General features: G+C 41.0%; 248 protein-coding genes, 1 tRNA gene, 2 pseudogenes, 10 riboswitches and 2 other annotated features (1 of these 263 only partly in view). Of the genes and pseudogenes, 67 read left to right on the top strand and 184 right to left on the bottom strand.

Annotated elements, in window-relative coordinates:
• Both MHB83_RS11625 and MHB83_RS11620 read right to left on the bottom strand, forming a co-directional pair.
• Positions 1-170, bottom strand: partial view of a PAS domain-containing sensor histidine kinase gene (locus MHB83_RS11625; protein WP_050945151.1) — the 5' end (the start) only. The gene continues 1,660 nt to the left of window position 1, outside the view; 170 of the gene's 1,830 nt are visible here — the first part of the coding sequence; the start codon lies at positions 168-170; its stop codon lies beyond the left edge, outside the window.
• Positions 171-325: 155 nt separating this feature from the next.
• The gene (locus MHB83_RS11620; protein WP_050945152.1) at positions 326-2,452 is read right to left on the bottom strand and encodes a penicillin-binding protein 2; all 2,127 of its coding nucleotides are present in this window, start codon (positions 2,450-2,452) and stop codon (positions 326-328) included.
• Between the two features lie 336 nt (positions 2,453-2,788).
• On the opposite strand from MHB83_RS11620, the gene MHB83_RS11615 reads away from it, so the two are divergent.
• Positions 2,789-3,583: a CAP domain-containing protein gene (locus MHB83_RS11615; RefSeq protein ID WP_003212087.1), complete on the top strand. Its 795-nt coding sequence runs from the start codon at positions 2,789-2,791 to the stop codon at positions 3,581-3,583.
• A 39-nt stretch (positions 3,584-3,622) separates the two neighbouring features.
• Here MHB83_RS11615 and MHB83_RS11610 read toward each other — a convergent pair whose 3' ends face one another.
• From MHB83_RS11610 to MHB83_RS11535, 16 genes are all read right to left on the bottom strand, one after another.
• Positions 3,623-4,495 (bottom strand): NAD(P)-dependent oxidoreductase, encoded by an 873-nt coding sequence (locus MHB83_RS11610; protein ID WP_342496337.1) that lies wholly within the window; start codon positions 4,493-4,495, stop codon positions 3,623-3,625.
• 13 nt (positions 4,496-4,508) lie between these two features.
• Positions 4,509-5,294: an SDR family oxidoreductase gene (locus MHB83_RS11605; protein ID WP_310023537.1), complete on the bottom strand. Its 786-nt coding sequence runs from the start codon at positions 5,292-5,294 to the stop codon at positions 4,509-4,511.
• Between the two features lie 74 nt (positions 5,295-5,368).
• Complete coding sequence (locus MHB83_RS11600) at positions 5,369-7,330, bottom strand: methyl-accepting chemotaxis protein (protein ID WP_050945156.1); 1,962 nt, start codon at positions 7,328-7,330, stop codon at positions 5,369-5,371.
• 118 nt (positions 7,331-7,448) lie between these two features.
• Complete coding sequence (gene splB / locus MHB83_RS11595; RefSeq protein WP_050945157.1) at positions 7,449-8,477, bottom strand: spore photoproduct lyase; 1,029 nt, start codon at positions 8,475-8,477, stop codon at positions 7,449-7,451.
• A gap of 82 nt (positions 8,478-8,559) precedes the next feature.
• Positions 8,560-8,802, bottom strand: coding sequence for a transcriptional regulator SplA domain-containing protein (locus MHB83_RS11590; RefSeq protein ID WP_044331928.1), 243 nt, complete (start codon positions 8,800-8,802; stop codon positions 8,560-8,562).
• Between the two features lie 97 nt (positions 8,803-8,899).
• Complete coding sequence (gene ptsP, locus MHB83_RS11585) at positions 8,900-10,618, bottom strand: phosphoenolpyruvate--protein phosphotransferase (protein ID WP_106029802.1); 1,719 nt, start codon at positions 10,616-10,618, stop codon at positions 8,900-8,902.
• Complete coding sequence (locus MHB83_RS11580) at positions 10,618-10,884, bottom strand: phosphocarrier protein HPr (RefSeq protein ID WP_003211078.1); 267 nt, start codon at positions 10,882-10,884, stop codon at positions 10,618-10,620. The genes ptsP and MHB83_RS11580 overlap by 1 nt, the downstream gene beginning before the upstream one ends.
• 93 nt (positions 10,885-10,977) lie before the next feature.
• Positions 10,978-13,077: a glucose-specific PTS transporter subunit IIBC gene (gene ptsG / locus MHB83_RS11575; RefSeq protein WP_342496336.1), complete on the bottom strand. Its 2,100-nt coding sequence runs from the start codon at positions 13,075-13,077 to the stop codon at positions 10,978-10,980.
• A gap of 202 nt (positions 13,078-13,279) precedes the next feature.
• On the bottom strand, positions 13,280-14,134 hold the full coding sequence (locus MHB83_RS11570) for a transcription antiterminator (protein WP_003212366.1): 855 nt from the start codon (positions 14,132-14,134) through the stop codon (positions 13,280-13,282).
• Between the two features lie 55 nt (positions 14,135-14,189).
• On the bottom strand, positions 14,190-15,179 hold the full coding sequence (locus MHB83_RS11565) for a LacI family DNA-binding transcriptional regulator (RefSeq protein WP_212045807.1): 990 nt from the start codon (positions 15,177-15,179) through the stop codon (positions 14,190-14,192).
• Positions 15,180-15,469: 290 nt separating this feature from the next.
• Positions 15,470-16,564: a Xaa-Pro peptidase family protein gene (locus MHB83_RS11560; protein ID WP_342496335.1), complete on the bottom strand. Its 1,095-nt coding sequence runs from the start codon at positions 16,562-16,564 to the stop codon at positions 15,470-15,472.
• Between the two features lie 104 nt (positions 16,565-16,668).
• Complete coding sequence (locus MHB83_RS11555; protein WP_342496334.1) at positions 16,669-18,588, bottom strand: heavy metal translocating P-type ATPase; 1,920 nt, start codon at positions 18,586-18,588, stop codon at positions 16,669-16,671.
• Between the two features lie 293 nt (positions 18,589-18,881).
• Positions 18,882-19,370: an endospore biogenesis thiol-disulfide oxidoreductase StoA gene (gene stoA, locus MHB83_RS11550; RefSeq protein ID WP_335365025.1), complete on the bottom strand. Its 489-nt coding sequence runs from the start codon at positions 19,368-19,370 to the stop codon at positions 18,882-18,884.
• A gap of 54 nt (positions 19,371-19,424) precedes the next feature.
• Complete coding sequence (locus MHB83_RS11545; RefSeq protein WP_342496333.1) at positions 19,425-20,741, bottom strand: polysaccharide biosynthesis protein; 1,317 nt, start codon at positions 20,739-20,741, stop codon at positions 19,425-19,427.
• 115 nt (positions 20,742-20,856) lie between these two features.
• Positions 20,857-21,510 carry a cell wall hydrolase gene (locus tag MHB83_RS11540; protein ID WP_003211234.1) on the bottom strand — a complete coding sequence of 218 codons (654 nt, stop codon included), beginning with the start codon at positions 21,508-21,510 and terminating at the stop codon, positions 20,857-20,859.
• 307 nt (positions 21,511-21,817) lie between these two features.
• Entirely contained in the window at positions 21,818-22,012 is a 195-nt protein-coding gene (locus MHB83_RS11535; RefSeq protein ID WP_044139794.1) for a hypothetical protein, read from the bottom strand.
• Between the two features lie 167 nt (positions 22,013-22,179).
• Here MHB83_RS11535 and MHB83_RS11530 point away from each other — a divergent pair, with 167 nt between their 5' ends.
• A complete protein-coding gene (locus MHB83_RS11530) occupies positions 22,180-22,368 on the top strand; it encodes a DUF2187 family protein (protein ID WP_003211747.1) in 189 nt (62 codons plus the stop codon).
• 152 nt (positions 22,369-22,520) lie between these two features.
• A complete protein-coding gene (locus tag MHB83_RS11525; protein ID WP_003211151.1) occupies positions 22,521-23,045 on the top strand; it encodes a GNAT family N-acetyltransferase in 525 nt (174 codons plus the stop codon).
• Between the two features lie 92 nt (positions 23,046-23,137).
• Here the strand turns inward: MHB83_RS11525 and MHB83_RS11520 are convergent, their stop codons facing one another.
• From MHB83_RS11520 to MHB83_RS11495, 6 genes are all read right to left on the bottom strand, one after another.
• Positions 23,138-23,356: a hypothetical protein gene (locus MHB83_RS11520; protein WP_044139792.1), complete on the bottom strand. Its 219-nt coding sequence runs from the start codon at positions 23,354-23,356 to the stop codon at positions 23,138-23,140.
• A 267-nt stretch (positions 23,357-23,623) separates the two neighbouring features.
• A complete protein-coding gene (gene queF / locus MHB83_RS11515; protein ID WP_003211403.1) occupies positions 23,624-24,121 on the bottom strand; it encodes a preQ(1) synthase in 498 nt (165 codons plus the stop codon).
• Between the two features lie 15 nt (positions 24,122-24,136).
• Positions 24,137-24,868 (bottom strand): 7-carboxy-7-deazaguanine synthase QueE, encoded by a 732-nt coding sequence (queE, locus tag MHB83_RS11510; RefSeq protein WP_050945163.1) that lies wholly within the window; start codon positions 24,866-24,868, stop codon positions 24,137-24,139.
• Positions 24,861-25,301 (bottom strand): 6-carboxytetrahydropterin synthase QueD, encoded by a 441-nt coding sequence (gene queD, locus MHB83_RS11505; RefSeq protein ID WP_251190926.1) that lies wholly within the window; start codon positions 25,299-25,301, stop codon positions 24,861-24,863. The genes queE and queD overlap by 8 nt, the downstream gene beginning before the upstream one ends.
• The gene (gene queC, locus MHB83_RS11500; RefSeq protein ID WP_003211973.1) at positions 25,302-25,958 is read right to left on the bottom strand and encodes a 7-cyano-7-deazaguanine synthase QueC; all 657 of its coding nucleotides are present in this window, start codon (positions 25,956-25,958) and stop codon (positions 25,302-25,304) included.
• A gap of 159 nt (positions 25,959-26,117) precedes the next feature.
• Positions 26,118-26,162: riboswitch (PreQ1 riboswitch) on the bottom strand.
• A 67-nt stretch (positions 26,163-26,229) separates the two neighbouring features.
• Positions 26,230-27,273, bottom strand: coding sequence for a hypothetical protein (locus tag MHB83_RS11495; RefSeq protein WP_335355804.1), 1,044 nt, complete (start codon positions 27,271-27,273; stop codon positions 26,230-26,232).
• A 244-nt stretch (positions 27,274-27,517) separates the two neighbouring features.
• On the opposite strand from MHB83_RS11495, the gene MHB83_RS11490 reads away from it, so the two are divergent.
• From MHB83_RS11490 to motB, 3 genes are all read left to right on the top strand, one after another.
• The gene (locus MHB83_RS11490; protein WP_342496332.1) at positions 27,518-29,626 is read left to right on the top strand and encodes an ATP-dependent Clp protease ATP-binding subunit; all 2,109 of its coding nucleotides are present in this window, start codon (positions 27,518-27,520) and stop codon (positions 29,624-29,626) included.
• Between the two features lie 374 nt (positions 29,627-30,000).
• Positions 30,001-30,795: a flagellar motor stator protein MotA gene (motA, locus tag MHB83_RS11485; protein ID WP_003212085.1), complete on the top strand. Its 795-nt coding sequence runs from the start codon at positions 30,001-30,003 to the stop codon at positions 30,793-30,795.
• Entirely contained in the window at positions 30,788-31,552 is a 765-nt protein-coding gene (gene motB / locus MHB83_RS11480) for a flagellar motor protein MotB (RefSeq protein ID WP_003211671.1), read from the top strand. Before motA ends, motB begins: the two co-directional genes overlap by 8 nt.
• A gap of 29 nt (positions 31,553-31,581) precedes the next feature.
• Here the strand turns inward: motB and MHB83_RS11475 are convergent, their stop codons facing one another.
• Positions 31,582-32,037 carry a MarR family transcriptional regulator gene (locus MHB83_RS11475; RefSeq protein ID WP_003211701.1) on the bottom strand — a complete coding sequence of 152 codons (456 nt, stop codon included), beginning with the start codon at positions 32,035-32,037 and terminating at the stop codon, positions 31,582-31,584.
• 204 nt (positions 32,038-32,241) lie between these two features.
• Here MHB83_RS11475 and MHB83_RS11470 point away from each other — a divergent pair, with 204 nt between their 5' ends.
• The gene (locus MHB83_RS11470) at positions 32,242-33,747 is read left to right on the top strand and encodes an ATP-binding protein (RefSeq protein ID WP_034619953.1); all 1,506 of its coding nucleotides are present in this window, start codon (positions 32,242-32,244) and stop codon (positions 33,745-33,747) included.
• 47 nt (positions 33,748-33,794) lie between these two features.
• Here MHB83_RS11470 and MHB83_RS11465 read toward each other — a convergent pair whose 3' ends face one another.
• From MHB83_RS11465 to MHB83_RS11440, 6 genes are all read right to left on the bottom strand, one after another.
• The gene (locus MHB83_RS11465; protein WP_050945168.1) at positions 33,795-34,037 is read right to left on the bottom strand and encodes an aspartyl-phosphate phosphatase Spo0E family protein; all 243 of its coding nucleotides are present in this window, start codon (positions 34,035-34,037) and stop codon (positions 33,795-33,797) included.
• A 301-nt stretch (positions 34,038-34,338) separates the two neighbouring features.
• Positions 34,339-34,869 (bottom strand): cupin domain-containing protein, encoded by a 531-nt coding sequence (locus MHB83_RS11460; RefSeq protein ID WP_003210925.1) that lies wholly within the window; start codon positions 34,867-34,869, stop codon positions 34,339-34,341.
• A 16-nt stretch (positions 34,870-34,885) separates the two neighbouring features.
• A complete protein-coding gene (locus tag MHB83_RS11455; RefSeq protein WP_106032400.1) occupies positions 34,886-35,524 on the bottom strand; it encodes a methylthioribulose 1-phosphate dehydratase in 639 nt (212 codons plus the stop codon).
• A complete protein-coding gene (locus MHB83_RS11450) occupies positions 35,488-36,183 on the bottom strand; it encodes a 2-hydroxy-3-keto-5-methylthiopentenyl-1-phosphate phosphatase (RefSeq protein WP_335365032.1) in 696 nt (231 codons plus the stop codon). Before MHB83_RS11450 ends, MHB83_RS11455 begins: the two co-directional genes overlap by 37 nt.
• Positions 36,184-37,404, bottom strand: a complete 1,221-nt coding sequence (mtnW, locus tag MHB83_RS11445; RefSeq protein WP_284906287.1) for a 2,3-diketo-5-methylthiopentyl-1-phosphate enolase — start codon at positions 37,402-37,404, stop codon at positions 36,184-36,186.
• Between the two features lie 102 nt (positions 37,405-37,506).
• A riboswitch (SAM riboswitch) is annotated at positions 37,507-37,608 on the bottom strand.
• A 44-nt stretch (positions 37,609-37,652) separates the two neighbouring features.
• Positions 37,653-38,843, bottom strand: a complete 1,191-nt coding sequence (locus tag MHB83_RS11440) for a pyridoxal phosphate-dependent aminotransferase (RefSeq protein WP_050945172.1) — start codon at positions 38,841-38,843, stop codon at positions 37,653-37,655.
• A 165-nt stretch (positions 38,844-39,008) separates the two neighbouring features.
• Positions 39,009-39,167: riboswitch (SAM riboswitch) on the top strand.
• A gap of 79 nt (positions 39,168-39,246) precedes the next feature.
• On the opposite strand from MHB83_RS11440, the gene mtnK reads away from it, so the two are divergent.
• Positions 39,247-40,440: an S-methyl-5-thioribose kinase gene (mtnK, locus tag MHB83_RS11435; RefSeq protein ID WP_342496331.1), complete on the top strand. Its 1,194-nt coding sequence runs from the start codon at positions 39,247-39,249 to the stop codon at positions 40,438-40,440.
• 6 nt (positions 40,441-40,446) lie between these two features.
• A complete protein-coding gene (mtnA, locus tag MHB83_RS11430) occupies positions 40,447-41,508 on the top strand; it encodes an S-methyl-5-thioribose-1-phosphate isomerase (protein WP_050945174.1) in 1,062 nt (353 codons plus the stop codon).
• A 25-nt stretch (positions 41,509-41,533) separates the two neighbouring features.
• Here mtnA and MHB83_RS11425 read toward each other — a convergent pair whose 3' ends face one another.
• The 3 genes from MHB83_RS11425 to MHB83_RS11415 all read right to left on the bottom strand — a co-directional run bounded on the left by MHB83_RS11425 (position 41,534) and on the right by MHB83_RS11415 (position 44,448).
• Positions 41,534-41,668: a hypothetical protein gene (locus MHB83_RS11425; RefSeq protein WP_003211599.1), complete on the bottom strand. Its 135-nt coding sequence runs from the start codon at positions 41,666-41,668 to the stop codon at positions 41,534-41,536.
• Between the two features lie 91 nt (positions 41,669-41,759).
• A complete protein-coding gene (locus MHB83_RS11420) occupies positions 41,760-42,251 on the bottom strand; it encodes a methylated-DNA--[protein]-cysteine S-methyltransferase (protein ID WP_106918386.1) in 492 nt (163 codons plus the stop codon).
• Between the two features lies 1 nt (position 42,252).
• Positions 42,253-44,448: a PAS domain-containing sensor histidine kinase gene (locus MHB83_RS11415; RefSeq protein ID WP_050945176.1), complete on the bottom strand. Its 2,196-nt coding sequence runs from the start codon at positions 44,446-44,448 to the stop codon at positions 42,253-42,255.
• A 293-nt stretch (positions 44,449-44,741) separates the two neighbouring features.
• On the opposite strand from MHB83_RS11415, the gene MHB83_RS11410 reads away from it, so the two are divergent.
• Entirely contained in the window at positions 44,742-45,761 is a 1,020-nt protein-coding gene (locus tag MHB83_RS11410) for an acyltransferase family protein (protein ID WP_003212122.1), read from the top strand.
• A 27-nt stretch (positions 45,762-45,788) separates the two neighbouring features.
• Here MHB83_RS11410 and MHB83_RS11405 read toward each other — a convergent pair whose 3' ends face one another.
• The 5 genes from MHB83_RS11405 to htpX all read right to left on the bottom strand — a co-directional run bounded on the left by MHB83_RS11405 (position 45,789) and on the right by htpX (position 49,140).
• Positions 45,789-45,971 carry a hypothetical protein gene (locus MHB83_RS11405; RefSeq protein ID WP_003211111.1) on the bottom strand — a complete coding sequence of 61 codons (183 nt, stop codon included), beginning with the start codon at positions 45,969-45,971 and terminating at the stop codon, positions 45,789-45,791.
• Positions 45,964-46,128: a hypothetical protein gene (locus MHB83_RS11400; RefSeq protein ID WP_199852772.1), complete on the bottom strand. Its 165-nt coding sequence runs from the start codon at positions 46,126-46,128 to the stop codon at positions 45,964-45,966. Before MHB83_RS11400 ends, MHB83_RS11405 begins: the two co-directional genes overlap by 8 nt.
• A gap of 6 nt (positions 46,129-46,134) precedes the next feature.
• Positions 46,135-46,653 (bottom strand): YetF domain-containing protein, encoded by a 519-nt coding sequence (locus tag MHB83_RS11395; protein WP_003211987.1) that lies wholly within the window; start codon positions 46,651-46,653, stop codon positions 46,135-46,137.
• 97 nt (positions 46,654-46,750) lie between these two features.
• Positions 46,751-48,097, bottom strand: coding sequence for a TrkH family potassium uptake protein (locus MHB83_RS11390; protein ID WP_003211513.1), 1,347 nt, complete (start codon positions 48,095-48,097; stop codon positions 46,751-46,753).
• 143 nt (positions 48,098-48,240) lie between these two features.
• Entirely contained in the window at positions 48,241-49,140 is a 900-nt protein-coding gene (htpX, locus tag MHB83_RS11385; protein ID WP_003212518.1) for a protease HtpX, read from the bottom strand.
• A gap of 278 nt (positions 49,141-49,418) precedes the next feature.
• Between htpX and MHB83_RS11380 the strand changes: the two genes are divergently transcribed.
• Both MHB83_RS11380 and MHB83_RS11375 read left to right on the top strand, forming a co-directional pair.
• Positions 49,419-50,132 (top strand): DUF1836 domain-containing protein, encoded by a 714-nt coding sequence (locus tag MHB83_RS11380; RefSeq protein ID WP_253622679.1) that lies wholly within the window; start codon positions 49,419-49,421, stop codon positions 50,130-50,132.
• A 129-nt stretch (positions 50,133-50,261) separates the two neighbouring features.
• Positions 50,262-50,456: an alpha/beta-type small acid-soluble spore protein gene (locus tag MHB83_RS11375; RefSeq protein WP_003211343.1), complete on the top strand. Its 195-nt coding sequence runs from the start codon at positions 50,262-50,264 to the stop codon at positions 50,454-50,456.
• 39 nt (positions 50,457-50,495) lie between these two features.
• Here MHB83_RS11375 and MHB83_RS11370 read toward each other — a convergent pair whose 3' ends face one another.
• The 4 genes from MHB83_RS11370 to MHB83_RS11355 form a co-directional block, all read right to left on the bottom strand.
• The gene (locus tag MHB83_RS11370) at positions 50,496-51,680 is read right to left on the bottom strand and encodes an anti-sigma factor domain-containing protein (protein WP_253622680.1); all 1,185 of its coding nucleotides are present in this window, start codon (positions 51,678-51,680) and stop codon (positions 50,496-50,498) included.
• Positions 51,677-52,432, bottom strand: a complete 756-nt coding sequence (sigI, locus tag MHB83_RS11365; RefSeq protein ID WP_034662939.1) for an RNA polymerase sigma factor SigI — start codon at positions 52,430-52,432, stop codon at positions 51,677-51,679. The genes MHB83_RS11370 and sigI overlap by 4 nt, the downstream gene beginning before the upstream one ends.
• Positions 52,433-52,647: 215 nt before the next feature.
• A complete protein-coding gene (locus MHB83_RS11360; RefSeq protein ID WP_050945179.1) occupies positions 52,648-53,439 on the bottom strand; it encodes a TerC family protein in 792 nt (263 codons plus the stop codon).
• Positions 53,440-53,533: 94 nt separating this feature from the next.
• Positions 53,534-53,641: riboswitch (yybP-ykoY riboswitch) on the bottom strand.
• Positions 53,642-53,720: 79 nt separating this feature from the next.
• Positions 53,721-54,335 (bottom strand): DedA family protein, encoded by a 615-nt coding sequence (locus MHB83_RS11355; RefSeq protein WP_342496330.1) that lies wholly within the window; start codon positions 54,333-54,335, stop codon positions 53,721-53,723.
• A 245-nt stretch (positions 54,336-54,580) separates the two neighbouring features.
• Between MHB83_RS11355 and MHB83_RS11350 the strand changes: the two genes are divergently transcribed.
• Positions 54,581-57,004, top strand: coding sequence for an EAL domain-containing protein (locus MHB83_RS11350; RefSeq protein ID WP_251190932.1), 2,424 nt, complete (start codon positions 54,581-54,583; stop codon positions 57,002-57,004).
• A 30-nt stretch (positions 57,005-57,034) separates the two neighbouring features.
• Here MHB83_RS11350 and MHB83_RS11345 read toward each other — a convergent pair whose 3' ends face one another.
• The 3 genes from MHB83_RS11345 to MHB83_RS11335 all read right to left on the bottom strand — a co-directional run bounded on the left by MHB83_RS11345 (position 57,035) and on the right by MHB83_RS11335 (position 58,213).
• The gene (locus MHB83_RS11345) at positions 57,035-57,499 is read right to left on the bottom strand and encodes a MarR family transcriptional regulator (protein ID WP_088004396.1); all 465 of its coding nucleotides are present in this window, start codon (positions 57,497-57,499) and stop codon (positions 57,035-57,037) included.
• A 355-nt stretch (positions 57,500-57,854) separates the two neighbouring features.
• On the bottom strand, positions 57,855-58,019 hold the full coding sequence (locus MHB83_RS11340; protein ID WP_050945182.1) for a hypothetical protein: 165 nt from the start codon (positions 58,017-58,019) through the stop codon (positions 57,855-57,857).
• A gap of 38 nt (positions 58,020-58,057) precedes the next feature.
• Positions 58,058-58,213 (bottom strand): hypothetical protein, encoded by a 156-nt coding sequence (locus MHB83_RS11335; protein ID WP_095117785.1) that lies wholly within the window; start codon positions 58,211-58,213, stop codon positions 58,058-58,060.
• 192 nt (positions 58,214-58,405) lie between these two features.
• On the opposite strand from MHB83_RS11335, the gene MHB83_RS11330 reads away from it, so the two are divergent.
• Positions 58,406-58,735: a MerR family transcriptional regulator gene (locus tag MHB83_RS11330; RefSeq protein WP_012009715.1), complete on the top strand. Its 330-nt coding sequence runs from the start codon at positions 58,406-58,408 to the stop codon at positions 58,733-58,735.
• A 260-nt stretch (positions 58,736-58,995) separates the two neighbouring features.
• On the opposite strand, the gene MHB83_RS11325 is transcribed toward MHB83_RS11330, so the two are convergent.
• A complete protein-coding gene (locus tag MHB83_RS11325; RefSeq protein WP_003211130.1) occupies positions 58,996-59,367 on the bottom strand; it encodes a cupin domain-containing protein in 372 nt (123 codons plus the stop codon).
• Positions 59,368-59,580: 213 nt separating this feature from the next.
• Here MHB83_RS11325 and MHB83_RS11320 point away from each other — a divergent pair, with 213 nt between their 5' ends.
• Positions 59,581-60,444: a LysR family transcriptional regulator gene (locus MHB83_RS11320; RefSeq protein WP_251190933.1), complete on the top strand. Its 864-nt coding sequence runs from the start codon at positions 59,581-59,583 to the stop codon at positions 60,442-60,444.
• 86 nt (positions 60,445-60,530) lie between these two features.
• On the opposite strand, the gene MHB83_RS11315 is transcribed toward MHB83_RS11320, so the two are convergent.
• The 3 genes from MHB83_RS11315 to MHB83_RS11305 form a co-directional block, all read right to left on the bottom strand.
• On the bottom strand, positions 60,531-60,929 hold the full coding sequence (locus tag MHB83_RS11315) for a hypothetical protein (RefSeq protein WP_003211828.1): 399 nt from the start codon (positions 60,927-60,929) through the stop codon (positions 60,531-60,533).
• A 101-nt stretch (positions 60,930-61,030) separates the two neighbouring features.
• A complete protein-coding gene (mgtE, locus tag MHB83_RS11310) occupies positions 61,031-62,389 on the bottom strand; it encodes a magnesium transporter (protein WP_003212108.1) in 1,359 nt (452 codons plus the stop codon).
• A gap of 207 nt (positions 62,390-62,596) precedes the next feature.
• Positions 62,597-62,760: riboswitch (M-box (ykoK) riboswitch) on the bottom strand.
• Between the two features lie 132 nt (positions 62,761-62,892).
• Positions 62,893-63,033, bottom strand: a complete 141-nt coding sequence (locus MHB83_RS11305; protein ID WP_003212346.1) for a hypothetical protein — start codon at positions 63,031-63,033, stop codon at positions 62,893-62,895.
• Between the two features lie 260 nt (positions 63,034-63,293).
• Between MHB83_RS11305 and MHB83_RS11300 the strand changes: the two genes are divergently transcribed.
• Positions 63,294-64,586 carry an aminotransferase class V-fold PLP-dependent enzyme gene (locus tag MHB83_RS11300; RefSeq protein ID WP_339207048.1) on the top strand — a complete coding sequence of 431 codons (1,293 nt, stop codon included), beginning with the start codon at positions 63,294-63,296 and terminating at the stop codon, positions 64,584-64,586.
• A 148-nt stretch (positions 64,587-64,734) separates the two neighbouring features.
• Here the strand turns inward: MHB83_RS11300 and MHB83_RS11295 are convergent, their stop codons facing one another.
• The 4 genes from MHB83_RS11295 to MHB83_RS11280 form a co-directional block, all read right to left on the bottom strand.
• Positions 64,735-65,253, bottom strand: a complete 519-nt coding sequence (locus MHB83_RS11295; protein WP_050945185.1) for a PepSY domain-containing protein — start codon at positions 65,251-65,253, stop codon at positions 64,735-64,737.
• A 93-nt stretch (positions 65,254-65,346) separates the two neighbouring features.
• Positions 65,347-66,036: a PepSY domain-containing protein gene (locus MHB83_RS11290; RefSeq protein WP_003211196.1), complete on the bottom strand. Its 690-nt coding sequence runs from the start codon at positions 66,034-66,036 to the stop codon at positions 65,347-65,349.
• A gap of 67 nt (positions 66,037-66,103) precedes the next feature.
• Positions 66,104-67,453: an ATP-binding protein gene (locus MHB83_RS11285; RefSeq protein WP_342496329.1), complete on the bottom strand. Its 1,350-nt coding sequence runs from the start codon at positions 67,451-67,453 to the stop codon at positions 66,104-66,106.
• A gap of 3 nt (positions 67,454-67,456) precedes the next feature.
• Positions 67,457-68,143 (bottom strand): response regulator transcription factor, encoded by a 687-nt coding sequence (locus tag MHB83_RS11280; RefSeq protein WP_309216565.1) that lies wholly within the window; start codon positions 68,141-68,143, stop codon positions 67,457-67,459.
• 268 nt (positions 68,144-68,411) lie between these two features.
• Here MHB83_RS11280 and MHB83_RS11275 point away from each other — a divergent pair, with 268 nt between their 5' ends.
• The 4 genes from MHB83_RS11275 (at position 68,412) to MHB83_RS11260 (ending at position 73,585) form a co-directional block, all read left to right on the top strand.
• The gene (locus MHB83_RS11275; RefSeq protein ID WP_106029826.1) at positions 68,412-68,891 is read left to right on the top strand and encodes a GNAT family N-acetyltransferase; all 480 of its coding nucleotides are present in this window, start codon (positions 68,412-68,414) and stop codon (positions 68,889-68,891) included.
• Between the two features lie 378 nt (positions 68,892-69,269).
• Entirely contained in the window at positions 69,270-70,229 is a 960-nt protein-coding gene (locus tag MHB83_RS11270; RefSeq protein WP_278178773.1) for a S8 family peptidase, read from the top strand.
• 113 nt (positions 70,230-70,342) lie between these two features.
• Positions 70,343-70,534: riboswitch (cobalamin riboswitch) on the top strand.
• A 153-nt stretch (positions 70,535-70,687) separates the two neighbouring features.
• On the top strand, positions 70,688-72,976 hold the full coding sequence (gene metE, locus MHB83_RS11265) for a 5-methyltetrahydropteroyltriglutamate--homocysteine S-methyltransferase (protein WP_342496328.1): 2,289 nt from the start codon (positions 70,688-70,690) through the stop codon (positions 72,974-72,976).
• Between the two features lie 138 nt (positions 72,977-73,114).
• Positions 73,115-73,585 carry a nucleoside deaminase gene (locus MHB83_RS11260; RefSeq protein ID WP_003212370.1) on the top strand — a complete coding sequence of 157 codons (471 nt, stop codon included), beginning with the start codon at positions 73,115-73,117 and terminating at the stop codon, positions 73,583-73,585.
• A gap of 61 nt (positions 73,586-73,646) precedes the next feature.
• Here MHB83_RS11260 and MHB83_RS11255 read toward each other — a convergent pair whose 3' ends face one another.
• Entirely contained in the window at positions 73,647-74,063 is a 417-nt protein-coding gene (locus tag MHB83_RS11255) for an organic hydroperoxide resistance protein (protein ID WP_003212261.1), read from the bottom strand.
• A 162-nt stretch (positions 74,064-74,225) separates the two neighbouring features.
• Between MHB83_RS11255 and MHB83_RS11250 the strand changes: the two genes are divergently transcribed.
• Positions 74,226-74,672: a MarR family transcriptional regulator gene (locus tag MHB83_RS11250; RefSeq protein WP_003212097.1), complete on the top strand. Its 447-nt coding sequence runs from the start codon at positions 74,226-74,228 to the stop codon at positions 74,670-74,672.
• A 32-nt stretch (positions 74,673-74,704) separates the two neighbouring features.
• Here the strand turns inward: MHB83_RS11250 and MHB83_RS11245 are convergent, their stop codons facing one another.
• The 6 genes from MHB83_RS11245 to purU all read right to left on the bottom strand — a co-directional run bounded on the left by MHB83_RS11245 (position 74,705) and on the right by purU (position 80,248).
• Positions 74,705-75,133: an organic hydroperoxide resistance protein gene (locus MHB83_RS11245; protein ID WP_044138892.1), complete on the bottom strand. Its 429-nt coding sequence runs from the start codon at positions 75,131-75,133 to the stop codon at positions 74,705-74,707.
• Between the two features lie 151 nt (positions 75,134-75,284).
• On the bottom strand, positions 75,285-75,419 hold the full coding sequence (locus MHB83_RS11240; RefSeq protein WP_003211284.1) for a hypothetical protein: 135 nt from the start codon (positions 75,417-75,419) through the stop codon (positions 75,285-75,287).
• Positions 75,409-76,545, bottom strand: a complete 1,137-nt coding sequence (locus tag MHB83_RS11235; protein WP_340900656.1) for a Rap family tetratricopeptide repeat protein — start codon at positions 76,543-76,545, stop codon at positions 75,409-75,411. Before MHB83_RS11235 ends, MHB83_RS11240 begins: the two co-directional genes overlap by 11 nt.
• 125 nt (positions 76,546-76,670) lie before the next feature.
• Entirely contained in the window at positions 76,671-77,918 is a 1,248-nt protein-coding gene (locus MHB83_RS11230; protein WP_310427003.1) for a glutamate-5-semialdehyde dehydrogenase, read from the bottom strand.
• A 12-nt stretch (positions 77,919-77,930) separates the two neighbouring features.
• The gene (gene proB, locus MHB83_RS11225) at positions 77,931-79,028 is read right to left on the bottom strand and encodes a glutamate 5-kinase (RefSeq protein ID WP_106029829.1); all 1,098 of its coding nucleotides are present in this window, start codon (positions 79,026-79,028) and stop codon (positions 77,931-77,933) included.
• A gap of 55 nt (positions 79,029-79,083) precedes the next feature.
• Positions 79,084-79,302 (bottom strand) — a binding site (T-box leader).
• 43 nt (positions 79,303-79,345) lie between these two features.
• The gene (gene purU, locus MHB83_RS11220) at positions 79,346-80,248 is read right to left on the bottom strand and encodes a formyltetrahydrofolate deformylase (protein ID WP_003212058.1); all 903 of its coding nucleotides are present in this window, start codon (positions 80,246-80,248) and stop codon (positions 79,346-79,348) included.
• Between the two features lie 162 nt (positions 80,249-80,410).
• Here purU and MHB83_RS11215 point away from each other — a divergent pair, with 162 nt between their 5' ends.
• Positions 80,411-80,596: a hypothetical protein gene (locus MHB83_RS11215; RefSeq protein ID WP_003211372.1), complete on the top strand. Its 186-nt coding sequence runs from the start codon at positions 80,411-80,413 to the stop codon at positions 80,594-80,596.
• 32 nt (positions 80,597-80,628) lie between these two features.
• Here the strand turns inward: MHB83_RS11215 and MHB83_RS11210 are convergent, their stop codons facing one another.
• On the bottom strand, positions 80,629-80,943 hold the full coding sequence (locus tag MHB83_RS11210; protein ID WP_003212530.1) for a multidrug efflux SMR transporter: 315 nt from the start codon (positions 80,941-80,943) through the stop codon (positions 80,629-80,631).
• Positions 80,940-81,269 carry a multidrug efflux SMR transporter gene (locus tag MHB83_RS11205; RefSeq protein WP_003211810.1) on the bottom strand — a complete coding sequence of 110 codons (330 nt, stop codon included), beginning with the start codon at positions 81,267-81,269 and terminating at the stop codon, positions 80,940-80,942. The genes MHB83_RS11210 and MHB83_RS11205 overlap by 4 nt, the downstream gene beginning before the upstream one ends.
• Positions 81,270-81,335: 66 nt before the next feature.
• A riboswitch (guanidine-I (ykkC/yxkD leader) is annotated at positions 81,336-81,443 on the bottom strand.
• A gap of 220 nt (positions 81,444-81,663) precedes the next feature.
• Between MHB83_RS11205 and MHB83_RS11200 the strand changes: the two genes are divergently transcribed.
• Positions 81,664-81,798: a YrzI family small protein gene (locus MHB83_RS11200; protein ID WP_003212325.1), complete on the top strand. Its 135-nt coding sequence runs from the start codon at positions 81,664-81,666 to the stop codon at positions 81,796-81,798.
• Between the two features lie 174 nt (positions 81,799-81,972).
• Positions 81,973-83,016, top strand: coding sequence for a trifunctional transcriptional activator/DNA repair protein Ada/methylated-DNA--[protein]-cysteine S-methyltransferase (locus tag MHB83_RS11195; RefSeq protein ID WP_137054730.1), 1,044 nt, complete (start codon positions 81,973-81,975; stop codon positions 83,014-83,016).
• An 18-nt stretch (positions 83,017-83,034) separates the two neighbouring features.
• Here MHB83_RS11195 and MHB83_RS11190 read toward each other — a convergent pair whose 3' ends face one another.
• The 5 genes from MHB83_RS11190 to MHB83_RS11170 all read right to left on the bottom strand — a co-directional run bounded on the left by MHB83_RS11190 (position 83,035) and on the right by MHB83_RS11170 (position 85,918).
• A complete protein-coding gene (locus MHB83_RS11190) occupies positions 83,035-83,580 on the bottom strand; it encodes a GNAT family N-acetyltransferase (protein ID WP_137054731.1) in 546 nt (181 codons plus the stop codon).
• Positions 83,581-83,597: 17 nt separating this feature from the next.
• Positions 83,598-84,086 carry a small multi-drug export protein gene (locus tag MHB83_RS11185; protein ID WP_003211008.1) on the bottom strand — a complete coding sequence of 163 codons (489 nt, stop codon included), beginning with the start codon at positions 84,084-84,086 and terminating at the stop codon, positions 83,598-83,600.
• Between the two features lie 112 nt (positions 84,087-84,198).
• Positions 84,199-84,951 carry a hypothetical protein gene (locus MHB83_RS11180; protein WP_309216547.1) on the bottom strand — a complete coding sequence of 251 codons (753 nt, stop codon included), beginning with the start codon at positions 84,949-84,951 and terminating at the stop codon, positions 84,199-84,201.
• Positions 84,952-84,955: 4 nt separating this feature from the next.
• Entirely contained in the window at positions 84,956-85,282 is a 327-nt protein-coding gene (locus tag MHB83_RS11175) for a PadR family transcriptional regulator (protein WP_012009682.1), read from the bottom strand.
• 114 nt (positions 85,283-85,396) lie between these two features.
• A complete protein-coding gene (locus MHB83_RS11170) occupies positions 85,397-85,918 on the bottom strand; it encodes an acyl-CoA thioesterase (protein ID WP_034619972.1) in 522 nt (173 codons plus the stop codon).
• 179 nt (positions 85,919-86,097) lie between these two features.
• Between MHB83_RS11170 and MHB83_RS11165 the strand changes: the two genes are divergently transcribed.
• The gene (locus MHB83_RS11165; protein WP_050945198.1) at positions 86,098-86,979 is read left to right on the top strand and encodes a dimethylarginine dimethylaminohydrolase family protein; all 882 of its coding nucleotides are present in this window, start codon (positions 86,098-86,100) and stop codon (positions 86,977-86,979) included.
• A gap of 39 nt (positions 86,980-87,018) precedes the next feature.
• Here MHB83_RS11165 and MHB83_RS11160 read toward each other — a convergent pair whose 3' ends face one another.
• From MHB83_RS11160 to proG, 10 genes are all read right to left on the bottom strand, one after another.
• Entirely contained in the window at positions 87,019-87,987 is a 969-nt protein-coding gene (locus tag MHB83_RS11160) for an oligopeptide/dipeptide ABC transporter ATP-binding protein (protein ID WP_003211497.1), read from the bottom strand.
• Complete coding sequence (locus tag MHB83_RS11155) at positions 87,977-88,894, bottom strand: NlpC/P60 family protein (protein WP_335343234.1); 918 nt, start codon at positions 88,892-88,894, stop codon at positions 87,977-87,979. Before MHB83_RS11155 ends, MHB83_RS11160 begins: the two co-directional genes overlap by 11 nt.
• Entirely contained in the window at positions 88,894-89,973 is a 1,080-nt protein-coding gene (locus MHB83_RS11150) for a dipeptide epimerase (RefSeq protein ID WP_050945200.1), read from the bottom strand. Before MHB83_RS11150 ends, MHB83_RS11155 begins: the two co-directional genes overlap by 1 nt.
• Positions 89,970-90,911, bottom strand: a complete 942-nt coding sequence (locus MHB83_RS11145; protein ID WP_339207035.1) for an LD-carboxypeptidase — start codon at positions 90,909-90,911, stop codon at positions 89,970-89,972. The genes MHB83_RS11150 and MHB83_RS11145 overlap by 4 nt, the downstream gene beginning before the upstream one ends.
• 312 nt (positions 90,912-91,223) lie before the next feature.
• Positions 91,224-92,846 (bottom strand): peptide ABC transporter substrate-binding protein, encoded by a 1,623-nt coding sequence (locus tag MHB83_RS11140; RefSeq protein ID WP_137054735.1) that lies wholly within the window; start codon positions 92,844-92,846, stop codon positions 91,224-91,226.
• A complete protein-coding gene (locus MHB83_RS11135) occupies positions 92,846-93,856 on the bottom strand; it encodes an ABC transporter ATP-binding protein (RefSeq protein WP_106029837.1) in 1,011 nt (336 codons plus the stop codon). Before MHB83_RS11135 ends, MHB83_RS11140 begins: the two co-directional genes overlap by 1 nt.
• 7 nt (positions 93,857-93,863) lie before the next feature.
• A complete protein-coding gene (locus tag MHB83_RS11130) occupies positions 93,864-94,826 on the bottom strand; it encodes an ABC transporter permease (RefSeq protein ID WP_044138912.1) in 963 nt (320 codons plus the stop codon).
• Positions 94,823-95,758 carry an ABC transporter permease gene (locus MHB83_RS11125; RefSeq protein WP_003211100.1) on the bottom strand — a complete coding sequence of 312 codons (936 nt, stop codon included), beginning with the start codon at positions 95,756-95,758 and terminating at the stop codon, positions 94,823-94,825. The genes MHB83_RS11130 and MHB83_RS11125 overlap by 4 nt, the downstream gene beginning before the upstream one ends.
• Before the next feature lie 18 nt (positions 95,759-95,776).
• Positions 95,777-96,601, bottom strand: a complete 825-nt coding sequence (locus MHB83_RS11120) for a M55 family metallopeptidase (RefSeq protein ID WP_342496327.1) — start codon at positions 96,599-96,601, stop codon at positions 95,777-95,779.
• A 189-nt stretch (positions 96,602-96,790) separates the two neighbouring features.
• Complete coding sequence (proG, locus tag MHB83_RS11115) at positions 96,791-97,615, bottom strand: pyrroline-5-carboxylate reductase ProG (RefSeq protein ID WP_106032382.1); 825 nt, start codon at positions 97,613-97,615, stop codon at positions 96,791-96,793.
• A 168-nt stretch (positions 97,616-97,783) separates the two neighbouring features.
• Between proG and MHB83_RS11110 the strand changes: the two genes are divergently transcribed.
• Positions 97,784-99,088, top strand: coding sequence for a trypsin-like peptidase domain-containing protein (locus tag MHB83_RS11110; RefSeq protein WP_137054739.1), 1,305 nt, complete (start codon positions 97,784-97,786; stop codon positions 99,086-99,088).
• Positions 99,089-99,224: 136 nt separating this feature from the next.
• Here the strand turns inward: MHB83_RS11110 and MHB83_RS11105 are convergent, their stop codons facing one another.
• A complete protein-coding gene (locus MHB83_RS11105; protein WP_003212217.1) occupies positions 99,225-100,181 on the bottom strand; it encodes a ring-cleaving dioxygenase in 957 nt (318 codons plus the stop codon).
• Positions 100,182-100,499: 318 nt separating this feature from the next.
• Between MHB83_RS11105 and MHB83_RS11100 the strand changes: the two genes are divergently transcribed.
• Positions 100,500-101,825 carry an amino acid permease gene (locus MHB83_RS11100; RefSeq protein WP_226805075.1) on the top strand — a complete coding sequence of 442 codons (1,326 nt, stop codon included), beginning with the start codon at positions 100,500-100,502 and terminating at the stop codon, positions 101,823-101,825.
• On the opposite strand, the gene MHB83_RS11095 is transcribed toward MHB83_RS11100, so the two are convergent.
• The 14 genes from MHB83_RS11095 to ggt all read right to left on the bottom strand — a co-directional run bounded on the left by MHB83_RS11095 (position 101,826) and on the right by ggt (position 115,625).
• Positions 101,826-102,164: a bh protein gene (locus MHB83_RS11095; RefSeq protein ID WP_034619978.1), complete on the bottom strand. Its 339-nt coding sequence runs from the start codon at positions 102,162-102,164 to the stop codon at positions 101,826-101,828.
• Positions 102,165-102,227: 63 nt separating this feature from the next.
• A complete protein-coding gene (locus MHB83_RS11090; RefSeq protein ID WP_137054742.1) occupies positions 102,228-103,184 on the bottom strand; it encodes a sugar-binding transcriptional regulator in 957 nt (318 codons plus the stop codon).
• Between the two features lie 93 nt (positions 103,185-103,277).
• Positions 103,278-104,063 (bottom strand): SDR family oxidoreductase, encoded by a 786-nt coding sequence (locus tag MHB83_RS11085; RefSeq protein WP_050945211.1) that lies wholly within the window; start codon positions 104,061-104,063, stop codon positions 103,278-103,280.
• Positions 104,041-104,742 (bottom strand): SDR family NAD(P)-dependent oxidoreductase, encoded by a 702-nt coding sequence (locus MHB83_RS11080; protein WP_233421732.1) that lies wholly within the window; start codon positions 104,740-104,742, stop codon positions 104,041-104,043. Before MHB83_RS11080 ends, MHB83_RS11085 begins: the two co-directional genes overlap by 23 nt.
• A 25-nt stretch (positions 104,743-104,767) precedes the next feature.
• Complete coding sequence (lpdA, locus tag MHB83_RS11075; RefSeq protein ID WP_284906264.1) at positions 104,768-106,150, bottom strand: dihydrolipoyl dehydrogenase; 1,383 nt, start codon at positions 106,148-106,150, stop codon at positions 104,768-104,770.
• A gap of 12 nt (positions 106,151-106,162) precedes the next feature.
• The gene (locus MHB83_RS11070; protein WP_137054743.1) at positions 106,163-107,485 is read right to left on the bottom strand and encodes a dihydrolipoamide acetyltransferase family protein; all 1,323 of its coding nucleotides are present in this window, start codon (positions 107,483-107,485) and stop codon (positions 106,163-106,165) included.
• Between the two features lie 17 nt (positions 107,486-107,502).
• The gene (locus tag MHB83_RS11065) at positions 107,503-108,483 is read right to left on the bottom strand and encodes an alpha-ketoacid dehydrogenase subunit beta (protein WP_034620051.1); all 981 of its coding nucleotides are present in this window, start codon (positions 108,481-108,483) and stop codon (positions 107,503-107,505) included.
• Between the two features lie 31 nt (positions 108,484-108,514).
• On the bottom strand, positions 108,515-109,498 hold the full coding sequence (pdhA, locus tag MHB83_RS11060; RefSeq protein WP_003211858.1) for a pyruvate dehydrogenase (acetyl-transferring) E1 component subunit alpha: 984 nt from the start codon (positions 109,496-109,498) through the stop codon (positions 108,515-108,517).
• A 182-nt stretch (positions 109,499-109,680) separates the two neighbouring features.
• Positions 109,681-110,712, bottom strand: a complete 1,032-nt coding sequence (locus MHB83_RS11055; protein ID WP_310023441.1) for an alcohol dehydrogenase catalytic domain-containing protein — start codon at positions 110,710-110,712, stop codon at positions 109,681-109,683.
• Positions 110,709-111,155, bottom strand: coding sequence for a hypothetical protein (locus MHB83_RS11050; RefSeq protein ID WP_003211419.1), 447 nt, complete (start codon positions 111,153-111,155; stop codon positions 110,709-110,711). Before MHB83_RS11050 ends, MHB83_RS11055 begins: the two co-directional genes overlap by 4 nt.
• A gap of 66 nt (positions 111,156-111,221) precedes the next feature.
• The gene (locus tag MHB83_RS11045) at positions 111,222-111,500 is read right to left on the bottom strand and encodes a PTS sugar transporter subunit IIB (protein ID WP_003212259.1); all 279 of its coding nucleotides are present in this window, start codon (positions 111,498-111,500) and stop codon (positions 111,222-111,224) included.
• Positions 111,501-111,519: 19 nt separating this feature from the next.
• Positions 111,520-112,893: a PTS transporter subunit IIC gene (locus MHB83_RS11040; RefSeq protein ID WP_003210771.1), complete on the bottom strand. Its 1,374-nt coding sequence runs from the start codon at positions 112,891-112,893 to the stop codon at positions 111,520-111,522.
• Between the two features lie 53 nt (positions 112,894-112,946).
• Positions 112,947-113,414, bottom strand: coding sequence for a PTS sugar transporter subunit IIA (locus MHB83_RS11035; protein WP_106029849.1), 468 nt, complete (start codon positions 113,412-113,414; stop codon positions 112,947-112,949).
• A 459-nt stretch (positions 113,415-113,873) separates the two neighbouring features.
• Positions 113,874-115,625, bottom strand: coding sequence for a gamma-glutamyltransferase (gene ggt, locus MHB83_RS11030; RefSeq protein WP_137054745.1), 1,752 nt, complete (start codon positions 115,623-115,625; stop codon positions 113,874-113,876).
• 227 nt (positions 115,626-115,852) lie between these two features.
• Here ggt and MHB83_RS11025 point away from each other — a divergent pair, with 227 nt between their 5' ends.
• The 5 genes from MHB83_RS11025 (at position 115,853) to MHB83_RS11005 (ending at position 119,201) form a co-directional block, all read left to right on the top strand.
• The gene (locus MHB83_RS11025) at positions 115,853-116,311 is read left to right on the top strand and encodes an ASCH domain-containing protein (protein ID WP_050945220.1); all 459 of its coding nucleotides are present in this window, start codon (positions 115,853-115,855) and stop codon (positions 116,309-116,311) included.
• A 206-nt stretch (positions 116,312-116,517) separates the two neighbouring features.
• Positions 116,518-117,135, top strand: a complete 618-nt coding sequence (locus MHB83_RS11020; protein WP_003212390.1) for a DUF47 domain-containing protein — start codon at positions 116,518-116,520, stop codon at positions 117,133-117,135.
• Positions 117,136-117,150: 15 nt separating this feature from the next.
• Entirely contained in the window at positions 117,151-118,149 is a 999-nt protein-coding gene (locus tag MHB83_RS11015) for an inorganic phosphate transporter (RefSeq protein ID WP_003210927.1), read from the top strand.
• A gap of 136 nt (positions 118,150-118,285) precedes the next feature.
• The gene (locus MHB83_RS11010; RefSeq protein ID WP_050945221.1) at positions 118,286-119,056 is read left to right on the top strand and encodes a type II toxin-antitoxin system SpoIISA family toxin; all 771 of its coding nucleotides are present in this window, start codon (positions 118,286-118,288) and stop codon (positions 119,054-119,056) included.
• A complete protein-coding gene (locus MHB83_RS11005) occupies positions 119,025-119,201 on the top strand; it encodes a type II toxin-antitoxin system SpoIISB family antitoxin (RefSeq protein WP_080984789.1) in 177 nt (58 codons plus the stop codon). The genes MHB83_RS11010 and MHB83_RS11005 overlap by 32 nt, the downstream gene beginning before the upstream one ends.
• Positions 119,202-119,421: 220 nt before the next feature.
• Here MHB83_RS11005 and MHB83_RS11000 read toward each other — a convergent pair whose 3' ends face one another.
• Positions 119,422-120,321 carry an N-acetylmuramoyl-L-alanine amidase gene (locus MHB83_RS11000; RefSeq protein ID WP_050945222.1) on the bottom strand — a complete coding sequence of 300 codons (900 nt, stop codon included), beginning with the start codon at positions 120,319-120,321 and terminating at the stop codon, positions 119,422-119,424.
• A 310-nt stretch (positions 120,322-120,631) separates the two neighbouring features.
• On the opposite strand from MHB83_RS11000, the gene MHB83_RS10995 reads away from it, so the two are divergent.
• Positions 120,632-121,180: an ImmA/IrrE family metallo-endopeptidase gene (locus tag MHB83_RS10995; protein ID WP_050945223.1), complete on the top strand. Its 549-nt coding sequence runs from the start codon at positions 120,632-120,634 to the stop codon at positions 121,178-121,180.
• Positions 121,181-121,196: 16 nt separating this feature from the next.
• Here the strand turns inward: MHB83_RS10995 and MHB83_RS10990 are convergent, their stop codons facing one another.
• The gene (locus MHB83_RS10990; protein WP_050945224.1) at positions 121,197-121,820 is read right to left on the bottom strand and encodes a poly-gamma-glutamate hydrolase family protein; all 624 of its coding nucleotides are present in this window, start codon (positions 121,818-121,820) and stop codon (positions 121,197-121,199) included.
• Between the two features lie 244 nt (positions 121,821-122,064).
• Here MHB83_RS10990 and MHB83_RS10985 point away from each other — a divergent pair, with 244 nt between their 5' ends.
• Positions 122,065-122,436, top strand: coding sequence for a DUF5412 domain-containing protein (locus tag MHB83_RS10985; RefSeq protein ID WP_058014230.1), 372 nt, complete (start codon positions 122,065-122,067; stop codon positions 122,434-122,436).
• Positions 122,437-122,472: 36 nt separating this feature from the next.
• Here the strand turns inward: MHB83_RS10985 and MHB83_RS10980 are convergent, their stop codons facing one another.
• Positions 122,473-123,297 (bottom strand): methyl-accepting chemotaxis protein, encoded by an 825-nt coding sequence (locus MHB83_RS10980; protein ID WP_050945225.1) that lies wholly within the window; start codon positions 123,295-123,297, stop codon positions 122,473-122,475.
• Positions 123,298-123,518: 221 nt separating this feature from the next.
• On the opposite strand from MHB83_RS10980, the gene MHB83_RS10975 reads away from it, so the two are divergent.
• Positions 123,519-124,991, top strand: coding sequence for an FAD-dependent monooxygenase (locus MHB83_RS10975; protein ID WP_342496326.1), 1,473 nt, complete (start codon positions 123,519-123,521; stop codon positions 124,989-124,991).
• A 32-nt stretch (positions 124,992-125,023) separates the two neighbouring features.
• Here the strand turns inward: MHB83_RS10975 and hag (MHB83_RS10970) are convergent, their stop codons facing one another.
• The 12 genes from hag (MHB83_RS10970) to MHB83_RS10915 all read right to left on the bottom strand — a co-directional run bounded on the left by hag (MHB83_RS10970) (position 125,024) and on the right by MHB83_RS10915 (position 135,226).
• Positions 125,024-125,845 (bottom strand): flagellin Hag, encoded by an 822-nt coding sequence (gene hag / locus MHB83_RS10970; protein ID WP_044141245.1) that lies wholly within the window; start codon positions 125,843-125,845, stop codon positions 125,024-125,026.
• A gap of 289 nt (positions 125,846-126,134) precedes the next feature.
• Positions 126,135-126,974 (bottom strand): flagellin Hag, encoded by an 840-nt coding sequence (hag, locus tag MHB83_RS10965; protein WP_106029857.1) that lies wholly within the window; start codon positions 126,972-126,974, stop codon positions 126,135-126,137.
• Between the two features lie 230 nt (positions 126,975-127,204).
• A complete protein-coding gene (locus MHB83_RS10960) occupies positions 127,205-128,704 on the bottom strand; it encodes a kelch repeat-containing protein (protein ID WP_342496325.1) in 1,500 nt (499 codons plus the stop codon).
• A 118-nt stretch (positions 128,705-128,822) separates the two neighbouring features.
• A complete protein-coding gene (alr, locus tag MHB83_RS10955) occupies positions 128,823-130,007 on the bottom strand; it encodes an alanine racemase (protein WP_137054752.1) in 1,185 nt (394 codons plus the stop codon).
• A gap of 164 nt (positions 130,008-130,171) precedes the next feature.
• Complete coding sequence (locus MHB83_RS10950; RefSeq protein WP_342496324.1) at positions 130,172-130,801, bottom strand: hypothetical protein; 630 nt, start codon at positions 130,799-130,801, stop codon at positions 130,172-130,174.
• A 137-nt stretch (positions 130,802-130,938) separates the two neighbouring features.
• A complete protein-coding gene (locus MHB83_RS10945; protein ID WP_137054754.1) occupies positions 130,939-131,388 on the bottom strand; it encodes a GyrI-like domain-containing protein in 450 nt (149 codons plus the stop codon).
• Positions 131,389-131,615: 227 nt separating this feature from the next.
• A complete protein-coding gene (locus MHB83_RS10940) occupies positions 131,616-131,849 on the bottom strand; it encodes a hypothetical protein (RefSeq protein ID WP_226805060.1) in 234 nt (77 codons plus the stop codon).
• A gap of 97 nt (positions 131,850-131,946) precedes the next feature.
• Positions 131,947-132,084 (bottom strand): hypothetical protein, encoded by a 138-nt coding sequence (locus tag MHB83_RS10935; protein ID WP_012009633.1) that lies wholly within the window; start codon positions 132,082-132,084, stop codon positions 131,947-131,949.
• A complete protein-coding gene (locus MHB83_RS10930) occupies positions 132,074-133,207 on the bottom strand; it encodes a Rap family tetratricopeptide repeat protein (protein WP_050945233.1) in 1,134 nt (377 codons plus the stop codon). The genes MHB83_RS10935 and MHB83_RS10930 overlap by 11 nt, the downstream gene beginning before the upstream one ends.
• Before the next feature lie 232 nt (positions 133,208-133,439).
• The gene (locus MHB83_RS10925) at positions 133,440-133,961 is read right to left on the bottom strand and encodes a ClbS/DfsB family four-helix bundle protein (protein ID WP_106029862.1); all 522 of its coding nucleotides are present in this window, start codon (positions 133,959-133,961) and stop codon (positions 133,440-133,442) included.
• 239 nt (positions 133,962-134,200) lie between these two features.
• Positions 134,201-134,626, bottom strand: coding sequence for a GNAT family N-acetyltransferase (locus tag MHB83_RS10920; RefSeq protein ID WP_212046032.1), 426 nt, complete (start codon positions 134,624-134,626; stop codon positions 134,201-134,203).
• Positions 134,627-134,656: 30 nt separating this feature from the next.
• Positions 134,657-135,226: a TetR/AcrR family transcriptional regulator gene (locus MHB83_RS10915; RefSeq protein WP_251190962.1), complete on the bottom strand. Its 570-nt coding sequence runs from the start codon at positions 135,224-135,226 to the stop codon at positions 134,657-134,659.
• 184 nt (positions 135,227-135,410) lie between these two features.
• Here MHB83_RS10915 and lpdA (MHB83_RS10910) point away from each other — a divergent pair, with 184 nt between their 5' ends.
• Positions 135,411-136,805 (top strand): dihydrolipoyl dehydrogenase, encoded by a 1,395-nt coding sequence (gene lpdA / locus MHB83_RS10910; RefSeq protein ID WP_342496323.1) that lies wholly within the window; start codon positions 135,411-135,413, stop codon positions 136,803-136,805.
• A gap of 120 nt (positions 136,806-136,925) precedes the next feature.
• Here lpdA (MHB83_RS10910) and MHB83_RS10905 read toward each other — a convergent pair whose 3' ends face one another.
• Positions 136,926-138,080, bottom strand: a complete 1,155-nt coding sequence (locus MHB83_RS10905; RefSeq protein WP_212046034.1) for an MFS transporter — start codon at positions 138,078-138,080, stop codon at positions 136,926-136,928.
• A gap of 127 nt (positions 138,081-138,207) precedes the next feature.
• Between MHB83_RS10905 and MHB83_RS10900 the strand changes: the two genes are divergently transcribed.
• The 6 genes from MHB83_RS10900 (at position 138,208) to MHB83_RS10875 (ending at position 142,806) form a co-directional block, all read left to right on the top strand.
• Positions 138,208-139,098 (top strand): LysR family transcriptional regulator, encoded by an 891-nt coding sequence (locus tag MHB83_RS10900; RefSeq protein ID WP_212046035.1) that lies wholly within the window; start codon positions 138,208-138,210, stop codon positions 139,096-139,098.
• Between the two features lie 170 nt (positions 139,099-139,268).
• Positions 139,269-139,475: a GNAT family protein gene (locus MHB83_RS10895; RefSeq protein WP_253622712.1), complete on the top strand. Its 207-nt coding sequence runs from the start codon at positions 139,269-139,271 to the stop codon at positions 139,473-139,475.
• Between the two features lie 103 nt (positions 139,476-139,578).
• On the top strand, positions 139,579-140,277 hold the full coding sequence (locus tag MHB83_RS10890; protein ID WP_342496322.1) for an amino acid racemase: 699 nt from the start codon (positions 139,579-139,581) through the stop codon (positions 140,275-140,277).
• 23 nt (positions 140,278-140,300) lie between these two features.
• Positions 140,301-141,176, top strand: a complete 876-nt coding sequence (locus MHB83_RS10885) for a LysR family transcriptional regulator (protein WP_342496321.1) — start codon at positions 140,301-140,303, stop codon at positions 141,174-141,176.
• Positions 141,177-141,347: 171 nt separating this feature from the next.
• Positions 141,348-142,538 carry a hypothetical protein gene (locus MHB83_RS10880; protein WP_342496320.1) on the top strand — a complete coding sequence of 397 codons (1,191 nt, stop codon included), beginning with the start codon at positions 141,348-141,350 and terminating at the stop codon, positions 142,536-142,538.
• A gap of 19 nt (positions 142,539-142,557) precedes the next feature.
• Positions 142,558-142,806: a DUF2651 family protein gene (locus MHB83_RS10875; RefSeq protein WP_342496319.1), complete on the top strand. Its 249-nt coding sequence runs from the start codon at positions 142,558-142,560 to the stop codon at positions 142,804-142,806.
• 41 nt (positions 142,807-142,847) lie between these two features.
• Here MHB83_RS10875 and MHB83_RS10870 read toward each other — a convergent pair whose 3' ends face one another.
• The 7 genes and pseudogenes from MHB83_RS10870 to MHB83_RS10840 all read right to left on the bottom strand — a co-directional run bounded on the left by MHB83_RS10870 (position 142,848) and on the right by MHB83_RS10840 (position 147,898).
• A complete protein-coding gene (locus MHB83_RS10870) occupies positions 142,848-143,678 on the bottom strand; it encodes an SMI1/KNR4 family protein (protein ID WP_342496318.1) in 831 nt (276 codons plus the stop codon).
• A 183-nt stretch (positions 143,679-143,861) separates the two neighbouring features.
• On the bottom strand, positions 143,862-143,987 hold the full coding sequence (locus MHB83_RS10865) for a hypothetical protein (protein ID WP_262982764.1): 126 nt from the start codon (positions 143,985-143,987) through the stop codon (positions 143,862-143,864).
• Positions 143,977-145,104 (bottom strand): tetratricopeptide repeat protein, encoded by a 1,128-nt coding sequence (locus MHB83_RS10860; protein WP_284906246.1) that lies wholly within the window; start codon positions 145,102-145,104, stop codon positions 143,977-143,979. The genes MHB83_RS10865 and MHB83_RS10860 overlap by 11 nt, the downstream gene beginning before the upstream one ends.
• 200 nt (positions 145,105-145,304) lie before the next feature.
• Positions 145,305-145,967, bottom strand: coding sequence for a type A chloramphenicol O-acetyltransferase (catA, locus tag MHB83_RS10855; RefSeq protein WP_137054763.1), 663 nt, complete (start codon positions 145,965-145,967; stop codon positions 145,305-145,307).
• A gap of 187 nt (positions 145,968-146,154) precedes the next feature.
• Entirely contained in the window at positions 146,155-146,478 is a 324-nt protein-coding gene (locus tag MHB83_RS10850) for a PH domain-containing protein (RefSeq protein ID WP_342496842.1), read from the bottom strand.
• 356 nt (positions 146,479-146,834) lie between these two features.
• Positions 146,835-146,912: pseudogene (locus MHB83_RS10845) on the bottom strand (type A chloramphenicol O-acetyltransferase); the annotation flags it as partial.
• Between the two features lie 155 nt (positions 146,913-147,067).
• Complete coding sequence (locus MHB83_RS10840; RefSeq protein WP_342496317.1) at positions 147,068-147,898, bottom strand: sialate O-acetylesterase; 831 nt, start codon at positions 147,896-147,898, stop codon at positions 147,068-147,070.
• Between the two features lie 250 nt (positions 147,899-148,148).
• Here MHB83_RS10840 and MHB83_RS10835 point away from each other — a divergent pair, with 250 nt between their 5' ends.
• The gene (locus MHB83_RS10835; RefSeq protein WP_342496316.1) at positions 148,149-148,883 is read left to right on the top strand and encodes a hypothetical protein; all 735 of its coding nucleotides are present in this window, start codon (positions 148,149-148,151) and stop codon (positions 148,881-148,883) included.
• A 39-nt stretch (positions 148,884-148,922) separates the two neighbouring features.
• Here the strand turns inward: MHB83_RS10835 and MHB83_RS10830 are convergent, their stop codons facing one another.
• The 5 genes and pseudogenes from MHB83_RS10830 to MHB83_RS10810 form a co-directional block, all read right to left on the bottom strand.
• Positions 148,923-149,099, bottom strand: coding sequence for a hypothetical protein (locus MHB83_RS10830; protein ID WP_199852773.1), 177 nt, complete (start codon positions 149,097-149,099; stop codon positions 148,923-148,925).
• Between the two features lie 103 nt (positions 149,100-149,202).
• Positions 149,203-149,336: pseudogene (locus tag MHB83_RS10825) on the bottom strand (peptidoglycan-binding domain-containing protein); the annotation flags it as partial.
• A gap of 183 nt (positions 149,337-149,519) precedes the next feature.
• Positions 149,520-149,592, bottom strand: a tRNA-Val gene (locus MHB83_RS10820).
• Between the two features lie 128 nt (positions 149,593-149,720).
• Positions 149,721-150,899, bottom strand: a complete 1,179-nt coding sequence (gene metC / locus MHB83_RS10815) for a cystathionine beta-lyase (RefSeq protein ID WP_050945248.1) — start codon at positions 150,897-150,899, stop codon at positions 149,721-149,723.
• Positions 150,896-152,014, bottom strand: a complete 1,119-nt coding sequence (locus tag MHB83_RS10810) for a methionine biosynthesis PLP-dependent protein (RefSeq protein ID WP_050945249.1) — start codon at positions 152,012-152,014, stop codon at positions 150,896-150,898. The genes metC and MHB83_RS10810 overlap by 4 nt, the downstream gene beginning before the upstream one ends.
• Positions 152,015-152,093: 79 nt before the next feature.
• Positions 152,094-152,215: riboswitch (SAM riboswitch) on the bottom strand.
• Between the two features lie 221 nt (positions 152,216-152,436).
• On the opposite strand from MHB83_RS10810, the gene MHB83_RS10805 reads away from it, so the two are divergent.
• The 3 genes from MHB83_RS10805 to MHB83_RS10795 are packed head-to-tail and all read left to right on the top strand — an operon-like array spanning position 152,437 to position 154,186.
• Entirely contained in the window at positions 152,437-153,177 is a 741-nt protein-coding gene (locus MHB83_RS10805; protein WP_012009609.1) for an esterase family protein, read from the top strand.
• A 52-nt stretch (positions 153,178-153,229) separates the two neighbouring features.
• Positions 153,230-153,745 carry a YjcG family protein gene (locus tag MHB83_RS10800; RefSeq protein WP_003210845.1) on the top strand — a complete coding sequence of 172 codons (516 nt, stop codon included), beginning with the start codon at positions 153,230-153,232 and terminating at the stop codon, positions 153,743-153,745.
• Positions 153,746-153,751: 6 nt separating this feature from the next.
• Positions 153,752-154,186: a GNAT family N-acetyltransferase gene (locus tag MHB83_RS10795; RefSeq protein WP_050945250.1), complete on the top strand. Its 435-nt coding sequence runs from the start codon at positions 153,752-153,754 to the stop codon at positions 154,184-154,186.
• Positions 154,187-154,268: 82 nt separating this feature from the next.
• On the opposite strand, the gene MHB83_RS10790 is transcribed toward MHB83_RS10795, so the two are convergent.
• Complete coding sequence (locus MHB83_RS10790; protein ID WP_003210759.1) at positions 154,269-154,526, bottom strand: hypothetical protein; 258 nt, start codon at positions 154,524-154,526, stop codon at positions 154,269-154,271.
• A gap of 126 nt (positions 154,527-154,652) precedes the next feature.
• On the opposite strand from MHB83_RS10790, the gene MHB83_RS10785 reads away from it, so the two are divergent.
• Entirely contained in the window at positions 154,653-156,965 is a 2,313-nt protein-coding gene (locus tag MHB83_RS10785) for an ATP-dependent helicase (RefSeq protein WP_342496315.1), read from the top strand.
• A 16-nt stretch (positions 156,966-156,981) separates the two neighbouring features.
• Here the strand turns inward: MHB83_RS10785 and MHB83_RS10780 are convergent, their stop codons facing one another.
• The 5 genes from MHB83_RS10780 to MHB83_RS10760 all read right to left on the bottom strand — a co-directional run bounded on the left by MHB83_RS10780 (position 156,982) and on the right by MHB83_RS10760 (position 158,458).
• Positions 156,982-157,239, bottom strand: coding sequence for a stage VI sporulation protein F (locus tag MHB83_RS10780; RefSeq protein WP_003212292.1), 258 nt, complete (start codon positions 157,237-157,239; stop codon positions 156,982-156,984).
• Positions 157,240-157,377: 138 nt separating this feature from the next.
• On the bottom strand, positions 157,378-157,515 hold the full coding sequence (locus MHB83_RS10775; protein WP_003212017.1) for a YjcZ family sporulation protein: 138 nt from the start codon (positions 157,513-157,515) through the stop codon (positions 157,378-157,380).
• 84 nt (positions 157,516-157,599) lie between these two features.
• Positions 157,600-157,821, bottom strand: a complete 222-nt coding sequence (locus MHB83_RS10770; protein ID WP_050945252.1) for a hypothetical protein — start codon at positions 157,819-157,821, stop codon at positions 157,600-157,602.
• An 86-nt stretch (positions 157,822-157,907) separates the two neighbouring features.
• On the bottom strand, positions 157,908-158,036 hold the full coding sequence (locus tag MHB83_RS10765) for a hypothetical protein (protein ID WP_258395192.1): 129 nt from the start codon (positions 158,034-158,036) through the stop codon (positions 157,908-157,910).
• A gap of 71 nt (positions 158,037-158,107) precedes the next feature.
• Positions 158,108-158,458, bottom strand: coding sequence for a DUF1360 domain-containing protein (locus tag MHB83_RS10760; protein WP_034620057.1), 351 nt, complete (start codon positions 158,456-158,458; stop codon positions 158,108-158,110).
• A gap of 177 nt (positions 158,459-158,635) precedes the next feature.
• Between MHB83_RS10760 and MHB83_RS10755 the strand changes: the two genes are divergently transcribed.
• The 5 genes from MHB83_RS10755 to MHB83_RS10735 all read left to right on the top strand — a co-directional run bounded on the left by MHB83_RS10755 (position 158,636) and on the right by MHB83_RS10735 (position 161,260).
• The gene (locus MHB83_RS10755; RefSeq protein WP_044140425.1) at positions 158,636-159,022 is read left to right on the top strand and encodes a spore coat protein; all 387 of its coding nucleotides are present in this window, start codon (positions 158,636-158,638) and stop codon (positions 159,020-159,022) included.
• Positions 159,023-159,066: 44 nt separating this feature from the next.
• On the top strand, positions 159,067-159,402 hold the full coding sequence (locus MHB83_RS10750) for a hypothetical protein (protein ID WP_050945253.1): 336 nt from the start codon (positions 159,067-159,069) through the stop codon (positions 159,400-159,402).
• Positions 159,403-159,490: 88 nt separating this feature from the next.
• Complete coding sequence (locus tag MHB83_RS10745) at positions 159,491-159,973, top strand: spore coat protein (protein WP_044140423.1); 483 nt, start codon at positions 159,491-159,493, stop codon at positions 159,971-159,973.
• Between the two features lie 146 nt (positions 159,974-160,119).
• The gene (locus tag MHB83_RS10740) at positions 160,120-160,611 is read left to right on the top strand and encodes a CotY/CotZ family spore coat protein (protein WP_003211658.1); all 492 of its coding nucleotides are present in this window, start codon (positions 160,120-160,122) and stop codon (positions 160,609-160,611) included.
• A 205-nt stretch (positions 160,612-160,816) separates the two neighbouring features.
• Positions 160,817-161,260: a CotY/CotZ family spore coat protein gene (locus MHB83_RS10735; RefSeq protein WP_044140422.1), complete on the top strand. Its 444-nt coding sequence runs from the start codon at positions 160,817-160,819 to the stop codon at positions 161,258-161,260.
• Positions 161,261-161,295: 35 nt separating this feature from the next.
• Here MHB83_RS10735 and MHB83_RS10730 read toward each other — a convergent pair whose 3' ends face one another.
• From MHB83_RS10730 to MHB83_RS10685, 10 genes are all read right to left on the bottom strand, one after another.
• A complete protein-coding gene (locus MHB83_RS10730) occupies positions 161,296-161,910 on the bottom strand; it encodes a spore coat CotO family protein (protein WP_050945254.1) in 615 nt (204 codons plus the stop codon).
• A gap of 114 nt (positions 161,911-162,024) precedes the next feature.
• On the bottom strand, positions 162,025-162,801 hold the full coding sequence (fabI, locus tag MHB83_RS10725) for an enoyl-ACP reductase FabI (RefSeq protein ID WP_003211867.1): 777 nt from the start codon (positions 162,799-162,801) through the stop codon (positions 162,025-162,027).
• Positions 162,802-162,951: 150 nt separating this feature from the next.
• Positions 162,952-163,758: a bifunctional hydroxymethylpyrimidine kinase/phosphomethylpyrimidine kinase gene (thiD, locus tag MHB83_RS10720; RefSeq protein WP_050945255.1), complete on the bottom strand. Its 807-nt coding sequence runs from the start codon at positions 163,756-163,758 to the stop codon at positions 162,952-162,954.
• A 16-nt stretch (positions 163,759-163,774) separates the two neighbouring features.
• A complete protein-coding gene (locus MHB83_RS10715) occupies positions 163,775-164,788 on the bottom strand; it encodes a thiazole biosynthesis adenylyltransferase ThiF (RefSeq protein ID WP_342496314.1) in 1,014 nt (337 codons plus the stop codon).
• Positions 164,785-165,552 (bottom strand): thiazole synthase, encoded by a 768-nt coding sequence (locus tag MHB83_RS10710; protein WP_034322849.1) that lies wholly within the window; start codon positions 165,550-165,552, stop codon positions 164,785-164,787. Before MHB83_RS10710 ends, MHB83_RS10715 begins: the two co-directional genes overlap by 4 nt.
• A gap of 4 nt (positions 165,553-165,556) precedes the next feature.
• Positions 165,557-165,760, bottom strand: coding sequence for a sulfur carrier protein ThiS (gene thiS, locus MHB83_RS10705; protein ID WP_044139614.1), 204 nt, complete (start codon positions 165,758-165,760; stop codon positions 165,557-165,559).
• Positions 165,757-166,869: a glycine oxidase ThiO gene (thiO, locus tag MHB83_RS10700; RefSeq protein WP_226805029.1), complete on the bottom strand. Its 1,113-nt coding sequence runs from the start codon at positions 166,867-166,869 to the stop codon at positions 165,757-165,759. The genes thiS and thiO overlap by 4 nt, the downstream gene beginning before the upstream one ends.
• Positions 166,853-167,470 carry a thiazole tautomerase TenI gene (tenI, locus tag MHB83_RS10695; RefSeq protein ID WP_003211366.1) on the bottom strand — a complete coding sequence of 206 codons (618 nt, stop codon included), beginning with the start codon at positions 167,468-167,470 and terminating at the stop codon, positions 166,853-166,855. Before tenI ends, thiO begins: the two co-directional genes overlap by 17 nt.
• Positions 167,445-168,155, bottom strand: a complete 711-nt coding sequence (tenA, locus tag MHB83_RS10690) for a thiaminase II (protein ID WP_003211004.1) — start codon at positions 168,153-168,155, stop codon at positions 167,445-167,447. The genes tenI and tenA overlap by 26 nt, the downstream gene beginning before the upstream one ends.
• A 78-nt stretch (positions 168,156-168,233) precedes the next feature.
• Positions 168,234-168,343, bottom strand: a riboswitch (TPP riboswitch).
• Positions 168,344-168,402: 59 nt separating this feature from the next.
• Positions 168,403-170,244 (bottom strand): monovalent cation:proton antiporter family protein, encoded by a 1,842-nt coding sequence (locus tag MHB83_RS10685; RefSeq protein ID WP_050945261.1) that lies wholly within the window; start codon positions 170,242-170,244, stop codon positions 168,403-168,405.
• 162 nt (positions 170,245-170,406) lie between these two features.
• Here MHB83_RS10685 and prpE point away from each other — a divergent pair, with 162 nt between their 5' ends.
• Positions 170,407-171,150 (top strand): bis(5'-nucleosyl)-tetraphosphatase PrpE, encoded by a 744-nt coding sequence (gene prpE, locus MHB83_RS10680; RefSeq protein ID WP_342496313.1) that lies wholly within the window; start codon positions 170,407-170,409, stop codon positions 171,148-171,150.
• Positions 171,151-171,192: 42 nt separating this feature from the next.
• Here prpE and MHB83_RS10675 read toward each other — a convergent pair whose 3' ends face one another.
• From MHB83_RS10675 to MHB83_RS10660, 4 genes are all read right to left on the bottom strand, one after another.
• Positions 171,193-172,059 carry an RluA family pseudouridine synthase gene (locus tag MHB83_RS10675; RefSeq protein WP_342496312.1) on the bottom strand — a complete coding sequence of 289 codons (867 nt, stop codon included), beginning with the start codon at positions 172,057-172,059 and terminating at the stop codon, positions 171,193-171,195.
• Between the two features lie 44 nt (positions 172,060-172,103).
• Positions 172,104-172,904, bottom strand: coding sequence for an NAD kinase (locus MHB83_RS10670; RefSeq protein ID WP_003211364.1), 801 nt, complete (start codon positions 172,902-172,904; stop codon positions 172,104-172,106).
• 65 nt (positions 172,905-172,969) lie between these two features.
• Entirely contained in the window at positions 172,970-173,599 is a 630-nt protein-coding gene (locus MHB83_RS10665) for a GTP pyrophosphokinase family protein (protein WP_003211990.1), read from the bottom strand.
• 33 nt (positions 173,600-173,632) lie between these two features.
• Positions 173,633-173,998, bottom strand: coding sequence for a hypothetical protein (locus MHB83_RS10660; RefSeq protein ID WP_212046067.1), 366 nt, complete (start codon positions 173,996-173,998; stop codon positions 173,633-173,635).
• Between the two features lie 236 nt (positions 173,999-174,234).
• On the opposite strand from MHB83_RS10660, the gene MHB83_RS10655 reads away from it, so the two are divergent.
• The 5 genes from MHB83_RS10655 (at position 174,235) to MHB83_RS10635 (ending at position 177,650) form a co-directional block, all read left to right on the top strand.
• Complete coding sequence (locus MHB83_RS10655; RefSeq protein WP_050945267.1) at positions 174,235-174,813, top strand: CYTH domain-containing protein; 579 nt, start codon at positions 174,235-174,237, stop codon at positions 174,811-174,813.
• A gap of 21 nt (positions 174,814-174,834) precedes the next feature.
• Positions 174,835-175,602, top strand: coding sequence for a lytic transglycosylase domain-containing protein (locus tag MHB83_RS10650; RefSeq protein WP_050945269.1), 768 nt, complete (start codon positions 174,835-174,837; stop codon positions 175,600-175,602).
• Between the two features lie 271 nt (positions 175,603-175,873).
• A complete protein-coding gene (locus tag MHB83_RS10645; RefSeq protein ID WP_008355333.1) occupies positions 175,874-176,272 on the top strand; it encodes a thiol management oxidoreductase in 399 nt (132 codons plus the stop codon).
• Positions 176,269-177,180: a ClpXP adapter SpxH family protein gene (locus MHB83_RS10640; protein WP_212046070.1), complete on the top strand. Its 912-nt coding sequence runs from the start codon at positions 176,269-176,271 to the stop codon at positions 177,178-177,180. The genes MHB83_RS10645 and MHB83_RS10640 overlap by 4 nt, the downstream gene beginning before the upstream one ends.
• 296 nt (positions 177,181-177,476) lie before the next feature.
• Positions 177,477-177,650 carry a hypothetical protein gene (locus MHB83_RS10635; protein ID WP_226805021.1) on the top strand — a complete coding sequence of 58 codons (174 nt, stop codon included), beginning with the start codon at positions 177,477-177,479 and terminating at the stop codon, positions 177,648-177,650.
• 100 nt (positions 177,651-177,750) lie between these two features.
• On the opposite strand, the gene pepF is transcribed toward MHB83_RS10635, so the two are convergent.
• The 4 genes from pepF to mecA form a co-directional block, all read right to left on the bottom strand.
• A complete protein-coding gene (pepF, locus tag MHB83_RS10630; protein ID WP_284906233.1) occupies positions 177,751-179,577 on the bottom strand; it encodes an oligoendopeptidase F in 1,827 nt (608 codons plus the stop codon).
• Between the two features lie 214 nt (positions 179,578-179,791).
• On the bottom strand, positions 179,792-180,952 hold the full coding sequence (locus MHB83_RS10625) for a competence protein CoiA family protein (RefSeq protein WP_050945274.1): 1,161 nt from the start codon (positions 180,950-180,952) through the stop codon (positions 179,792-179,794).
• 161 nt (positions 180,953-181,113) lie between these two features.
• Positions 181,114-182,634 (bottom strand): cardiolipin synthase, encoded by a 1,521-nt coding sequence (gene cls, locus MHB83_RS10620; protein WP_342496311.1) that lies wholly within the window; start codon positions 182,632-182,634, stop codon positions 181,114-181,116.
• A gap of 85 nt (positions 182,635-182,719) precedes the next feature.
• Complete coding sequence (mecA, locus tag MHB83_RS10615) at positions 182,720-183,385, bottom strand: adaptor protein MecA (protein WP_050945278.1); 666 nt, start codon at positions 183,383-183,385, stop codon at positions 182,720-182,722.
• A 262-nt stretch (positions 183,386-183,647) separates the two neighbouring features.
• Between mecA and MHB83_RS10610 the strand changes: the two genes are divergently transcribed.
• Positions 183,648-184,313: a TerC family protein gene (locus tag MHB83_RS10610; protein WP_050945279.1), complete on the top strand. Its 666-nt coding sequence runs from the start codon at positions 183,648-183,650 to the stop codon at positions 184,311-184,313.
• A gap of 39 nt (positions 184,314-184,352) precedes the next feature.
• On the opposite strand, the gene spxA is transcribed toward MHB83_RS10610, so the two are convergent.
• The 8 genes from spxA to MHB83_RS10570 form a co-directional block, all read right to left on the bottom strand.
• A complete protein-coding gene (spxA, locus tag MHB83_RS10605; RefSeq protein ID WP_003211421.1) occupies positions 184,353-184,748 on the bottom strand; it encodes a transcriptional regulator SpxA in 396 nt (131 codons plus the stop codon).
• 193 nt (positions 184,749-184,941) lie between these two features.
• A complete protein-coding gene (locus MHB83_RS10600) occupies positions 184,942-185,520 on the bottom strand; it encodes a GNAT family N-acetyltransferase (protein ID WP_058014295.1) in 579 nt (192 codons plus the stop codon).
• A 75-nt stretch (positions 185,521-185,595) separates the two neighbouring features.
• Positions 185,596-185,937 (bottom strand): hypothetical protein, encoded by a 342-nt coding sequence (locus MHB83_RS10595; protein ID WP_253622728.1) that lies wholly within the window; start codon positions 185,935-185,937, stop codon positions 185,596-185,598.
• A gap of 113 nt (positions 185,938-186,050) precedes the next feature.
• On the bottom strand, positions 186,051-186,971 hold the full coding sequence (locus tag MHB83_RS10590) for an ATP-binding cassette domain-containing protein (RefSeq protein ID WP_050945282.1): 921 nt from the start codon (positions 186,969-186,971) through the stop codon (positions 186,051-186,053).
• Position 186,972: 1 nt separating this feature from the next.
• Positions 186,973-188,061, bottom strand: a complete 1,089-nt coding sequence (locus MHB83_RS10585) for an ABC transporter ATP-binding protein (protein ID WP_095117782.1) — start codon at positions 188,059-188,061, stop codon at positions 186,973-186,975.
• Between the two features lie 3 nt (positions 188,062-188,064).
• Positions 188,065-188,982, bottom strand: a complete 918-nt coding sequence (locus tag MHB83_RS10580) for an ABC transporter permease (RefSeq protein ID WP_050945283.1) — start codon at positions 188,980-188,982, stop codon at positions 188,065-188,067.
• A 3-nt stretch (positions 188,983-188,985) separates the two neighbouring features.
• Complete coding sequence (locus MHB83_RS10575; RefSeq protein ID WP_050945284.1) at positions 188,986-189,930, bottom strand: ABC transporter permease; 945 nt, start codon at positions 189,928-189,930, stop codon at positions 188,986-188,988.
• A gap of 115 nt (positions 189,931-190,045) precedes the next feature.
• On the bottom strand, positions 190,046-191,683 hold the full coding sequence (locus MHB83_RS10570) for a peptide ABC transporter substrate-binding protein (protein WP_050945285.1): 1,638 nt from the start codon (positions 191,681-191,683) through the stop codon (positions 190,046-190,048).
• Between the two features lie 481 nt (positions 191,684-192,164).
• Positions 192,165-192,383: a binding site (T-box leader), on the top strand.
• A gap of 53 nt (positions 192,384-192,436) precedes the next feature.
• Here MHB83_RS10570 and trpS point away from each other — a divergent pair.
• Positions 192,437-193,432, top strand: coding sequence for a tryptophan--tRNA ligase (trpS, locus tag MHB83_RS10565; RefSeq protein ID WP_003212181.1), 996 nt, complete (start codon positions 192,437-192,439; stop codon positions 193,430-193,432).
• Between the two features lie 35 nt (positions 193,433-193,467).
• Here the strand turns inward: trpS and MHB83_RS10560 are convergent, their stop codons facing one another.
• The 9 genes from MHB83_RS10560 to MHB83_RS10520 form a co-directional block, all read right to left on the bottom strand.
• Positions 193,468-194,220, bottom strand: a complete 753-nt coding sequence (locus tag MHB83_RS10560) for a YjbA family protein (protein ID WP_003212191.1) — start codon at positions 194,218-194,220, stop codon at positions 193,468-193,470.
• Between the two features lie 152 nt (positions 194,221-194,372).
• Positions 194,373-195,272, bottom strand: coding sequence for an oligopeptide ABC transporter permease (opp4C, locus tag MHB83_RS10555; protein ID WP_003212337.1), 900 nt, complete (start codon positions 195,270-195,272; stop codon positions 194,373-194,375).
• A gap of 33 nt (positions 195,273-195,305) precedes the next feature.
• A complete protein-coding gene (locus MHB83_RS10550; RefSeq protein ID WP_050945293.1) occupies positions 195,306-196,256 on the bottom strand; it encodes an ABC transporter permease in 951 nt (316 codons plus the stop codon).
• Positions 196,257-196,434: 178 nt separating this feature from the next.
• Entirely contained in the window at positions 196,435-198,069 is a 1,635-nt protein-coding gene (locus MHB83_RS10545) for a peptide-binding protein (RefSeq protein ID WP_342496310.1), read from the bottom strand.
• 83 nt (positions 198,070-198,152) lie between these two features.
• The gene (locus MHB83_RS10540; RefSeq protein WP_342496309.1) at positions 198,153-199,175 is read right to left on the bottom strand and encodes a dipeptide ABC transporter ATP-binding protein; all 1,023 of its coding nucleotides are present in this window, start codon (positions 199,173-199,175) and stop codon (positions 198,153-198,155) included.
• Positions 199,172-200,152 (bottom strand): ABC transporter ATP-binding protein, encoded by a 981-nt coding sequence (locus MHB83_RS10535; protein ID WP_212046073.1) that lies wholly within the window; start codon positions 200,150-200,152, stop codon positions 199,172-199,174. Before MHB83_RS10535 ends, MHB83_RS10540 begins: the two co-directional genes overlap by 4 nt.
• Before the next feature lie 170 nt (positions 200,153-200,322).
• Complete coding sequence (locus MHB83_RS10530; protein ID WP_050945299.1) at positions 200,323-201,117, bottom strand: DUF2268 domain-containing protein; 795 nt, start codon at positions 201,115-201,117, stop codon at positions 200,323-200,325.
• Between the two features lie 77 nt (positions 201,118-201,194).
• Entirely contained in the window at positions 201,195-202,436 is a 1,242-nt protein-coding gene (gene fabF / locus MHB83_RS10525) for a beta-ketoacyl-ACP synthase II (RefSeq protein WP_003211631.1), read from the bottom strand.
• Positions 202,437-202,457: 21 nt separating this feature from the next.
• A complete protein-coding gene (locus MHB83_RS10520; RefSeq protein ID WP_003212296.1) occupies positions 202,458-203,396 on the bottom strand; it encodes a beta-ketoacyl-ACP synthase III in 939 nt (312 codons plus the stop codon).
• Between the two features lie 169 nt (positions 203,397-203,565).
• Between MHB83_RS10520 and MHB83_RS10515 the strand changes: the two genes are divergently transcribed.
• Positions 203,566-203,799 carry a hypothetical protein gene (locus tag MHB83_RS10515; protein ID WP_212046074.1) on the top strand — a complete coding sequence of 78 codons (234 nt, stop codon included), beginning with the start codon at positions 203,566-203,568 and terminating at the stop codon, positions 203,797-203,799.
• 10 nt (positions 203,800-203,809) lie between these two features.
• Here the strand turns inward: MHB83_RS10515 and MHB83_RS10510 are convergent, their stop codons facing one another.
• The 4 genes from MHB83_RS10510 to MHB83_RS10495 form a co-directional block, all read right to left on the bottom strand.
• Entirely contained in the window at positions 203,810-204,007 is a 198-nt protein-coding gene (locus MHB83_RS10510) for a ComZ family protein (protein ID WP_003211983.1), read from the bottom strand.
• A 10-nt stretch (positions 204,008-204,017) separates the two neighbouring features.
• Positions 204,018-204,980 (bottom strand): BMP family ABC transporter substrate-binding protein, encoded by a 963-nt coding sequence (locus MHB83_RS10505; protein ID WP_050945301.1) that lies wholly within the window; start codon positions 204,978-204,980, stop codon positions 204,018-204,020.
• A 90-nt stretch (positions 204,981-205,070) separates the two neighbouring features.
• The gene (locus tag MHB83_RS10500; protein ID WP_342496308.1) at positions 205,071-205,643 is read right to left on the bottom strand and encodes a nad binding enzyme; all 573 of its coding nucleotides are present in this window, start codon (positions 205,641-205,643) and stop codon (positions 205,071-205,073) included.
• Positions 205,644-205,718: 75 nt separating this feature from the next.
• On the bottom strand, positions 205,719-206,459 hold the full coding sequence (locus tag MHB83_RS10495; RefSeq protein ID WP_050945303.1) for a hypothetical protein: 741 nt from the start codon (positions 206,457-206,459) through the stop codon (positions 205,719-205,721).
• Between the two features lie 211 nt (positions 206,460-206,670).
• Here MHB83_RS10495 and MHB83_RS10490 point away from each other — a divergent pair, with 211 nt between their 5' ends.
• Positions 206,671-206,865: a YjzD family protein gene (locus tag MHB83_RS10490; protein ID WP_003211779.1), complete on the top strand. Its 195-nt coding sequence runs from the start codon at positions 206,671-206,673 to the stop codon at positions 206,863-206,865.
• A 116-nt stretch (positions 206,866-206,981) separates the two neighbouring features.
• Here the strand turns inward: MHB83_RS10490 and MHB83_RS10485 are convergent, their stop codons facing one another.
• The 13 genes from MHB83_RS10485 to MHB83_RS10425 all read right to left on the bottom strand — a co-directional run bounded on the left by MHB83_RS10485 (position 206,982) and on the right by MHB83_RS10425 (position 221,458).
• Complete coding sequence (locus tag MHB83_RS10485; RefSeq protein ID WP_050945305.1) at positions 206,982-208,247, bottom strand: MFS transporter; 1,266 nt, start codon at positions 208,245-208,247, stop codon at positions 206,982-206,984.
• 170 nt (positions 208,248-208,417) lie between these two features.
• Positions 208,418-208,597 carry a YjzC family protein gene (locus tag MHB83_RS10480; protein WP_003211282.1) on the bottom strand — a complete coding sequence of 60 codons (180 nt, stop codon included), beginning with the start codon at positions 208,595-208,597 and terminating at the stop codon, positions 208,418-208,420.
• 102 nt (positions 208,598-208,699) lie between these two features.
• Complete coding sequence (argF, locus tag MHB83_RS10475; protein ID WP_050945307.1) at positions 208,700-209,650, bottom strand: ornithine carbamoyltransferase; 951 nt, start codon at positions 209,648-209,650, stop codon at positions 208,700-208,702.
• The gene (locus MHB83_RS10470) at positions 209,647-212,727 is read right to left on the bottom strand and encodes a carbamoyl phosphate synthase large subunit (protein ID WP_327840127.1); all 3,081 of its coding nucleotides are present in this window, start codon (positions 212,725-212,727) and stop codon (positions 209,647-209,649) included. The genes argF and MHB83_RS10470 overlap by 4 nt, the downstream gene beginning before the upstream one ends.
• Positions 212,720-213,781, bottom strand: a complete 1,062-nt coding sequence (locus MHB83_RS10465; protein WP_050945311.1) for a carbamoyl phosphate synthase small subunit — start codon at positions 213,779-213,781, stop codon at positions 212,720-212,722. The genes MHB83_RS10470 and MHB83_RS10465 overlap by 8 nt, the downstream gene beginning before the upstream one ends.
• A gap of 69 nt (positions 213,782-213,850) precedes the next feature.
• Positions 213,851-215,002 carry an acetylornithine transaminase gene (locus tag MHB83_RS10460; RefSeq protein ID WP_342496307.1) on the bottom strand — a complete coding sequence of 384 codons (1,152 nt, stop codon included), beginning with the start codon at positions 215,000-215,002 and terminating at the stop codon, positions 213,851-213,853.
• On the bottom strand, positions 214,999-215,775 hold the full coding sequence (gene argB, locus MHB83_RS10455; protein WP_342496306.1) for an acetylglutamate kinase: 777 nt from the start codon (positions 215,773-215,775) through the stop codon (positions 214,999-215,001). The genes MHB83_RS10460 and argB overlap by 4 nt, the downstream gene beginning before the upstream one ends.
• Before the next feature lie 14 nt (positions 215,776-215,789).
• Positions 215,790-217,010: a bifunctional ornithine acetyltransferase/N-acetylglutamate synthase gene (argJ, locus tag MHB83_RS10450; RefSeq protein WP_113386935.1), complete on the bottom strand. Its 1,221-nt coding sequence runs from the start codon at positions 217,008-217,010 to the stop codon at positions 215,790-215,792.
• Between the two features lie 20 nt (positions 217,011-217,030).
• Positions 217,031-218,068, bottom strand: coding sequence for an N-acetyl-gamma-glutamyl-phosphate reductase (gene argC / locus MHB83_RS10445; protein WP_034620058.1), 1,038 nt, complete (start codon positions 218,066-218,068; stop codon positions 217,031-217,033).
• A gap of 137 nt (positions 218,069-218,205) precedes the next feature.
• On the bottom strand, positions 218,206-218,754 hold the full coding sequence (locus tag MHB83_RS10440) for an MFS transporter (protein ID WP_212046083.1): 549 nt from the start codon (positions 218,752-218,754) through the stop codon (positions 218,206-218,208).
• On the bottom strand, positions 218,751-220,196 hold the full coding sequence (locus MHB83_RS10435; protein WP_342496305.1) for an FAD-binding oxidoreductase: 1,446 nt from the start codon (positions 220,194-220,196) through the stop codon (positions 218,751-218,753). Before MHB83_RS10435 ends, MHB83_RS10440 begins: the two co-directional genes overlap by 4 nt.
• A gap of 122 nt (positions 220,197-220,318) precedes the next feature.
• A complete protein-coding gene (locus MHB83_RS10430) occupies positions 220,319-220,627 on the bottom strand; it encodes a metal-sulfur cluster assembly factor (protein ID WP_003211530.1) in 309 nt (102 codons plus the stop codon).
• A gap of 45 nt (positions 220,628-220,672) precedes the next feature.
• Positions 220,673-221,458, bottom strand: coding sequence for a prolyl oligopeptidase family serine peptidase (locus MHB83_RS10425; protein WP_137054797.1), 786 nt, complete (start codon positions 221,456-221,458; stop codon positions 220,673-220,675).
• A 136-nt stretch (positions 221,459-221,594) separates the two neighbouring features.
• Between MHB83_RS10425 and MHB83_RS10420 the strand changes: the two genes are divergently transcribed.
• From MHB83_RS10420 to MHB83_RS10410, 3 genes are all read left to right on the top strand, one after another.
• On the top strand, positions 221,595-222,407 hold the full coding sequence (locus MHB83_RS10420) for a Cof-type HAD-IIB family hydrolase (protein WP_050945320.1): 813 nt from the start codon (positions 221,595-221,597) through the stop codon (positions 222,405-222,407).
• Between the two features lie 88 nt (positions 222,408-222,495).
• Positions 222,496-222,648, top strand: coding sequence for a hypothetical protein (locus tag MHB83_RS10415; protein ID WP_008348539.1), 153 nt, complete (start codon positions 222,496-222,498; stop codon positions 222,646-222,648).
• The gene (locus tag MHB83_RS10410; RefSeq protein ID WP_003211719.1) at positions 222,645-222,836 is read left to right on the top strand and encodes a DUF3813 domain-containing protein; all 192 of its coding nucleotides are present in this window, start codon (positions 222,645-222,647) and stop codon (positions 222,834-222,836) included. Before MHB83_RS10415 ends, MHB83_RS10410 begins: the two co-directional genes overlap by 4 nt.
• A gap of 61 nt (positions 222,837-222,897) precedes the next feature.
• Here MHB83_RS10410 and MHB83_RS10405 read toward each other — a convergent pair whose 3' ends face one another.
• Both MHB83_RS10405 and MHB83_RS10400 read right to left on the bottom strand, forming a co-directional pair.
• Positions 222,898-223,353: a BsuPI-related putative proteinase inhibitor gene (locus tag MHB83_RS10405; protein WP_044139906.1), complete on the bottom strand. Its 456-nt coding sequence runs from the start codon at positions 223,351-223,353 to the stop codon at positions 222,898-222,900.
• Positions 223,354-223,367: 14 nt separating this feature from the next.
• A complete protein-coding gene (locus MHB83_RS10400; protein ID WP_003211320.1) occupies positions 223,368-224,210 on the bottom strand; it encodes a YitT family protein in 843 nt (280 codons plus the stop codon).
• 140 nt (positions 224,211-224,350) lie between these two features.
• Here MHB83_RS10400 and MHB83_RS10395 point away from each other — a divergent pair, with 140 nt between their 5' ends.
• Complete coding sequence (locus tag MHB83_RS10395; RefSeq protein ID WP_342496304.1) at positions 224,351-225,208, top strand: DegV family protein; 858 nt, start codon at positions 224,351-224,353, stop codon at positions 225,206-225,208.
• A gap of 48 nt (positions 225,209-225,256) precedes the next feature.
• Here MHB83_RS10395 and MHB83_RS10390 read toward each other — a convergent pair whose 3' ends face one another.
• From MHB83_RS10390 to MHB83_RS10380, 3 genes are all read right to left on the bottom strand, one after another.
• Entirely contained in the window at positions 225,257-226,906 is a 1,650-nt protein-coding gene (locus MHB83_RS10390; RefSeq protein WP_050945323.1) for a methyl-accepting chemotaxis protein, read from the bottom strand.
• Entirely contained in the window at positions 226,903-227,880 is a 978-nt protein-coding gene (locus MHB83_RS10385; protein WP_268458893.1) for a BMP family ABC transporter substrate-binding protein, read from the bottom strand. The genes MHB83_RS10390 and MHB83_RS10385 overlap by 4 nt, the downstream gene beginning before the upstream one ends.
• Before the next feature lie 232 nt (positions 227,881-228,112).
• Entirely contained in the window at positions 228,113-228,961 is an 849-nt protein-coding gene (locus MHB83_RS10380) for a S1 RNA-binding domain-containing protein (protein WP_003212403.1), read from the bottom strand.
• Positions 228,962-229,198: 237 nt separating this feature from the next.
• On the opposite strand from MHB83_RS10380, the gene MHB83_RS10375 reads away from it, so the two are divergent.
• Positions 229,199-229,690, top strand: coding sequence for a YajQ family cyclic di-GMP-binding protein (locus tag MHB83_RS10375; RefSeq protein WP_003211707.1), 492 nt, complete (start codon positions 229,199-229,201; stop codon positions 229,688-229,690).
• An 81-nt stretch (positions 229,691-229,771) separates the two neighbouring features.
• A riboswitch (SAM riboswitch) is annotated at positions 229,772-229,890 on the top strand.
• The last annotated feature ends 38 nt before the right edge of the window (positions 229,891-229,928 follow it).

The following is a 229,928-nucleotide window of genomic DNA, read 5'->3' as shown; positions in this document are numbered from 1 at the left end:
TCGGTATGAACAAAGTCTTTCAAAAAACACCCTAGTAAATCCTTTTGTTCATAGAGCAAAAGCTGCTTACAGTTAGAAGAAATGTAGAGAAAGCGGCCATTAGAAGAAAGAACGGCATGTAAATCGATATTCGAATAAAGCTGATTCGAATCTTTCATTTTTTGTTCCATCGTCGTCCGACCCTCCTTTTCATTTTTTAGGGTTGTCCTTAGATTGATGTATAAAAAAGATTCGCTAGAAAACCCGTATTTTCCTTCCGTCATCGAGGGAAACGTCCATATTTTCAGCAAAAAAGAGCACATTCTCTTGATGTGCTCTCTGCTGTTTACTGCTTTTCGTATTTCTTTTGTAATTCAACGTACTTATCAATAATTTTACTTGGGATGGTTTTAATGACGGAATCTTTGTCTGAGACATAAGGTGTCACGACACTAAAAGCTACTTTTGGATTGGACGATGGATAATATCCTCCAAAGGTTAAATTGTAAGTGGGGTTTCCCCACCAGCTGCGGTTAGCACCATAGTAAAAGGTTTGGGCCGTCCCTGTTTTTCCTGAGACATCATGCTGACCAAAGCGGCCAGCGGCAGTACCGCCGGTCGATGTGACCATTTTCAGTCCCATTTTGACGCGGTCAATATCTGCTTTCGAATTGTTAATCGTGTTCAATACCTTCGGCTCATATTTTTTCACGACTGGGCCTACTTCATCCTTCTTCGTTGGAAGGTGAACGCTTTTCACCACTCTTGGTTGAACGCGATTTCCTCCATTGGCGATCGTTGACATGTACTGGGCAACTTGAAGCGGTGTATACGTGTCATACTGCCCAATTGCTTCATCGAGCAAAAGTCCGCCGACCGTCTTCGGATGTGTCTGCATCCCGCTTGATTCCTGCGGCAAATCGATCCCTGTTTTCACGCCGAGGCCGAATTGCGCATAGTAGTTTCTCATTTTTTGCAGGTGCTCAGGTCTTGCCGGTAACGGACCATCCTTTTGATAAATGATGCCCGCCATTCTCATCGCTACTTGGAACATGTAGACGTTGGAACTTTTTTGGAGAGCCTGTAGATCATTGACCCATCCAAGAACTTTGTATGACCGTTTCGGCTTTCCACCACTCCCTGCAAAGTAGAGCGGTGTATCCATATAGGATTGGTTGTGCGACATTCCGTCCTGATAACCGCCAAGTACTGTGGCTCCTTTGATTACAGAGCCCATTTCGTACTGGGTCGTAAATGTTCCGATGGCATAATCAGTGACGTCTCTGCCGTCCATTTTCTTGCCAGACATCGCGAGAACATCCCCGGTGTTAGGGTCCATCATCACGACAAATGCACGGTCCATCATATAGTTTCTCGCACTAGCGGATCTAAGCTCTGATTCGACGATCTTGTCGACTTCCTTTTGCAGCTCCATATCAAATGTCAGTGCAAGATCAAGTCCTCTTCGTCCCTCTGTCCGCTTGATTTCATCGAGCAGCTTCCCGCCAACCTGAGTATATTGAACGGTCGCTTTCTCCGGGTTCAGAAAATCCTCGTATTGATACTCTAAATAGCTCTTCCCTACTCGGTCATTACGTGAGTAGCCTCTTGCCATATAGTAATCTTCACGCTCTTTTATAATCCCTTGCTCTGGTGTGGTCACACCGCCAAGTACATTATAAAGGGTCTTCTCATACGGATATTTTCTTGTCCAATCATTGATGACATTCACACCAGGCAGTTCATCAAGATGCTCTGATACAAGTGAAATCTCTTCATAGGTCAAACTCACAGATGATGCCTGCTTTGACTCTTTTGTTTCATCGAGTAAAGCAACTTTTTCGTCCCCTTTTTTCTCTTCATTTGGGTCCATTGCTTTCACGATTTGAGGCTCAAAGGCATATCCGCCTGTAAATCGACGATAGATCGCTGCAACTGCTTTTTCCTCTGCATTTTTTTCGATCGCCTTGACCTCTTCCTTAGGCACGCGCTCTACTTGAAGCGGATAGACATCTTTTGCTTTAAGATTCTTTTGCTCTGCTTTTGAAATGAGCTTATCCGCTTCTTTCGGATGGCTTGCCAGCCAAAAATCTCGAATGTCACGCTCTCTCAAAAAATCAGTATCCATTTTTATATAAGTCGCAAGTTTTCTTGCTACCTTAATCTTATCCTTCGCTTTTACACCGCTTTCTGATGTATAAACGATGGCAGGTACACTTTCATTATCAACGACGATTCTTCCTCTCGCGTCATACATTTTTCCTCTTGGTGACGGGTATGATGCTGTTTTGACCTCTGTTCGGTTAGCCTGCTTTTTATAATCCTCACCATTGACGATTTGCAGTACACCAAGCTTGATCACAAGCACAGCAAACAAACTAAAGACAGCGAAGAAAAAGAGATTAATCCTCCAGGCGTTCCGGCGCTTGAATTTTTTCTGCTCGGCACCACCTTGATGCTGTTTCTCTCCCACTTATGTAGCTCCTCTCATCCTTTCAATCTTTTACAATTACCACTCATTATTGTAACACTTTTGTAATAGTTGTTACAGCGAAACAAGCGAAAAAAAGCTGTCAATCCCTATTATGCAAAAAAATATACTAACACTTTAAAATATTGGTATGTTTATGTCGTTTTCATTAAATGGCAGAATTCCCTATCCTTTGATATGAGGCGGTTTTTTTTGTGACTTTAACAAAAATGACAAACAGGCATTGTCAATGGAGGATGCTGGTACGTTTATAACAAAAAGTCCATGTTATGATTTTCTGTGAGAAAACAAAACAAAGATTTTAGGAGGAGTTACAATATGAAGAAGAAATCATTCTTTTTTTCAGCGCTAACGGCTGCTGCACTCATCACGTTCACTGGGGGACATTCAGCTGATGCGAAGGAGCTTAACCTGAAACAAGTAATACATGTACAGCATCAAACCATTGATCTTCATACATTAGCTACAAAATTACATATCTCTTCAGATGTAAACAAGCTAAGCAAGTCGAATCAAAAAGAGATCGAAGCTCTTTTAAACAAGCTGATCAAAAGCGGGCAACCTGTTACTGGCACAAAAGTGGTAAAAGAAGTAAACAAAGCAAAAAATGAACAAAAACAAGAATCAGTGAAAAAACCTACTGCTTCTAAACCAAGTGCGCCAGCAAAACAAAATACAAACAACAATACAAAAGCTGATCAAAAAGACACAACGACAGCAAAAGCAGACAGCAGCTTGAATGCATTTGAAAAAGAAGTCGTTGAGCTTACAAACAAAGAGCGTGCAAAGCAAGGATTAAAAGCACTTTCTGTTGATTCAAAGCTAAGCAAATCTGCTCGTGCAAAATCTCAAGATATGAAAGATAAAAACTATTTCTCTCATACAAGCCCAACTTACGGATCCCCATTTGATCAAATGAAGAAATTCGGGATCACTTACAAAACAGCAGGTGAAAACATTGCCCAAGGTCAAAGATCTCCACAAGAAGTGGTGACTGCTTGGATGAACAGTGAAGGTCATAGAGCCAATATCTTAAACAAAAACTATACACATATCGGTGTTGGTTATGTGAAATCTGGAAACTACTGGACGCAGCAATTCATCGGAAAATAAGTTATCTAAAAAGCCTGTCCCAAAGTAGGACAGGCTTTTTTATTTCACCCATAATTTATATATACTTTGTGTGCCGCTATTTTCTTCGCCCTGTTCGCGCAGCTTCTCATAAAGTGACTTCGCAAGTGAGAGCCCAGGCATCTCTTCTCCCATCAGCTCTGCTTCTTCAAGTGCAATGCCCATATCTTTAATAAAATGCTTCACGTAGAACCCTGGCTCGAAATCACCTTTCAGCATTCTTGGTGCAAGGTTTGACAAGGACCAGCTTCCTGCCGCACCCGTTGTGATGCTTTTGAGCACGTGCTCTGGATCAAGTCCTGATTTTTCGGCATAGGCCATAGCCTCTGCGACACCTACCATGCCTGCTGCAATCGCAATTTGGTTACACATTTTGGTATGCTGGCCGCTTCCTGCAGGTCCTTGATATTGAATGTTTTCGCCCATTTTCTCAAATAAGGGCAAACACGCTTCATAGGCTGATTTTTCTCCGCCAATCATGATCGCAAGCGTTGCATTTTTTGCGCCTACGTCTCCGCCAGAAACTGGTGCATCTAATGCAAACAGCCCTTTTTCTTTCGCTTTCACTTCAATTTCTTTTGCCAGCTGAGGCTTCGATGTCGTCATATCTATCAGATAAGTACCAGGCGTAGCATGTGCCACAAGCCCCTCTTCACCTAAATAGATTTCTTCTACATCTGATGGATATCCTACCATTGTGATGACAGCATCTGCATGCTGTGCAATTTCCTTCACTTCCGGCTTCCATGATGCGCCTTTTTGAATGAGTGCATTTGCTTTCGCTTTTGTTCTTGTATAAACGAGAACTTCATATCCAGCATCCATTAAATGTTCTGCCATACTGCGTCCCATTACACCAATTCCAATAAAACCAACTGTTTTGATTTGTGTCATCACTTGTTCCTCCTTAAAGAGACTTTGTCAATCCACCATCAATGATAAGTGTTTGACCTGTCATGTATGTATTGGCTTCAGATAAAAGAAAGGCTGCATATGCTGCAAATTCCTCTGGCTGCCCATAACGGCCAAGCGGAATCGTACGTTCAGCCTGTGCTTTGATTTCTTCAACCGTTTGGTGCTCCGCCTGCGCGCGGTACTTGTCGAGCTGTTTGACACGGTCTGTTTCAATTTTCCCTGGGGCTAACGTATTAATCAAAATCCCATCCTTAGCAAGCTCCTGAGCGGCTGTTTTTGTCCAGCCGGCAATAGCCGGTCTAAAAGTATTTGACAGCATCAAGCCTGGGATCGGTTCTTTTACTGACATAGACGCAATGTTTAACACGCGTGCACCGCGTTTTTTCAAATAAGGCAAGGCCTCTTTTAATAATCGAATATAGCTGAGTAAATGAAGCTGAAATGATTCCATCCAGTCTTCATCTGTTAAGGTTTCAAGCGTCCCTGTTTTAGGCCCGCCTGTATTGTTCACAAGAATGTCTACACACTTCTCATCACCAGCTGCCGCTTGAACTAGCGCCTTGATTTGCTGCGCGTCAGACACATCACATACTTGATAAGTCAGCTTTCCTTTTACAAGCGGAGATAATTCTTTCACCGTTTCTGTCAGCGTGTGCTCATGTCTTCCTGAAAGCATCACATCTGCTCCCTCTTTTGCTAGAGCAAAGGCAATCGCTTTTCCGATACCTTGACTACTTGCAGCGACCAATGCTTTTTTTCCAGATAAATTGACATTCATGTCAACACCTCCTTTGCTTTATTTTATCATACAAAAAGAACCTTGCTCACGTCGCAAGGTTCCTTTCCGCTTCTTTACAGCTTAAACCGATCTACTGCTTGACGTAATGCATTGCTGGATTCGTTCAGCATTTCAGTCGAGGTTTTCGTTCTTTCTAAAACTTGGACTTGTTCATCTGTAGACGCATGCACTTCCTCAGCCGAAGCCGCCGATTCTTCTGAAATTGCAGCAATGCTTTGAATGGAGTCACTCATCTTCTGCTGTTCTTCTGTCATTTCATTGATCTGTGTATGAATGCTGTCGATTGTACCGACAAGTGCCTGCATTTCCATTGTGATGCTGCTCAGTGCCTCACCTGTTGCATTAATGGCGTCACCTTGTTCCTCATTCATCTTACTTGCTGCTGTCATCGCTTCAGCCGCCTTCTTCGATTCATTTTGAATGAGTTTGACGGTTTCACTAATGTGTTTTGTTGATTGCGCAGATTGTTCAGCAAGCTTTCTGACTTCTTCTGCAACAACAGCAAATCCTCGTCCGCTTTCTCCAGCTCTCGCTGCTTCAATGCTTGCATTCAGTGCAAGTAAATTCGTTTGATCCGAGATTTGAGAAATGGCTGTCACCACGTTTTCGATATTTTTCGTTTTATGCTCAAGGTCTAGCAGCATTTGCTCTACCTTTTTCGATTCTTCGTTCGCTTGTGTTGATTTTTGAACGAGCACACCAAGTGCATCAAGCCCTTTATAGCTTGCATCCTCAGATGATTTTGAGTTGGTTTGCATTTGTGAGGCAAGCTCACCCATATGGCGCACTTTCTCATACAATTGCTCTGATTTCTCATTAATTGTTTCTGCATCTGATGCCTGCTTAGATGCCCCTGTAGCCACCTCTTGAATGGCGGTTGCAATCTGTTCGCTCGACAGCAAGGTTTCATTTGAAATTTGTGTGACTTCATCCGTTGATGTCACTACTTGGTCTGAAGCCCCTTTCACTTTTTCAATTAACTCTCTAATGTCCTCTATCATTTGATTAAAGCTTTTCGTGAGGAGACCAATTTCATCTTTGGACTTCACTTCAAGCGTACTTGTTAAATCGCCTTCTGACACTTTACGCACATGCCCTGTTAGACGCTTGATTGGCGTTGTAATGCTTCTTGCCAATAAGAAGCTGAGGATCATCGCAAGAATAATGGCAATGACGGATATAATGATACTTGTCTGATTCATTTGTTCTGTAATCCAAAGCAGTTTCTTTTTCTCAAAGCTAACACCAACCGTCCAATCGGCTTCTTTGATTTTAGATATGACCGTCAGTTCTTTGCTGTCATCAATACCTGAATTGTCGATTGCTTTTTTCACAGAAGCAACTTTTGATATGTTTTTTCCTTGCTCTTTTGGATGCGCCAAAATGGTGCCTGTGTTATCAACTAAGAAAGCGGTCCCTTTATAAGGAATCTCTTGTTCATTTATATAAGATTGAATGGAGGAGAGCTTCAAATCAAGTCCAGCGACTCCAATGACCTTTCCATTTTTGACAATCGCCTTCGTGGCTGAGACAATCACTTTTTTCGTTGCTTCATCAATATATGGATCTGTCCAAACAACCTGATCAGGCTTTTCGACTGCTTGTTTAAACCAGCCTTGTTTAGATGGATCATACCCTTGGCCAAGATCGAACTCCGGGAAGCCGAGCATTTTGCCATCAGTTGTTCCAATATAAGCAAACGAAATGAGTTTATCCTGTTCCTGCAGGTTTTTTATTGCACTTTTTTCAAAATCCAGTGTTTGCTTTGTTTGTTTTTGCGCAAATTCTTCAGTTATTTTACCTGTTGCCAATTTGTTAATTGTATTGCCGTAATTATCAAGCTTTTCTGTAATAATGTCTTTCAGGCTTTCTGCCGTTGCTGTGGCGGTCGTTTTTGCATCTCGTTCAATCAGTGGTGTTAATACCATGTTGGAACCCACTTGAACTGCCACAACGGTTAAAATTAAAATAACTGAGATGAAAACAGCTATTCTCACTTGAAGTTTCTTAAACATCTCCTCACACCCCTATATCCTACTTTCATACCTCGTTGTATATATCGGCATAATTGATACCGCATTCAATAGTTGTGAGAAAATTTAAATAGAAAAAACAAGCCCAAAAAGGCTTGCTTCAAGTAAAATATTCAATTTTTGCAGACGGAAAGTACTGATCAATATATGATTCTAACGTCTGTCTTAGTTCTTGTTCCTCATCTTTTTGGTAGATATATTTCCCGATTCCATATCTACCCCACTTGTATCTTCTTTTTTCTTCATCTAATTCTAATTTTGATTTCGGATAGTTTTTTTGGATGACACGCTTCGCTGGTTTTGTAAAACGATGCTGGATCATTTCAAAGGTGATATCGTGCCTCACATCTTCAGGAAGGGCTGCATCTAGCTTTTCAAAAAGAACTTTATACCCTTCCTGCCAGCCTTCATGAATGTAAATTGGGGCAATAATAAAGCCAAGAGGATAGCCTGCCTTTGCGACCTTGACAGCCGCTTCAATCCGCTGATCAAGCGGTGATGTTCCAGGTTCGAAATATTTAATGACATAATCCGCATTGATGCTAAAGCGGAATCTTGTCCGGCCATTATGCTTTGCATCAAGTAAATGATCGACATGATGAAATTTGGTCACAAAGCGAAGCTTACCAAGATCAGTTTGGCCGAAGTATTCAATCGCTTTCTTTAGTGTATGTGTCAAATGGTCAATTCCTACAATATCTGACGTACAAGAAGCTTCGAATCTCGTGATATCCGGCGCACGCTCATTCATGTACTGCTCCGCCTGATCTAATATTTCTTCAACATTCACATATGTTCGAATGTATGGCTTACTTCCCATCGTCGTTTGCAGGTAGCAATAATGGCAATGCCCCATACAGCCTGTTGCAAATGGGATCGCATACTCCGCAGATGGTTTAGACGTATCAAACTTCAACGTTTTCCTCACACCAATGACAAGCGTTGATTTCGCATTACGATACTTTTGTAAGTCATTTTTACCCGGAATATTTCTTACTTGGTTATGTGAAGTCGTTTCTCTTATTTCAATACCCATCCCCTCGAACTTTTCCTTCAGCTCTCGTCCTAACGGGTACTCTAACGCCCGTGGTTCAATGTACACAAGCTGGGGCACAAAAGGTTTGATCATATTTAGCACATCCTTACCTTATAGGTTTTCATACCGTTACTTTAACCGTGCAGGATGGCTTTTATCCTTTCTAAAATCTCCCTTATTCAAATAAATCTTGATAAAGAGCTTCTGCTTCTTCATATGTTGGAAAGACCGCATCATCTGGAGCCAAGGGATGGTACGTTTCAAGTAAAAATAGGGCAAGCTCCTCTTCGTTGTATGGATGTGAAACAATTTCTGCTTCTTTGATTTGTGCTACGTTTGCTGCATGTGGATTTCGATAAATCACATATACTTGATCACCCGGTTTATAGTCTGAGAAAGGCAATCTGGTCACCTCCATTTTTCTTATAGAATGCCCTTCTCTCTGACGGATATGACCCAATATGATAAAATTCGACAAAAAAACCAGACAGGGTTACTGTCTGGTTTGAATTCACTTAGTTATGTTGAAACGTTTTCTTCACGAAATCAACCACTTCTTCTGTCGTGCTAAGTGATAAAATATGCTCTTTAAATGATGCAGCTTCTTCCTTAGAAAGCTTGCTTAGCTGAGTTCTTGCTGGAAGAATAGATGTTGCACTCATTGAGAATTCATCTAATCCTAATCCAAGAAGAAGAGGAATTGCGATTTCATCTCCTGCCATCTCTCCGCACATGCCAACCCATTTACCTTCTTTATGCGCTGCTTCAATAACAAGCGTAATCAGACGTAAAATCGCTGGATTGTAAGGCTGGTAAAGATAAGACACTCGTTCGTTCATTCGATCAGCAGCCATTGTGTATTGAATCAAGTCATTCGTTCCAATACTGAAGAAATCCACTTCTTTTGCAAATTGGTCTGCAATGACAGCTGTTGATGGAATTTCTACCATTATACCGATTTCAATGGAATCGGATACGTCTGTACCAGCGGCAACCAATGCTTCTTTTTCTTCAAGTAAAATGGCTTTTGCTTCTCTAAATTCTGATAACGTCGCGATCATAGGGAACATGATTTTCAAGTTTCCATATGTACTTGCACGAAGTAAGGCGCGTAGCTGTGTTCTGAAAATCTCCTGTTCTTCGAGGCAAAGGCGGATCGCTCTAAAGCCAAGAAACGGGTTCATTTCTTTTGGAAGCTGCAAGTAAGGGAGTTCTTTATCGCCACCAATATCTAGTGTGCGGACAACCACTGCTTTGCCTTCCATTTTCTCTAAAACAGTTTTATACGCATCGAACTGCTCTTCTTCTGTAGGAAGCTGATCTCTGCCCATGTATAAAAATTCTGTACGGTACAATCCGACTGCTTCGCCGCCATTTTCAAGCACACCTTTTACATCTTCAGGTGTTCCGATATTTGCAGCTAGCTCTACGTGAACGCCGTCTTTTGTGACCGTTGGCTGGTCAACCAGTTTCGCCCATTCCGCTTTTTTAGCTAAATAGTCTTCATGCTTTTTTTGATACGCTTTCACTTCATCTTCAGAAGGCTGAATGATGACGTCTCCGCTAATACCATCAACAATGATCAGATCACCATTTTTCACCGTTTTTGTTGCTTCTTTTGTTCCAACAACAGCTGGAATCTCCATTGATCTTGCCATAATCGCTGAGTGAGAAGTACGACCGCCGATATCTGTCGCAAACCCTTTGACGAATTGTCTGTTTAGCTGAGCAGTATCAGAAGGAGTTAAATCTTCAGCAATGATGACCACTTCTTCAGAAATCATGCTTGGATTCGGAATGTCAACGCCTAGCAAATGTCCAATTACACGCTTTGTTACGTCGCGAATATCCGCTGCACGTTCCTTCATGTATTCATTGTCCATTGCTTCGAACATCGTAACAAACATTGTCGCTGTTTCTTTTAAAGCAAATTCAGCATTTACTTTATCAGAGTTGATTTTATCCTTTACTGGGTTTAGCAGCTCTGGATCACTTAACACAAGAAGGTGTGCAGAAAAGATATCTGCTTTGTCTTGGCCAAGCTCTTTTAGCGCATGTTCTTTAATTGCTTCAAGTTCTTGTTTAGAAACATGAATTGCTTCTTCAAAACGCTTCACTTCTGTCTCTGGATCGTTGATGTCTTTTTGGTGAACTGTTAAATCTGGTTCTTCCAGACGATATGCTTTTGCAATCGCAACGCCTGCTGAAGCACCGATTCCTTTCAGTTGTTGCATTACTCGCCTAGGCCTTCACTTTTCATTGTGTCTTTAAGCGCAGCAAGTGCATCATTTTCATCAGAACCAGAAGCAGAGATTGTGATTGTAGCACCTTTCGCAATTCCTAGAGACATTACACCCATAATAGATTTCAGGTTCACTGTTTTACCATTATATTCTAAGTTGATATCAGCATCATATTTACTAGCAGTTTGTACAAGTACTGTTGCAGGACGTGCGTGAATTCCAGAATCTGCAGTTACTTTGAATGTTTGTTGAGCCATTTTTATCAATCTCCTTTTTATACAATTAATACATCCACAATATTATATCATACTGCCGGGCTTGTCATCTAACAAGAACGGCAGTTATGAAAATTATTTTGAAATTTTCATGATGTTTTCTTGACCAGCTTTGATTTCACCGGCTTCTTGAAGGTCAATAAATTGTCCTTCACTTAAGTTGGTAAATACAATTGGTGTCATTAAAGATGGTACTTCAGACTTAATTTTATCAATATCAACCTCTAAGAGTTTTTGACCGATTTCTACTTGATCTCCCTCTTGTACAAATGCTTCAAATCCTTCTCCTTTGAGGCTGACCGTATCAATACCGAAGTGGATCAAAATTTCAAGTCCACCGTCAGATTGTAGGCCAATTGCGTGTTTCGTTGGGAATACATTTAAGATCTTCCCTTTCACCGGTGAAACCACCGTTCCATCTGTTGGCAAGATGGCGAAACCGTCACCCATCATTTTCCCTGAGAATACTTGATCTGGTACATCTGTAATCGGATGAAGCTCCCCTGTAATTGGTGATGCAAAGATTTCTTCACCTAGTTCGTTTTGAAGCGGTTTTGCAATGACCTCTTCGACCTGCTGGCTGACTTCTTCTTTTGCAGAAGGATCTTTCGCTGGACGAGGCGTGCGGCCTGCAATGATGTCCTGCATTTGTGTTTTTAAATTATCAGAGCGAGGACCGAAGATGGCTTGGATGTTGTTCCCAACTTCGAGAACTCCTGAAGCACCAAGCTTTTTCAAGCGGTCCTTGTCCACTTTCTTCTGATCATTAACAGTGACACGTAAACGCGTAATACAAGCATCAAGGTGTTTAATGTTTTCTTGGTCACCCATTGCTTCAAGAATTTCATAAGGTAAGTCATTACCCTTTTCAGACTTAGGACTATCTGCACCGTCAGCTGCTTCATCCTCGCGGCCTGGCGTTTTCAGATTAAATTTGCGAATGGCGAATCTAAATCCGAAGTAATAAATAGCAGCAAGTGCGAGACCAACTGGAATCACAAGCCACCAAGCGGTTCTGTTTGGCAAGATACCGAATAAGAAGAAATCGATTAATCCTCCTGAGAAGGTCATACCGATTTTCACGTTTAGAATATCCATTATCATAAAGGATAATCCAGCAAATACACAGTGGATTGCAAATAACACTGGTGCAACAAACAAGAATGAGAATTCAAGTGGTTCAGTAATCCCTGTTAGGAAAGAAGTCAGGGCTGCTGATCCCATAATTCCTGCGACAAGCTTTTTATTCTTTGGTTTTGCTTCATGGTAAATCGCAAGTGCTGCTGCTGGGAGACCAAACATCATGAACGGATATTTCCCTGTCATGAATGTACCAGCTGTCAGCTGAACACCATCTTTGATTTGAGCCATGAAGATACGCTGATCACCACGGATAATATCTCCTGATAAGCTCTTATAGCTAAAGAACTCATACCAGAATGGCGCGTAGAATATGTGGTGCAGACCAAACGGAATTAATGAGCGTTCAATGACACCGAATACAAAGGCAGCAAGCGGCTCATTCGCTGCAAGCAGTCCTGTTGAAAATGAGTTCAGTGCACCTTGGATTGGCGGCCAAATGACTAGCATCAAAAGCCCTAAAATAAGTGCTGAAATAGATGTAACAATTGGAACAAAACGCTTACCGGCAAAGAAGCCAAGATATTGCGGAAGCTCAATTTTGTAAAATTTATTAAACATATAAGCTGCTAATACCCCGACAATAATCCCGCCAAAAACTCCGGTAGATAAGGTAGGTATGCCGAGCATATTAACATATGCTGGGTGGCTTTCCTTAAAGAACTTAGCCAATTTGATTGAATCGGATGGAATGGATCCGTTGGCCATTAATACGGCACTCATCGTTACGTTCATGACAAGATAACCGATAATTGCGGCAATCCCTGCCACACCGTCTCCATTAGCAAGACCGATGGCAACCCCTACAGCAAATAAGAGCGGAAGATTCGAGAAGACAATGTTCCCCGCATTTTCCATGACGCTTGCAACAAGCTGAATTGTATCATTGCTTAAAAATTGAGCCACATCGATCAGCTGCGGATTTTGCATCGCATTCCCAAGTGCTAGTAAAATACCAGCAGCAGGAAGGATCGCAACTGGAAGCATAAGTGCTCGTCCAATTTTTTGCAACACACCAAAAAGTGATTTAAACACTAGTTGAACCTCCTTTTATTTTCGCTTACAACATACAAGCGGGACGCTCCCTGACATACATTTCATAGTTAACCGTTTACATTTCACTTTCAAACACAAAAAAAGGCATGGTGATATAAGGTTGCGCAAATAACAGGATCTTATCCTGTATTTACCTTAAGTCACTCATGCCTGATCGAATCAGTTACACGTTTCAAGGAAACTATGAAATTTTATTTGTCAATCTGTACAGATGAAGGGTTAGGTAGACAGCCTCTGCATCTTGTACAGGCTTTTTCAATGCATGTTGTAATATTTTGATCATTTTCCAAGCAGTATTGTAGCATAAAGGATATTCATTTTTCAATAGATGAAGCAATTTTTCTGGCTCCTCTAAAGATTCTTCCCGTTTAATACGCTCAATCGAAAACGTAATATGGCGCAATAAGCGTAAATAATGAATACTTTCTCTGTCTACTTTCATATGAAATGAATCTTCTATGACTTGGACCATTTGCGTGATGAGCTGCGAATGACGGTTCACCTCAGATAATGGCCGATTCGTTAAAGCTGAGTGAATATGGAGCGCAATAAAGCCAATCTCTCCTTCTGGCAGCTTTGTTTCGACATCAGGACGCTCGTTAATGAGCTCAACGACTTCCTTTGCGACCTCGTATTCTTTCGGATACAACGACTTCGTCTCAAGCATAAAGGGATTGGTGATATCATATCCTTGCTGCACCCGCTTAAAACTAAAGGCAATATGGTCAGTCAGGGCAATATGAATATGCTCATTCAAACGGTGTCCCATTTTTTCTCGTATATGATAAATGACGTCATTGGCAAGCTCGATCATGTTCTCATCAATGTGGTGAAGCAGTTGTTTATATTCTGTTTGTTCCTTTGTATTTTTAAGGACAAACATTTTTTCAAATGTATCTTGATCGAGAACATCACCCGATTTTTTCCCGAAGCCGATTCCTTTCCCAATCAGAACTACTTCGCCCAAAGAAGGGTGTCTTGCAATGATGACATTATTATTTAACGCTTTATCAACGGTGAAGGATTCCATGAACATCCCCACCTCCTTCTTATTCAATCCCTCTTATCGTACAAAACAGATGAAACGTGCGTCAACGATTGTTTTTGAAAACGGTGGTTGATCGCTCGTTCAGGTGAAATGGCAGCATTCTTTTCTCTGGCACCTCTCCCTTTATGGCTCGATCGAACAAGTCAAACGCTTCCTGACCCATTCGTTTCAGCGGAATATCAATGCTGGAAATCCCCAAAGCCTCACTTAATTGGTTAAATTGAAAGCTCAGTATGGCTGGAGTTTCTTCTGCTTTTATATGATGACGCTGCGCCTCTAATAAAAAGCCTGCTGATACGTCATCATTTGTGATGAATAATGCTGTGGGGCGATTCTTCATCTCCTGCCACTCTGTAAATAATTGTTTTCCATCAAAAAGTGTTAGTTTCCCTTCGATGATCCATTCTTCATCAATCTCCTGCCCGAGCGATTTCATCATTTCTTGATAAGCCTGAAGGCGCGACTCGCTATTCGCTCCTTCTGTTCTGGCGAGAACAATCGCAATTCGTTGATGGCCGCATGCTGCCAAATGATGCAGGCCTTCCTTAAATGCTTGATCATGTGCAATTGACACTGTTGAGCATGTATCATGCGGCGTGGGATGACAAAATATAATCGGCCCAGATTCCTGCCACTTTAAAATATGCCCATCACTTAACGCATTTGAACAAAATATTAAACCATCCACACGGCGTTCTTTTAAACTCATTAACGCTTCTTTTTCTTTTAATGGATCATACCCCGTTTGAAATAAAGCAAAATGCATACCGTGCGCCTGTGCTTTTTCTGCAATACCTGTGACAAGGCCGCTGAAATAAGAGTGTTCAATCGTCGGAAGAACGATGCCAAGCATATTTGAATAGCCCTTTGCTAAATGGACAGCTTGAATGTTTCTCGTATATTTGAGCTCTTTCATCGCATGTAGAACACGTTCTCGTTTTTCCTCTTTGACATAAGGATGATCATTCAACACACGTGATACAGTTGTCACAGATACGCCCGCTCTTTTCGCAATCTCCCTTATGTTTGCCATTTTTTCTCCTACTTTCTCTTGCTATGGTAAGCGTTTCATACTTTAAGATGTATGTGAGCTGAACAAATCACTGGATGGAAAGGGGAATTCAAGATGGGTTTCATCATATGGATTATATTATGTATGACTGTTTTGTTTTCTGCTCGTTTTGCACTACATCCTTTAGGAAAAGAACATAAAATCAGACCGTTTGAATCAATTGATGATTTTTTTGTTGATAAGGATCGAAAAGAGTGACAAAAAATCACGATGACACTTCCAAGACATGGACGTTCATCGTGATTTTTTTATTACTTGATGATCGTCAGCTCTTTCGGATAATTGGTTAAAGTGACTGGACCGTCTGCTGTGATCAATACATCATCTTCAATTCTGACGCCGCCGACTCCTGGGACGTAGACCCCAGGTTCGATCGTATACACCATGCCTTCTTGGAGAAGATCATCATTTGCCTGGCTCATCGAAGGAAACTCATGAACAGACACCCCTAGACCATGCCCAAGGCGGTGAGGGAAATAGTCCCCATATCCAGCTTCTGTGATCAGCCCGCGTGCTTTTAAGTCCAGGTCCCCAATTCTCACACCCGGCTTACTCATTTCTAGTGCTGCCATTTCTGCGTTCAGGACGGTTTGATAGATGTCCTTTTGCTGATCAGAAGCTTCCTGATAGATGAATGTTCTTGTAATGTCTGAGCAGTACCCATCAACAATGACTCCAAGGTCAAATAACACAAAGTCGCCTTTTTTTAAGGCTGCCTGTCCTGGATTTCCGTGAGGCTCTCCTGATTTTTCGCCAAAGAGAACCATCGTCGAAAAGGACATGCCTTGAATGCCTTTTTTCTTTAGCTCATATTCAATGACAGCGAGCACTTCTGTTTCGGTGACTCCTTCTTTTAAGGCGTTCACCCCAATTTTTACCCCTTCATCTGCCAATTGAGCTGCTTTTTTCAATGTAGCAATTTCAGATTCATCTTTAATCAGCCTTAGCTGATTGAGCTCTTCTTCTACCCGGACAAAAGTTTCTGCCCCAGTGGCAGCTTGAAGCTGTTCTGCTCTTTGAAGCGGAATCGACTCTTTTTCAATTGCAAGTCGAGTTGCTCTTACACCGCGTTTTTCTACTGCTGACTGAATGAAATCAAATGGATTCTCATGGTCTTCATAACCAATGATATCGCCTGACCACCCAGCATTTTTCGCCTGCTCGACTTCCATTTTAGGCAAAATAAAAAATGGATCTGCCTCTTGAAACACAAACAGCCCCATTACTCTTTCATGCGGCTCTGTGAAGTATCCAGATAGATAAAACACATTTTCCTTTGTATGTATAAATGCACCTTGAATGTCTTTTTCCTTTAGCCAAGAAGACAAGCTCTTCATTCGGTTCATCGTGATCCTCCTCACACGTTTTACTACTGATCTATTGTATCAGTTTTTGCTTTATTTCGCACAAAAGCGCACTGGCAGAAGCCAAGTGCGCTATGATGATTTGCTTAAGATGCACGAAGCAGACGCAGTCCATTTAAAATGACCAAAATCGTACTTCCTTCATGCCCGATGACGCCAAAAGGCAAATCAAGCACTTGTAAGAAATTCGCACAAATTAACAAACAAATCACCGTTAATGAGAAAATAATATTTTGCTTAATAATTCGGTTCATCTTTCTTGAAAGACGGATCATCTTCGTTAAGTTATTTAAATTATTCTTCATTAAGATCAGATCTGCTGTTTCTAAAGCCACGTCTGTGCCTCCGCCCATCGCAACCCCCACATCTGCTGTGGCGAGTGCCGGTGCATCATTGATTCCGTCTCCTACCATGATGATGGAATTACCGTGTTTTTTAAGTTGATTGACCTCATGTACCTTTTCATCTGGAAGGCACCCAGCAACAACCTTTTGAATGCCGGCTTCCTGCGCAATGGCTTCAGCCGTTTTTTGCTGATCTCCTGTCAGCATGACGGTTTGGATGCCTAAATCATTCAGCTCTTGAATCATTTTCTTCGCTTCAGGTCTCATTTGATCTTTAAGGCCAAGGCACCCAACGACTTCTTGATCCTTTTGAACATACACCACTGTGTATCCTTTTTCAGAAAGATGCTCTCCTGTTTCTTCAATCTCGCGGTCCATTGAAGCCTTGCCAGCAAAGTCTTTCTTCCCAATCCACCACGTTTCTCCATTCAATTGTGCCTTTACACCAAAACCAGAGGTTTCTTCAATGGTGACATGAGCTGATCTTTCTATTTGTTGCTCTTGTGCCATATCAGAGATCGCTTTCGCTAATGGATGGTTTGATTGACTTTCAATTTGATAAAGCGCCTGATAAAAGGCCGCTTCCTCTTGTCCTTTAGCGATCACCACCTGCTCCACAGCTGGCTTTCCGCTTGTAATCGTCCCCGTTTTGTCAAAAGCAATCATGCTGCTAGTGCCTAGCTTTTCTAAAAAGACGCTCCCTTTAACAAGCATTCCGTTTCTTGCGCCGTTTGAGATCAGTGACAAAGCAGCTGGCATAATGGATGCAACAAGCGCACAAGGTGATGCTACGACCATAAACACCATGGCCCGGTAGAAGGTTTCACTCATACTCCAGCCTAGTACAAAATGAGGCAGAACCATTAAAATCGCGACGGTGATCAGTACACCTTTTACATACGCACCTTCGAATTTTTCAATAAATGCCTGGCTTGGTGACACACTTTCTTGAGCCGATTCGACAAGTTTAATAATTTTATGGAAAAGCGTTTCTTCATTATGTTTGGTCACTTCTACTGTTAAGGAACCATTTAAGTTCACTGTTCCCGCAAACACATCTTCGCCTTGCCCTTTTTCCTGGGGCACAGACTCGCCCGTAAGCGCTGATTCATCCACACTTGTTCTTCCGCTTAAAATCACACCATCTGCTGCAATACGTTCCCCAGCTTTGATCATGATACGGTCACCTGGTGTTAATGATGAAGCAGAGACTTGAATGGTCGTACCATTTTCTTCAATGAAAGTCGCTTCATCTGGTGCGATGCTCATTAAAGCTGTTAAATCCTTCTTGCTTTTATTTGATGTATACGTTTCAAGCGCACCACTAAGTGAGAAAATAAAAATTAAGATCGCGCCCTCTGCCCAATATCCAATGATTGCTGAGCCTATAGCTGCAAAAATCATTAAAAGTTCAACATTCAAGCTTTTAGACGAAATGGTTTCTTCAATTCCTTCCTTCGCTTTTGCAAAACCTCCAATTATAAACGCAAGGATAAATAAAGGAATACTCCACATGCTCTCATCCTTTAACATCCATCCAACCAAAATGAGAATCCCCGAGATACCCGCTGCTATTAATTCTCCGTGCTGTGTCCATTGATGAAGGGACCATTTCGATTCCTTTTGATTTGTTGTTTGATAAAGTGCTGCATTCTCATTCATGATTGTTTTCTCCTCTCTAATTGATAATGGTTTTCACATCATCAATTGTTGCCCGTTTCCTTTTTTCATCTATATTTTCTGCTATTTCAAGCTTTTTATAGGTCTGTTATTCATTATAACAGGTTCTGAGCGATTTTCAATTAATAATTATTATAATTTCTTTTTGATAATAATTATCATTATTGATGTAGATCCTTTCATCTCTTCTGAGCACAGTTTATTCAGATGAAAAGCAATTGAACACAAAAAAGAACCAAAGGAATGATCCTTGGTTCTTGAAATCATGTTTCGTTCTAAAAATCCGTCCACTCCTTGATTTGTTTTTTCGTCAGTGGACCTACATGATTTTTCACAATTTCCCCTTTTTCATTTATCAAAAAGCTGGTTGGAATGGTGATGATTTGGTATTTCTTCATCATTTCCCCTCGCTCATCTAGTATGACCGGGAATGTAAACTTTCTGTCTTTCACAAATTGGGCAACCGCATGTTTACTTTGTTCAGCCCCTAGTAAATTCACCGTTAAGATATCAACATCACTCTGATTTTCTTTCACGATCTGGTTAAATACGGGCAGCTCCATTTTGCAGGACGGGCACCATGTTGTCCAAAAATGCAAAATGGTCTTTTTTCCTTTCGCCGGAATCATCTGCGTTTCACCAGTTAATGTAGGAGCCTCTATCCTTGGCGCCATAACGGGCTCTTTCGCTTCAGCCTCGCTGCCTATGAGTAATAGAAGCAGGGTCATTATAAGAAGACTGGCGGGTAGATATTTACGATTCATCAGGATCTTCCTTCCCAGTTTTCTTATAGCTTGCCCGCTCGACGAAGAGGACATTCAAGCTTTTTTCATTCTAAGAAACATGGAAACGCCGAGCTCCTTACAAATCGTCGCATAATGCAGTGCAGTCAAGAGGAGCATGCCCGTATTCATCCCTAATATAACCCCCATCATATTCAAGCTTTCAATTGACCCGAGAAAATACACCATTGAAAACGAGACGACATGCACCCATATATTATGTAGGAACACATCTTTAATGAGCCCCATACCGATTAAGCACGCTTGAAATGGCATCACAAACAGGTGGCATAAAAAGTACGGCCAAAGCAGCTGTAAGTAGATAGCTGCTTGCGGTGAATCAAAAAAGAGCTGTGTGAGCGGATAAGCAAAATAATACATCACCATCACTGCCGGTACCCCGTACCCAAACGTAATGATTATTGCCTGCCTGACACGTTTTTTCACAAGGGCATACTGACCTAAAGCATAGGCTTCAGATACACTCGGAATCATCACAATCATGATGGAATGAGCGATAAATGCAGGGAAAAAACCGATCGACATCGCGACACCAGCCAGCATGCCGTAATGATCAACAGCAAGTGATCCAGAGATGCCTGCAGCAATAAGGGCACCTTTGATTAAAAACGGTTCTATCGCATTTGCGATCGCATGAAAAATCCGCATGCCCGTTGTTGGAATGGAGACAGCTAATAGGCGCTTTCTCACGTCAATTCCTCTTAATTCAACAGACCTGACATTGACAGCATTTTTCGCCATGACGTATTGGGAGTATAAATAAATAAAGACGACAAGATCACTCGCGACAATGACACCGATGGCAATGAGTACCGCTGTTTCAATATCAAACGAATACCAATGGAAGAACAAAAACAGGCAGATAAGCTGGATCGTTTTCTTCAGCATATTGGCAAGAGCGATCCTGCCCATTTGCTGCTTTCCCATAAAATAGCCGCGTGCAATCGAGGTAAACGCAATAATTGGAATAAGAGACAGCACAAGCCCTTTCATGAGCGGATGATACGACTGAAACACTGGAATGAACGGCAGGACAATCGCAGCGATCCCCGTTGTTGTACATGTCACCACAAGCGTCATTTTAAACGCATGGCGGAGCATACTTTTATGGAGCCGCTCATGCGATTCTGCAATGAATTTAGAAATGGAGACTGGCAGCTCTAAGCTGGCAATCACGAGGACCAGCATGATGATTGGAAGGATACTCATATATAGACCCATTCCATGTTCTCCAAGCTCTCTCGCTAAAATCATATTGACTAAAAACTCTATACACTCCGCAATGAAAGCTGCGACAGATAGCAGAATGACCCCTTTTACAAATCGATTCATGTAGCCTCCCCTTTATCTAAAGCAAATTCTTTTCACATTCTATGAGACAAGTCCTGAAAATATTTTGATAAATGAAGACAAAAAAAAGAGCGATCTGATTGATCGCTTCATTTCTTTATACAGCAAATACATGACGACCGATACGTTCTACAATTTTGCGAGAACGAATCCAGTTATCTGTTGCCGTTTTGGGATTATAAAAATAAATGGCCTTTGTTGTTCTGTCATGTTCTTTCACTACTTGCTTCACAGCTTTAACAGAATCTTGATCTGCTTTATCATGAATACTTCCATTCGATACTGGCTGGAAAGCATTTCGCTGATAAATAACACCTTTAACACTGTCAGGAAAAGAGCGATGCTCCACCCTGTTTAAGACGACGCTTGCCACAGCTTTTTTACCTGCGTAAGATTCACCTTTCGCTTCAGCATGTACCAATCGTGAGAGCAGTTCCATTTCCTCATTAGAATAGCGTTTGGCGCTTTCCTCGTTCGTCGTTTCTGATTTTACTCTTTTCTTTTGCTTCGGTTTTGAAGACATTTTTTCTGAAGACGTACTTAGCATTTTGACTTTCGGCTGACGCTTCTCCTCTGAAAATGCTGGGATGACTTGATCGTGTTCATCTTGATCTATATATGAAAGCTCATGCTTAACAGGTGCTTGTGAAAGTTCGTGACTTAATGTGCCTTGCTGCTCTTGTATGTTGTCCATCTTCATGGCTGCGATTAGCATAAGGATGACAAAAAGAGCGGTATGAATTTTCATCATTCGCCTCATTCCTCCTTTAATTAAAGTAGGCGGTAAGATACTTGTCCACTCTAACAAGAGCTCCTTCTATTTTCACGCACAAAGATTTGCATGCCTAACCAAATTCCGTCATTAAATGGCATGTCCTAGTTGAATTGAGTATCAACTGGAATTGTTAGCGCTTAAAAAGACCCCTTTTCCGCCTATAATCATCCTTATGCTCCTGATTATGGGTTATTACATTTTCTTTTCAGATGTATCAAGCTCGTTTGAAGTGTGACAAAAGAACTAAAATAAAAAAGCTTTCTCTCATTCATGAGAAAAAGCTTTAGCTTCTTGCTTCTGTAAGATATTCAAAAATAACATCTCCACCATGTTTCGCAATCCCGCGAAAATACTTAAAATCATCTTGATTCACCAAGATCGAACGAAACGTTAAAAAATCATCTTTCTGAATGGTCACTTGCTTTTCTGTCCCATTTCGTAACGATTCAAGTATTGTGAGGATTTGTTCTTCCGTCAAATAAACCGCTCCTTTACAGCCATCATCAAATATTAAATATATCATCCGTTAGGAAAGCATACAACGAAAACGAAACAAAAACGTCTTTATCCTTTACATTGGTATGAAAATATTGCAAAATACTTTTTAATAGGGAATGAAATCTGTTTTTAAAGGAGAGGGATCGGTTGAAGATTGCAAAAATTGGAAATGTGATCGAATTTAGAAATGGTTTAACAGGTGTAGTTGAAAAAGTGAATGAAAACTCTGTCATTGTCGATGTCACCATTATGGACAACTATAGAGATTTAGAACTGGATTCACTAACAGTCGTTAATCATAAAAACTATAAAATCATCAAAGACTCCGTACATTAATTTGCAATCCTCAATTCAGACTATCGATACATACGTAAATACGAAGCAAAGCTGTTCATTTATTTGTTGAAAAGGTGAATAGTATTTCAGACAACTTTCTATTTTTATAAAGTGATGAGATGCAGTATTAGCTCTAGACAGGAGAAACTAAAATGCAAAATTCAAATGATATCATTGTGCGTTTTGGGAATATGGAAGACGCTGAAACTACTTTAGACATACAGTCATCAGTGATTGCTGAATCAGATTATTTACTTACAACGCCTGAAGAAAACAAAAAAACCCTTTTAGAACACAAGGCTTGGATACAAAAAAGAATAGAGAACGAAAACGAAACGTACATAGTTGCTCAAAAAGACGGAAAAGTCATTGGGTTTATAGCATTTGAAAATGGATCAAATAGAAAAAGAACTGCCCACGCAGGTTCATTTGGTTTGATGGTTCATAAGAGCTTTAGAGGTTTAGGCGTAGGGGAAATGTTGCTAACAGCGTTATTAAATTGGGCAGAAATGAATCCTTCGATCGAAAAGGTTAGTTTAGCCGTATTCTCTACAAATCAAAAGGCCATTTCTTTGTACAAAAAGATGGGATTCAGAGAAGAAGGTCGTAAAATAAAAGAATTTAAAATAAGTGAACATGAATACTGGGACGATGTTTTAATGTATAAACTTGTTTAATACCATAAAAATAGATGCAGAAATAAGGACATAACATAAATTGATTCATCAATTTGTTATGTCCTTTTCTTATTATTTCACCTGTACTAGTGTCAGTCTTTTTGCGTATGAAAGGTTTGCATTTCCGCTTTCGTTTTGTACATGTCAACTTCCTCTGGGGTGATAACGCCTTTATCGATTAAAAGTGCAATCACTCCAAGCAATGTGGAGGCACTCCATTTATATCGTTCTTTGTTTTGATGTTCGAGCATTTGAAGCTCTTCTTTTAGTTCCATCAGCAGCTTCTCTGTCTTTTCTTCTTTGTTTGCCAACTCAAACGCCTCCGTTATTCGTTCATTGCCTCTATTTTATCTCAAAGCAAATAAGATAAGCAAAAAACACAAATTACCTTTACAAACATACGTTCTGTCATGTATAATAAATTTACGAGCTGGTAGCCCCCAGCCGTCCTAGCAAGTTCTATTCCCATTTTTATGAGGAGAGCGACATGACTCTTCTCTTTTTTTATCACTTCAATCTAATTCATCCCATTCAAACCCATAAAAAAAGACATGTCATTAGGCATGTCTTTTCCTTTATTAGCGATTATCAATCGTTTCAGGATACATATCATGATTCATCATGCGATATGAAGCCATTTCTTCATATTTGGTACCAGGTTTTCCGTAGTTCGTGTACGGGTCAATTGAAATACCGCCTCTTGGTGTAAATTTGCCCCATACTTCAATGTATCTCGGGTCCATCAATTCAATGAGATCATTCATAATAATATTCATACAATCCTCATGAAAATCACCATGGTTACGGAAGCTGAACAAATACAATTTTAATGATTTACTTTCAACCATGATTTCATTTGGGATATAGCTGATATAAACTGTCGCAAAATCCGGCTGACCTGTTTGCGGACAAAGTGATGTAAATTCTGGGCAGTTGAATTTCACAAAATAATCTCTATTTGTATGTTTATTCGGAAATGTTTCAAGCACTTGTGGTGCATAATCAAACAAATAATTGGTTCCTTGATTTCCTAGTAAAGTGACACCTTCTAATTCTTCTGGTTTTCTTGTCGTCATGTCGTCTCTTCCTTTCTATACGCCTCGTTTATTGCCCCATAATAATGTGTGCAGCTGCGGCAGCACTCTTACGCGATTTAAGTCTGGGTCTTGCGCTACTTGATCGACAAGCGCTTCATACTTCTTTAATAAGTGCGTCAATAAGTACGCATCATCACCTGTTGTCGTGTCATCATTTCCTACCTGCAAATAAAAAGGAAGCTCTGGATATTTCGCATGAACATCCTTTGCATAGGCTAGATCATGATCGTCAAAAATCACGACCTTTAGGCTTGCATGTTGCAATCTATTTCCGTTTTTCAGCTCATCTATGATACGTGTGAGTTTCGCGAAATCTGTTTTCATATTTGAGCTTGGTGGCTTCGGAGAAATGGTTAAATCATCAATTTTCAAAAACCAGTCCTGATACATTGTCCCTTGTGTTTCAAGCGCTGTATCAATTCCTTCTTCGTGTAGCAAATCAATAAGTGATTCCATTTGTTTTAAAAGCGCAGGGTTTCCCCCTGAAATGGTGACATGAGAAAAAGCCTGTCCGCCTATTCTTTTTAATTCCTTGACAATGTCCTCTGCGTGAAGCCACTGAATGTCATGCTTTGCTGATCCATCCCAAGTAAAGGCGGAATCACACCAGCTGCAAGAGTAGTCACAGCCAGCCGTTCTGACAAACATGGTTTTTTGTCCAATGACCATCCCTTCTCCTTGAATGGTCGGACCAAAGATTTCTAATACAGGAATTGCTTTAGCCATTGTGTTCAACTCGTTTCGGCCGGTAAGTGCAGTAGCTTGTTGGTGTCTCCCTAACAAAGACCTGAACACATACTGGTTTATTTGCTAAAGTCGATAAATATGCTGCGACTTTGTCATGGACTGTCTTTGCCACAACCTCTGTAGTAGGCATCGCGTATGGATCGGTTGATGAGAATTCCTCATGATCATTGAGCAGCGTGTGATCATACTGTCCATGAATAAGTTTTTTCAGTGTACTAAAATTGACAAGGAAACCTGATTCATCTAGGTCATCTCCAGCAATGGTTATATTGATGGTGTACGTGTGACCATGTACACGGCTGCAAGCACCTGCATCCTCTCTTGGGATGAAATGGGCAGCTGATATATGCATATCCTTGTTCAATTCAAATGAGTATGGATGATTCGTTTGTGGATAGATTTGAGAAAGCATTTATTTTGCCTCCTTCATTTCCATATAAGTGTCATAGCCCTTTTTCCGAAGCTTACACGCAGGACATTCCCCGCAGCCATCAGACATGATGCCATTATAGCAAGTGAGCGTTTCATTTTTCACAAAATCTAATGCATTCAGCTCGTCTGCTAGCTTCCATGTTTCTGCTTTATTGAGCCACATGAGCGGTGTATGGATGACAAATGGTTTTTCCATCGCCAAATTCACTGTGACATTACAAGATTTTACAAACTCGTCACGGCAATCTGGATAGCCGCTAAAGTCTGTTTCACATACACCTGTGATAATATGTCTTGCACCGATCTGATACGCAAGAATAGAAGCGAAGGATAAGAACACTAAGTTTCTTCCTGGTACAAATGTGGAAGGCAGCTCTCCTTCTTTTTCCTCAATGTCAATGTCATCTCTTGTTAAAGCATTTGGTGCCAGCTGATTCAAAAGAGACATATCTAATAGATGGTTCTTCACACCTAACTTGTCAGCAATTCTTTTGGCGACATCAATTTCTTCTTGATGACGCTGATTATAATGAAAGGTCACGGTTTCTACCTCTTCGAATTGTTGAAGTGCCCATAATAAACATGTCGTACTGTCTTGTCCCCCGCTAAAGACAACGACTGCTTTTTCATTTTTCATCTTCTGTTCTCCTCCTCTTGCAGATCTATACACTCGTACAAAGCTGCATCTGAAAGGCTCATGAAAACCCCTATTTTTCTCAAAAGAAAAGACACCTTTACATGTGTATGAGGTGTCCCAGCCATAAAAAATAAAAAATGCCACATCCAAGGATACGGCAAGTCCTTAGTTTTTTATAGAGGGTTTTGCTAGAACCTCTCCCGTTTACACGGATTTTTGTTCAATTTTCACAGAGGATAGTGTACCACATATTTTCCATGCAGGCTATCCTTTAATTATCATGTGATGCAGGCACTTTTTTTAGAAAAAGAAAGAGGATAAAAAAGATGCTCACATAGCCAAAAATAGGATAAACTGTTGATATCAATGTACCGTAACCAATTTTACTAATCACATAGCAGCATAAGAGAATAAGGGATATTGTCAAGACACTGTTCATTCGTATATACGCCCTCACTTGTCTCTCAAGTCCATATAAATTGCCTATGACGGATGTAAAGACTTCGCCGAAGATCACAAATAAATAAATGAGGTGAATGGAATTTGCTACTTGATACACGACCTGAGCCATTGGAATATCAAACGCCTCCAGCATATCTAATGAAGAAAGAGATAAAAAGCATACAAATAAAATAATTGTCAGCATGACGCCCCCAAGCACAGCTCCCTTTTTAATCACCGCTTCAGAGGTCATTTCATTTGCGACGGGCACTAACACTGCTTGAGAAAGTGCCAAATTAAAAGCACCATATGAGATAGCTGATAAAATCCACTCTCCCTCACCCATTTGCAGCGCAAGAACATAACTTTCACTACTGCTAAAAACGAATGAATCAAGAAACACAATCATTGAAAAGAAAATAAGCATTGGGACGACGAGAACATTGACACCAAATAATCCTTTTGATCCTTTCAAAAGCACAATTACGCTCAGAATGATCGTCAAAAAGATCCCATATTCCTTCGATATGCCTAGCTGCTCTTCAAATATAGCACCTGCGCCAGAAATCATCACTGAAGTGACGCCTAATAAAATAAAAAACATGACGACATTAATATACCTGCTTGCAGCTGCGCCAAATAGAAACCGGTTCATATCTTGATAAGACTCTGCTTCAATTCGTTTAGAAATGAGCATCATTTTTGCCCCAAGTCCAGTAAAAATAGCGCCGCTAATCAAGATTCCGAATAATCCAATCCAGCCAAAACGAACAAAAAATTCTACGATTTCTTTTCCGGTCGCAAACCCAGCTCCAACCACTGTTCCTACATATACAAAGGCAAGCTGAAAAGCGGATTCATTTGAACGTTTCATGTGACCCCTCCGCACCCATCACTTTCGATTGTCTTTTTTTATCCTATGAGACAAGTTCCTTGAAAAGAAGGACAAACCATGATTAAATGCAAAAAAGGATTTTCACCCGCCTTTGAGCAAAACAGTTGAAAGTCAAAATAGGTCAGAGTATACTATAGTCAAAGATGGTCAAACAACAGACCATTTTCTTTAACATTCATTGGTCAAATAAAGTCAAACTTTTATCATAAGGAGGTCATGGCAAATGCGTTGTCAACATTGTCAAGTAAATGAAGCAACAATTCGCCTGAATATGCAAGTGAATTCATCCCGGAGCCAAATGGTTTTATGTGAAGATTGCTACACCTCTTTGATGGAGCAATCAAAAATGAAAATGGGACCTCAATTGTTCGGAGGAAGCTCATTCTTCTCTGGGCAAGAGCAAGCAGGACATACGCAAAACGTAGAGCAGCCAAAGCAAAAAGGCTTACTTGATGAACTTGGCCGCAATTTAACAGATGGCGCAAATGCTGGTTTAATTGATCCAGTTATCGGCCGTGATGAAGAAGTCGCAAGAGTCATTGAGATTTTAAATAGAAGAAATAAAAACAATCCTGTCCTCATTGGTGAACCAGGTGTTGGGAAAACAGCGATTGCTGAAGGACTTGCATTGAAAATTGCAAGTGGCGATGTACCAAATAAATTAAAGAACAAACAAATCTATTTATTAGATGTCTCCTCCCTTGTAGCGAATACAGGGATACGTGGTCAATTTGAGGAAAGAATGAAGCAGTTAATCAAAGAACTGCAAAGCCGTAAAAATATTATCTTATTTGTAGATGAAATCCATCTTCTTGTAGGCGCTGGATCTGCCGAAGGGTCAATGGATGCTGGAAACATCTTAAAACCAGCCCTTGCACGAGGCGAACTCCAGCTAGTAGGTGCGACGACATTAAAAGAATATCGTCAAATTGAAAAAGATGCCGCACTTGAACGACGCTTCCAGCCCGTCATTGTAGATGAGCCAACAAAAGCTGAAGCGATCGAAATTTTAAAAGGCATTCAAGATAAGTACGAAAGCTACCATGGCGTCACCTATTCAGACGAAGCCATTCAAGCGTGTGTTCAATTATCTTCCCGGTATATTCAAGACCGTCATCTACCGGATAAAGCCATTGATTTAATGGATGAAGCAGGTTCAAAAGCGAACCTCTCCATTGATGCAGCAAGTGAAGATGAACTAACAAATCGTCTGAGAGAAATTGCTGATGAAAAACAAGTCGCTTTAAAAGAAGAACAATACGAAAAAGCAGCGAAGCTTCGAGATGAAGAAGAGGCCATTGAAGCTAGACTTCAAAACAAAACAAATGACAAAGAACATGTCGTCACAGCAGAAGACATTCAAGCCATTGTGGAACAAAAAACAGGCATCCCTGTCGGCAAACTGCAAGCAGACGAACAAACCAAAATGAAAGAAATTGACGTCCGCTTAAAAGCACGAGTGATCGGTCAGGAACATGCGGTTGAAAAGGTAGCGAAAGCTGTGAAGAGAAGCAGAGCCGGCTTAAAATCGAAACATAGACCAACTGGCTCCTTCCTATTCGTTGGACCAACAGGTGTCGGGAAAACCGAATTGTCAAAAACACTAGCTGAAGAATTATTTGGTTCAAGAGATGCGATCATCCGTTTAGATATGAGTGAGTACATGGAGAAACACTCAGTATCTAAGCTCATCGGTTCTCCTCCTGGTTATGTTGGACATGATGAAGCGGGTCAACTGACGGAAAAAGTACGCAGAAAACCATACAGCATCATTTTGCTGGATGAAATCGAAAAAGCACACCCTGATGTGCAGCACATGTTCCTTCAAATCATGGAAGATGGCCGGTTAACAGATAGCCAAGGTAGAACCGTCAGCTTTAAAGATACGGTCATTATTATGACAAGTAACGCAGGCAGCACAGATAAAACGGTCAAAGTCGGCTTCCAGTCTGATCAGGAAGAAGCAATTGAGGAGCAATCACTCATTGATTCACTCAGCGCCTATTTCAAGCCAGAATTCTTGAACCGTTTTGACAGCATCATTCAGTTTGATTCATTAGATCGAGATGATTTGGTGAAGATTGTGGATCTTTTGCTCAATGAGCTATCAGAACAATTAAAAGAGCAAAATTTAACAGTCCATGTGACAAATGAAGCGAAAGAAAAAATTGCAGAACTTGGATACCATCCTGCATTTGGTGCTCGTCCACTGCGAAGAACCATTCAAGAGCATGTTGAAGATCAAATGACAGAAATATTGCTTGAAGAAGAACAGCTTTCAGGATTTACTGTAGAAGTTGAAGATAACGAAATTGTCGTAAAAAAAGGATAAGTACATCTTAAGAAGGATCTATAGCTCCATCATGTTGCGGTGTCTAAGTTCCATCCGCACGCCGACGCTCCCCCGCCTCTATTCCTTTAAGATAAAAGAAAAAGAGGTGGATCACATGATGAATTGGAGCTATGATCTTGTCAAAATCATGTATGAGGAAAAATTAAAAGAGCTGCTTTTAATTGAAACCGCTCAAAGAAATTAAAAAGAAACTCCCTTTATATCAGAGGGAGTTTCTTTTTTAAGGTAATAGAAAGCGCTTTCGTCAAAAATTCTTCACAGAAACTGCCTTAATTTGATATTCAGACTAAAACCCTTCTAGAAGACACCGATATTAACTATAGAAAAAGATAGTTAAAGGATTTGGTGAGATAATGGACAAAACATCGTTAATAGGTATTATTTTAGCATTTATTGCACTGAGTGTCGGTATGGTTCTGAAAGGTGTAAGTCTAACCGCTCTTATCAACCCAGCGGCTATATTGATCATTGTGGTTGGGACGATTGCAGCTGTTGTCATCGCATTCCCATCTAGTGAAATTAAGAAAACACCAAAATTGTTCGGCAAAATTTTCAAAGACAACAAGCTTCCAACGATTCAAGAAATGATCCCTCTTTTTTCAAACTGGGCACAAATTGCGCGTCGTGAAGGTCTTTTAGCATTAGAAGCTAGCATTGAGGAAGTAGATGACGATTTCCTTAAGAACGGCTTAAGCATGGCGGTTGACGGTCAAAGTGCAGAATTTATTCGCGACGTCTTAACAGAGGAAGTTGACGCCATGTCTGAAAGACATCAGTCAGGCGCATTAATCTTTACACAAGCCGGTACATACGCTCCGACGCTTGGTGTACTTGGCGCCGTTGTCGGACTTATTGCTGCACTTGCTAACATGGGAGATATTGAAGCACTTGGACATGCAATCAGCGCAGCCTTCGTTGCCACACTGCTTGGGATTTTTACTGGGTATGTGTTATGGCATCCATTTGCCAACAAGCTAAAGCGTAAATCAAAGGAAGAAGTAAAACTTCGTCTAATTATGATCGAAGGGATCCTTTCTGTTCTTGAAGGTCAATCTCCAAAAGTGATTGAACAAAAACTTCTCATGTACTTACCAGCGAAAGAACGTGCAAATCTTGTCATTGAAGAAGGAGAAAAACAAAATGGCTAGGAAACGTAAAAAACATGATCACGATGACCATGTAGATGAATCTTGGCTGATCCCTTATGCCGATCTTCTGACGCTTCTACTCGCTCTCTTCATTGTGCTTTTTGCATCAAGTTCGATTGATGCGGCAAAGTATGAACAGATGGCCAAGTCTTTTAATGTCGTCTTTACGGGCGGTACAGGTGTCATGGATCAAACCAGCATGCAAAGCACTGAAGAAACTGAAAATAGCAACCAGACCAAAAAAGCAGCTGAAGAGGATGAAGAAGCTCAAGCGAAAGCTCGAGATCATGCCGTTCTCACAAAGGTCAAAAAGCAAGTGGATTCCTTCATTGCCAATAAGAAACTTGGAGCTAAGCTCGAAACAAAGCTCACGGACGAAGGTTTGCTCATTACGATAGAAGACAGTATCTTCTTTGATTCTGGCCGGGCGATTATTCGCCCTCAAGATGTCCCGTTAGCAAAGGAAATCTCAAAACTACTCGTCATTAACCCCGCTCGTGACATCGTCATTAGCGGACATACTGATAATGTTCCGATCAGAAATTCAGAATTTGAATCCAACTGGTATTTAAGTGCCATACGTGCTGTAAACTTTTTGAGTATTCTTCTTGAGAACAGCAATTTAAACCAAGAAAACTTTAGTACAAAAGGTTTCGGTGAATTCAAGCCAATCGCTTCAAATGACACAGCAGAAGGCAGAAGTAAAAACCGACGCGTAGAAGTACTTATTTTACCGATTGAGAAAAAAGCAAAATAAAAAAGGGAGCCCTCGGCTTCCTTTTTTATTTATTCTTTATGATCATATAAATGTTTTGCACGCAGTCCCACATGTTTAAGCATGTCAATGCAGGCATCCTTCTCTTCTTCGCTCAGGACACTGATCATCTCATGAATTTCTTTCGCATGATCTGGGAAGATATCATCAAGCAAAGCTCGTCCCTGCTCGGTAATATGCGCAAATGTGACCCTGCGGTCTTCTGCACAAGCCTTACGACTAAGGAGTTCTTTCTTCTCCAATTTATCGACCACATACGTGATGCTGCCGCTTGCAAGTAAAATTTTATCACCGATTTGCTGAAGCGGCTGATCCCCTTTATGATACAGCAATTCTAATACTGCAAATTCAGTCGGATTCAGCCCGTGCTTCACAATATGTTTGTTCATGTGATGATTAATTGAGCGATAGGCACGTGATAATACAATAAATAATTTCAAAGATTTTTCAACATTATGATTTTCCATTTTTTATCATCCTTTATGAAATACACCCCACTAATGTGACATTAATAAACAATAAGTAAAATGTCAACATTTTGATCTATCTTTAGCATGAAAATGAGACCAGAACGAATCACCTAATTTTTTAAAAATCACACAAGTCATCGTAATAAACATAGGTTCAATGCTATAATAAGTCTATTAGGTAATACGTTGGAGCGATGAATGATGAGTATACTGAAAGGGTTTTGGAAGAAGATCAGGCTGTACCTTATTTTGGTCATGATTCCAACCCTAATCATTAGTTATTTTATCTATGAAAAAGAAACGGAAAAAATCGACTTAAAAAACAAACAAACTGCTACACTTATGTTAAATATTCACAAAAACCAAATGAATTATTTAATTAGTGAAACAGAAGCGAGATTAACATCACTTGCCATGGGATTTGACCAGCCTCTTGAGACGAAAAAAGTAAAAAACATCCTAGAGAAAATCTATAAACAAGAACCTCGTTTTTCAGGCCTGTATCTCCTAGACAAAAAAGGAAATGTAACAGTAAGCACCACACCATTAAAGGAAAAAATCAACCTATCATTCAGAGATTACTTTAAGCGCATTCAAGTGACCAAGCAGACGGTGATCACAGATAACTATGTGAGCCGAATTACAAAACAGCGGATTCTTTCCATTTGCGTGCCTGTGCTGGATGAAAACGAAGAAGTCACCAATGTGCTAGTCGCCGCCATTCAAATTGATTATTTAAGAAATATTATGAATGTATTGAACCCTGATCTTCATTTTAAGATGCTGAATCAAAATGGACATGTCGTGTTTACAAGTGGTCCACAGCCAGCATCAGAAAATGGCAGCACCGTGTCTACATATTTAGATGAAAACAGCTGGAAGCTAGAGGTCTATCCGCAACGCGCTTCTACAGGTGAAGTGCTGTCTGTTATGCTGATCCCTTTATCCAGTGCTTTTATTTTATTAAATATTTTATTCACACTTGTTCAATATGTTATTTTAAGGCGTCAAACCCAGCAGGAGCGTCACCAAAATGAAGCGCAAAAGCTTGAATTAATCGGAACCCTCGCAGCAAGTACGGCACACGAAATTCGCAACCCATTAACAGGGATTAGTGGATTTATACAGCTTTTGCAAAAGAAGTATCACTCTGAAGAAGATCAGCTCTATTTTTCTGTCATTGAAGAAGAAATTAAACGAATCAATCAAATCGTCAGTGAGTTTCTTGTATTAGGGAAACCAACGGCAGAAAAATGGCAGAATAACTCTGTCAAAGAAATTGTCAGTGAGATCATGCCGATCGTTTTCTCTGAGGCGAACCTTTATAATGTTGAGGTTGATTTGCAAATTAATACGATTCAAGATGTTGGGGTATATTGCACAAAGGATCACATTAAACAAGTCGTATTAAATGTAGCGAAGAACTCGTTAGAAGCGATGCCAAATGGCGGTCATTTGAAGATTTTGATTGAGGCTGAAAAAGAACATGTCATTATTAAAGTGAAGGATACAGGCGAGGGCATACAAGAAGAAATGTTAAAACATATCTTCCTCCCTTTTATTACGTCGAAGGAAAAAGGGACAGGTCTTGGGCTTGTTGTGTGTAAACGAATCATTTCGATGTATGGCGGAACAATTGATATCGAGAGCGAAGTGAATAAAGGAACAACCGTCATGATCATGCTTCCTTCTGCTCACTCAGCATAGCTGAAACATTCAGCCGGTTTTGCTTAGGCAAGACCGGTTTTTTCATTTCAATAAGAGGGACGGTTCACAGATAGAAGACTCATTTGAGTTACAAGATCATGAAAGGAGGGGGCAGATTGTTTCTCATGAAAAAGGAGATGCTGATACTCATTCATCAGGTTGTCCAGTTCTTGACTATATTTAATTGTCGTCTCACCAGTGTAGCCTTCTGCTTGAGCAGCTTCTACCATCTGTTTTCTCTTCTCATCAATGGACATTAGCAATTGTTCTTTTCTTACATAAATATTCATGATCTCAGCTCCCGCAATGAATTCGACTGTCTATGCTCAAAATGATCCGACACCAAAATTATACTTTATTTGTAAATTAAATTAAATATGCTAATTTTATTTAATTTTTTACAGCCTAAAGACCTCTTACCCAATCATATTTGGGGGTAAACTTCAAATTTGGACAGGACTGACACATGGATTAAACAGAATTTTATCCTATGTAGAAGATCAAAATCAACTATTTTCTTTCTCATTTTATGTCTATTTCCCTAAAAAAAAGCTGATCTTCCGCCTCATGCGGAATGATCAGCTTTTGTCATTAAACCTTTTCTTCCTCGTAAATTGGCACCCAGCCCTCAGTTGTGACAAATATGCGAACGGCAACCACTTTTCGATCCTCTTGAAGTGTAAAATAGTGACGAATATGTGGCGGAACAGAAATTAAATCGCCTGGATTCAGTCTCACGTCAAAAAAGACGCCATCCTTACCTTGAATGGCAAAGATTCCATGTCCGCTTACAATAAAGCGTACTTCGTCATCTGTATGGTGATGCTCACGCTGAAAATTTTGGAGCAGGTCATCTAGGTTTGGTGTGGCGTCAGATAATGAAATCACATCCTGCGCTTTGTATCCTCGTTTTTCAGATATACTCTCGATTTCCTTTTGGAAAACAGTCAAAATCTCTTCCTTTTCCTCATCTGTTAAATCATACTTTTCTGATAATCGGTTTGGCAGCTTTGCAATATCCCAATGCTCATAAATGACCCCTTGGTTTTCTAAATAGGCTGCCACCTCTTGCTCGCTTTCAAGTAATGTGTTCTCTTCGTTATGAATCAAAATCGTCGCCATGTGCTTTTCCTCCTTTTTATGTGACAAGCTGCTTTTGATAAAGCGTTAATTTCAAGTGGTAGCTAAACAAAAATTCATACGCCTCTAATACTCGTTTTGCTTCTGAGGCTGTTTTTCCCCAGACTGTGATGCCGTGATTTCGAATGAGCACAGCACCTGATTCCGACTCTTCAGTGAGATGCTTTGCAAATTGTGCTGCAAGATGCGGGATATGGGCTGGATTTTCAATAATCGGTAACGACACTTCTGCTTCCTCTTCCCAGTAACCAAGCGCTTTGATGATTTCGTTTCCTTTGAAACGAACCTCGCCCTTATCCCCATACAGCTCAGACATCACATTATTATCGATTGTATGAACATGGAGACAGCAGCCTGCATTCGTCTGCTCATACACGTAGTTGTGAAGCAAAGTTTCAGCTGATGGTCTTAGCGGTTCGTTCGGATCAACAGGCTTACCTGCTGCATTTACTAAAACAAAGTCTTCATCTGTTTCTTTTCGTTTATCTTTACCGCTTGCCGTCACCAAAAACGTGATTGGATCATCCGACACCTTGATCGATAAATTGCCGCTTGTTCCGTAAAACCAGTCTCTTTGTGCCAGTTCACGTTTGACGTCTGCTAGCTCCTGCCAGCGCTTGCTCTTTGCGTCTGCCATTCCTTCACTTCCTTTATTTGATCAAATTGTGCTTTAAGATCAAGAAATGTTTCATACTCTAGATGGACAAGCCCGAGCTCTTTACATTCGTTTAGCAAGTAGTCACGCGCAAATGTGAGATCCGCATGCTTTGCCGCCTCCACATCGGTGACTGAATCTCCAATCATGATAATGAAGTCATTCTCACAGGTCAGCTCTCGAATGATTGACGGCTTGCAGCATCCGCAGCCATTTTGACATTGCGAATCGCAGGCATGCGGCCATTCAATCTGAATATGCTCTTCCCCAAATGACGCATGATTGCAATAAATATCGTCTCGATCCACAATGCCCTCGAGTATGGGATAAACAAAGAAGTCCATCCCGCCGCTTAGCACATAGAAGGGAATATCAGCCTTTTTCACATGATCAACAAATTGCTTGAATCCTTCTCGAATCTCTGTATCTTCTAAAATAAACGATTGAATGGCTTCTTTTTGATCACTCGTCAGTAATTGAAACATCTGCCCGACGCCTTCTTGAATGGTGATCTCCTTTGTGAGAACATCGTCCTTCAGCTTCGTCCATTCGCTTGGTGCAAAGTGTTTCATGATGCGAATGATATTATCATTTTTCGTAATGGTTCCATCAAAATCACAACATACAATTGGTTTTTTCATTTATTCTGCTACCCTTCCCCATAGTTCAAGTGCTGCATTTAAATCTTGACAAGAAGCTGCCTTCTCTTGGATCGACTCTCCATGTATCACCGCATCAATGATCGATCGAAATGCTTTCCCTCCGCCGATGGCTCCACGCGGATGTCCGTGAATTCCTCCACCAGCATTTATCACATGATCGAGTCCAAAATCTTTCATCAAAACTGGAACCATTCCAGGATGAATGCCTGCTGACGGAACAGGGAACGTTTTTTGAACCGAATCCTCTTTTACACAAGCTTCATAGATTCCAAAGGCATCTTTTTTCGGAAGTGCGACCGACCCATACGGTGAGGGAAAAAGACTCAAATCAGCGCCAGCATATCGATTTAATTTACCTAAAAGAAGAGAATGGGAGAATCCATATTCGTGCGATGATGTCAAAGCGCCGCTTACTGCGGGATGGGCCATAATAGGCAATCGAATATCTGGATCCTCAGCTAAGCTTTGCATGACATCTAACCCGTAGGCAAAAACATTGAATAAGAGTGCATCTGCTCCAAGCTCAGCTGCCTTTCTTGCTCGATCCTTTAGTTCAAAGGTTCTGCCTGTTAAATTAACGGCATATAGCGTTCGGTGCCCTGTCTCTTCATATGTTTCTTTTAATATCTTTTTTCCTTCTTTGATTCGTTCTTCAAAAGGGGCTAGTGGGCTCTCAAATAAAATTTCATCGTCTTTGATAAAGTCAACGCCGCCTAATGCTTGTAAACGGAGCTGTTCTTTTAAATCTGCCATATCACGGCCAATGACACCTTTAAAAATACTCATCAACAAAGGTCGATCAAACACGCCTACTTTTTTTCGTATGCCATCAATTCCAAATACCGGTCCTGGCAGACTTCTTTTCAATCGATCCGAGAATTGAATGTCGATTAGCTTCACTTTTCCATCTAGTGAAAGCTTTCCAAAGATCGTCGTCAAAACGGCCGGAATATCCGCTGAAAAGTTAGCCTCAGGATAAGCAATGGTCACCTCAGATTGATATAGGCCATTTTCGGCTGGAGCAAACTTTTCTGATACCTTTTCCACCCGGCCTTTATGCTTTTGAAGCTGCTCTTTTTTGAGCTGCGGCAAATCCGTCCATGATCCAACTGTTAAACCAAGCGCGATCTGCTCCGCTTTTCGGTTTACTTGTTCATCCTCTCGATGTGTTAATACGTATGTTGCCAGTAATTCACTCACTAGGAATCCCCTTTCGATTGCGTCATGCATATGGTCAATAAAAAAACCTCTCCAAGTGCTTTATCAGCGCCTTAAAGAGGTTGTTTCGTGTCATTCATCCGAATCTTATCTCTCAGCGCTTGCTGCAAGAATTAGCACCGTGCTTCATGGAAGTCGGTTGCCGGGCTTCATTGGGCTAGTCCCTCTGCCTACTCTTGATAAGAATATTCAATTTTCTTAAATATTGTCTGAATTATCGCACCGTTTATTCATGTTGTCAATGGCTTATTTTCAAACAGATTCAAGGAATCGATTCGCCGAGCGGCTTCTTTTAACCGCTCCTCATTTGTTAAAAGTCCTACTCTCACGTATCCTTCACCGTGAGTACCAAACCCATTCCCCGGCGCCACAACCACATGTGCTTTCTCTAATAATACGCCAGCAAAAGATTCAGATGTATATCCTTCTGGCACCTTTAGCCAAGCAAAAAACGACCCCTTTGGTGCAGTGACCTCCCAGCCAATCTCCTTGCAGGCAGCAATCCACACATTTCGCCGATTCTCATATCGATCATTTTGCACCTGTACGCACGTTTGGTCGCTTAACAAAGCTTCCGCTGCCGCATCTTGAGTGGCTTTGAACAGTGAAACAAACAGGTGATCCTGATAAAGCTCAATCGCTTCAATAACAGACGGATTTCCTGCTGCAAAACCTACTCTCCAGCCGGCCATATTATACGTTTTAGACAATGTGTATATTTCAATTCCTGTCTCTTTCGCTCCATCTGTTTGCAAAAAGCTGATTGGCTTTTCCCCATCAAACCCAATGCCGCCATAGGCAAAATCATGGACAACACAGAGCTTGTGATCTTTTGCGAATGTAACGGTTTCTTCAAAAAATGAACGGCTTGCCGTGGCACCTGTCGGATTGTTGGGATAATTTAAATACATCAACTTTGCTTTTTCCTTAACATCCTCAGGCAACCTGTCATAGTCAGGTAAAAAATCATTTTGTTCAAGAAGCGGCAGCGTCACCATCTGAGCTCCAGCAAGTACGGCACCTGACCAATAATCAGGATAACCTGGGTCTGGAACAAGGAGCGTATCACCGGGATTCAGCAGGCATTGCGGCAGCTCAACAAGCCCCGCTTTCCCGCCAAATAAAATCGCAATTTCCTTCATCGGATCAAGCGTGACACCATATTCTCTTTCATAAAAGGCAGCGGCAGCCTTTTTTAATTTCGCTGTTCCGCGGAATGACGAGTATTGATGATTTTCAGGTTTTAATACCGCTTCCTGCATGGCTTTTACAATGTGCGCGGGAGTTGGCTGGTCAGGATTTCCCTGCCCTAAATTAATAATATCTGCGCCTTCCTGCACCTTTTTCTGGACCTTTTGGACAAGGGATGCAAAAAATTGTGTCGGTAATTGTTTCAATACATCTGATTGCTGGAATTCCATTTTTCTTCACCTTCTATTCAAGTTACGTAGCAATACAAATACTGTAATGGATTGTTTTACGAATTGTAAAGCAATTTTGAAAAAGGATTGACATGTGAAGCGCAGCTCTGATAATATCTTGAATTAAGAAATGCAAACAGACACGAGACAATGACATATTGATTTCTCTTATCGAGAGTTGGGCGAGGGATTTGGCCTTTTGACCCCAACAGCAACCGACCGTTAATACCACTGTGAAGTGGGGCGCAGCAAGTAAGCGCCAAGACAATTGTCTTATAGGGCACGGTGCTAATTCCATCAGACGTATGTGCTGAGAGATAAGAGAGGCTTTGAGCATACACACCATCAAGCCTCTTTCTCTCAGGAGAAAGAGGCTTTTTTATATGATTTGGAGGGGAAGCAATTGGTTACACTTACGGCATCATATGAAGAATTAACAGAAAGCTCGGCAGTTGCACTCGCAATTAGACTTGGCTTGATCCAAGAAAGCAGTCATTTGACATGTACGGAAATCGGGGACGGGAATTTAAATTACGTCTTTCATATTTTTGATCATAAACAAGAAAAAGGTTTGATCATCAAGCAGGCACTGCCCTACGCCAAGGTGGTCGGAGAGAGCTGGCCGCTTACATTAGACCGTGCGAGAATCGAAAGTACTGCCCTGATCAAGCAGTCAGAGTATACACCGCACCTCGTACCAGCAGTCTATTATTCAGATACAGCTCTTGCTGTGACGGCAATGGAGGATCTATCACACCTCGAAATCGTCAGAAAAGGGCTAATTGCCGGAAAACAATATCCGCATTTATCCGATCATGTCGGAGAATTTTTAGGAAAAACACTTTTTTACACTTCTGACTTTGCCACAAATCCTAAAATTAAAAAACAATTTGTGAAGCAATTTACGAATCCGGACCTTTGTGACATTACCGAAAAGCTCGTCTTCACAGATCCTTTCTTTGATAGCGGCACAAATGATTTCGAAGAAGAATTAAGAGAAGCTGCCGAAGCACTTTGGGCAGATCTTGAAGTGCAGGCAAAAGCAGCTGAATTGAAGCGTATTTTCCTGACATCTGCCGAAACACTTGTTCATGGAGATCTTCATACAGGCAGTATTTTTGCAAGTGAGACGGAAACAAAAATCATTGATCCAGAATTCGCTTTTTATGGTCCCTTCGGATTCGATATTGGTCATTTTATCGCTAACCTGTTCTTGAATGCTTTGTCCCGTGAGAATGAACACGATCAGCAGCACCTTTTTGACCATGTCGTCAATGTATGGGCAACCTTCAAAGAAGTGTTCGCAAAAGCTTGGAAAGAAGACAGCATTGAAGCGTTTAGTGTATCAGACAGTTTTTTAGAAACAACCTTTGACCGTATTTTAAAAGAAGCGACAGGCTTTGCGGGCTGTGAACTTATCCGCCGAACGATTGGCCTTGCTCATGCCGCTGATCTCGATGCGATTCCATCACCATCTAGACGGATTCAGCAGAAAAAAGCAGCACTTAAGCTCGGAAAAGCATTCATCAAACAATATCATGCAGTGGAAACAGCGTCTGACCTCGTCGCATTATTCCAGCAATCTGTAAAGGAGTGACGGGTTTTGTCTAAAGAATTTGAAGTCCCCCGTTCTGTCGAATGGGAAGAAAACCATATTAACATTTTGAATCAGCAAAAATTACCGGCTGAAACTGAGTTTGAGCATCTATATACAAAAGAAGACGTGTATGATGCCATTGTCACGTTAAAAGTGCGGGGAGCACCTGCCATTGGCATTACAGCAGCTTTTGGACTGGCGCTCAGTGCCCAAGACATTGAGACAGAAGAAATTGATGTGTTTAGACAAGAAGTCATTCAGATAAAAGAATATTTAAACAGTGCTCGTCCAACCGCTGTGAATCTAGCTTGGGCATTAGAGCGATTGTTGCAGCGCATTGATCGTGCAGCTTCGGTCAATGCAGCCAAAACAGACCTTGTCCATGAGGCCATTCAAATTCAAATTGAAGATGAAGAAACATGCAGACAAATCGGTCAAAATGCACTCCAGCTCTTTAAATCGGGTGATCGGATTATGACCATTTGCAATGCAGGCTCCATCGCCACGAGCCGGTACGGAACAGCCCTTGCTCCATTTTATTTAGCCAAAAAGAAAAATCTCGACCTTCACATTTATGCCTGTGAAACACGCCCTGTTCTCCAAGGGGCTAGGCTGACAACATGGGAACTCATGCAAGGCGGCGTAGATGTGACGCTCATTACAGATAACATGGCAGCCCATACGATGAAAGAAAAACAAATTTCTGCAGTCATTGTTGGAGCTGATCGCATTGCCCGTAATGGAGATGCGGCGAACAAGATTGGCACGTTAAGTCTCGCCATTTTAGCCAAGCATTTTCAAATTCCGTTTTTTATAGCTGCACCGCTTTCTACCTTTGATATCTCAACCAAAAACGGGGCAGATATTCCAATAGAAGAGCGTGACCCGCTGGAAGTAAAGGAATTAAACGGCGTCCAAATTGCACCACCTGATGTTCAGGTATTCAATCCCGCCTTTGATGTCACTCCTCACCATCTCATTTCAGGGATCATTACAGAGAAAGGGATTATCACGTCGAACTATACAGAAGAGATTGATGCTCTGTTCACTGAAGGCATCTCACTCTGATCATAAAAAAAGCGCCGTGTACTTCTTATTTAAGAGCACCGCGCTTTTTTATTTCATTCGTTTTTGCTAAAATTTCTTTTTTCTGTTCTTCTGTCAAAACCTTCATTTTGACACATAGTGATGTGACGGCATACATTTTATTCTTTTTGTCCCAAAACATTCCCTAGCGCCCTCCTTTTTCCCTCAACCAACTTTTTTAGCTTAATAAAAGGATATGTCGCTTGGAAAACATTTGGAACAGGTCAATCGATTTATTTTTGAACAAATGGGATACCTTCTAATTCAAGCAGAACCGCTTTCATATCTGTCTTCGTTCCTGCATAGCCCGTCAGAGAACGGTCTTTTCCAATCACTCTGTGACAAGGGATAAAAATAGGTAATGCATTGCGTCTATTGGCTTGTCCAATCGCTCTCACAGCCTTTGGGTTACCAATTGCTTCTGCAATGTCTGCATAACTTTTTGATTCACCATACGGAATAGTCGAAAGTGCTGCCCACACTTGCTCTTGAAACGAAGTTCCCTTTTGCTTGAGCGGGAGATCGAATTCTTGGCGCTCACCCTTGAAATATTCATCTAGCTGCTTTTTTGCTTCTTGTAATACAGACGTTTCTTCTTCTTTTAGATTGGCTTCCTGTTTTTTTGCTAAAAACGGCTCATCATCAAACATCACTTCGATGATGGCGTCGTCTTTTTCTAGTATGTATAGTGCCCCAATTGGTGCGTGATAGACGGTATAATACACGTTAATGCTCTCCTTCTTGTTTCTTCTGCCTCAGTGGCAGCGTGAGATGAAAGACGGTTCCTACCCCTTCCTCACTTTCTACCTCAATCGTTCCTTGATGCTCTTCAATAATTTTATAACTAACCATTAAGCCAAGTCCAGTTCCTCTTTCTTTTGTCGTATAAAATGGTTCCCCTAGACGCCTCAGCTTGTCCTCTGCCATTCCGCACCCTTCATCCCGCAGTGAAATGACAATATGCTCTTCGCCCTTCCGCTGAATGCTCACATAGACATTTCCTTTTCTCGGCATGACTTCAATTGCATTTTTTAAAATGTTAATAAAGACTTGTTTTAATTGGTTTTGTTCACAATAAATGAGCGGAATCTCATCAATCACATTGAGATGCATTTGAACGTTGCCAAGATTCGCCTGTGCGTGCAACAGATCCATCGTGTCTTTCACAATTTGCACCACATTTTTTTCTTCAAATACGATGGCTTGCGGCTTTGCTAAAATCAAAAATTCGGTGATGATCGATTCAATTCTTTTCAGCTCTGAAGTGATGACATTGAAATAGAGCGAATACTCCCCTTCTATATTTCCTTTTAGCAGCTGAATGAAGCCTTTTAATGCTGTCATCGGGTTTCTAATTTCATGCGCAATTCCAGCGGCAAGCTCTCCGACCACATGAAGGGTATCTGATTTTCTCACCCGTTCTTCTAATTCCTTCCGCTCTGTCACATCTCTAAAGATCGCCAAATTCATATTATGAATGATGTTGCGTTTAAAAGAGAATTCCAATATCCGCTGATCTGGGTGGTTCAGCACAAATGGCACTTCATTGTCCATTTCATCTAATGACATCGCCTGGGCAGGCTGTGCCAAATGTTCAATTTGATAAGGCGCAAGGATGTGGAAAAGGTTCATTTCCGTTAAATGATCACTTTTCAATCCTAGTAGCTCGCTTGCGGATGGATTGACTTCGATAATGCGGTATTGGTTATCAAACAGAACAATACCGTCCATTGATCCATTAAATACTTTACGAAATTTGAGCTCACTTTCGCGCAGCTCCTCCTCCATCCTTTTTCGATCACTCACATTACGTAAAATGGTTAAGTGCTGTCCTTCTAATACCGCATGCTTTGATGTAAACTCGAGCTCTTTAAACTGACCATTTGCCATTCTGAACAAAAGCTCTTCCCTTATTTCGTGATTCCGAATATATCGTCTTCTAGTCGGTCTATATCTCTGATCAGATTTCACGAGAAAGTCTGTGAGTTTTTTGCCAATCAGTGAATGCATAGGCAATTCAAAAATGCGGCAGGCTGATTCATTGGCTCTCACAATCTCTCCATCATCCGCCCATATGATGATCGCATCCATTGCATTTTCAAAAATTTCTCTAAAGCGTTCCTCACTTTTTAACAGCTTTTCTTCCATTAACCTTTTTTCTGTAATATCCCGCATGATCGACATATAAAAACCACTCATCACATTTGATGTAATGGTGAGCTCGAATAATTTGTACTGGCCAGATTGAAGGGTAACGGGAAGTTCTCCCTTGGCTTTCCCTGTTTCTTTAAGTGACGTTAAAAGGTGCTGTAAGGATGGAAGATTTTCTTCGTCGACAAATTCATGTAAATAGCGATCGGTTAAATCAGTCTTTTGCAGCTCAAAGCTCTGACAAAAAGAATGATTCGCATCAATCATGCAGCCATCCTGATCAAAAATGACCATCCCGTCAATGGCTCGGTCAAACAAATCTTTGAACAGCTGCTCATTCATGGAGCGTTCTCGTTCTAATATTTTCTTTGAGGAAATATCTCGCATGACGACAATATATTGCTGATTCATGGTGTCGTGCTCTGCGACAAATTCAATGTATTTTGTTTCACCATTTTCCAGCTGAATGGAGATTTCTCTTTTTAACGTACCTTTTCGAAAAAATAGATCGAGTGAGCATTCAATTTTATCTTTCGGGATGCCGTAAAGGAAATCTAGAACGGATTTATTGAGGAGGTCTTCTTTCGGTGTCTGTACAAGCCTGCATGTTGCTTCATTGGCTTGGATGATGTTGAGGTGCTGATCAAATATAAAAATGGCATCTAACGTCTTATTTAACAGCATTTTTTGCTGCATCAACTCTGTTCGCAAATATTCGTTCTCTTTTTCTAATTTTCTGATATCTTCTGCGCCATCGAGCGTTTCAGTCATTCTCTTACACTCCTTTTCCAGCCTCATTCCTCTACAATATTTCTACAATATTTTCATTGTTCCTTCATTCGACTCATAAAAAAAGATAACTTTTTACACGAAGACTGTCTCATTTATTTCATTTGGATGACAGGATCGAACCTCGATTCTCTTTTCTTACGCTTCTTTTACAGCCGTTCTACAATTTCACATCAAATAGCGAAATGAGCCAAAATGTATTTTAAAATGGGGCAAATACGGGAACAGTGCACTTAGAACATTTATGTTTAAAATCGAGCAGGAAAGGTGATGTTATGGCATCTTCACGAGATAGTTATTTTGATAATGCGAAATTTCTTCTGATTTTTCTAGTTGTTTTTGGTCATTTGTTACGATCATTCATTCATGATAATGATTGGATGCTTTATTTATACAAGTTTATTTATACTTTTCATATGCCTGCCTTTATTTTGGTTTCCGGCTTCTTTGCAAAAGGGTTTAGAAAGCCAGGTTTTATGAAAAAAGTTGCTATTAAGCTGATCATCCCATATTTCATTTTTCAGGTGATCTATTCCGTTTACTATTATCTCTTGCAGGATCAAAGCATGGCCAATTTAAATCCAATTGATCCGCAATGGTCTTTATGGTTTTTAATTAGTTTATTCTTTTGGAATTTGCTGCTCATTCCTTTTTCTAAACTGCCATTTCACTGGGCGATGATCGTCAGTTTGTCGATTGCGTTACTTGTCGGTTACGTGGACAGTATTAGCAATACACTGAGCTTATCGCGTACGTTTGTCTTTTTGCCAATGTTTTTAGCAGGCTTCTATTTAAAAAAGCAGCATTTTGAATTCATCCGTACAAGTAAAGGAAAGCTGTCAGCACTTCTTGTATTAATGGCTGTATTCTTGTTTTGCTATTTCTATGAATTTGATTATTCCTTCTTATTTGGATCACAGTCATATGCTTCTCTAGGTGATGAGGGAGTGATTGCGGCAATGAAACGAATGGCATGGTATCTGCTTGCATTCGGCGCTACATTCAGCTTCTTTGCTTTAGTGCCAACACGCCGTTTCTTCTTTACAAAATGGGGCACAAGAACGTTATATGTGTATTTATTACATGGCTTTGTCATTAAGCTACTTAGAACGACTTGGTTTGATGACTGGGCCTTGAATGCAGCAAGTGTGGTCATGTTATTGCTGCTGACCATTCTGTTAACCTTTACCCTGTCTAGCACCTTTGTTAAAACCGTTGCACAGCCAGTGATTGAGCTCAAAATGACCAATCTCATGCGTACAATCACCGGCAGGCAGGGCAGTTATAGCAAATAAAAAACGATCCCGCGCGGATCGTTTTTTCTATTTTTCATTCATGTGTCCATTGTGACATTCAGCATCTTTCTTAGGCTTTACAAGCGTATCAATCCATTTGCTGCTGTTGATATCTCCAAGCTCACTACCAAATTCCTCTTCTAAGATATCTGGGTCCATTGGCTTTTTATGGTCTTTCATGTCCTTGCTTTTTACATGCTTCTTAGTCACGAGATCCTCCCCCTTGTTTCCCTTTATGAGAATTTCGGTTTGCTTGACGATCTCTTGAATGTTCATCAAATTGGGTTTGTCCTTGATCATGTGCCATGCTTTCTGTCGGTGTCATATTATTTGTCAGTGCTTCATTTTTCGCTGCTTTTCTTTTCATCTGAAATCAGTCCTTTTTTGACATATTTAGTTCTTCTCTTAATTGGTCTAGAAGTTCCTTCATTTGTTTGACCGTCACCGGCTTTTCCTCTGGCTTTAACTCATAGCCGATTTGTCCATTGGCTTCTAGGGTGGCTTTTTTGAGACTGCTGATGTCTGTAATGCCTTGCTGCTTTAAGCGCATTTTGAATTCATCCCTTGTGAGCCGCGTTTTCTTAAGTTTGTGATCAAGCATTTCTCCATCCTGCAAAATGACCACAGATTTCCCTGAAACCAATTTTTCAAAGAAATCAGATTGGATAGACAATTTTTCCATGATGACGAGTGCAATGATAAATGTAGCGGCGGCATAAATCGTTTCAAGTAAATTGTGCTCAATAAAGGGTTGGATAATAATCGATCCGATTGAAATCATGATCACTGTTTGTTGAACAGTTAATTGACTAATGGATTTAGGCCCTGCTATTCTCAGCAGCAAGGTACCAACTAGCAGCATGACAATTGCTTTCCATATTACATCCAGCACGTCTCGTTCACCTCTTACCTATAGATTGCGAACATCCCATGTGATTTAGCCAGTTAGATAATGGAAATAAAAAAACAGCATTCGCTCGGAATGCTGTTTAGCCGATGATGACGCGCTCTTTCGGATAATGATAATTCGCTTCGCTTTCTCTTCGGCCAATTAAATATAAGAAGCTTGGAATGCCGATCCGTCCAATAAACATGACGACCATAATGATACATTTACCGAACACCGTAAGGTCCGAGGTGATTCCTAGCGATAGCCCTGTTGTTCCGAATGCAGAGCAAACTTCAAATAAATTTTCTAGAAGTGTATTATGCTCGGATAATGATAACAGGAACGTAGCGCCAAACACCAAAATAAAGGCCATCATCGTCACCATCAAGGATTTGTTAATATCCGCTTGATGAAGCTCTCTTTTGAAAATTTTAATGGACTTATTTCCCCTAGCAAAATGAAACAGTGCGAGTAAATTAAGGGCAAACGTAGTTGTTCGAATTCCGCCTCCCACAGAGCTTGGGGAAGCCCCGATAAACATAAGCATACATAGAAATAAAAGGGTCGGTTCTGTCAGCTGGGTAATATCTAATGTTGTCAAACCCCCACTTCTTGTTGCGGTCGATTGGAAAAAAGAATAAAACAAGATTTCGTGCCAGCTTTTCCCTAGGAAGCTGAACCCGGCTTCAAGTGCATATATGCCAATCGCTCCAACAACGACAAGACCGCCAAACGTAATCGTTGTGATTTTTGTAAACAATGAAAACGATGCGTGCTTTCGGTCCTGATTAAATAAATAATCCTTTACTTCGACGAGCACAGGAAAGCCAATCGCTCCAAAGATGATCAGCAGCATCGTAATAAATTGGACAAAATAATCATCCTTGTAAGGGATGAGCGAGTTCCCTGTAATATCGAAGCCCCCATTGGTGGTCGCACTAATACTTGAGAAGAAGCCATGCAAGAATGCTCCTTGCACATCGTAATATTTGAGAAAATACATACTTAAAATCAGACCGCCTAAAAACTCAATGAGCAAAATTAAATATAAGACCTGCTTCATTAATTTCACAATACCTGATAAATTGCTCTGGTTTTGATCTGCCATGATGAGCTTTCTTTCTTTAATCCCAATCCTTTTTCGCATGACAATCCACACAAAGGTACCGAGCGTCATAATGCCGATACCTCCGATTTGCAGGACAAACGCAAGGATCCACATACCTGCCACACTAAATGTTTGCGAGGTATCAACGACAGTGAGTCCTGTGACACTTACCGCACTCACCGCCGTAAATAGAGCATCAATAAATGTCCATTTCACTCCCTCTTGATGAGCCACTGGGAGGCTGAGAAGAATAAGTGATACGGTTACAGCAAGAAAATAATAGAGGGCAATCAGCTGAAATGCTGACAGCCGGTCAATTAGCTTTTTGATAGGATTCATTGTCATTCCTTCTTTTATCTATCTTTTCGAATACTTTATCATTTTAATGAAAAGAGACATGATTTTAAAGATATTTTATGCTTTATTTTCTTTTTCATCAAAAAGAAAAAGACATCCTGTTGCAGAATGTCTTTTCGTCTTTCTTATTTTGCTTCTAGTCTTCTGATTCTTTCGTTTAAATCAGGGTGTGTTGAGAAAAGAGAAGCTTTTCGTTTACCACTGATTTTAAGCGTAGCAACTGCTGTTTGATCATCATCTTTGATTCTTGACGTATACGCCTCAAGTGAGCGAAGCGCATGAACCATTTTATCTTTACCGGCAAGATCAGCTCCGCCGCGGTCTGCATGGAATTCACGGTGTCTAGAATATGCAAACACGACAAGGCTTCCTAGGACAGAGAAAATGATTTGGAAAACAATCACTGCAATAAAATGAACAATCGGAACAAGCTCTTCACGCGAAACAAAGCGGCTTGCGATCCATGCCGCAATTCTTGAAAGGAAGACAACGAACGTGTTGACGATCCCTTGAAGCAGCGTCATTGTCACCATATCACCGTTCGCAACGTGAGCAACTTCATGAGCGATTACACCTTCAACTGCTGCATCATCCATTTCATGAAGCAATCCAGTTGAAACGGCAACAAGTGATCTTCTCTTAGAAGGACCTGTCGCAAAAGCATTTACTTCAGATGATTGATAAATACCAACCTCAGGCATTTTAGAAAGGCCTGCTGCTCTTGATAATCTGTGCACGCGGTCAACAAGCTGCTGCTCATCATATGTTAATGAATCCTTTTCAGGGTTTAACACACGCACACCCATCATCATTTTTGCCATCCAGCGAGACATCGCAAGTGACATGAACGAGCCAACAAAACCAACAACTGCACTGAATACTAGCAGTGCCACCAAATTAATTCCACCGTCTGCTCCTATATAAGAACCAACACCAGTTGCTGCACTAATAACCGACAGTACAATACCAATCGTAGTGATAACAAGAATGTTCGTTAATATAAACAGAAATATTCTTTTACCCATACATAACCTCCGCTGTCATATTAAGTTCATTTGAACTTATTAATAAAATTATAAAAATAAACGTCTCAAATTGCAAGGAAAAAGGAATCATTCCTTCTGTTTATCATAACGGCTTAAGCCCCGTCACTTCAATATTTACGACTTTGCCACAGCTGAAAAGTGAACAAATTGTGACGCCGCGTTCTGTATTTTAGTTTATTTTGCATTTTCATCAAAAAGAGATTATGATGTTGAATTAGATCAATAATCACGTTTTTGACGTACAAATGAGGTGGAACATGGTGACTTTTAAATTAACGAGAATTGACATGACGAGACTTCTATATTCTCTAAAAGGAGAGGGAGATCTGACTCCGCTTCAGCTTTTGAATCTATCTGTAAAGGGCGATAAGGATCATGAATATGATGAGTTAAAGATCCCTTCGTTTTTTGAGAAGCTCGAACGGCGGAAGCAAAAATCAGAGCACGGTCTTTCTACAAATGAAATTGTTGAGCTTGGCAACTTGTGTGAGCTAACGTCTCTTAAATCGACGGCGATTCAAAATTGGATCAAGCGTGATATTAAAGATATGATTGGTCATCCAGAGCTTGGCAAGAAGTACTCCATTGATCAGGTCGTTATTTTATTAATTGTCAGGGATTTAAAATCAGTTTTTGACTTTGATGCCATTCGCTTGATCTTATCTGCCTTATTTAACACGATCACAGATCGAACAGATGATATTATTAGTCCAATCCGTTTTTATGAAGCATATGCGCACGTCCTAGATTTTATTTATCACCATACACATTTTCCGTTAAAGGAAACAAATTTACGAGAAATGACTGAGGAGCAGACCGACATGCTCCATGAAGAGTTTACAGAATTAACGAAGAATCAATGGAATTTGATTAAAGGCATTATCAGTTCTACCGTCTTCTCTGTGTTCACTTCCCACTTGCAAAGTACAGCGCAAGAAATGATGTTTAATACGCTACAGGCAGCTAAATAAGGATAAAAGAAAACCGAGGTGATGAGGTCACCTCGGTTTTTTTGTGCAGCAATTGCCAGCATAATTGTACGCCGTTTTCTTCAAAATAAGAAGGCGCAACAAACATGAGGTGAAAGGAGGAATATGGACATGGCAAATCGAAATCAGCTTCTTGTTCCTGGAGTAGAACAAGCATTAGATCAATTTAAATACGAGATCGCTCAAGAATTTGGCGTGACTCTCGGTTCAGATACAGTCGCACGTGCAAATGGTTCTGTTGGCGGTGAAATTACAAAACGACTCGTTCAACAGGCTCAATCACAAATGGGCAATCAATCTAAATAAAAACATGGTGAAATACGCCGGAGCTATTCTGGCGTTTTTTTATTGTTCATATGTGTGCTCAAACCGGTTTTCACGATACGGGGACGGTGCACCTTTTCCCTGCTTCTTCATATGGTCTTTTTTTCGTTCAGCGGACGGCTGTTTCTGATCCCTGTCGTTTTTTTTTGCGTGCTTTTCAGCACCACCACGTGATGTGCCGTTTGGATTCCTTTTATCATCAGGTTCCGTTGAGTGATTTTTTTTTTGTTCTTTATCGATAGAACGTTCCTTTTCTTCCTTTATTTGATTGTCTTTGCTTTTATCATCAGGTTTTGTTTGGTGTGGCTTTTGAATAGATCCTTGCTCTTCCCTCTCTTGATCCTTCTGCTCTTTGTCTTCAGCTTCAGGAGCCTCTTGATCTGGCTTCATCTCTTCGCTATCGTCTGTCTTGACGTCTTCTTGTTTGTCTTTGTCTGCTTGATCTTCATCATCTTTTTTAGGCTCTTCTTCTTTGACAGCATCACTCTCTGCTGCGTCTTCATCCTTTTGAATGCCTTCTTGTTCTTTGTCTTGGATTTCTTGATTTCTGATATATGTGCCTGTTGAAATGCCCGCCTTTTGAGCTTTTTCTCTTGTTTCCAGGTCACTTTCTACAGTTTCTAGCTTGTAATCGCGCTTTTGATATTCACCAGAGATGGTGTTAATTTTACTTTTGACGTTGGTTTTATATGTATGGTCCTGCTTGTTTTCATAAACCGTTGAAATATAAATACTCTTAGAGTGGTTCACATAACCTTTTTTGTCACAGTCATCTATGATTTCCTGCACAACTTTGGTCATGTCGTTTTTTTCTAAATCCTTCATACTGGCCAGTACTTGTTTCGCATCTTTATTCAGTGGTGTGACACCGATCACTTCATAATTGTGATCAAGCTTCAGTTCAAAGCTTGGATTAATGTCAATCGTCATATATGCATATGCTTTTTGACTTGAGAAAGATGGCATCATAGTAAAAATCACGACAATAATCGCAGCGATTGATAGGATTCCTGCATTTAATGGACGTAAACGAAGCAAGTCAAAAAAACCGGCTTTTTTTCTTTCGAGACGTGATTCATTCGGAAATGTCACTTCTTGACCGATTTCATAATCTTGCTGTTCATATTTTGTCCGCAGAAATTGTCCATCAGGGGTCAGCAGCGTGACATATTTTTTGTTTTTCTCTACTATAATGCCTCTTCTCATGAATTAAGCACCCCTTTAAGGTAATCTTTCAAATACACATAATCACCCGTCATAATGATCGCCATCGCAATGATATATTTTCTATTTCTCTCAATCGTTTTGCGGCTGACTTCCACTAGCTTTTCAAGCTGTTTGACTGGCAATTGTTTTTTCTGAAATAAAATGGTTCTGAGCTCATCGTGTTCAACGAGTGTGTGAGCTACTTTAATGGCATTTTGCCTTGCATCTGCATGCTTTGGTGAATGTTCAAGCAGCTCTTGAAACGTGAGACCGTATACTTTCAATCGTTCTTTAAAATGTTCAATTTCTTCTCTTCTGTGTTCTTGTTCAATTAAACGTCTATATTCGTTTGTAGACAGCTCTGCTTCAATCATGCTTTGAGAGTACTCGCCATTTTCACTTTCTTGCAGGTCCATTTGAACCGTTGGCGCATTTCTCGCTTCTTTTCGAATATAGTCGATCACTTTTCTTTTAATAATTAATTCTGCGAAAGCAAGGAGTGAGTTTCCTTTTTCAGCAGAGTATTTTTCTATCGCTTCATTAAAGGCAATTAAGCCTATGCTGAATTCATCATCTTTTTCATCTATATATCGTTTACAAACGGATGAAACCGTCTTAGCGACAAATGGTTTGTATTGCTCTATTAATGCATTTTGCAGCTCGATATCACCTTGTTGAATACTGATAGCCGACTGCTCTAATGTTTGCTTTTTCTTTCCTTTTTTAAACAAAAGGCTAAGCAATGGTTTCACCTCAGTTCTCCCTATATTACTCATTTATGATAGCTAATTTATGAGGGAAGCGCAAAGGAAGAAATGAGGAATTCATTTCCTGTTACCCAATTATGACATGTATATCATCATCTACTTTACAATGTTTCGTCTAAAAGCAAAGAAATAAGGGGGTATCTCCCCCTTATTTGTAATATACGTGTTATGAAAATGAAATGATATTTCTTTCAAAAAACCTACTCTTCTAGGCGTACCTCTTGTTTTTCCTTGTTTTGTTGCCCGCCTTTTCTTGATGGACTTGATAAAAACCAGCCAAATGCTGCAATTGCGAGAAGCACTGTCCAGAAAATCACTTTCCATAATGTTGAATGAATAAAATGAGAGGACACGATACCAATGGCTGGATGTGACAGTGTGTAAAGCGTGAGCTTCACACCAACCCACCCGACAATGACAAAGGCTGCTGTTTCTAGGCTCGGTCTTGTTTTGAGCAGTTTCACAAAGACAGTCGCTGCAAATCTCATGATGATCAGACCGATGATACCACCTAAAAGAATGACAATAAATTGACCGCCATCAAGTCCACCGATTTGCGGAAGACTTGTTTTCGGCAAAGTTACGGCTAATGCGACCGCCGCTAAGATGGAATCGACAGCAAAAGCGATATCAGCAAGCTCGACTTTTACGACTGTTGCCCAGAAGCCGCTTTGCTTCATGTTTGTGTCTGATTCCTTTTTCTTAAATACGTGCGATTTTAAAATATGGTGAATGGAAATATAAAGAAGATAAATTGCACCAATGGCTTGAACTTGCCACACATCCACTAAAAACGAAATAAGAAACAGGGAACCAAATCGCATGACAAACGCACCCGCAAGTCCGTAAAACAATGCCTTTTTCCTTTGCTTTTCTGGAAGGTGTTTCACCATCACAGCCATGACCAGCGCATTATCAGCGGCTAAAATTCCTTCTAATCCAATCAGTACGAGAAGAACCCACCCGTACTCTAAAATAATTGCTGCATCCATCATCATTCCTCCTTGTTTTATCTATTGTCCCACAACAGACAAAGGCTTATGAATGCAAAAAAGACCTTTGCCTGTAATGGCAAAGGTCTTGCTAGACATGTGATATGTAGAATCATGCCAACAAAGCCGATGGAACTTAAGTCCATGTAATGACGACTTTGTTTCCGGTAAAAACCGGACGCTACTCCCCTTTGGTGGGATTTAAGAATATTTAGATTACTTATAGTTTAATCAATAGACACTGTATTGTCAACAGGGGACTTTCACCTAGGGTCCAGTGATTAGGCAGTTGGTGTTTCTGCTTTTCTTTTTCTACGTTTCAGCCATATATACAACGCGAAAAGCAACACAATCCCGATCCCAATCGGCAGAAGATATGGATCTAACATTGCGCCAACCTCTTTCCAGTTCTCCCCGAGCACAAATCCAAGATACACATATACAAATGTAATAGGCGTAATCGCTAAAAACGTGTACAGGCAAAAGACCCACACATTCATCTTGGCAATACCGCACGGGATGGAAACAAGCGTTCTGACTCCTGGAATAAACCGGCCGCTAAATGCGACGAATCCACCATGCTTTTCAAAGAAGGCATCCGATTTATCAAGCGACTCCGGTTTAACAAAAAAGTACTTCCCATATTTATTTAAAAAAGGTCTACCGCCATAACGTCCTAACCAGTACAAGGTCAAAGGGCCAGCCACGCCGCCAATAGAGCCGGCTGCCACAACACCAATGAAGGCCATGTCCCCTTCTGAGACCCAGTAACCCGCAAGAGGCAGAACCACTTCAGCAGGAACAAATTCAATACATAATGCAAGGAAGATGCCAAAGTACGACAAGTTCTTAAAGGCATCAGCTAAAGAAATAATAAAATCTTCGATGTTTATCAATCCCTTTCACACATAATCGTTTAACTGATTCTATCTCTTTTAGAATCGCACATATATTAAACGAAAAAAACCGAAGAAACGATTCACTTTTCGTCGTTTTTTTACATTAAATTTGATTTTACTATAAAAGACAGGTGAAAAAAAAGTTGATTGTGGTATTTAAGTGAAGGAAAAGTGAACACAGAAGCCATTCGATCCGATATATTAGGTATACGTCTGTTTTAAGATACTGGAGGTTTTCTTACATGACCCATTTAACAGGAAGTTACAATGGATGGCTTGTCTTTCTGTCAATCGCAGTCGCCACTGTCGCCTCCTACTCAGCTCTTCATTTAGCCAGCCGAGTGGCACAGTCAAGCGGTGCAAAGAAAAAGGTATGGCTGATCGTTGGTGCCTTGATCATGGGAATGGGGATATGGTCGATGCATTTTATCAGCATGATGGCATTTCACGTGCGTGCTGGCATCACCTATGAAACACCCTTGCTCATTTTATCGATTTTGGCATCTTTTGTCGGGTCCTTGATCGCATTCACAATATGCATTCAAGAGCAACTCTCCACAAGGCGGCTGCTCATTAGTTCAATCACCATGGGCTCAGCTATTTGCAGCATGCATTATCTTGGAATGGAATCAATGGCCAATGTCTCAATCAGCTATGATCCAGTCCTCTTTTTTCTTTCGTTTTTCATTGCTGTGATAGCGTCTTTCTTTTCGCTTCATCTCTTTTTTCGGCTCCATCGATCCGGGAAAAAGCAGGAGGATCATCTGTTAAAAATAGCTGGTGCACTCGTGATGGGCGGGGCTGTTTCTGGGATGCATTATACCGGTATGGCTGCTTCTACTATGTTTTTTCATTCAGACGGACAGCCCTATAGGGGTGGTTCTCTTGAACTATCACCATTCAGTCTGTCGATTTTCATCGGCTTAATGACACTGATTGTCCAAACACTGATGATTTTTGGTGCCTATATAGATCACCGAATCATGAAGCAGGCAGATAAGCTAAAGGAAAATGAACAGCGGTTCCAATCGCTCATCAAACATAATATCGATGGCATTATCGTGTTATCTGTCAATCGAAAGGTGCTTTCTGCGAACGACTCAGGTAAACAAATTCTAAAAATGTGCAATTCTTGGATTGGTGATGATGTCAGCCAATACGTCATGCCGACTGACATGTGGGAAGAATTTATTTACGAGTCAAAAAAAGCCATCACACGTGAAGCAGAACTAAAAGCAGCAGATCGCTTTTATTATTATCATGTCACTTACATACCTGTTCATGTCAACAATACGCTTGACAGTATTTATCTTGTCTTAAAAGATTTAACGCAGCAGCGGATTGCAGAAAAAGAAATTCATGTCATGGCACATTATGATGCGTTAACCGAGCTTCCTAATCGGCGCCACGCCATCAACCATCTAAGTGATGTTCTCTCCGCTCAAAAAGAGACAGGAACATCGACGGCTGTTCTGTTTCTTGATTTGAATCGTTTTAAAATTATCAATGATGCACTTGGTCATAACATAGGGGACTTACTTCTTAAAGCAGCTGCAAACAGACTGACGCAATGTTTACCAGACAACGGCTTTATAGCCAGACTAGGCGGGGATGAATTTTTAATGATCTTCCCTGACATGGGGCATGACACACAGAAAATTGAACAGCTTTCTCAAAATATCATTCGGCAATTTGAGCGTCCTTTTTTCATCCAGAATCATCAGCTCATTACTTCTATCAGCATTGGAATCGCTATCTCACCTCAAAATGGCAAAGATGGGATGGAGTTAATGAGGAAAGCCGATATGGCGATGTATTTATCCAAAAAACATAAGCAAAGCCGTTATGAGTTTTTCACCGAATCAATGGAAAGATCAAGTGAAGATAGGTTGAACCGAGAGCTTGAGTTACGGGATGCCATTCAAAGAGAACAGTTTGTGCTTCATTACCAGCCGCAAGTGAGTGCGAAAACAAGACAGATGACTGGCGTAGAAGCTCTTCTAAGAATGAAAGCACCAGATGGTTCGTTAAAATCACCCGAGGCTTTTATTGAGCTGGCAGAGGAATCAGGACTGATCATTGATATTGGCAGATGGGTGATTGATACGGCATGCAGGCAGGCTAAAACGTGGTATGACAACGGGCTGAAAATTCCCGTGGCTGTCAATTTATCTGCAAAACAATTCAATTCTGAAGACTTAATTGATTTGATTAAGCTGACACTGAAAAAATACGATATGACACCGTCACTGCTCGAGCTTGAAGTCACAGAAAGTATGACAATGGACAATATCAAGCAATCAAAGCAGGTACTGACCTCACTGAAACATCTGGGCGTTCGCATTAGTATTGATGACTTTGGTACAGGGCATAGCTCCTTAAGCTATTTAAAGGATTTGCCCATTCATCGCCTAAAAATCGACAAATCCTTCATCGAAGATATTTTAAATGATTCAAAATCTGAACAGATTACAGGTGCCATTATCGCGATGGGACATCAACTATCTCTCGAGGTCATAGCAGAAGGTGTTGAAACCTTTGCGCAGGCGCAGCTTTTATCTGCGCAAGGATGTGACGACTTGCAAGGCTTTTATTATGCAAAGCCCCTTCCAGCAAACGATATCGAAAAATTCATTGCCTATCCAGCGCATCAGTTGGACACATAAAAAAGGTGCCAATCATGGCACCTTTTCGTTCTATCTAAATAATAAATGTTGACTGTGAATACCTGCTTTTTTCAATAGACTAATCAATTGTTCTTGTTCTTCTCGCGAGAGGCCTGAGAAGGCACGCGCAATCCGGAGAGAATGAATCGGGTAAATTTTATCAAGATAACTGCGCCCTTTATCTGTTAAATGGGCATAAACCGACCGTTTATCCTTTGGGTCCTGCTCTCTTTCAATGAAACCATTTCGTTCTAATTTGTCAATTACGTACGTCACATTCCCGCTGACAAGCAGGAGTCTTGAGCCAATTTGCTGAAGTTTTTGAGCACCTCTTGTATACAGCAATTCAAGAACCGCAAATTCAGTTGGATTAAATCCATGCTCTTTGCTGTCTCTAATGCTGTGTTCTGAAACGCTTTTAAATGCTCTTGCAAATACCTTGTAAAGTGTCATTGAACGTTCTACTTCTTCTTCATTAAACGATAGTCTCATCACATATCTACCTCTTATAATATTTTTTTAACTTCAAGGCTTTCTTGCGGTGCAGTTGGAGCCTTTCGTAAAAAATAGAAGTACGTTTTTGAAAACCCTTTCAACCACATAAGTGACTCCATTCGTGTTATGTATAAGATTTCGATATAAACTTTTAAAATCCTTCTTATTTTTCACAACCATCTCGAAAAAAAGGTTTTTTAGCAAACCATCAAGATCCGACACAGTTTAACATAATCTGTAAAGACTCTATGTTTCTTTACACTGTATTCGTCAAATTTCTACAAAATTCAATATTGCTATAACATTAAACAAAAAAAGAACCCTTTATGTGACATGCGCACATTTCAAGGGATTTTCACAAATCACGCTTTGTTTTGTTGAAAAAGAAGTGATACTCTTTTTTTAAGTCACTAATTGTCATTTTCTTGGCCGCACTAGGACTGTACACTCCTAATGAACAGAGCTGCTTCGTATAATAATGTCTTTCCTTCGCTAAAGCTTCTGTTAGGATACGCCGCACCGATTATCCCCTCCTATCAATTGATCTGGAGCAGGTGCTTATGAAGACCTTTTATACAAATCATTTTGTACAGCTCTTAGAAGAGCATGCGCATTCTGACCTGCAGCCTGCATGAATCGCTCCAGTAATTCATCCCTCTTCATATCTAATGCGATGATTTCTTTTGCCATACAGATGATCCGTGTTTGCTCCATCATATGCTCCCTCCTCCTATTTCAACTCATCATCATTATATGCAAGCGTAGCAATCACTTCACATATGTTGTCAACTTTCCTTCCATCGTTTTTTCATTTTTATGTTTTTATGTTATATTTTCTAACAAACGATAGGTTTTTTTCGTTGTCATTCTGTATAATATGAAGAAAAGACTTGCAGGGGTGAGTATATGACGCAGGAAGATGTATCTTATAAAGATAAAAAAGTCATTTCAATCGGGATTGTCAGTGAATTAACAGGGCTATCCGTCAGGCAAATCCGATATTATGAGGAACGCAGACTCATCTACCCCCAGCGCTCAACAAGAGGCACGCGTAAATATTCTTTTTCTGATGTAGAACGATTAATGGACATCGCCAACAAACGAGAAGACGGTGTGCAAACAGCGGAGATTTTGAAAGACATGAAGAAAAAGGAACAGGCATTAAAAAGCGGACAATATAAGAAAAAAATGCTGGAAGGTCAAATTAACGCACACTTCCGGTACAAAAATCGATAAACAAATAAAGTTTAGCTGACTCTTTTAGGCTTTGTTCGCACTTGATTTTTGGTCATGGCTTAATGAAAAAGAGACAGCTTTTTTTGCTGTCTCCGTTATCAAACCAAAGCCCTTGGCAATGCCAAATCATACTCAGTGAAATAAGCTATATAAGCAAGGACATCCGTTTACTTTTTTTAGGCGGCGTTCCACAACATTTCATTCTAAGAAACAACATTATATCAAATAGCGTTTTAGGTATATTGTTAAGTGCAGGCGATCTAGCGTTTATCCATTCGTTCAGGAATCGAAACAGTTCGTTCATTGATCACATTCCCCGTGTTCAGCGTCGTTTTTGGTTCAATTAAGAGCAAATGAACTTCTTCTTCAGCAATTGGCTGATGTTCAATTCCTTTTGGAATCACAAGAAACTCCCCTTCATTAAGCGCTATTTCTCTATCCCTAAAACGGATGACTAGATTTCCTTTCCATACAAAGAACATTTCATCCTCGTCATCATGGTGATGCCAAATGAATTCACCCTTAATTTTTACCATTTTCATGTATGAGTCGTTCAACTCTCCACTTATTCTAGGATTCCAATAATCATTTATTTGCGAAAATTTCTCTTGGATATTAACCTTTGAAATCAATAGATTCCTTCCTCATTTACTTGGAAACGTCTTTTTTATCTTTCTTAAGCTAGAACTCCCTACCTTGCAAATTCTCCTCCTCATGATAAACATCAAGGGACACAATGAGCATCAACTCTTATATTATTAAGTTTACTTATTCTGTTGGATCACGTAAAATCAAAAAATAATGTATAGTTCATCACAATTTGTGATACAAAAAGGAGCATTGTTTTGGATATTAAATCTTTGGAGATATTTAAAGCAGTAGCTATTGAACAAAGCGTTACAAAAGCTGCTGAGAAATTAAATTATGTGCAGTCCAATGTCACTGCACGAATCCAGCGTCTTGAACAAGAATTAGGTGTTCCTCTTTTCTATCGATATCACAAAAAGATATCCTTAACGCCTGCAGGGCGAGAACTGTTGCCATATGCAAACAAATTACTCTACGATTTTGAAGAAGCGATAGAGGCCGTAAAGCTTTCCTCTACTCCGCGAGGTACTTTGCACATTGGATCTATAGAGTCTACCGCTTCGACAAGATTGCCCAGCATTTTCGCAGCATATCACAAGACATTTTCACAAGTAGAATTAAGCATGTATATGGCACCTACTGTAGATCAGGTTCATGCTATTCTCAACTACAAGGTAGACGGTGCATTGGTTGATGGGCCCATTCTTCATCCCGACATTATTGAATATCCGGTATTGGAAGAATCACTTGTTCTCATTACAAGCTACTCCCAGGAGGAATTCCAGGTAGAATCAATTTTACATGAACCATTGCTTTCGTCATTTGCGCATTGCATCTATTTGGGGCGTTGGCAACGATGGTTAGAGAGCAATGGCTTTGCTCCGATGAAGGTAATGGAATATGGCACTTTAGAGGGCGTGCTTAAATGCGTTGAAAACGGGCTAGGGGTTACCGTATTACCAAAATCTATGGTTGAATCTCGGGTGCAAGGCAGATTTACCTGTCATCCTTTACCGGAACCACACAGAATCGTGCCAACTGTGTTTATAAGGCGCCGCGATTCGTACATGACCAGTGCCCTCTCACGGTTTATGGAATTATTGGGCATAACTCATATGTGATCGGGTCATTTGTGGTAAAAAAGAGGATAGATAGAGCGACATTCTTTCAGCTCTTCTATCCTTTTTACATAAAATTATTTTAGCTTTCATTGAGAGGAAGTGTCAGTTCCTTCAACGAGTCCTACAAAGTCAATCCGTACACCACCTTTTTCAGGATCTTCTATGACCCGCATGGCCAGTGCCTTTTTCTCCCCTGTTTTTTCATCTTCGTAATTCGCATGAAAGACGTGAATGCTGGCTTCTTCCAATTGAAAATCATCATAAGAAAGCGTCTCTATGCCCCATTCTTTTTTCAGTTTTAGAATGTCATTTGGGCTTGGGACAGCACCTTCAACATAGATGTTTTCTATTTTTTGTTTATTTCCTTCGGTAATCGCTTCAATCATATGCTCTGCAGCCACTAGTCTTCTGTCTTTCCCCTCGTCTTCCCTTGAACATGCACCTAGCAATACAATGCACATTAAAATGAATAAAAACTTCTTCATTTTTCTCTCCCACCTTCTCCTTAAAATGTAAAGGATGGAAGCGCTATATGCAATCTTTATTCAAAAAAGACTGTAAAACGTCACGTTTTACAGTCTTCATGCTACATCAGTGTATGAAGGAATGCTGTTGCAATTCCAAAATAGATCAATAAGGATAAAATATCATTCAATGTTGTGATCAGCGGCCCAGATGCAATGGCTGGGTCCACGTTTAATCTGTGTAAAATAATCGGTACGACCGTACCTGCCATTGTCCCAATAATCAGTGTTGCAAGCAGTGAGGAACCGACAACAAAACCTAAAATCATATTGCCCTGCCACACCATTGCGACGACTGTAATAATAATAGAGCAGACAATCCCAATGTAAATACTCGTTCTCAGCTCTCTAAAAATAAGGCGCATGATGGTTTTTTTCGTTAATTCTTCTTTTGAAAGCCCTCTAATGACGACGGCAAGAGACTGTGTCCCTGTATTCCCTGTCATCCCGGCAATCATCGGCATGAAGAACGCTAAAGCAACGACTTGCTGAAGGGTACCTTCAAAATAATTTAAAATACTGCCTGAAATCAGCCCAATGAACAAAAGCAAAATGAGCCACGGAAGACGGCGGTATGCCGCCACAAATGCCGGCGTGTCGAACGTGATATCTTTACCAGAGGCAGCAAACTTTTCATAGTCTTCGCCCGCCTCTTGAATCACAACATCAATGATATCATCGACTGTAACAATTCCGACTAGAACATTGTTCTCTTCCACAACAGGAATCGCAAGGAAATCATATCGTTCAATCAGCTTTGCGATTTCCTCCTGATCTTGAAAGGCTCCAACGGCAATGACTCTTGTAAACATGAGATCCTGTACCTTTTCATCCGGTTCACCTAAAATGAGATCCCGGTATGAGAGAACGCCTACAAGCTGTTTTTGATCATTAATCACATATAAATAGTTGATTGATTCCGCAATTTCAGCAAAGCTTTTCAGCTTCACAACGGCATCCTGCACTGTAAAATGCTGAGGAATCCAAACATAACGGTTCGTCATGATCCGTCCCGCTGTCTCAGCAGGATAATTCATAAGAAGCTGGACGGCTTTTGATTCCTCTGCTTCCATGTTAGATAAAAGCTGATCCTTTAGCTCATCCTCCATCTCATCAAACAAGTTGGCTAGATCATCGTTATCCATTTTGTTTGTGACGAAGGTCGCTTTGTCTTTACCTACTTTTTCAAGAACAATTTCTTGATATTCCCGCTCCAGCTCACCCATCATTTCTGTCACGTCATCGACTGGTAAAAAGCTGAGGAAGCGGCCGCGGTGTTTCTCTGGAAGCTCTTTAAATAAATAGGCCATATCATATGGCTGAAGTTCTTCCATGATGTTTTTAAATTCTTTTCGTTTTCCATCTCTCAGTAAAATAATGATGCGTAAAATGAGTTCATCATACGTAATATTTTGTATCATCGCTGTTACCTCCCCAAAGTCAGGAGATACCCGAATCCCTTAGAATGTGCGGGGGTCAGGATCTCCTCTATCTGATGTCTCAATCTGATCTTTTGACATATCCTCTATGTGTCTCGAATCGGGATGATCCATCCCCACACCTCCTTTTCTCATAAAAAAGCACCTTCAACCGAATGAAGGCGCTTTGTAAGCATGACAAATAAACACTTGCTCCTTCAATCGTAGAGCTTTAGCACTGTATGGCATAGGAAAAATCCAGCTGCATTAAAAATCACCTTATGTCGATGATTTCTGTTGACCCATTGGCGTCTTTGGACATTTTTGGGCAGCAGCGTATCTCCATACAGGAGCCTCACCTAACGAAGTCTCATATTGTTGACACACTGAGATTACAGAAAAAGCGCAGTGATGTCAATAAGCAAGATGCCAATTCCCCTTATGTATTCGCTTACTTTTGAAAAAAAGAGCGATAGACAAAGTAGACTATCGCCCTTTCATGTCTTTTATTCCTCTTCTGGCTGATTCATATCCTCTTGGGAGAGGAGATGAAAGGAATCATGCAAAAACAAAGCATATCCTTCTCCATCAGGATGCGGAACATATTCCGCATGGTCCATTGTCTGCTCTTCTTCTTTTTTCTTCATATTCTCTCGCCTCCTTTCCCGTAGTTTGTCCCAATGAAAAAACCTTACACATGAAAGTGTAAGGAGTGATTAGTACAAAACAGCTGAACTCATAAAGGTGCGGCGAATGTCACCATTGGCAATGCGCTGATAACCGTCGCTTTAGCTAAAAATGAATGATTGTTTACAGAAAAAAGCTCTCTCTGATTAGGGTACAGCCATTGATTGATAACACAATGTATAATACTAAGTATAAAAATTGAATATTGGGGGATATGATGATGAGCGAATCTACACTGAACATGCACTTTTCAAATGATTTATTAAAAAAAGTAAGAGAACAATTTTTATATATTGATGAGGATCCTATCCTAAAAAAGGAACGACTCTTTTTTGACAATGCAGGTGGCTCTCTTCGTTTAAAACAGGCAAATCATATATTTTCAATCATTGATGGCATCCCAGATTGTTCTGAAAGAAATCATAAAGCTGCAAAACACTTGATTGATATCCAAAAAAAGGGGATTGTTGATCTTCAAACCATTTTTAACGTGAAACAAGGAAGCTTCGCCACATATCTGACAGCATCACAGGCTATCTTTCAAACTACGGGTATCATTGCAGAACATATTCAAGGAACAAATATTGTCACAACATCCTTAGAACATCCAGCAGCCTACGACGCAGCTAGTTTTTATGCAAATAAATTAAACAAAGAGCTGAGAGTGGCCAAGTCTAATCCTTTAACAGGTGGAGTGAACGTAGAAGACATCTTGGCATTAATCGATCAAGATACTGTTCTTCTAAGCGTCATCTATGCTTCGAATATCTCTGGTGCTATTTTAGACATTGAACAAATTGTACAAGAGGCAAGAAAAAAGAAACCAAACTTATTTATCATGGTTGATGCCGTTCAACATGCACCTCATGGTTTAATTGATATTGAAAAAACACCTGTGGATGTGATAAATTTTGCTCCATATAAATTTTTTGGTGTTAGAGGCTGCGGGATTGCTTATTTATCGGAAAGAGCTGCTCTTCTCCCTCATCATAAGTTAAAAGGAAAGAAAGAAACTGAATGGGGTCTAGGAACTCCAGCACCTGCTCATTATGCGGCTATTAGCGCAATTGTTGATTATGTGTGCTGGCTTGGAGGTCATTTTACAACAGTGAATGCCAGACGACAGTTATTCGCAGCAGGTATGGAAGCTATCGGAAAACAAGAAAGGTCTTTATTAAAAATAATGCTAGACGGGACACCCAACGTAAAAGGGCTAAGAGAAATCAAAGGAGTTACCGTTCATCTTGATGACCATGATTTATCAAAAAGAGATTTCATCGTAGCCATATCGATAGAAGGAACAAACCATGAGGATGCAGTAAGACAATATGAACAGCACGGTGTGATCGTATATGAAAGGTTGAATACAAGCATTTATTCTAAAAGGATGCTGGATTCCTTTGGAATGAAAGGGGCTATTAGAATATCACCTCTCCATTGTCATACTATTCAAGAGATTGAGACGTTTTTAAGAACAACTGAAATGATAAGCAATCAACATAAAAAGCATTAACACGCTTGGTGGACAGATACATGGAAGTACGCTATTTAGTTTAAAAGATGATATTCATTTGTACTTTAATATAATCATTTAAGCAAAAATAACGGTCTGAACCATCGGTTCAGACCGCATACAAATTTATCTTAGGATTGCTGCCGTATTAATCATCCCATTCTTGCTTCAGGATTTTGCCTGTTTTAGCGGAAATCTCAAAATCAACTTCCTCGCCGTTTGGTGTGGTGATTTCGACTTCATACAAGTACACACCATTTTCTTTATCTAAATCAGAATCTGTGACTGTTCCTTTTACTTTTGCAAGGGCAATTTGTTCAGCCTGCTTTTTAGTGATTTTCACATTCTTTTTCTTTTCTTTGACTGGATCATTCAGCGCTTTCCCTGTTTTGGCATCGACATATACTTTATATTCAAAGCCGCCTTTTTTAATCTCGACCTCATACACCCATTTTCCTTTTTTACGCTCAAGATCCACATCGTCCACATAGCCTTTCACAACTTTTAATGCTGCTTTTTCAGCTTGTTTCTTTGAGACAAACGATGATTTCTTTTGCACCACCTGCTCGGCGTTTGCTGTTTGATTTGTATTTTGCGCTTGAAGTGTGAAACCACCTGCGACAAGAGTTCCTGTTAATGCTGTAGCTACTAGTACTTTTTTCATCATGTTCATGTCCTCCTCTATTTGATTTCTCCTTTATCTTAAAGAAACAAGATGATAAAGGAAGGAAAGAAACATGAGAAAATCATGAGAAAAGGATTAGTTTTCGTACGTAATACCTTCAATGTCTCCTGTATATGCGTTCACAAGCACCTCTGCCTCTCGCCCATCAGGCAAATCCAGCTCCACCTCAAAGACGAGCATACCGCTAAATGTTTCAAGATCAGCATCATCCACTGTCCCTCCGACTTCTTTAACTGCAATTCGGATGGCTTCTTCGACCGTGATTTTTGTCATTTTCTTTTCTTTAGAGGTTGGGTTTTTCTTTTCTGCTTCAAGCACCTTAAACGTTTGCTTGTCGACATCGACTTGATATAATTCTTTTTTTGATTGGATCGTAAAAATAAAACGATCGGACTTTTCTTTCTTTTGAATGACCGTACCGCTTACTTTTTTAACAGCCGCTTCTTCTGCCAGAAGCTCAGCATTTTTTTCATTTGGTTTTTGATAGCTTTTTAACTGCTTGATTTCTTTCATTTGACCGCTTGCGGAAGATGCAATGATTTGATAGATCCCATTTGAATTTTCCAGGGTCAAGGTATAGTCCTGTTTATGATTGATTAAATCAATATTTGTAATGTTTCCATTGTAGTCTTTTGCGATGATTTTTTTGATTTCTGCTTCACTTAATATTTTTTGATCAATGGTTTGAATCATGAGCATTGCAAAGGCTGCAAGAACGACGAGACATCCTGCGAGCGCAAGCACCATTTTCGTTTTTCTAGACATGCAGCGCCTCCTTCCTATTTCCTATTTTATAAGGAGGAAATGAGAAATTGATGAGAAAAGACCTATTTTATTTCTGAAAAAGAATGGTCATGGTTGTCCCTTCGCCGATACGACTGTCCACCTTCAGTTCGGCCCCGTGCTCTTCCGCAATTTGCTTCGCAATTGAAAGACCAAGTCCGGTTCCGCCCGTCTCACTGTTTCTCGCTTCATCCACACGGAAAAAGCGGTCAAAGATTTTCGGCAGATCCTCTTCTTTTATGCCAATCCCATGGTCAACGACTGAAATAAACGGCTTCTCTCCCGCCCATCCGCAAGTCACATCAACGGCCTCTGTACTATATTTAACTGCATTATCAATCAAGATGGTCAAAAGCTGTTTGATTTTCTCTTCATCCCCCTCAGCGACGAGCGGCTGATCTGTTTGCACATCAGGATTAATGGTTCGATTCGTTGCGACTTCAAGTGTATGACATACCTGCTTGGATAAATGACCAAGATCAACTGGCTTCATGTCCAAGTAAAGCGGCTGACCATTTTTCGCAAGTGTTAATAATTGATCTGTCAGCCTTTTCATTTTTTTCGCTTCATCATGAATCGCTTGAGAGGATTCTTCTATAACCTCTGGACGTGTCTGTCCCCAGCGCTTTAGTAAATTGCTGTAGCTCATAATGACGGTAATCGGTGTCTTCAATTCATGAGAGGCATCATGCAAGAATTGCTGCTCTTTCTCATAATGCTTCTCGAGGATTTCTGACATTTCATTAAAGGTTTGTCCCATTTGATACAATTCATCCTTTGAATCGCCTGCTAGTTTGATTCGCTTAAACGCCTTCTCCTTCATACTTGCCTTCATGGTGCTCGTCATTCTACTAATAGGGCGTACGATTTGTTTTGTTAAAATGTGGCCAGCAAAATAGGAAAGCACTATAATTAAAACGCCAGCAGCGATTAAAATCATTCTTAATAACGCCAAATTCTCTTCCGTATTTTCGATTTCTTCATATACTTGAAGCGACACGATCTCGCCATTTGTCCAAATAACCGGAATCGCAGCGAACGCAACCATATGCTTGTTGTATTCTTTGATTTCTGCTGTCTGACCAGTTTCATATGTAAAAGGCAGTGAGCTAAACGTTGATTCCTTTGTGACAGTCAGCTTTGACTCACCCTTTTCTGTCACGACACGGATCATGCCATTTTGAGGTAGGTACGCCTTCAGCAGCTCCGAGGATGGAAGACCCTCTTCTTCTGATTTTTTTAAAGCAATGGCAATATTTTCAGCAACCTCAGACAGCCGGGACATATCTTTTTGCGTCAAGGTCATCGAAAAAATAAAATAAATGGCTGTATGAAACAGCAGCACCATTAAAAACAAGGACAACGATGTATAAAGCTGAATTTTATTTTTTAATCTCATTCTTTATCCTTTCATCACATAACCCACACCTCTCACTGTGTGAATCAGCTGTTTTTCGAATGGGTAATCGACTTTTTTCCTTAAATAACGAATATAGACATCCACTACGTTTGTGTCACCGAAGTAATCAAAGCCCCAAACGGCTGTTAAAAGCTGATCTCTTGTAAGCACTTGCTGCTGATGCTTCAGCAAGTGGACAAGCAGGTCATATTCTCTCGGTGTGAGCTCAAGCATTTGCCCGGCCCTTTGTATGTCTCTTGTTTTCTCGTTGACGGTCAAATCTGCTATGCTAAGCTCCGTTTCCTTCTCTTCTTGCGCATGAATATTCAACCTTAGCTGCGCACGAATTCGCGCTAGTAATTCTTCTATGTCAAAAGGCTTTGTAATATAATCATTCGCCCCAAGATCGAGGCCGCTTACTTTATCAGGCACACTCCCTCTTGCTGTTATCAAAATAATAGGTGTCGCTGTATTTGTCTTTCGAACCCTTCTCAGCACTTCAAGACCACTTAATTCTGGAAGCATGACGTCAAGCAGCACCAAATCGAAGCTTTCCTCTTCAAGAGCCTGGAGTCCATCCATTCCTGTCTCTTTGACTGTCACCTCATATCCTTCATACTCAAGCTCTAGTGACAGCACCCTTGCAATTTTCTTTTCATCTTCGACTACGAGTATCTTCCCTTTGTTCATCTCTATCTCTCCTATCTAAAAGGCAAGCTTGTCTTTCCATTATTATATGTTGCCTTTCCCATTTGGAACAGTCACAAACTTCACATGTTATTTTTCATATGAACATTGATAAAAAAGAACATTTGTTCTATAATGAGGTTATCATCATAACAGTTATTGATATTGTAAGCACCTGAACGTAATCCTATTTCATTCGTTTTTATAAACATACCTATAGAATATGCAAATCGCACTCATTTATAAAAGATACAAGGAGGAACACCATTCTATGAAAAGCAAAAACAATGTGAAATTAACGCACTTTTCAGATGTATATATAGAAGGCTTATCGTCTTTTGTTCTAGAGGAAGAACAAGCAAAATTTACTGCTTTACCAAGCGCATATTTTGAGTTTACCGAAGGGCAATACAGAATTGTCATACTCAATGAAGATGAACCGGTTGGATTCTTTGTATTACATGCAACAGATCGTGTTAAGGATTATTCAGATAACCCAAACGCTATGTTGTTAACTTCATTATCTATTCATCAGACGCAGCAAGGAAAAGGATTTGCTAAACAAGCAATGTTCTTATTAAATCAATTTGTCACCTCAGAATTCCCTAACTGTAACGAGATCGTACTGGCTGTAAATCATCAAAATATTCCTGCTCAGACTCTGTACTCACAAGTAGGCTATAAGGATACAGGTAAAAGAAAAATTGGTCCAATTGGTGAACAGTTGATTATGAGCTTATGGTTATCCTAACTGTTCACCAAACGGGTACTACAGTGAAAAATATTTTAGAACAAAAATATCTCCGCTCAATCTTCCTTCTTCTCACTTCTCAACCATCACTTATTTTCGTTGTTTAATCAGAAAGCCTTTTTTAGTTCTTTTCACCCATTTTCATCTATACAGGTGCAAGCTCACTATGCAGCATTTCCTTCTTTTTCATATGATATCAAGAGTTTTCCTCAAAAGCTGAGTTCTTTCGTCAAGATGTGAGGAGAACTGCACTTTTGATAATAGATTGATTATTTGAAAAATTATTACAATTGACCCTTTCCGATCAAAAGTTTCTTTTATACAATAACATTACGCAGCCTGAATCTACTTTGAAAACAAAATAAGGAGGGCTTTCTTATGAAAGGTGAAATTCGCTTAATTCCGTATGAAGTAAAAGCCAATGTGATGGAAGCGAAAGAGACGCCGAAAAGTATTCAAGAGATTAAAGCACCCGAACTTTGGTCAAGTGGCTTCAAAGGAAAAGGCATAACCATTGCTGTCCTTGATACAGGCTGTGACACAGAGCATCCCGACTTAAAAGATCAGATTATCGGAGGCAAGAACTTTACCGATGATGACAATGGAGATGCTGAAAATGTAAAAGACTACAACGGGCATGGTACCCATGTAGCAGGAACGATTGCAGCAACAGATCAAAATGGCGGAATTCTAGGGGTTGCCCCTGAAGCCAAGCTGCTGATCGTGAAAGTTCTTGGCGGTGAAAATGGCAGCGGGAAATACGAATGGATCATTAATGGCATCAACTATGCCGCTGAGCAGAAGGTGGATATTATCTCTATGTCTCTCGGTGGTCCAAGCAATGAGCCCGCCTTGCAGGAAGCCATTCAAAATGCGGTGAAAAGCGGTGTACTTGTTGTGTGCGCAGCAGGAAATGAAGGGGACGGGGACGAGCGAACGGAAGAATTCTCCTACCCAGCAGCATACAATGAAGTCATTGCCGTCGGCTCTGTCTCCCTTGCAAGAGAATCCTCTGAATTCTCCAACGCCAATAAAGAAATCGACCTCGTCGCTCCAGGAGAAGACATTTTATCCACTCTTCCTAACCATAAATATGGCAGACTTACAGGCACCTCAATGGCTGCCCCTCACGTGAGTGGTGCACTAGCCATTATTAAAAATGCCGAAGAAGAAGCGTTCCAGCGTAAGCTGACAGAGCCTGAGGTCTATGCTCAGCTTGTCAGAAGAACCCTTCCACTGAAGCAATCTAAAGCCCTCGTCGGAAATGGATTTTTATATTTAACTGCGCCTGATGTCCTTTTAGAAAAAACATTGGAAGCAGATCTTTTATCTCTATAGCTTGAATAGAGGTCCTGAGAATAGATAGAATTTTCTCAGGATTTTTTTAATTAAAATTATTCAAAATTTACTTTGACGAAATGAAATGGACGTTATATAATCGAACACAATAAATTCATAGTTTGAGAGTCGGTAATTCGATCATACGTCGAATTTTAATTGGGAAGACCGGTGAAAATCCGGCGCGGTCCCGCCACTGTGAGTGAGGAGAGCTTTTCTTATGAATCCACTGTCATAAGGACGGGAAGGATGAAAAGCTTGCAGATTCATCAGCCAGGATACCAGCCGCTCTATCACATCAAACCACCTACGGTTGATAGGAGATGTCGGAAAAAAGCGTCAGTTCTGCTCACGCCTTATTTCGCACACACATTTTGTCTTTTTAAACCAGACATTTGCCCTCATCAATCTTCACCATGAGTGTAAATGTCTTTTTATATTTAGAGGAGGAATTGGAATTGACAATTGTTAAAACAAGTAATCTAGGTTTTCCGAGAATTGGTTTAAACAGAGAATGGAAAAAAGCACTTGAGTCTTATTGGAAAGGTCAAACTGACCGTGAAACCCTCTTAAGCACACTGGATGAACAATTTTTAACTGCCATTAAAACGCAAATTGATCAACAAATTGATGTTGTTCCTTCTGGAGATTTTACCTTCTACGATCACGTGCTCGATACTGCTGTCATGTTCAATTGGATTCCAGAGCGCTTCCGCAGCTTAAAAGACCCGCTAGATACATACTTCGCGATGGCAAGAGGAACAAAAGATGCTGTCTCAAGTGAAATGACAAAATGGTTTAATACAAACTATCACTACATCGTTCCAGAATACGAAAAAACCACCGAATTCAAACTCACACATAACAAACCGCTTGAAGCTTACGAAAAGGTGAAAAAGGCGTTTGGTGTTGAAACAAAACCTGTCGTACTTGGTCTTTATACATTTGTCTCACTTTCTAAAGGCTATGAACAAAATGAAGTAAAAGAGATTCAGCAGCGTCTCGTCCCGCTTTATACTCAAGTTTTAAAAGAACTTGAAGAAGCTGGCGTCAAATGGGTACAAATTGATGAGCCAGCACTTGTCACAGCTTCATATGAAGACGTGAAAGCCATCAAAGAAATCTATCAAACGATCAAAGAAGCCGTACCTGCCTTAAATATTCTTCTTCAAACCTACTTTGATTCAGTAGATGCGTATGAAGAGCTTGTCACATATCCTGTTGAAGCCATCGGTCTTGATTTTGTCCATGATCAAGGACGCAATCTTGATCAAGTGAAAAAGCACGGCTTCCCGAAAGATAAAATTTTAGCAGCAGGCGTCATTGATGGAAGAAATATTTGGAGATCAGATCTTGGTGAAAGATTGTCATTCGTTTCTGAGGTCATTGCTGACGCTCAGCCGAAGGAAGTATGGCTGCAGCCATCAAGCAGTTTGCTGCATGTACCAGTTGCAAAACACCCAAGCGAACAGCTTGAAGAAAAACTATTAAACGGACTTTCTTATGCTACTGAAAAGCTGGCTGAATTAACAACATTAAAAGAGGGCTTAACAAAAGGAGCTGCGGCGATTGAAGCCGCCATCAATGAAGCCAAGCAAGCACTTCTTACTTTAAAAGAATTTGCAAAAGGAACCAATGCGGATTTCACAGCAGAACGCAACAATCTTTCATCGAAAGACTTTAAGCGTCCAGTTGCCTTTGAAGAGCGCCTTCGTATCCAAAACGAATCTCTTGAACTGCCACTCTTGCCAACAACAACCATTGGCAGCTTCCCGCAGTCTGCTGAAGTGCGAAGCGCTCGTCAAAAATGGCGTAAAAATGAATGGACAGATGCAGAATATGATGAATTTATTAAGAAAGAAACAAAAAGATGGATTGATATTCAGGAGGAAATCGGTCTGGACGTTCTCGTACATGGAGAATTCGAACGTACAGACATGGTTGAATACTTTGGTGAAAAGCTAGCCGGATTTGCCTTTACGAAATTTGCTTGGGTACAATCCTACGGCTCACGCTGCGTGAAGCCGCCAATCATTTATGGAGATGTCGAGTTTACAGCGCCAATGACCGTGAAAGAAACGGTTTATGCACAAAGCTTAACGGAGAAAAAGGTCAAAGGAATGCTGACAGGTCCTGTCACCATCTTAAACTGGTCTTTCCCAAGAACAGATATCACCCGAAAAGACATTGCCTTCCAGATTGCTTTCGCATTACGTAAAGAGGTAGAAGCGTTAGAGGAAGCAGGGATTCAAGTTATTCAAGTGGATGAACCTGCGCTAAGAGAAGGTCTTCCGCTCAAAGAAAGTGATTGGGCAGACTATTTAAACTGGGCAGCAGAGTCGTTCCGTCTATCAACATCATCTGTTCAAAATGAAACGCAAATTCATACACATATGTGCTACAGTAACTTCGAGGATATTGTCGATACGATCGAAGACCTTGATGCCGACGTGATCACAATTGAACATTCACGCAGTCATGGCGGATTCCTTGATTACCTAGAGAAGCATCCGTATTTGAAAGGCCTCGGACTTGGTGTATATGACATCCATAGCCCGCGCGTTCCATCTGTCGAAGAAATGAGTCAAATCATTGATGATGCACTGAACGTATGCCCGACAGATCGCTTCTGGGTGAATCCTGACTGTGGACTAAAAACGAGACAAGAGCCTGAAACCATTGCTGCTTTGAAAAACATGGTGACGGCGGCTGAAGTCGCTCGTAAAAAGCTGTCGCAGCATGCATAATTGATTTCCTCTCCCCTGCTATCATGGCGGGGGATTTTTATGTGCAAATTGTCCTGCTTGACCATCTACTAGGAGGTTTCCTTTTCTAGCATGATTCGTTTATACTAGAGAAGTCAGTCGAACAAAGGGAGGAAGACAATGAATCACGAAGATTTTTTACAACGCGCAATTGATCTTGCAGTAGAAGGAGTCAATAGTGGTACTGGCGGCCCTTTTGGAGCAGTCATTGTCAAGGATGGACAGATTATTGCCGAGGGAAGCAACAATGTGACAACAACAAATGATCCAACCGCACATGCTGAAGTCACAGCCATTCGAAAGGCGTGCCAAACGCTGAATACATACCAATTAGAAGATTGTATTTTATATACAAGCTGTGAGCCTTGTCCGATGTGTCTTGGTGCTATTTACTGGGCTAGACCAAAAGCGGTCTATTTTGCTGCTGGACATCAGGATGCAGCAGTTTCCGGTTTTGATGACTCGTTTATTTATGAAGAAATCAATAAAGATTACGAATCAAGAAATATTCCATTTTATCAGCTGACACTTCAAAAAACCCTTGCACCATTTGAAGCATGGGAAACATACGAACAAAAGAAAGAATATTAAAAAAAGACACCTGCGCTCATCAGCAGGTGTTTCTTTTTTTCAGCGTGATAGAGGACCTTTTTTATTCAGCCACTTCAAGCTCTACTTCGATGTTCCCTCTTGTTGCTTTTGAATATGGACAGAATTCATGCGCAGCCTCAACAAGCTCTTTCACCTTGTCATGGTCAAGGCCTTTTGCAGATACAATCAGCTTGACACCAAGCTTAAATCCGCCATCACTTTCATCTTTTAAAAGACTGACATGTCCCTCGACTTCTGATTCAATGTTGACCCCTTGCTTTTTTGCTACTTGTTCAAGTGCTCCTCCGAAACAAGCTGCATAGCCCGCTGCAAATAATTGCTCTGGATTCGTACCAGTTTCTCCGTCTTTCTTTGCATTAGGCATGACAATGTTATGATCGAGCACACCATCTTCTGAACGAACATGTCCAGCTCTTCCATGTTGTGCCTTTACTTTTGCTGTGAATAATGGTTTCATCTTCATCTCCTCCTTTATCTATTTATTCCTTTCACGTTCTATCCATTTCTCAAACATTTATCGCACATTAAAGAATTTTTTCGTTTTTGGGCTGTATTTATTTTAAAAAAGAAGAAAATCTTATACAATGATAAGTATGACAAAAAATAGTTGGTGACTGACATGACAAATGAATTCGAGCATATGAAGCTGGAAAATCAGCTTTGTTTCTTGTTATATGCAAGTTCAAGAGAGATGACGAAGCAGTATAAACCGTTATTAGAAGAGTTAGACATTACGTATCCGCAATATTTGGCACTGCTTTTATTGTGGGAGCATGGGACATTAAATGTGAAAACGATGGGAGAGCTTTTATATTTAGACTCCGGTACACTCACACCTATGCTGAAACGGATGGAGCAAAACGGACTCATCATCCGCGAGCGCTCGAAAGAGGATGAACGTTCTGTGCAAATTCGTTTAACGGAATATGGCGAGCAACTAAAAGAGAAGGCTACTGCAATTCCATTTCAGATGCTGTCTGGGACAGGCAGATCGGAAGAAGAGTTAAAAACGCTGCGCGCCTCTTTGCATGAGCTTTTGCAAAAATTAACACAATCAAAAGGCTGAGGGAACATTCCCTCAGCCTTTTATGATATCAATTATTGTGCGACAGCTACTAATTCTACTTCGATATTTCCTTGAGTCGCTTTTGAATATGGGCATACGCCGTGTGCTTTATGAACAAGCTCATCTAATGCTGATTGCTCAATTCCAGTTCCTTTTACTTCTAGCTTAACGCCTAGTTTGAAGCCGCCATCTGAACTGTCTTTCACTAAGCTCACATGTGCTGTTACTTCACTTTCAAAACGGATACGCTCTTGTCTTGCGACCATTTGAAGGGCTGAATCAAAACATGCAGAGTAGCCTGCTGCAAATAATTGCTCTGGATTTGTTGCTTTTTCAATTTTTTTCGCTCTTGGTGTTCCAGGCATTGCTACATCATGCTCAAGCACACCATCAGTTGAAACAACCTTTCCTTCTCTTCCTCCTACAGCTGATACCGTTGCAGTAAATAAAACTTCTGACATGTATATAACCCTCTTTCTCTCCAATAATATTTTCTACAATTGAATTGTACACAATTAAAATTCAGGAGTCAATGAATACACACTCTTTTTTTAAGATTTCCTTTCTCTTCTATTTTATGTAAACAGTAAAAAAAGCCCTTAATAAGGGCTTTTAGATGATGTCATGCTGCGCATTTGGTTGTTGTAGCGTATGGTTTCTGTTATCCGGGTCGGCATTTGCTGCTGCCAGCCATAACGCCAGGATGGTGATGCTTGTACAGACGACTGCCCATTTTTTAAAATTCATATAAACAATCCCCTCTCTGAATATAGATTCGAGCATGTTCCGCTTCTCCGTAGAACATGGAAGATTTTTCATAATCTTCCATTTCATTATAATACTTTGCGGTGTCTAATGCCAGCTCCTCTATATCTGGATATGCATAGGCAGACTCTAAAAAATGAAAAATTCGTTTAATATGCTCCGCATCTTGCTTTAAATACAATGCTTCTAAAAATATCGTCTTTTGAATATGAATGTCATCTTGAAGTACTTCTGCTCGCTTCATACATTCTTCTCTGTAGTGTAAGGCTTCTTCGTGTTTGCCTTGTTTGTATAATATCTGAGCGGCTGTATAAAGAGGGTCTATGGATCGACGAAGGTGATCGGATTGATTTTGGTCAAATAACGAGATGGATTCTTTCATTAGTTCGAGTGCGCGGTCAAGATCGCCCATTCGGTAATAACTGTTGCCCATATTAAACAAAGAGGAAGCAATAAAACGCACATTTTGAAAGTCTCTTGATCTCGCAAGCGCTCTCTCGAGATGTGGTAATGCCTTTTCATGTCTTCTCATATCATCATAATTACCTGCCACAATAAATTCGCATTGGATCGTGCGAAGCGCATATAGCTCATGCTGAATATAGACATCTCGCGCCAGTTTGGCATGATGCATCGAGATATGTGTTTGTTTCATGTGATAATATATTTCTGACATTTTAAAATGAAATTCCGCACGTTCAATATCATCTGACACAAAAGAAAGCTTGTGCTCTGCCTTTTGATAAGACGAGATGGCAGCAATATACTGCCTACGGCCAAATTCATACATGCCTCTGAAAAAATGATAGTAGTATTCAAGCATGCCTGTGACATGTGTTTGATGCTCATCTATTTCTTTCGAAAGCTCGGAAAAGTTGGCGCGAAGCTTTCCTTCCTTTAATGGCTTTAAATAATCGAGCATGACCTCATGTCTGAATTCCATTAAAGAAAAATAGAGAAGCAAATTCTGATCTTCTTCCATTGAATCAAGAGAGGTGCGAATTTCCTGCTTTAGTTGTTCTGCTTGTTCTGAATCAAATCTGCGGATTAATTCATACCACTTGTTGATTTTCACTCCAATATCCGAAGAGGGAATGATTTTCGCCATACGTTGCCTTCTCCAATCTTCTCAAAATATAAAACATTACCATATTTTATCATACTTGACCGAAGAAATACAAAAACGAAAGGAAAAAGAGAGTCCTTTTGTCACAAGACTCTCTTTTGAATTCGTTATTCTCTTATTTGTCCTTGACCGCGAATGACAAACTTTTCAGAGGTTAAGGCAGGCAGACCCATAGGTCCTCTTGCATGCAGTTTTTGTGTGCTAATACCTATTTCTGCTCCGTAGCCAAATTCAAAGCCATCTGTGAACCGAGTAGAGGCATTATGATAGACAGCGGCAGCGTCGACAGCTGTTAAGAACAGTGACGCATTTTGATCATTTTCCGTAATGATCGCTTCAGAGTGCTTGGAGCTATACGTTTGTATATGCTGAATCGCTTCTTCTATATTGGCTACGATTTTAATACTGACAATCGGCGCTAAAAACTCTGTTTCATAGTCCTCTGTGGTCGCTAATGAAGCACTTGGCGCAAGAGCACATACAGCTTCATCGCCCCGTATCTCTACCCCATTTGCATGAAGAGCTTCAAATAACGAAGCGCCATATGTTTTTGCCCATGCTTCATGAATGACAATGCTCTCGATCGCGTTGCAAACAGACGGCCTTTGGGTTTTAGCATTCAGCACAATCTGCTCAGCCATTTCGTTTTTCGCTGTTTCATCAATGTAGATATGACAGTTCCCTGCACCTGTCTCAAGCACTGGCACGGTAGACTCTCTCACAACAAGATCAATTAAATTTTTCCCGCCGCGCGGAATAAGGACATCCAGATATTCATTTAAAGTGAACAGCGTTTTCGCCGTTTCACGGCCTGTATCTTCAATCAATTGCACACTGTCTACTGGAATATCCGTTGTGTGAAGCGCTTCATGGATCACCTTCACAATCGCTTTATTACTATGGATGGCAGAGGAGCTCCCGCGAAGAATAACAGCATTCCCAGTTTTCAAACAAAGGGTGGCAGCATCTACAGTCACGTTTGGTCTTGCTTCATAAATCATTCCAACCGTTCCAAGAGGCACACGCACCTTTTCGATGTACAGACCGTTTTCTTTTTGAATGGTTTCTAATGTTTCACCAATTGGGTCTTTTAGGTGAATGAGTTGAAGGGTCGCGTCTGCGATGGCTTCAATTCTCTCCTCCGTGAGTCTAATCCGGTCAATAACAGAAGGCGTGAACTGCTTTTCCTCTGCAGCCTGCACATCCTTTTTATTCTCGTCGAGTAAATAAGCGGAAGATGCTTTAAGTGCCGTTGCGATGGCATGTAAAGCTGCATTTTTTTGCTCCGTCGTTTTTAGGAGCAGCTGATCTTTGGCTACACTTGCTTTTTTTGCTTTTTCAAGAACTTCATTCATCGTATTCCCTCCTCAGTTTTGTACATGCTGTACCCAGTGATCTCTGTGTATGACTTCAGGCTTCTCATTTGAAAGCTCATCACTTCGCATTCCTTTAATACCGCGAAGCTCATCGGATGCGTACAAGGTTTGTCCTTTACCTACTAGTCCATTCGGCCCGACCACTTCAACGACCTCTCCTTTAGAAAAGTCACCAGCGACATCAATGACGCCAGCTGGAAGAAGACTTCTGCCATGATGCAAAATCGCCGCTTCCGCTCCTGCATCTATCATAATTTTCCCAGAAACGGGTGAATGGAATTGAATCCATTGACGGCGGTTGTTAACAGCTGATAAGTCCTGTTCTCCGATATACGTTCCGTCTCCTTGACCCGCTAGAATATGAAGCAGCTTATCCTCACCAGTACCTGTACCAATGAAGACTTTCACGCCTAGTGAAAGTGCCGTTTGTGCAGCAGACAGCTTTGATTTCATCCCGCCTGTTCCCACTTTTGAGCCTGTGCTCTTCGCATATGAAAACAATTCTTCTGAAATGTGTGTTAGTACATCAAAACGCTTCGCCTCAGGATGCTCATTTGGATTTGCATTATAAATACCGTTAATGTCTGTTAAGATGATCAATTGGTCTGCATGAATTAATCCACTGACAAGAGCTGACAGCATGTCATTATCACCAAAGGTAAGCTCCTCAATGGAGACAGAATCATTTTCATTAATGATCGGTAAAATTTTTCTTTCTAGCAGCTCCATCATCGTTGCGTAAGCATTTCGATATCTTGTTCGATCTGAAAAGTCATTACGGGTTAAAAGCATTTGTGCAGGTGTCATGTGAAACTGTGAAAATAGTTCTGTATATTTCTGCATTAATAAGCCCTGACCAACGGCTGCTGCTGCCTGTTTTCCCTTTAAGGTCACAGGTCTTGATGGATACCCTAAGCTGCCAAACCCTGCTGCCACGGCTCCTGATGAAATTAAAATAATTTCATGCCCAGCCTCTTTCAGCTTTGCTATCGCTTTCACATGATCCTGCATTTTTTGTTCATCAATGGCTCCTTTTTGCTCTGTTAATGAACTGCTGCCAATTTTGATGACGATCCTTTGCTTTTTCATTATTGATTCCCTCCGCTATACCTTTAGGCACAAAAAAATCCCTTTTTCTCCTTATGTAAAGGACGAAAAGGGATTTTCCGTGGTACCACCTTCATTGAATAAGCATACTTCTAGCTTATTCCACTCAACTCCTGTAACGCCAGGCACGCGCTTAGATTTTTCCTCTAAGGCTCAAAGGGCAGGTTCAGCAGCTGTCTGCGGCAAATGTTTCAGCATGTCATTTGCTCTCTTTACGCATCAGTTCCTGCTTACTATTCCTTTTCAACGCTCGTTAATTTTTTTATATTATCACCAATTGCTAAGGAAAAGTCAAGCGGTCAATTAAATACAATCGTTTTATTCTCATGCACAATAATTCGATCTTCTAGATGCCATTTGACGGCACGTGCAAGCACACTCCGCTCAATTGTTCGGCCAATATTTTTTAAAGCTTCCGCATCATCCCTGTGATCTACACGCTCAATATCCTGTTCAATGATCGGTCCTTCGTCTAAATCATTGGTCACATAATGAGAGGTTGCGCCAATTAATTTGACTCCTCGCTCATATGCACGCTTATATGGATTCGCACCGATAAACGCTGGCAGGAAGGAATGATGAATATTAATGATTTTGTTCGGGTGTTGTTCTATAAATCCAGGCGTTAAAATTTGCATGTATCTAGCAAGCACAATGGCATCAATATCATACTCTTCTAATAATGTGAGCTGCTGTTTTTCCGCTTCTTTGCGAATGTCTTTGTTCGCCTTCACAAAATGGAACGGAATTCCAAGCGCTTCTACTGTATCTTTTGCCGTTTCATGATTGCTGATGACGACCGCAATTTCAGCCATCAAATTGCCGCTTTGCCATTCCCATAGCAGCTCATGTAAACAATGAAGCTCTTTTGACACAAAGATTGCCAGCTTTTTCAGCTCACTTGCACGCGACATGCTCCACGTCATTTGAAAAGATGCTGCAATTGGTTCAAACTGCTGCTTCAGCTGATCCATATTTGCCGAGATGTCTTTCCAATCAAATTCAATTCTTAAAAAGAACCGGCCGCTTTCATGATCTGTTGTGTATTGGCTGGATTCAATGATATTTGCTCCGTGCTCAAATAAAAAGGAAGAGACAGCTGATACAATTCCAGGCTGATCCGGGCAGCTGACAAGCAATCTTCCTTTTTGCTCATGCTTTTGTCTGTGTAATTCAAGTTTCTCTGTTATCAAAGTTCTCATGTATCATGACCTCATTTACGTTTTCATTCTAATGAAATATTATACTGGACTGGAAAGAGAAAAAGCAATGTAGAGCCCTATTTTTCATTGAATATTCATTCAATTCTGCACCTATCGTGATATAATGTGAATAGACCTTTTATCATAAAAGGAGTGATGGAGATGAAAAGTATGACTTTGTTTGGAAAAGTGAGCTTTTGGCTCGGCATCATTTGTCTGATCACAGGTATTTCCCTTTTTATAGCCGGTGAAAGACTCATTCCTTTTCTCACATTTGGTGTGTGTTTTCTGCTTGTGAGCCAGCTTTACCGCAAAAATGAAAACGATTCCAATCATCATTCGATGTAACAAAAGGCTGGCATCTATCTGCCAGCCTTTTCTTATTCAATGATTTTCAATCCTACTGCCGCAGATAAAATCAGTGCGATGAAGAAAATACGTTTTGCGTCTTTCGATTCTCCGTAAAACAGCATACCGACGATGGCGCCTCCAGCAGCTCCGATTCCAGTCCAAATGGCGTACGCCGTTCCCATCGGAATCGTGTTCATCGCAAGAGACAGCATCAGAAAGGACATCGAAAAGCCAGCCGCAATGAATAAAATCCATTTGACATGCTTGTCTTTTTGGAATTGGTTCATCATGGTCACACAAAACATTTCTAAGATGCCTGCTCCAATAAGTAAAAGCCAGCTCATGATTCAGCCTCTCCCTTCTTTTCACCTGTTGTCAGCTTCAGTCCTAATACACCGCACAAAAGCATGACAATCAAAAGCAGTTTGACAAGCTGAACCGGCTCACCAAGCACCATGCCTATGACGACGGTTCCTGCTGTCCCAAGCCCGGTAAAAACGGCATAAAGTGTGCCAACTGGGAGTACACTTGTTGCTTTCAGGAGTAAATAAAAACTCACGATAATACAAACGATGGTTGCGCCCCATTCTATGAGCGAGTGGGCATATTTCAGCCCCATCACCCAGCCGACTTCAAAGATGGCCGCAATAAAGACATTTCCCCATTTCATCTGATCTTCTCCTTTCTGAACGATTCCAACCAACAAAAAAAGCCTGGAAATCGATCGTTTGATCAAATCTCCCGGGCTTTTATCCCTCCGTGTCCATATGGCCTCTTCTAAGACCCTATGTGTTTTCTCTCGGTCCAGACTGCGCCAGCGCACGGAACCCTAGAAAACCAATTCATGATAAACAGACCTGACTTAGAGCAGATTCTGTATTAAAAATCTTATCACACCCCAATATGCCGGTCTACCAGTTTGCTCTCCCTCTTCAAATATACTTGTTCATTTTTCGAAAGAAATGATTTCGGACCGGCGTATACTAAGTGTTAGAAACAGATCAACTGATAAAGAAGATCTGCGGGATATTTGCGTGCTGCTAACCGAAGGGAAATGAACGTATATGACAATCCATTTATTTTTTATTACATTGACGATCAAGCGTAAATACAAGGACATGGAGACCGTTCTTTACGAACAAGAAGTTGAAACATTTTATGAAGAAATGAAACAGAAACAACTAAAGTATATGAACTAAAACAGAAAAAATATGGAAGAAGGACCAAGTTAGACACGCTCAGACGTTAAAGGAACGATCATATCGCTGGTATAATGAACTCAGATTGATGTGATGAACGTTCAACTTTAGGATGCTGCATTTATAGATCATCCGTTGTATCGGCCCAAATAATGAAACCAAGAGGTGGATCGTATGATGATAACCGACGAACAGAAACATGAATTTTATCAAGCACTGGTTGACAAGAATCCGCAATATGACGGCACATTCTTCGCCGGCATTAAGACGACCGGTATCTTTTGCCATGCCACATGTACCGCTAGAAAACCAAAATATGAGAACTGTGAGTTTTTCTTTACAGCAGAGGAAGCACTGCTAGCAGGGTATCGTCCGTGCAAGCGCTGCACTCCATTAACCTATCCAAACAGCATTCCAGAAGAAGTCAAAACACTCGTTTCAGCAGTTGAAACACATCCTGAAAAACGCTGGAAAGAAGAGGACTTTCGCGAGTTAGGGATTCACTCTGCAACGGCCCGGCGGAAATTCAAAGAAATCTACGGCATGACCTTTGTTCAATATGCGAGATCACGCCGAATGGGGCTTGCCTTTAAAGAAATTATGAATGGAAAAAAAGTGATTGATCAGCAGGTCGCCTTGGGCTATGATTCTTCGAGTGCCTTCAATGATGCCTTTACGAAAATCATGGGAAATCCCCCTAAAAAGACGCAAACCAAGATTCTCCATGCCAATTTTATTTCCACACCGATTGGACGGATGATCAGCGTGACAGATGCCGCGCATGTGTATTTACTGGAATTTATGGACAGGCGGGGACTAGAAAAGGAAATTGAGAACATGAGAAAAAAGCATCATGCGCGTATTTTAGTTGGGGAAACAAACATCCACCAACAATTGGTAAAGGAATTGACCTTATATTTCGAGAAAAAACTGACGCAGTTTACCGTACCACTTTCCATGCATGGTACCCCTTTTCAAATGAAGGTGTGGGACCTGCTCACACGCATTCCATCAGGCGAAACAAGTTCATACCGAGATCTTGCTGTGATGCTGGGCGATCCGCATTTGGTCCGGGCGGTAGGGAATGCAAATGGTGCCAATCAATTGGCGATCATCATTCCATGCCACCGCGTCATTCAAACAAGTGGTGAGCTTGGCGGCTACGGCGGCGGGGTTGAACGTAAGAAATATTTACTTCAGCTAGAACAGCGGATATAAAATAAAAAACGGCTCTGCTTATTTTGTAAGCGAGCCGTTTTCTTCGTTGCGGGTGATGCTGTATACATCAATGATTTGGTCCCATTTTGAAATGGTTTTTTCTTTTTTCATGCCCATTTTTAAAGCGACCTTTACCGATGCTTCATTGTCTGGGCGGATTAAGCTCACCATTCGTCTGACCTTCATTTCTTCAAAACCATAGGTGAGACAGCCTTTTGCGGCTTCAGCAGCATAGCCATTTCCCCACGCTGCTTTTTTTAGCATGTAGCCGATTTCAAGTTCTGTTTGTCCTTCAATGTTTTGCAGAACAATCCCGCTTTGTCCAAGTGGTTCATTCGTTTCTTTGTCTTCAATGATCCAGAGAGAAGTATGATACATACGGTCATTCTTTTGATTCCATGCAATCCACTCTTTCGTCTGCTGCTCATCCTTCAAAGAAGGATAATACTTCATTACTTCTTCATCTTGGAACAACATGTCATATAAAAATGATGCATCATGTTCATTCATCGTTCTCAGTCTAAGGCGCTCTGTTTCAAGCACTGTGCGTGTTTGAAGTTTCATTTATGATCCCCCCTCACTTACTGATTAAAAATATCACCGAACAATCCATTTGAATCTGGGGCAAAGTAATGGATTCCCGCACCGGTTAAACTAGCTGCTAGCGCCGTCCACATCATTAAACTGACTGTCATCCACACCGCAACTTGCTTTCTCTTCGTCCCGAAGCTCATGCACATAAATGCCGCTAGATGACTGCCGATGATAAAAGGACCAATAAGCGCTAATCCCGGGAGACCATATCGTTCCCAAATTTTTCTGGCTCGCAGTTGCTTTTTTTCTCCTTTTTCATCACTTTTGTCCTCTTTTCTCCTCAACCGCCATGCTTTGAAGCGGTCTACGAAAACAATGAGGAGCAAGACTGTGAGAAAGTTGCCGATGAATCCGATTACAGCCGTTGTCACAGGATGCAGTCCACCTAAGATGGCCAGTGGAACAACACCAACCACTTCAAAAAAAGGCAAAGCAGCCAATACAAAAACAAGTACATATCCCCATAAAATATCCAAGCATAGAACCCCTTTTCATTTTTGTCCTCTTCCCATTGTAATGAAAAATACGCTACCATTTCTACATTTTTTTAGAAAAAGAAAAGCACACCGGATGGATGTGCTCTATTTTTTACATCGTGTTTTCATTTTTCTTGTTCGCTCGGCGTAAGACCATGAGCATAAGCCCTATTACGATCACAACCGATAGTAGACTTTGCATGAGAAGCACGCTTGGTGATGTCCAGCCAAGCCATTCGAATATGAGCTGCGGTCCGAAGAAGATAACCGGTATCAATGAAACGACATTCGCCTTTAAGATTGCATTAAAGACAATGATACATAACAGCATAAGCAGGATGACGCCCCATCTTTGACCTGAGGTCAGCACAAGTAATGGTGTGCCGAGCTTTTGATCCAATAGTTTGATTGTGACCATTGAAGTCAGTTGAAAGATTCCTAAGATCCAAAAATAAAGAAATGCCCGGCCGCCTGTCTGAAAGGCAGACGCTCTAAACATCACAATAATCATGATGACATTGGCTACTAAAACGAGCGGATAGCCAATTAACGCATACCAAGAATAGGATAAGCTTTGACTGATCGCATCTGATAAAATCATATAAAAGAGTGAACCAATTAAGAAGGCACTGACGAAAGGAACCCAGTCTTTATGGTTTCCTGACAGCTCTTTTGCGAGTTCATCAGCATAGCCCCTCGGATCTCCGCCAAACACAGCCTCCCCTGTTTTGCCATCTTTTTCAGCCTCAACCGCATGTGTCGTTAGCTCATCCATTAGCTCATCAATTTCGTCCTGATTTTTCCCCTTTGATATGAGATAGAGTTTCAGCTCTAGTAGGATGTGTCTTGTTTCTTTTGATACCATAATCTCACTTCCCTTTTTGTAGTAAACAGTTCACATTTTTTGAAAGCTCACTCCAGCGGGTAATAAACTCTGTGAGCGCTTGTTCTCCAGCTTGTGTGAGCGTATAGTATTTCCTTTTCGGCCCGCTTGCTGATGCTTTTGTGACAGTGGTCACAAGCTGTTCCTTTTGCATACGCAGCAGAATCGGGTAGATACTGCCTTCACTAATTTGATCAAATCCATAATGAGCGAGCTTCTTCGTCATTTCATATCCATAAATCTCACCCTCTGAAATAATCGACAGCAGGCAGCCTTCTAAAATTCCTTTTAGCATTTGTGTGGATGTTGTCATCTTTGTTCCTCCGATTCCAGTACCTTGCATCACAAGATAGCATCATCTTACCACACACTATCTTGCCATGCAAGATACCGTTCTAGAAAAAAATCACCGCTTAAAGGGTGATTTTTACGCCCATGGTTTATCTGTCCCAAGTGCGTCAGCCAGTGCCTTGCTATGCTTTCGGCGGCTTTTTCTTTCTTCAGCCCGCTGTTTTGCGGTTTGATGCAACATGATTTCTTCCTCTGTTTCCGGCATGACTTGTGGGACTTTCTTAGGCTTCCCATTGTCATCTAACGACACAAAGGTAAGAAATGAAGTCGCTGCGAGTCTGCGCTCTCCAGACATCAAGTTTTCTTTGATGACCTTGACGAACACTTCCATAGAAGACGTACCCACCCATGTGACATAGGACTCTAAACATACCGACTCCTTTTGTCCAATCGGCTCTAAAAAATCAACTGAATCCATTGATGCCGTGACCGTTTCACATCGGCTGTGCCTTGCTGCCGAGATGGAGGCAATGTCATCTATATAACTCATTAATTTTCCACCAAATAAGGTTTGGTGATTATTCGTATCGAGAGGGAATACCCTGCTGGTTTTGACAACTTTTGATTCCTTGCAGTATTTAAAATTTTCTTCACTCATCATCATAGCTCCTTCTTGCTGTTTTCGTGAATGCGGAACGACTTTTATTAAACACTATTCTTTTAGGTTTGTCTAAACATTTTGCTTTAGTCTCCTGTGAGAGATTTTCTTTCGGAAATGTTTCAACTATGACTAGAACGAGGAATAATAGAACTATGAACAAACAAGGAGGCCATTTGATGGATTCTATGAGAGCAGAACAAATACACAAAATGCCGCAATGCATGAGTGAATATGACGATTTACAAGAAGTCCTTTTATGCAGTCCCATCTATATGGAAATCAAACAGATCATCAACGAAACCCAAAAACATTTTGCAAGAGAAAATATTTCTCAAATGAAAGCCATTACTCAGCATAAGCAATTGATCCAAACCCTAAAAGACCATCAAGTACGCCCCATTATGCTTCCTGCAAATGACCGCTTTCCTGAACAAGTGTTTACCCGGGATATTGGGTTTACGATTGGACATACACTCTTTGTTTCAAGCATGGCCGCTCCAGTTAGGCAAGGAGAAGAACAATTGTTAAAAGAGTGGGCACAGGGAAATGGGTTGAAGACTGTTACCCTGACAAATGGAACGATTGAAGGCGGCGATGTGCTTGTGGATCAAAGACGCGTATTTGTCGGAACGAGCAAAAGAACAAATCCAGCCGCTATTCATGAGCTTAAAAAAGAACTGCCGGATCATGACATCATTCCCATTCATCTTCCTCCTCACATTTTGCATCTCGATTGTGTGATGAATATTCTCTCTCATGATGAGATATTGATTTATCCAGAAGCGTTCAAAAAAGAGGATCTTCACCTGCTCAACATGCATTATCATCTAATTGAAATAAGCGAACAAGAGCAATTCACACTCGGCCCAAACGTTTTATCCATTGGACAGAAAAAAGTGATCAGTTTGCCCATCAATCAAGAAACAAATGCTGCATTAACCGCTCACGGCTACACTGTCATTGAAGTGGATTTTTCAGAAATCATTAAATCTGGCGGCTCTTTTAGATGCTGCACATTGCCGATTAGGCGTTCGTTCACTAAAAAAGCCAGCGTGTAGAACAGTTTGTCTACTTGCTGGCTTTTTTTCTGCCTATTTTTATGTCCGATCGTATAAATGACAGGCGACATCATGCCCTTCTTCTACTGCTTGTAATGTTGGCTTTTTTTCAGCACACACATCCATCGCTGCAGGACACCTTGTTCGAAATACACAGCCGCTTGGCGGGTTCACTGGACTTGGAATTTCTCCCTTTAAAATGAACCTTTTGCGCTTGTCCTCCACGTCAGGATCTGGAATCGGGATCGCTGACAGCAATGCTTGTGTATAGGGGTGCAGCGGTGTTTGATATAACGTATCACTGCTAGTCAATTCGACAAGATGACCTAAATACATGACACCGATTCGGTCGCTAATATATTTGACCATCGACAAGTCATGCGCAATAAAGAGAAATGTCAGCCCTTCCTCCTTTTGCAGTTTCTTCAGCAAATTCACGACCTGCGCTTGAACGGAGACATCTAGTGCAGAAATTGGTTCATCTGCCACAATAAATTTCGGCGCTAAGGCGAGTGCTCTTGCAATACCGATTCTCTGCCTCTGCCCTCCGCTGAATTCATGAGGATAGCGCGTGGCAAAGTCATAGCTAAGTCCAACAGCTTCCAGTAGTTCTTTCACCCGGGCAACCCTTTTCTTTTGACTCCCATAAAGGTTATGAATCTCCATTGGCTCCAGCATAATATCTTTTACAGATAGCCGCGGATTTAAGGAGGAATACGGATCTTGAAACACCATTTGAATTTGCCGATTAAAATCAAAGGATTCTTTTTGTGAAAGGTGATGAAGGCTTTTCCCTTCATACAAAGCTTCTCCATCTGTCGGTTCATAAAGGCGCATAAGCACTTTTCCAAGTGTGGATTTCCCGCAGCCGGACTCGCCAACAAGGCCAAATGTTTCGCCTTGTTTCAGCTGAAAGGAGACACCGTCTAGCGCTTTTAGCGTTCTTCCTTTCGATAGATGAAAATGTTTTTTGAGATTGTTTACTTGTAAAAGTGGTTCAACTGCCATGACCTTTCCTCCTCTCGCTTGGCAAATACCGTCTTGCACCTGCCCATTCTTTTTCATATGAAGTGCCAGCAAGGGAAAGAAGTTCAATTTCTCTGCCGGTTTTAGGTGAATGAAGCATCATACCGTCACCTGCGTAGATCCCAACATGGCGGACTGCTCCCTTTCCGTTGTCATTGGCGAAAAACAATAAGTCGCCTTGTTCTAAATGGCTTGATGCGACCGGTGTTCCTTGCACTGCTTGGTCACTTGCATCCCTCGGCAAAAGATATCCGCACGCTTTATACATGCTGTAAGCAAAGCCCGAACAGTCATAGCCAAAGCTGCTCATGCCGCCCCATAAATACGAAAGACCAATAAATTGTTTTCCCTTGTCTACAACATCTTTGCCGGCCATAGAAAAAATGGATGAAACTGGCTGCACATCTGTTTTATTGATTTCTCTCGTCCCTGCTGGTGTGACAACACGAAAGCGATCACTCGTTTCTTCTACAGCTGCGAGCTCTGTTAAAAAACTAATTTCCATGTCCGCTTGCCCGTTTCGATAGAGCATGGCTTTTTTCTGACAAACGATATGAGATATAGTTGGTGCACTTCCTTCTGTCACTTGCTTTAGTTGGTTTGCAGGTATATAGCCAGGATAGCCTTGTGGGTGTTTCCGGCTGGCCTGCTGCGGAATAACGACTTTCATCCAGCCGTCTGTTTCTTCTAAGCCAATGACTCGTTCACCGAGCAGTACTTGCGACTGGATCAGATTTTCTTCACATAAAGCCAGTTTTTCTTCATATGTTTGCTTGTCAATCCACTCTTTGAATTTGAAGGAGCTCTGAAGTACCTTTTGATCGATTTCTCTCGGTGACTGCGGCGCTGTCCATACGTTCGCAACTGCAACCTTTGATTCAAATATCATCATGAGACTCCTTTCACTCCTTGAATGCCTAACCCATGATGCGGCGGGAAAAAGATATCTTTTCCTTTGTACACGATTCCTCCGTCCACCATGTCCTCTTTTAGCATGAGCGGGGCATCAAAATCATAGCGGGTGATATTTGGCTGGCTGGCGGCGAGATGAGCGGCTGCTGTAATGCCAAGTTTTGACTCAATCATGCTGCCAATCATGCACTTTACGCCGTATGCTTCTGCCAGTGCATTGATTTTTAGGGCTTCTTTTATGCCGCCTGATTTCATTAATTTTAAATTGATTAAATCACAGCTTCTCGTTTCAAGCACCTTGATCGCATCATGAAAACTAAAAATACTTTCGTCTGCCATTATCAGTGTATCTGTTGCCTCCGTCACACGGCGTAGGCCTTCGATATCTTCTTTTGGCACTGGTTGCTCGACTAGTTCGATATTCAGTGGCTCCATTTTCCGAATGGCTACGACCGCTTCCTTCCACGTCCAGCCCTGGTTCGCATCGAGTCTAATCTGAATATCCGGCCCGATCTTTTCTCGAATTCGCTTGATACGCTGAATATCCGTATCTATATCATCTTTTCCTACCTTGATCTTTAATGTCTGAAAGCCTTCAGCTGCGTATTGCTTCGCATCTTCCGCCATCTCAAGCGGACGGTTTACACTGACCGTATAATCAGTTTCAAGCTGACTGCGATATCCGCCAAGGTATTGATAAAGCGGAAGTCCTGCCTGCTTCGCTAAGCCATCATAAATGGCCATGTCAACCGCTGCCTTTGCGCTTGTGTTGCAAGCGAGCACCCGGTTCATATGAGAAAAAATTTGTTCATATTCTGACAAGGAAGCTCCAAGCAAACTCGGTCTGATCACTTCGCAGATGGCATAGTCGATGCTTTCCAGCGTTTCACCTGTAATCACTGTTGTCGGGACTGCCTCTCCGTAGCTGACGTCACCTTGATCATATGTGATGATAACGATCAGAGATGCTGCGTCATACACCGTTCGTAAAGCGGTTTTGAAAGGTTTTTTTAGCGGTACACTCATTCTGAATGTACGAACATCAACGATTTTCATTTGATCACCTCTTTCGCTGCAACGCCTGGAGAAATGTGCAGTTTTTTTCCTGTCGCATCTAATGCAGCCTGCGTGCCCATTGGAATGGCAAAGTTTGGCGAAGAATGACCGATCCGGAAGCCCCCAAGTGCAGGTTTCTTTTGCGGGACAATATAGGTGTCCCATACTTGATTCAATGTGAGGGACTGATCTTTCTTTTTTGGCTCACATTGATGAAAATCTCCAATGATGAATCCAGCCGCATCATCCAATTTTCCAGCAGATGTGAGGTGCTGCATCATTCGATCGATTTTATAGGGTTCTTCGTCAATATCTTCAATGAACAAAAGCTTTCCCTTCGTATCGATTTCAAAAGGCGTACCAAGTGTTGTCACGATGAGGGCAAGATTTCCTCCTGCAATCTCACCTGAAGCGGTGCCCGGATAGAAAGTATGAAGGGGTGACAAGTGGTGCGCATACGTAAAGGCTTTCGGTGCGAACAGCTGTAAAAAGGTATCTTTCGTATAAGGATGGACCTCCTCAAGTCCCACATCAGAGGAAAGCATTGGCCCATGAAACGTCACAAGACCCGTCTGCTGCTGGATGGCCGTATGTAAAAACGTAATATCACTATAGCCCCAAAAGATTTTTGGATTCCGGCGAATGAGGTCATAGTCAATGACTTCCGCAAGTCTTCCAGTCCCGTATCCTCCGCAAGCACAAATAACCGCCTTTACTTCTGGATCTTGAAACATGCGATGGAGATCCTCCACTCTTTCATGATCATGACCTGCTAAATACCCATACCGGCGGCCCAAATACTTCCCTTTTTTCACCTTTAGCCCGAGGCTTTCTAAAAAGGCAATCCCTTTTGCTAATTTCAGCTCATCAGGCGGGCTTGCTGGTGCAATAACCCCCACCGTATCCCCTGTTTGAAGTGCCACTGGCAGCTGGCTCATGCCATATCCCCTCTTTCTCTTTGTTTCTTTCAATCTATGGGTTTCTGCTTCATAACATGAACGAATATAAAGGAACAGACGCTTTTATCTAAAAGCGTCTTAGATTGTTGACAAAGGGCTAAAATGATGTTTATTTTAGCCCTTTGTCTTCTTTTCAGCGTGATAGAAAACCTTTGCAGTCTAGGAAGGACGAGCACTGGCGCGGAGCGAATTTGTCATTCGTGAGCACCAGCGCGCAGGACTGACAACGAATGCGAGGGTTTGTCTACACGCTGAGACGCTTTTATCTAAAAGCGTCTTTTGATCCTAATATTACTCTCCATCTACTTGTGCCCATTTCAAATCGATATACCCAACAGGGTGACGGACAATCCCCTTCACGCCTTCTTTTTGTAAATGAACTTGGTTATAAAAATGAATCGGAATGATCGGTGCTTCTTCAATGAGAAGTGCCTCTGCATCATGAAGAATGTTATTTCTCTTTTGCTCGTCTGCTTCCTGGCTCGCCTTTTTGATCAGCTGATCATAGGTATCGTTTGACCATCCAGTCCGGTTCATGGCATTCCCTGTTTGAAAGCTCTCTAGGAAATTGATTGGATCTGCATAGTCTGCTAAAAATGAACTTTGTGAGAATTGGAATTTGAGCGCCTTTTGATCTTCTGCAAACACATTGGCTTCCATGTTTGCAAGCTTCACATCTACACCTAGCGCTTCTTTCAGCTGCTGCTGGATGGCTTCAGCTTTTTTCTTGTTCTCAGGCTTTGTACTGTATGTCAATGTGACGGCTGGCAGTTTTGAATAGTTCTCTTCTTTCAGCCCTTTTTCTAATAACTTCGCAGCTTCACTCTTATCATTCTTCACAAGATCACCGCCAGCTTTTCTGAAATCCTCACCCTTTGAATCAAGAATGCCTGGCGAGACGAAGGCACGTGCTGGCTTCTCTTCATTTTTCGTTACATAATCCACGATATCTTGCGGGTTGATCGCCATTTGAAAAGCTTTGCGGATGTTCTTATTTTGAAAAGGTTCCATGTTCACATTCAGACGATAAAAGAACAATCCAGCCTGGTCTTCAATTTGTACATCTTTATTTTTCAGCAGGTTTTCACTTTGCTCTGCTGGGACAAAGGCAGTATCTAAATCTCCTGATTGATACATTTGATAGTCTGTGTTTCGATCACTGATCATCAGCCACTTCACTTGATCCAGCTTGACTGTTTTTTTGTCCCAATACGTCTCACTTTTTTCCATTGTGAAGCTCTCATCATGCTTCCACTCTGTCAGCTTGAACGGTCCATTTCCGACAAAGGTTTTGGCGTCTTTTGCCCAGTTTGGGTCCTTCTTAGCTACCTGTTCATTGACAGGAAAAAAAGCAGGGTTTGCGGTCATATTTAAGAACGATTTCTGCGGATATGCCAGTGTGACCTTAAGCGTTTTGTCATTTACAGCGCTGACTTTCACGTCTTCTTTGTTTCCTTTTCCGCTGTTAAATGCCTCTCCGCCTTCAATCATGTAGGCTAGGAACGATGCAGATGAGCCTGTTTTCGGATCAAGCAGCCGCTTCCACGCATATTCAAAGTCACTCGCTTTCACTGGATCACCATTTGACCACTTGATGCCATCTCTTAAATGGAACGTGTACGTTTTTCCATCCTCTGATATCTCCCATTTTTCCGCCATTGCAGGAGATGGTTCGTGCTTTTCATTCAGTCTTGTTAATCCCTCCATTAAGTTATTGAGCCCTTGCCACGATACATTATTAAAACCAATCGGCGGATCAAACGACGTCGGTTCATTTTCGTTATTTAAGGTTAATACTTTCTTTTCACCCTGATTGCTTGATGATCCTTTCCCTGCTTGCTCATTGGCTGTACATCCTGCGAGCAGCATGATCGTGAACAAACATATACTGATGATCCATCCCTTTTTTCTCATCAAAAACTCCCCCTTTGTGTTGAAGATAAAACGGTTTGATTCGCTCGCTCATCTTGGAGCCAGCAATGCACTGTGTGGGTAGGTGACCGCTGCGTTTCGTGCGGCATGATATGATCACACACCTTCATGGCGGACGGGCAGCGATCTGTATACGGACAGCCCTTTGGCGGAGCAAATAAATCAGGCGGGCTTCCTTCAATTGGAATGAGTTCATCTTTCATATCAAGTCTTGGAACGGATTGCAGAAGTCCTTTTGTATAGGGATGCTGCGGACTGTAAAAAATATCTCGCCTCGTTCCGACCTCCACCATTTTCCCTCCGTACATGACGGCTACCCGGTCTGCGACTTGGGCGACGACCCCTAAATCATGTGTGATTAAAATAATGGTGACCCCTGTTTTTCTCTGAATCTCTTTAAACAGCTCTAATATTTGTGCCTGTATGGTCACATCCAGTGCGGTCGTCGGTTCATCAGCAATCAGCACTTTGGGCTCACAAATTAGTGCCATGGCAATCATGAGCCGCTGCCTCATTCCCCCGCTGAACTGGTGAGGATATTGCTTTAACCTTTCCTTCGGCTGCGGAATGCCGACCAAATCAAGCATCCGAATGGCGGCTTCTTTCACTTCTTTTTTCGTCAGCTTTTGATGCTCCTTTGCCGCCTCCATGAGCTGATCGCCGATTGTCAAGGTTGGGTTCAGTGCGGTCATTGGATCTTGGAAGATCATCGAAATATCGACACCTCGTATGGCGCGCATTTCTTTTTCAGATAATGACAGCAAATTTCGGTCTTCAAACCAGATTTCTCCCCGATCAACATGAGCGCTGTAAGCTGGCAGCAGCCTCATAATGCTTTGTGAAGTCACACTTTTCCCGCAGCCTGACTCTCCTACAATGGCAAGGGTTTCTTTTTCATATACATCCACATTCACCCCGCGTACCGCTCGAACTGAGCCGCCATATGTCCGAAAGCTGACGTGCAGATCGATGATTTGTAGAACTTTTTTCAAAGCGCCATCACCTCTTCATCTTCGGATCAAGCGCATCTTGCAAGCCATCACCTAAATTGTTAAAGCAAAACATCGTGAGCGAAATAAAAAACGCAGGGAAAAATAAACGCCACCAATGCCCGTTATCTGACAGCACTGTCGGCAGCGCATCATTTGCCATCACGCCCCAGCTTGCAAACGGTGCTTGAATGCCTAAACCAAGAAAGCTTAGGAACGCTTCTGCAAATATCGCGGTTGGTACAGTTAAGGTCATCTGAACGATAATCGGCCCCATCGTATTCGGCAGCAGGTTGCGGCGAATGATACGAAGGCTCTTTGCACCAAAGGTTTTTGAGGCAAGGACATATTCCTGGCTTTTCAGCTGAAGAACTTGACCTCTCACGATTCTTGCCATTCCAATCCATCCGGTGACAGTGAGCGCTACAATAATGGTGACGAGCCCTGGCCCCATCAGAACCATCAATAAAATGACAACAAGTAAATAAGGAAGACCGTAGAGCACCTCGACGATTCGCATCATGACATGGTCATATCTCCCGCCCTTATAACCGGCAATGCCTCCATAGATCACGCCGATGGCAAAATCAATCAGGGCTGCCATGACGCCTACAAATAAAGAAATACGCGCCCCGTACCATGTACGCGTGAACACATCTCGTCCAAGCTCATCCGTTCCGAACCAGTGAGCAGCGGATGGCGGCAGATTTTGCATCGAAAGACGCTGCTCTGTCACGCTATTAGGTGCAAGCAATGGGCCTAATAGTGCCATGATAAAAAGAAAAATCAATACCGATAGACTAAACATCGCAAGCTTATTTTGCTTCAGTCGCCTCCATGTGTCTGCCCAATACGAAAGAGAGGGTCTTTTAATGGCATGGGCCTCCGTTTTCTTTTGCTCTCTCGGAGAAAACCATTCGTCCGGCACTTCATGATGCGGATTCGGTTGATCCTGCTGCAAATGTATACTCATGCCTTTCCTCCTTTCTGATGCAGCTGAATCCTTGGATCAAGCAGGCGATACGCCACATCGACAATGAAAAGAAGTGTGATTAAAATGATGCTGTAAAAAACAGTGGTTCCCATGATGACAGGATAATCACGGTTGTTAATACTCTCGACAAAGTATTTTCCCATGCCAGGAATCGCAAATATTTTTTCAATGACAAAACTTCCTGTTAAAATGCTTGCGACAAGTGTGCCAAGAATGGTCACAACAGGCAAAAGCGCATTTCGAAGTGCATGTTTAAACACAATTTTAAAGGGAGAAAGTCCTTTTGCTTTAGCAGTGCGAATATAGTCCTGAGACAGCACTTCAATCATGCTCGATCTTGTTAACCGGGCAATAATGGCCATCGGACTAACGGCAAGAGCAATGGTTGGCAGCACCATATGCATCGGACTTGTCCACATCGCTGTAGGAAAGAGCTTCAAATTCACAGCAAGCTGCTGAATTAATAAGGTAGCAAAGATAAAGTTTGGAATGGATATACCGAAAACAGCAATGGTCATGGCGATATAATCAATCAAGCCATTGTGCCGGAGGGCAGCCATGACCCCTAGCAGGATGCCGGAGATGACAGCAATCAATATTGAGATAAGACCAAGTTCTAATGAGACTGGGAAGCCTCTCGCCAATAGATCATTGACACTTTCAGAAGGCTTTTTAATGGAAGGACCAAAATCAAAGGTAACGATGGATTTTAAATAGATGACATATTGAACATACAGTGGTTCGTCTAAGTGATAGTAGCTTTCGAGGTTTCGCTGGACGGTTTCGTTTGTATTTCGTTCTTCATTGAAGGGCGATCCTGGGATGACCTTCATTAAAATAAACGTTAACGTCGTAATCGTTAAAATCGTGGCAATCATCGCAATAAAACGCTTGAGCAAAAAGCTGGTCATCTGCCGTCTCCCCCTCGCTTAACAAAATGTTGTACGTGCGGCAAGCTCTGTCATGACAAGCATCGCTTGGTAGGCTTCTAATATATTCTCTGCTTGATACGTCACCGTTGTTGTCCCTTCAATAATGGCAGTACCAGGCATTAAATTCGCCCATTCAGCTTGTCCATAATTGGCAAACTCAATCTTCAGCAGCGGCTGATCAGGAGGCGTCAGCGGCTTGATGTGATGAATCTGTTTCATTGCGGCTTCCACTTGCTGTGAGATTTGTTGGTTGACTTTGGCAGGAGTGAGACATTTCACAGCAGATCTTGATATGGTCTCTTTCACTGCCACTGTTTTCACACCAGGCATCAGCTTCTCTGCTTCAAGAGCTGCTTGATCGTCTCCGCAAACAAGAATCACCGGCACACCATAGTAGCCTGCAACATACGCATTAAAGCCCATTTCACCAATTGGATGATCATTTATGTAAAAATGTCTAACACCAAAAATCATACTGTGGGACATCACACCTTTCATGGACGCCCTCGCATGATAGCCTAAAAAAACAGCAGCATCATAGGTTTGATCTAACCCTTGAACCATTGAATAAGGCTTGACGTCACCAGATATAAGAGATGCTTCTTCATGCAATTCTTCAATCAACAAATTATTCATTTTAGAATGACTGTCATTGACCAAAATATTGGTTGCGCCATGCTGAAGAAGTGCCTCCACACAGGTATTCACTTCACTCGTCATGATCTTTCTGCCCCGTTCATAATTGTGCTGACGGGCATCGACAAATGTATGATCAGCTAGACCAGTAATCCCCTCCATATCGACAGATACATAGAGCTTCATTCCCATCCCCCTTAAATTAAACTTAAAATTTGTGTATATTTTTCTAAATTTTCTAAAAAATTATATGATTACTTGATCGATTTTTCAATACAATGTCTGAAAATAAGGAAATTAGACTCAGATATTATAGATCAAAAGACTGTACGACAAAGGATTTTTTTAACAAATAAAACACCACTAACTATGTCTTTAGTGGTGTTTGTCTGCTTCGTTAATCTGTGATTTCAGCTGTTCATATTTCTTCATCGTTTGTGTAAATAGATCATCAAACATCTGAGGTGCCTGCTTTTGAATAACCTCGGCGCCTTCTCCTGTAATGCCCCCTTTTGTCGCCACTCTATCGACGGTTTCAGCAAAGGTGAGGCCCCGTTCTACAAGGACTTGACCTGTGCCTAAAAGGGCATACGTTAAAAATTCATACGCTTCCTCTAAAGAAAGCTCACTATTTCTCACAGCAGCTCTCGCCATTTCTTCAAAAAGAGCAGCGATAAAACCAGGAGATGAGCTCGTCAAGTTACTCGCCGCATCGAACTTGTCTTCTTCAACTTCACGTACGATGCTAAAAGCTGAAAGCAGGCGGTGCAAACGCGCCTTTTCTTCCTCTCCAGCAGTTTCACCATGCGCAACGAGGGAAACGCCCGTTCCAACAGCTGACGTGAGCGTTGGGATGTATCTGGATATTGGTTGAGTCGTATGCTTTGATAACTTGTCTAACGTCACAGCCGCGGCTACTGACACAATATGCACCGATTTGGCTGCTGAAGACAGTTGATCGAGTACATCAAGTACAGCAAGCGGCGGCACGCAGATAAAAAGTACATCACATGACGCAGAAAGTTCCTCTAATGAGCAGATGTTTATTTCTTGATGCTTGTCTTTAAGTTGAAGCAGGCGGTCCGTTTCACTTCTTGTGTGGATCATGATTTGATGGGCATCGAGCACTTCTTTTTCCAGCCATTTTTGCACCATCATATCAGCCATGCTTCCATATCCAATGATTCCAATTGTCTTCACAGTTTAATCTCCTCTATTTTGCTTAGATTCACTACTTATTTTAACAATTTCCCACAATGTTTTCATTTTTATCCCACACTTTTTTCTTACGATCAAGTCAGTATCCACAACAAAAGGTAAAACCCCTTAAACCCATACATGAAAAAATAATGAAAGAGAGTGATTTGAATGACACATCACAAAAATGAACAACAACCTTCTCAAGAACTTCAAACAACGGAGCAGCCACAAAAACGAAAGAAGAAGCCAAACGGCTGGTTTAAGCCATTTGTCAGCGGTGTTGTAGGCGGTACGCTGGCGTTAGGTGTGTACGTCCTTTCGCCATATGCCCAGCACGCATCAGACAACACAGCACATAATTCAGCAGTGGTATCGACAAATGATACAAGTGCCAATTCGTCAAAAACAACCGCCGTCCAAACATCACATTCATCGAGCAGCATCTCCAGCATGGTGGAAAATGTATCACCAGCCATTGTCGGCATTACAAACTACCAAGCGCAAAGTCAAACAGACACGAGCTTCGGCGATTTCAATACGCCTTTTGATGAATCACAGCAAAATAAAAGCAGTCAAGAGGAAAAAACAGGTACAGGGTCAGGAGTGATTTTCAAAAAATCCGGCAGTAAAGCCTATGTCTTAACAAATAACCACGTCATTGAAGGGGCAAATAAACTCACAGTATCCTTACACGATGGCAAAACCGCCAAAGGTAAACTGGTTGGAGCTGACCCGCTGACTGACCTAGCTGTTGTAGAAATTAGCAGCAGTCACGTAACGAAGGTTGCGGCATTAGGCGATTCCTCCTCGCTGCGTGCTGGGGAAACCGTCATCGCGATCGGAAACCCGCTTGGTGAAGATCTATCAAGAACCGTGACACAAGGAATTGTCAGCGGTGTCGACCGAACAGTCTCGATGAACACATCCTCAGGTGAAAGCAACATTAATGTCATTCAAACAGATGCAGCTATTAATCCAGGAAACAGCGGCGGCCCGCTTCTTACGACAGATGGAAAGGTTGTGGGGATCACGAGTATGAAAATTTCTGAAACAGGTGTTGAAGGCATTGGATTCGCGCTTCCAATCAATGATGTCAAACCAATCGCCGATCAGCTTCTCGCAAAAGGAAAGATTGAGCGTCCATATATCGGCATCAGCATGCTGGATCTCGAACAAGTCCCGGATGTGTATCAGAAAGAAACACTCGGTCTCAAAAATAGTCAGCTTGATCAAGGCGTATACGTCAAAGAAATCGCCGCAGGCTCACCTGCCGCCAAAGCCGGCTTAAAGTCTGAGGATGTCATTACCGCCATCAATGGGAAACAAATCAAAACCGGAAGTGAATTACGTCATGAACTATACACGAATACGAAAGTTGGAGACACCGTAAACATCACACTCATTCGAAACGGAAAAGAAGAAACGAAGAAGGTGACATTAACACAAACTGAATCTAAGCAGGTAAGTTCCTAATGCAAAAGAAAAAGGGCTAAAATCAAGATGATTTTAGCCCTTTTTTCTTTTCAGCGTGATAGAAAACCTTTGCAGATCTGACAAAGAATGCGGGGGGTTTGTCTATACGCTGAGCAGCTCATCATGAGCTGCTTTTTTATGATGACTGAATTGGCGTTAATCTTTGTTCTATTTCTGCTCGTTTGTGCTCTAGAAATGGCGGAAGGGCTAATTGATCGCCAAGCTCATCTACTCCTTCGTCGACTGTAAATCCAGGGCCGTCTGTTGAAATTTCAAATAAGATACCATTCGGTTCTCTAAAGTAAAGGGCTTTAAAGTAGAAACGTTCCACAACACCAGAGTTCGTGAAGCCTGCTTTTGATATTTTGTCATACCATTTTTCCAGTTCCTCTGCATCTTCCACGCGAAAGGCTACGTGATGCACACTTCCTCTGCCGGAACGCTCAGAAGGCCCTTCAGTTTTTTCGATCACATGAATTTCTGTTCCAGCACCGCCATTTCCTGACTCAAAAATGGTCACGATCTCACCATCATTTGATTGTTCACGCGCTCTTTCGGTGAAGCCAAGGATGTCTGTTAAAACACGGATCGTTTTGTCCGCTTCTGCAACAGTTAATTCCACTGGACCCAAACCTCTAATGGCAAACTCTGCCGGAATATCATCATGCACTGGCGGTGAGCCTGCTTCTTGTGCGTTCGGTTCTACTGTTAAAAATAGCTGCTGCCCTTCTGGGTCTTGAAAGCGCAAGGCAGGTCTGCCCCCTCTCAAGGAAGCCGTTTCTTGCTGTACGTCTGTCTCTTCAAAACGCTTTTCCCAAAATGAAAGTGCTTCTTCAGAAGAAACGAGAAGGCCTGTGCTTGTGATCGCGTTTGTTCCTTTCAAACGACGAGCGAGCATTGGAATTTCAAAGAATGTGAGCTCCGTTCCCGGTGAAGCGACCTCATCTCCATAAAATAAATGATACATAGATGGGTCATCCTGATTGACCGTTTTCTTTACAAGTTTTAAGCCAAGAATCTGGCGGTAGAAATCAACATTTTTTTGAGCATTGGCTGTTAATGCAGATACGTGGTGAATTCCATTGATTTTCATTACGTTCACTCCTCTTTCTAAATATCTCGAATTCAAGATAATATCCTTATGAATAAAATAGGTCATTTTTCAAGAAAAGTCAACCATTTGGCTAGATGTTCGGTTTCTAACGATAAAATTAACATTAAATCAAAAATAATCTTTTATTGTTCGTTTTTAACGAAACATTCACCCTGATATCTCCAATAAACAAACACTTTTAAATACAAATACGAAAATCAGAAAATTTTTTTAATTCTTGTTTTCCTAAAATCGTATTACAATGAACGAAATACATGTCACAGTAACGTACGAAAGTGATGCAGGAGGTCGCGAGTAATGAACAAAGAACAACCAGCGTTAAAACAGGACATCGGCTTATTTTTCGCCCTATCTCTTGTCATCGGGACGATTATCGGGTCCGGCGTCTTTATGAAGCCAGGCAACGTCCTTTCCTATTCAGGAAGCTCAGATATCGCATTATTCGCTTGGCTGCTAGGCGGCATTTTAACCCTTGCAGGCGGACTCACTGTTGCTGAAATTGGTACACAAATCCCCCGGACTGGCGGATTGTATGCCTACCTTGAAGAAGTGTATGGTGAGTTTTGGGGCTATTTATGCGGCTGGGTGCAGATTATCATTTACGGACCTGCCATCATCGGTGCGCTCGGTCTTTATTTTGGTTCATTGTTAGCTAATTTATTTTCTCTATCTTCTTTATGGTCGACAACAATTGGCATTATCACTGTTTTATTTTTATGTTTAATTAACATCATGGGAACAAAATACGGCGGCTTTGTTCAAGGGCTGACCACCATCGGAAAGCTTGTCCCGATTGCCGCTATTATTGTGTTTGGCTTATGGAAAGGAAACGAAAATATTTTTATGGCTGTCAACGATAGCATCGCTCAAATGAACTTCGGTGCAGCGATCTTGGCTACGTTGTTTGCCTATGACGGCTGGATATTGCTTGCAGCACTTGGCGGTGAGATGAAAAACCCAGAGAAGCTGCTTCCTCGTGCAATGGCAGGCGGGATTTTAATCGTCACGGCTTGCTATCTCTTTATTAATGTCGCTCTTTTGCACGTGTTACCAGCAGATCAAATCGTACAGCTTGGAGAAAATGCGACAAGTACTGCTGCGACAATGCTCTTTGGACCAATCGGCGGTAAGGTCATTAGTATCGGCATCATCATTAGTATCTTTGGCTGTTTGAACGGAAAAGTTCTTTCATTCCCACGTGTGATTTTCGCGATGGCAGAGCGAAAGCAAATTCCTTTCGCAAACGCGATCTCACGTATTCACCCTACATTTAAAACACCGTGGATTGCTGTATTTGTACAAATTTTGATCGCCATTGTGTTTATGGTCGTCAGCAATCCAGAAAAGCTGTCAGAGGTTTCGATCTTCATGATCTACATCTTTTATGTCATGGCCTTTTTCGCAGTCTTTAAACTGAGAAAACAAAACAAAGGAATCGAACGTGCTTATAGCGTACCACTTTATCCGCTCACACCAATCGTTGCGATTATCGGTTCTTTATTCGTCTTAATCAGCACCATGATCACCGACTGGAAAAGCTGTCTCATCTCTATGCTGATCGGGATTGCTGGACTGCCTATTTATTATTATATGAAAAAAACACACAAAAAAGCAGAGCGCTAATCAGCTCTGCTTTTTTTTATATTGCTTAATCACTTTGTATGATTCGTTTAAATATCTCATGAGCCGGTATGGCTTACTAAGCACGCGGATTGGGAGTCTTGAGATAAATCCATTCAAATTCGCCTTATATTCCTGCGTCATCCGCTTTGGCTTTGTCGCAATTTTTTCGTATACTTCTTTGTAAAATTCCTTCATGATGTCGACTTTCACACTGATCTTCTGATGACACTCTGTACACTCAACGCTTTTCATCTGATCATTCACATAAACGATGCTGTGGAGGGTCTCTTCTTGGCACCGAGTACAATGTAGGTTCGCTTCCATTTCGGTTTTCTTCAAGATACACAGCTCCTTTCTCGTTTGATGTTGCTCTTTTTATACAATTCGATGGCTACTCGCCGTTTATTGGACGGAAGCTTCCTTTAAAATGGCTGCGGCCGTTAGTTCGTCTGTCACCAGTACTTGAATAAAGCCGCCATTTAAAGCCCCTAAAATACTTTCAGCCTTATGGGTTCCTTCTACAACAGCGATGACCGTTTTGACGCTCTTTAACTGCTCCAGTGATAAACCAATGACCTTTTGGTTCAGTTCATCTTGGACAGGTTTGCCTTGACCGTCAAAGAAACGAAAGCCAATATCACCAACAGCCCCTGATTGCCTTAAACCAGATAAATCTTCTTCTTTTAAGTAACCAACTGTTTTTAACGTTGAACCTTTATGCGGGTTGCCAATACCGATGAGGGCAATATCTACATTTTTACCTTCTTCAAGCACAGCTTCTATATCCTGCATTGCCATGAGCCGCTCTTTTAATTCTTCTGTTTCTAAAATCGCCGGGGCATATAAATAGGAGCACGTGCCATTCATTTTCTTTGCCAGCTCATATGCCAGCTGATTGGCATGAATGTCGACTGCCTGCCTGCCCATTCCGCCCTCTAATGGAATGATCTTCACATCGTTTCTTCGCTCGAACGGGTATTCCTTTACAAGCTCAGACAGTGTAGTTCCCCATGAAATGCCGATTTTCTCCGCGTCTTTCATGTTTTTAGATAAATAATAGGCGCCTGCTTGACCGACTGCCCGCTTCACCATCTCAGACATTGTCCCGACGCTTGGGACAACGACAGCATCTGTTAATTGAAAAGTTGTTTCTAGCTGTTTTTCCAGTTCCACCGTATGAATACTTTCATCTTTAATGTACACCTCAACGATTCCCACATCTTTTGCTTTTTGTAAGAGCTTTGAAATGACTGGTCTTGAGACATTGAGCTTTTTTGCGATTTCCTGCTGCGTCCACCCGTCTGTATAATAAAGATGAGCAACTTTGACGAGCTGTCGTCTTTCTTCCCAATTCAGCATGTGACATCATCCTTTTAATATACTATGATTCCCAGTATACCAAACATTCGTTTCTAATTGGCACAATTGTTATGAAAATGACAAAAAGAGCGATTACCTCTCCGCTCTTTTTCCCTCCGTATATTTTGGCTGATACGTTCTCCCGCCGTCTAACAGGATAATTTGTCCGTGCAAGTAGCTTCCCTCTTCACTTGTAAGAAATAAAGTGAGTCCTGCGATATCCTCTGGTCTACCTAATCTCCCGACAGGAATGAGCGATTGTAGCTGCCTTTTCTCCACCTCAGTAGGATAGAGCGTATCAAGCATTTGAGATTCAATCACGCGGGGTGCAATCACATTGATACGCACATGGTGTGCCCCTAATTCCTTTACAAGCGAACGCATCAGGCCAAAAGCACCTGCTTTTGAGGCGTAATACTGAATTCCACCGCCTGAGCCAGTGATAGCAGATCCTGATCCAATCACGACAATGCTTCCTTCTTGCCGCTCACATATATAAGGTGCTGACGCTTTGATGCAATAGTAAAGACCATACAAGTTCACAGCCAGTGTCTTTTTCCAAAGTGAAAAATCGACTTCTAAAAAAGGAAGTGATTTTGTCATCCCTGCTGAATACACAAGATGAGCAATGCCGCCTAGCTCCCTTTCAGCTGCTGAGATCATCTGCTGAACACTTTCCCACGATGAAACGTCAGCTTGAAATGTCAGCAGCTCAGAGTGCTGTTTTTTTAAAAGTGAAAGTCCTTGTTCATCTATATCAGACACAGCCACTCTGTGCCCTTCTTTTAAAAAACGCTCGGCAATTTCCTTTCCAATCCCTTGGGCACCACCAACGATGAGAACCGGTTTTTGATCATTAGCCAGCACTCTCACCCCCATCAAGCATAATCGCTGCACCATCAGTAAATGCGCCATATGATGTACTTAAAAAGACCGTCATATGGGCCACAGTCTCCTTGATTTGCTCTGCATTAGGAATCAAATGGAGAGGGGGCGGTAATAAGGCGAGCACCCGAATGCCTTTGTCTTTAAATTCTCGCGCCAGCCCTTTTGTCATGGCATTCAGCATGGAATTCGATGTCGCATGTGAAATCCCGCCATCACCTGTGATACTGCCTGATGACGATATATTAATAATACAGCCTTTTTTCTGGTCAACCATGTGCCATACGGCAGCTTGACTGGAAAGAAAGACAGTATTCACAGCTGTTTCCACTTCGTCCATCCACTCATTAGGGTGAGCGGCATCAAGCTCCGCCTCAGCTCCTTGCGCTGCTTGATTGACCAAAATATCCAGTTTCCCGCACGTATCGATCACTTGCCTCAGCATACGCGTGGCATCACGCGGCGTTTCTAGCGGGTTCATGATGATACTCGCCTGACCGCCCATTTTTTGTATGTCTTCACAAATGGTTCTAGCCTTTGATTCATCATGAAATGTGTGTAAAAAAACATGTGCACCTGCCTGGGCTAAAGCCAGGCAGATGGCTTCTCCAAATCCATCTGTGCTACCTGTCACAAGTGCCGCTTTCTGATGAAGCTGGACGTGCACATGCATCTCCTCCCTATCCCTTGTTTGGCATTTATTTTCTCAGCTTACTCACGATATCAAGAGCTGCTTCATAAAAACCTTCTGAGATGGTCGGATGCGGATGAATCATTTTCGCCATCTCTTCTGCTGTTCCTTCTAAATACATAAAGGAAGAAGCTTCTGAAATCATTTCTGTGACATGCGGACCAACCATCGTTGCACCGATCACTTCACCATATGCTGTATCGTACACCAATTTAATAAAGCCTGTTTGAACACCTGCCGCTAACGCTTTACCGCTTGCCGCTAAATCAAATCGTTCAGTTTGTACGCTGAGCCCTTTAGCTTTTGCCTCTTTCTCCGTAAGACCAACACTTGCCACCTCTGGTAATGTATAAATACATCTAGGCATAATATCAGCATTCATTTTTTCAGGCACGCCGCAAATATTGCTGACCGCAACAGCAGCCTCTGCCATCGCCGCATGAGCCAGCTGATAACCGCCGGCGACATCCCCAACTGCGTATACACCTTCAGCACTTGTCTGCATCCGATCATTCACCTTGATAAACGGACCATCATGCTGAAGATCAAGCTGGTTAACAGCTGATACATTCGGTCTTCTTCCAACGCAGACAAGCAGTCTTTCCGCTGTAAAGATGTGCGTCTCCCCTTTATCATCTGTTGCATGAACCGCTTTGACTCCTTCGCTTTCCGTCACCTCTGTCACAGTGGTTTTCTTCGCGATATGGATGCCCTTTTTCTTGAGTTCTCTTTCTAGCAGCTTAGATGCTTCTTCATCCTCTTGTGGGATAATGGACGGTGCCGCTTCAATAATGGTGACTTTTGATTGAAGACTTTGGAAGATACAAGCAAGCTCAAGACCAATGACGCCTCCGCCAATAATGACGACAGAAGCAGGAATATCTGGGATGTCAAAGATTGTATCACTTGTATCAAATGAAATATCTTTAAGCCCCGGTATTGGCGGAATAGCTGGTGTAGATCCAGTAGCAATGATTAACTCTTTCGTTTCAATCGATTCTGATCCATCTTGTTTTTCAATCTCAATCCGGTGCTTTGTCACCGCTGTGCCTCTGCCGTTATATACATCAATCTTTCCTTGCTTTAATAAAAAGGCGATTCCACCTCTGAGCTTTTCAATGACTTCATCTTTGCGCTTTCTCATTTTATCGAAGGAAAGAATCATGTCACCTGTTTCGATTCCCCAGCTTTTCGCCTTCTCGATTGATTCAATGACTTCTGCATGTTTCAGCAGGGTTTTTGAAGGGATACAGCCTCGATTTAAACAAGTACCGCCTAGAAAATCCTCCTCAATCAAAGCAACCTTCCGTCCGCGCTCAGCCGCTTGAAGGGCGGCAGTATACCCGCCAGGCCCTCCGCCAATGACTGTCAGATCATACGTTTTCGTCATCCGATTCATCTCCTACATTAGCAATTCAAATGGTTGTTCAAGCACTTTTTTAAGGTCTGTTAAAAAGGCAGCCGCTGGTGCGCCATCTACTACTCGGTGATCAAACGATAAACTGACACCCATCATTGGCCGCACCTGAATTTCTCCATCTACTGCAACAGGTTTATCTTGAATCCGTCCTACACCTAAAATCGCCACTTCTGGCTGATTAATGATCGGGGTAAAGGTATCAATGGCATACATGCCTAAGTTACTAATCGTAAAAGTGGACCCTTTCAGCTGGTCAGGAAGTAGTTTTTGATCACGTGCGTTTCGGCCAATTTCTTTCGCTTCTTTTGTCAGTTGTTTTAATCCTTTTTGATTCGCATGAGAAATGACTGGTACCATCAAGCCGTCTTTCACTGCAACAGCGAGACCGATGTGTACATCTTCATGGAAATGGAGCTCATTTTGTTCAAATGTCATATTGATCTGCGGGTGGCGCGTGAGTACATGGCTGACCGCATGAATGATGATTTCTGTGAACGACAGCCGGTAGCCTGTCTCTTTTTCAATCGCCGGAAGTAACTGCTGACGAACTTCTTTCGCTTTCGTCATATCAATTTCACTTGTTAATGTGACGTGCGGTGCTGTAAAGGCACTTTGTGACATGCGATCAGCAATCACTTTTCTCATGCCAGCTAATTTTTGTGTTTTCACAGGCGAAGCCTCTTTTGTTTGCGTTGCTGCTTGTACGTCACTCTTCATGATCTTACCGTGAGCGCCAGATCCAGAAACTGCTGCTAAATCAATTCCTTCACGAGCAGCGACTTTTTCTGCAAGTGGTGAGACGCGCTGGTCTTTCTCGCTAGAATGAACGACTGCCTCGACGTCCCGCTTTTGGACTCTGCCTTTTGGCCCTGTGCCAGATACCTCTTGAATCGCCACATGATGATCCTTTGCCGTTTTTCTCGCTGCGGGCGTGGCACGTACTTTTTCATCAGATGTTTTTGGGGCTTCAGTAGAACTGGATGATGCCGTGTCTGGTGAAGACGATTCGCCGCTTTCTGAGGAATCTTCATCAGCCTGTGCTGGCGGCTCGCTTGGCACCTGTTCATTTGCCTCTCCGATATATCCAATGACAGCATTGACTGGAATTTGATCATCAGCTTCGTAGTATTTCTTTAGAAAAATGCCGTCATCATAGGCTTCCACCTCGATGTTGATCTTGTCTGTCATAATTTCAAAAAGAGGCTCACCGATTTCAACCGAATCTCCTTCTTCTTTCAACCATTGAAGCAAGGTTCCGATCTCCATCGTACTGCTTAGCTTCGGCATAAATATCTCTTTTGGCATGATCTTCTCCCCTTTATTTAAGAGCGTACAAGCTCTTTTGCTGCTTCAATAATATCTGGCACTTGTGGAATGACCGCTTTTTCCAGTGTCGGGTTGTATGGTATTGGAACTGCAAGGCCGCCAAGTCGTTTAATCGGCGCATCTAAATAGTCAAACGCTTCACTTTCCGCTATCATACTTGCAATCTCTCCGCCGTAGCCGCCTCGTTTGACCGCCTCATGAACCACGATACATTTACCTGTTTTCTTCACAGATTCGATAATGGTTTCTTCATCTAATGGGACAAGTGTTCTTGGGTCAATGATTTCAACATCGATTCCCTCTGCTTCTAGTTCCTTCGCCGCTTCTAATGCTTTGTGTACCATAATCGCTGTTGCTACAATTGTGACGTCTTTCCCGCTTCTTTTCACATCAGCTTTCCCTAAAGGAATCGAATAAGGCTCTTCAGGCACTTCGCCGATTGTTTTATATAAAAGCTTGTGCTCGTAGAAAATGACAGGGTTGTCATCATCCATTGCTGCTTTTAAAAGTCCTTTGGCATCATAAGCTGTTGAAGGCTGAACTACCTTTAATCCCGGAATATGAGCCATCCACGCTTCTAAGCTTTGTGAATGCTGCGCTGCGGCACCCGTTCCTGATCCTGCTGGTGTTCTCACAACGAGTGGTACTTTTCCTTTTCCGCCAAACATGTATCGTGTTTTGGCTGCTTGGTTTACAAGCTGATCCATTGCGATTGTAATAAAGTCAGAGAATTGAAGCTCTAAAATCGGACGCATACCTGTCAAAGCCGCTCCGACTGCACCTCCTGCGATGGCAGCCTCAGAGATTGGTGTATTGCGTACGCGCTCCGGACCGAACTCTTCAATCATGCCGCGCGTGACCCCAAAAGCACCGCCATATACGCCGATATCCTCACCTAAAATGAATACATCTTGGTTCTCTCTCATTTCCTGACTCATAGCCTCTCGAACGGCTTCTAAATATGAAATCTCTCTCACTGTTGTTTTTGTCACGTGATTCCCCTCCTAATTAGGCGTATACATCCTCTAATAGTGTATCGATTGACGGTTCTTTACTGTTTTTAGCGAATTCTACAGACGCTTCAATTTCCTGCTTCGCTTCTTCCTGCAAGGCCGCTGCCTGCTCTTCTGTCAAAACATTCAGTTCAATCAAGAGAGACTTAAAGCGCTTGATTCCGTCTTTTTGTCTCCACTCTGTTTCTTCTTCACGTGTACGGTATTTTTTCGCATCACTCTTAGAGTGACCTTTCCAGCGATACGTTTTCATTTCAATAAGTGATGGACCTTCTCCAGCTCTTGCGCGGCTGACTGCTTCATCTACTGAGTTCATAATCTCGACCATGTCATTTCCATCAATCGATTTCCCAGGTATTCCATAGCTTTCTGCTCTTGTTGAAATGTCTTCAATGTTGATCATTTCTTTTACAGGGCCAGACATGCCGTACTGATTGTTTTCACAAATGAATACAACAGGCAGATCCCAAATGGATGCAAGATTTAGCGCTTCGTGAAAGCTGCCTTCATTTGTCGCTCCATCTCCGAAGAAACAAAGAACAACATAGCCTTCCTGTTTCATTTTAGATGTGAGCGCTGCACCTGTTGCCAGCGGGATACCGCCGCCAACGATTCCATTTGCGCCAAGGTTCCCTTTTTCTAAATCAGCGATATGCATCGAGCCGCCTTTTCCTTTGCAATAGCCAGTCTCACGTCCGAATAGTTCTGCCATCATCTTATTGACCTCTGCACCTTTTGCAATACAGTGACCATGTCCACGGTGCGTGCTGACGATCTTATCTTCGTCCTTTAATACGGCAATTGATCCAACAGCTGACGCTTCCTGTCCGACACATAAATGAGTGGTTCCATGGATAAGTCCTTTGGCAAAGAATTGATCGACCTTTTCATCAAAATATCTCACTAACCACATTTGTTTATATAAATCTGCTAATCTCTCATGACTAATCTGTTCAGGCAAAGTGATTTGTTTTTGCATTTCTTCTCTCCCCTTTACATTTGTTCTTATATGTTACATTTGTAATTATCATACGTTTAAGTATCTTTGAAGTCAAGCATTTCTCTTTCATTTTTAAGCGTTTTCATCTTTTATCAGAAAAAAAGAGAAAGGCAAAGCCCTTTTCTAAAGAACTTCTCTTTCTCTTCCAATCTCCTAGGTTCTCATTCATCTGGGTACATCATGATTTTGACACTCTCACCTTCAGGGTGCCTTGCGCATTCTATCGCCTGAAGGAGCTGACTTAACGGATAACGATGCGTCACCATCTTTTCTGTGTTGACCACTTTTGCTCTTAGAAGTTCAAGGGCTTCGAGGTAGTGATAAGGATGTGAGGAATAGGCTCCTACTACTTTCACTTCATCATGGAAAAATCGATCAGCCGGAATGGAGACGTCTCCCTTTGGAAAATGAGCAAACACTAAAATCGTTCCGCCTCTCGCTACCGATTGAAATGCTTCTTTTAAAAGCGCACTACTCCCAACAGAAATAATGACGAGGTCTGCTCCCTTTCCATTTGTTTCTCTCATGACCCGGTCTTCCACCGGCTCAGAGGCTGGATGAAAAGCGACGTCTGCACCTAAATTTCTCGCTTGCAGCAGCCGGTTCTCATTCACATCCGTTATCATCACTTTCCCAGCCAAGTAATGTTTGGCAAGCTGTAGTTGAATGCAGCCAATTTGCCCCGCTCCAAGGATCAGTACAGAATCTCCTGGATGAACAGGTGCTCGTTCAAAACCGTGCAGGCAGCAGGCGACTGGCTCTACCATCGCCCCTTGCTCATATGAGACGTCATTCGGGAGCTTGCCCATTGTGTGCTTGACATGTAATGCAGGGACGCGGATATACTCTGAAAACCCGCCTGGCTCTACATTAGTGGCTGCAAACTGCGGACACATTGTATAAAATCCCTTTTGACAAAAGTCACAGGTGAAGCAAGGTACATGGTGCGCAACATAAACCCTGTCTCCCGTTTTTATATTTGTCACATTTTTTCCGGTTTCAACAACATCTCCTGCGATTTCGTGCCCTAGTACCGTTCCAGGAGGTACCGTCTCATGTGTTGCTTTGTAAATATCTGTGCCGCATAAGCCGCAGGCACGCATTCTTAATAGCACTTCATCAGCACCAATCGCAGGCCGGTTCCGCTCCTCATACCGAATGTCCTCTGAAGAATAAAAGACAGCTGATTTCATGTAGCTGCATCCTCCTTTTCATCACCTTTCGCAAAATCCTGCAACGTTTGCACAAGCTGCTTGTACTCACTCATCTCACTGGATATCCAGTAACGTCCTCCGAATATGCGAGATGGGCCCACCCTGACATAGACTTTTCCGATATGAGGGTATGGCTTGATAAAAAGCTTTCCTTTAATATCAGAGACCGCATATGTGTGCCATCTGCCAAACGCTCCGATTTTGAGTTTATCTTCACTAATGATGACGTTTGTCGGCTGGTTCAGCCCAGTGATGCTAGAAAGCATGAGGATAGGCAGCGTATAAACGCCTAACACAGCTAACGGTTCAGGCCCTGCTGACATTAACGTATAAAGAGACCAAAGAAAAAACAGACAGATGAGTACGGCTGGAAGAAAAATAGACAACACTGCAGACGTTCGGCTATAAGCATGATGCTGCATGAGACGTCCTCCTTTCAGATACATAGAAGGAGCCGGGAAAGCAAAGCTCCTCCATGGAATGATTGTTTACTTAATATGATCGATGATTTTTTCAATATCATCTTCAATGCCAAATCCGGTTAAAAAGGATAATGTTTGAATCACAGGCGTTCCTTTCGTATCACTCACTGGTGTTGTCGTTACGATTAAATCGGCGCCTTCCGCTTTTTGCGGGACTTCAGATGCCTTGCACTGTTCCACCACGACATCATATCCTTTTTCCTTTAACGTCTCTTCGACCTTTTTGGCAACAACCGTTGATGTTGCAACCGCTGTTCCGCATGAAACCAATATTTTCTTTGCCATAAGAATCCCTCCAGCTCTTTTATTGATCTTTCTGATCTAAGCCCATTTCTTTCGCATACTGCTTTCTAATATCATTTCGCACCCAGTACCATAGGAGCGCATAAGCCAGAGCACAGATGATGGCTGCAATAAAGTACGGGTTGCTCGGATCAAGAAGTCTCACCATGATCCAAGGAATGACGTGGGAACCAAGGTCAATACCTGAAATCATATTGGCTCCTTCTGGGAAGTCAAACCCGACTGCTTTCCCCATTGTTGTCGCAAGCGGTGCGAGATTCGTTGCGATAAAGAAGACAATCATTAATGTAAAAATACTGTTAATAAGACCACGAATAATGTTTCCACGAGCGGCTGCTACTGCCCATACAACTGTAAATGGTAGAACTGATAAGTCAGCAAACGGCAGCATGCCATTGTAAGGGAGAACGACTGCAAGTAGAATCGTAATCGGCACCATAAGAAGGGCTACCGCCATATTCGCCGGATGACCAATCACAATCGCTGTATCTAAACCAATATAGACATTTTTCCCAGGGAAGCGCTTTTGAATATAAGAACGAGCGCCTTCAGAGATTGGAATAAGACCTTCCATTAATAACGCAACCATTCTTGGCATTAGCACAAGAACTGCTGCCATTTGAATACCAAGCGTCATGACGCCTTTCGCATCATAGCCGCCTAAAAGACCAATAATGATACCAAGTATGAGACCCATCACAAGCGGTTCGCCAAAAATACCAAAACGTTTCTTCAATGTTTCTGGATCAGCATGAATTTTGTTTAAGCCAGGGATCTTGTCAATGATACGGTTGGACGCATACATAAGCGGTGCGAAGTTGACCGTTTCAGCATGAGCCATCGATACGCCTTTCAATCCAAAATGGTGTTCGATTGTCGGTGCCGTCCAATCAGCTAATTTAAGCGTGATAGCAGAGACGATCAAACCAACAGCAAGTGCCAAGAACATATTATGATAAGCGTAGTAAGTCACAGAGGCTGCGAAAATCAAATGCCAGAAGTTCCAAATATCCACATTCAGTGTTTTTGTAAAGTTAACGGACAATAAGATGACATTTAACAAAAGCACAAGAGGAATCATCAAAGGGGCAACAGGTGTACCGAAGGATATAGCCGCTCCAATCGGCCATCCAACATCCAAAATATCGAGCTTTAGGCCAAGGGAATTAACCATGGCTTTTGCTGCTGGCCCAAGGCCACTCACAAGCAAATTAATGACAAGGTTGACACCGACAAACCCAATTCCGATCGTAATACCGGCTCGGAAGGATTTCTTAAAGCCTTGCCTTAAAATCATACCGAAAAGCGTCATAATAATCGGGAGCATAATAGTTGGTCCAAGGTCTAATATAAAATCGACAGCTTGCTTGATCATACATCCACCTCCTGGATTTTTCAGATAAAGCGCTTACATTATTTTGTGAAAGGCTATTGGTTTAATTCTTTCTGAAGCACAGCAACCGCTTCTTCATACGACGTCATATCAGACAGCTTCGTCATCACCTCTTCTTTTCTAAAAAGTGTCATGAGCTTCTCTAACATCACAAGCTGCTTACTAGGTTCAGAGATTGCTAGGACGAACACAATTTTAGCCAGCACAGTTTCATCCGGGCTCCCCATCTTGTGAAAGATGACAGGTTCCTTTAAAGTGGCTACACTAATCGCCGGTTTGTTCACATGCTCAGGATCTGTATGTGGAATTGCTACCCCAAAGGTCGCAAGTGGAAGGCCCGTAGGATATGTTTTTTCTCTTTCAAGCACAGCTGGTAAAAAGCTCGACTTAATATATCCTCCCGCTTCTAATCGCTCTGCTAAATATGTGGTCACCTCCTCTCTTGAAGATGCATCGTACTGCAGCTTAATCAGCTGTTCATCTAACTCAAACAAGTTGTTCAAACAACCACTCCTTTCATTTGGTATAAATATGAACACATGTAACAAAAAGAAAGAACATTTTGGAATAGAACCTTTTATAAAGCGCTTACATATATGCATCCTGAAAAATGTTCAATGTTGTTACCTTTGTAAAGATATTATAATATTCTAAATTATAAGTCAATGTTCCTAGGGAAAATTTTATAAAAAAAGAGGCAGTCTTCTGCATCTTTCATCAACTCTGCTCTACTTCTTATTAAATGTGACTTCCTCTCTCTAATCACTCAGTACTTGCTCTTTGATGTCAGCAACAACATTATCATTCATACGGAAAAAAGGCCCTTAGCCATCGAAATACATACAGTCCTGTACTTCATAAATAGCGAAGCGTCTTCCGCTCTCTGATCAGCTATGTTTCATTTATTTAAATAAAAAAGAAACGCCATCCTCAAGAGGCGCTTCTTTTCCCGGGAAATGTTCTTATTGGGCAGAGAGCTTTAAATTGACGCCAACGGCAGTTCCGTTTCTCGAGGAGTCAGCCACTCCAGTAAAGGTTCCTGCTTTTCGATCAATGAGTAGCGCTTGGACATTTCCTATATCAATAGGCGAATTGCCGAAACGATGTCCCATGTCATTAAGCTTTGTTCTCACATCGAGAGGGACACCTACTTCATAACGATAAGAAGTTGGGCTGTTTGTGTAAATTCTTGGTTCTTCAACTGCATCCTGAAGCTCCATCTCATATTCAAGCAAATTCAAAATGGTTTGTGAAACAGAAGCAATAATGGTCGTTCCTCCCGGTGAACCTACTGTCATGACAGGCTCATTATCTTTAAAAATGATGGTCGGTGTCATACTAGACAATGGTCGTTTATTCGGCTGAACTTCATTTGCTCCGCCTGGTCTTGCATCAAAATCTGTTAGTTCATTGTTTAAGAAGAAACCATATTCCGGGACGAGAATCCCTGTACCAAATAACTGTTCAATGGTTGTCGTGAATGACACAACATTTCCCCACTGATCGGCAACAGTAAAATGTGTGGTCTCACCAATGGTTTTATCTTCAGGCTGTGGAACAATAGGAGATGGATTTTTTTCATCCTCATACGCCCACGGATCTCCTTCTTTCGGGTTACGATTCTTTTGATCTAATTGAATAAGAGAGGCTCTTTCTGAAATGTAATCATCGTCTAATAGTCCTTTTAGTGGAACATCTACGAACTCGGGGTCGCCGGCATATGCAGCACGGTCAGCATAGGAGAGATGCATCGTTTCAGCAAGTAGCTGATATTTTTCAAATGATTTGAGGTCATATTGAGATAGGTTAAAGTGGTCAAGTATTTTGAGAATTTGCAGCATAAACACCCCGCCTGAGCTTGGTGGAGGCATACTTGCAAGCTGGTATCCTTTATAGTCTCCCCAGATAGGCTTGTCAGTCTCGACCTCATAACGACCAATGTCATCAGTTGTCATCGTCCCGCCAAAATCCTGGACTGTATTTGCAAGTGCCTTTGCTACTTTTCCTTCATAAAATGCTTTGCTTCCTTTTTTCGCAATGAGCTTAAATGTTTTTGCAAGACCTGGCTGAACTAGGAGGTCTCCTTCTTTGAGCGGCTGATCATCTGGAAGAAAGATTGGCGCAGCGGCCGTTTTTTTCAATTTTCCTTGATGATCATCAATGGCTTTTGCCAGAACAGAATCGATTTCAAATCCATCCTCTGCAAGCTGAATGGAAGGCTTAATCAATTCCTTCATCGAGCGGGTTCCCCACTTTTCTAATGCCGCCTCAAGACCTTTCACAGTCCCTGGAACACCAACAGCATTACCGTGTGTGGATCGCTCAGCAAACGGGATGACTTTCCCCTCATCTGTTAAAAACATGTCTGGTGTTGCGCCTTGTGGTGCTCTTTCTCGACTATTGATGATGGATGTTTCTTTTGTCTTCCCATCATAAACCATCATAAATCCTCCGCCACCAATTCCAGACATCATTGGCTCTGTCACATTCAGTGCGTACTGGATGGCAACAGCAGCGTCAACAGCGTTTCCACCTTTCTTTAATACATCTGCACCCACTTCTGATGCGAGTGGATGGGCAGTAGCCACCATGCCATCCTTCCCAACAGCTACTTTATTCCCATGAGTTTCGTTTGCAGTGACCTGACTGACAGGCAGAAAAAACGAGAAAACCAACAGACATATGGACAAAATAGTTAGAGAAATGCGTTTCATACACAACACCCCTTCCATATTCTTACTTTGACCATACCGACTTCTTGACCAGAATACAATAGATTATTCTAAAATTTCTAAATTTTTCATTATATCTTCCTATATTCACCAAATATAAAGCGGATTTTCAAAACATATGACACATGTACTAAGTAGGGATAAAGACACTATCCTTTCATGTCTTTGATTTCGCGGTATAATAAACGCATCACAAAGGGGGAAGAATGATGAATCAGCAGAGCACCTTATTTTGGGAAACTTATTGGAAAGAAAAATCAGAAAGCGCACCAATTGACGCATCTGTTTCCGCTTGGGCATTTGGAGCAGACCCAGATCATTTACTTGACCTTGTTCTGCAAGGGAAAAAAACAGCGACATGTTCTGGGCATCTTTTTTACGAAAAGGAACAGGAGCCGCTTCCAAAGGCAGGACAATATGCGGTCATTTTAGACAGCCATGACGAACCAAAAGCCATCATAGAGATCACACATGTAGATGTCATGCCAATGAATGAGGTTCCAGAATCATTTGCCCAAGCAGAAGGCGAAGGCGATCTTTCTTATAACTATTGGTACAAAGCCCATCAAGCATTTTTCACAGAAGCACTCAAACCGTACGGATTAGAATTTAAAGAAGACATGCTCCTAGTTTGCGAGCGATTTAAACTAATATATTCAGCTTCTTAAGCTTTAAGCGGCGCCAAGAATGGACCGCTTTTTTCATTTCTTTTCTCCTTTCTGAAAAAGGTGTGTTGAGAACACATCTTTAGGTCAGAATAAGATCAAATAGAAAAAGTGAAGAAATTTTCGACTACACCTGTTTTTTTTCGACAAAAGAATATATAATTATTTGATGTGTGCATTGTCTCATTTATACAATGGAGGGTTTTTACATGTTAAAAAGGAAAAAAGACAAGTTTTCCGTCTTGTTAACGGAAATTGCTAAAAATTTAGATGAAACTGCTGAGTATTTTGTTAGCTATAAAGTAACAAATCAAACCACTCTGAAAGAATTTTCTGACACATTGAAGGAATATGAGACAAAAGGTGATAATCATGTTCATACGATGATTAAAGAGCTGAACAAAGCCTTTATTACGCCGATTGAACGTGAAGACATTCTTCAATTGACGAATAGCCTCGACGATGTTTTAGATGGAATTGAGCATTTTTCAGCGACAATGGAAATTTATTCAATGACAAGCTCTGACGAACATATCGACAAATTCAGCCACTACATCAGAGAATGTGCAAAGGAAATTTTAATTACAATCGATTTACTGGCTGAAAATCGCTTAAAAGATATTCAACCACACGCAATCAAAATCAAAGAGATCGAGCATAATTGTGACAATCTTTATCGTAAATCACTAAAGAACTTGTTCGGAAAAGAAACTGATCCAATCAAGGTCATTCAATACAAAGAAATTTACGAAACACTTGAAGAAATTGCTGATTCCTGTCAAAGTGTTGCCAACAATCTAGAAACAATCATTATGAAGAATGCGTAACGGGGTTAGTTAAACATGGACACATTACTCATCCTTACCATATTTATTGTCATTTGTGCACTTGCTTTTGATTTCATCAACGGATTCCACGATACAGCAAATGCCATTGCCACTTCGGTTTCAACAAAGGCGTTAAAGCCTAGACATGCTATTATTATGGCAGCGTTCATGAACTTCTTAGGAGCAATGACATTTACAGGTGTGGCAAAGTCCATTACAAAAGACATCGCAGATCCTTTCACACTTCAAAACGGTTCTGTCGTCATTTTGGCTGCTTTAATTGCGGCCATTACTTGGAACTTGCTTACTTGGTATTACGGAATTCCGAGTAGTTCTTCGCACGCACTGATCGGATCAATTGCAGGAGCTGTTATTGCCTCTGCTGGTTTTGGCGCTTTAAACTATTCGGGGTTCATTAAAATCATTCAAGCACTGTTGCTTTCACCTATCCTAGCTTTCGTATTGGGATATATCGTGTATACCATTATCAAAATTATATTCAGAAACAACAATCTCGCAAAAACAAATAAACAATTCCGACGTGTTCAAATTTTAACTGCTGCACTGCAATCGTATACCCACGGAACAAACGATGCGCAAAAAGCGATGGGAATTATTACGATGGCTTTAATTGCAGGTAATTTGCATACAACTGACGACATTCCTTTCTGGGTACAATTCTCTTGTGCGCTTGCAATGGGACTAGGTACTTCTATTGGCGGCTGGAAGATTATTAAAACAGTCGGCGGTAAAATTATGAAAATTCGTCCAGTAAACGGAGTATCAGCTGACTTAACGGGTGCAGCTATTATCTTCGGAGCGACATTTATTCACTTACCTGTTAGTACCACTCACGTGATCTCATCTTCTATTCTAGGTGTAGGTTCTGCACACAGAGTAAAAGGAGTAAACTGGGGTACGGCAAAACGCATGCTCGTCACTTGGGTGATCACATTACCGATTTCGGGAACTCTAGGGGCTCTTATATACTTTGTGTTAAATGCGATTATCTAATATCAAAGACCTGTCAGACAGGTCTTTTTTTATTTGTCTGCACCCTTTTCCTGCAAGCCATTTTTTCATGAAGCAGGGTTTCCAATCATATCCATAGAAATGAATAAGTATCCATCTGTCTATGGGAGAGAAGAACATGCTATTATTTTTTCAATTGACCGTGTGGTTATTGCTAGGTGCTCTTGCTGTATATGTATTTGCCGTATGGCGCTTTGAACAAAAAGTAAAAGAAAAGATGTTTGCCATTCGTAAAACGTGGTATTGGATTTATGTAGCTGGTGCTGTTGTGTACTGGACAAATGACCCTTCTTCAATCTTCACCGATTGGATGCACTACTTGATTATTGCCGTTTTTTTTGCATTAACCGATGCATTCATCTTTCTCAGCTCCTATATTAAAAAACTCGGAAATCACGAACTGGAAACCGACACCCATCAACTCCTAGAACAAAATAACGATCTACTTCATTCTTACCTCAATAAGCTAAAAACGTACCAATACCTATTGAAAAATGAACCGATTCATGTATATTATGGAAGTGTAGAGGCATATATAGAGGGAATTGAACGGCTCATTTATTCTTTTGCCGACAAAATGAATATTCAAGCGGTTCTTTGTCCATACGATACGCAGGAACAAAAAGATGACCTGCTGCGGACACTTGACCAGCGCTCTCTTATTCAGGCGAAGCTTGACAGGCAGGAAGTCTATTACGATGATTTCGGCAAATTGGTGCTCATCCCGTTTTCTGTAGCAGATGATCACTTCGTCATTAAGCTCACCTCTGATGACATTGTCACTGAGTTCGACTATTTATTAATGACGTCACTTACAACAATTTATGACCTAATCTTGCCTGACGAAGAGGAAGGTGATGAAGATGGACCACGCACTTCAAGGGGATAACAACAATCGCAAGAAAAACCCTTTTAAGATTTTAAAGAAAAAGCAACATATTAGTATGGCGGATTACAAGGTAAGCCCCCATACTGAGCGTATTTTTAAAAAGAACGAACAGCTCTTGGATGAGTATAAAAATAAAAGGGCTTGATTACACTAAAGGACGCGGAACAAAATCCGCGTCCTGCTTCCATTTTCACATAGACTTGCATACAATAATCTATACGCTGCAACGATTGAGGTGCCAATAAATGAAAAAGAAAATCAAACAATTGAGATATGTTCAGTTTGCTGAATATAAGTCGTCGCCTTATATGCGTCGATTAAATGAGCAAAGTGAAGCAATCATCCAATCATACAAACAGAAACACTCACTTACTTAACAGCTTCAAAAGCTTTTCCTTCGTTTTAGGTCCGTATACCCCATCACTTGTCAGACCATTTACCAGCTGAAAACGCGCTACGGCGTTCGCCGTTTTTTCTCCGTAAACTCCGTCTATTCCTTTATTTGCAGCTGCTTTATCAGGATAAAAATAAACAGCAGCAAGCGCCTGCTGGACGAGGCGTACATGCTCTCCCTTTGTCAATGGAGAAGTCACCTTTAAAACCCCATCTGGCAGCTCATACAAGCTCTTTGCATCGTTACGATAAATTTTGAGAACCTGTCCAATTTGAATCTTGTTCGGATCGCTAATGTCATTCCACTTCTGTAAATCCTGAACTGTGACCCCGTGAGCTTTCGCAATACTCGTTAACGTATCACCGCTTTTCACGACATACGTGATGACCGTCTCCGGATCTTCTGCCGTTCCAATCCCTTTTTTAAATTCATCCCAAGTAGATAGAAGCTGGCGTGGACATGCTTTTCCAGACCAGTACTGATGTGTGACCACGTTTGCTAGCGGAATGTGATGTTCTTTTAACAGCTTTTGAATGAGCCATTGTGCATGTTTGACCGCTTGCTGAAAATTCCCATCTACATTCTCACAAATTTCAATTCCGATCGACTTCCGGTTACCATTCCCATGACCATCCCCTGCATGCCAGCCATTTTCATTTAACGGCAGATGCTGAAAGATTTCATGATCATCCACTGTAAAGTGCCAGCTCACCTCTGTCGTTGGGCTTTTTACATAGGCCGCATGACTTTTCGCATCCGCTCCCTTTGACGTGTTTGCTGTGTTGTGCACCGTTACATACTCCGGTGTCATCGCATATCCTGGGCGGTTTCCGTTTCCAACTGGAATAAAATCTTGATAAATTTGTACCATCTACTGCACTCCCTTTTGCTAGATTGAATTGATCTTTCTCATCAATCGGTGGCATTCGTAAGACAATACTTGTTTGTTTTCATGAGAAGACTATGGTAAAATTTGAATTCAATTCACTCTTTTTAGTCGTGAAACGTGCAAAAATACAGAAAAAAACAGGAATTAATTCCATTTTTCCTTGATTTTATGTTAAAATTGTTAAAAATAAGCCGATAATAAAAGTAAGTAATAGCTCATTTAGCTATTTAGTCCTATATGGACTTTTCTTTTACGCCAAAAATAGAACATACGTTTGTGCGGAGGTTTTCAAATGACTGGTTTTTTAACCCATTTAGAAGAAGATATTAAGCGTTTATATGCTCAATTACAAATAAGCGGTCCTGCTTATAGAGAGATGCAAAGGATCGCTTCTGAATTTCGCGTGTGGGTCCATTACGAGGAGACTGGCAGCATGATGATCCAGCATCAAGGTCTTTACAGTATTATCTTAAACAGATCCCTATCACCTGAAGAACAGTGGCAGGATTTCGCCCACGAGCTTTGTCATGTGCTAAAGCATACAGGCAATCATTTCAAAATGAACAAACTCTTTCGAGAACTGCAGGAGTTTCAGGCAAAACAATTCATGTATCACTTTTGTGTTCCAACCTTTATACTGATGAAAATGAAGCTTCCACCCCTTCGGCAGCAAGCCATTTTGCATATTGCTCAAACGTTTCACGTCACTTGGGCTTTTGCTGAAAAACGGCTTGCCTTATTCGAACAGCGAAAAGCAGGTATTCGCTTTCAACAGGAGTTTACGTCTTATTTAATGAAAGCAGAAAGAGTCGCTGAAAAAGAAGCAGTTTATCAAACGTAAATCATCGCATAAAAGTTTATTCATAAAGGGCTAATACTTGTTTGAGTACATTTGTGTATCGATAAAATTGTTCAGTTTGTGTATCTCGCCGGTATTGACGCCTAAAGTCTTGAAAGAATGCTCTTCTTTGCGCCTGACTAATTTCAAGTTGTACACTTTTTCCTGTCAGACATTTGTTATTGATATTATCAGGATGCGTTCCAGAAAAACGATCAGATTCGGCTAGCAGCAATGCTTGAAAGCCATTTTGCGTTAAACGCTTCACAGTTTCTGCCGCTCTTTCTCTGTCTGTACCTCCCACTAACGTTTGAAGCACCTCTGTTTCTCCGTAGCCATGAAGTGCAAACGTATAATGATGGGTATGCACTTCTGAAAGGCAAAGCGGCTCATCAAAGCGTGTACTTGTAATATGAAGAACATGATTGCCTTTTACTTTAAGGCCTTCAAATAAATACATAGAATAGTCACTAGAAATTTCATGAACAAGCTCACTCACGCCTGATTCAATTCCTCCAGCATGAGGAGACAAAACTAGCAGCTGGTCACCTTTCCGCTTGTGAAGAATTTGATAATCAATCCCTTTTCTTTCATGAGCGGAGAGCTCTTCATAATTTTCATACGTATCGATAATTTGCCTCATGTCATCTGCTCCATTTCTTTATATGAGCATAAGTCTACTGATCCCTCATTCTTTTGTAAAGAGGTTTCGAATCAAATATACCACTTGAATTCTTCCTTAAATTTTCCTTACATTTACGGCATTCTGTTGAATTTTGAGAAAAAATGACCGATAATTGAAACGAATAGAACTTTTGGACTATATGAATCTTTTTGTATTCTCTCTCATAAATTAGAAATATTGTGATCTACATCTGGAGGAATTCATGTTAAAAAAGAAAACCACCCTCACTCTTATCATCTTACTCCTTAGCTTCGCTGGCATTATTTATTGGAAATGCTTCTCTCTTCAAGGCGTGTCTCACGGAACATTCATCCGCTCGATGTCATCACCTGACGGAATGTACATCATCAACACCTATCAGCATAGCGGAGGAAAGCTAAAGGAAAACGCAGTCAGAGCAGAAATTGAAAACAAACTGACCCACCGCAAGAAAACGATTTACTGGAAATACCCTGATAAGGACCCTCTCATCAAATGGAAAAACGGACAGCTTGTTCAAATTGGACATGAGTTTTTAAATGTGGTGAAAGGCGATACGTACGATTATCGCTTTGATCAGAACAAGAGAAAATAATGCATCAAAAAAACGAATCCCTCTTGGATTCGTTTTTTACGTTGACATGACGGTTTGCATGAATTTCTTCATATTCTTACTAACCGTCGTCAATCGATCGACAATTTCACTAAACTCTGTCACAAGTAAAGCCTGTTCCGATGAAGAACCTTTCATATGGTCCATACTTTCAAGTAATGTATGTATATTGGAGGAGATTCCTTGCAGTGAGCTTTCGATGTTTTCTGTTGCACGTGAAGTTTCACTTGAAAGCTTTTGAACCTCACTTGCTACAACACTAAAACCTGCTCCCTCTTTTCCTGCCCTGGCAGCTTCAATTGACGCATTCAATCCTAGCAAACTCGTTTGTTTCGAGATGCCTTTAATCATTTTTGTAATATCGGCTGTTTGTTTCGAGCTTTCAAGAGTTTGCTGCGTTTGTAAGGTCATCTCCTCACTTGTAGCAGAGAGCTCTTCTGAATGTGCCGCCACCACGTGCACTTTTTCTTGAATACTTTGAATAATGTCATTCAATGAATCCATATACGCTTCAAGCTCTATTTGATTTTTGAGTGGAAATCCTAAAGCGAGGGCACCAATCACTTGCCCGTTTTCATCAAAAATGGGCAATCCCATCGCATTTAATGGTACTCCATATACTGATTCAGGCACAAACATACTCGATGTCTCACCTCTCAGCGCTTTTTTCATATTCAGATCATCTGGTTTAATACGTTCACCAGCTCGAATTTGAAAATCAACATCTTTCGATGGCAAATACAGCAAAAATTTCTCTCGGTCAATGACACCCATCGTCACTTCATTTTTTAAAATCTGCATCATATAAGGTGCTGCTGTCACTATACTCTGTAGTATATCCATTTCCTCTACCCCCTTGTATTATTTATCGGTCGTTCTTCTTAAAATAATAGTTAATTTTTAAAAATAATGATGATGATGAAAGTTATTTCTCATATGTACGAGTAAAAAGAAGGAAATTCCCTCTTTATATTCAACAAAACGTAAATTTGCTATACTTTAAGTATCAACATATGATGAAATGGTCATGTAATCATTTTATATATTCATTGGAGGCGCATGTTGTGAGACAACCTATGACATATGAGCGGGCGATCGTCATTGGCGGCGGCATGACGGGAATACTCGCTGCAAAAGTTTTATCAACGTTTTATCATCAAGTTTTCATTATCGAAAAGGACGAAATGCCAGACTCTCCTAAGAATCGTCTCGGCACTCCTCAAGCTTTTCATCCACATAGAATGCTGCCACTAGGCAAGCAAATAGTGGAACGTCTATTTCCTGGTTATACAAAAGAGTTACTGACAATGGGCGGATTTAATACGTGGCATCAAACCTCTCGTTTTATTACAAAAGATGGTGAGTTAACGCTTACTGATACCGAAGAAACAGCCGTCACAAGACGTGCCATGCTAGAGTGGGTGCTGATGCAAAGAATGTTAAATGAGGGACGGGTGCAATGTTTAGAAAAACATGAAGCCCTCTCACTTCAGTTGAAAGAGGGAACAAACCAAGTCATCGGACTGGTCGTGAAAGATCGGCATGAAAAACCAGGAAGCATTCGTGAAATGAAAGCAGACTTAGTGGTCGATGCGTCTGGAAGAATATCTAAATTGCCAAAATGGCTGAAGGATGCTGGACTGACCTTACCACGGGCAGATGAATTAACGGTGTCACTCGGTTACAGCACAAGATACTACAAGATACAACCAGAAGCGCCATACCAGCAATCAATGGTCGTAGTGGGTCAGCCGGAAAGGCAAATCCCAACAGGACTATTTGAACGGGTAGATCATGATTTAGTAGCTGTTCTTCTCTCTGCAGCTGGCGGATCACATTATCCAACAACAGACGCTGATCAATTTGATTCAGAAACAGCTGCACTCGCGCATCCCGCAATAGCAGATGCCATCACTCATTTAACGCCCTATACAAAGCCAAAAGGATTTAGAGTCCCTTCTTGCGTGAGATATCACTATGAACAAATGCACGACTGGCCAAGTGGATTATTGGTGATGGGCGATGCCTTGTGTACATTAGATCCCATTCATGGTCAAGGAATGACAAAGGCCGCACTCGAAGCACAAACTCTTGAGCGCATGCTCAAACAAGCACAAGAAAATGAGCGGCTACCTTTTGAAAAGGACACGTTACAACAAATGCAGCAAGCGAGTGAACTTGGCTGGTGGCTTTGTGCAATTGCTGATATGGCGTGGGAAGGCGTCGAGTTAAAAGGAGAAAAAACCATTCCTCATTTAACGTTTGTACAAGAATTTTTAAATCGCTACGTACAATACGCCATTGTCACAAAACAGCCTAAATGTCTTGAAGCGTATCACCGGATGCATTCTTTCTTAATAGAACCGAGAGACATCATCAACTTAGAACAGCTGCTTGACATGATTCAAGCTGACACTTCTGGAGAAACGGCTGAATGGTGGAGTCAGTGGGATCAAGAGGACGATAAACGCAATCGAGCTTTTTTCCATGAAGCGGTTCCTGACTTTCGTTTGCATCACTTGCTTTCATTAGATTGAAACAAAAAAAGCCCCTTAGTGGGGCTTTTTCATTAACGTAATAATTGAAGTACGTTTTGCGGCTGTTGGTTTGCTTGAGCTAACATTGCTTGAGATGCTTGAGAAAGAATGTTGTTCTTTGTGAACTCACTCATTTCTTTCGCCATGTCAACGTCACGAATACGTGACTCAGCAGCTGTTAAGTTTTCAGCAGAAGCACCAAGGTTGTTGATTGTGTGCTCGAGGCGGTTTTGGACTGCTCCAAGTGCTGAACGCTGTTTAGATACTGCGCCGATGGCTTCATCAATTTTTGCTACTTCAACGTCAAAGTCAAAACCATCTTCATTTACTTTAATATCTTTGACAGTCAAGGTTTCAGCGTCCATTTTGCCGATCTGAACGTTGATATTTTGCTCAATGTTAGCGCCAATTTGAAATTGGAATCCATCTTCAACGCTACCATCCAACAGATTTTTTCCGTTAAATGCTGTACGCTGAGAAATTCCATCAATTTCATCTACCAAAGCCGTGAGCTCTTCTTGAATAGCTGTTAAATCTTCTGTTTGTTGAGTCCCAACGTTACCCGCTTGAACTGTTAATTCACGCATACGTTGAAGGATCGCATGTGTTTCAGTTAATGCACCTTCAGCTGTTTGAATAAGAGAGATACCGTCTTGTGCGTTTTTAGATGCCATTTCTAAGCCGCGGATTTGTCCACGCATTTTTTCAGAGATGGCAAGACCTGCTGCGTCATCTCCTGCACGGTTGATACGAAGACCAGAAGAAAGCTTCTCCATGTTCTTTTGCCCTGCTCCATTGTTTGCAGACAAACGGTTCAGTGTGTTAAGTGCTGCGATATTGTGGTTAATTCTCATGTTTCATGACCTCCATGTGTTTGAACCAATTGAACATCCTTGTCCAAAAGTTCTAAATTAGAATTTTTTCGTAAGCCTTACAATCCATTTATCGAACATTAATGGAATTTGTTTAATAAAAAAGGAATAAATGAGGTGAAAGTCTCATTCGTTATGATCGTTTCGCTAGAGTATGCCAAATTTAAAGGTCATTTTTCATGATTTGTCAGAGGGATTTAAGAATCATAAGACTGGAGAAAATACGAAGAAAAAAACAGCATAAAAAAAAGCCCCATAAAGGGGCCTGTCATTAACGTAGTAATTGAAGTACGTTTTGTGGCTGTTGGTTCGCTTGTGCAAGCATTGCTTGAGACGCTTGAGAAAGAATGTTGTTCTTCGTGAACTCACTCATTTCTTTCGCCATGTCAACGTCACGGATACGAGACTCAGCAGCTGTTAAGTTTTCACCAGAAGCACCAAGGTTGTTGATTGTGTGCTCTAGACGGTTTTGAACTGCACCAAGTTTACCACGCTCAGAAGATACTTTATTGATTGCAGCATCTACTTTGTCTAATAAAGCATCTGTATTAGCAGCTGTAGCAGTTGTTACAACGTAATCTGCTTTCAACATATCAAGACCAGTAGCAGCAGTACCCATGTTACCAATATTAACAGTTAATTGTTGAGTTTTGTTAGCACCGATTTGGAAAGTAAATCCATCTGTAGCCGTACCATCAAGTAATTTTTTACCGTTGAATGCAGTACGATTAGAGATACCATCTACTTCATCTAAAAGGTTGTCGATCTCATCTTGGATTGCTTTAAGATCTGTAGTAGCATCTTGTGTACCAGTATTACCCGCTTGAACAGTTAGTTCACGAACACGTTGAAGGATTGAGTGAGTTTCAGTCAATGCACCTTCAGCTGTTTGGATAAGAGAGATACCGTCTTGTGCGTTTTTAGATGCCATTTCTAATCCGCGGATTTGTCCACGCATTTTTTCAGAGATTGCAAGACCTGCTGCGTCATCTCCTGCACGGTTGATTTTAAGACCAGAAGAAAGTTTCTCCATGTTCTTTTGGCTTGAAGCGGTGTTTGCAGACAAACGGTTTAATGTGTTAAGTGCTGCGATATTGTGGTTAATTCTCATTTCCTATTACCTCCATGTATGTGGGACCTGACAGACGTCCTTGTCTGAAAAAAGTCCGTTATTCTAGGGCTTATCAACCCTGACAATTCTATTATCGGACGTGTTTATAGGATGTTTAGCAGATTTTTAAAAAAATATCACTTTTTTTCATGACGTTGATCCTAACTTTAACAATTCTATAAAAAATGCTGCTGATTTTAAATCAGCAGCTTTACCATTTTAAAAATATCTTAATGTTTGATATCAAACATTAAGATATTTTGGTACACCACGTAATCCTTCTTACTTGTGAAGGGGCCTTTATTGTGTTCATCATTGATTTCATAGAAGTTCATCCCAATTCCAAAACTTCTTTCTTTATACCAGTTAAGAAAATCGTTAATTTCTTTCGTTGATAGCAAATAATCCTTTTGCAGTCCGTTTATCATGGTAATTGAAAGTATACCTTTTGTTACTTCTTCTCCAGGTTTTGTTCCGTCCTGATCTTTCGGTTCTTCGGTTGTGCCATCACCAGGCTTAGTTTCGTCCTGATCTTTCGGTTCTTCGGTTGTGCCATCACCAGGCTTAGTTCCGTCCTGATCTTTCGGTTCTTCGGTTGTGCCATCACCAGGCTTAGTTCCGTCCTGATCTTTCGGCTCTTCTGTTGACCCATCATCAGGCTTTGTCCCGTCCTGATCTTTTGGTTCTTCGGTTGTGCCATCATCTGGCTTTAATTCACCTTCAGCAATTTGCAATTCTTTTAATGAAATAGAAATCACTGATTTGTAATCACTTTTAATCGATTTTGAATGATAATATTCTTTGAAATTCCTTCCACCTATGATATATATCGTACCATCAAGTGTTACAGCACTTGATCCCACTCTAGCTTCAGGCAATTTGCTTATACTTTTTTTCACAGAATTAGACATAACATCATAATATTGTGTATAAGGTGAGATTAGGCTGGATCTGTCATCGTCATACTGACCGCCAGCCATAAACAATTTCCCCTGATATGTTGTAAATGCAGCCCCTAGTTGATAAAACTTCAACTGTGACTTTGTTTGTACCCATTGATTTGTTTCAATGCTATATTCATATACTTGGGCATTTTTATGATTACTAACTGTTCTTTCCCCACCTGTGGCATAGATTTTATTGTTAATGACTTCTGACATAGACATACCAGTAAATTGCTGAGGAAACATTTTTAATTGTTGCCATTTATCCGTTTTTGTATCATAACTATAAAAATTATGTTCTTGATTAGGACTTTTATTCGTTGCAAGAATATAAATTTTATCATTTACAACACTTGCACTTATATCGCCTTTTGTCACAGCTAGGTATGGTATATTAATTGGTGCTTCTGCCCATGTATCTAATTCTGCATCATAAATATCAATCGTATTTGTGCTATCTTGATATGCTCCTCCAATGATATATACTTTTTCACCTATCGCCACTGCAGCACTATCTGTTCTTTCTCTTGGCATGTCAGCTTTTGAACTCCACTCATTTTTGTGAGGATCATACATGTAGGTATTTTTATTACTATATGATTTTTCACTGCTTCCCCCAAAAACAAAAATCTTCCCATCTACTACTGCGGAACTAGAATGAAGTCTCTCTTCCGGTAAGTCCGCTCGCTTCTTCCAGCCATTTGTCTCTGCTGCATAAGCTTTTAACGGATGAATTGTGACCATCATAAAAATGGTCAAAAGCACTAAAAATAAACCTTTTTTCATCATTTTTTTCCTCCAAATCTTAAATATCCCTCCTTTTATCGTCATATTTGTAATAAAATTTAATTTTTATCATTGTACACCAGAATGAATATCTCCAAAGTACATCTGCTATTTACCCTCACACATACATCACCGGTGTCGATATTTTAATAATCTTCCCGCCTCGACGGTAAAATCTTGGGACGCGGCGGCTTAGGGTGGCGATGACTTCGTAGTTGATTGTATTGAGCATTTCGGCGATTTCATCGACAGAAATTTCTCCGCCCTTTTGACGACCGTATATGACGACTTCCTCGCCTTGCTTTGCTTTCATTTCTCCTAAACTGATCATCGTCATATCCATTGTGACTCGGCCAGCAATCGGCATTCGTTTTCCGCGGAAAAGCATAAATCCCCGATTTGATAAAGCACGTGAGTACCCATCTGCGTAACCGATCGGTATGGTCGCAATAACCTCATCAGGTTTTGCTACATACGTTGCCCCATAGCTGACGGTCCTTGGCTCTGTCACCATTTCCTTTACGAACGCAATCCTTGCTTTTAAACTGAGAGCGGGCTCTAGCTGAACAGCGTCTAAGCTTTCAATGTATTGCGAGGGATACAGACCATATAGCCCGATGCCCAGCCGAATCATATCGGCGCTAAATTCAGGAAACGCGATAGCAGCCGCTGTATTGTTCATATGTACGGTTGGCAGCTTAATTCCTTGTTTTTTCAAAAAGCGAAGAAATTCAATAAAAATGCTGTGCTGCAGCAGCGTGAAGTCAGGGTCAGGCTCATCTGCAGTGGAGAAATGCGTAAAAATCCCGTCCCATCTAAGGTTTTCACTCTTTTCAAGAGCTTCCACCACTCCTAACAGCTCTTCCTTCGTTCGTACACCTAATCGTCCCATCCCTGTGTCGACATTGACATGAATCCCAAGCCGGCGATGACTTTCTTCTTCTTCCGCTAAGATCTCATTTGCTTCAACAATCCAGTCTTCACGAAGGCCAGATAGATCAATTCTCCAGGCCGCAGCCCTTTTCACACAGTCGAGCGGGGTAAATCCAAGAACCAAAATCGGTGCTTCAATTTTTGCTCTTCGCAGCACAATGCCTTCCTCCAAGCTAGCAACTGCGAGCTCCGTCGCACCGCTTTCCAGTGCCTGCCGGGCTACCTCCACTGAGCCATGTCCATAAGCATTCGCCTTCACGACAGCCATGATCTTACTTTTCCTTGGAATATGCGCTTGAATGGCTTCGATATTTCTTTTAATCGCATCGAGATTGACTTCGATCCAGACTTCCCTGCATAGCTTTTTCATTTATTTTTCCTCCTCATCACATGAGCGTTCTTTCTATCTCCATGTTCGCTTTTGCGTCTAGTCTATCTTTATTCATTTTTGAGAAAAACATTCAACTACAATGACTGAACCTGCTTTGTCTTGTCTCACAAAAAAAAGAAACCACATCAACTGTGATTTCTTCTCTATGTGCGATGATATTCAATGTCATCCGCAGATTTCATCATTGCATCAATATCATGATAAATCTCCTGTAAATTTTCCCGTTCAGCTAAGTATTGAGCATTGCTTTTATGAACAGGCACATCAAATTGCAAGAAGTTGATCGTGATCGTTGATGACTCTCGGTCATTCATTATTAATCTTAATTCAAGCGTTGAGACCTCTTCTTTATCATCTCTCTCAGCTGAAGCAATCGGCACCCCATCTTCTAACATCTCAACTTGTTTCAAATCTTTCATGGATAGCTCAGTGACTGCAAATCTATTTTTTCTAGTTGACCCGCCAGGCTGATATTCAATAAAGCGCATTTTCTTTAACTCATCATCAATCGCAAAGCCCTTATCAACTTGCTCCGAAAAGATATAGGTAGATGCCTGAAACCCATCTTCGTGAAAAAGCATCATCATTTTGTCCAATAATATGTTGGGATCATTCTGTTCTTTTCGTCTTTGACATCTACCGGCTATGATTAAAATGACCAGTCCCCCGATGATGCTAAGAGCCGTTCCCCATCCATTCCCTACATCTATGAAAACAGTAAAACCTAAAATAGCAATCATAAAAGCAGTGATAATGCCTATGATGAATATCACTCAATGCTCCTCCTATCATGACCCTTCATGAATGGTTTAGCCATAGTATAGCATTTGAAGTAAGGTGATTTAAGAATATTTATATGAAGAAAACAGACCATAAAGATCTGCTTTCCCATTGAACTTCATTCAAGTGTTTAAAAGATAGGCAGTAAGAATTCACACACGCCTTCTTCTTCTCTATATCTCTCCATAATAGATGCCTGACGCATGTTCAATTGATTGTTTTGGATCATTTGAGGCAATTGGCTCCAAAACAAATTCACTTTTTCGGTTGTATGTGTCACTGTAAACACAGCATACTTTCCCCCTTCAAAATGTCCAGTCTGAACCATTCGATCTTTTGAGAAATCTCTATTTGTCATCAACATGAGGTCGTATCTGCATTTTTCTGGTGGGATTTTTCCAGGATCATCTTGAGGAACACCATATATACCAAATTCCTTTAATTCATCATTTAATTGATGTTGATTGATCCATTTTTTAAATCTTTTCATCATCTCTACATTTTCTTTGCTACCATATGGTCCTATATTTCTCATAAACACCATTTTCATATTCGTTAACATTTCAATTTTGTAATTCATGATTTCCCTCCAACTCTTATTGGAAGATTGGCCAATCATTCCTTACATCCAACGGTAACATCCTTTAAAATATAATACAGTAGGATATTAAAAATAATTGAATTATGTTGGAAAAACATTCACAGGAATTGCGATTTAGATCATAAATTAAGTCATCTCATTTTCTCTTTAAATAGCATATCCAATTTTTTAAAATAAAAAAGAACGGTCTTTAGCCGCTCACTTGTTTATTGATTTTCCTTTGAATATTTAGCAAAGAGAAGGGTGACAATCAAATAGATAATTGTTCCGAAAAACAGACCATTTAACAAGCTGATAAACAATATTTCACAAACCAGGCCAACATAATAAGACACTGGCGTCCCTGGAAACACAGCCATATTGAACAGACTAATCATAAAGGTTAAAGCAAAAAATATAATGAAAATCTTTCGAAATACTGTTGATTTTAACATTGTCATTTCACTTCCTCCTCAGTATGTTTTCTATGAAAAAAATATTCTTTGTTCATAGCGTATATTCCGTTTTATAGTAAAAAGCCCATAAAGGGCTTTTTACTTAAGCAGTATAACCAATACTTGCAGTATGACCTCTCCTAGCTTCATCATGACTTGCTGTCACTTCAGACGTAAAATAACCAACAACACTTATGACACTAATCATCACGAATACTACTGATAACGTTTTAAATTTCATACTGACAGTCCCCCCGCTTTACTTGAGTTTGGAAATAAAGAATCTTTTCATAGAAATGCATCGCATTGTCTTTATCTCCCATTTCATTATAATATTTTGCAGCATCTTTTGCTAAATCTTCGAGGTCAGGATACATTGACTTTACTTCTAACAATTCCATTATTTTTTCCAACTGCTCAAAATTGTTGTCAATGTATAGGGATCTTAAAAACTTGAATATCAATAATAGAACATGGTCTTTCAGCTTTTCAGATAGTTCTATGCCGTTATTTAATGCATATGTACCTAAGTCCTGTTCTTTCTTTTTGAAGTAGGCTTTTGACAACATAATGAGCGGATCTAAGATTCTATTTAAATGCTCGTATCCCTGCTCTTTAAATGCTCGAATTGAATCATTAAAGTGAATAATCGCTTGTGCTAATTCTTTGTTATGAAAATAACTCAACCCTAAATTATAAAGTGCTGATCCTTTTAATCGTTTTGTTGAGTTGTCGGCGGCTTTTTCTAGTGCGTGTTGAAAATGGGGTATGGCTTTTTCGGGGCAGCCCATATCGATATAGTTTAATCCAATGACAAAAGAACATTGAATCTCTCTAACAGTGTATGTATCTTTTTCTCGGTAACATTCTATCGCCTGTGCGATATGGTGCATCGACATGTGGGTTTGTTTCATGTGGTAATAGATTTCTGCCATCTTGTAATTGAACTCGGCACGTTCAATATCGTCGCTGACAAGAGACAGCTTTTTTTCTGCCCGCTTATAGAAGGTAATCGCATTTAGGTATTCATAGTTTTCAAATTCGTACATGCCGTAGAAAAAATTAAAGTAATACTCGAGCAATCCTGTTAATTTTTCTTGATCCCTTTTGATCTTCATTGCGAGTTCCCTAAAGTTCGCCCGCTCTTTCCCATTTTCTAAAGGATTTAAGTAATCAAGCATTAATTTATGTCTGAACTCCATGAGTGAGAAATACAATAATAAATCTTGATTTTCTTCCATATGATCAAGCATTGATTTGATTTCCTCTTTATATGCTTCGGCGTCCGGTACGTTAAATCGTTGAATATGATAATACCATTCATTGATTTTCAAACCGACGTGAGAAGAAAGTACTTTCTCCATCAGCCCTTACCCCTTCCTCTATTTCCCCTATAATGACATATATTATCATTTCATGAGCCATCCGGCACCGAAAAGAAACCGCAAAAGAACAAAAAAGCTTCTTCTAAAGAAGCCAAGTGATTGATCGTCATTTTGATAAGGAGGAATAACTGAGCTCGCGCCCCTGTACTCTCTGAAATAAGATGATACAATCAGGTCTAACGAAATATTTACATCCAGTATACCCTTCACGTCATACTTGATTTAATCGTTTCCATTTACGAATTTGAGTACGGAAATTTTTAAAAGGGGCAACGGTATTCACATGAATAAATTTATAAACTGGCCAAACTGCCTTTGCTGTAGCGCCATCCGCCCATTTTCGTTGATGAGGTTCAAACACTTCTGCTTCACTCATACGATCCAACATATCACAAATAGTTAACACATTCTGTTTGAGCTGAGCTCTTAATGCGACTAGTGATTGACAGGCATACTTCTCATTAAAAAGAGAATATAATGCGCCAAGCTGATTCCATTTGTATCCTTCTGCTGGCGTATGGACAACTTTTCCTTCAGTTTCGTTTTGCTCCCATTGAAGCAGCAGGGTTGTCCAACCAACTTGATAGGCCAAGTTTTCTGCAGGAGTTCGGCTTACATCCTCTATTCGATCATCTTTCATTTCTTCTGGAATCATATCGAATTCTTCATCGTATTGATTGTACGATTTCATGATTGCTTGTTTTAAAATGTCTTTCGACTCATAGGTTGTCATCATATTCACCTCTAGTTCTTTTCGTGAAAATTTTCCTCAGAACACATCTTGCAAAAGTAAAAAAAATAACTAGAGCTCATGATACTGAATTATTCTAATGTTTTCTGCTTTATTGTCTCTATTATAATCAAACTCTTAATCGAGCAAAAAAGCAATAGCATTTCTGGTTAAATGAAAGCATCTACGTAAGTTTAATAAAGAATATCTATAAAACCGGCTGCGAAAAATAAAGACACTCTTTACGTTCTATCATAAACAAGCACCCAGTATTTCGCCCCAGGTTCCCCTTCTTCTACAACAGCCTTCCAGCCTCTTTTTTGATAAAAAGACAAAGCTTTGTGATTGTCAGAGACACATTTGAGGGTGACCGGTGTTCCGAGCACTTTTATAGCATGTTTGAGAAGCAAGTCGCCAGCTCCTTGACCAGCAGCTTCGGGATGTACAAACAAGAGGTGAATAAAACGATCTGGTACATATAGAGAAATGAATCCGAGGATTTTATTGTTTTCCTCTGCTAAGAAAATTTGCTCTTCCAGCGTATCTTGATCAAAATCTTGCAGATTGATTTCTTCTGTATTGAGCCAGTGAAAGCTCTGACGGCGGGATTCTAAATAGATTTGTCTTAATTTTGGATAATCTTCTATGCTTGCTTCTCTAATCAACATCACAACATCCCCCCTGTTTTTATTTGAATGTTAATTCACCTCTAGAATGTGTTTTGCCTGTATTCTACCTGCCAATAACAATTGATCGCTGAACTGCGAATCATTGACAGCACGTGCAAGAGCGATTGTACCGACCATGCTGCTTACTAGTGCGTAACTCGTAGAGAGACCGATGTTTCCCGTATCGGCTATAAATGCCATAAACCGTTTCAATTCATCCGTATAGGCTTTCCGTACCTCTTGCGATAATTGAGAAATCTCCCCTGCAAGTGCAGGCAGTATACAGCCGACCTCCGTCTGATCACGGTGAACGGAACTTAAATAGAATTCAATGATCGTCTGAATTCGAGACTGGTCTGCTTTCTTGTCTGCAACACTTTGCAGCAGCTTTATCGTATCAGTAATAGCAAAATGAAAAGCCTCTATCACCAACTGATCCTTGTTCTTAAAATGAGCGTAAAACCCTCCATGAGTTAGACCTGCCCCTTTCATAATGAATGGCAAACTGATATTACGAACGCCATTTGTTCGAAATGCTCGTGCAGCACTTGCAATGATTTGCTCTCTCACTTTTGACTTATGACCTTTCGGATAAGGCATCTTTTTACTCCCCTCCTTCACTTTAACTCTTTTTAAGTGGCTTTATCAAAATATTATAATCATCATATTTTCTTGTGTCAATTGACTGAAATCCATCTTTCCTCACTTAGATGGGATTGACTTCATCAAAATATGATGACTATAATATATTATGATCATCATATTTAAGACGGAGGTGCAAGAAATGATTCATTTAGAAACAGTAGATACTTTAGTGATCGGATCAGGTCCGGGAGGCTACGTGGCGGCATTACGTTCAGCTCATCTCGGCATGAAAACAGCGATTGTAGAGCGTGATCAATTAGGTGGAGTATGTACCCATGTAGGCTGTATCCCTTCTAAAGCGCTAATAGCAGAAGCAGAGCGGTTCAAACTCCGCACACAATTGGGGGTTTTTCAAGAAAGCGGCTCTTTCAAGGATGCTCAAGCGTTCAAAAAAGCTGTTGTAAAAAAACAAGCTGGAGGCGTCCAATTTTTGCTAAAGTCAGCAGGAGTTACCATTCTGGAAGGTGAGGCAAGCTTGATCGATCATCATACAGCGGTGATTCAACATGCCGAAAAAGGTGAAAAGCGAATCAATTTCAAACACCTAATACTAGCAACTGGTTCCCGTCCGATTGAAATTAGATCACTCCCTTTCGGAGGTCGTATATTGTCTTCAACTGAAGCACTATCCCTTCCTAAAATTCCGAAAAGCCTTGTTGTAGTTGGAGGTGGTTATATTGGGGTTGAACTAGGACAGATGTTTGCAAGGTTTGGAGCAAACGTCACCATTTTGGAAGGCGGCAATCAAGTATTGCCTGGCTTTGAAAGTGAACTTGTCTCGCCTGTCGTTCGACAATTGAAAGAAGATAACATCACCCTGATTACAGGAGCACACGTCACAGATGCCAAGCAGCATATAAACGGAATTGATCTTCATTATGAGAAACAGAAAGAAAGCTACACGGTGAAAGCGGAATATGCACTGATTACTGTCGGAAGAAAACCGAATACAGATGGTTCATTAGGGCTTGATTCTATCGGGTTGTCCATTACCCCTCACGGACTGATTGAAGTTGATGAACAATGCAGAACATCCATTCCGCACATATATGCCATTGGTGATATCACCGAGGGTCCCGCTCTGGCTCATAAAGCTTCCTATGAAGCGAAGGTTGCAGCAGAGGCAATCGCTGGTAAACCTTCTATTGTAGATTATAAAGCGATCCCACTCGTTGTGTTTTCCAGCCCAGAATTGACGAGTGTTGGACTGAACGAAACAGATTGCAAGCAACAATCCATTCCGACTGTCATTGGAAAAACAATGTTCTCCATTAATGGTCGAGCACTGGCATTAAAAGAACCAGAAGGATTTGTGAAGATTGTAGCCCATGCCGAATCTGGTCTTATTTTAGGAGCACAAATCGTAGGTGCAGAAGCATCTACTCTTATATCAGAACTTTCTCTCTCTATTGAAATTGGTGCTACAGTAGAAGATTTAGCAATGACGATTCATCCTCACCCAACATTAGGTGAAATGATCATGGAAGCTGCAGAAATGGCCACCCGTAAAGTTGAAAAATATCTTGCACGATAATTGGTTCAGGTGTAGCTTCTAAAATTGAGAAAAATAATCGCCATAGCTTATTTATTTAAGAATAATAGGCTATGGCGATTTCAATTGAGCACTCATATTAAAACGTCGGTCAATTTATCGTTAATTGGATCCTACTTCACGCTTTTTACCGAGATTCATGGATAACTGAACGCCAATCATCAGCATGACGATGACAAGCATTGCCACAATAGAAGCATAAAAATGTCCGCTTAGATCGAAAACCAAGCCAATGAAAAACGGACCGAATCCTCCCATGATATACCCGCCCATCTGCGACATGGCGGACCAAGTTCCGGCTTCCTCTGGAGTACGCGTCTCTATAATCGGTAACATGAGCGCTAAAGGAAATAATCCACCTGCACCCATACCTAGGAAAATGACAGCTGGCAAGATCGGCATTGGCAGAAGAAGAAAGATGAGGCCAATCAGCTCAGACAGACTGCATAAGATGAGAAATAATTTCGGTTTTCCTAATCGAGTAACGACCGCTGGAACGAGTAGTGCCACCGGAATCTGAATGAGTGTAAATATGGTCAGCAGCATGGCAGCATATTGCGGACTGTTTCCGAAACTAAGAGCAATCGGTGAAATCCATGCCGTCAAAGAATAAAACATGCTGGACATAAAGCCAAAAAACAAGGTAAATTGAATCGCCTTTTTGTTTCGCAGCGGCAATTTTAACGGCAAGGTTACATGATCACTCTGCTCATTTTTGCGAGCTATACCTACCCATAGAATAAGCGCGATTACCCCTAGAATAGCCCAGCAAGACAATGCAAACGGAAGATGGTGACTGCGTAGGTAAATCGGAATGGTGAAGCCGGAAGCAAGTGCTGCACCTATTGTCATCGAAATGGAATAAACACTGACAATACCAGGATTTCTCGGGAAATACTTTTTAATAAAACTAGACAATAAAGGACCCGCGAAGCTAATCCCTACCCCTCCTGCAAATGCAGTCATGAGCAGAATAGCGACCGATTGGCTTGTACCCCGCAGCGCTGTGGCGATCGTGATGAGAAGAATCGAGAAAAAAAGCGTTCTCTCTAAACCAAAACGCCGGCTGAGTGTCGTCGCAACGGGAGCAAACACCCCCATACAAAGGACAGGCAAAGTGGTCAAAAGACTGGCTGTCAGTGCGTTCACACCAAGCTCTGATTGGATCATACTCATCATAGAAGCCACGGACGTAATGATTGGGCGCAAGTTTAATGCAGCTAAAAATAAAGCGGCTAAATAAAACATTTTTTTCATCAATGCACTTCTTCCTCTCTCTACTTGTTGAAGTTACTTTGAGTATAAATCCGCCGCATTCATTGATCAATACAATAATTCGTATTATGATGATAGTAAAAAACTATTATTAATGAAAGGATGACAAATGGATACTCGGCATATTACATATTTCATGGCTGTATTCGATCATTTACATTTCACAAAAGCTGCTGAGCAATTAGGGATATCACAGCCTACATTAAGCCAGCAGATTCGGCTGCTTGAAGCAGAAGTTGGGATGCCGCTCTTTGATCGAATCGGCAAAAAAGTCGTCGCTACCGAAGCGGGTTCTCTGCTATATCAATATGGGATGAAAATGCTTCAAGCTGAAAGAGATGCAAAAAATGCGATGAAAGAACTATTATCTGAAAAACGGGGAAACGTTCGACTTGCCGTTCTCCCTTCCGATCTTGACTTTCAGCTTGTTCCGCTATTTGTAGAATTTAAAACACTTTATCCTGAAACCAATCTGAAAGCATATTCAACGATCTTCGTTCGTGAAGAGGTTCTGTCGCATAAGGTGGATCTCGGCATCGGGCTGAGAGGGCCTGCGGATAAGCGTCTCATTCAAATTCCACTTGGAAGTGAGCCCTACGAATTATTTGCTCATTCAGAAAGTGAACTAGCCCAACAGAGTGAAGTGACATTGGAAGAGCTGACGCAACATGCTTTGGTTATGTATCCGAAGGGATATCTAGGAAGAGATTTAGTAGAAGACGTATGTAAAGAACAGGGTGTGGAACTAGACACTGTCATGGAGGTTGGGTCCGCATCTTCATTATTGCAGCTGGTTGAAGCCGGCATCGGTGCAACCATTCAGCCGCGAGGATTGCTGCAACAACATGCGACATGGCCAAATATTGTTTCGATTCCTATTGCTGATCCGGCACCTGTTCGTCACTTGGAATTAACTTATTATGCAGATCGATTTGTCAGCAAAGCACAGCAGCAGCTATCTGAATGGCTAATAGACTTTTTCAAATCAAGAACAAACTAAAAATGAGGGTAAAACATTAAGAATGCAAACAGCGTATTTACAAGGACAAACCGGGTAGCGATTCGTCAATTTGATCTGCAAGATATTGAAGCATTTTATCAGTATCGAGCAACCCCCTCTATTGCAACCTATTTAAAGGAAAGGGCTATATTCACGAAGCCTTGAGTTCAATGATCGAATATATTTTCACTACACTGAACAAGCATAAAATCATTGCCTTTACTGATGTGCGAAATGAAAAATCTATTCGAGTGCTGGAACGTTTAGAAATGAGACGCGATGGACATTTGCTTCAAAATGATATGTCAAAAGGACATTGGGTTGATGAATATCAATATGCGATTCTTCAATCGGAGTGGGCCGCTAAGCGCCATTAAAAGACGCTTTTGATAAACCTTCTATATACATATAGAACTTTTCTATAACGCTCACCATGCTTTCTTTTTTTATAATAGAAAAAAAAGAAATGTGGTGGCGTATATGTCTACAACGATCGGAATTATGGGCGGGATGGGTCCTTTAGCAACGATTGATCTGATGAAAAAAATCATTTCTCATACTCCAGCGATAAAAGATCAGGATCATCTCCATGTGATTGCTGATAATTATCCGCAAATCCCTGACAGAACCAATGCCATATTTGGGAAAGGCAAAGATCCTACAGATGATATGATTGCATCAGCTAAGAGATTAGAACGTGCAGGAGCGGACTTTATTCTCATTGCATGCAATACCGCTCACTTCTTTTTAGAAAACATACGACATTCCACTCATATCCCTATCATGAATATGCCATTAGAAACCGCAAGTTACCTAAACAAACATCACTATACATCTGTGGGCTTACTATGTACTGATGGAACATTAAAAACCCAGCTCTATCAAAGGGCTTGTGCTCATCACAAGATTGACGTCATGACTCCTAGTGAAAATCTTCAGAAGAGCGTTATGAATGGGATATATGCGGTGAAAGCAGGAAAATTAAGTAAAGGCGAAAGTGAATTAGCGGTAGCTGCAGAAATTTTAATCAATCAAGGGGCAGAAGCCATCATTGCCGGCTGTACAGAAATCCCCTTAGTCTTAAGGTCAACTAAAGATGTGAAAGTGATTGACCCTACTGTCATTTTGGCGAAAGAAGCTGTAAAATTAGTGTATGAGCTTGAAAAGCTAAACATTTAAAGTACGTAATTTAAGGGGATAAAATGAATATTGAGAATATAGAAGCGTTTATTTACGTATGCCAGCTAGGCAGTATCAATAAAGCTGCGGAAGCACTGTATTTAACCCAGCCTTCTGTTTCGGCACGTATTCAATCGTTAGAAAAAGAATTAGACCTGAAATTATTTGATAGACAGAGAAATAAACTATCTCTGACGGAAAAAGGTGAACAGTTTTACCCGCATGCCAAAAAGATCCTCCAGTCTTATCAAGAAGCAAAGCATAGTCTCAAACAAACGATGATTCCTTATGAATTGACGATTGGATGCGCATCCTCTATTTCCAATAATCTATTGCCTAACATATTGCCCGCCCTAAAAGAAAAATACGAAAACCTGAAAGTGAAAATCGTAACAGGACACTCAAAGGATGTTGTCCAAAAAGTGATTAACAACCAAGTAGACTTTGGCATTGTCAGGACTGAAACACATCCTCAAATTGAATCAATCCCGATTTTCAGTGATCCAATCGGGCTGTTCGTCCCAACTCATCACCCGCTCGCTAGCCTTGACAACATTAATATGAAAGAACTAGAAGAACAGCCTTTTATTTTCTTTGACTATGGGTCATTTGATTGGTTGATGCTCCACCGATTATTTCAAAAAAACAGCATCACACCGAACATTTCCATTGAGGTTGATCATATGGAAACCGCAAAAAATTTAGTACTTCAAGGAATGGGACTATCGTTTCTACCTCATCATTGCGTGAGAAATGAGGTAGAACAAGGAACATTAAAACAAATTTCAATCGATCCATCCATCAATTTCAACATCAATATCGAGTTCATTTATAAAAAAGGAAAATCCAAATCAGTTTTTATTGATCAACTCAAACAGTTTTTTCATGAATTAGATTAAGCAGCTTAAAAAGCCCTTTTTAGGGCTTTTTTGGATACGTTCTGATTAGCTTTCCAAAGTTAAATAAAGTAAGCTCCCTTTAGAGAGGTTTAATACTCTCTAAGTGAAGTGAATTTTTCTAAGAATGTTCTTTTTATTATACAAGCCCTAATGAGGAAGGTTGTTTTGAAAATGAGACCCAAGAAAAAATTAGTTATTAGCATCATCATTGGTTTTGTTTTGTTTTCTTCCTATTATCTACTAAAAAATTTATTCTTAAAAGAACATGCTACACACGTTTCAGAAAATGAGTTCAAACCTTCATTTCTAAATGACAAATTAGCTACCATCTACCTTTCAGCATCAATTGATTATCAGCGTGAAGGGAGCTACACAATATATATGAATAAAAAAGGTGAATTAACTACTTCAGAAGGTGATGCAATTGAATTAGGTTCTATTGCTCAAGGTGAACAGATGTTACTGAAAGAAAACCCTTCAGAAATAAATATTCTTGGAAAAAAAACTGCTCATTTTAAGTTCAAAAATAAAGTACATACTGGTTATGGACAAGCTAATGGATATTTAAAGAACAAAGAAATATTTTATACATTAAACAACCAAGGTTTTGGAGAGAAGGACTATAAAAGTTTAATTAGATGGGGCAACAGTCAAAACTTTCACGAGCAGATTTTAAATGGATACTTTGTTAGTACAGGAAACGACGAAGATAAAATTTACGTGATCAATCAAAATATGGATACTGATCGATCTACTTTTCATGAATTGAATTTAGAGGACAAACCGACTCTTCAAAATGGTGGTCATATTAAACTCATTAATGAAGACTGGGAAGTTTATTCAAATATTATCATTAAGGACAAATTAGCTTATTTTATCCTCTATCACACTCCTGAAGATTCTAAGGATGTGTCTTTTAAAGTAGCAGTATTTGATATAGAAAAGAAAAAATTAAGAGGAGCATATTTACTTGGCAGCTATAAAAGTGAAGATCAACTAATTCCACCAAATGAAAAGCACTTCTATATAAAAGACGATATTTTATATCACTTAACTGCAAATTCTAAGATTTATACATTTAACACAAAAACGATGAAACCAGAAGAATCCTATTCCTTAGAGCATGAGGAAGGACTCAATGTTAAGTTCGTCTATTTAAATTCTGATCATATCTACTTATTAAACCAAAAAAAGACTGGAGAATATGAAATTTCTTCTTATTCATACCAAAAGGGAAAAAGATTGAATTCTTTAAAGATAAAAGGTCTCGACAAAATTCTGGATAAGAATCATGTATCTGAATATGATTTTTTGATGTTAGAACAAAATAGAAATGATATTCTCAAAATATTTAATAAGTGATTCTAAAAGGAGAATTGATATGACTCATTTAGAATTCGCATTCGGCTTGCTTCCAGTCAGTATGATCATCGCTTCTTTTATCGTCACATTGATTATACAAAAGGTTTATTTCATGCCAGTTGTGAGCTTTATCATTTTACTCATCCTGACATTTACACTTTTTAATGTCTCCTTCTTAGGCTGGGCAGTTGTTTACACTTTTGACTCATTCATTGCTTCATATATAGCATTATTCATCATGAAAATTTTAAATAAAAAGAGGTCTTAAATACATTTAAAAAGCCCTTTACAGGGGCTTTTCTTCTTTCACTATCGTTTTTCCACTGGATGAATGTCTTCTCCCAAAAAGGCGATATTAGGCTCTCCACTTTTTTCTAAAAACTCAGCAACTTCTTGCAGCTCTTGATTGATACAGTCATTTCTTGGCATATCTGGGTTTAATAGAAGGATGGAGTGAATCGTTGTCGCTGCTTCATACAAAACATGTTGATCGTTTATCTGTTGGATGCATTGTTTCATACGATCGAAAAACCATTCGATCTCTTCTGTTTCTTCCATCGGATAATGTGCCATTTTGAAGAGATTCTGCTGACGAAGATCCTGCCTCTCAAACATGTGTTCAAGCTCTTCTTTACTGACATATAAATCCGAAGCTTCCTCCTCAATCTCTACTACTTCGACCATCGCATCTTCAGCTGTATATAACTTCTCAATAAAGTCATCGAAAGTTTCTGCCAGCTTAAAATCTACTTCCAGCTCTAAATCAAAATAGTGAATAGGAGGATGTTCCTCCGTTTCTCGATAATCCATGGCGATCCATGTATCTTCTTCTCCGCTGATGATCACAAGTCCCTCAGGCAGATTCAATTCATTACATAACTCGGGACTATTCATGATGCCATCACCTTTCGCGATTCCTCTTAGATGGTCAAATTGAACATGATCCTCAGCCCATGAGTTCGGCTGTTCAGTTGGAAAAGCATTACGAACTGTAAAACCACCATTCCATTCTAAAATGAGCTTTTTGTATGTATCAGGTAAAGTGACTCCAAAAGCTCCCTCTGCTTCACGAATTTGTTCCTCATCTATCTTTTTTAACGTAAAAGGACTCTCTTCTTCTTTCTCCCAGAATGATTTCAAAGTGGGTGCCTCCCAATCTGTATTAAGGTCAGTATAACATTGGTTCATTATGAATTCTCTACTCAAACTTATCTATTAATAAACTGGTGATGAGGAGAAGATCATAAACCTTTCATCCTCTCTGATACCTTAAAGGCTGTAAGCTTTACGACAAAATAAAAAAGCCCCTTGGAGGAGGCTTTTTTACGTTTGTTTTCTTGAAGCAACCTCGATGTTGCTGTTATCACTTTTAGAAAGTGATGGAATACCAGCAGTAGATGCGAGTACAATGACTGCCAATGCACAAAAAACAACTTTTTTAATACTCATAAAGACAGTCCCCTTTCAAAATTTTTGTTTGCGCGTCCAACATTTTCATTAAAAATTCATTTGCTGTTTCGTGATCATTTTTAGATTTGAACACACCTGCCACATCATAAGACAGCTCTTCTAAATAAGCATAAATTTTGTTCTCATCTAAAAAATGAAAGACCTGTTTAATTTGGTCAATATTTACTTTATCAACATATAGGGCTTTGATAAAGTGGAACAGTCGTTTGTATAAATCGTCATCATATTGAACAGAGATCGAAAAGCCATAATCAAGGACATCTTTTCCCTTTTTATAATCGCCTTTTTTCATCAATAACGATGACAGAAAATAAAGCGAATGTGGTAAGTTGTCATATCGTTCATTTTTGTTGATACGAACAGCCTTTTCACAATAAGCAATAGCTTGATCTGTATCACCTAAACATTCATAGCAATCAGCCAGATTATAATATGCTGATGAGATCAATCTATTGTTTTGAATTTCTTCAGCCATCCTTAAAGATTTTTCTAAATGAGGAAGAGCTTTATCGCTGCGTTTCATATCATCGTAGTTTCCTGCAATTACAAATGAGCATTGAATCTTTCTTACTTTATACAGGTCATATTGTTCGTAAATCTCCATTGCTTTCAGAATATGGTGCATAGATACATGTGTCTGTTTCATCATGTAATAAGCTTCTGCAACTTTAAAATGGAATTCAGCTCTTTCAATTTCGTCAGAAACAATCTCCAGCTTTATTTCTGCTTTTCTATAATATTTTATCGCTTCTACATACTCTTTATTACTGAATTCATACATGCCTCTGAAAAATAAATTGTAATACTCTAACATGCCGGTGAGCGTTTCTTGAGAGGTTTCTATCAGATCTAAGAGGGATGAAATGGTTGGTCTATTTTTATTAAAGTCTACAGGTTTAATGTAATCTAACATGATTTGATGTCGAAAGCACATCAATTGATAATAAATGAGTAAATCTTGATCCTCTTCCATTCGTTCAATTTCTTGTTCTACCTCAGCTTTCAAAATCTCTGCGTCGGGTACACTGAATTGCCGAATCATTTTATACCATTCATTTATTTTCACACCTACATGTGAAGAAAGAACTTTCTCCATCCCTTATTCCCCTTCCACTAATTTCCCTTATATTACATTTATTATCACATATAGGAATTTACAAAGCACCGAAAAGAAACCGCAAAAAGAACAATTGTTACATCAATAAACCTTTGGCACATTATCATTACAAAACAAAAAGGCAGACTCATTTCAGTCTGCCTTCATCTTCTAGATTTTCATGGGAGCACCTTTTGTCTTCAGGTAATATGCAATGAATCATTTAACCACTCGTCACAATGTTCAATAAGCCACCTCAAATATTCAACATATTGACCGGCATGATAGCCATCACAAACAGCATGATGTACTTGTATGGCAACGGGCAAAATGATTTTTCCTTCTTCCACCTTAAATTTGCCTATCGTAAATATTGGCAGTAAATAAGCTTCATCTGTAGATACATTAAGGTTAAAAGAAGTAAAATCAATCCACGGTAGACTTGAAATATTGAACATGTTTTCTGGCATATGAGGTTTCGGAAATAGGTTGCTGCTTTTGCTAAATGTTTCAATATCGGCTACACAGCTTTTATAAAACTGAGCAAAGTTTTCATCAAAAGGCGTCCAAATACTTGAAAACGTCTTTGTTTCTTTATTTAGAATCGTATAACTAGGATGGAGAATCTCCCAGTAACCCAGTTCATCGTTCACTTGATCCATCCGAAACTCAGGAATTTTTTGCACAGCTCTTGCTAACAAATAAATTTGCACAGGATATACTTTTAGCTTTTTTTCTTTTAATATTGCATGCAATTTCGTGATGTCTAGATTGATCACCAGGCTATATGAGCATCGGGTTAACGTCATATAATGGTGAAAGTGCTCTTTTCGCGGATAATTTTCGTCTATTTGTTTAAACAATTTTATCTCCTCCTGAATGTGATTTACTGTATTCAGGAGGAGACTTTATCTGTTTTCACCACCACAATCATCCTTTCAAGAGATATGTCATGTTTCTGTCCATTCAAAGTCTACCATGAGCTTTGCCTACGTTAAAGCCTGCAGCAACTCGAATAAAAAAGCACCTTCTATTGTAGAAGTACTTATCTTATATTCTAGCACTAGCTTTTTTATATTTTTGAAGAAATTGATGACCTTCATTTAAAAAAACTAGAAAACGCTTATTTATAGTTTCAATAACGATTCTATCTGGTTGACCATATGGAGCACCAATTCTATAATCAATATCATCTGCAACTCCATACTTGTTCGACTCTTTAATACTAACGATTTGATCAATTGGTATTTCTGTTTTAGATAAACCAAATTTTAAGACTAAACATTTTTCATCAAAACTATAACGAGTTTTTAGGAAAACAGTAAAAATAAAGAAAAGTGCTAATAAAAAGATTAACATAATTACATATTCCATAGAATCACTCTTTCTTATGCTTTTATCTAATTTTACCATGTTTTTTACTTTTTAAAACCAACAACTTTAAGAGAAGTGTTATATAAGTTTAAATTCATCCTAGTAAGGCAAGTTCTATGAAGTGCTGTTCATACATTTGTATAAGTTAGCTGCGATTCCCCCCTCCTCTATATTAGAAAGAATGACTGAGATACTTCTCAACTGTTTTACCAAAGTAAAACTTATTAAAGAGCATCTATATATGTCCAGCGTACTTTTAGTGAAGAAATCAATTGTTTTAGTTCGTTGCGAATGACCTTTGTTCGTGTAATTCCTCTCTTGCTAACATATAAATTTGCCAGGATATACTTTTAGCCTTTTTCTTTTAATATTGCATGCAATTTCGTGATGTCTAGATTGACCACCAGGCTATATGAGCATCGGATTATCGTCATATAATGATGAAAGTGCTCTTTTCGCGGATATTTATATCCTCCTGAATGTGATTTACTGTATTCAGGAGGAGACTTTATCTGTTTTCACCACCACAATCATCCTTTCAAGAGATATGTCATGTTTCTGTCCATTCAAAGTCTACCATGAGCTTTGCCTACGTTAAAGCCTGCAGCAACTCTTCGTAAGTCATCTTGCCCAACGTGAATTTTTCTAGTGCTATATATGTTTTCTCCGCTGAGGTATTCATTCTATTATGACATTCATTCACTAACTCATTTTCATTTGTTATTGGCTCATGTATATGATCTTTTTTTCGAAATGCTTCATAATATCTTATACCAAATATTCTCTGGGACATCGCATTGATGTGAATTCCGTCCGGGTTAAGTATAAGGCCTTTCGCAGTAACATAATAACAATTTTCATGATGATGTGCAGATTTTTGTAGTTCCTCATTGATCAGTTGATATTCCACACATCCTGCGCCAAATGCTCTCTTTCCTAAGAAATCGCCCAAACCTCCTATCAAAAGCGGAATGTTAGGTGCAGATAATTCAGTTCTTAGCTCATGAAATAATCTTAGTATTTTTTCATAATATGCTTTGTACTTCCCATCTTGGCTGTCACTTTCTCCTTGATGCCATAATATCCCGGCCAATTCGCTATTTTCCTTTGCAAATTTAGCTTCATTTATTGCATGACGAAATAAAGCCCCCTCTCGTGACCACTCATCAATGGAACTGCCACCTTCGGCACATGGAATCAGACCAATCTTCTCTCCTTCATGATCCTTACACCAAGCCTCCGCAAAGGAAGCCGCCAGTCCAACGCCAGCTACCGGCCTATCAAAATGAATAGGTTCAGTCATCATTTGCCATCTACCATTTCGCAGCATCATGATTCTTTCATTATAAATTGGCGGCACTTCATGCATGAAGCCTCGACCCGCCATATTGGATTGTCCAATTAGTAAAAATGACTTCATATCATTTTCCCCTCCACTAAATATTTTATTAAATATGTATTCGCTTGAACGTTATCATTTTCTTTTTTTATAAATTTCAACAATCTCAAGCCCTATTAGCGCTTATTTTAATTAATTCAAAAAGTGCATTCAGCTATTAACACAATGAAAACACAACACTCCTATAAAATGGTATTTAAGTCTCTTTTTTATATTTGTTGAAAAAGATAAGATTGTGTCGCAAGACTATATTTTCCATAGGAGGAATTACATGAAAAAACGGGCGTTGTTTATTATTTTGTTGTCCTTGTCCCTGATTTTGACCTCTGTTCCCCCAAGTTTTGCAACTGAGAAAAACACCTCAAAAGAAAACGACTCTTTTAAAAATCACGAAGAATTCACCGAAGAAATAGACGGATTGAAAACAAATATAAAAACCATGGAAAACGATTCGCAACATGTTACCACTTTTAAAACTAAACTTGGCACAATCACCTATACCTCTAACAAAGAGACAGGTAATATTTCTGTTTCTAGTAACTATCTAAAACCTGACGAAATAGCAGCAATTGAAGAACAGGTAAATAAGATTGCAAACAGCATTGTACTAGAAAATCAAATGAATCCAACGGTCACTAATTCAATTGAACAATTAGCAAATGATGATTTCATAACACAGAAACAAAAGGGCAAATGGGCATGGTCCAAATATGATCATTACCGTATTACAGTAGAAGGAAAGGCAGCTTTAGGGGTGATTGTAGCAGCCATTTTAAACCGCATTCCTTATGTTGGCTGGATTGCTACTGCCGCTGCTCAAATAATGATTCAATTGAAAATGAAAACAGGTTACTTCTCCGCACGTTGGGGAACACGAGCCGACACTGATATTTGTTATTTGTGGAGAAAGAGACACTTGAAAATGTTCTCGGACAGTAAACGTAAAAATAAAAAACTGGACGAAGTAGGATCGGCAGGAAAAGTTTATATGTGTGGAACTGGTTGAATAAAAAAGGCCCCAGTCTAATGCAGACTAGGGCTTTTTTTATTGCTGTTTTTGCTCTTTTAGTTTTTTGAAAATCACAAATTGATATACTCCAAATAGTACGGTTAGAATGATGATTGCAGTAAATATTTGTTCGACTGGAAGCAAGAAATATACGACAATAAAAGATAAAAGCAAAACAAGGTAACCTATATTGAACGCTTTTTTAAATGTCATCATATTACCTCCTTTTTACAATCATATCACGTTTTACCTAACCTTATAACCAACTTTTCACTATTAAAACACAAAAATTCCCTATCAAGGACAGTGGATTTACTTATTTCAATGCTTTTCGAAGAGCTGCTTTTGTCTTCGGACCATAGATACCATCAGCACTAAGCCCATACATGAGCTGGAATCGTTTAACCACATTTTCTGTTTTTGCTCCAAGTAGCCGTCTATCCCATTGTGTCAAAAGCTCGGTCACTTTAACGATGCCAGATGATAAGTCGAACACCTTAATCGTTTTGATCCAAAAAATACTGAGAAACAATCTGGTGGATAAAGATCGTCCCCAATCAACAGAAACAGAAACAGAACAATTATTCGTTTTCAGAAAAACAAAAAACCCTTGCTAGGCAAGGGTTCTAACGATGATTCCGACTGGGCTCGAACCAGCGACCTCTACCCTGTCAAGGTAGCGCTCTCCCAGCTGAGCTACGGAATCGGGTTATGTATCAGTTCTGGGCTTTCTGTTACTGACAGTCTCTATTATATAATCATCATGATCCGTCGTCAATGGTTTTGTTCAAAAAAGGTCAAAAAGCCGGCACAGCCGCCGGCTTTTTCTCTTCTTTATGATTGGTTTACAAGAACAGGCTTGAGTTGATCGAGTGCTTGTTTGAAGTCGCGTTTGAGGTCTTCTCCGTTTTCTACTCCTACACTTAATCGAAGCAGGCCGTCCGTAATCCCTCTTTTTTCTCTTTCTTCTTTTGGCATAGCAGCATGTGACATTTTGGCTGGGTATGACAGAATGGATTCGACGGCGCCAAGGCTGACGGCGAATACAGGTAATGTGACAGCATCCACTAATTCTTTGACCGCTGCTTGGTTTTCTAATTCAAATGAGAGAACTGCTCCAGCTCCGCTTGCTTGCTTTCGCTGAATGTCTGCCCCAGGATGGTCATCTAAGCCTGGATAGTATACTTTTTTCACCGCAGGATGCTCTTTGAGGAATGAAGCGAGTTCAAATGCCGTTTGGCTTGCTTTTTCTAATCTGACTTGAAGGGTTTTTAACCCTCTGAGCACAAGCCAGCAATCCTGCACGCCAAGGACCGCACCGAAGGAGTTTTGCAGCGAATAAAGCTCCTCACCCAGTTTCTCGTCTTTCACTACAGCTAACCCTGACAGTACATCACTGTGACCGCTCAAAAATTTCGTTGCGCTGTGCAGGACAACGTCAACACCAAGATCAAGCGGACGCTGAAGAGCGGGTGTTAAAAATGTATTATCTAAAAATGTCAGACAGTCATGTTCTTTGGCAAGCTGGACGACGCCCCTAATATCCGTAATCCCTAGAGTCGGGTTTGACGGCGTTTCCATGTAAATGACTTTTGTATTCGATTGAATGCCTCTTTTGACTTCATTCAAATCCGTCATGTCCACAAAGGTATGCTCAATGCCAAATCGCGAAAGAACTTGAGTAATCATTCTGAAAGTACCGCCATACACATCTCTTGTGACAAGGACGTGATCTCCTTTTGATAATAGAAGAAAAGCGGTTGAGATGGCTGCCATGCCTGATGCAAAAGCAAGCCCTCGTGTTCCTCCTTCTAGCGCCGCAATCGTATCCTCTAACGCTTGACGTGTAGGAGTCCCCGATCTTGAGTAGTCATATTGACCAAAATCATCGAAGCTGCTTTGATGAAAGGTGGACGCATGCTGAATCGGCACACTGACTGCACCTGTTGAACGGTCTGTTTTGAATGCATTATGAACGAGTTGGGTTTCGAATGTCCAATCATGTGTGGTCATTTGGCATGTACCTCCTCTTTTACTTGTGATAGTGCCTGTTTTAGGTCTGCCTTCAGGTCATCTACGTGCTCAATACCAACGGAGAAACGGAGCAGTTTGTTACACACACCGTTTGCAATGCGAATTTCCGCAGGAATATCCATGTGCGTTTGCGTCGCAGGATACGTAATGAAGCTTTCGACTCCGCCAAGACTTTCAGCAAAACATATCGTTTTCAGCTGCTTTAAAAATGGATTGACCCAGTCCTCTTCGGCTACACGGAATGACAGCATTCCTCCCTTGCCTGGGTAAAGGACATCTTGAATTTCTGGCTGTTTCTTTAAAAACTCAGCTAGCTCCTTCGCATTTGCCTCGTGCTGGCGCATTCTAAGAGCCAGTGTTTTCATCCCTCTCATTAACAGCCATGAGTCAAACGGAGATAAAACGGCGCCAATTGCGTTTTGATGCTGGAACATGTCTTCAGAGAGCTTCTCTCCTTTTGTCACCACAAGCCCTGCAAGAACGTCATTGTGTCCACCTAAATATTTGGTTGCACTATGGATGACAATGTCCGCTCCAAGCGTAATCGGCTTTTGCAAAACGGGTGTGTAAAAGGTGTTATCGACAATGACCAAAGCGCCATGTTCTTTTGCAATCTTCGCTATTTTTTGAATATCTGCTTCCTGCATAAGTGGATTTGTCGGCGTTTCAATAAAGATTGCTTTTGTGTTTGGCGTGATTTTAGAGCGTAAACAGTCTTCATCTGAAAAATCATCGTAAAGAAAACGTAAGCCGTACTTTTTCCATTCGTTTTCAAACAAACGGTATGTACCGCCATATAGGTCTGATGAGACGATGAGTTCATCACCGCTTTCAAATAGCGCCATGATCGTTTGGATCGCAGCCATTCCCGAACTGAAGGCAAATCCGGCCGTCCCTTCTTCGAGTGAAGCAATTGCATCCTCTACAAGCTGTCTTGTTGGGTTTTTCGTACGAATGTAATCAAATCCGGTTGATTCCCCTATGCCTCTATGTCTGTAGGCTGTTGAAAGATAAACGGGGGGACTGACCGTACCAGTCGCCTCTTCGCTGCGGTTTCCAATTTGCGCTAATGTCGTTTCCACATGTTCTGTCATTTGACACCATCCTAAGTAAAAATCTGATTTCAAAACAGAAAACCCCTTCTTCATAAGAAGAAGGGGTTTTAATCGCTTCCTCTTATCTTCCAAGCAAAAAAGCTGCTTGCTGGATTTAGCACCTTGGTACATCACATGAAGTGATGCATACCGGTTGCTGAGGTTTCAAAGGGCCAGTCCCTCCACCTCTCACGATAAGAATGTGTTGTCTGTCTGTTCTAATTCTTAATACTGTAACGCATTAAATCTCATTTTTCAAGAGGAATCTGAACAATTAATTGAAATTTTCTGTATTTTATAACAGATTCGGTGTTAACTGAATTGATTGCATGTTAGCATATAGGAACAACGCTATTTTTCATGTTACAATGAATGGAAACGTTTCACTTTGTGATGAAATCGGTTAGCTGGAGGAATGGATTATGGTGAAGAAAACAGGCATTATTCAAGAAGAAACCTTACATTCAAAAGAACTTGGGGCGGATATGACCCTTTTGATCTATTTGCCAGTCAATTATTCCCCCCTTTATACATATCATGTCATCATTGCCCAAGATGGTCATGATTATTTCCGCTTAGGCAAAATAGGCAGACAGGCAGAAGAATTGATGCAAAACAAAGAAATGGAACGCTCCATTATCATTGGTGTTCCTTATGAAAATGTCACGGAAAGACGGAATACGTATCATCCAGACGGCACAAAATTTGAAGCGTATAAACGCTTTTTAGCAAATGAACTTGTCCCTTATATTGATACGCATTATCCAACCTATCAAATTGGCTCAGGTCGCACGTTTATTGGTGATTCACTGGGTGCTACGATTTCTCTTATGACAGCGATTGATTATCCTTCTTTATTTGGCGGACTCATTTTGCAGTCCCCTTACGTCGATGAGTCAGTCTTAGAAGCTGTTAAACAGTCGACAGCCCTTTCTCATTATGCGATTATCCATCAAATTGGACTGGAAGAAACGGCTGTGAAAACAACAGATGGCCAAGTGCTTGATTTTATTCAGCCAAACGACGATTTAAAGGCACTTCTTGAACAGTCAGGTGCAGATTATTTATTTGAGACCTTCGAAGGGGATCATAAATGGACGTTTTGGCAGCCGCTCATTGCGCCTTCGTTAAAAAGAATGCTCCCATATTCGTTAATCAACTGAATTTTGTTATAATAAACAATAATAAATACTTTCTTAATCAGGAGGGAACAAGATGAAATACGGAGTTGTTATATTTCCATCAAAAAAATTGCAAGATATTGCGAACTCTTACCGGAAGCGTTATGATCCGAACTATGCACTCATACCGCCTCATTTAACACTTAGAACACCTTTTGAATTAACGGATCTAGAAGCGGCTGAGGTCGTCTCAACGTTAAGAGAGTATGCAAAAAATGTTTCTCCTATTACGTTACGTATTAAAAAATTCAGTTCATTCGCTCCTGTAAACAACGTCATTTATATGAAAGTAGAACCGAACGAGGAAATCATGGCGCTCAATGAAAGATTGTACGCAGATCCACTTGAAGGTACACCTGAATATGCCTTTGTTCCGCATGTGACAGTGGCTCAAAAACTATCAGATGATGAGCATTCAGACGTACTTGGCACATTAAAGCTGAGAAAGATTGACCATGAAGAAACAGTGGATCGCTTCCACCTTTTATATCAATTAGAGAACGGATCTTGGACCGTCTATGAAACATTTATTTTAGGAGAAGAGGGTTAAGTACACTTGAAAACAGTCATCGCAACAGCACAAACACAACGAGAAGATGCATATTACGTTCGAAAAGAAGTATTCGTCAAAGAACAAGAAGTCCCAATAGAGATTGAAATAGATGAACTAGAAGACGAGGCCATTCATTTTGTCATTTATAACGATGAAATGAAGCCTCAAGCAGCCGCTAGATTACGGATCATTGAAGGGCCAAAGGCAAAGCTAGAACGAATTTGTGTGTTAAAAGAGGCGCGCGCTTTCGGCCTTGGCCACAAACTATTAGAAGCGCTGGAAACAGAAGCCATTGCGAATGGAGCGAAGGAAGCGGTTATGCACGCACAAGTCCAAGCTCTTCCTTTCTACGAAAAAAAAGGCTACAAAGCCGTATCTGAATCGTTTGAAGAAGCGGGGATCACACATGTCAAAATGACAAAAACACTGTCTGTTTGACCAAAAGAAAAGCCAGAGCATTCAAGATGCCCTGGCTTTTCTTTCTTTATCATCGTTCGTCAATGGAAGAAAGCGCAATCATTTATATATACGTATTAATATGAACGCCTTTGCCTTCCTCCATAAACATATCTCGTACAAAGCGTTCCCGCTTTTTTTGTTGTACTTTCGTTTCCGCTTCTGTCACTAAGTCCTCTTTTTTCTCCAACTCTCTGTATATCTTGTCATGAAAGGTGCGAGTAACCTTAGTTACTTTCGCGTAGTCTTCTTTATCCTGAGGAGCAGGACGATTGATATATTGAAAATACAGATCCGGCTGAATCGGGGCTATATATCCCATCAAGAACGCCTCCTTTGCTTCTCTTCTACTCTACTATTCCCTAATTAATACTGTTTGAAACACGTATCATTTGATATGATTAGATGTGTTTCTTTTTAAGATTGATTAACTATTGGAGGACTAGCTTTGAAATGCGCACGACGACATGATCGAACGATCTCATTACATACGTATTCGAGAGAACATTATCAATTCCTCCATGACGAGGGAAAAAAAGGGCACTTATTCTGCCCATATTGCGGACAACCAGTCTTTTTCAGATTAAATATACATGAAGAACCTGCCTTTATTCATAAACATATGTCTCAGCAAGAGCTGTGTGAACAAGCAGAAGAACAAGAAGATCAGAAAAAACACGCAGAGCGAGAGGAAAGTGCTTCTTATAAAGAACTTGGGGGCTTCCGTTTTCCAACAGGTAAACAAATCATCTCGCAAACGGATGAATCATATGACTGGCAGGAACCAAGGTCGATTCAATTTAGTGATGCGTTACATTTAGAAGAGAATGAACAGGCACATACCATCGATCTCTTTCCGCATATCACCTTTAGCACACCGCAGCTTCAAGCTGTCACACATAAAGACGGTCCAATGCTGGTGCTGGCTGGCGCTGGCAGCGGGAAAACAAGAGTCCTGACAGCAAGAGCGGCTTATCTCATGTCACATCATCATATTCCTGCTCACCATATCTTACTCGTGACTTTCACCACAAAAGCCAGCAGTGAAATGAAAGAAAGACTGCGCAAGCAATATCAGCTTCACCCATCACAAGCAAGCCAAGTGGTGACAGGCACCTTCCACAGTCTTTTTTATAAAATGCTGCTTCACGATGACGCAAACAAATGGAATGGCCAGCACCTGATTAAGTTTGATTGGCAGAAGGAACAGTACATTCGGAAAGCCATCATGAATGAAGGACTAGATGAAAAAGACTACCCTACCGATCAAGTCCTGCAATCGATCGGCTATTGGAAAAATGCTTTTTTACCAGGTGAGCTTCCTGATTTGAAGGATGAAAAGGAAAAACACATGTGGACGATCTATCAATCTTATGAACATCAAAAACGAGACAATCAGCAATTTGACTTTGATGACATGGCCATTGCCTGCTTGCACATGCTGACTGAAAAGCCTGAACTGCTGAAACGGTATCAAGAACGGTTCAAATATATATTGGTGGATGAATTTCAGGATATAAATCCAGTTCAATATCAATTGATTCAGCTGTTAGCTGGAGAATGTGAGCAGCTATTTTGTGTCGGTGATGATGATCAAGCCATTTATGCCTTTAGGGGCAGTAATCCTGCTTTCATTCTTGAATTCAAACGAGATTATCCTTCGGCTCAGATTGTCCATTTACATGCCAATTATCGGTCGCATCATACAATTGTCGCAAGTGCGGATGCCATTATTAAGAAAAATCAGCATCGTTATGAGAAAACGTTAAAAGCCGTCCGATCGGAGACAATCCCTCCTACGCTCTTTTATCCATATGACGAGGAAGAGGAAGCGACCATGATCGTGGCAGATATTCAGGAGAAAATTAAAAACGGCGCAAAGCCGAATGATATCTGCGTGCTCTTTCGCACCAATACGGGAGGCCGCGCGATTTATGAGCGTCTGCATCAATCCGCGATTCCGTATGAGACGGAGGCTGGTGTCAAAGCCTTCTACAGCAGACGAATTGTTCGGGTTCTTCTCGCCTTTCTCTCTTTAAGTCAGGATGCCGATGATGTGGCTGCTATGAAACAGCTGCTTCCAGTTTTCTTTTTAAAGCAACAGACCTTAAACACAATGAAGGCACTGACCATCACGGAAGATTGTTCAATGGTCGACGCACTCGGAAAACTAACTGATATTCAGCCGTTTCAACAGAAAAAGCTGCAATCTATTGTTCCTCTGTTCCGCACGTTACGAAATTTAAAGCCGTCTGATGCTGTGGCGTTTATTGAACAAAAGATGGGACTTGGTGATTACTTAAAAAAACGAGTGAATGATACGAATGTGCTTGAAAAAGGGGCGGATGACGTACGAGATGTAAAAACCGCCGCCAAACGCTTTGAAACGATTGAAGCCTTTCTCGCACATGCCGAACACATGAAATCTGCCGAAAAGGAAAAAACAGACGAACCAGGTGTTCAGCTCATGACGATTCACCGGGCAAAGGGTCTGGAATTCCAAACGGTGTACATCACTTGCGTGGTCGACGGAGCACTGCCTCATGATTTCTCACTTGATGAACTCAGAAACGGTGATGAAGAAGCCTTGGAAGAAGAGCGCCGTTTATTATATGTGGCCATGACAAGAGCTGAACAATCTCTTTATCTATCGGTTCCATCATTTAGACGAGGGAAAACCGCTCATCGCTCGCGCTTTTTATATCCCCTACTAAAGAAAAATCGAGCATTATTCACAGAAAAACAACAGGCCCCCCTTTAAGCGGAGAGCCTGTTGTTTATTTTTTGTTGTTCATCATTTTAGCGATGGTATTGAAATCAAGCTTTTCTTTTCCACTTGTAATCGATTGAACGATTTTGTCTTCCATTTCTTTCGGTACACGTTTATTCGCAAGCTGCGCTACTTTTTTAATGACGCCTCGAACCGTTGCTTCATCTTTAAAGTTGGCATTTTGCAAAGAACCTGCAAGCTTGAAGACATCGTTCATATTCACACCTGTTTTATTTTCAACGCTTTTAAAGAATTTATTATCCATTCATTTGCCTCCTCTTTGTGGAGTAATCACCTTACTATATGAAAATAGGCGAGATATGTGCCTATCCTAAAGCCTTGTTTGCCCAAAGAGAAAGGAAAGCAAAAGGCTCCCCTATTGCTTCCCTCACCTTCTTACTGTTTAGTTAAAGAAAGAAGCACCAACGATGATTAGAAGGATGAAAAGCACAACGACAAGAACAAATGTTGATCCATATCCGCCGCCATAACCTCCGCCGTAGCCGCCGCAAGAACCGCCACCGTAACCGTAACAACTCATATATAAGCACCTCCTCTTCTCCCTTACAAAATATGAAAAATACAACAAATGGTTTGGACGATCACATAAAAAAGTGCGGAATTTTTATTTCTGCTGTTTAAAGACGTAATCTGCCTCTCCATGACGCACAATGAATGCTTCTGTTTCTTTCGCAAAAGCATCCATCTTCACGCCAAATGCTTTTAAATGCTCCTCAAGATCCTTCGCTTTATCCGCTAGATCCATTTCAACCTTTTCGTGCGCTTGCTCTTTCCCATCATGGGGTTTAGTGAACAAGGAACCGATTAATTGTTCGAATGCATCCATTCTGGTCACCCCTTCTCTCTTACATATGCATCACTCAAAAAAAGGGCAACAAAAAAACCGGATAAATCCGGCTTTTGTTTTCTCTTCTATTGAGGTTTCTTTTTCTTTCCACAGCCGCAGCCTGCTTTTTTAATTTTCTTCGTATAAACAGATTGTTGATTTGACTGCGCTGGATAACCTTGAAGCATATGTGACGGTGTTTCATTTGGTTTCATCGCAACCCTTCCTTTCCTCTTCCATGATAGTATATGCATTTTTTGAAAGCGCGTCTGATCAGAATGCCTTTTTATTTCACCAGCTTTGAGACAATTGCTTCAATAATGCCTGCTGCTGCGGCAATCGCTAATAGTAAATTAAGCCACATGCTAATGACAGGAAATAATATGTATATCAGAAGTAAAGCAGCAGTGCACCACATGCCAGTACACCAATAACAGCTTAACAGCTCTCCTACCCAAGACCGCAGCCCTTTACCTTTAATGATAATATATGTCTCTACTTCACCTTGTTCATTGACCTCTTCTTGTTCTTCATGAAATAAACGGCGGAAAGGAGCAGTAATGGTATCAAACACAATGAGCCTCGTCAGTCTAAAGGATGCGAGGGCAAACACGACAAATGACAAAGCACCGCTCAGGAGCCTCCACCTCCTTCTTTCTTCTTTTTTGCGTCCTTTCTTTATATATGCAAAAAGAAAGACCGCCATGATGAATCGAGCGGAAATAAAATTGGGTTGTACTTTTTCACACTTTCCGATTCCACCTTGAGCCTCTGCTGCATTAAATAATATATAGATAAGAAAGGAGTGAAAGTATTGTCTATTGAAGAAAGTGCTGATTTATTATACACACAACTGTTAAACGAATTAATCAGCAATTATGATGATTTCATTGAGATCAAAGATTCCGAAAATGTCACAATTCATAAAACAGATGTAACAGCCGCACTCTCCCTTCAAGCGACCGTAACGACAATCATTACTCTTTTAATCCAACTTCTTGTACCAGACGATGAATTGGCTACAGACATCACAGATCAGCTTTTAGCCACACAACAAGTGACAGTCCAAAAGAAAACTGTGATCCAAATCATCAATTGCTATAACGTCACGATTACATTATCAGATGCATCTATTATGAACTCTGTCCAAATTCTCACTCAAACATTGAATGTACTATTAGTTGAAGCTGGCATTCTTTGACCCTTTCTTTTTCTAACATTATGTATGAAAGAGGTGAAATAATCGTGGCTGAAGAGAACGAAAAAAAGGAGTTTCAAATCAACACTGATGTTGATCCATTAACGAGCCTTCTTGTAAGTGATATTTTAAACAAAAACAATATCACAGATGATCAGAAAGCAAATATTTCAGATGATCAAAGAAGAATGATTTTGAAATTAGTTGAGGACTTACAAAAGAAAGCAGATGACTTCGTACAGCAGCAGCAGGAGAAAAAAAGGCAGGCTGAGGCAGCAAAACATGTGGAAGAAGCAGCGCCTGAACCGCAAGTACGTCCAAAACGAAATTCACTTCGAGATCGTATTCAGCAGCGCCGTGATGCGCAGCGAAACAACGATTAAATAAAAATGGGTTGCCTGCTAGGGTAAATGCCCGAGACAAAACCATTCATTCCAGCATTTAATAAAGTAAACGGAAGGAGGAATAGAAATGGAATCTAAACCATACTCTTGGGTCGCTCTAGATCGTAACTGTACACACCACGGCGATTACAACAACTACGAAAGAAAAGCAGTTTGTGACGGCCACTTTTTTGATGATGAAGATGTCTTACAAGACTTTGATCAAGTGAGTTTTACAAAGCAGACGTCTGAGGAAGTCATTATCGTCAGAGACTCTTGTGACATTAACGTATCTTCTGTTGACGCACAGGTTGCAGCATCTATTCAAGTAGCTGTTCAAACAGCGATCATCACCATTACAAATATCTCAATCGCAGACGGGGATTTAGCAGACCGCGTCACACAGGATCTTTTACAAGCCGCTACTCACAAACAAACAAACCGCCAAAAACTTGTCATCGAAAATTCAAGAAACGTTACAGTATCGACAATCGATGCGGACATCTCGATCGCAATCCAAACACTTACTCAAACACTTGTTGCGACAATCGTTGCAATCGGTATCCTCTAATGTCCAAAAGCAGAGCGAAAAGCTCTGCTTTTCCTTTTATAAAAATACAACAAATATAAATAGTCATTTACCCACACCAACTAGAGGGCGCATACATATGTTGTTAAGGACTAAAGTCAAATACCTTGTTAAAGGAGCTGAAATCCATGAGCTGCGGAAAACACCATGGCCGACATGATGAAAACTGTGTATGCGATGCGGTTGATAAGATTTTAGCAGAGCAGGAAGCTGTAGAAGATAAATGTCCTACGAGCTGCTACAGTAATTTATTAAGCCCAACCGTTTCTGGAAAAGATACGATTCCGTTTTTACTTTTCGATAAAAAAGGCGGATTGTTTTCTACTTTCGGAAACATTGGAGGATTTGTTGACGATTGCCAATGCTTCGAATCCATTTTCTTCCGGGTTGAAAAATTACACGACTGCTGTGCTACGTTATCTGTATTAAGACCTGTTGATGTACACGGACATACGCTAAGCGTTTGTCACCCTTGTGACCCTGACTTCTTTGGTTTAGAAAAAACGGACTTTTGTATTGAGGTTGATCTAAACTGCTTCTGCGCAATCCAATGTTTAAACCCAGAACTAGTAGACAGAGTCATGCCATCGAAAGATAAAAAGCATCATCACCACGGCTAAATCAACCGGCCATTGATCTCACTTGTCATGAGTCAAAGCATCCCCTTCCTTACGAATGACAGTCAATCATGCGGAGCAGTCAGCATAAGAGCTGCCGCTTCCGCATTGATTGTAAGTAGAAGTATCAACCGGCAAAACAAAAAGCTTGTAGATGATGACAGTGCTCAAACACTCAAACAAATTTCCTAGTATAGGAGGGTTGAATATGAGCCGCAAACATTCATGGAATTGTGTAGCAGAGGCTGTTGAAAATATTAACGACTTACAAAATGCCGTCGAAGAAGAATGCCCGACCAGCTGTTACAGCAATCTCCTTTCTTCATCCCATTCATTAGGTGACACTGTCCCGTTTGTTCTCTTTACATCCAAATCAAAACCATTCGTCGCATTCGGAAACGTCGGAGAAGTAGATGCAGGTCCTTGCTTCAGCACTACATTTTTCAGAGTCGAACACATCTCTGACCACTGCGCAACACTCAGCTTGCTTATCGCATTTGACAAAGACCGTCATATTTTAGATTTTACAGACAAAGATTCCGTATGTGATGTGTTCCGATTAGAAAAATCGAAGTATTGCATTGAAGTAGATCTTGACTGCTTCTGCGCAATCGAGTGCTTAAATCCACGACTCATCAACCGTAACTGCTAACAAAAAAAGTCCCTCTATGGGACTTTTTTTATTCGTTAAAAGCCAAGTGGATGAATCGAGGAAATTTCATCTATTGCTAATTCAACTGGATTTCCCCCGCCCGCTGTTCGAATGACCACTGTATCTTCTTTTCGATCCATGATAATCCCTCTATATGTTTTACCATCAGCTTCAATCAGGCAAAGGGCTCTTGGCATATTATGAGGCAGGCTTGTGAGAAAATCGACTTTTTCGTCAATGCTCATCTGACTTAAAGGCTTTTTCACTCGTTTTCTTCTAGGTTCTTCTTTTGTTTCATGAAAAACGCCTTCTGGCGGCTTCTCCTCTTCTCGCTGAGGTTTTCGTTCTTGTATAAGCTCTGGCTCTTTTGTGATGTCTTGTTCTTGGGTAAGCTCTGCTTCTTGCATCATGTCTTGCTCTTGCTGACGCTCAGGCGGCTTTGCTTCTTTTTTCTTCTCGATTTCTTGAGCCACGGGTTCCTCGTGCGTACTTTCTTCGATCTTGTCTTTTTTACTCTTAGAAATTTCTTGTGGTTTTTCTGATTTCTTTCGCTTTCTCACAATATTTTGCATGGCCGGCATTGACTCATCATAGCTCGGCTGAACAATATACATAAGCGGCTTCTGGTTCTCATCACCTTTATTTGACATACTAATCCCTCCCGAATGATTCATTCCTTATATATATGAGCGGACGCCTCAAATCAGAAGAAAAATAAAAAAACAGCATACCCTTATTCGGTATGCTGCAAATCATTTAATTGGTTAGCGAGCAATGATATGGAAGCCAGAATCAACATGCAGATTCTCACCTGTCATGCCGCGTGATAGATCACTGAATAAGAATAGAGCTGTATCGCCAACTTCTTCAGGAGTCGTTGTACGACGAAGCGGTGCACGCTCTTCAATATCCTTCAGAATGGTATTAAAACCACTGATGCCTTTTGCAGACAGCGTACGAATTGGACCAGCAGAAATACTATTCACACGAATACCTTCTGCGCCTAAATCAGCTGCTAAGTATTTCACACTTGCTTCAAGTGCTGCTTTTGCTACACCCATTACGTTGTAGTTTGAAACCACACGCTCTCCGCCTAGGTATGTAAGCGTGACGATGCTTCCACCTTCTGTCATCAATGGACGTGCTGCTTTTGCTACAGCTGTTAAAGAGTATGCACTAATGTTGTGCGCCAAAAGGAAACCTTCACGGTTCGTGTTTAAGTATTCACCGACAAGCTCTTCCTTGTTTGCAAATGCAATCGCATGCGCAACGCCATGAATGACTTGTACTTTTTCTTTAATTGTAGCGAAACATTTTTCGATTTCTTCGTCACTTGTCACGTCACATGGAAGAATGATTGAATCATCACGCTCAAGTGTGCTTGCAAGTTCTTTTACAGATTCAGCAAGACGATCTCCAACATAAGTAAAAATCAAACGAGCTCCAGCTTCGTGAAGTGAGCGGGCAATTCCCCAAGCGATGCTTCGTTTATTGGCAACACCCATTACCACGATATTACGGCCTTCTAAAGAAAAGTTCATATGTAATAAAGCCTCCTATTTTTTCAAGACATAGTATTAGTACCTGATCATAATATTATCACAGATCATGAGAGAATGACAATTTCCGCAGAAAGAAAGTTTCTTTTTCATCAAAAAACCGTCCTCGCAAATGAAGACGGTTCGATTCTCTCATCGTTTGAGCCGGTTTTGCTGATAAGCAAAATGGTTGGTAGGTCCGTGTCCAGCCCCAATATTCAAAGGGAACTTGATGGCTTCATGGACAAAGGTTTCTGCTGTGTCAAAAGCCTCCCTCATGGAGGATCCTTTCGCAATTTCAGCTGTTAATGCCGCTGCAAACGTGCAGCCTGTGCCATGTGTATGGGGAGTATCAATGTGTTCGTTTGTGACTTCTATAAAGCCTTTTCCATCATACAATAGGTCTGTAATCATTCCGCCAGATGGACCGTGACCGCCTTTGATCACGACATGTTTCGTACCAAGCTCATATAAACGCTCCGCTGCTAGATAGCGATCCTCTTTTGTCTGAATCCGCATGCCTGTCAGCACTTCTGCCTCAGGAAGATTCGGCGTTACGGCATAGCTGACAGGCAGCAAGTGTGTTTTCAACGCTGTGACCGCATCTTCATTTAATAAAGAAGCGCCTCCTTTTGCTATCATCACTGGATCGACAATGAGCTTCATGTCATATTGAACCGTTTTTTCAGCAACTATCTTGATCATGTCTGCGCTCCACAGCATTCCTGTTTTGACGGCATCTGGCAGTAAATCCTCTGCCACTGCATCAATTTGACTTTCTAACGCCTCGTTTGAAAGCGGATATACTCCGTGAACACCTAGTGTGTTTTGTGCTGTAATCGCTGTGATCGCAGACATTCCGAACACACCGAGCTCCTGAAAGGTTTTTAAATCAGCTTGAATGCCTGCTCCGCCGCCAGAATCAGAACCTGCAATTGTGAATGCTTTTTTGATCGTCATTTCATCACACCTCTCATTAGCCAATCCATTGATGATAAATGGTTCTTGCTTTTGCCATATCATTTGTGCCATGGACAAGAGCTCTGCCGTCTTTAAATAAGACAAGCTTATATTCATCCTTTTGACAGGAAAGCAAATACGGATTTTCAAGGACATCCATCCCTGCTTTCTTTAACCGAAGAGCCACTTCGTTTAATGGCGGCGGGGTTTCGGCTGCACTGCGGATTTGGACCGTATTGCGGCCGCATAGTACATCTGCTTTCGCTCTCTTGTCATAGGAGAGAAATGGATATGTCTTCAGTCCGCAGCTTGGACATTGCTTCTTCTTTAAGGAGCTGGCTGATCGGATGTCAGACCGCTCATTGGTCCATAAATCAAAGGATCTTAAAATTGGCGTCACTTGATGACCTGTTAAATACTTCAGAGCATCTGCCACTTGATATGCTGCCACCTGCTGCACAACTGGACTAATGATACCGGCTGTATCACAAGTCATGCCTTGTGCGGGTAAATGTTCAAGCAGGCAGTGTAAACACGGCGTTTCACCTGGCATGACAGTAAATTGAATACCATAGCTGGCGACGCAAGCTCCATAAAGGAATGGAATTTGATGTTTGACGGCAGCATCATTTGCGATCATTCTCACCTCAAAATTATCCGCTGCATCAACAATGATTGAAGCTCCGCTGACCAGTTCTTCAATCTGTTCAGCGGTCACATCAATGACAATTCCTTTGACCTGCACGTCACTATTTATCTGTTTGAGTCTATTTTCAGCCGCCACAGCCTTTGGCAGTCGATCCTGTACATCTTGCTCCGTGTAAAGCTGCTGACGCTGAAGGTTGCTCCATTCAATATAATCTCGATCCAAAATGGTGACAGATCCAACGCCAGCACGAACGAGCATTTCCGCACTAGCTGTTCCAAGCGCTCCTGCACCAATAATGACAGCCTTTGAGTCATTTAACCGCTTTTGCCCCTCTATGCCGATTGGCTGAAAGAGCTCTTGTCGTGAATAACGTGTGCTCAAAATGCCGGCATTCCTTCCTGCGGACTGCTTGCTGTCCCGTAGTTTTTCAAAGGAATACGTCCCGCCTCGAAGCCGAGCCTTCCTGATTCAATCGCCAGCTTCATGGCTTTAGCCATTTTCACAGGGTCCTTTGCACCTGACACAGCGGTGTTCAGTAATACAGCGTCAGCCCCTAGCTCCATCGCATAAGCCGCATCCTTTGGAGAGCCTACACCAGCATCAATAATCACCGGTACCTTTGCCTGCTCGATAATAAATGAGAGATTCAGAGGGTTTAGTAAGCCTTGCCCTGAACCAATCGGCGAAGCACCTGGCATGATGGCATGGACACCTAGCTCTTCTAATTTTCTTGCCAGTACCACATCATCAGATGTATATGGCAGCACGATAAATCCTTCTTCGAGTAGCATTTCGGATGCTTTTAACGTTTCGACTGGATCTGGCAGAAGAGACCTTGAGCAGCCAATGACTTCTACCTTGATCATGTCACACAGTCCAGAAGCCTTTGCTAAACGAGCAATACGAACTGCCTCTTCCGCTGTACTAGCACCAGCTGTATTCGGAAGCAGCGTATATTTTGATAAATCAAGCTGCTCCAAAAAGTTTGGCTGAGATGCTTCGAAAATGTTCATTCTTCTCACAGCAAAGGTTAATATTTCTGCTTCTGATACGTTCACGGCTTCTTTTTGAACTTCAAATGATGGGTACTTTCCTGTACCAAGTAATAATCTTGATGTGAATGTCTTTCCGCCAATGTGCAGCATGTTGTCATCCTCCTCCTACAAAGTGAACGATTTCGATCGTGTCATTAGGTTCAATTTTCACTTGTTGAAACGCTTCTTTATCAATAATTTCTTGGTTCTTTTCCACAATCACTACTCGATTTTCAAGCTGATAGTCTGATAGCAGGTCATAGATCGTTCCATTTTCTTGTTCGAAATCAACGATTCTGCCATTCAATTGAATTTTCATACAAACAGTGCCTCCTTTCGGCCAATACGAAATGCGTGAAGCCATTCCTTTTGGACCGGTTCACCTAATATCAGGTCGCGAATGATTTCTCCAGTAATCGGGGCAAGTAAAATTCCATTTCTGTAATGACCGGCGGCAAAAAGAATACGCTGATCTTCTGGATGTCTTCCAATGTAGGGATGCCGGTCGCTTGTCGCCGGACGAAGGCCAGCCCAGCACTGATCAATCGGCATCTCCTTGATCGAAGGCATCAGCTGTGACGCCTTTTGAATAACAGCTTCAATGCCGCCAAGCGTCGGAACAGTTTGCCACTCGTTTGGCTTCATCGTTGCGCCAACGACCAGTTTGCCGCTATCTCGTTGAACGATGTAACTATGATCATGGTAAATGGTGTGTTGGAGTGCTGGACCATGATTCCATACAGACACACATTCCCCTTTTACTGGATAAAGAGAATGAGATAATCCAAGCTCTTCAAAAAAACGGCCAGACCATACACCACTTGCTACAGTGAGATCATCACATGTAAATGTTCCCTTCGTTGTTCTAATCGCTAACGCTTCTTTCTCCCGCTTCACTTCGATCACGGGTGTACACTCATTCACTTCTGCCCCGTACCTGACCGCCGCCTGCCAAAATGCCCGGCACACCGCATAAGGTTCGACATGAACATCCTCTTTAATCAAACCTGCTCCTAAGATGTTCTCTGCTATTTGAGGCATGCATTTTTTTACGCTGCTTGCGTCAAGCCACTCAAATGTAGACAAATGCTGCATGCGGCAAAGTGCTTGTTTCTCCTCTTCTGTAAAGGCTACCTTCATGATACCGCCCGCTGATGTTCGAATATCAATGCCAGATTCATGCTGTAGATCGACTTTTAACTTTTCGTACAATGCCTGGCTTGCTCTGCCTACTTGAAAAAAAATATCCTCATGACCCTCTCCTTCAGCATGTGCACCAAGCATCCCAGCAGCCGCACTTGTCGTTTGCTTCCCTACCTCATTCGCCTCAAATAAGACGACCTGCTTTCCTGCTTTTGCAAGGTGATAGGCAATGGACATCCCTATGATTCCACCACCAATGATTGCCACATCATAATGCTTCTTCATAAGGATGCTCCTTTACTTGTTTAGAAAATGCTTGTGCCATCTTGCGCGGCTGATGATGAGTAAAAATTCCAGACATGACAGCAATCCCTTTCACATTCGCGTGTCTCAATTCTGGAATGCGGTCAGGTGTCACACCACCGATTGCCACGACTGGAATAGATAGTAGAGATGTCAGTTCTTTCACAAGCTGTACGCCTCTTGCCTGAAGTCCTGGTTTACAAGTGGTGTCATATACGTGCCCAAATATGACATACTCTGCTCCATTTTTCTCAGCTGCTTTCCCTTCTTCAATCGAATGAACAGAGACGCCCGCATGAAGATGAGGGAATTTTTGCCGCAGCTCTTTTGGCGAAAAGCTATGGCCCGGGAGATGTACCCGGTGAATATTGGTGAGCAGTGCAACGTCTACTCTGTCGTTGATGATGAGCTTCTCTTTCGGTACACCTTCTAAAAGGAGACCTTTCACGAGATCAACAAGCTCACTTGCTGTTTTAGACCGTTCCCGGATATGAATAAAATCCACTTCAGGTGCAATGTTTTTTATTTGTTTGATCAGCTCACCCGCAGGAAGCGAATCATTTGTCACTGCGTGGAGTTCCATTTGCACCAACCCCATCTAAGCATGCTGTTTGCCACATTTCTTTTTGATACGCCATCTCCCAGAAATGGTATTCGTAATAGCTTGAAATCACAAAATTTTCTTTCATATTGGCCCGTACATGTTCTGGTGCTTTTTCGGCTAGTTCATCAAAGCGGTTGACCTGTTCAAAGACAAGTTCCTTAAACCAATCCCCTCCATATGTCAAAATCCATTCCTGATAAATCGGATGGTCAGGTGTGGTTTGTTTCAGCTTTTCACCCACCTCATAATAAAGCCAGTAGCACGGCAATAACGCAGCTAATATCTCTTCGAATCGTCCGCTTTTCACAGATCGGTACATATGAGACGTATACGCATATGCAGTGGGAGAAGGCTTAAAGTTCTCGATGGCTTCATCTGAAATCTCTAAAAGCTCTGTAAACTTTCTATGCAGCGACAGCTCTGCTTCATACGTTCCCTGCGCATGATACGCCATTCTGCCGGTCGTATGTAAGTCCTCACTAATTGCCGCTCCATATGCTTGCACCTTTGCAAAATGAGTTAAATAATATGAATCTTGCATCACATAATACGTGAAACGATCGAGTGACAGCGTGCCATCGCCAATCCCTTTCACAAAGGGGTGTGTAAAGCTTCCATTCCACCATGGTGCTGCTGCTTCTTTACATTCAGTTGAAAATGTCATGTTTCTCTCCTCCTGTTTTTCCATATAAAAAAGCCACTTTCCGTATGGAAAGTGGCTTGGAATTTGTAAAAAGCATAATCAAAAACCGCACCACTTCCCTACGCAGGTATGAACCTGTTCAGGTAATGAGGGTCTAAAAGTCGATACTTTTATCTCAGCCCTTTTAAAGGACTCCCCTAGTGGATCAAATATATGATGTTGTACTTCTATCTTAATCAGGAATTGTTCATTGGTCAAGGGTTCATTCTCACTCTAATTGGGCTCTAAGTCCTGCTACATACTCACGAGAGCCCGACACAAGAACACGGTCACCGCTTCTAAGCGTCGTATCTCCATGTGGTACTAAGCTGTCTATCCCTCTGAAAATACGGACAAAGACCAAATCGCCGGTAAACGGAAATTCCCTCAGCATGACATTGTGATAGCGATGATTGTTCATTTGAATTTGATACAAGGAAGTATCCTCATTTGTTAATAATCGAATCGCATCCGGTGCTTCAATCAAGGCTCTTAGCACCGTTTTAGATGATAGGAAATTAGAAAACGTATCAATGCCCGCTTCCTTCAATGTTAGCTCTGCCTCAGCTTTATTCACACTCGCAATGACTTGTTTTGCTCCTTCTTCCTTTGCAAATAAAGCAATTTCCTTATTTTTCGTCTCACTGCCTGTTGCGACGACGAGGACATCCTCCTGGCCAACGCCTGCCTTTCGCAGCGTCTCATCGTCGTACTCTTCAATTGATTCGACTTCAAAGATGGAGTCGGCGAGCATCGCTTCTTTATTTTCTTGAAAGACATGCAAAATTCGAATATCATATTCATCCTGATGTAAATCGAGTGTGACAGGTAAGGTCAGCTGATTTGCACCAATAAAGGTCACACGTTTTTTATGGCTCACAGCTTGTTCTTTTTTAAACAGTGCTTTAAACCAAACTGGCGTTAAAATACTCGTGAGTATCGCGACTAAAATCAGCGCGCCGGACATTTTATGATCAATGACTCCGAGCCGCTCCCCGATCGTCGCAGCTGCAATGACGAGTGATAATGTCGATGTTAATAAAAAGCCAGAGCCGATTACTTTTTTCATGTCATACCATTTTTTCAAATAAAGAATCGGGATGAGCTTACTAATCAGTAATGCAATAAATAGCAGCGGGATCATGATCATAATAGTTGGGTCCTTGAACAGTGCCCATATATTCAAATCCACTCCGACCATCACAAAGAAGATGGGGATCAAAAATCCGTAGCCAAATGAATCCAGCTGCTGGACAAGCTCTTTATTCGGCGAAAGAAGGGACACAAGTACGCCCGCTAAAAACGCCCCAAGAATATTTTCAGCACCGAGTGATTCAGATAAAGCAACTAAGACTATAATGAGAGTAAAGATCGCCCTTGTCCCAATTTGCACAGTCCCTTTTGACATGGACTGAAAAATTGACTTTGTCTTAAATACGCGGCCAAATAAATAAAGAAGGATGCCCGCAGCAAATAATAAGAGCAGAAGCCACATATTCCCTGTACCATCGCCATAAATGGAGGAAAATACAGCAAGTAAAATCATCGTCACCAAATCCGCAATGACAGCGACAAGCAAGATGATTTGACCGATATTCGTCTGCATCAATTTTTCCTCTTTTAAGGTGGGAACCACTACCCCTAATGAGATCGTCGATATAATGAGCGTCATTAAAAAGGCATTTTGGATAAACCCTGCAAGGACAAACGCATAGGACAGAATAAAAGAAATACTAAATACGCCAAGAAAAACAATAGTGGCTGCTTTAAACGTATTCGGTTCTTTTAGACCATTTGGTAGTTCTCGTGCTTTCTTCTTTGACTCGAAAGAAGAAAAATCTATTTCAAGTCCACTTAAAAACATCAGAAAAATAAAACCGAGCATGGATAACGTATCTAACCATGCATCATGTTCAACTACCAGTTGAAGACCGCTTTTTCCAATGATGAGCCCCATGATGATTTCAGCAACAACGACCGGAATGGTCAGCTTAAATCGGTGCAATAAAAGTGGGGTGAAAAAGGCGACAATAATAACGACAACGAGTGATGAAACAGATGTATGCTCCATTGGCTAAAGCCTCCTAACATTGATGTTTAATCTTTTAAGGTTTACGTTAAAGCATTGATTCTAACAATTGCCTAAATGAAAAGAAAGCCATTCGTTATATGTTCTAAAATTCAAACTTCTTTAACCCCGATGAATGGATGAGAAAAATCAGGAGGAAATCTTATGAAATTTGATATCATTGGTGATATCCACGGCTGCTACGAAGAGCTGCTTGCCCTCATACACAAACTAGGATACGAATTCAAACATGGATTACCCGTCCATCCTGATAAGAGAACGCTAGCACTTGTCGGTGATTTAACAGATCGAGGACCTCAGTCAGTAGATGTCATGCGCTTTGTCATTCATGCCTACGCACACGGCGCGATCCGCTACGTACCTGGCAACCATTGCTTTAAACTATATCGCTATTTGAAAGGAAATCCCGTGAAATTACTTCATGGCATTGAAACCACAGTGAACGAAATAAAAAAGCTGCCCCTTCATGAACAAACCAAATTGTCACATGAATTTAAGCAGCTATTTGAGAAGGCTCCGCTTTACGATGCACTTATTCCTGATGAACTGATGATTGCTCACGCAGCGATGAAGGAAAAGGACATTGGAAGAAAGCCGAACAAACAAATGCGATCCTATCTATTATTTGGCGCAGTCACAGGAGAAACGTGGCCGGATGGGCGACCTGTGCGGAAGGATTGGGCAATGGAATATCGCGGAAAACCATGGATTGTCTACGGACATACACCAGTGAAAGAACCGCGATTCGTTGGCAGAACCGTCAACATTGATACAGGCTGTGTATTTGGCCACCGGCTGTCTGCCCTTAAATATCCTGAGCTTGAAACGGTTTCTGTTCCTTCCTCTATGCCTTATGACGATTCAAGGTTTCAGCATTTCACATCATAAAAAAAACCGGTCCTGCGCTTGCAGGTAGCCGGGTTTCTCTATTTAAAGCAACAATGATTTCATGTCTTCAGGAAGCGGAGCCGAGAATGTCATTTCCTCCCCATTCATCGGATGAGGAAAAACAAGAGTCTCACTATGCAGTGCCTGCCGGTTCATCCGCTCACTCGTCCCGCCATATAACGTATCTCCGATGAGCGGATGACCAAGATACTGCATATGAACACGAATTTGATGGGTTCTCCCCGTTTCAAGTGCCAGCGTCACATCTGACATGTTCAACTCAGCATCCACCGCTCGCACTGTAAAATGCGTCACAGCTTCCTGCCCAGTATCATCGACCATTCGCTCGATGATACTATCTCCTTTTCGGGCAATTTTTGCACGAATGGTTCCATGCTTTTCTTTGATCATGCCATGTGTAAACGCTCTGTATGTTCGTTTGACCGCTCCACTTTTCTGCGCTTTTGATAAAAGGCTGTGGGCAAAGCGATGCTTGGCCACAAGCATGACGCCAGATGTATCACGATCAAGGCGGTTCACTAAATGAACCGTCAGCCGAACAGACTGCTCTGCATAATGATGCAGCAATCCATTCGCAATACTGTGCTCTCGGTGCTCCCGAGAAGGAATGGACGGAATATATGGCTTTTTATTCAGCACAAGGACATGCTCATCCTCAAATAAAATATCAAGCGGAATCGGAGCAGGCTTTAGCCCTTCACTCACTTTTTCCTCTGGGAATAAAATGGTGAGCCTGTCTCCGTTATGCAGCTTGTATCTCACAGTCACATGCTCTCCATTAATGAGGAGATCACCGCCATCAAATTTAATATCCGTCAGCATTCTTTTCGAAATGCCAATATCTATTAAATAATCCTTTAAAAGCAGCCCTTCTTCTTTGGCTGTCATGGTTTTGTTTAGTGTAAAGTATTCCAGCGAGAACGACCTCTTTCTTATTCACCTTTTCCGATAAAGGAATCTTGCACCCTTTTCCAAAACGGAAATGGTCTAAATCGGGCAAAGCGGACATTCTCGTCTGCTACCCGGCATTGAATGGATTTGACGTCCTTATGAAGCAGCGTCAAATGATCAATGGTTACCTGAAAATCGACATCATTCCTCGGTTTAATGACACAAGTATGGTGGTCTGGTAAAATAAGCGGCGAACCGACCGTTCGAAACACTCTGTTGTTGATTGAAGCCATTTCTGCCAGCTGAATGGCTCTAATGGAAGGATGAATAATGGCGCCCCCAAGTGCTTTATTATAGGCTGTACTGCCAGACGGCGTAGACAGACAAAGACCGTCACCTCTGAATGTTTCAAACAGCTGACCCCTAATTTCAACATCTGCCACAAGTGTCCCTTCCATACTTTTAATCGTACATTCATTCATGGCTAAATATTTCTCTTCTCTGCCGCCATCGTTGTATCTGACAATGACTTCTAAGATCGGATATTCCACAATGTGATAAGGGGTTTTCGCAATAGCTAAAACGAGTTTTTCAATTTCACTTGGCACCCAGTCAGCATAAAAACCAAGATGACCTGTATGAACACCGACAAAAGCTGTTTCATTCAGACGGTCGCTATAACGGTGAAACGCATAAAGAAGGGTGCCGTCTCCACCAACCGTAATGACAAGATCGGGTTCCTCTTCATTGAGTTCCATCCCGAAATCCAATAAGTAGGTCTGAATTTTACTTTTGAGTGTGTCAGATACAGAATTCCCTTTCGAAGAAACTGCAAATTTCATGAATTCTTCTCCTTTTCCACCTTGCTGCTATGAGAGGGCAGCATCATATTTGATCAAGCACAGGCTCAGCTATCGTTTTTCTTTTTCCGGGAAAATGCCACTTGTGCTTCTTGAATTTCCCCTCTAATTTCAGACATCTCATCATCAAGAAGAGATGCTGCCTCGGAAGCTCTTTGAAGGCGCAGCTTGACTTTCTCCGGGATATTCCCGCTATATTTATAATTCAGAGAATGCTCAATGGTCGCCCAAAAATTCATCGCAAGTGTACGAATTTGGATTTCGACGAGGAGCTGCTTCTCTCCATTAATCGTTTGCAGCGGATATAACACAACAAGGTGGTACGAACGGTATCCGCTTTCTTTATGCTCTGCAATATAGTCGCGTTTATCAACAACCACGAAGTCTTTTCGTGACTGGAGCATTTTTTTCACGACTTGTATGTCTTCTACAAACTGGCACATAATGCGAAGCCCAGCAATATCCTGCATCGTTTCGATTTCATGCATTGGGATGTTTTTACGCTTTGCCTTTTCTAATATGCTGGCAACAGGTTTCACTCGGCCTGTAACAAATTCTACTGGTGAATGGTCATCCTCGAATTCATACAGCTTTCGAATGCCTTTTAGTTTCACTTTTAATTCTTCGACTGCTTGTTTATACGGTGCGAGGAATTGATCCCATTGTTTTTTGTCCATGAAACTTCCCCCAATTCCATATACCTAATTATTTCAGAGGAATGTGCTCTTCACTTTCTCTTCCATATCTCCGTAATTGGCATTGTCTTTAATATTGTCGATTAAATAATGTAATTCTTGATGAAGCTGAATGAGTTCTAACGAATGTCCTCCCGCTGTCAAATAGACAGGGATGTCAAGATTCATTGCTTCTTTTAATGGAGTCCATGTATGTTCCCCTAAGATAAGATATGAAAAGGACTCCTCGTTTTCAAGTATGTAAACGAACGCAAAGTGATCAGAATCAACAAGCATTTGTCCTGATGCTTTTGCTTTTTGGATTTGCTCTTCTGACTTGGTCGTCAAAATCAGCCTGTCTTCTTTTAAAGTTGCTTCTGCGATTTCAATTCGGTTTTGCATCATGATCTCCTTTACAACAAAGTACAGCTTTATTTTATCATATCAAGTTCAATATTGATAAACCGAACTTATTGAGAAAATCCTATTTTCTTCTTATAAATGATCCTTTCACGTAATTATCCATTGATTTTGGCACATGTGGAAAGAGAAATAATAGATAAAAACAGTCTTTTACATGATGAACATACTTCATGTACAATAATCATATTTCCTCTAAATGAAAGGTTGATGTCAAAATGGCACAGGAAATTGAAATAGAACTAAAGCAATTGTTAATGAAAGAAGAATTTGAACAGTTGAAACAACATTTTCAATTGAAGGATTCGGATTTTCACACGCAAACCAACCATTACTTTGATACACCTCAATTTGATATAAAATCTCAATTCGCTGCATTAAGAATGAGAGAAAGAAACGGTCAGTGGGTTCTCACGTTAAAGGAACCACACGAAATAGGCTTGCTCGAAACCCACCAAACGATCGCTCCTCCTTCAAGCCTTGACGATTTCCAGCTGCCAAAAGGTGAAGTGGCTGACAGGCTAGATCATTTGAACATTCAAAAGGATCAAATTGTGTATTTTGGTTCACTTGAAACGTCAAGAGCAGAAAAAATGATCAAAGAAGGCTTAATTGTTTTGGATCACAGCCGATATTTAACAGTAGAGGACCATGAACTTGAATTTGAAGTGAGCGACCTGGAAATCGGACAAGCCGCATTCTCCGCATTGCTCCAACAATTCCAAATCCCTGTTCGAAACACGAAAAACAAAGTCGTACGTTTTTATGAAGAGAAAATGAAAACACAGAATAGATGAATTCCTTGAAGGAGGAACATGATGAACGTCAATCAACTTCAATCCTTTATGCAGCTCCAAGCGCTTAAAACATTACAATCAGACCCTGGACAAACGCAAATGCCGGGCGGCCAAGAATCGACTGCACAAGCTTCATTTCAGTCGCTGCTGCAAGATTTTTTAGGCGGATCAGAATTATCACGCCTGCCGCTTTCAATTTCTGCATTTATGGGAACGGACCCATCAACGGCTCCGAACACGCAATACGCGCGTACAAACCCATACTTATCTGCTATCGCTGGCGGTGAGCAGCTTCAAGCTCAACCTTCATATGCGAATGACGCTCCATTGAATACAGCAAATGGTATTGGGAATGTCTTAAACAACAGCTACACGCCGCCGCTTCAAAAGGCTGTTTCAAGCGGCTCATCATCAAAGGAAATTAATCAAATTGTGTCACAAATGGCTCAAAAACATGGTGTTCCAGAAAAGCTAATTCATGCGGTCATCAAGCAAGAATCTGGCTATCGTACGAATGCGGTCAGCCATGCAGGCGCGCTTGGCCTTATGCAGCTTATGCCATCTACAGCTAAGTCACTTGGCGTGAATAATGCCTTTGATGCGGCCCAGAACATCGAAGGCGGCACGAAGTATATCAAACAAATGCTTCAGAAATATAATGGAAATGTCTCACTCGCCTTAGCTGCTTATAATGCAGGCTCAGGAAATGTTGATAAATACGGCGGCATTCCACCATTTAAAGAAACACAAAATTATGTAAAGAAAATTACAGCACAATATTTCGCTTAAACCGAAGAGAATAACCTCTTCGGTTTTTTGTATGTCGCTTTTCACCCTTTTTTGACTGAATGTGTTATGATATGGTCAATTGATCACGGAACCCGCCTCTCCCCTTATTAATAGACCAAAGCGGTTTGTTTGTGGAATTGAGATGAGGTTGTTAAAATAAGTACAAGAATAGAAACATTAAAATAGAACAAACTGAATATCACTTTTGAAATAAATGAATTCACAATAGGGCGCTTCATCCTATTAACTACGAGTAAAAGGAGTAGTCAACATGGTACAATCGTTTAACGCACCTTACGAAGCGGTTGGAGAGGAACTTCTATCGCAACTTGTTGATACTTTTTATGAAAATGTAAAGTGTCATCCTTTGCTTCATCCTATTTTCCCGGATGACTTAAAAGAAACAGCAAGAAAACAAAAACAGTTTTTAACGCAATATTTAGGCGGACCCCCGCTTTATACAGAGGAGCATGGCCACCCCATGCTAAGGGCGAGACATCTCCCTTTTCCGATTACTGAGGAGCGGGCTGACGCATGGCTTGAATGCATGGAGGATGCGATGGATCAAGTAGGATTAACCGGCGATATTCGTGACTTTTTATTTGAGCGACTTTCTTTAACGGCTCGTCATATGGTCAATCAAACACCTGAAAAGGATGGACGATCTTGAGCTGCAATACGCACGATCAATATTTCTCACACTGTCACGGACATCCTCAAAAGCCGATTGAAATCTATGTATTCATTGACCCTCTAAGTCCAGACTGCTGGTTATTAGAACCATCCATTAAAAAATTAAAAATGAAGTACGGCCGTTTTTTCACTTTACGAACGGTGACAAGTTCTAGTATTAATGCATTGAATCGAAAACGAAAAAAGCATTTACTGACCGAAGCATGGGGGAAATTTGCGACCAAAACTCAGACCAAAAAAGAACAAATGCTGTCTGAACAAATTGTGACTTCACCCTATCTCGCCTCGCTTGCATTAAAAGCGGCTGAACTTCAAGGCAGAAAATGCGGAATGAAATTTCTGCGTCTCATTCAAGAATCACTTTTTTGCCATCAGCAAGATGTCACAAGTGAACATGTACTGCTAGAAAATGCAAAAAGCGCTGGACTAGACATCGAGGAATTCCAGCGCGATATTCATTCTCAAAGTGCTGTCAAAGCACTAAAATGTGATATGAAAATTGCCGCTGAAATGGACGTGTCTGAGCTTCCGACCTTTGCCTTTTTTAATACAGTAAACGGAGATGAAGGATTAAAAATTTCAGGTGCGTACTCTTATGATGTATACGAGGAAATCCTTTTTGAAATGATTGGTGAAAAACCAACCCCTTCAGAACGGCCTCCAATTGAATGGTTTATTGCTTACTTTCAATTTGCATCTGCCAAAGAGATTGCGGTCGTTTATGACCTGACACTTGATGAAGTTGAACGAGAAATGAAAAAGCTGGCTTTCGCTAAAAAAGTCGAACGTGTACAAGTGCAGCAAGAAATGTTTTGGCGCTATAAAGAAGATGATCATCATTCAGATCTTGATGTCTATCGCTGTGAGAATGAACATGGGTGCTGACCCATGTTTTTTCTTTACTCTCCAAAAGAACATTTGTTCTATTTTTAGGTACGAAGAAACCGCGCCGGGATAAGCGCGGTTTCACTATGTCTTAACGACAACAAAGGGGATGGGAGAAATTTTTCACGGTCAAACAAAGGGGTAATGTTTGTATGTGATTAATTTCACATCTGTAGTATATCAAATTTTGTCGACTTATGACAACAGATATACTATATGTTCATATTTTTGTCACAAAACATAAGAGGGTTGTCACTTTCATATAGTGAAAGTAACGAAAAAATGGAGGGATCTGCATGCGCAGCACAACCATTGGACTTGTTTCCATTGGCTTATGTTTCTTTTTAAACATATTAGGCTTAATGAAAATGCTTCCTCTTTATCTCACATCGCCACTCTTATTTGCTGCAATACTTTTTACACTTTATCGACTGAACCACCGGAAGACCTTTAAGGGATTTAAAGGTTGATGATAATGAACGGCCTCTACATGTGAAGAGGTCTTTTTTGTGAAAAAAACTCCTGTCAAAAGATGAGTTTGCACTCACACGTCTGACAGAAGTCTTTTCATTACTCACCCGTTTTAGAGATGAGCTCTTCCATTTCTTTTAATTTTTCTTCGAACAATTGACATGCTGCTTCGATTGGTTCTTTGGAAGCCATATCAACACCCGCTTTTTTCAGCACATTGATTGGATAATCAGAGCTTCCTGCTTTAAGGAAGTCTGTGTAGCGCTCTACCGCTGGTTTTCCTTCTTCTAAGATTTGCTTGCTTAATGCCTGTGCAGCACTATAGCCTGTAGCATATTGATAGACATAATAGTTGTAATAGAAGTGAGGGATTCTCGTCCATTCTAATCCGATTTCCTTATCCACAACCATGCCGTCTCCAAAATACTTCTTATTCAGGTCGTAATAAAGGTTCGTCATGAATTCTGGTGTTAAAGCCTCTCCTTCTTGTGCTTTCACATGAATCAAATGCTCAAACTCAGCAAACATCGTCTGTCTGAATACCGTTCCTCTAAATCCTTCTAGCAAGTGATTTAACACATACAAACGCTGCTTTTTATCATCTAGATGATTCAGCAGGTATTCGCCAAGTAACGCTTCATTTGTCGTAGAAGCTACTTCAGCTACAAAGATGCTGTAGTTTCCATACGGATATGGCTGGTGCTTTCTTGTATAGTAGCTGTGGACGGAGTGCCCAAATTCATGAGCCAGTGTAAATAAATTATCAATATTATTTTGCCAGTTCATGAGGATATATGGATTTGTGCCATAGCTTCCAGATGAATACGCACCGCTACGTTTCCCTTTATTCTCATAAACGTCTACCCAGCGATTATTGAGTCCCTCTTTTAACACGGACACATATTCTTCTCCTAATGGCGCTAACCCTTTTAGCATATAATCCTTTGCTTCATCGTAGGTTAGCTTCATGCCAGCATCTTTTACAAGTGGCGTATACAAGTCATAATTGTGCACTTCATCAAGCTTTAACACCTTTTTACGCAATTCAATATAACGGTGTAATAACGGTAAATATTGATGAACTGTATCAATTAGATTGTCATATACTTCTTCTGGAATACTGTTTCGAGATAGTGCTGATTCTCTTGCCGATTTATAATTTCGTACTTTTGCATAAAAATTATCCTTTTTAATCGAACCGCTCAGTGTCGAAGCAAGCGTGTTTTTATACTGATCATACGTTTTATACACAGCTTTAAAGGCATTCTTTCTCACTTCACGGTCATCACTGTTTAAAAATGTGATAAAGTTGCCATGGGTAATTTTCTTTTCTTCCCCATTTTCATCCTTTACAGAAGGGAACGAAATATCAGCATTGTTAAACATACTAAAAGTAGTAGATGAAGTTGAGAGAGGTTCAGATGCCTCAGCTAATAAGGCCTCTTGCTCCTCACTTAAAATATGTGGACGTTCTTTATTAATTTCTTCAAGAGCATGAGAATACAGTTTTAATTCTTCTTTTTCCAGAATAAACTGCTGCAATTTATCTTCTTGAATCGATAAAATCTCTGGAACAATATAAGCAGAAGTACTAGAGAGTTGTGTAAATAAATTCGATGCTTTATCATTCAGCGCTTGAAATGATGAGTTAGTTGTATCCTCATCGTATTTCATGTGCGCATATGTATAAAGCTTACCAAGCTTTTCAGAAAGCTGATCCTGAAAGGTTAGGGCTTCATACAGTACATCAGCAGAATGGGCGAGCTTGCCTTTAAATTGGGCGAGCTTAGGAATTTCTTTTTTGACCGCTTCGAATTCCTTGTTCCATGCATCGACGCTTTCAAAAATATCTTCAAGTCGCCATTTGTTTTCTTCTTTTACTTCGCTTCTGTCTGGTAAATGGTTGTTTTTGCTTTGTGAAGTCATATGAATCCCCCTTGCATAAGTTGTGTTGAACCAACCTTTCGGAAAGTGAAAGAAATTGGTGTTGTATTTATCTTCTTTGTTTTGAACTATATTTGTCAAATCATATGCAGAAATAAATACCAAACAGACTAAAAAAATGAGAAAAAAGCGTTTCTTTCTATTCAATCGCAGCACCACCTTTTTCTTATCATGATCAAAGTGGGCATGAAACATGCTAATGAAATAAGAAAGCATCTCGTTTGAACGCTTCATCTACTGTTTGTATCGGCATTTGATTTGACGCTACTTCATAATTACCCTCTTTCGTCATGTGTAAAAACCCTTGTCTGACAAGCGCATGAACATATGATGTGATAACCTCTTTTAATTCTTCTATTGAAACATCCCCATATCGAAGCTTTACTTCTTTCATCTGGATACACCGCTTGATTTCTTTCATCAGCAGTTGAATCGTCACTGGACTGCTTCCTTTTTTCCTTATTATCCAATCATATAGACACCCCTGCCAGACATAAACGGGACTTGTAAAGATGTACGCTTCTGGCAGCGGGATAAATAATTCAGCCGGTAGAAAAGGGAAAGCTGTTTGATGATGCTCATAAAAAACGTCTCTCAACCGTTTGCTTTCATTTGATAAAATGCGAGGAGGCCGCTGCCTAAATTGCTGTATGCACCTTAGCCATTGCTTAGAAACTTGACGCTTGCTTGATGGCGGCGATAGGATATCCGAAAGTTTGCGGTATGCTGTTGGCGGTCTGACAGTCATGGCAGCACATATTTTCGTTGGTTGAAATACAAGGAGTTGAGCAAGATGGATGAATCGATTCTGGAGCGGACAATAAAAAATCAGACTTCCTTTCTGTGATTCCCTTAGCATTCCCCAATGAATGGAGGAGAAGGAAAAGAGCTGGGCAGATTTTCGCTTTAAACGATTTGCTCCTAGGACCCATATAGGGAAGAGCCCTGCTTCGCGGAGTCCTGCTGTTCTTTTACGGAGCTCTTGCCGTGAAATATTTGAGCATTGATATTCGATTGCATAGCTTGTTCCTCCAATAGAGACGGTCACGTCAGGACGCTGATGAACCATTGACACATACTTTTCAAGCACTGGTTTATGTCCCAGCTGCTGAAGCCAATTCATCATGGCTTCTTTCCCCGCCTGATGATATGCCGTTTCGCCTGAGGCTAGTGGACATGCTGTCAGCTGTTTATGTGCAAAATGATAAACACGTTGTTCACCAAGCTTTAATTGCACTTCTTCCCTGCATTCAGGGCAGTAAAATTTGCACGTTGTCCTGACATGCTCCAACCTGTTTTTAGATAAGTGATGTGTAATTCGAATAAGCTTTCCATTATCCATGATCGCTGTATTCATTCAGCTCGCCCCTTAGTTTTTGATGACCGTATTATAGCTTGTTCGTCTATAAGAGAGCGAATAGGCAAAATGAGCTTTTATTGTGTGAAAATATGATTTTACTGATGTTTTCTTGAGGAAAATGAAAAAACCCCCTGATAAAAAGGGGGAAAATACAATCTTTATAGTAATGGCGATAATAATCTTGCTGTTGATTCAAAGAGTCTTACCCTTAACGGTCTCTTTGCAAATTCTTCTGGGACAATCTCGTGCGACTGTTCTAAATCACCTAAAAAGTCGTTCACGAGCTTCTCAGTGCTTTTCGTTTTATAGAGGAAGGCATTCACTTCAAAATTCAAATGAAAGCTTCTCATATCCATGTTGGCCGTGCCTATCGAAGCCAGCTCGCTATCTACAATGATAAATTTACTATGCATAAAGCCTTGATCATATTCATACACCTTTGCCCCTGCTTCTAAAAGCTCCGGGAAGTATGAACGGGACGCATGGAAGACGATCCGTTTATCTGGATTCTTCGGTGCAATAATCCGTACGTCTACTCCGCTTAATGCAGCAATTTTCAATGCAGACAAAATATCATCATCCGGCACAAAATATGGTGAAGCAATCCAAATAGACTTTTTGGCAGAGATAATCATAGAGAAAAAGAGATTTTTAATGACCTCCCACTGTTTATCAGGACCACCAGCAATCATTTGTACGCCTTCTGTTGTAATCTCAATGTGGGTGAAATCTTTGAAGTATTCCACACCTGCACATCTCTCATTCGTCATATAGTACCAATCCTGCATGAAAATCTGCTGCAGATCACGAACAGCTTCACCCTTAATCATCAAATGCGTGTCACGCCAAAATCCATATTGTCTGCTTCTGCCCATATATTCGTCTCCAATGTTTAGCCCGCCAACAAATCCAACTTCTCCATCAATCACGACAATTTTTCGGTGATTTCGGAAATTGATTTTATTATTTAACAGTGGCAGCCTCACGGGTAAAAATGGAACGATCTGAACGCCAGCCTTTTCGAGGTCAGCAATATATTGACGAGAGAGCTTTAAACTCCCTACATCGTCATATAAAAAGCGGACAATCACGCCATTTTCCGCTTTATCAATGAGAATATCTTTTAATTCTTGTCCAAGGTCATCGTGGCGGAGAATATAATATTCTAAATGAATGTGATGTGTCGCCTTTTTGATTTCTTCAAAAATATGAGAGAATGTTTCTTCTCCATTCGTCAGGACTTTAGAGGACGTGCGATACGTAATAGGGGTATGTCCAAGTCTGTGGGCCAGCTTAAATAAGAGCTGCTGATGATCACCCATATGCGTCATTTTCTCAATCGCTTCTCTATGAATATGTTCATCTTCCTGGATTAACTGTTCGTCCAGGATGGCTTTCTTTTCAAACAACCGGCGCTTTTTGATATTGCGTCCAAAGAAAATATAGAACAAAAAGCCGAATAACGGAAAGCTGCCAAGCAGGACAAGCCACGTTATCGTTTGAGATGGATTCCGGTTCTCCAAGAATATGACAAACCCGATGAAGATAATCGATAAAGTGAACAGAACGCTGACTGAACTTAATACACTTACCGCTAAATCACCGGCAATTAATTGAATGACTAAATAAGCACCTATCGTAATGATAAGAAAAAATAGAACTTTGACTAAATTTCTCATTTCATTTTCTCCTTGCCGATCTCTTTATTTACCTATTCATTCCGATAAAAAAGCCGATTCCTCTATAGAAATCGACTTTTGTTGGTTACGAGAAGTGCTGTTGAATCGTTTCAAGGGCATTTCCTTCGATAATCAGCTGACCATATTCTTTCAGTCTGTAAATGCTGACCACTGATTCATGAGCATATTCAAGCAAAATGCTGAGCTTATTCTCCACTTGCTCATCTGACAAATCCTCGTGGAAGTCAACATATAGATAATAACGGTTTTCAAACGAATATAAACTTGAGGTAAAATCCTGCATATTTAATTGAGAAAGTGCAATCAAATCTTCAAAGTCATCCATTTTCAACACAAATTGAAGTTGAAGTTTTTTGTCCTTCTCATTATGGTCTTCTTGATCCTGCTCTTCTTTTTGAAAATCATCAAGCAGTGCGTCTAGACTTTCTTCATCTGTTTGATCTTTTTTATCTTCTGGAATCGGCAATTCGAGCTTTTGTCCATCTTTAGAAAGTTGGGCTTTCGTCACGACAATTTCAAGACCTTTGTCAAGTGCCTGCACTTGAATCCAAAGCGGTCCCTCAACTGCAAATTCTTCTTCTTCGTGCACTTCATCCATTACTTCCCAAAACAGCTCTTCACTGCGTTCACGATTATACCAAATCTCTTCACGGTCAAATCCGCGGTCTTCAATATCACCGTAGGAAATATAAAATTTCACTGTATGTTCATTAATTCTTTCGATTTCCATTTTGCCAACCTTCCCTTCTATATAAGATGTTGAAGGGACATACAAGCTCCCAATTAATAGTACTTTACTACACTTTACCCGTTCCGTCTACATGTTAACCTTTTAAAGAATTGAGGTATTGCTTCGTACTGTCTATTTTATGATAAAACATGAATAAAAGAAATAAAAACGCATTTTTTGCAGAGAAAACTTACAGAAACATATATTTGAATTGTCTTCATATATTGGTTGTACGAGCTCTATTAGACATGAGGTGAAATGGATGGAAACAGAATGGATCATATCCTTACTGATGATTATTGGCATCGATCTGATTTTAGGCGGAGATAACGCGTTGATCATTGCGATGGCTAGCCGCAGCTTGTCAAATGACAAACGCAATAAAGCCATATGGATCGGCACACTTTTGGCAGTGCTGATGAGAATAACAATGACAGGTGCCGCAGTTTATTTATTGACCATCCCTTATTTACAATTTATCGGCGGACTTTTTCTCCTTTATATAGGATACAATTTGTTAATTGAACAAAAGAAAGAATCGATTCGCATTAAAAGCAGTGGCTCCCTTTGGCGTGCGGTTCAGACCATTGTGATTGCCGACCTCTTTATGTCACTTGATAATGTGATTGCAGTTGCAGGAGCGGCAAAAGGCAACATGCTGCTGACCGCTTTTGGCCTGATGATTTCAGTACCGATTATTATTTGGGGAAGTAAGCTGATTCATGCCGCTTTCACCAAATTCCCGTTTCTTTTATACGGAGGAAGTGCTCTTTTGGCTTTTACTGGCGGTGAAATGATTGTTCGTGATGTGAAATTGAATGAATTTATGGCTCAGCATGCAACTCTTGAATTGATGCTTCCGTTTTTAACGGTCGTCATGGTCATTTTAGCCAGCCTGTTTTACGAACAAACGGCTGAAAATAAATAAAAAAAGCTGCCAAATGATCGGCAGCTTTTCGTTTTTCTATTAGTTAGCAAGTCGCTGAGCTTCTCTTAGTTGGAATGTACGAACCGTTCTTGGAAGGAAACGTCTAATTTCATCTTCATTGTAGCCAACTTGTAGTCTTTTTTCATCCAAGATGATTGGACGTCTTAAAAGACCTGGATGCTCATTGATCAGTTTATACAATTGTTGAAGAGGCATTGTCTCAACATTCACATTTAGCTTTTGGAATACTTTTGAACGTGTTGAGATAATTTCATCTGTACCGTCTTCAGTCATTCGAAGAATTTCTTTGATTTCATCGATTGAAAGAGGCTCTGAAAAGATGTTTCTCTCTTGATACGGAATATTGTGCTCTTCTAACCACGCTCTTGCTTTTCTACATGATGTACAGCTTGGTGATGTGTATAATGTTACCATAAATCTTCACTCCTCAATTTGTAGAATGAATATTGATCTGTATTCTTAAATTAAAATTGTTCTAAATAAGTAATCTTTATAGTGATTATACTATAAAAAAGTAAGTGTGAACAGATTTTCTTGCAATTTTTGTGACAAAAACTAGACAATTTCATTCATTTTCTCGTGTTGCTTGATGTCTGAACATTCTCATTTAGTCGAGATGATCGAAAATATTTTTTTGTTTTCTATTTTCAATGACCTTCAATACATCATCAACATCTTCATACGACTGCCCATACCATTCTTCATCTTTATACGTATGGATTCGTTCATAGGTTTTCCTCATAGCCTCCATCATTTCTTCTTCATTATCTGTAAGAGGAGACCAATAAAGGATTTCCATGCGGTTCACTTCATTTGTTGCAAGTGACCTGCGTTTATAACCGATTGATTCTGCATGCTTGAAGTGCTCTCTTTGGTAAAACTTTAGGCGTTTTGCAGTATCTGCATCATCTTCATCTACAGGCTCAACCTCAAGCAAGATCGGTTTCTTTTTTTCCTTCAGCTTATGAATGAGCTTTGATCCGAGGCCTTCACCTCTTGCATCTCTGGAAACAAATAAATAATCAATAAAGATAAAATTATCAAATTCGGCGTACATCATCACATGATGAGGTCCTTCCTCCTTATGATAAACATCACTTCTTTCCTTTAATAAAGCTTCCATATGCTCTTTTGACTTCATTTCTTCTATCGGGAAGTATTCACTGAGCTTTTCATACCAATTCATGGATCCGCTCCTTATGATATCGTTAAGAACCACTTCCTTAGATATTCCCGATTTCCTGCTATTTAAACGCCTGTACTAGTAAGACGCAGCAAAGTCTCCTCTAGTTTCACTTTTTTTCAAACAACAGAAAAAAAGTTTTATATCGAACGATTCATGAGTAATTGAAAACAAACAAACAGGATAAGTGTCATCCCAGTTTGGAACATGATGAAATAAAGATACTTGCTGCGCCGTGCTTCCTCTTTCTGATTGCTTGTTTTCCGGTGAAGCATATATTCCACGGAAAAAGACACGATGCCAATGAGCACCATAAACACGAGTATCCTCTGTCCTCCATTTGGCTTTCTCAAAAAGGACGTTGAAAAAAGCATGAATACCATCAGAAAGTGAAAGAATGAATAACGAAACGTCTTCCATATCGACATCTGATTTCCTCCTAGAATCCGCTTGTTGTTAACTAGAAATTACCATCATTTCGTTTTTTTTGTAAAATAAAAAAGAAGCACTGACATAGCAGTGCTCCTTCCTTCTTATAATTGTTTTGCCTGAAGCTCTTTGAATTCTTCCTCTGTGCAGCTCACAAAGTGACCTGGCTTCACTTCACGGAAATCAGTGTTTGTTCCTTTGTGAACGGACGGATCATACTTGATTCGTTTGCGGTTACGCTCATAATCTGGATCTGGAAGCGGAATCGCAGATAGTAATGATTTTGTATATGGATGAAGCGGGTTTTCGTATAATTCATTCGCTGGTGCCAGCTCTACCAATTTCCCGAAATACATCACGCCAATACGATCGCTGATGTATTTTACCATGGACAGGTCATGGGCAATGAATAAATACGTTAAGCCTTTTTCTTCTTGCAGTTCTTTCATTAAGTTAACGACCTGTGCTTGAATCGACACATCTAATGCAGATATTGGTTCATCGGCAATAATAAAATCTGGCTCAACTGCTAATGCACGGGCAATTCCGATACGCTGCCTTTGACCACCAGAGAATTCATGCGGATATCTATTTGCATGCTCTTTGTTCAATCCAACAGTTTCAAGCAATTGGTACACGCGCTCTTTACGTGCTTGCTTTGTTTTCGCAAGGCCATGAATGTCGATGCCCTCTGCAATGATATCAAGGACTGTCATTCTAGGGTTCAGTGAGGCATATGGATCTTGGAAGATCATCTGCATTTGACGGTTGAACTCAAGCATTTTTTGTCTTGATTTCTTCCCGTGTACATTTTCTCCTTTATAAAGAACCTCGCCATCTGTCGCATCATAAAGTCTAATGATGGATCGGCCCGTAGTGGATTTACCACATCCAGACTCACCTACAAGACCTAGTGTTTCACCTTTGTAAATATCAAATGAAACGCCGTCAACTGCTTTCACCGTTCCTCTTGCTGTATGGAAATGCTGCTTTAAATTTTTGATTTCTAACAATTTTTCTGCCATGCTATTCACCCTCTTTTACTAATACAGGTTTTTCGTAGCTACCTTCTAGTTCACGCATTCTCGCCTTTACAGCAGCAGGCGGTTCAACTTTAGGTGCATTTGGATGAAGTAGCCATGATTTCACATAATGCGTATCTGATACTTTGAACATTGGCGGTTCTTGTTCAAAGTCAATTTTCATTGCATAATCGCTTCGGAGTGCAAATGCATCTCCTTTCGGCGGGTTTGTCAGATCTGGCGGTGTTCCTGGGATTGCAGTCAGCTTTCCTTCAGCTCCGCCATCTGTGTCTAGGCTTGGCATTGATGCCAATAGTCCCCATGTATACGGATGTTGTGGATTGTAGAAAATTTCATCCACAGTTCCTGTCTCAACAATCTGACCTGCATACATAACAGCTACACGATCAGCGACGTTGGCGACAACACCAAGATCATGCGTAATAAAGATAATTGACGTTTCAACCTTTTGCTGAATTTCTTTCATTAATTCTAAAATTTGCGCCTGAATTGTTACATCTAGAGCTGTTGTCGGCTCATCGGCAATCAATAGCTTTGGATCTGCTGCAAGTGCCATCGCAATGACAACCCGTTGTCTCATCCCGCCACTAAATTCGTGTGGGTATTGTTTGATTCTTTTTTCAGGCATTGCAATTCCAACAAGCTCCAGTAATTCAATGGCTCTTTTTTCAGCCGCTTCTTTTGAAATTTGTTCGTGCTTGAACAGCACTTCTGTAATTTGTTTCCCGACCTTCATCGTTGGGTTCAAGGAAGTCATCGGATCTTGGAAGATCATTGAGATGTCTTTTCCTCGAATGTTTTGCATTTGTTTTTCAGTTTTCTTGACAATATCTTGCCCATCAAACAGGATCTGTCCGCGCTTGAAATAACCCGGCGGCATCGGAATTAATCTCATGATGGCCTGTGATGTCACACTTTTACCAGAGCCAGATTCACCTACAATAGCAAGTGTCTCGCCTTTATTTAAGTGGAAGTTCACACCACGAATGGCTTGAACCTCTCCACCATATGTTTTAAATGAGATTGCAAGGTCTTTCACCTCTAGAATACGTTCACGTTCCATCCTAATCACTCCTTATTTACGCAACTTCGGATCTAAAGCGTCTCTTAGTCCGTCTCCAACCACGTTAAAACCAAACATTGTAATACAGATAAATGCGGCTGGGAACCATAATCTCCACGGGTAGTATGTCATGGCTGGAATTCCGTCAGACGCCATTGTTCCCCAACTAGCTAATGGAGCTGGTACACCAAGCCCTAGATAGCTTAAGAATGCCTCCGTGAAAATAGCCGAAGGAATTGTTAGTGTCATCGTGACAAGAATTGGTCCCATTGAGTTTGGAATCAAGTGTTTAAATAAAAGTCTAGATGTTTTCGCACCTAATGTTTGTGCGGCAAGAACGTACTCTTGGCTCTTCAATTGTAAAACCTGTCCCCGAACAATACGTGCCATGTTAATCCAGCCTACAACTGTCATGGCGAGGATAATCGTTAATAATCCTTTTGGCAGAACAACCATCATTAAAATAACCATTAATAGTGTTGGGATTGCCCATAAAACGTCTGCGATACGCATCATCACTTCGTCCGTACGTCCGCCTTTGAATGCAGCAATACTTCCCCAGATAATACCGATGATCACGTCAAGAACAGCTGCTGCAAGACCGATAAAGATCGAAATTCTTGCCCCAACCCATGTACGAACAAACATGTCTCGGCCTAAATCATCCGTACCGAACCAGTGCTCTTTTGAAGGCGGCTGATCTGCATTAAGCAAATCTGTCGTAGAGTAATCATATTTAGAAAACACCGGAACGAAGATCGCCAGCATCACAACAATGAAAATAATTGTAAGCCCAACCATTGCAAGTTTATTTGCACGGAAGCGAAGCATAGCATCCTTCCATAAAGATAGACTAGGTTTAGAAATTTTTTCAGATTCTGCTGCATCAGCCGTCGCCGGCACAAATAAGTCTTTTCTCATCTCTTCCATGTGTTAGACCCCTTTCTTCGCCTTCGTCAGTTTAATTCTAGGATCGATAATACCGTAGAGGATGTCAACGACTAAAATACTGATTAATAGAATAATACTGTAGAAGACTGTGACACCCATGATGACGGTGTAATCACGGTTTGTAATACTTGTGACAAAGTGAGAGCCTAATCCAGGAATGCCAAAAATCTTCTCCACGACAAAACTACCTGTTAAAACTGAAGCAGCCATTGGTCCCATGTAAGTAATGACAGGTAACAATGCGTTTCGAATCGCGTGTTTGATCGTAACAGCTGATTTCGTTAATCCTTTCGCTCTAGCCGTTCTAATGTAGTCACTGTTTAGCACTTCAAGCATACTTGACCGTGAAAGTCTAGCGATAAATGCCATTGGCATGAAGGAAAGTGCAATAGAAGGTAGTACGGTGCTGGCCCAAGACTCCCATCCTGCAACTGGGAAAATCGCTAAAATGCTTGCCTCAGATGCAAATACATATTGTAGTAGCGCCGCTAAAATGAAACTTGGAACTGAGATTCCAAAGATCGTTAAAATAGCAATCGTATAGTCTTGCCACTTGTTATGATAGAGCGCTGCAAGGACCCCAAACAATACACCAAATGCTAATGCGAGGAGAATTGCCTCAATTCCGAGGGTAAAGGAAACGGGGAATCCAGAACCGATTAAGTCATTTACGGTTTGTCCTTTGTATTTAAATGAGGGACCAAAATCTAATTTTGCAACTGAACCTAAGTAGCTTACATATTGAACAAATAAGGGCTTGTCCAACCCGTAGTGCTCGTTTAGGTTTGCTTCAATTTCAGCAGGAAGTTTCTTCTCCCCAGAGAATGGACCACCAGGTGCTGCCTGCATGAGAAAGAAAGTTGCAGTTACAATAACAAACAGTGTGATTAAAATATATATTAATCGCTTACCGATATATTTAAGCAACGGAATTGCACCTCCATGATTTTACAACATTTTCTCTAATCAGCAAGAAAGGTATATGGAGAGACATCCTCCATATACCTTAAGATCCTTGCCGTAGATCTCTTACACTATAATCTTACTTTTCGAAATGAGCCCATTTGTATTGAACATCACCAAGTCCAGATACGACGACACCTTTAAGTTTTGGATCTTGTACCCAAAGCTGAGTGTAGAAGTAGATTGGTGCTATAGGCATATCGTCGATGATGATTTTCTCTGCTTTTTTCAGCATTTCTTCACGCTTCGTTTTATCTGTTTCTTTCGCAGAATCATTCAACAATTGTTGATACTCTTTGTTTTCCCATCCAGTGTCGTTGTTTCCACCGTCTTTATCTTTGTAAAGCTCAAGGAAGTTCACTGGATCGTTGAAGTCACCTAACCAGCCCATACGTCCAATTTGGTAATCTCCACTGTGGATTTTGTCGATGTATACGTTCCACTCAGAGTTATCAAGTTCAACTTTCACACCTAAATCTTTTTTCCACATTTCTTGAATTGCTTGTGCAATCTTTTGGTGAGCTTCATCTGTGTTGTAAGAAAGTTTCAATGCTGGAAGATCAGAAACTGACTTATAACCTAATTCTTTCACACCTTTTTCAAGAAATTCTTTAGCAGTTGCTACATCGTGATCTTTGAAGTAGCCAGTTTTGTTATCAGTAAATCCTTCCATTGTTGGAGGAACGATTGCCATTGCTGGAACTTGTTCACCTTGCGTAATTTTGTCAACAATTGCTTGACGGTTGATTGAGTATGCAAGGGCCTTACGGATGTTTGCATTATTTAAAGGTTTTGATTCTGTGTTGAATTTGTAGTTATAAATACCAGCGATCGTTTGAATTTTAAGACCGCCATCTTTTTTCAATGTTTGTAAAGATTCTGTTGGAAGGTTTCCAGTTGGAGAACCAGCCCAGTCAAGCTCACCTTTTTTGAACATGCTAAGCTCAGTGTTTGTGTCTTTGATCATAGACATGTTAATCTTTTTCAATTTCACAGTGTCTTTATCCCAGTATTCATTGTTCTTTTCAAGCGTGATAGAACCGCCATGTTTCCATTTAGAAAGAACGAATGGTCCGTTAGATACGTAGTTTTCACCAGCATTTGTGTACCAGTTTTTATTCTTTTCAGCCACTTTTTTGTTGACTGGCATATACGTATAGAATGCAGTTAGTTCAGTAAAGAACGGTGTTGGGTTCTCTAGCTCAACTACAAGCGTTTTGTCATCTTTTGCTTTAATACCAACATCAGCAACTTTCGCTTTCCCTTTGTTCGCTGCTTCAGCACCTTTAATATAGTAAAGCTGGTAAGCATATTGAGATTCATTTTTAGGATCTAATGCCCATTTCCAAGCATATTCGAAATCTTTAGCTGTGACAGGGTCACCATTAGACCATTTTGCATCACGAAGTGTGAATGTGTATGTTTTACCATCAGCACTTGTTTTGATATCAGAAGCCATTGCATTTTCTGGCTTACCTTCAGCGTTAATTCTTGTTAATCCCTCAAAAGTCTGACGGATGACACTTCCTGAAGTTGAATCATTTGCCAATCCCGGATGTAGAGAAAAAGGCTCAGTGGAGATATTCACATTTAGTGTTGTTTTAGCCTCTCCAGAACTGCTCGTGCTGTCGCCTGATTTGTTTCCGCTGAAACCACAAGCGCTTAATACAAGTGTGAAAATAAGCATTAAAGTAACAACAGACCAACGCTTTTTCAACTGTATTCCCCCTTATAATATGTTTTAGTTCAAAGGTCTCGATAGAAGATGAGATTCAGATTTAAGAAATAGCGTAAAAAAGTCCCTAAATAGCTTACTTTCTATTTCTTTTGTTTTTTCTGAATTTTCACTATGTAAAGAGCCTAGCACAAACGTGTGAACAAATTAATTATAATGAATAGAATAATTTATTGCAATATCAATTTCATATATTTTTAAAAAACGTAAATGGGGATAAAGAGGGATTTTTATAAACTAAAGTCTCAATCACTTCAACAAATTAAAGCGGAAATTGATTAAAATAATTTAACGAATTCAGCAGGAATAATGTTTTATACATATAATTAATCATCCTTTTTTAAAAAATTCTGACAGATAGTTGGTATTTTACCTAAAATTTTAAGTGTCAAACGACATGATGAGAAGGTCACATGAGGGCTTCGTGACTTTTTCATGGTCATCCTTTATAATAGATAGACATAATGTTGCGATGAAAAAGAAGAGTACATATATTCACCATTAACAGAGAGTCTGCGGCTGGTGCGAGCAGATAATGGCATGTATGGAATGGGCTTTGGAGCAGCTAACCGAACACTTTTGAAAGTAAGTAGGCTTAGACGGAGCAGTCTCCGATATCAACGTCTTGAGTGATTTCCATGTGAAATAACAAGGGTGGTACCACGGTTCATTCGTCCCTTTTCTGTTGAAAAGTGATGGGTGGGCCTTTTTATATTGAAGAAAAGAGGTTTTAGTATGACAAAGAAGACAATTTTTTCAGGCATTCAGCCGAGTGGTTCGGTCACATTGGGGAACTATATTGGAGCGATGAAGCAATTTGTCGATTTGCAGCATGATTATCACGGCTATTTTTGTGTAGTCGACCAGCATGCGATTACGGTGAGTCAGGATAGGCTAGCCCTTCGCCAAAATATTAGAAGCTTAGCAGCTCTTTATTTAGCGGTTGGACTTGATCCGGAGAAGGCGACATTATTTATCCAATCAGAGGTACCTGCTCACGCCCAGGCAGGATGGATGCTGCAATGTGTTGCTTATATTGGGGAATTAGAAAGAATGACCCAATTTAAGGACAAATCCGCTGGTAAGGAAGCGGTTGTTTCAGGACTATTAACGTATCCCCCATTAATGGCTGGCGATATCTTATTATATGGTACTGATTTAGTCCCTGTCGGAGAAGACCAAAAGCAGCATCTTGAATTGACTAGAACGCTTGCTGAACGTTTTAACCGCAAATACAATGACATCTTCACTGTACCTGAAGTGAAGATTCCAAAAGAAGGCGCTCGGATTATGTCTTTAGCAGATCCGGTGAAAAAGATGAGCAAATCCGATCCGAACCAAAAATCGTTCATTACTTTATTAGATGAACCAAAGCAGCTTGAAAAGAAAATCAAAAGTGCTGTGACGGATTCAGAAGGCATCGTTAAGTACGACAAAGAGAACAAGCCTGGGATTGCCAACTTGCTGACGATTTACTCTGTGTTAGGTAACATATCGATTGCAGAGCTTGAGCAAAAGTATGAGGGCAAAGGGTATGGTGAGTTTAAGGGAGATCTTGCGAACGTCGTTGTTGATGCTTTAAAACCAATTCAAGATCGATACTATGAACTCATTGAGTCAGACGAGCTTGATCGCATTCTTGACGAAGGTGCTGAAAAAGCAAACCGCGCAGCAAACAAAATGCTGAAAAAAATGGAGAATGCAATGGGTCTTGGCAGAAAGCGCAAATAAAAAAAGCTTGCAGCACATCACGCTGCAAGCTTTTTCTAATTCACCTTTGATTCGTTTTCCATTTCCCAAAGCTTTTCAAAAAACGGCTGTCCCTTAATCATTTTTTCACAAAATGCTAAATGATTCTCTGACCATCCATCAATGGTTTCATTGTAAAGCATGTTCCAAATCTCTTCGAATGACATTCGTTTGATTTGATTGTACATGCGCGGATTCCATTCCGTATACCAATACGCAATCTCCGCCCTGTTTTGAAGACCTTTTAATTGATCGAGCGCCATAAACATTAGCTGCTTCAGCTGTCTTTCTTTTCTCGTTAATCCGCTGATGTGCTGCGGAGGCAAAGACAAAATATGATACTCCTTCGCCGACTCAAGACTGTCCTGAGAGAATTCATATTCCTCAGCCTTCACATCCTTCACCATTTCATACACCAATTGCTCCTGCCTTGGGATTAAGCGGCTTTTCCTCACAGGAATAGAATACCCAATCGTATCCACAGCAATAATTCGTATGCCGTCTGTCACCACAAAGCAATATTCTAATTTACGCCGTTCATGATTTTTTCGAATATATGATTTCTCAAAAACAGATTCTAGCAGCGTCTTCGGCAGCTCTGAAAGATCATTCTCTATGTAATCATACAAAGGACTCTGCACCTTGAGTAAAGGTACTTGATCTAACAGCTCCACACTGTCCTCCTTGCGCCACTCATGAAAATGACACACATTGTAGCCATTTTCTTCCCCTTCAAACCAATTCACCCATACGTCATGAAGAAATAACATAACCAATCCCTCACTTTATAAAAACTGTTGTCCACAGTATGGGCAAGGGATAGAGAAATTATTCCAACTTTATTAAACTTCAAGCGGAGCGAATGTGGTTTGCATTTCTTTATTGCGCAGAGTCCCTTTCATCTTGTCATAAAAATGAGGCATTACTTTAACTTTTTAGGATCAAGCGCATCTCTCAGCCCATCTCCTAAGAAATTAAAGCATAAAACGGTCAGCAATATTAGTAAACCTGGGAAGAGCGGATACCACCACGCTTGCACCATAATCGAGAAGTTTTGTGCATCTTGCAGCATGTTGCCCCAGCTCGCTGTTGGCGGCTGTATGCCAAACCCTAGATAGCTCAGCGTTGATTCGGCTAAAATGACGGAACCTACTTTTAGTGTAGCTGACACAATAATAGGACCGATACAGTTCGGTAAAATATGCGAAAAGATGATGACATGGTTTTTCGTTCCAATGGTTCTTGCTGCGAGTACGAATTCTCTTGTTCGCAGTGATAAAAATTCACTACGGATCAGTCTCGCGGTTGTGGTCCATCCGGTCAAAGCAAAGATTAAAATCAATTTATCAATGCCCGGTTTGAAAATAGTAACGAGCGTGATCAAGAGAAAAATGTCGGGAATCGACAACACGACATCCACAAATCTCATTAACAAGGAATCAACAAATCCTTTGAAATACCCCGCTACCGCTCCGACCACAGTGCCAATGGTAATCGCACCGACCACCGAAACGAAACCGACTAATAAAGAGACCCTCGCGCCATAAAGCACCCTTGAGAAAATATCGCGGCCAAACTTGTCAGTTCCCATCAAATGCTCAACACTTGGCGGCTGGAGCCGTTTTAATAAATCTTGCTGCTCTGGTGCGTAAGGGGCAATCACAGGAGCGAAAATGGCTGAAAAGATAATGACCAATAAGATCACGGAGCCGGCAACCGCCAATTTATTTTTGAAAAATTTCTCGCAAAATAAACGCAGCATCGTCTCTGGCTTTGGCGGAAGACCCTCCTTTAATTTGAGATCAACAGGAGGTGTTCCCATATTAGGCTGTGCCAATTGTGCTTCAGCTCCCTTCTAATATTCAATACGCGGATCAACGATCGCATAGAGAATATCCGCAATTAAATTTCCAACCACCACGAGCACTGCGGAAATAACAGTCATCGCCATAATGACCGGATAATCTCTCGAAAAAGCAGAATCAATGAACAGCTTTCCAAGCCCTGGCCAAGTGAAAATTTGTTCCACTACGACTGCACCACCAATAAAGGATGGAATCATCAATCCGAAAATCGTAATGACAGGCATAAGACCGTTTCTTAACCCGTGCTTGAAAATGACTTTGTTTTCTCGAAAGCCTTTCGCTCTTGCGGTACGAATGTAATCCTGCCTCATGACATCAAGCATACTCGACCTTGTGTACCGGGTGAGCCCTGCCATATCAGCGGTTGCTAAAACAAAGGCTGGTAAAATGATGTGATGAAGCCGGTCAAATACATTAAAATCGGCGTTTAAGGTAGAGACGCCACCTGTTGGGAACCATCCTAAATTCACAGATAAAACCATTATTAGAATGAGTCCAAACCAAAAGTTCGGAATAGCCAGTCCGATAAAAGATGTAAATGTAATGCCATAGTCTAGCTTTGTATATGGACGTTTTGCCGAAAGAACACCGAATGGGATGGCGATAATCAGGGCGACTAATGTAGAAAAGATCATGAGGATGAGGGTATTTGGCAGCCGGGCAAAAATCAAATCAGCCACAGGCGTTCCCTTTTTAACAATGGAGGTGCCAAAGTCACCTTGAAGCATATTGCCAAGCCATTTCATATACTGCACATATTCAGGGTCGTTCAAGCCGTACTTATCAATAAAAGCTTCCCGGTCTGCCGCACTAATGGTTGGGTCCATCATAAGTGACATCGGATCGCCTGGTGCTGCTTTCATAATGGCGAAGGACAAAATGGTAATCCCAAATAAGATGGGAATGGAAAGCAGTGTCCTTCTAATGATATATGTAACCATATGCACAACTCCTTTTTCATCGGATCGCCATACTGTGATGAAAAAGGGCTAAAGTGATCTTTCTTTTAGCCCTCTGTCTTCATTGCATCGTGATATGAGAACCCTCTCAATCTAACTGGTGCTAAGGGTATATCTTCACGCTAAAAGGAGAGAACTTTCCTCTTCTTTCACTAGCAGCCTACTGTTCAATCCACCATTTCTCGATTTTGTAATACTCATCTTTCGGGTGGTAAGAGTAGCCTTGGAGATTAGATGGCATCGCGCGATGTGAGTTGGCATAATAAAGGAACGTATATGGCTGATCTTCTGCGATCAATTCATAAATTTTTTCATATGCCTTTGAATATTCTTTTCGATCGCTTAAATTCTTGGCATCTACTAACAGCTTATCGACCTCTTTATTTTTATACCAGATGTTATTCAAGCCTTTTTCTGACTGGCTTGAGTGGAAGATGCTGAATTGATCAGGGAATGTGGCAAGGCTCCAGCCGAGCAGCAGCGCATCATAATCCCACTTAGGCGGTGTCGTCTGCTCAATGAGTGCACTGAATTCCACAATTTGCGGCTTCGCTTCCACACCAATTTCTTTGAGCTGCTGCTGGACAACGACAGCAATGTCTTCACGGACTTTGTTTCCTTGGTTGGTCTTTATAACAAAGGAGAATTTCTTGCCATCCTTATCAAGATAGCCATCTCCATCTGTATCCTCCCAGCCCTCTTCTTTCAGCATCTTTTTCGCTTTTTCTTGATCAAATTCAAACACTGGAACACTTTCATTTTTAGGGTAGTTCCATGACAGCGGACTTTCTGGAATGTTGGCTACTTTGCCGTCTCCATCTAACACTTGATCGACAATCGTTTGGCGGTCAATGGCATGTGTCAGCGCTTGGCGGACCTTTTTACTTTTAAAGAGATCATTTTTCTGGTTCCAGCCAATGTATGAATAATTGAGCCCTAAATCAGATTCAATTTTAATGTTGCTGACTTTTTCAGCCGTTTGCAACTCTGCTCCAGGTACAGCAAAGAAATCAATATCACCTGCTGAAAGCTGGGCAATTGCTGCGTTCTGATCAGGAATCGTTTTAATCGTGACGGTATCAAGATATGGACGTCCATCCCAATAATCGTCAAAGGCTTCTAGTTTCACGTAGTCGCCTTCTTTCCATTCGGCAAATTTAAATGGACCAGAACCAATTGGTTTTTTTCGGTTAAATTCATTTTCACCGAGATCTTTTATAGGCACATCACCTAAAATATGCTTAGGCAAAATGCCGTAGCTTCCTAGTGTGACATTATAAAAATAGGGATCTTTTTTATTGAGCTTGAATTCGATTGAGTAATCCCCTGTCTTTTTAACTGAATCTAATACTTCAAATCCTGATCCGCGCTCCCCGTTGTAGTCCTTATTGATCGGAATGCTGTATGTAAACACAACATCATCAGCTGTCAATTCTTCTCCATCATGAAACTTTACGCCTTTTTTAATGGTCACATCAAACTGCTTCCCGTCATCAGATTCTTTAATATCTTCTGCGAGTGATAGCTGAGGGTTCAACTTTCCGTCCGTTTGAAGTAAAAAGCTGTAGATTCTTTCTTCAATATCAGAGCTAGCCACGTCTGTTGAATACAGCGAGTTAAATAATGTTGGTTCTGCAATGGAACCGATGACAAGATCTCCGCCCTGTACAGGTTTACCGGTGGATTTCTTTTCACTGTCTCCAGAGGTTTTATTTCCACTAGAGCAAGCCGCAAGCATGAGCGTGAAGATCAGCAGTAAATTAATCAATATGGATTTTCTATTTCTACCTTTCATATACAATTCCCCCTATCCTTTTTTAGAAATGACGACAGATGCCGCTTCATCCCCCCTCTCAAAGATGAATTCATCCAAGCCGATTAAGCGTCGTAGAGGTGACAGGCAACGAAGTGGTTTGGTTTTAATTCTTGAAATGCTGGTATTGTTTCTTTACAGATTTGTTTCGCATACGGGCATCTTGTATGAAATACGCACCCTTTTGGCGGATTTGCAGGACTTGGCAGATCGCCTTGAAGCATGATCCGTTCTCTTTTGATCTGACCTTTTTTACGGGTAACAGGGACAGAAGAAAGCAATGCCTGTGTATATGGATGGAGCGGTTCATCGTACAGGCTGTGCTTATCAGCAAGCTCCATCATTTTGCCGAGATACATCACGCCGACTCGATCACTAATGTGCCTAACCACACTTAAGTCGTGAGAGATAAATAGATAGGTCAGGTCAAATTCCTCCTGAAGCTCCTCCATCAGATTAATCACCTGCGCCTGAATGGATACATCAAGTGCTGAAACCGGCTCATCTGCGATAATCATTTCAGGATTCATGGCAAGCGCACGAGCAATGCCGATTCGCTGCCTCTGCCCGCCAGAAAATTCGTGGGGATAGCGATTTGCAAAGCTTGGATGAAGGCCCACCTTTGATAAAAGCTGTTCTACTTTTTCATTTCTTTCTTTTAAGGAATATAAGTGGTGTGTTTTGTAGGGTTCTTTGATGATGCTTCGAAGTGTTTTTCTAGGGTTGAGTGATGCAAAGGGATCTTGAAAAACCATTTGGATGTTTTTTCGTGTTGATTGTCTTAGCTTTGATTCTGATACACGGGAGATATCTTGCCCTTTAAAAAGGATTTGACCGTCAGTTGGTTCATATAAACGAATCATGGTCCGGCCTAATGTTGATTTACCGCATCCTGATTCCCCCACTATCCCTAACGTTTCACCTTTATAAATCTTCAAATCTATGCCGTCAACAGCTTTGACTGAACCGACTTTCTTCTGAAAGACGCCTGCTTTAATCGGAAAATGTTTTTTGATTTGTTTCAGTTCAAGTATGGTTTCTTTCTCTATTAGATCTGTTGCATGTGGTTGATTTTGAGCAAGGGTCATGTTTGGTCTGCCTCCTCATATAAGAAGCATCTGACGCTTCTGCCATTTTCAAAAGTCCTCAGTTTAGGCAGTTCACCTAGGCAGCGCTCCTTCACTTGCGGGCATCTAGGAGCAAATCGGCAGCCGGCTGGAAGCTGATCCGGTGCAGGGACATTCCCTTTTATTGCTGTTAGCGGCTGTATGTCTCCGTCAATGACAGGAATCGATTCAAGCAGCCCTTCTGTGTAAGGATGCAGCGGCTGATCAAATAATTCTTCGACGGTCCCATTTTCAACAACCTGTCCGCAGTACATGACAATGACTCGATCTGCCACTTCAGACACGACACCTAGATCATGAGTGATGAGGAGAATCGATGTACCAAATGTCGTGCATAAATCTTTCATCAATGTGAGCACCTGGGCTTGAATCGTAACATCTAGGGCAGTTGTCGGTTCATCTGCAATGAGGAGCTTCGGATCACAGCTTAGCGCAATGGCAATCATCACTCTTTGCCGCATGCCGCCTGATAAACGGTGCGGGTAATCTTTGATGATTTGTTCCGGTCTGGAAAAACCAACAAGCTTCAGCAGGTCAATCGCTTTTTTTGTCGCTTCTTTTTTTGAAAGTTTTTTGTGATAGATGAGGATTTCTGTTATTTGTTCCCCGATGGTTAGGACGGGATTAAGTGAGGTCATGGGTTCCTGAAAGATCATCGACACGTCATTACCACGAATGCTGCATAATTCCTTTTCACCATATGTAACGAGATCCTTGCCATCTAGCTTGATGGAACCGTCCATAATTTTTCCACCAGTGCCGTTAATCAAGCCCATAATGGATAAGGACGTAATGCTTTTACCAGATCCAGACTCACCGACTAATGCGACAGTTTCTCCTCTGTTGATACTGAAATCAACACCATCTACAGCAGGTATCGCTTCTTTTTTTCTAAAAAAATAGGTTTTTAAGTTCTGCACTTCAAGCAGCGTGGTCATGTATTCGCCCCTTTCACCATCAATCAATAGAACAAAATCTAAAAATTTCATCTTTTTCGAATAAAAAGAATTATCAAAATTTATATTTGTATATTATTACATTGTTATGACGAAATCAAGAAGAATTTAGTAAATTTGTAATATGTCTCTTTTTGTGTGAATCATTCACTTTATGAGTCTATCGCCTTTAAAAAAGTTTCGGACGGCTCTGCAATCATAGACTCCTCGCTGATTCTGTGTTCGCTGAAATACTTTTTCACGATATAAAACCCAGTGGCGTAACCAAGCATTTTGGGGTAGTTCCCTTTTCCATAAAGGAGGTTCTGTATCAGTCTTTCGTCGTCCTGCACTTTTTGATCAAGATGACTGGATACCCATTTCTGATACATACGCTGAAGCTGCGTTTCGTCATAGAGAGTGGTCCATTTGGCTGTATAGCTTTCTCCGTATCTATGATACACAGCATATTCAGCGAGCCCTTCCATCATGATTGTATCAAGGAATGTAAAATCTTTTTCTTCTTTCGTGAGAAAATGCAACCTACATACATGGTGATATTCATGAGTCAGCAATGTGCCGATACGTTCTTTCGGGGTATTTGGCGACAAAAAGAGAAAGACCTTGTCGTCAAATGCCATGCCGGATTGATAATAAAATTGCTCTCTAATTTCTTTACTGCTCTCATTGACTGGCAAAATAAAGACTGGAATGTCAGGGCCTTTCCACTGCTTTTGCAGCGCCCGGTATTCTTTCATGACGAGCTGGAAGTACCCTTTTTCTTTGAGCTTGTCGATCATGTCTTTGCATGATCGAAAAGACCGAATCATGCCGTGATGTTGCAGGTGGGAGAGAATAGAGGACCATTCTTTTTCCTCCGCCCCTTTAAAATAAGGAACAAAGCGCGACGCAAGCTCCTGAAATGATGAAGATTGATGAATGAGATATTGTGTATTGACTAGACCCATACTGCTAAACACCTCCATTTTCATCATATGCAAAAAAGCGGCGATCTGATTATAGATCGCCGCCTTCTTAGGAAATATTACGCTTCGTATTTTTTAAAGATAATTGTCGCATTGTGTCCGCCAAAGCCAAGTGAGTTACTTAGAGCCACTTGTACTTCTTTTGAACGTGCTTCATTTGCCACATAATCAAGATCACATTCTTCATCCGGTGTTACAAGGTTAATGGTTGGAGGAATAACGCTGTCTTTAATCGCAAGCACAGAGAAAATAGCTTCTACTCCACCTGCTGCGCCAAGTAAGTGACCTGTCATCGATTTTGTCGAACTGATCGCAAGCTGATTCGCATGCTCTCCGAACACTTCTTTAATCGCCATTGTTTCAAATTTATCATTGTACGGTGTGCTTGTTCCGTGGGCATTGATATAATCAATTTCTTCCACAGACAAACCAGCATCTCGAATCGCTTCTTTCATTGCTCGTACGCCGCCTTCTCCGTTTGGAGCCGGTGCTGTAATATGATACGCATCTCCAGTTGATCCATATCCAACAATTTCTGCATAAATCGTCGCGCCACGTTTTAATGCATGCTCAAGTTCTTCAAGAACGACAATCCCTGCACCCTCACCCATCACAAATCCGTCACGGTTTTTGTCAAATGGACGGCTTGCTGTCTCTGGATCAGGATTTGTCGAAAGAGCTTTGTTCGCACAGAAGCCAGCAAACGACATTTTTGTTAACGGCGCTTCTGTTCCGCCTGTGATCATCGCATCTGCATCTCCGCGCTGAATGACTTTAAATGCATCACCAATTGAGTTTGTCCCTGTTGCACATGCTGTTACAGTACAAGAGTTAACCCCTTTTGCGCCAAGTGCAATTGAAATTTGGCCTGTTGCCATATCTGGAATCATCATTGGAACGAAGAACGGGCTTACGCGTCTTGCCCCTTTATTTGAATACACTTCAAACTGCTCTTCAAATGTTTCAAGTCCGCCAATACCAGATCCAACCCATACACCAACACGCGGTGCGATTTCATCTGTGATTTCAAGACGTGAATCTTCTAGCGCCTTTTGAGCAGCAACGACTGCATATTGTGTGAAGCGTGCCATTTTTCGTGCTTCTTTTTTCTCCATGTAATCTTCAATGTTAAAATCTTTTAATTCTGCAGCCACTTTTGCTGTATATTCACTTGAGTCGACACGTGTGATTGGTCCAACTCCTGATACACCTGCTAAAGCATTTTTCCATGTTGATTCTACATCGTTGCCAAGAGGTGTCAAAGCACCCAATCCTGTAACAACTACTCGTTTTTTATCCATTAATTTGTGCACCTCACTCTTTTATCGGCCCCATCGCATAGCGATTGCGCCCCACGTTAATCCGCCACCAAAACCTACCATTACAATCACATCGCCGTCATGAATTTTTCCGGCTTCGATTTCTTCACATAGTGAAATCGGAATGGATGCTGCTGATGTGTTTCCATATTTATGGACTGTCTTCGACATTTTTTCAACTGGCAGCTCTAGGCGTTCGCGGGCTGCTTCCATAATGCGAATATTTGCTTGATGCGGGATCAAGAAGTCAACGTCTTCTTTTGATAGTCCAGCTTTTTCGATGACGTTTACGCTTGACTCGCCCATTTGTCTTACAGCAAATTTAAATACTTCTCGTCCATTCATGATTGTATGATCTTTTTCATCTAAGTACAAGTGCTTACCGCCTCTTCCATCGGCTCCAAGCTCAAATGAGAGAATTCCTTTCCCTTCGCTGACCTCTCCTAACACAGCAGCACCTGCTCCATCTCCAAACAGAACAGCAGTATTGCGGTCATCCCAGTCGGTAATGCGAGAAAGTTTTTCAACGCCAACGACGAGCACGTGCTTGAACGTACCTGATTCGATAAATTGTTTTCCAGTAACAAGCCCGTACATAAAGCCAGCACACGCAGCGCTAATATCCATTGCACATGCTTTATGTGCACCGAGCTGCTCTTGAATCATACAAGCGACTGTCGGAAATGATTGATCTGGCGTGACTGTCGCCACAAGAATCATATCGATATCTTCTGCAGCTACATTTGCGTCAGCTAATGCTTTTTTTGCAGCAGCAAGCGCCATATGTGATGTATTGACATCATCAGAAGCAATTCTTCTTTCTTCTATACCTGTTCTAGTACGAATCCATTCGTCAGAAGTTTCAACCATTTTTTCTAAATCAAGATTTGTTAACACTTTTTCAGGTATATAGCGGCCAAGGCCAATAATTCCAGCATTCATTGAATAAGACTCCTTTTACTCATACGAGCATGTGATATTGTGATCTTATATTAGTATCTGGTACTAATTTTAACTTATTTTTTTCTCCTTGGCAATACAAACGTCTAACCTTTCCTCTCACTTTTTTCATAGATTATTGATATACCAATCGTAGAAAGGAGCATTTGATATGGCGCAAAAAGATATTTTTTCGGCTATGATGTTTGGACAGCCGCTTGAAAAGGAGAAAAGCAAGGAAGAAGCAAAGGAGGAACGCGTGGAGACAACTTCAAGTGAAGAGTCCATTGACTACATGCATGTCATGAACCAAATTGGGAACATTATGAACTCCATCGATGAGCTGAAGCCTGTGTTTAAAGATGTTGGCCCTATGATTAGTGCCTTCAAGAAAAAATTATCATAAAAAAAAGCCACTATTCTGTGGCTTTTTCTGATTCTGCATCTGCTTTTCCAAGCTCATATGCCTCTTGCATAACAGATGTAAACAATGATAAAAGCGGCTGAAGAGCTTCGGGCTCAAGCTGAATACCTGCTTTATCTAATTCTTCTTTTGCCTGCGGAAAATACTTCATGGCAATTTGTAAAAACTCCATCGATTTTTCGTGCTGCATCGTTGTATCCTCACTTTTCATTTGGCAGTTTGCCAGTTTTTTTGTAAGACGCAATATCACTTTCAATGTCTTTCAAAAAAGCACGGTCAATGGTGGAACTAAATTTCCCCATTTCGATCACTCCTTCTTTAAAGTCAAAGGAGTACTCACCTTGTGCATTTAGCTTGCCTTCATTAAATTTCTTCGCAATAATACTATACGCTTTATCCACATGCTGGACTGTGCTTGTTAAGACGGTATGGCTGCCGAGGTTGGATTGATCGGTGACATATCCGATCGCTGATAAATTATCGGCTTTGATTTGTTCAATGACAGGGATATTATAACCATCACCTGCTGGATATACAACATCTACGCCCTGTTTTTCCAATTTTCGATAGAGCTCCACGGCTTTGTCCGCATCATCCCAGTTTTCAACAAACTCGGCAAGCACTTGTACATGTTCATCTTGATATTTTGCACCTTTAATAAAGCCGTCTACTTCGCTTTGCCAATCATATGTAGCAAGAATACCAATCTTTTTTGATTTTGACATATGTGCTGCTGTCATGCCTCCGAAAAAGCCCATCGCTTCACCTTTAAACGTCACATTCGCAACATTATCCGCCTGAGGCTTGTTTCCATTTACCGTGATAAATTGTGTTTTCGGATAATCTTCACTAATGATGTTGAAAATTTCGCTGTATTCACTGCCATGGCCAATAATCAAATTGACTCCTTTTTTGTGAAATTCTTCAATGGCATCAACGATTTTCTCTTTGTCGACCATTCCTTCCTTATAATAAACATCTACACCAAATGTTGATTGAATATTTAATAAGCCTTTATAACCTTTCGTTCCCCAAACTTGATCATTAATTGTATCGGGGACGAGTAAACCCACCTTCTCAATCTGTCCTTTTAAAGGTGCCTGTGAGCAGGCAGATAATAGGAGAAGGAACGAAAAGATCATGACAAGCCGCTGATACTTCATGCCATGTTCAACTCCCTTTGCCACATGCAGGCATGAACCTGTATGTTAAATATAGGTTTATTTTATACTGAAAAAAGATAAGATGGAAGATCATTCTTGCTTTTTGTCGAAAAATGTTGAGTTTTGTCTTTTCCATTCTGCCATCATTTCTTCTGATTTGTCATCTGTTTGTCTTTCTACCTTCAATTCATGTGTTATTTCCTGTCTTTGTTCAGAGCCTGATGCCCACTTGAACAAATCCCTTGCTACATCTTCTACAAAAAATGCCTCATCACGCTTCGTTCTTTCTTTATCAAGTGTCCATGGTCCAAACATGCGAGGTAGAATAACAGCCGGCACATTCTGATTGGATGATTCGTCTTCGTTTTTTTCGTAAAGAACCCGGTACATGCCATGCGCCGCTTTCAAGTCTTCGTATCTTTTATCTGGTTCTTCTGATTGAATAAAGATCAGATCATACGTGTCTTTCCCATCCTGAAGGTCAATGACACGGAAAAGATCATTTCTGCCAAGCCACATCATTCGTTCTTCTAATAACCTCTTTTGCTCTTCTGTTTGCTCATGAGGGCATGTGATATCCATTTGAATGCCCTCTTTCATCATATATTCACACAGCGCTAGGCCAAAAAATTCATCTGCCCCTATGATCAGTCCTGTCTCCATGTTCATGTCCCCTTTTTTAGCTTATCGAATAAAAAGAAGAGCCCTTTCCATGAAGGGCTGTTATCATCCTATTCATCACAATTCTCTTTCATGCGATTTATAAAACTTGTGAATGGATTGAAAGATTCTTCTCGGATGATCAAACATATGCAAGGTGAGATCGATCTGACAATGCTCTGGATTCTTCATGTGCTGATCAATAAAAGGCTTTGCATGCAGTTCATATGCATAGGGTGCACCGTTTAGTCTTTGCCATATGTGAATCGGTACATGAGCAGAATGAACAGGGAAAGCTGGGAGCGGATACGTTTCCGCTTCCTTTTCAGAGCAGCCGTAGCTCTTCGCTAATTCTTTGATTAGCTGTTTATAAAAGAATTTGTGTTCCTTTTCTCTTTCCCGTTGTGCATAGAGATGCAGACATGGATTCACCATCGCAATGGATCTTAGCACTTCTGGCATCTCTTCAGCAAGGCTCATAGCAACGAGTGCACCCATCCCCTCTGCCAGCACATGAATTTCCCGGTTTAATATTTCTTGTTTTAATGTGTGATGAACGAGCTGCTTTGTACTAAAAACAGCATCTTCGCATCCCCAGTGATTCCCATGAAGATGACTATTAAACAATGTATATCCTTCATCCTTTAAGGCAGTTAAAAGCTGGTTTCTTCCATAGTGCTGAAGCCAGAATGATGTATTTTCCTGCACAAAGTGATTTCGGTCACCGAGGATAAGAATGCCAAAGCCATTTGGTTTTTGAGGAAGGTGAATGACGTTCCACTGGGAACCAAGCTGGAAAAACCGTTCGCTTACACCCATATGGCCAGCCTCCTTTCAGTGATTCTGCTTTCTATGATATGAACAACAACTCTTGTAGGAATAAGGAAATCCCCTAATGACAGAAGAATTCTTTTTATTTTTATAGAAGAAGGTCTAAAAATGGTCACATAAAGGCTAAAACAGTCTTTTCCCCTCACTCGTATCTATGGTATGATAATCAATAGATTGTTACATAAAGGACGGTGGGATTATGCATTATATTATCACCCTCATTTGGACTTTTCTGCTGACACATATGGCTGGTTACATCGTTGCTTCGATGAATGGCGCTGCTTATGACTTTACTTTGACTTCTATTCTTGCAGTGGTGTTTACGGTTATTTTATTCATCTTTGCTGAAGTAAGTCCAATGAAAGAAACGGAAAGTTCAACAAAACACTCTTAATACGTAAGAGATGAATGCGAGAAAGAGCTAAAATGATCTTGATTTTAGCTCTTTTTCTTTTTGCTTGAAAAGCGGTACGCTAAAACCCCCTGCAGCTACAGGGGGTTTTTTATTGATTACACCTCGACGGTTTCGGACTTCTGTTTGTCTTGAGTCAAATGGCTTTTCGCAAGCCCTGTAAACAGGAAGATCGCGATACCTGATAAAATTTCAAGGACCCCGCCGCCAGCAATGACAGGTCCCGCTCCAAATCTTTCTGCCAGAACGCCTGATACGACAGCTGCAAACGGGAGGAAAACATTTGATGAAGCATTGATCACCGCGTATACTTGCGGCTGATCATCTTGGTCGACAGACGTTTGAATAATGACCATTTCCGGTACATTGATCGCACTAACGGCGGCACCGAATATAAAGGAAGCTAGTAGAACGACTGGCAGCCATGTACTCATCCCTGTAATAAAGAATGCAGCTCCTTCAATCATACCAGCGACAATAAAGAACAAACCAAATCTCTTAATTTTTACCTTCGCCAGAGCAAAGCCCATCATAAACGCGCCGACTGCAGCAACACCTCTTAAAATGGAATACACCATAGAATCGCTTTGCAATGCTTCTGCTACGTATACAGCAGATAGTGCCTGCCACGGAGCTGCAGCGACATTCATTAAAATACAATACAGCGTCAGTGCAAATAAAATGTGATGATTTTTGACGACGAGAAACCCTCTTTTTAAGTTATAAAAATATGTATTCTTTGCTTGTTTTATACCTGCTGCTTTGTCTTCAGCGGTTTTCTTTAATTTAACACCGATAATAAACAGGCCGGATATGATGAATAAGGCAGTGGTGATGAGCAGGGTATCTGCAGGTCCGATTAATTTGACTAAGAGACCAGCGACCATGACTGCTGCAAGTGCGACAATTTCAAAAGAAGATTGCAGGATGGCATTTGCTTTTTGAATCAGATGCTTCGGTACAATCTGCGGTAAAATCGCCACCGAGGCTGGGTTATACGCTGCACCTGTTGCCGATTGAATAACCATTAATGAGATCAATAACCATAATGGCAATAGATGCGAAAAATGCAGTAGCGGAATAATGAGTACAATGGTTGCTCGAACGACGTCTGATGCGAACATCCATTTAGACAAATGGTGCTTTTTCATAAGAGGTCCTAGTATTGGGGCTAGCAAAGATGAAGGAAGTACGGTTACTGCTAGGAGAAGTCCTGTACCGAGCGCTCCATCCCCTCTCAAAATCAATAGCCAAAGGACGGATGTAAAAGCAAAACTTTCTCCTGTGTTTTTAATGAGTCTTGATATGAATAATGAGGTGAAGCGTTTATTCCAAACACTTTCACTGAGATTCGTCTTTTCCATCACACAAATCCTTTCAACTAGTTAATCTCACTTACATATTTTACCTTAAATTCTCTTTTATTCATACTATTTATTTGAAAATTTGAACTTAATTGTTTTTTATTATAAAGAAAAAAGAGGCATGACACATGCCTCTAAAGACTTATTCCAGCCGACTCTTAGTCAATTGCTTACGGCTTTCTCTGATAGGTCCAAACACGGTTATGGTTCGAGTTATCCGGAAAGACGTCGCCTGCTTGAAGCTTAATCTTTAAAGGATCTTTCACCATACTGCCGGTTTCACCGATCTCGACATACACACCATTATTTGGTGCTTTATTCCCTGATTTAAACTGATGCTGCTGACCCATTTCCATCCTCCTTTCTCGATGATGTTATTATGTCCCGTGACTTGCCTCTCCAATCCTTTATGCAAAAAGTCCCTGCTCCTACGAGTCAGGGATGCTTTTCATTTATTTGGTTTGTTGATACATGAGCTCTTTGATTAATGCTTTTTGTACATGCAGGCGGTTTTCTGCCTGCTGAAATACTTTTGAGTGCGGTCCATCAATAATGTCTGCTGTCACTTCTTCTCCGCGGTGTGCTGGGAGACAATGAAGAAAAATATAATCTTTTGCTGCATGACGCATTAGTTCATCATTGACTTGATATTCTTTAAATTCAGCAAGGCGTTTCTCTGTTTCTGCTTCCTGCCCCATGCTTGTAAACACATCGGAATAAATGACATCTGCATTTTGGACAGCAGCGACAGGGTCTGTCGTAACGATGACTTCTGCGCCTGATTGTTTTGCAAACTCACGTGCTGTGTCTGTTACTTCTTGAAGTGGTTCATAGCCTTTTGGTGATGCAACTGCAATATCACAGCCTAGCTGCGCACAGCCAACCATCAAGGAGTGAGCCACGTTATTTCCGTCACCGATGTAGGCGACTTTGATTCCTTTTAATGTTCCTTTTGCTTCTTTTATCGTCAATAAATCAGCAAGTGCCTGGCATGGATGGGAGTAGTCAGTCAGTCCATTGATGACAGGAATGGACGCGTATTGTGCCAGCTCCTCGACCTTCTCATGTTCAAAGGTTCGAATCATAATGCCGTCTACATAGCCAGACAGCACCTGCGCTGTATCACTGATCGTTTCTCCTCTGCCGATTTGCAAATCATTTGAGCTGAGGAAGAGCGCATGTCCCCCCAGCTGCGTCATTCCCGCTTCAAACGATACACGGGTTCTAGTTGACGATTTTTCAAAAATCATCGCTAATGTTTTCCCTTTGAATAAATCTTGGTATGGGTTTTGTTTCATTTCTTCCGCTTTTTCAATTAAATAAGCAATATCATTGATTGAGAAATCTTTTAATGATAAAAAGTCTTTTCCGTATAATGTCGGTTGCACGTCAACTTGACTCATGCCGTCACTTCCTTTTTGTATAATTCTTGGAGCGATACTGGTGATACATCTCCATTTTTTCCTTGTAGGAATGCTTGAACTGTTTCATATTCGGTTAGAACTTGGACGCCGTGTGTGAGTGCTTTTACACGTTGCTCTTTTGCCTCTTCATCCTCGCCTAAATGGATATGAAGGGATTTATCTTCGTTTTGCAGCCAAGTGTCAAAGCTGTCCGTCCAGACGTCAAAGCCTGCATGTTTTGCTTCATCTACCAATTGTTCACTGCCTTTTATAAAGAGGCTACCTTTCTGATGCCAGATCGATGCAAACACTTTTTTCAAGGCGCTTTCGGCGTTTTTGCCTACACACATTCCTTCTCCTGTCGCTTTCATTTCAGGTGTCAGCTTTAAGTCAATATCTTGAATGGCATGTGATGAGAAGACTGGGAATTTGACCGCTGTTCCCCCTTTGTTTTTCGTTACTGGGTTCAGTTCTTCAAGCGTTGCACCCGCTAGTAATTGAGTCGCAAGCGGAATCATGTCAATGCCCATCACCTTGCTGACAACTGGAACGGTCCGGCTCGCCCGCGGATTCACCTCTAGTACAAGCGCCTGATCCCCTTTGATCACAAATTGGATATTCATAATGCCCTTAAACGCTAATTTCTTCGCTATTTGTTCGGACGCAATATGCACCTGCTGTTTGATGTCCTCGCTGATGGAGACACTTGGTAAGATGGCAAAGCTGTCACCTGAATGGACGCCTGCTTTCTCAATATGCTCCACGATCGTTGGGATGAAGGTCGTTTTTCCGTCAGAAATCAGATCCACTTCAACTTCTTTTCCAGTGACATACTCATCAATTAAAATTGGATACGGCAAATGATCTGGCTGATCAAGTAGTGACGTCAAATGCGCTTCTGACTGGACAACAATCATTCCCATTCCGCCAATGACATACGATGGGCGAATTAACACAGGGTAACCGATGCTGTTAGCATGCGTGAGCGCTTCTTCTTTTGAATGAGCTGTATTTCCTTTTGCATGAGGTAGGTTCAGTTCATCAAGAAGCTGATAGAACAGATCACGATCTTCCAGCGCATCTAGCGTGTCGAAGGATGTACCTAACAACGTAATGCCCGCTTTTTCTAAGCCTTCTGCTACATTGATGGCAGTCTGTCCGCCAAATTGAACGATGACGAAATCAATTTGCTCTGCTTCCACAACGTTTAAGATGTGCTCTAATGTAATGGGCTCAAAATATAAACGATCTGCGATTTCATAATCCGTACTGACCGTCTCTGGATTGTTGTTCATCATGATCGTTTCAAAGCCAAGCTTTTGCAGGGTAAGAACGCCATGCACCGCACTATAGTCAAACTCGACTCCTTGCCCAATTCGAATTGGACCAGAGCCAATGATGAGTGCACGCTGTTTTGTTTTCTCTTGATGCTCTCCATCACTTTTGCCAAAGTATGTGGAATAGAAGTAGTTCGTTTTTGCATCAAATTCCGCTGCACATGTGTCGACAATCTTAAATGAAGCCGTAATGCCATATTCTTGACGAAGCTGTCTAATCGCCTCTTCACTATTGCCTGTTAGAAGAGCAATCGTTTCATCAAGGAAGCCCTTTTCCTTTACCTTTTTCAAGGTGTCTTTTGAGAGCGTTCCCTCATGGTTCTTCAATTCCTGTTCGAGAGTGATCATATTGCTGAACACATGTAAGAAGAATAGATCGATTTTCGTCGCTTGATGGATCGCTTCAACCGTTTCCTGTCTTGAAAGAAGTTCCATGACAGCAAAGAAACGTCGATCGTCTGGTGTTTTGACAAGCTCAAATAGTTGTTCAGTCGATTGGTCTTTCAATTCTGGCAGGTGGAAACCCTTTGTCTTGATTTCAAGAGAGGCGACCGCTTTTTGGATGGCTGACTCTAAATTACGGTCAATCGCCATGACTTCGCCAGTCGCCTTCATTTTTGTACCTAATTGCCGATCTGCCTGTTTAAATTTATCAAACGGCCAGCGCGGGAATTTCACGACGACATAATCGAGTGCCGGCTCAAAACTAGCATAAGTTGTGCCTGTGAGCGGGTTTTTCAGTTCGTCTAGTGTATAGCCTACCGCAAGCTTTGCTGCCATTTTAGCAATCGGATAGCCCGTCGCTTTTGAGGCAAGAGCAGATGAACGACTAACCCGCGGATTCACCTCAATGACAAAGTATTCTTTACTGAGTGGATCAAGGGCAAATTGGATGTTGCATCCCCCGACTACATCGAGTGCTGAAATGATTTTCAGGCTTGCTGAACGAAGCATTTGATAATCTTGGTCTGTTAATGTTTGCGAAGGTGCAACGACAATCGAATCTCCTGTATGCACACCAACTGGATCGATATTTTCCATATTACAAACCGTAATACACGTATTTTGACGGTCTCTCATGACTTCATATTCGACTTCTTTAAAGCCCGCAATGCTTTTTTCAACTAAACACTGATGAATCGGGCTCGCTAAAAGGGCTCCTTCAATAAGCGGTTTAAACGCTTCTTCTGTTAAAGCAATTCCGCCGCCCTTTCCGCCAAGTGTGTATGCTGGTCTTAGGATGACTGGGAAACCTACTTCTTTTGCAAATTGAAGGGCATCCTTTGCATTATCCACAATTTCACTATCTGGCACAGGTTCGTTCAACTGCTTCATGAGAGCACGGAATTTCTCTCGATCTTCACCGTTTTCAATTGTTTCAACTGACGTTCCGAGCAGGGTTACCCCGTGCTTTTTCAGCACACCGGCTTTTTCGAGCTCGACAGCAAGGTTTAAAGCGGTCTGTCCGCCAAGGTTGGCTAAAAGACCATCTGGTTTTTCCTTTTCGATGATTCTTTTCACTGAATCAACTGAAAGCGGTTCAAAATAGATTTCATCAGCAAATGATTCGTCTGTCATAATGGTTGCTGGGTTGTTATTCACTAAAATGACTTTGTAGCCCTCTTCTTTTAGGGCCATACATCCTTGTGTTCCTGAGTAATCAAATTCAGCTGCCTGACCAATGATGATTGGACCAGACCCGATGACTAGAATGGTTTGTATGCTTTGATCTTTAGGCATGTGCAACTTCTCTCCTTGCTTGTTTCACTTTCTCAATAAAATCATCGAATACCCATTCACTTTCAGCAGGACCTGGGTGTGCTTCTGGATGAAATTGAACTGACATAATGAGCTTCTCTTTATGAATGAATCCTTCGACAGATCCATCATTAACATGAAGGAATTTCACTTCCACTTCTTTGTCATTCATGCTTTTTTCATTCACCACATAGCTGTGATTCTGACTTGTCATGAAAACACGTTTGGATTCTGTATCTTGTACAGGGTGATTCGCCCCGCGGTGGCCAAATGGAAGCTTATACGTATCCCCGCCAAGTGCAAGAGCGATTAATTGATGACCTAAGCAGATTCCAAGTGTCGGGAAGGTCATCATGATGTCATGAATGGTTTTTAAATATGGCTTCATTGTTTTGGGATCTCCAGGTCCATTCGATAGCAGGACCGCATCTGGCTTAATCTCAAACACCTTTTCCAGCTGTTTGTACGGAATGACGGTTACTTTACAGCCGCGCGCTTCAAGCGAATCTGCTATTGATTTTTTAAAGCCAAAATCAATAAGCGCTACATGTTCCTCGCCGCTGCCTTGAGTGTAGATTTCATCGTCTGTCACCTGTGCGATCACATTGTCTTGTTTCATGGCCGGCGGTGTTTCGTTTTCGTCTACACTGATCACAGCGTTCATCGTCCCATTTGCCCGGATGTTTTGCACGACTGCACGTGTATCGGTATGAGTCAGAAGCGGAATGTTCCACTTCTGTAAATAATCTTTTAAGCTAACCGCTGCAAGATGGTGAGAGAAATGATCCGCTGCTTCATACACAACGACAGCTTTCACTTGTGGTTTTTTGCTCTCAAAGTCTTCATGATTAATACCGTAATTTCCGATGAGTGGATATGTGAAAACAATGATTTGTCCCTTATAGGAAGGGTCTGTGAGCACCTCTTGGTAACCTGTCATCCCTGTAAAGAAAACCACTTCACCTGTCATGCCAGCTTCTCCTGTCAGATCTCCTTCAAAAGAGGCTCCATCTTCTAAATTTAAATAACCTTTCATGCTTGTGTCACCCCAAATTGAATAATTAGTAATATAAATGCATTTTTATGCGTTTTGGTGTAAAAAAATTTATACCGTCACTGTTTCATTTGCTAAAACATGAGTCATCGCTTCTATTGCTTGATCTATTTCTGCTTTTTCTACATTCAGCGGAGGCAATAACCGAATCACATTCGGACCAGCTGGAAGTACTAGCAACCCCTGTTCTCTCAGAGCTGTGATATAATCTCCGACTCGCTGATGACATTCAACCCCTGCCATCAATCCTTTTCCGCGTACTTCTTTTACGATATTCAGTTGTTTCAGATCTTGCAGTTTTTCTAGCAGATAAGCGCCTTTTTCTTTGACTTCTGTCAGAAACTCATCTTTGAAAATGACATCGAGTGTTGCATTCACAGCAGCCATGGCAAGCATGTTGCCACCAAAAGTTGTTCCATGTGAACCTGGTGAGAATGCGTCTCCTAAAGCCTTTTTCCCGATGACTGCACCGACTGGGAAGCCATTTCCTAATCCTTTAGCAGAAGAGATAATATCAGGATCAAGTCCCGTCTGTTCGTATGCAAATGCTGTTCCTGTACGTCCAATACCCGTTTGAATCTCATCTACGATCAGAAGTGCTTCATGCTTTTGGCAAAATGCTTGAACAGCTTCTAGAAATTCTGTTGTCGCTGGATTTACGCCACCTTCTCCTTGCACAACCTCAAGCATCACCGCTGCCACATCATCGACTTCACATGCAGCAATAGCGTCTGGGTCATTGAACGGGACATAATGAAAGCCTTCCAGCATGGGACCAAAACCCGTTTTGATTTTATCTTGACCTGTAGCAGCCATACCAGCATACGTGCGCCCATGAAAAGAGTGCAGAAATGTCACGATGTTTGTTTTCTCTGTTGCTTTACGCGCTAATTTGATTGCACCTTCATTTGCCTCAGCTCCGCTATTACAGAAAAACACGAGATCCCCTGAACTGTTTGCAGCCAGTTTTTCTGCTGCTTTTTCTTGCAGTCCATTTTCAAATAGATTCGATACATGCCAGACGTGATCAAGCTGTTTCTTGATGGCTTGATTGACCTTTGGGTGATTGTGACCGAGATTTGTGACCGCAATGCCTTGTATAAAGTCTAAATATTTTTTCCCATTTGTATCGAATGCCCAAGAACCTGCTGCCTCTTTAATTTCAACATTCCACCGTCCATAAGTTTGAAAGAGATGACTCACAGGACCGCCTCCTTTTCCTTCACAATTCTTGTTCCTTTAAAGGTTTCCCCTGTAAAGATACTGCCTTTGCCATTGACGATCATGACTTCATTCACATCTCCTGATAAAGCACTCAAAGCGGATTGCACCTTTGGAATCATTCCCCCGGAAATAATGCCTTCATCAATGAGCATGAGAGCTTCTTGTTCGGTGACGACATCTAATAGCTCGCCATTTTTTAAAATGCCTTCCACATCTGTAACAAACATGAGCTTATCAGCTTTCATCGCTCCTGCGACAGCTGATGCTGCTAAATCAGCGTTTACGTTTAACGTTTGGCATTCCTCTGTCATAGACAACGGTGCAATCACAGGAATAAACTGTTTTTCCATTAATGCTTCTGCCATCTCTGGATGCACTTCTTTGATTTCACCAACGTACCCGTACACGTCTTGATTAAGAAAATCAGCGACAAGCATCTGACCATCTTTCCCAGACACGCCGACAGATGAGATACCATGCTTTGCGAGCTCTGATACAAAGTATTTATTGACCGTTCCTGAAAGGACCATTTCGGCTACCTCTAATACCGGCTTCGTTGTTTTGCGCTGCCCGTCAACAAATTCTGTTTTCACTTCTAATTTTTGCAGCATGTTCGTGATTTCAGGGCCTCCGCCATGGACGATAGCCAGCTTAAATCCAGCAGCTTGAAGTGAGCGGACATTTTCGTAAAAGGTATCTGAAAGTTCTCGAATGACACTGCCTCCACACTTGAATACGATCGTTTTATCCATGTCTATCTCCTTCATTATGTGCGATAGCTCGCGTTAATTTTCACATAATCATAGGTAAGGTCACAGCCCCATGCCGCTGCCTGACCATTCCCCTCATTCATTTGAATCAAAATCGTGATCTCATCCTGCTCTAAATACGCTTTTGCTTCCTCTTCTGAGAATGGCTGCGGTTCATTATGTTTAAACAGACATTGTCCACCTAAATACACTTCTACCTCTTGTGGTGTGACGGACGCTGCGCTATGGCCAATCGCTCCAATGATACGCCCCCAGTTGGCGTCGGTGCCGTATACGGCTGTTTTCACTAGACTTGAACCGACGATTTTCTTCGCTATGATGCCGGCTTCTAAATGATTTTTAGCGCCAGCGACTTGCGCTTCAATTAATTTCGTTGCACCTTCTCCGTCTCTTGCAATCTCTTTGGCAAGATCCTCACAAGCTAGCTTTAATCCTTCTTTGAACAATGGCCATTCTGGATGCTCTTCATTTAGCACATCATTTTCTGCCATGCCATTTGCCATCACGAGTACCATATCGTTTGTCGATGTTTCTCCGTCGACAGTAATTTGATTAAAGGTCACATCGGTAATATCACGCAGTGCATTTTGCAGAGCGTCTTGTTCGACATTTGCATCCGTTGTCACGAAGCCAAGCATTGTTGCCATATTTGGATGAATCATACCTGAGCCCTTCGCTGCACCTGAAATGAGAATCTCTTTGCCGTTTATCGTCAGGGTGTATGTTGTGTTTTTAATGACTGTATCTGTCGTTAAGATTGCCTCTTCAAAATGACCATTTCCTGCTTTTGCTTCTTTCAGCTGAGTGATGCCTTTTTTGATTTTATCCATATCCAGACACTCTCCAATGACACCAGTAGAAGAAACAGCAATGTAATCAGGTTCTACCCCTAACATATTTGCGCAAGCTGCCTGCATTTCGTATGCGTCCTTTAAACCTTGCTCACCGGTACATGCATTGGCGATGGCACTATTGACAATGACCCCTTTTAATTGCCCTGTCTTTTTTAAGCTTTTCTGAGTGACTTGTAGAGGCGCAGCTTGAAAGTGACTTTGTGTGTATACCGCTGCACTCGCTGCCGGCACTTCACTGACGATCAGTCCGAGGTCTTTTTTTGAATAACGTAATCCAATATGAATCCCCTTTGCTTCAAAGCCTTTTGGTGATGATACGTCACCGTCTATTTTAACAATGCTTTTTTCATTCAATTCGATCATGTTTGTTGTCTCCCCTGTTCTTATGGATAGAGAGGTGTCATTGTGAGGCCCGCCTCTTCATCTAAGCCTTTGATGATGTTGAAGTTTTGAACCGCTTGGCCGGCTGCGCCCTTCATGAGATTGTCGATCACAGACACAATCGTGAGTCTGCCTGTACGTTCATCTAAATGAAAGCCAATGTCACAGAAATTACTGCCGTATACTTCCCTTGTTTGCGGATACACCCCGTGATCTCTCACTCTGACAAAATAGGAATCTTCATAAAAGCCTTTCATATGCTTCATCAATTCCTCTTTTGTGATATCTGATTTCAGCTGGGTATACATCGTCGCCATAATCCCCCTTGTCATCGGGACAAGGTGCGTTGAAAATGTGATATTCGCCGTGTGCGGATTCCATTCTCTTAATATTTGCTCTATTTCAGGTGTATGTTGATGTTCATTTACCTTATAAATTTTGAAGTTGTCGTTTAGCTCTGAAAAATGCGTTCCAAGTGAGGCAGATCGTCCTGCACCGGACACTCCTGTTTTTGCATCTATTATGATCATAGATTCATCGATTAGATTCTGTTTCATCAGCGGTGCTAAACCGAGAAGAACTGCGGTAGGGAAGCACCCTGGATTTGCAATAACTTCAGCCTGCTCAATCGTTTCACGATTCAATTCAGATAACCCGTACACAGCTTGTTGAACAGATGCTTGATCAGCTGCCCTTCGTTTATACCAAGCTTCATAGGTTGCACCGTCTTGAATGCGCAAATCACCTGATAAATCAATGATAGGCACTCCTTGGTTCATGAGCTTCGGTGTGAGTTCACTTGATACGCCTGCTGGTGTCGCTAAAAACACAGCATCTGTTTCTCGCACAATGGCAGCAGGATCAATGGCTTTTAATGTTTGATCAGTAATCGTTGTTAGATGCGGATAAGATTGACTGTATAATTGCCCATCACCACTCGATGAATACAATATACATTCATCCACGTGTGGATGTTGCTTGAAGATACGAACTAATTCCGCACCACCGTATCCCGTAGCACCTATAATACCTATTTTCAACGTCAATACACCCTCTTGATCTTTGTGAAATTATTTAACATTATAACATGTATAAAAATTAATTCAATTGTATATTTAATATTTCTTTTCATTTTTTTTCATAAAAAAATCCACATATCTACGTGAGATATGCGGATTTATCTTTCATATTTCATCAAGATGATCATGAGAGCACTGCATAAATATATGATAGAGCTTGCATAAAAAATGAAGTAAACGGTGAAGAAATCTGCAAACAGGCCGCCAAGCATAATTGCTATCGATGAAAAAAGAGCTGTCCAAAAATGATAGCGGCCGACCTCCTTCATTCTTTTATTCTCTGTTGTCAGTTCCGTAACGATGAGTTTTTCCCCGTGCTTTTGAAAGCCGCCTAGTGCACCAAGTGCCAGCTGAATCATATACACTTGCGCGACTTCTGTTATATGCGGAAATAGCAGCAAAAGAAATGCCATACCGAACGAATGAATAATCAAAAAGAGCCGCCTATCGGTGGTTTCGGGCATTTTCCCTAAAAGTAAATGAATAAACGCTCCGCTTAAACCAAAAAGGCCATAGGCAAGACCAAACTGAGAGTAGCTTGATCCAACATTTTTAATAAAAAGAATGTAAAAAGGGAAAATCAAACTGCTGGCGAAAAACAGCAGACTTTGAGAGTAGACGAACCATTTCATTGCTTTTGCATTCATTGTGTATTGTACCTTTCATAAAAGTAATTGATAAACCTGCCGTCCGGATCTGCTTGCTTTTTCTTTTGGAAGAACACATCCGTTTTAGGATACGCCTGTTTCATTTGTACCTTCGTTTGATAAGGCATGTACGGTAAGTAATAGCTTCCATGGTGCCGTAGCGTGATATCTGTCATTTGCCGGATGATCCGCTCTGCTTCTGCCTTCTCTTCTTTCTTAAAACCATAATTCACTAAAAGAACAAGGGCAAACATATCTTCTTTCGCATATGAGAGATCCGCTTTTTCATTTTTTTGTACGTAGCGGATCGTGATGTTCATTAAATTCAAATCTTCCTGTTGTAAAAAGTGTCTCATTTCATCGATATACGCACGAAAGCGGTCCACTGGGACGAAATATTCCTGCAGTACATCTGTGTCTGACTCATTCTCATAGTCTAAAAAAGCAGAATCTGAGCGCATCACATTATTTCTTGTGATCAGCTGATCATTTTGACTTTGGAAATACTTCTTTTGCAAATTCCATAGCAGATCTTTCCCCATATCAAACCTTCTTGAAAGACCGAGCATAAATTTGAGTGGCATAACGAGTTGATCCTCTTTCAGCTCTTGATATGATTCGATCTCTTGTTGTGAAGTGAGGGAATAATTCGTTACATACATCTCTTTCAAAAAGTTGGTTTTCGATGTTGAGATTCTGGCAAGATGCATGCGTACTTGTTTATTTTGTTTGACATGTTTTTGAAAATAATCAGTGTATTCATCGTAATTTAGAGAGGTTGTCTCCATTTTATATAATTCATCCTTTGTTAAGGAAAGTTCAACATCTAAAATGACTCCGAACAAGCCGTACCCTCCAATAACGGCAGTAAATAAATCATCGCCTGGCTTCACTGTGACAATCTCACCATCTGCTTTTAACAGTCTGAAGGAACGAACGGTGTCAATGAGTGAGCCGTAGCGAATGTCACGTCCATGTGCGTTTGCACTGAGAGAACCGCCAATCGTAAAGATGTTCTGTGATTGCATGACCTTCACTACAAGACCATATGGGTTGACATATCTTTGTATATCATCCCATGTAGCGCCGCTTTGGACACGGATGGTTTTCTTTTTTTTATCAAATGCTAAAATTTGGCGGAATTCTGTCATATCGAGCACGATGCCATTTTCATAATACGTGTGGCCGCCCATGCTATGCTGTTTGCCGGCAATGGATATCGGTAGTTTTTTTGCTTTCGCTTCTTCTACTACTTCTTTTAAAGTGTCTATTTCTTTACCTTGAACGACTTTTTTTATTTTAACAGGCATGAGATGACTGACATCTGTAAATGCCTCAAGGTCTTGTTTTTTGTGTGCTTGCTCCTCACGAATGGTGATTGATGTAAAAAATGCAGCAGCATATCCCATCAAAAGAACGATCCACAACCATTTTCGTTTCATTATAGGTACTCCGTTCTATAAAAATTACATTCATTATATCAAACCATACTCTCCCCCCACCTTAATTTTTCATAAAAAAACCCGGTACGAGTGTTCCTCATACCAGGCATTTTCATTTGTGCTTATTGAATACCGAGCGCGATTTTTGCGTATCTTGACATTTTGTCTCGTGTCCAAGGCGGATTCCATACGATGTGAACTTCTGTTTCTTTCACTTCTGGAAGATCACTTAATGCTTTTTTCACTTCATCCACGATAACTGGTGCAAGGGGACACCCCATTGATGTTAAGGTCATCGTGATATCCGCTTTTCCATTCTCATCAAGATCGACATCATAGACAAGTCCAAGGTTGACGATGTCGACATTCAGCTCAGGGTCAATCACCTGTTCTAGGGCGCCTAAAATATTTTCTTTCAATGCTTCATCCATGATATCCACTCCTTTTCCATTAGTATAACGTACTTTTTCTTTTGACTAAACGTTTGTGCTTTTCAGATGTGTCACAAACCAGTCAATCGTTTCAAACATTGCCTGTCTTGAGACCTTATGGCCAGCTTGTCCATCTGTAATAAAACGAATCAGGTGCGGATCTTCTTTATATTGGGTTGCTACTAACTCGTCATAAAGAGCTTTTGCATGCCGATAAGGGACAACTGGATCGTTTTCTGCATGCCAGAATAACAGCGGTCTTTTGTTTAATCGATCTGTTTGCAGCGTTAAATCATAAGGACGCAGCGCGTCTAATTGCTGATGAACCTCTTCGTCTGTAATTTCTTTCATCAACCCTTTGTTCCGCATGTTCATGATTTGTGCTTGTAGGAATGTCGTATATTTCGGACTGCCCATCAAGCTAACTGCCGCTTTAATCCAATCATGCTTGGCGAGTGCACCAAAGGTCGTGATACCGCCCATGGAAGTACCTGCAACACCGATCAGATCGGCTTCAATCAATTGTTTTTCTTGAAAATATGTTTTGAGTATATCGATTTCACGTATTTCGTTCAGGACAATTTCCCAGAACCTTGACGCCAGTTCCTCTAAGCTGAGGTTTTCTGATCTTACACCATGATAAGCACAGTCAGGCAAAATCACTCTCATGCCTTTTTCCGCCAAATGAAAGGCGAAGTGTAAGTTGTGCTCGCGTGCACTTGTAAATCCGTGTATAAAAAATACAAGCGGCAGCGGTTTGTTTTTATTTTCAGCTTTTACGATATGTAAAAATGGAATATCGCGCGCAATTTGCTCATCAATGGTGATCACAGCCTATGAATCCTCCTTTATCATTCCCGTCTTTGTTTATTTTAACATGTAGACAACAAAGATGTGATAAAGATACACTATAGGTAGAGGCGCCGCAAGAACTGCCTCCTATCACTTACAGATCAAAGGAGATTTTATGGAGACTAAACCTTATCTAATCGCACTTGACCTGGATGGCACGTTATTAAAAGATGATAAAACCATCTCTACACACACACTTGACGTCATTCAAAAAGTGAAAGACAGCGGGCATCATGTCTGTATTTCAACCGGACGGCCATTTCGTTCCAGCTCTCCTTATTATCAGCAATTACAGCTTGATTCACCCATTGTGAATTTTAATGGAGCGTTTGTCCATCATCCTCTTGATGAAAAATGGGGAAGATTTCATACTTCACTTGATCTTCAAGTCGTTAAACAGCTTGTAGACATTAGTGAGGAGTATAAAGTACACAATGTGCTAGCTGAAGTGTTAGACGATTTGTATTTCCATTATCATGATGAGAAGCTCATTGATATATTTAATATGAATGCAAATAAAGTTACTGTTGGAGACCTTAGAGACAACCTTGGAGAGAATGTGACGAGCGTGTTAATTCACGCAAAAGAAGAGGACGTTGGAGCCATCCGAAGCTATTTATCAGATGTTCATGCAGAAGTAATTGATCATAGGCGATGGGCTGCTCCGTGGCACGTGATTGAGATCATTAAAACAGGCATGAACAAAGCCGTTGGACTGCAAAAGATCAGTGATTATTACGGCGTTCCACAGGAGCGGATTGTGGCATTCGGAGATGAAGACAATGATTTAGAAATGCTTGAATTTGCTGGATGCGGTGTGGCTATGGGCAACGGAATCGATGCTGTGAAACGTATTTCAAATGAAGTCACTGATACAAACGAACAAGATGGAATTGCAAAGTTTCTAACGAATTACTTCTCGCTTTAATTTTTCCATTCATACATACCAGATGGAAGCGGGCATACTACCTTTAGACAGGTTGTCCTGTCAGCTTGTGTAAAGGGGCGGATTCCGAATGGGTAAAAGAAGCAAATCGAAACGCTTTATACAACAAGGTAAAGATTCAGTCAGTCTGCATGATGCACGTTTTCCTTATCGTTCTACGCTTGAAGAAGCTGCGGAGGACAGGGGAAATATGAAGACTGATGCTTCTGGAGGTTCATTGTGAGAAACGAACTTTTTGATCAAGCCAAATCATTTACTGAAGAAGCCCTTACTTCTTCATTTCCATCTGGGTTAGAGCGTCAACAGGCGGTCAAACGAGCCAAAAATGCCGTATCATCTGCATTTGCCAATTCGACAGATGCAGAAAGAAACCAGCTGCATACCTTCCAAGACTTGCTCGATGATCTCTAACATAAAAAAGCTGTCCACACCATCGGACAGCTTTTTCTGTTTCTCATGAAGCTGAAAGCACTTATTTCACTTGGAACGTTTTCTTTTCCGTGATTTGCTTCAGCCCTTCTGCTTTTCCTTTAAATGTGACGACCGCTTCATACGTTCCCGGCTTGACACCATTTGACCACGTATCTTGAAAATCATAGGCTTCGCCTTTCTTTAGTACAAATGATTGGATGGCCTGAGTGAACATACGGTCTTTTGAGTAGCGGTATTGTTCATTTCCGTTTTCATCATACACACTGAGCTCGAATTTCTGGCTTGTGTTAAAGGTAAATTCAATATCTCGATCTGATTCATTTTTCAGTGACATGTTAAATTGAACCGAAGAACCTTTCTGGACGGGGTCTACTGTGAGTACAACCGTTTTTTCTCCCATTTGACCGGATACCTCCTTGTTTGGTTCATCCTTTTTTTGTTGTCCACAAGCGGTTAAAATCAATACAACGAGAAGAAGCACCAACCCTTTTTTCATTCGCTACCCACCTTTTAATCTCGTCTGAAAAATCCAAGAATATTAGTTGTTTGCACAATATTTGTAAAGGCTTTTGGATCGACTTCTTTAATAATTTGTTCAAGTTCATACAACTCATACCTTGTAATGACGATCACCATCATTTCTTTTGGCTCATTGGTAAAAGCTCCCTTTGCAGGTACAGTCGTAATACCTCTGACCATTTTTCCATAAATGGCTTCCTTGATTTCATCAGCCTTCTTCGTCACAATCATCGCGGTCAGCTTCTCATGTCTTGTATGGATGGCATCAATGACCCTTGTGGTCACATACAGTGTGACAAGGGTATATAATGCTTTCTCCCAACCTTGTAATAATCCTGCTGTAAAAATGATGATACCATTTAAAATGAAGAAATACGTACCGACTGGTTTATCCTTCCACTTCGCTAAGATCATGGCTATGATGTCGAGTCCGCCTGTCGATGCCCCAAATTTGAGCGTGATCCCAATCCCTACTGCTGATATCACGCCGCCAAACACAGCATTTAGTAAAATATCATGTGAAACACTCGTTTCTGGTAAGATGCCGAGGAAAATGGTCGTCAGGGCCACACTGATGATGCTGTAAAACGTAAAGGAACGGCCCACTTTCATCCACCCTAAAATGCCGACTGGAATATTTAAAATAAATAATAGAATCCCTGTGGATACATAAAATGGCGCATATTGATCCATTAAGCTAGATAACAGCTGGGCTACCCCTGTAAATCCACTCGCGTATACATCAGCTGGGATTAAGAATAAATTTAGTCCAATCGCATTGAGCAGTGCACCAATGACGACGACAATGAGTTTTTTTGCTTCTCCGATGAACATATTGTCATTCCTCCACTTACCATTCTCTCTATGGTTTTCCCTAAAATTTAGAATTTGAACACGAAAAGTTGATTTCTGTGATATAGTTAGGCTAAAAAGTTGTAAAATATGGCTGATTTTTTTAGAAAGAAGGGATTTTGATGACTGTTCATATCATAGCAGACAGTGCTGCTGATCTGCCTCTTTCTTATTATGATGAACATAACATGACGGTTATTCCGCTCCGTGTATTGCTTGGCGAGCAGGAATTTGAAGATTTGGTCACCATTGAACCAAAACAAGTATTTGATGCGATGAGACAAGGTGCTAGCCCAAAAACGTCACAAGCTTCACCAAACCGAATCAAAGAAGCCTTTGTTTCTCTCGCACAAACCCATACATCTGCAATCTATGTTGCCTTCTCATCAGAGCTTTCTGGTACATATCAAACCGCTGTGATGATGGCAAACGAAGTGAAGGAAGAATACCCTGATTTTGATTTACGAATCATTGATTCTAAATGTGCTTCACTCGGCTATGGGCTTGCTGTCAAACACGCTCAATCACTTGCCATTGACGGAAATACAATACTAGAAATTGAAACGTCTGTAAAGCATTTTTGCGAATCTTTACAACATATTTTTACTGTAGACGATTTATCGTATTTAGCAAGAGGCGGAAGAATTAGTAAAGCGTCCGCATTTGTTGGCGGTTTATTGAGTATTAAGCCCATTTTACACGTCGAGGATGGAAAGCTCATCCCCCTTGAGAAAATCCGCGGACGTAAAAAGCTGTTGAAACGCATTATTGAACTGATGAAAGAACGTGGAACGGATTGGTCAAATCAAACTGTTGGCATTAGTCATGGTGATGATCCTGCACTTGCAGAAGACATGAGAGAATTGATTGAAGCCGAATTTCATCCAAAAGAAATTGATATTCAGATTGTCGGCGCAGCTGTTGGGTCCCATTCAGGCCCAGGTACGCTTGCCATCTTCTTTACAGGCAAACCATCATAAAAAGCACCCTTCCCTGACACATCACGGGAAGGGTGCTTTTCTTATGACTTATGAAAGTTTAAAACGGTGGACGGTTTCATTTAACCTTGCCGTCATACTCATCAGTTCTTCTACCTGTTTGTTCATTTGATGGAAAGATTGCAGCTGTTCATTGGCCGAGGCAGAAATTTCTTCACTGCCAGCTGCTGTTTCTTCTACAACCGCACTAATATTTTCAATCGAGTTGAGCACTTGTCCGCCAAGCTCTGTTGATTGAACAATTTGGTCATTTAAGACCGCCATTTCTCGTTTAATGTGCTGCGCTTTTGTTTCTATATCTTCAAAGGAGTGTGAGGTTTTGTCCATCGCATCCTGCTGTTGAAGTGAAAGCTTGACTCCTTCTTTGACAGTTTGACTAATGGATTGAATGCCTCTTTCAATATGACTGACCATATCAAAGATTTGTCTTGTAGCGTTAGATGATTCGTCAGCTAGCTTACGAATTTCATCTGCTACAACGGCAAAGCCTTTTCCAGCCTCACCTGCTCTTGCCGCTTCAATCGCTGCATTTAGCGAAAGTAAGTTTGTTTGATCCGCAATGTCAGAAACTGTTTTGGCCATAGCCGAGATCCCGCTAGCATATTGCGTGAATTCTCCTGCCGACTGCTCGATTTGCCTTGTGGCATGTGTATTTTTTTCAATCGCCGTTTTGGTTTCTGTTAACGTGTGCTTTCCACTTTCCACTGCTTCTATCGCATCCCCTGTACTTTGGATGACTGTTTGTGAACGTTCGGAATTTTTACGTCCATGCTGATCCATCTTTTCAATCAAGCTAACGCCATGCTGGAGATCCTCTGAAATGGCCTGTGACCCATTTGCCATTTCGTCTGTCGAGACAGATACTTGATTTGCAGATTCCATCAGCTTTTTGTTTTCATCATCTAACTGGATCGAGAATGTCTCTACTTGACTTGAGACATTACTGATTTCTTTAATCAAACTAATCAGTTGATCTGTCATTTGATTAAAGGATTCATTCAAGCCGCCGATTTCATCCTTACGCTGAATGTCCATTCGCTCGACAGCAAGGTTGCCTTCTGCGATCTGCTTCGCTCGGTAGGAAAGTGATTTAATCGGTGTCACGATGGATCTTGTTAATCCAATATTTAAAAAGACAGCAATGACAATCAGTGTGAGGGCTGCGACGAGTGCACTTGTGATGATCCATTGCACATTATCCGCTGTATTCTCTAGATTTTGTTTATATGCTTCTTCTGCTCTTTTATTCATTGTATGGATGTCGTTTAAAACACCATCAATTCTTGCAGCGACCCGTCTTGCATCCGATGCGTTTTTTTCACCAATGGCATTATTTGCTTCCTTGGTCCACGTGTCATATTTTGCATTTAACCTTGTTAATTCATCTTTATTTATATTTCCTGCATGTTTGTTTAACGTCTGCAGCTGTTTTTTTGCTGTAGAAATACCGGTTTGAACAACCTCTAGCTGTTCATCAGAAAGGGTCATTGAATAATTGGTCATGGTTTGTTCGACGCTTTCAAAGCTTGCCTTCGTTTTTTGAACATTTAATAAGGCTTGAACTTCTGTTTCATTTGATGATTGGATCTTTGTCATACTGACAATGATAAAGGCGATGACGCCAACTGCTAAAAGAAGTGAGACGAGTGAGTTGAGTAAAATTTTGATGCGCAAGCTCATGATGCGTCCCCCTCATCTTTTAGCAATTTCTGCTTCAGTTCATTTACTTTTTTGGTCAATGTTTCAGCATCTTTGAGCACCCGAATTCTTGCCATATCGATTCCGTCATTGTTTAAGTCGTAAATAACATGCCCATTTTTGATTTGATTGCTCTTGACGAGCTGTTCGCTGAATTGATAGACCACTTCATCGACTTTTTTTACCATGGACGAAATCACCGCTTTTTCAGCGGTGTAGTACTGATCACTATCTACACCAATGGCATATTTGCCCTGCGCTTGCGCTTCTTTTAATACACCGACACCTGTATAGCCAGCTGCGGCATATAAAACGTCTGCTTTCTTTTTGATCATGCCTTTGGCTATTTTACTGCCTTTGTCCGCATCACTAAACGTATTAGCATAGGTGGATAAGATCTTGATGTTCGGATTCACTGATTTGGCGCCTTTTTGGAACCCTTTTTCAAAACGATGGATCAACTCCGCATCGACACCGCCAACAAATCCAATGACATCACTTTTCGTTGTCATTGCAGCAAGTGCGCCCGCTAAATAGCTGCCTTGCTCTTCTTTAAACGTCACGGAGGTCACATTTTTCAGCTCAGATACGGCATCGATGAGCAAAAAGTGCTTCTTCGGATATTTCTTTGCGACTTTTTCTAAGTCTTCTTGCATACTAAAGCCTACCCCGATGACGAGATCATTGCCAGCTTTTACAAGCTCGGTCAGTCCTTTTTCATATGTATCGGTTTCTGCAATTTCTCTATAATCAAATTCAATACCTAGGTCATCACGTGCTTTTTCTAATCCTTTAAACGATGAATCGTTAAATGATTGATCACCAAGACCATCATCTGTGAGCATAACGCCAATATGCTTCGCATTTGATGCTGGTGGTTCCCCTTGTTGATTGCTGCATGCGGCGAGCACCATAAGCACGGCTACCAACAGAAGCAATGAAATTTTCACTTTCATCCAAACACACACTCCTTTTGTCATCCTTACTCCTTTCTTATCGGATTTGAGAGGCGTTGTTTCAATGATTAAGTGAAGGTTTTTCAGCTTTTTTCATGACTTTTTTCACTAAAAAAACCCATTATTTATCACAAATATAAAAAAAGGGATAAAACCATGATGATTTTATCCCTTTTTCTTCATTTCAGTGTGATATGAAAACCCATGAGGTTAGGGTTCTCTTTCACGCTGCTCATTTTTTCTCGTATGTCCAGCCCTCTTTTTGGTAGACTAGGCCGTTTTTCATCAAATGACCTAATGCTCGTTTAAAGGCTGCCTTGCTCATTTGGAATCGTTCACGGATGTCTTCTGGATCACTTTTGTCTCCATAAGGCATAGCACCATTTCTCGTTCTCATATAGGTTAAGATTTCTTCTGCATCGACAGATAACGCTTCCTGTTTTCTAGGAAGCAGAGAAACGTTCACGGTCCCATCCTCTTTCACTGCAATGACGCGTCCTGTCACGGTCGATCCTAATCTTGGTTCTTCCTTTCGTTCCGTGCGGTGGATAAACCCTCGCACGCCTGTATCTGTCAGCATAAACGAGCCTGTCGCAATTAAGCGATAAATCGTACCAGTGATTTCTTTGTTCATTAAGGTTTCAGGTGCTTCAGTAAACAATTCACTGATCACATCTTCAGTGGCTGGCTTTGCGAACATTCTGCCGTAGCTTGTGACTTTCAGCATACAGTAAAGTTTGTCTCCTTTTTTCGGCCATGCTTCCTCAAAAGGCGGTAGATGTTCTGTTGCAACAAGTGCATCCTTTGAAAGCCCAACATCCACAAATGCGCCCATGTCTTCTAGGACGTCTACGACTTCTACCCAGCCATATGTATGCGCATTGATTGTCGGTATTTTCATCGTCGCAGCTAGTCTTTCTTCATGATCTACGTATAAGTAGACCTCTACTTCATCTTGGTCACCAATATCTTCTGTCATTTCACTGCGGTGCAAGAGGACCGAATCTTCACCATCTGTCAAAAAGTAGCCGTATTCCATCTCGTTCTCTATTTGCAAGGTCAGTTGCTCACCTGGTCTCATGTTCTCTTCCTTCCTATCTGCTCATAAAAGAGCGTTCGTTCATCTTTTGATTCACTTTATTCTACTATACTTCTCCTCACATGAACATCTCTAGTTCTGTTAGCTAAAGTGGTCAAACCGAACGCGATTTATACCGCTGCTGGCAGAACTCTTTGACTCATCTCTTTGATAAAGTTTCTTCTTCTCCACGTTGCATGATAAAATAGACGCAATATCTATCCATGGAGGTCATGTGTTATGGCAAAAGAAAGCTCATTTGACATTGTATCAAAGGTTGAACTGCCTGAGGTGCAAAACGCCGTTCAAGCAGCGCTGAAGGAAATTAAAAACCGTTATGATTTTAAAGGAAGTAAAAGTGATATTTCTCTTGAAAAAGAGGAGCTCGTGCTCATCTCTGATGATGATTTTAAGCTGGAGCAGCTAAAAGATGTACTTGTGTCAAAGCTGATCAAACGAAATGTTCCAACTAAAAACATCGACTACGGAAAAACCGAGCATGCCCTTGGCGGAACCGTACGCCAGCGCGCGAAGCTGATCAGCGGAATTGATCAAGACAACGCCAAAAAGATCAATGCACTCATTAAGCAATCCGGCATCAAAGTGAAGTCACAGTTTCAAGATGACCAAGTGCGTGTAACAGGAAAAAATAAAGATGATTTACAAGAGGTTATTTCTCTTATGCGCAAGGCAGATTTACCGATTGACGTTCAATTTATAAATTTTCGATAAATTTCAAATTTTCCATTGATTATTTCCGATTTTTTCGATACAGTGGATGGAAGTTCAATTTATTGACATGTTCATATCGCTTTCTTATCAAGAGAGGCAGAGGGACTGGCCCTGTGAAGCCTCAGCAACCGGTGTAGTAGAAATATATTTTCTATGACCAAGGTGCTAAATCCAGCAAGCAACTGCTTGGAAGATAAGAAGAAGAATTACGATACAGCCAAAAAGTCTTCTTCTTATC

The organism is Bacillus sp. FSL K6-3149 (assembly GCF_038630515.1).
Taxonomy (GTDB): Bacteria; Bacillota; Bacilli; order Bacillales; family Bacillaceae; genus Bacillus; species Bacillus pumilus.
The sequence above is the reverse complement of the archived record's forward strand: the minus strand, read 5'-3'. Positions and strand labels throughout refer to the sequence as shown.

Excerpts from the sequence above, each read along its gene's own strand:
- MHB83_RS11460 (WP_003210925.1), bottom strand. The coding sequence starts at position 34,869 with ATGGCGACGATTTTGATTCATAACGAAGAGAACACATTACTTGAAAGC.
- MHB83_RS10985 (WP_058014230.1), top strand. The coding sequence starts at position 122,065 with ATGTTAAAAAAGAAAACCACCCTCACTCTTATCATCTTACTCCTTAGC.
- MHB83_RS11230 (WP_310427003.1), bottom strand. The coding sequence starts at position 77,918 with ATGAATGAAGTTCTTGAAAAAGCAAAAAAAGCAAGTGTAGCCAAAGAT.
- MHB83_RS11140 (WP_137054735.1), bottom strand. The coding sequence starts at position 92,846 with ATGAGAAAAAAGGGATGGATCATCAGTATATGTTTGTTCACGATCATG.
- MHB83_RS10830 (WP_199852773.1), bottom strand. The coding sequence starts at position 149,099 with ATGACATTTAAAAAAGCGTTCAATATAGGTTACCTTGTTTTGCTTTTA.
- MHB83_RS11440 (WP_050945172.1), bottom strand. The coding sequence starts at position 38,843 with ATGGAATTCCAGCAATCAGATGTATTGAAACAATTACCGACACAATTT.
- MHB83_RS11380 (WP_253622679.1), top strand. The coding sequence starts at position 49,419 with ATGGTGACTTTTAAATTAACGAGAATTGACATGACGAGACTTCTATAT.
- MHB83_RS10865 (WP_262982764.1), bottom strand. The coding sequence starts at position 143,987 with ATGAGTATTAAAAAAGTTGTTTTTTGTGCATTGGCAGTCATTGTACTC.
- MHB83_RS11305 (WP_003212346.1), bottom strand. The coding sequence starts at position 63,033 with ATGAAGAAAAAAGAAGAAGAGCAGACAATGGACCATGCGGAATATGTT.
- MHB83_RS11045 (WP_003212259.1), bottom strand. The coding sequence starts at position 111,500 with ATGGCAAAGAAAATATTGGTTTCATGCGGAACAGCGGTTGCAACATCA.
- MHB83_RS10480 (WP_003211282.1), bottom strand. The coding sequence starts at position 208,597 with ATGGGTCAGCAGCATCAGTTTAAATCAGGGAATAAAGCACCAAATAAT.
- stoA (WP_335365025.1), bottom strand. The coding sequence starts at position 19,370 with ATGAATCGTAAATATCTACCCGCCAGTCTTCTTATAATGACCCTGCTT.
- queF (WP_003211403.1), bottom strand. The coding sequence starts at position 24,121 with ATGACGACAAGAAAACCAGAAGAATTAGAAGGTGTCACTTTACTAGGA.
- MHB83_RS10515 (WP_212046074.1), top strand. The coding sequence starts at position 203,566 with ATGGCGCAAAAAGATATTTTTTCGGCTATGATGTTTGGACAGCCGCTT.
- MHB83_RS10670 (WP_003211364.1), bottom strand. The coding sequence starts at position 172,904 with ATGAAATTTGCAGTTTCTTCGAAAGGGAATTCTGTATCTGACACACTC.
- MHB83_RS11070 (WP_137054743.1), bottom strand. The coding sequence starts at position 107,485 with ATGCCAAAAGAGATATTTATGCCGAAGCTAAGCAGTACGATGGAGATC.
- MHB83_RS11390 (WP_003211513.1), bottom strand. The coding sequence starts at position 48,097 with ATGAATCCTATCAAAAAGCTAATTGACCGGCTGTCAGCATTTCAGCTG.
- MHB83_RS11525 (WP_003211151.1), top strand. The coding sequence starts at position 22,521 with ATGCAAAATTCAAATGATATCATTGTGCGTTTTGGGAATATGGAAGAC.
- MHB83_RS10490 (WP_003211779.1), top strand. The coding sequence starts at position 206,671 with ATGCATTATATTATCACCCTCATTTGGACTTTTCTGCTGACACATATG.
- MHB83_RS10625 (WP_050945274.1), bottom strand. The coding sequence starts at position 180,952 with ATGAATACAGCGATCATGGATAATGGAAAGCTTATTCGAATTACACAT.
- MHB83_RS10890 (WP_342496322.1), top strand. The coding sequence starts at position 139,579 with ATGTCTACAACGATCGGAATTATGGGCGGGATGGGTCCTTTAGCAACG.
- MHB83_RS11240 (WP_003211284.1), bottom strand. The coding sequence starts at position 75,419 with ATGAATTTTAAAAAATGGGCAGTCGTCTGTACAAGCATCACCATCCTG.
- MHB83_RS10925 (WP_106029862.1), bottom strand. The coding sequence starts at position 133,961 with ATGACAACCTATGAGTCGAAAGACATTTTAAAACAAGCAATCATGAAA.
- MHB83_RS11455 (WP_106032400.1), bottom strand. The coding sequence starts at position 35,524 with ATGGCAGACGCAAAGAGCAAGCGCTGGCAGGAGCTAGCAGACGTCAAA.
- MHB83_RS10935 (WP_012009633.1), bottom strand. The coding sequence starts at position 132,084 with ATGAAATTTAAAACGTTATCAGTAGTATTCGTGATGATTAGTGTCATA.
- MHB83_RS11370 (WP_253622680.1), bottom strand. The coding sequence starts at position 51,680 with ATGAGAAGAGGCATTATAGTAGAGAAAAACAAAAAATATGTCACGCTG.
- MHB83_RS10520 (WP_003212296.1), bottom strand. The coding sequence starts at position 203,396 with ATGAATGCTGGAATTATTGGCCTTGGCCGCTATATACCTGAAAAAGTG.
- thiS (WP_044139614.1), bottom strand. The coding sequence starts at position 165,760 with ATGAAAATTCAATTGAATGGCAGAATCGTTGATTTCGAACAAGAAAAT.
- cls (WP_342496311.1), bottom strand. The coding sequence starts at position 182,634 with ATGAGAAATTTAGTCAAAGTTCTATTTTTTCTTATCATTACGATAGGT.
- MHB83_RS10500 (WP_342496308.1), bottom strand. The coding sequence starts at position 205,643 with ATGGAGACAGGACTGATCATAGGGGCAGATGAATTTTTTGGCCTAGCG.
- MHB83_RS11175 (WP_012009682.1), bottom strand. The coding sequence starts at position 85,282 with ATGACAACATCCACACAAATGCTAAAAGGAATTTTAGAAGGCTGCCTG.
- MHB83_RS10675 (WP_342496312.1), bottom strand. The coding sequence starts at position 172,059 with ATGACAGCCAAAGAAGAAGGGCTGCTTTTAAAGGATTATTTAATAGAT.
- argJ (WP_113386935.1), bottom strand. The coding sequence starts at position 217,010 with ATGATCGAATTGAATGAAAAAAGCATTGTTAAAATAGACGGTGACGTA.
- MHB83_RS10730 (WP_050945254.1), bottom strand. The coding sequence starts at position 161,910 with ATGTCAAATAAAGGTGATGAGAACCAGAAGCCGCTTATGTATATTGTT.
- mgtE (WP_003212108.1), bottom strand. The coding sequence starts at position 62,389 with ATGATACAAAATATTACGTATGATGAACTCATTTTACGCATCATTATT.
- MHB83_RS11005 (WP_080984789.1), top strand. The coding sequence starts at position 119,025 with ATGAAGATGGACCACGCACTTCAAGGGGATAACAACAATCGCAAGAAA.
- MHB83_RS11210 (WP_003212530.1), bottom strand. The coding sequence starts at position 80,943 with ATGAGCTGGCTTTTACTTATTGGAGCAGGCATCTTAGAAATGTTTTGT.
- splB (WP_050945157.1), bottom strand. The coding sequence starts at position 8,477 with ATGATCAAACCTTTTGTGCCCCAGCTTGTGTACATTGAACCACGGGCG.
- MHB83_RS10940 (WP_226805060.1), bottom strand. The coding sequence starts at position 131,849 with ATGACAATGTTAAAATCAACAGTATTTCGAAAGATTTTCATTATATTT.
- MHB83_RS10440 (WP_212046083.1), bottom strand. The coding sequence starts at position 218,754 with ATGAATGCAAAAGCAATGAAATGGTTCGTCTACTCTCAAAGTCTGCTG.
- MHB83_RS11200 (WP_003212325.1), top strand. The coding sequence starts at position 81,664 with ATGACAATCCATTTATTTTTTATTACATTGACGATCAAGCGTAAATAC.
- MHB83_RS10905 (WP_212046034.1), bottom strand. The coding sequence starts at position 138,080 with ATGAAAAAAATGTTTTATTTAGCCGCTTTATTTTTAGCTGCATTAAAC.
- MHB83_RS11145 (WP_339207035.1), bottom strand. The coding sequence starts at position 90,911 with ATGAGCCAGCTGCCAGTGGCACTTCAAACAGGGGATACGGTGGGGGTT.
- MHB83_RS11275 (WP_106029826.1), top strand. The coding sequence starts at position 68,412 with ATGAAAAGCAAAAACAATGTGAAATTAACGCACTTTTCAGATGTATAT.
- MHB83_RS11015 (WP_003210927.1), top strand. The coding sequence starts at position 117,151 with ATGGACACATTACTCATCCTTACCATATTTATTGTCATTTGTGCACTT.
- MHB83_RS11165 (WP_050945198.1), top strand. The coding sequence starts at position 86,098 with ATGGATTCTATGAGAGCAGAACAAATACACAAAATGCCGCAATGCATG.
- MHB83_RS11025 (WP_050945220.1), top strand. The coding sequence starts at position 115,853 with ATGAATCAGCAGAGCACCTTATTTTGGGAAACTTATTGGAAAGAAAAA.
- MHB83_RS11285 (WP_342496329.1), bottom strand. The coding sequence starts at position 67,453 with ATGAGATTAAAAAATAAAATTCAGCTTTATACATCGTTGTCCTTGTTT.
- motA (WP_003212085.1), top strand. The coding sequence starts at position 30,001 with ATGGACAAAACATCGTTAATAGGTATTATTTTAGCATTTATTGCACTG.
- MHB83_RS10415 (WP_008348539.1), top strand. The coding sequence starts at position 222,496 with ATGGGTAAAAGAAGCAAATCGAAACGCTTTATACAACAAGGTAAAGAT.
- MHB83_RS10895 (WP_253622712.1), top strand. The coding sequence starts at position 139,269 with ATGATCGAATATATTTTCACTACACTGAACAAGCATAAAATCATTGCC.
- MHB83_RS11360 (WP_050945179.1), bottom strand. The coding sequence starts at position 53,439 with ATGGATGCAGCAATTATTTTAGAGTACGGGTGGGTTCTTCTCGTACTG.
- MHB83_RS11565 (WP_212045807.1), bottom strand. The coding sequence starts at position 15,179 with ATGGCAAACATAAGGGAGATTGCGAAAAGAGCGGGCGTATCTGTGACA.
- MHB83_RS10980 (WP_050945225.1), bottom strand. The coding sequence starts at position 123,297 with ATGGATATACTACAGAGTATAGTGACAGCAGCACCTTATATGATGCAG.
- MHB83_RS11545 (WP_342496333.1), bottom strand. The coding sequence starts at position 20,741 with ATGAATCGATTTGTAAAAGGGGTCATTCTGCTATCTGTCGCAGCTTTC.
- MHB83_RS10840 (WP_342496317.1), bottom strand. The coding sequence starts at position 147,898 with ATGAAGTCATTTTTACTAATTGGACAATCCAATATGGCGGGTCGAGGC.
- queE (WP_050945163.1), bottom strand. The coding sequence starts at position 24,868 with ATGGCTAAAGCAATTCCTGTATTAGAAATCTTTGGTCCGACCATTCAA.
- MHB83_RS10395 (WP_342496304.1), top strand. The coding sequence starts at position 224,351 with ATGACTGTTCATATCATAGCAGACAGTGCTGCTGATCTGCCTCTTTCT.
- hag (WP_044141245.1), bottom strand. The coding sequence starts at position 125,845 with ATGAGAATTAACCACAATATCGCAGCACTTAACACACTGAACCGTTTG.
- MHB83_RS11215 (WP_003211372.1), top strand. The coding sequence starts at position 80,411 with ATGAAAAGTATGACTTTGTTTGGAAAAGTGAGCTTTTGGCTCGGCATC.
- MHB83_RS10885 (WP_342496321.1), top strand. The coding sequence starts at position 140,301 with ATGAATATTGAGAATATAGAAGCGTTTATTTACGTATGCCAGCTAGGC.
- MHB83_RS10995 (WP_050945223.1), top strand. The coding sequence starts at position 120,632 with ATGACTGGTTTTTTAACCCATTTAGAAGAAGATATTAAGCGTTTATAT.
- MHB83_RS11195 (WP_137054730.1), top strand. The coding sequence starts at position 81,973 with ATGATGATAACCGACGAACAGAAACATGAATTTTATCAAGCACTGGTT.
- MHB83_RS10495 (WP_050945303.1), bottom strand. The coding sequence starts at position 206,459 with ATGGGTGTAAGCGAACGGTTTTTCCAGCTTGGTTCCCAGTGGAACGTC.
- MHB83_RS10765 (WP_258395192.1), bottom strand. The coding sequence starts at position 158,036 with ATGAAACCAAATGAAACACCGTCACATATGCTTCAAGGTTATCCAGCG.
- queD (WP_251190926.1), bottom strand. The coding sequence starts at position 25,301 with ATGCTTTCTCAAATCTATCCACAAACGAATCATCCATACTCATTTGAA.
- MHB83_RS11555 (WP_342496334.1), bottom strand. The coding sequence starts at position 18,588 with ATGAATGAGAATGCAGCACTTTATCAAACAACAAATCAAAAGGAATCG.
- MHB83_RS10930 (WP_050945233.1), bottom strand. The coding sequence starts at position 133,207 with ATGGAGAAAGTACTTTCTTCTCACGTCGGTTTGAAAATCAATGAATGG.
- MHB83_RS11020 (WP_003212390.1), top strand. The coding sequence starts at position 116,518 with ATGTTAAAAAGGAAAAAAGACAAGTTTTCCGTCTTGTTAACGGAAATT.
- MHB83_RS10800 (WP_003210845.1), top strand. The coding sequence starts at position 153,230 with ATGAAATACGGAGTTGTTATATTTCCATCAAAAAAATTGCAAGATATT.
- MHB83_RS11295 (WP_050945185.1), bottom strand. The coding sequence starts at position 65,253 with ATGATGAAAAAAGTACTAGTAGCTACAGCATTAACAGGAACTCTTGTC.
- MHB83_RS11100 (WP_226805075.1), top strand. The coding sequence starts at position 100,500 with ATGAACAAAGAACAACCAGCGTTAAAACAGGACATCGGCTTATTTTTC.
- pepF (WP_284906233.1), bottom strand. The coding sequence starts at position 179,577 with ATGACTTCACAAAGCAAAAACAACCATTTACCAGACAGAAGCGAAGTA.
- fabI (WP_003211867.1), bottom strand. The coding sequence starts at position 162,801 with ATGAACTTTTCTTTAGAAGGCCGTAATATCGTGGTAATGGGTGTTGCC.
- prpE (WP_342496313.1), top strand. The coding sequence starts at position 170,407 with ATGAAATTTGATATCATTGGTGATATCCACGGCTGCTACGAAGAGCTG.
- proB (WP_106029829.1), bottom strand. The coding sequence starts at position 79,028 with ATGAAAAAGCAAAGGATCGTCATCAAAATTGGCAGCAGTTCATTAACA.
- MHB83_RS10650 (WP_050945269.1), top strand. The coding sequence starts at position 174,835 with ATGAACGTCAATCAACTTCAATCCTTTATGCAGCTCCAAGCGCTTAAA.
- fabF (WP_003211631.1), bottom strand. The coding sequence starts at position 202,436 with ATGGATAAAAAACGAGTAGTTGTTACAGGATTGGGTGCTTTGACACCT.
- MHB83_RS11050 (WP_003211419.1), bottom strand. The coding sequence starts at position 111,155 with ATGCAGCATCATGCTTATAGCCGAACGTCTGCAGTGTTGTCTATTTTT.
- MHB83_RS10600 (WP_058014295.1), bottom strand. The coding sequence starts at position 185,520 with ATGAATTGGTATGAAAAGCTCAGTGAATACTTCCCGATAGAAGAAATG.
- MHB83_RS11375 (WP_003211343.1), top strand. The coding sequence starts at position 50,262 with ATGGCAAATCGAAATCAGCTTCTTGTTCCTGGAGTAGAACAAGCATTA.
- MHB83_RS10810 (WP_050945249.1), bottom strand. The coding sequence starts at position 152,014 with ATGACAGAACATGTGGAAACGACATTAGCGCAAATTGGAAACCGCAGC.
- htpX (WP_003212518.1), bottom strand. The coding sequence starts at position 49,140 with ATGGGTAAAAGAATATTTCTGTTTATATTAACGAACATTCTTGTTATC.
- MHB83_RS11610 (WP_342496337.1), bottom strand. The coding sequence starts at position 4,495 with ATGACACAAATCAAAACAGTTGGTTTTATTGGAATTGGTGTAATGGGA.
- MHB83_RS10635 (WP_226805021.1), top strand. The coding sequence starts at position 177,477 with ATGCGCAGCACAACCATTGGACTTGTTTCCATTGGCTTATGTTTCTTT.
- MHB83_RS11180 (WP_309216547.1), bottom strand. The coding sequence starts at position 84,951 with ATGGTATCAAAAGAAACAAGACACATCCTACTAGAGCTGAAACTCTAT.
- MHB83_RS10400 (WP_003211320.1), bottom strand. The coding sequence starts at position 224,210 with ATGTTCATCGGAGAAGCAAAAAAACTCATTGTCGTCGTCATTGGTGCA.
- MHB83_RS10860 (WP_284906246.1), bottom strand. The coding sequence starts at position 145,104 with ATGGAGAAAGTTCTTTCTTCACATGTAGGTGTGAAAATAAATGAATGG.
- MHB83_RS11105 (WP_003212217.1), bottom strand. The coding sequence starts at position 100,181 with ATGAAAATCAATGGAATTCACCACGTATCTGCATTAACAGCCAATGCT.
- lpdA (WP_342496323.1), top strand. The coding sequence starts at position 135,411 with ATGATTCATTTAGAAACAGTAGATACTTTAGTGATCGGATCAGGTCCG.
- opp4C (WP_003212337.1), bottom strand. The coding sequence starts at position 195,272 with ATGGGAACACCTCCTGTTGATCTCAAATTAAAGGAGGGTCTTCCGCCA.
- MHB83_RS11010 (WP_050945221.1), top strand. The coding sequence starts at position 118,286 with ATGCTATTATTTTTTCAATTGACCGTGTGGTTATTGCTAGGTGCTCTT.
- MHB83_RS11415 (WP_050945176.1), bottom strand. The coding sequence starts at position 44,448 with ATGACTGAAACGCTCGATGGCGCAGAAGATATCAGAAAATTAGAAAAA.
- MHB83_RS11495 (WP_335355804.1), bottom strand. The coding sequence starts at position 27,273 with ATGAAACGTTCAAATGAATCCGCTTTTCAGCTTGCCTTTGTATATGTA.
- MHB83_RS10790 (WP_003210759.1), bottom strand. The coding sequence starts at position 154,526 with ATGGGATATATAGCCCCGATTCAGCCGGATCTGTATTTTCAATATATC.
- MHB83_RS11255 (WP_003212261.1), bottom strand. The coding sequence starts at position 74,063 with ATGAAACCATTATTCACAGCAAAAGTAAAGGCACAACATGGAAGAGCT.
- queC (WP_003211973.1), bottom strand. The coding sequence starts at position 25,958 with ATGAAAAATGAAAAAGCAGTCGTTGTCTTTAGCGGGGGACAAGACAGT.
- MHB83_RS10835 (WP_342496316.1), top strand. The coding sequence starts at position 148,149 with ATGAAAAAACGGGCGTTGTTTATTATTTTGTTGTCCTTGTCCCTGATT.
- lpdA (WP_284906264.1), bottom strand. The coding sequence starts at position 106,150 with ATGACGAAAACGTATGATCTGACAGTCATTGGCGGAGGGCCTGGCGGG.
- MHB83_RS11080 (WP_233421732.1), bottom strand. The coding sequence starts at position 104,742 with ATGCATGTGCACGTCCAGCTTCATCAGAAAGCGGCACTTGTGACAGGT.
- MHB83_RS11260 (WP_003212370.1), top strand. The coding sequence starts at position 73,115 with ATGAATCACGAAGATTTTTTACAACGCGCAATTGATCTTGCAGTAGAA.
- MHB83_RS11605 (WP_310023537.1), bottom strand. The coding sequence starts at position 5,294 with ATGAATGTCAATTTATCTGGAAAAAAAGCATTGGTCGCTGCAAGTAGT.
- MHB83_RS10945 (WP_137054754.1), bottom strand. The coding sequence starts at position 131,388 with ATGAATTACAAAATTGAAATGTTAACGAATATGAAAATGGTGTTTATG.
- MHB83_RS10590 (WP_050945282.1), bottom strand. The coding sequence starts at position 186,971 with ATGGCAGAAAAATTGTTAGAAATCAAAAATTTAAAGCAGCATTTCCAT.
- MHB83_RS11315 (WP_003211828.1), bottom strand. The coding sequence starts at position 60,929 with ATGAAGAAGTTTTTATTCATTTTAATGTGCATTGTATTGCTAGGTGCA.
- ggt (WP_137054745.1), bottom strand. The coding sequence starts at position 115,625 with ATGAAACGCATTTCTCTAACTATTTTGTCCATATGTCTGTTGGTTTTC.
- MHB83_RS11055 (WP_310023441.1), bottom strand. The coding sequence starts at position 110,712 with ATGAAATCAGCTGTCTTTTATTCTTCAGAGGACATTCGGTATGAGGAG.
- MHB83_RS10465 (WP_050945311.1), bottom strand. The coding sequence starts at position 213,781 with ATGAAAGGTTATTTAAATTTAGAAGATGGAGCCTCTTTTGAAGGAGAT.
- MHB83_RS11245 (WP_044138892.1), bottom strand. The coding sequence starts at position 75,133 with ATGTCAGAAGTTTTATTTACTGCAACGGTATCAGCTGTAGGAGGAAGA.
- MHB83_RS11475 (WP_003211701.1), bottom strand. The coding sequence starts at position 32,037 with ATGGAAAATCATAATGTTGAAAAATCTTTGAAATTATTTATTGTATTA.
- argF (WP_050945307.1), bottom strand. The coding sequence starts at position 209,650 with ATGAGTCAAGTTGACGTGCAACCGACATTATACGGAAAAGACTTTTTA.
- MHB83_RS11330 (WP_012009715.1), top strand. The coding sequence starts at position 58,406 with ATGACGCAGGAAGATGTATCTTATAAAGATAAAAAAGTCATTTCAATC.
- MHB83_RS10775 (WP_003212017.1), bottom strand. The coding sequence starts at position 157,515 with ATGAGTTGTTACGGTTACGGTGGCGGTTCTTGCGGCGGCTACGGCGGA.
- hag (WP_106029857.1), bottom strand. The coding sequence starts at position 126,974 with ATGAGAATTAACCACAATATCGCAGCACTTAACACATTAAACCGTTTG.
- MHB83_RS11490 (WP_342496332.1), top strand. The coding sequence starts at position 27,518 with ATGCGTTGTCAACATTGTCAAGTAAATGAAGCAACAATTCGCCTGAAT.
- MHB83_RS11290 (WP_003211196.1), bottom strand. The coding sequence starts at position 66,036 with ATGTCTAGAAAAACGAAAATGGTGCTTGCGCTCGCAGGATGTCTCGTC.
- MHB83_RS11425 (WP_003211599.1), bottom strand. The coding sequence starts at position 41,668 with ATGTTTTGGGACAAAAAGAATAAAATGTATGCCGTCACATCACTATGT.
- mecA (WP_050945278.1), bottom strand. The coding sequence starts at position 183,385 with ATGGAAATCGAAAGAATTAATGAACATACAGTGAAATTTTATATTTCC.
- MHB83_RS11160 (WP_003211497.1), bottom strand. The coding sequence starts at position 87,987 with ATGGCAGTTGAACCACTTTTACAAGTAAACAATCTCAAAAAACATTTT.
- MHB83_RS10710 (WP_034322849.1), bottom strand. The coding sequence starts at position 165,552 with ATGCTGCACATTGGCGGAAAGACATTCACATCAAGATTATTACTTGGT.
- ptsP (WP_106029802.1), bottom strand. The coding sequence starts at position 10,618 with ATGCAACAACTGAAAGGAATCGGTGCTTCAGCAGGCGTTGCGATTGCA.
- MHB83_RS10580 (WP_050945283.1), bottom strand. The coding sequence starts at position 188,982 with ATGGAAGAGATGAGAAAAGACTTATTTGTGCCGGCGACGGCTGATGCA.
- MHB83_RS10545 (WP_342496310.1), bottom strand. The coding sequence starts at position 198,069 with ATGAAAGGTAGAAATAGAAAATCCATATTGATTAATTTACTGCTGATC.
- MHB83_RS11090 (WP_137054742.1), bottom strand. The coding sequence starts at position 103,184 with ATGCTGAATTGGGAAGAAAGACGACAGCTCGTCAAAGTTGCTCATCTT.
- MHB83_RS11190 (WP_137054731.1), bottom strand. The coding sequence starts at position 83,580 with ATGAAACTTCAAACACGCACAGTGCTTGAAACAGAGCGCCTTAGACTG.
- spxA (WP_003211421.1), bottom strand. The coding sequence starts at position 184,748 with ATGGTAACATTATACACATCACCAAGCTGTACATCATGTAGAAAAGCA.
- MHB83_RS10535 (WP_212046073.1), bottom strand. The coding sequence starts at position 200,152 with ATGACCACGCTGCTTGAAGTGCAGAACTTAAAAACCTATTTTTTTAGA.
- MHB83_RS11170 (WP_034619972.1), bottom strand. The coding sequence starts at position 85,918 with ATGAGTGAAGAAAATTTTAAATACTGCAAGGAATCAAAAGTTGTCAAA.
- MHB83_RS11125 (WP_003211100.1), bottom strand. The coding sequence starts at position 95,758 with ATGACCAGCTTTTTGCTCAAGCGTTTTATTGCGATGATTGCCACGATT.
- MHB83_RS10665 (WP_003211990.1), bottom strand. The coding sequence starts at position 173,599 with ATGGACAAAAAACAATGGGATCAATTCCTCGCACCGTATAAACAAGCA.
- MHB83_RS10915 (WP_251190962.1), bottom strand. The coding sequence starts at position 135,226 with ATGCCTTATCCGAAAGGTCATAAGTCAAAAGTGAGAGAGCAAATCATT.
- MHB83_RS10540 (WP_342496309.1), bottom strand. The coding sequence starts at position 199,175 with ATGACCCTTGCTCAAAATCAACCACATGCAACAGATCTAATAGAGAAA.
- thiO (WP_226805029.1), bottom strand. The coding sequence starts at position 166,869 with ATGAAGAAGCATTATGATGTGGCAATCATTGGTGGTGGAATCATAGGG.
- MHB83_RS11250 (WP_003212097.1), top strand. The coding sequence starts at position 74,226 with ATGACAAATGAATTCGAGCATATGAAGCTGGAAAATCAGCTTTGTTTC.
- MHB83_RS10990 (WP_050945224.1), bottom strand. The coding sequence starts at position 121,820 with ATGAGGCAAATTATCGATACGTATGAAAATTATGAAGAGCTCTCCGCT.
- MHB83_RS10660 (WP_212046067.1), bottom strand. The coding sequence starts at position 173,998 with ATGCAAAACCGAATTGAAATCGCAGAAGCAACTTTAAAAGAAGACAGG.
- MHB83_RS11205 (WP_003211810.1), bottom strand. The coding sequence starts at position 81,269 with ATGAAATGGGGAAATGTCTTTATTGCGGCCATCTTTGAAGTCGGCTGG.
- MHB83_RS11235 (WP_340900656.1), bottom strand. The coding sequence starts at position 76,545 with ATGGCGAAAATCATTCCCTCTTCGGATATTGGAGTGAAAATCAACAAG.
- MHB83_RS10405 (WP_044139906.1), bottom strand. The coding sequence starts at position 223,353 with ATGAAAAAAGGGTTGGTGCTTCTTCTCGTTGTATTGATTTTAACCGCT.
- MHB83_RS10770 (WP_050945252.1), bottom strand. The coding sequence starts at position 157,821 with ATGGATGCATTCGAACAATTAATCGGTTCCTTGTTCACTAAACCCCAT.
- thiD (WP_050945255.1), bottom strand. The coding sequence starts at position 163,758 with ATGACGATCAAAAAAGCATTCACAATTGCAGGTTCTGATTCTGGCGGC.
- MHB83_RS10780 (WP_003212292.1), bottom strand. The coding sequence starts at position 157,239 with ATGGATAATAAATTCTTTAAAAGCGTTGAAAATAAAACAGGTGTGAAT.
- argB (WP_342496306.1), bottom strand. The coding sequence starts at position 215,775 with ATGGATAAAACGATCGTATTCAAGTGTGGAGGCAGTGTCATTCGAGAA.
- MHB83_RS10485 (WP_050945305.1), bottom strand. The coding sequence starts at position 208,247 with ATGGAAAAGACGAATCTCAGTGAAAGTGTTTGGAATAAACGCTTCACC.
- MHB83_RS11540 (WP_003211234.1), bottom strand. The coding sequence starts at position 21,510 with ATGATGAAAATTCATACCGCTCTTTTTGTCATCCTTATGCTAATCGCA.
- MHB83_RS10530 (WP_050945299.1), bottom strand. The coding sequence starts at position 201,117 with ATGGGTCTAGTCAATACACAATATCTCATTCATCAATCTTCATCATTT.
- MHB83_RS10745 (WP_044140423.1), top strand. The coding sequence starts at position 159,491 with ATGGAATCTAAACCATACTCTTGGGTCGCTCTAGATCGTAACTGTACA.
- MHB83_RS11600 (WP_050945156.1), bottom strand. The coding sequence starts at position 7,330 with ATGTTTAAGAAACTTCAAGTGAGAATAGCTGTTTTCATCTCAGTTATT.
- MHB83_RS11470 (WP_034619953.1), top strand. The coding sequence starts at position 32,242 with ATGAGTATACTGAAAGGGTTTTGGAAGAAGATCAGGCTGTACCTTATT.
- MHB83_RS10920 (WP_212046032.1), bottom strand. The coding sequence starts at position 134,626 with ATGTTGATTAGAGAAGCAAGCATAGAAGATTATCCAAAATTAAGACAA.
- MHB83_RS11560 (WP_342496335.1), bottom strand. The coding sequence starts at position 16,564 with ATGAACCGAATGAAGAGCTTGTCTTCTTGGCTAAAGGAAAAAGACATT.
- MHB83_RS11400 (WP_199852772.1), bottom strand. The coding sequence starts at position 46,128 with ATGAAAAGAAAAGCAGCGAAAAATGAAGCACTGACAAATAATATGACA.
- MHB83_RS11300 (WP_339207048.1), top strand. The coding sequence starts at position 63,294 with ATGAGCGAATCTACACTGAACATGCACTTTTCAAATGATTTATTAAAA.
- tenA (WP_003211004.1), bottom strand. The coding sequence starts at position 168,155 with ATGACATTTTCAACTGAATGTAAAGAAGCAGCAGCACCATGGTGGAAT.
- MHB83_RS11155 (WP_335343234.1), bottom strand. The coding sequence starts at position 88,894 with ATGATATTTGAATCAAAGGTTGCAGTTGCGAACGTATGGACAGCGCCG.
- MHB83_RS11270 (WP_278178773.1), top strand. The coding sequence starts at position 69,270 with ATGAAAGGTGAAATTCGCTTAATTCCGTATGAAGTAAAAGCCAATGTG.
- MHB83_RS10740 (WP_003211658.1), top strand. The coding sequence starts at position 160,120 with ATGAGCTGCGGAAAACACCATGGCCGACATGATGAAAACTGTGTATGC.
- MHB83_RS11000 (WP_050945222.1), bottom strand. The coding sequence starts at position 120,321 with ATGGTACAAATTTATCAAGATTTTATTCCAGTTGGAAACGGAAACCGC.
- MHB83_RS10610 (WP_050945279.1), top strand. The coding sequence starts at position 183,648 with ATGGAAACAGAATGGATCATATCCTTACTGATGATTATTGGCATCGAT.
- MHB83_RS11570 (WP_003212366.1), bottom strand. The coding sequence starts at position 14,134 with ATGTTCATGGAATCCTTCACCGTTGATAAAGCGTTAAATAATAATGTC.
- MHB83_RS11410 (WP_003212122.1), top strand. The coding sequence starts at position 44,742 with ATGGCATCTTCACGAGATAGTTATTTTGATAATGCGAAATTTCTTCTG.
- MHB83_RS10420 (WP_050945320.1), top strand. The coding sequence starts at position 221,595 with ATGGAGACTAAACCTTATCTAATCGCACTTGACCTGGATGGCACGTTA.
- purU (WP_003212058.1), bottom strand. The coding sequence starts at position 80,248 with ATGAGAACTTTGATAACAGAGAAACTTGAATTACACAGACAAAAGCAT.
- MHB83_RS11120 (WP_342496327.1), bottom strand. The coding sequence starts at position 96,601 with ATGAAGCTCTATGTATCTGTCGATATGGAGGGGATTACTGGTCTAGCT.
- MHB83_RS10435 (WP_342496305.1), bottom strand. The coding sequence starts at position 220,196 with ATGAAACGAAAATGGTTGTGGATCGTTCTTTTGATGGGATATGCTGCT.
- MHB83_RS10375 (WP_003211707.1), top strand. The coding sequence starts at position 229,199 with ATGGCAAAAGAAAGCTCATTTGACATTGTATCAAAGGTTGAACTGCCT.
- MHB83_RS11335 (WP_095117785.1), bottom strand. The coding sequence starts at position 58,213 with ATGGAGCAAACACGGATCATCTGTATGGCAAAAGAAATCATCGCATTA.
- MHB83_RS10900 (WP_212046035.1), top strand. The coding sequence starts at position 138,208 with ATGGATACTCGGCATATTACATATTTCATGGCTGTATTCGATCATTTA.
- MHB83_RS10960 (WP_342496325.1), bottom strand. The coding sequence starts at position 128,704 with ATGAAAAAAGGTTTATTTTTAGTGCTTTTGACCATTTTTATGATGGTC.
- MHB83_RS10880 (WP_342496320.1), top strand. The coding sequence starts at position 141,348 with ATGAGACCCAAGAAAAAATTAGTTATTAGCATCATCATTGGTTTTGTT.
- MHB83_RS11110 (WP_137054739.1), top strand. The coding sequence starts at position 97,784 with ATGACACATCACAAAAATGAACAACAACCTTCTCAAGAACTTCAAACA.
- MHB83_RS10645 (WP_008355333.1), top strand. The coding sequence starts at position 175,874 with ATGGTACAATCGTTTAACGCACCTTACGAAGCGGTTGGAGAGGAACTT.
- pdhA (WP_003211858.1), bottom strand. The coding sequence starts at position 109,498 with ATGCAAAAACAAATCACTTTGCCTGAACAGATTAGTCATGAGAGATTA.
- metC (WP_050945248.1), bottom strand. The coding sequence starts at position 150,899 with ATGACCACACATGATTGGACATTCGAAACCCAACTCGTTCATAATGCA.
- MHB83_RS10510 (WP_003211983.1), bottom strand. The coding sequence starts at position 204,007 with ATGCAGCACGAAAAATCGATGGAGTTTTTACAAATTGCCATGAAGTAT.
- MHB83_RS10655 (WP_050945267.1), top strand. The coding sequence starts at position 174,235 with ATGGCACAGGAAATTGAAATAGAACTAAAGCAATTGTTAATGAAAGAA.
- MHB83_RS10430 (WP_003211530.1), bottom strand. The coding sequence starts at position 220,627 with ATGGATGAAGCATTGAAAGAAAATATTTTAGGCGCCCTAGAACAGGTG.
- MHB83_RS10390 (WP_050945323.1), bottom strand. The coding sequence starts at position 226,906 with ATGAGCTTGCGCATCAAAATTTTACTCAACTCACTCGTCTCACTTCTT.
- tenI (WP_003211366.1), bottom strand. The coding sequence starts at position 167,470 with ATGGAACTCCACGCAGTGACAAATGATTCGCTTCCTGCGGGTGAGCTG.
- MHB83_RS11150 (WP_050945200.1), bottom strand. The coding sequence starts at position 89,973 with ATGAAAATCGTTGATGTTCGTACATTCAGAATGAGTGTACCGCTAAAA.
- MHB83_RS11450 (WP_335365032.1), bottom strand. The coding sequence starts at position 36,183 with ATGAAAAAACCAATTGTATGTTGTGATTTTGATGGAACCATTACGAAA.
- MHB83_RS11350 (WP_251190932.1), top strand. The coding sequence starts at position 54,581 with ATGACCCATTTAACAGGAAGTTACAATGGATGGCTTGTCTTTCTGTCA.
- MHB83_RS10875 (WP_342496319.1), top strand. The coding sequence starts at position 142,558 with ATGACTCATTTAGAATTCGCATTCGGCTTGCTTCCAGTCAGTATGATC.
- MHB83_RS11590 (WP_044331928.1), bottom strand. The coding sequence starts at position 8,802 with ATGGAGGTGACCAGATTGCCTTTCTCAGACTATAAACCGGGTGATCAA.
- MHB83_RS11130 (WP_044138912.1), bottom strand. The coding sequence starts at position 94,826 with ATGAGTATACATTTGCAGCAGGATCAACCGAATCCGCATCATGAAGTG.
- MHB83_RS10850 (WP_342496842.1), bottom strand. The coding sequence starts at position 146,478 with ATGGAATATGTAATTATGTTAATCTTTTTATTAGCACTTTTCTTTATT.
- MHB83_RS11615 (WP_003212087.1), top strand. The coding sequence starts at position 2,789 with ATGAAGAAGAAATCATTCTTTTTTTCAGCGCTAACGGCTGCTGCACTC.
- MHB83_RS11465 (WP_050945168.1), bottom strand. The coding sequence starts at position 34,037 with ATGAATATTTATGTAAGAAAAGAACAATTGCTAATGTCCATTGATGAG.
- MHB83_RS10550 (WP_050945293.1), bottom strand. The coding sequence starts at position 196,256 with ATGGTTACATATATCATTAGAAGGACACTGCTTTCCATTCCCATCTTA.
- MHB83_RS11040 (WP_003210771.1), bottom strand. The coding sequence starts at position 112,893 with ATGATCAAGCAAGCTGTCGATTTTATATTAGACCTTGGACCAACTATT.
- MHB83_RS10505 (WP_050945301.1), bottom strand. The coding sequence starts at position 204,980 with ATGAAGTATCAGCGGCTTGTCATGATCTTTTCGTTCCTTCTCCTATTA.
- MHB83_RS10380 (WP_003212403.1), bottom strand. The coding sequence starts at position 228,961 with ATGAGACCAGGTGAGCAACTGACCTTGCAAATAGAGAACGAGATGGAA.
- MHB83_RS10735 (WP_044140422.1), top strand. The coding sequence starts at position 160,817 with ATGAGCCGCAAACATTCATGGAATTGTGTAGCAGAGGCTGTTGAAAAT.
- motB (WP_003211671.1), top strand. The coding sequence starts at position 30,788 with ATGGCTAGGAAACGTAAAAAACATGATCACGATGACCATGTAGATGAA.
- MHB83_RS11280 (WP_309216565.1), bottom strand. The coding sequence starts at position 68,143 with ATGAACAAAGGGAAGATACTCGTAGTCGAAGATGAAAAGAAAATTGCA.
- MHB83_RS11085 (WP_050945211.1), bottom strand. The coding sequence starts at position 104,063 with ATGGGGGTGAGAGTGCTGGCTAATGATCAAAAACCGGTTCTCATCGTT.
- MHB83_RS10560 (WP_003212191.1), bottom strand. The coding sequence starts at position 194,220 with ATGTTATTTCTTCATGACGTATGGGTGAATTGGTTTGAAGGGGAAGAA.
- MHB83_RS10385 (WP_268458893.1), bottom strand. The coding sequence starts at position 227,880 with ATGAAAGTGAAAATTTCATTGCTTCTGTTGGTAGCCGTGCTTATGGTG.
- MHB83_RS10685 (WP_050945261.1), bottom strand. The coding sequence starts at position 170,244 with ATGGAGCATACATCTGTTTCATCACTCGTTGTCGTTATTATTGTCGCC.
- MHB83_RS11580 (WP_003211078.1), bottom strand. The coding sequence starts at position 10,884 with ATGGCTCAACAAACATTCAAAGTAACTGCAGATTCTGGAATTCACGCA.
- MHB83_RS10595 (WP_253622728.1), bottom strand. The coding sequence starts at position 185,937 with ATGGAAGACGTTTCGTTATTCATTCTTTCACTTTCTGATGGTATTCAT.
- MHB83_RS10470 (WP_327840127.1), bottom strand. The coding sequence starts at position 212,727 with ATGCCTAAAGATCAAAGCATACAAACCATTCTAGTCATCGGGTCTGGT.
- alr (WP_137054752.1), bottom strand. The coding sequence starts at position 130,007 with ATGAAAAAGCTATGCAGGGAAGTCTGGATCGAAGTCAATCTCGATGCG.
- trpS (WP_003212181.1), top strand. The coding sequence starts at position 192,437 with ATGACAAAGAAGACAATTTTTTCAGGCATTCAGCCGAGTGGTTCGGTC.
- MHB83_RS10805 (WP_012009609.1), top strand. The coding sequence starts at position 152,437 with ATGGTGAAGAAAACAGGCATTATTCAAGAAGAAACCTTACATTCAAAA.